General features: G+C 67.3%; 208 protein-coding genes and 2 tRNA genes (1 of these 210 running past the window's edge). 101 read left to right on the top strand and 109 right to left on the bottom strand.

The genetic code is table 11. The annotated features are described in order from the left end of the window. The 3 genes from icmF to AC1DK4_RS04135 form a co-directional block, all read left to right on the top strand. A protein-coding gene (gene icmF, locus AC1DK4_RS04145) for a fused isobutyryl-CoA mutase/GTPase IcmF (protein ID WP_441650153.1) crosses the window boundary here: on the top strand, positions 1-2030 show its 3' portion. The gene continues 1273 nt to the left of window position 1, outside the view; only the last 2030 of its 3303 coding nucleotides appear in the window; its start codon lies off the left edge, out of view; it ends in the stop codon at positions 2028-2030. Positions 2031-2163: 133 nt separating this feature from the next. Then, on the top strand, positions 2164-2595 hold the full coding sequence (locus tag AC1DK4_RS04140; protein ID WP_441617626.1) for an HIT family protein: 432 nt from the start codon (positions 2164-2166) through the stop codon (positions 2593-2595). Positions 2596-2671: 76 nt separating this feature from the next. Beyond that, positions 2672-3526, top strand: coding sequence for a 3-hydroxybutyryl-CoA dehydrogenase (locus AC1DK4_RS04135; RefSeq protein ID WP_441617628.1), 855 nt, complete (start codon positions 2672-2674; stop codon positions 3524-3526). Between the two features lie 179 nt (positions 3527-3705). Here AC1DK4_RS04135 and adeC read toward each other — a convergent pair whose 3' ends face one another. The 4 genes from adeC to AC1DK4_RS04115 form a co-directional block, all read right to left on the bottom strand. Beyond that, positions 3706-5163, bottom strand: coding sequence for an AdeC/AdeK/OprM family multidrug efflux complex outer membrane factor (adeC, locus tag AC1DK4_RS04130; RefSeq protein ID WP_441650154.1), 1458 nt, complete (start codon positions 5161-5163; stop codon positions 3706-3708). Continuing rightward, complete coding sequence (locus AC1DK4_RS04125) at positions 5160-8306, bottom strand: efflux RND transporter permease subunit (RefSeq protein ID WP_441617632.1); 3147 nt, start codon at positions 8304-8306, stop codon at positions 5160-5162. Before AC1DK4_RS04125 ends, adeC begins: the two co-directional genes overlap by 4 nt. A 40-nt stretch (positions 8307-8346) precedes the next feature. Continuing rightward, entirely contained in the window at positions 8347-9492 is a 1146-nt protein-coding gene (locus AC1DK4_RS04120; RefSeq protein ID WP_441617634.1) for an efflux RND transporter periplasmic adaptor subunit, read from the bottom strand. Positions 9493-10181: 689 nt separating this feature from the next. After that, positions 10182-10850, bottom strand: a complete 669-nt coding sequence (locus AC1DK4_RS04115) for a Crp/Fnr family transcriptional regulator (RefSeq protein ID WP_441617636.1) — start codon at positions 10848-10850, stop codon at positions 10182-10184. A gap of 245 nt (positions 10851-11095) precedes the next feature. On the opposite strand from AC1DK4_RS04115, the gene AC1DK4_RS04110 reads away from it, so the two are divergent. From AC1DK4_RS04110 to AC1DK4_RS04080, 7 genes are all read left to right on the top strand, one after another. Next, the gene (locus AC1DK4_RS04110) at positions 11096-13063 is read left to right on the top strand and encodes an AMP-dependent synthetase/ligase (protein ID WP_441617638.1); all 1968 of its coding nucleotides are present in this window, start codon (positions 11096-11098) and stop codon (positions 13061-13063) included. 14 nt (positions 13064-13077) lie between these two features. Continuing rightward, positions 13078-13989, top strand: a complete 912-nt coding sequence (locus AC1DK4_RS04105; RefSeq protein ID WP_441617640.1) for an ABC transporter ATP-binding protein — start codon at positions 13078-13080, stop codon at positions 13987-13989. Positions 13990-14048: 59 nt separating this feature from the next. Further along, positions 14049-14963 (top strand): branched-chain amino acid ABC transporter permease, encoded by a 915-nt coding sequence (locus AC1DK4_RS04100; protein WP_441617642.1) that lies wholly within the window; start codon positions 14049-14051, stop codon positions 14961-14963. A gap of 29 nt (positions 14964-14992) precedes the next feature. Beyond that, positions 14993-16069: a branched-chain amino acid ABC transporter permease gene (locus AC1DK4_RS04095; protein WP_441617644.1), complete on the top strand. Its 1077-nt coding sequence runs from the start codon at positions 14993-14995 to the stop codon at positions 16067-16069. A gap of 85 nt (positions 16070-16154) precedes the next feature. Beyond that, entirely contained in the window at positions 16155-17489 is a 1335-nt protein-coding gene (locus tag AC1DK4_RS04090; protein ID WP_441617646.1) for an ABC transporter substrate-binding protein, read from the top strand. A 132-nt stretch (positions 17490-17621) separates the two neighbouring features. Then, a complete protein-coding gene (locus tag AC1DK4_RS04085) occupies positions 17622-18437 on the top strand; it encodes an ABC transporter ATP-binding protein (protein ID WP_441617648.1) in 816 nt (271 codons plus the stop codon). A 164-nt stretch (positions 18438-18601) separates the two neighbouring features. Then, positions 18602-19852, top strand: coding sequence for a phenylacetate--CoA ligase family protein (locus tag AC1DK4_RS04080; RefSeq protein WP_441650155.1), 1251 nt, complete (start codon positions 18602-18604; stop codon positions 19850-19852). 815 nt (positions 19853-20667) lie between these two features. Here the strand turns inward: AC1DK4_RS04080 and AC1DK4_RS04075 are convergent. After that, positions 20668-21141: an Lrp/AsnC family transcriptional regulator gene (locus tag AC1DK4_RS04075; protein WP_441613818.1), complete on the bottom strand. Its 474-nt coding sequence runs from the start codon at positions 21139-21141 to the stop codon at positions 20668-20670. Between the two features lie 218 nt (positions 21142-21359). On the opposite strand from AC1DK4_RS04075, the gene AC1DK4_RS04070 reads away from it, so the two are divergent. Together AC1DK4_RS04070 and AC1DK4_RS04065 are read left to right on the top strand one after the other, a co-directional pair. Next, the gene (locus tag AC1DK4_RS04070) at positions 21360-22424 is read left to right on the top strand and encodes a porin (protein WP_441650156.1); all 1065 of its coding nucleotides are present in this window, start codon (positions 21360-21362) and stop codon (positions 22422-22424) included. Between the two features lie 115 nt (positions 22425-22539). After that, positions 22540-23973: an amino acid permease gene (locus AC1DK4_RS04065; RefSeq protein ID WP_441650157.1), complete on the top strand. Its 1434-nt coding sequence runs from the start codon at positions 22540-22542 to the stop codon at positions 23971-23973. A gap of 10 nt (positions 23974-23983) precedes the next feature. Here the strand turns inward: AC1DK4_RS04065 and AC1DK4_RS04060 are convergent, their stop codons facing one another. Both AC1DK4_RS04060 and AC1DK4_RS04055 read right to left on the bottom strand, forming a co-directional pair. Beyond that, on the bottom strand, positions 23984-24385 hold the full coding sequence (locus AC1DK4_RS04060; protein ID WP_441650158.1) for a YbaN family protein: 402 nt from the start codon (positions 24383-24385) through the stop codon (positions 23984-23986). Between the two features lie 59 nt (positions 24386-24444). Further along, complete coding sequence (locus tag AC1DK4_RS04055) at positions 24445-25422, bottom strand: NAD(P)H-dependent flavin oxidoreductase (RefSeq protein ID WP_441613814.1); 978 nt, start codon at positions 25420-25422, stop codon at positions 24445-24447. A 390-nt stretch (positions 25423-25812) separates the two neighbouring features. Between AC1DK4_RS04055 and AC1DK4_RS04050 the strand changes: the two genes are divergently transcribed. Next, a complete protein-coding gene (locus AC1DK4_RS04050) occupies positions 25813-26253 on the top strand; it encodes a hypothetical protein (protein ID WP_441613813.1) in 441 nt (146 codons plus the stop codon). Positions 26254-26625: 372 nt separating this feature from the next. Here the strand turns inward: AC1DK4_RS04050 and AC1DK4_RS04045 are convergent, their stop codons facing one another. The 3 genes from AC1DK4_RS04045 to AC1DK4_RS04035 all read right to left on the bottom strand — a co-directional run bounded on the left by AC1DK4_RS04045 (position 26626) and on the right by AC1DK4_RS04035 (position 30442). Next, on the bottom strand, positions 26626-27567 hold the full coding sequence (locus AC1DK4_RS04045; protein WP_441613812.1) for an AEC family transporter: 942 nt from the start codon (positions 27565-27567) through the stop codon (positions 26626-26628). A 114-nt stretch (positions 27568-27681) separates the two neighbouring features. Further along, positions 27682-28785 (bottom strand): mandelate racemase/muconate lactonizing enzyme family protein, encoded by a 1104-nt coding sequence (locus AC1DK4_RS04040; protein WP_441650174.1) that lies wholly within the window; start codon positions 28783-28785, stop codon positions 27682-27684. A 607-nt stretch (positions 28786-29392) separates the two neighbouring features. Next, the gene (locus tag AC1DK4_RS04035) at positions 29393-30442 is read right to left on the bottom strand and encodes a patatin-like phospholipase family protein (RefSeq protein ID WP_441650159.1); all 1050 of its coding nucleotides are present in this window, start codon (positions 30440-30442) and stop codon (positions 29393-29395) included. 386 nt (positions 30443-30828) lie between these two features. Here AC1DK4_RS04035 and AC1DK4_RS04030 point away from each other — a divergent pair, with 386 nt between their 5' ends. Then, positions 30829-31434: a J domain-containing protein gene (locus tag AC1DK4_RS04030; protein WP_441613809.1), complete on the top strand. Its 606-nt coding sequence runs from the start codon at positions 30829-30831 to the stop codon at positions 31432-31434. 38 nt (positions 31435-31472) lie between these two features. Further along, the gene (locus AC1DK4_RS04025) at positions 31473-32210 is read left to right on the top strand and encodes a hypothetical protein (RefSeq protein ID WP_441613808.1); all 738 of its coding nucleotides are present in this window, start codon (positions 31473-31475) and stop codon (positions 32208-32210) included. Positions 32211-32330: 120 nt separating this feature from the next. Here the strand turns inward: AC1DK4_RS04025 and AC1DK4_RS04020 are convergent, their stop codons facing one another. Together AC1DK4_RS04020 and AC1DK4_RS04015 are read right to left on the bottom strand one after the other, a co-directional pair. Continuing rightward, a complete protein-coding gene (locus tag AC1DK4_RS04020; RefSeq protein WP_441613807.1) occupies positions 32331-33323 on the bottom strand; it encodes a tripartite tricarboxylate transporter substrate-binding protein in 993 nt (330 codons plus the stop codon). 40 nt (positions 33324-33363) lie between these two features. After that, the gene (locus AC1DK4_RS04015) at positions 33364-34530 is read right to left on the bottom strand and encodes a mandelate racemase/muconate lactonizing enzyme family protein (RefSeq protein WP_441613806.1); all 1167 of its coding nucleotides are present in this window, start codon (positions 34528-34530) and stop codon (positions 33364-33366) included. Between the two features lie 112 nt (positions 34531-34642). Here AC1DK4_RS04015 and AC1DK4_RS04010 point away from each other — a divergent pair, with 112 nt between their 5' ends. Next, positions 34643-35572 (top strand): LysR substrate-binding domain-containing protein, encoded by a 930-nt coding sequence (locus AC1DK4_RS04010; RefSeq protein WP_441650160.1) that lies wholly within the window; start codon positions 34643-34645, stop codon positions 35570-35572. 166 nt (positions 35573-35738) lie between these two features. Beyond that, on the top strand, positions 35739-36230 hold the full coding sequence (locus AC1DK4_RS04005) for a flavodoxin family protein (protein WP_441650161.1): 492 nt from the start codon (positions 35739-35741) through the stop codon (positions 36228-36230). A gap of 75 nt (positions 36231-36305) precedes the next feature. On the opposite strand, the gene AC1DK4_RS04000 is transcribed toward AC1DK4_RS04005, so the two are convergent. Next, positions 36306-37217 (bottom strand): LysR family transcriptional regulator, encoded by a 912-nt coding sequence (locus AC1DK4_RS04000; RefSeq protein ID WP_441650162.1) that lies wholly within the window; start codon positions 37215-37217, stop codon positions 36306-36308. A gap of 117 nt (positions 37218-37334) precedes the next feature. On the opposite strand from AC1DK4_RS04000, the gene AC1DK4_RS03995 reads away from it, so the two are divergent. Together AC1DK4_RS03995 and AC1DK4_RS03990 are read left to right on the top strand one after the other, a co-directional pair. Then, complete coding sequence (locus AC1DK4_RS03995; protein ID WP_441650163.1) at positions 37335-38102, top strand: class II aldolase/adducin family protein; 768 nt, start codon at positions 37335-37337, stop codon at positions 38100-38102. Between the two features lie 2 nt (positions 38103-38104). Continuing rightward, on the top strand, positions 38105-39034 hold the full coding sequence (locus AC1DK4_RS03990) for a 2-hydroxyacid dehydrogenase (RefSeq protein ID WP_441650164.1): 930 nt from the start codon (positions 38105-38107) through the stop codon (positions 39032-39034). Between the two features lies 1 nt (position 39035). On the opposite strand, the gene AC1DK4_RS03985 is transcribed toward AC1DK4_RS03990, so the two are convergent. The 4 genes from AC1DK4_RS03985 to AC1DK4_RS03970 are packed head-to-tail and all read right to left on the bottom strand — an operon-like array spanning position 39036 to position 44284. Further along, positions 39036-40430, bottom strand: coding sequence for a class II fumarate hydratase (locus AC1DK4_RS03985; RefSeq protein ID WP_441613800.1), 1395 nt, complete (start codon positions 40428-40430; stop codon positions 39036-39038). A 5-nt stretch (positions 40431-40435) separates the two neighbouring features. Further along, positions 40436-41437 (bottom strand): tripartite tricarboxylate transporter substrate binding protein BugD, encoded by a 1002-nt coding sequence (locus AC1DK4_RS03980; protein ID WP_441613799.1) that lies wholly within the window; start codon positions 41435-41437, stop codon positions 40436-40438. 41 nt (positions 41438-41478) lie between these two features. Then, entirely contained in the window at positions 41479-42885 is a 1407-nt protein-coding gene (locus tag AC1DK4_RS03975; protein WP_441650165.1) for a cation:dicarboxylate symporter family transporter, read from the bottom strand. Positions 42886-42907: 22 nt separating this feature from the next. Further along, entirely contained in the window at positions 42908-44284 is a 1377-nt protein-coding gene (locus AC1DK4_RS03970; RefSeq protein WP_441650166.1) for a class-II fumarase/aspartase family protein, read from the bottom strand. A 140-nt stretch (positions 44285-44424) separates the two neighbouring features. Between AC1DK4_RS03970 and AC1DK4_RS03965 the strand changes: the two genes are divergently transcribed. Both AC1DK4_RS03965 and AC1DK4_RS03960 read left to right on the top strand, forming a co-directional pair. Next, positions 44425-45159: a GntR family transcriptional regulator gene (locus AC1DK4_RS03965; protein WP_477131399.1), complete on the top strand. Its 735-nt coding sequence runs from the start codon at positions 44425-44427 to the stop codon at positions 45157-45159. 165 nt (positions 45160-45324) lie between these two features. Next, a complete protein-coding gene (locus tag AC1DK4_RS03960; protein WP_441613795.1) occupies positions 45325-45762 on the top strand; it encodes a YciI family protein in 438 nt (145 codons plus the stop codon). Between the two features lie 131 nt (positions 45763-45893). Here the strand turns inward: AC1DK4_RS03960 and AC1DK4_RS03955 are convergent, their stop codons facing one another. Further along, positions 45894-48344 (bottom strand): DUF3772 domain-containing protein, encoded by a 2451-nt coding sequence (locus AC1DK4_RS03955; RefSeq protein WP_441650168.1) that lies wholly within the window; start codon positions 48342-48344, stop codon positions 45894-45896. 516 nt (positions 48345-48860) lie between these two features. Between AC1DK4_RS03955 and AC1DK4_RS03950 the strand changes: the two genes are divergently transcribed. The 7 genes from AC1DK4_RS03950 to AC1DK4_RS03920 all read left to right on the top strand — a co-directional run bounded on the left by AC1DK4_RS03950 (position 48861) and on the right by AC1DK4_RS03920 (position 55138). Then, positions 48861-49403, top strand: a complete 543-nt coding sequence (locus AC1DK4_RS03950; RefSeq protein WP_441650169.1) for a DUF3455 domain-containing protein — start codon at positions 48861-48863, stop codon at positions 49401-49403. A 113-nt stretch (positions 49404-49516) separates the two neighbouring features. Further along, on the top strand, positions 49517-50146 hold the full coding sequence (locus AC1DK4_RS03945; protein ID WP_441650170.1) for an MlaC/ttg2D family ABC transporter substrate-binding protein: 630 nt from the start codon (positions 49517-49519) through the stop codon (positions 50144-50146). A 128-nt stretch (positions 50147-50274) separates the two neighbouring features. After that, positions 50275-50361, top strand: a tRNA-Leu gene (locus AC1DK4_RS03940). Positions 50362-50730: 369 nt separating this feature from the next. Continuing rightward, on the top strand, positions 50731-51066 hold the full coding sequence (locus AC1DK4_RS03935) for an EF-hand domain-containing protein (RefSeq protein ID WP_441650171.1): 336 nt from the start codon (positions 50731-50733) through the stop codon (positions 51064-51066). A 482-nt stretch (positions 51067-51548) separates the two neighbouring features. Beyond that, positions 51549-53279, top strand: a complete 1731-nt coding sequence (locus AC1DK4_RS03930) for a serine hydrolase (protein WP_477131398.1) — start codon at positions 51549-51551, stop codon at positions 53277-53279. Between the two features lie 89 nt (positions 53280-53368). Beyond that, positions 53369-54283, top strand: a complete 915-nt coding sequence (locus AC1DK4_RS03925) for a carbonic anhydrase (protein ID WP_441613789.1) — start codon at positions 53369-53371, stop codon at positions 54281-54283. A gap of 135 nt (positions 54284-54418) precedes the next feature. Beyond that, on the top strand, positions 54419-55138 hold the full coding sequence (locus AC1DK4_RS03920) for a glutathione S-transferase family protein (RefSeq protein ID WP_441650172.1): 720 nt from the start codon (positions 54419-54421) through the stop codon (positions 55136-55138). Between the two features lie 178 nt (positions 55139-55316). Here the strand turns inward: AC1DK4_RS03920 and AC1DK4_RS03915 are convergent, their stop codons facing one another. The 5 genes from AC1DK4_RS03915 to AC1DK4_RS03895 all read right to left on the bottom strand — a co-directional run bounded on the left by AC1DK4_RS03915 (position 55317) and on the right by AC1DK4_RS03895 (position 59524). Further along, positions 55317-56510, bottom strand: coding sequence for a class I SAM-dependent rRNA methyltransferase (locus AC1DK4_RS03915; protein ID WP_441650173.1), 1194 nt, complete (start codon positions 56508-56510; stop codon positions 55317-55319). A gap of 298 nt (positions 56511-56808) precedes the next feature. Then, entirely contained in the window at positions 56809-57111 is a 303-nt protein-coding gene (locus tag AC1DK4_RS03910) for an HP0495 family protein (RefSeq protein WP_441613786.1), read from the bottom strand. Between the two features lie 12 nt (positions 57112-57123). Further along, entirely contained in the window at positions 57124-58341 is a 1218-nt protein-coding gene (locus AC1DK4_RS03905) for a D-alanyl-D-alanine carboxypeptidase family protein (protein ID WP_441613785.1), read from the bottom strand. 96 nt (positions 58342-58437) lie between these two features. Then, the gene (locus tag AC1DK4_RS03900) at positions 58438-59082 is read right to left on the bottom strand and encodes an alpha/beta hydrolase (protein WP_441613784.1); all 645 of its coding nucleotides are present in this window, start codon (positions 59080-59082) and stop codon (positions 58438-58440) included. A gap of 121 nt (positions 59083-59203) precedes the next feature. Beyond that, positions 59204-59524 carry a (2Fe-2S) ferredoxin domain-containing protein gene (locus AC1DK4_RS03895; protein ID WP_477131397.1) on the bottom strand — a complete coding sequence of 107 codons (321 nt, stop codon included), beginning with the start codon at positions 59522-59524 and terminating at the stop codon, positions 59204-59206. 420 nt (positions 59525-59944) lie between these two features. Between AC1DK4_RS03895 and AC1DK4_RS03890 the strand changes: the two genes are divergently transcribed. From AC1DK4_RS03890 to cmdF, 4 genes are all read left to right on the top strand, one after another. Beyond that, complete coding sequence (locus AC1DK4_RS03890; RefSeq protein ID WP_477131417.1) at positions 59945-61246, top strand: dicarboxylate/amino acid:cation symporter; 1302 nt, start codon at positions 59945-59947, stop codon at positions 61244-61246. A gap of 100 nt (positions 61247-61346) precedes the next feature. Further along, the gene (locus AC1DK4_RS03885) at positions 61347-63347 is read left to right on the top strand and encodes a sensor histidine kinase (protein ID WP_441613782.1); all 2001 of its coding nucleotides are present in this window, start codon (positions 61347-61349) and stop codon (positions 63345-63347) included. A gap of 8 nt (positions 63348-63355) precedes the next feature. Then, positions 63356-64672 (top strand): sigma-54-dependent transcriptional regulator, encoded by a 1317-nt coding sequence (locus tag AC1DK4_RS03880; RefSeq protein ID WP_441613781.1) that lies wholly within the window; start codon positions 63356-63358, stop codon positions 64670-64672. Between the two features lie 101 nt (positions 64673-64773). Further along, positions 64774-66408 (top strand): tyrosine 2,3-aminomutase, encoded by a 1635-nt coding sequence (gene cmdF, locus AC1DK4_RS03875; protein ID WP_441613780.1) that lies wholly within the window; start codon positions 64774-64776, stop codon positions 66406-66408. A 19-nt stretch (positions 66409-66427) separates the two neighbouring features. Here the strand turns inward: cmdF and AC1DK4_RS03870 are convergent, their stop codons facing one another. The 3 genes from AC1DK4_RS03870 to AC1DK4_RS03860 all read right to left on the bottom strand — a co-directional run bounded on the left by AC1DK4_RS03870 (position 66428) and on the right by AC1DK4_RS03860 (position 69876). Next, positions 66428-68602, bottom strand: coding sequence for an ATP-dependent helicase (locus AC1DK4_RS03870; RefSeq protein ID WP_441649713.1), 2175 nt, complete (start codon positions 68600-68602; stop codon positions 66428-66430). A gap of 150 nt (positions 68603-68752) precedes the next feature. Further along, a complete protein-coding gene (locus tag AC1DK4_RS03865) occupies positions 68753-69292 on the bottom strand; it encodes a TlpA disulfide reductase family protein (protein ID WP_441613778.1) in 540 nt (179 codons plus the stop codon). 134 nt (positions 69293-69426) lie between these two features. Then, positions 69427-69876, bottom strand: coding sequence for a thioredoxin fold domain-containing protein (locus tag AC1DK4_RS03860; RefSeq protein ID WP_441613777.1), 450 nt, complete (start codon positions 69874-69876; stop codon positions 69427-69429). A gap of 241 nt (positions 69877-70117) precedes the next feature. Here AC1DK4_RS03860 and AC1DK4_RS03855 point away from each other — a divergent pair, with 241 nt between their 5' ends. The 4 genes from AC1DK4_RS03855 to AC1DK4_RS03840 all read left to right on the top strand — a co-directional run bounded on the left by AC1DK4_RS03855 (position 70118) and on the right by AC1DK4_RS03840 (position 72987). Then, complete coding sequence (locus AC1DK4_RS03855; protein ID WP_441649712.1) at positions 70118-70714, top strand: hypothetical protein; 597 nt, start codon at positions 70118-70120, stop codon at positions 70712-70714. 106 nt (positions 70715-70820) lie between these two features. Beyond that, positions 70821-71477, top strand: coding sequence for a LysE family transporter (locus AC1DK4_RS03850; protein ID WP_441613775.1), 657 nt, complete (start codon positions 70821-70823; stop codon positions 71475-71477). Positions 71478-71616: 139 nt separating this feature from the next. After that, entirely contained in the window at positions 71617-71784 is a 168-nt protein-coding gene (locus AC1DK4_RS03845) for a hypothetical protein (RefSeq protein WP_441613774.1), read from the top strand. A 384-nt stretch (positions 71785-72168) separates the two neighbouring features. Beyond that, positions 72169-72987 carry a hypothetical protein gene (locus AC1DK4_RS03840; RefSeq protein ID WP_441649711.1) on the top strand — a complete coding sequence of 273 codons (819 nt, stop codon included), beginning with the start codon at positions 72169-72171 and terminating at the stop codon, positions 72985-72987. Between the two features lie 113 nt (positions 72988-73100). On the opposite strand, the gene AC1DK4_RS03835 is transcribed toward AC1DK4_RS03840, so the two are convergent. After that, positions 73101-74645, bottom strand: a complete 1545-nt coding sequence (locus AC1DK4_RS03835; protein WP_441649710.1) for a YifB family Mg chelatase-like AAA ATPase — start codon at positions 74643-74645, stop codon at positions 73101-73103. Between the two features lie 129 nt (positions 74646-74774). Beyond that, positions 74775-75038 carry an accessory factor UbiK family protein gene (locus AC1DK4_RS03830; protein WP_441613771.1) on the bottom strand — a complete coding sequence of 88 codons (264 nt, stop codon included), beginning with the start codon at positions 75036-75038 and terminating at the stop codon, positions 74775-74777. Between the two features lie 374 nt (positions 75039-75412). Between AC1DK4_RS03830 and AC1DK4_RS03825 the strand changes: the two genes are divergently transcribed. The 11 genes from AC1DK4_RS03825 to mnmH all read left to right on the top strand — a co-directional run bounded on the left by AC1DK4_RS03825 (position 75413) and on the right by mnmH (position 86239). Further along, positions 75413-76213, top strand: coding sequence for a TorF family putative porin (locus tag AC1DK4_RS03825; RefSeq protein WP_441613770.1), 801 nt, complete (start codon positions 75413-75415; stop codon positions 76211-76213). Positions 76214-76277: 64 nt separating this feature from the next. Further along, complete coding sequence (locus AC1DK4_RS03820; protein ID WP_006159494.1) at positions 76278-76616, top strand: P-II family nitrogen regulator; 339 nt, start codon at positions 76278-76280, stop codon at positions 76614-76616. Positions 76617-76646: 30 nt separating this feature from the next. Continuing rightward, positions 76647-78182 (top strand): ammonium transporter, encoded by a 1536-nt coding sequence (locus tag AC1DK4_RS03815; protein WP_441613769.1) that lies wholly within the window; start codon positions 76647-76649, stop codon positions 78180-78182. Between the two features lie 541 nt (positions 78183-78723). Beyond that, positions 78724-80019, top strand: coding sequence for a glutamate--cysteine ligase (gene gshA, locus AC1DK4_RS03810; RefSeq protein WP_441613768.1), 1296 nt, complete (start codon positions 78724-78726; stop codon positions 80017-80019). Positions 80020-80094: 75 nt separating this feature from the next. Beyond that, positions 80095-81048, top strand: a complete 954-nt coding sequence (gene gshB / locus AC1DK4_RS03805; RefSeq protein WP_441613767.1) for a glutathione synthase — start codon at positions 80095-80097, stop codon at positions 81046-81048. A gap of 80 nt (positions 81049-81128) precedes the next feature. After that, complete coding sequence (locus AC1DK4_RS03800) at positions 81129-81584, top strand: PTS sugar transporter subunit IIA (RefSeq protein WP_441613766.1); 456 nt, start codon at positions 81129-81131, stop codon at positions 81582-81584. Further along, on the top strand, positions 81553-81822 hold the full coding sequence (locus tag AC1DK4_RS03795) for an HPr family phosphocarrier protein (protein ID WP_035861002.1): 270 nt from the start codon (positions 81553-81555) through the stop codon (positions 81820-81822). The genes AC1DK4_RS03800 and AC1DK4_RS03795 overlap by 32 nt, the downstream gene beginning before the upstream one ends. A gap of 136 nt (positions 81823-81958) precedes the next feature. Then, positions 81959-83725, top strand: a complete 1767-nt coding sequence (ptsP, locus tag AC1DK4_RS03790; protein WP_441613765.1) for a phosphoenolpyruvate--protein phosphotransferase — start codon at positions 81959-81961, stop codon at positions 83723-83725. Positions 83726-83970: 245 nt separating this feature from the next. Then, entirely contained in the window at positions 83971-84267 is a 297-nt protein-coding gene (locus tag AC1DK4_RS03785) for a (2Fe-2S)-binding protein (RefSeq protein WP_441649709.1), read from the top strand. A 111-nt stretch (positions 84268-84378) separates the two neighbouring features. Beyond that, a complete protein-coding gene (bfr, locus tag AC1DK4_RS03780) occupies positions 84379-84858 on the top strand; it encodes a bacterioferritin (protein ID WP_441613763.1) in 480 nt (159 codons plus the stop codon). 268 nt (positions 84859-85126) lie between these two features. Then, positions 85127-86239 carry a tRNA 2-selenouridine(34) synthase MnmH gene (gene mnmH, locus AC1DK4_RS03775; RefSeq protein ID WP_477131396.1) on the top strand — a complete coding sequence of 371 codons (1113 nt, stop codon included), beginning with the start codon at positions 85127-85129 and terminating at the stop codon, positions 86237-86239. 55 nt (positions 86240-86294) lie between these two features. Here the strand turns inward: mnmH and AC1DK4_RS03770 are convergent, their stop codons facing one another. The 3 genes from AC1DK4_RS03770 to gpmA all read right to left on the bottom strand — a co-directional run bounded on the left by AC1DK4_RS03770 (position 86295) and on the right by gpmA (position 89618). After that, positions 86295-87065, bottom strand: coding sequence for a HesA/MoeB/ThiF family protein (locus tag AC1DK4_RS03770; RefSeq protein WP_441649707.1), 771 nt, complete (start codon positions 87063-87065; stop codon positions 86295-86297). 51 nt (positions 87066-87116) lie between these two features. Further along, on the bottom strand, positions 87117-88709 hold the full coding sequence (locus AC1DK4_RS03765; RefSeq protein WP_441649706.1) for a S41 family peptidase: 1593 nt from the start codon (positions 88707-88709) through the stop codon (positions 87117-87119). 162 nt (positions 88710-88871) lie between these two features. Further along, a complete protein-coding gene (gene gpmA / locus AC1DK4_RS03760) occupies positions 88872-89618 on the bottom strand; it encodes a 2,3-diphosphoglycerate-dependent phosphoglycerate mutase (RefSeq protein ID WP_441613759.1) in 747 nt (248 codons plus the stop codon). Positions 89619-89755: 137 nt separating this feature from the next. Here gpmA and AC1DK4_RS03755 point away from each other — a divergent pair, with 137 nt between their 5' ends. The 5 genes from AC1DK4_RS03755 to AC1DK4_RS03735 all read left to right on the top strand — a co-directional run bounded on the left by AC1DK4_RS03755 (position 89756) and on the right by AC1DK4_RS03735 (position 93453). Further along, complete coding sequence (locus AC1DK4_RS03755) at positions 89756-90169, top strand: rhodanese-like domain-containing protein (RefSeq protein WP_441613758.1); 414 nt, start codon at positions 89756-89758, stop codon at positions 90167-90169. 100 nt (positions 90170-90269) lie between these two features. After that, entirely contained in the window at positions 90270-90527 is a 258-nt protein-coding gene (gene grxC / locus AC1DK4_RS03750) for a glutaredoxin 3 (protein WP_441613757.1), read from the top strand. A gap of 163 nt (positions 90528-90690) precedes the next feature. Beyond that, positions 90691-91209, top strand: a complete 519-nt coding sequence (gene secB, locus AC1DK4_RS03745) for a protein-export chaperone SecB (protein WP_441613756.1) — start codon at positions 90691-90693, stop codon at positions 91207-91209. A gap of 133 nt (positions 91210-91342) precedes the next feature. After that, the gene (locus AC1DK4_RS03740) at positions 91343-92359 is read left to right on the top strand and encodes an NAD(P)H-dependent glycerol-3-phosphate dehydrogenase (RefSeq protein WP_441649705.1); all 1017 of its coding nucleotides are present in this window, start codon (positions 91343-91345) and stop codon (positions 92357-92359) included. A gap of 95 nt (positions 92360-92454) precedes the next feature. Then, a complete protein-coding gene (locus AC1DK4_RS03735; RefSeq protein WP_441649704.1) occupies positions 92455-93453 on the top strand; it encodes a Bug family tripartite tricarboxylate transporter substrate binding protein in 999 nt (332 codons plus the stop codon). Between the two features lie 12 nt (positions 93454-93465). On the opposite strand, the gene trmL is transcribed toward AC1DK4_RS03735, so the two are convergent. After that, complete coding sequence (gene trmL, locus AC1DK4_RS03730) at positions 93466-93936, bottom strand: tRNA (uridine(34)/cytosine(34)/5-carboxymethylaminomethyluridine(34)-2'-O)-methyltransferase TrmL (RefSeq protein WP_441613753.1); 471 nt, start codon at positions 93934-93936, stop codon at positions 93466-93468. An 86-nt stretch (positions 93937-94022) separates the two neighbouring features. Beyond that, complete coding sequence (locus AC1DK4_RS03725) at positions 94023-94697, bottom strand: ComF family protein (RefSeq protein WP_441649703.1); 675 nt, start codon at positions 94695-94697, stop codon at positions 94023-94025. A gap of 183 nt (positions 94698-94880) precedes the next feature. Between AC1DK4_RS03725 and AC1DK4_RS03720 the strand changes: the two genes are divergently transcribed. The 8 genes from AC1DK4_RS03720 (at position 94881) to AC1DK4_RS03685 (ending at position 101623) form a co-directional block, all read left to right on the top strand. Beyond that, complete coding sequence (locus AC1DK4_RS03720; protein ID WP_441613751.1) at positions 94881-95825, top strand: methyltransferase domain-containing protein; 945 nt, start codon at positions 94881-94883, stop codon at positions 95823-95825. Between the two features lie 242 nt (positions 95826-96067). After that, complete coding sequence (locus AC1DK4_RS03715) at positions 96068-96577, top strand: DUF2244 domain-containing protein (RefSeq protein ID WP_441613825.1); 510 nt, start codon at positions 96068-96070, stop codon at positions 96575-96577. A 62-nt stretch (positions 96578-96639) separates the two neighbouring features. After that, positions 96640-97896, top strand: a complete 1257-nt coding sequence (coxB, locus tag AC1DK4_RS03710; RefSeq protein WP_441613750.1) for a cytochrome c oxidase subunit II — start codon at positions 96640-96642, stop codon at positions 97894-97896. 24 nt (positions 97897-97920) lie between these two features. Continuing rightward, a complete protein-coding gene (ctaD, locus tag AC1DK4_RS03705) occupies positions 97921-99537 on the top strand; it encodes a cytochrome c oxidase subunit I (protein ID WP_441613749.1) in 1617 nt (538 codons plus the stop codon). A 62-nt stretch (positions 99538-99599) separates the two neighbouring features. After that, positions 99600-99731 (top strand): cytochrome oxidase small assembly protein, encoded by a 132-nt coding sequence (locus AC1DK4_RS03700; RefSeq protein ID WP_441613748.1) that lies wholly within the window; start codon positions 99600-99602, stop codon positions 99729-99731. Positions 99732-99748: 17 nt separating this feature from the next. Next, on the top strand, positions 99749-100360 hold the full coding sequence (locus AC1DK4_RS03695) for a cytochrome c oxidase assembly protein (RefSeq protein ID WP_441649702.1): 612 nt from the start codon (positions 99749-99751) through the stop codon (positions 100358-100360). A 49-nt stretch (positions 100361-100409) separates the two neighbouring features. Further along, entirely contained in the window at positions 100410-100622 is a 213-nt protein-coding gene (locus tag AC1DK4_RS03690) for a DUF2970 domain-containing protein (protein WP_441613746.1), read from the top strand. Positions 100623-100762: 140 nt separating this feature from the next. Next, positions 100763-101623 carry a cytochrome c oxidase subunit 3 gene (locus tag AC1DK4_RS03685; RefSeq protein ID WP_441613745.1) on the top strand — a complete coding sequence of 287 codons (861 nt, stop codon included), beginning with the start codon at positions 100763-100765 and terminating at the stop codon, positions 101621-101623. Between the two features lie 159 nt (positions 101624-101782). On the opposite strand, the gene AC1DK4_RS03680 is transcribed toward AC1DK4_RS03685, so the two are convergent. Continuing rightward, positions 101783-101992: a twin transmembrane helix small protein gene (locus AC1DK4_RS03680; RefSeq protein ID WP_441613744.1), complete on the bottom strand. Its 210-nt coding sequence runs from the start codon at positions 101990-101992 to the stop codon at positions 101783-101785. An 84-nt stretch (positions 101993-102076) separates the two neighbouring features. Here AC1DK4_RS03680 and AC1DK4_RS03675 point away from each other — a divergent pair, with 84 nt between their 5' ends. The 5 genes from AC1DK4_RS03675 to AC1DK4_RS03655 all read left to right on the top strand — a co-directional run bounded on the left by AC1DK4_RS03675 (position 102077) and on the right by AC1DK4_RS03655 (position 106498). Then, positions 102077-102820: an SURF1 family protein gene (locus AC1DK4_RS03675; RefSeq protein ID WP_441613743.1), complete on the top strand. Its 744-nt coding sequence runs from the start codon at positions 102077-102079 to the stop codon at positions 102818-102820. Positions 102821-102936: 116 nt separating this feature from the next. Then, positions 102937-103593 carry an SCO family protein gene (locus AC1DK4_RS03670; RefSeq protein WP_477131395.1) on the top strand — a complete coding sequence of 219 codons (657 nt, stop codon included), beginning with the start codon at positions 102937-102939 and terminating at the stop codon, positions 103591-103593. A 61-nt stretch (positions 103594-103654) separates the two neighbouring features. Then, positions 103655-104758, top strand: coding sequence for a COX15/CtaA family protein (locus AC1DK4_RS03665; protein WP_441613741.1), 1104 nt, complete (start codon positions 103655-103657; stop codon positions 104756-104758). Next, positions 104755-105690: a heme o synthase gene (cyoE, locus tag AC1DK4_RS03660; protein ID WP_477131394.1), complete on the top strand. Its 936-nt coding sequence runs from the start codon at positions 104755-104757 to the stop codon at positions 105688-105690. Before AC1DK4_RS03665 ends, cyoE begins: the two co-directional genes overlap by 4 nt. A 181-nt stretch (positions 105691-105871) precedes the next feature. Next, positions 105872-106498: an SCO family protein gene (locus tag AC1DK4_RS03655; protein WP_441613739.1), complete on the top strand. Its 627-nt coding sequence runs from the start codon at positions 105872-105874 to the stop codon at positions 106496-106498. A gap of 116 nt (positions 106499-106614) precedes the next feature. On the opposite strand, the gene rpoH is transcribed toward AC1DK4_RS03655, so the two are convergent. Next, positions 106615-107544, bottom strand: a complete 930-nt coding sequence (gene rpoH, locus AC1DK4_RS03650; RefSeq protein ID WP_441613738.1) for an RNA polymerase sigma factor RpoH — start codon at positions 107542-107544, stop codon at positions 106615-106617. Positions 107545-107899: 355 nt separating this feature from the next. On the opposite strand from rpoH, the gene AC1DK4_RS03645 reads away from it, so the two are divergent. Beyond that, complete coding sequence (locus tag AC1DK4_RS03645) at positions 107900-108778, top strand: pirin family protein (RefSeq protein ID WP_441649700.1); 879 nt, start codon at positions 107900-107902, stop codon at positions 108776-108778. A 52-nt stretch (positions 108779-108830) separates the two neighbouring features. Here AC1DK4_RS03645 and ybiB read toward each other — a convergent pair whose 3' ends face one another. The 5 genes from ybiB to AC1DK4_RS03620 form a co-directional block, all read right to left on the bottom strand. Beyond that, entirely contained in the window at positions 108831-109844 is a 1014-nt protein-coding gene (gene ybiB, locus AC1DK4_RS03640) for a DNA-binding protein YbiB (protein WP_441613736.1), read from the bottom strand. Positions 109845-109948: 104 nt separating this feature from the next. Beyond that, on the bottom strand, positions 109949-110752 hold the full coding sequence (locus tag AC1DK4_RS03635) for an ABC transporter ATP-binding protein (protein WP_441613735.1): 804 nt from the start codon (positions 110750-110752) through the stop codon (positions 109949-109951). A gap of 18 nt (positions 110753-110770) precedes the next feature. Continuing rightward, entirely contained in the window at positions 110771-111709 is a 939-nt protein-coding gene (ntrB, locus tag AC1DK4_RS03630; RefSeq protein ID WP_441613734.1) for a nitrate ABC transporter permease, read from the bottom strand. 62 nt (positions 111710-111771) lie between these two features. Then, complete coding sequence (locus tag AC1DK4_RS03625) at positions 111772-113091, bottom strand: CmpA/NrtA family ABC transporter substrate-binding protein (RefSeq protein WP_441649699.1); 1320 nt, start codon at positions 113089-113091, stop codon at positions 111772-111774. A gap of 351 nt (positions 113092-113442) precedes the next feature. Next, on the bottom strand, positions 113443-114090 hold the full coding sequence (locus AC1DK4_RS03620; protein ID WP_441613732.1) for an ANTAR domain-containing response regulator: 648 nt from the start codon (positions 114088-114090) through the stop codon (positions 113443-113445). Positions 114091-114287: 197 nt separating this feature from the next. Between AC1DK4_RS03620 and AC1DK4_RS03615 the strand changes: the two genes are divergently transcribed. Then, positions 114288-114989, top strand: a complete 702-nt coding sequence (locus AC1DK4_RS03615; protein ID WP_441613731.1) for a fumarylacetoacetate hydrolase family protein — start codon at positions 114288-114290, stop codon at positions 114987-114989. Between the two features lie 6 nt (positions 114990-114995). Then, the gene (maiA, locus tag AC1DK4_RS03610) at positions 114996-115640 is read left to right on the top strand and encodes a maleylacetoacetate isomerase (RefSeq protein ID WP_441613824.1); all 645 of its coding nucleotides are present in this window, start codon (positions 114996-114998) and stop codon (positions 115638-115640) included. Between the two features lie 77 nt (positions 115641-115717). On the opposite strand, the gene ftsY is transcribed toward maiA, so the two are convergent. Then, a complete protein-coding gene (gene ftsY / locus AC1DK4_RS03605) occupies positions 115718-116881 on the bottom strand; it encodes a signal recognition particle-docking protein FtsY (protein ID WP_441649698.1) in 1164 nt (387 codons plus the stop codon). 60 nt (positions 116882-116941) lie between these two features. Between ftsY and AC1DK4_RS03600 the strand changes: the two genes are divergently transcribed. The 5 genes from AC1DK4_RS03600 to AC1DK4_RS03580 all read left to right on the top strand — a co-directional run bounded on the left by AC1DK4_RS03600 (position 116942) and on the right by AC1DK4_RS03580 (position 121563). Further along, a complete protein-coding gene (locus tag AC1DK4_RS03600) occupies positions 116942-118468 on the top strand; it encodes a M16 family metallopeptidase (protein ID WP_441613729.1) in 1527 nt (508 codons plus the stop codon). A gap of 19 nt (positions 118469-118487) precedes the next feature. Next, positions 118488-119849, top strand: a complete 1362-nt coding sequence (locus AC1DK4_RS03595; RefSeq protein ID WP_477131393.1) for a M16 family metallopeptidase — start codon at positions 118488-118490, stop codon at positions 119847-119849. Between the two features lie 55 nt (positions 119850-119904). Next, the gene (gene rsmD, locus AC1DK4_RS03590) at positions 119905-120534 is read left to right on the top strand and encodes a 16S rRNA (guanine(966)-N(2))-methyltransferase RsmD (protein WP_441649696.1); all 630 of its coding nucleotides are present in this window, start codon (positions 119905-119907) and stop codon (positions 120532-120534) included. Between the two features lie 214 nt (positions 120535-120748). Further along, positions 120749-121234 (top strand): pantetheine-phosphate adenylyltransferase, encoded by a 486-nt coding sequence (gene coaD / locus AC1DK4_RS03585; RefSeq protein ID WP_441613726.1) that lies wholly within the window; start codon positions 120749-120751, stop codon positions 121232-121234. 68 nt (positions 121235-121302) lie between these two features. Continuing rightward, positions 121303-121563 carry a YfhL family 4Fe-4S dicluster ferredoxin gene (locus AC1DK4_RS03580; RefSeq protein WP_441613725.1) on the top strand — a complete coding sequence of 87 codons (261 nt, stop codon included), beginning with the start codon at positions 121303-121305 and terminating at the stop codon, positions 121561-121563. Positions 121564-121654: 91 nt separating this feature from the next. Here the strand turns inward: AC1DK4_RS03580 and pth are convergent, their stop codons facing one another. The 7 genes from pth to AC1DK4_RS03545 form a co-directional block, all read right to left on the bottom strand. After that, a complete protein-coding gene (gene pth, locus AC1DK4_RS03575; RefSeq protein ID WP_441649695.1) occupies positions 121655-122248 on the bottom strand; it encodes an aminoacyl-tRNA hydrolase in 594 nt (197 codons plus the stop codon). Positions 122249-122395: 147 nt separating this feature from the next. Continuing rightward, entirely contained in the window at positions 122396-123001 is a 606-nt protein-coding gene (locus tag AC1DK4_RS03570; RefSeq protein WP_477131392.1) for a 50S ribosomal protein L25/general stress protein Ctc, read from the bottom strand. Positions 123002-123105: 104 nt separating this feature from the next. After that, complete coding sequence (locus AC1DK4_RS03565; protein WP_441643146.1) at positions 123106-124059, bottom strand: ribose-phosphate pyrophosphokinase; 954 nt, start codon at positions 124057-124059, stop codon at positions 123106-123108. A gap of 99 nt (positions 124060-124158) precedes the next feature. Continuing rightward, positions 124159-124235, bottom strand: a tRNA-Gln gene (locus AC1DK4_RS03560). A 59-nt stretch (positions 124236-124294) separates the two neighbouring features. Continuing rightward, a complete protein-coding gene (gene ispE, locus AC1DK4_RS03555; protein WP_477131391.1) occupies positions 124295-125173 on the bottom strand; it encodes a 4-(cytidine 5'-diphospho)-2-C-methyl-D-erythritol kinase in 879 nt (292 codons plus the stop codon). Then, positions 125170-125766: a lipoprotein insertase outer membrane protein LolB gene (gene lolB, locus AC1DK4_RS03550; RefSeq protein WP_441613720.1), complete on the bottom strand. Its 597-nt coding sequence runs from the start codon at positions 125764-125766 to the stop codon at positions 125170-125172. The genes ispE and lolB overlap by 4 nt, the downstream gene beginning before the upstream one ends. 114 nt (positions 125767-125880) lie before the next feature. After that, positions 125881-127740 (bottom strand): tetratricopeptide repeat protein, encoded by a 1860-nt coding sequence (locus AC1DK4_RS03545; protein WP_441613719.1) that lies wholly within the window; start codon positions 127738-127740, stop codon positions 125881-125883. Between the two features lie 176 nt (positions 127741-127916). Between AC1DK4_RS03545 and mutM the strand changes: the two genes are divergently transcribed. The 3 genes from mutM (at position 127917) to mutY (ending at position 132330) form a co-directional block, all read left to right on the top strand. Next, the gene (mutM, locus tag AC1DK4_RS03540) at positions 127917-128840 is read left to right on the top strand and encodes a bifunctional DNA-formamidopyrimidine glycosylase/DNA-(apurinic or apyrimidinic site) lyase (RefSeq protein WP_441613718.1); all 924 of its coding nucleotides are present in this window, start codon (positions 127917-127919) and stop codon (positions 128838-128840) included. Between the two features lie 282 nt (positions 128841-129122). After that, entirely contained in the window at positions 129123-131066 is a 1944-nt protein-coding gene (locus AC1DK4_RS03535) for a dynamin family protein (RefSeq protein WP_441649693.1), read from the top strand. 94 nt (positions 131067-131160) lie between these two features. Beyond that, complete coding sequence (gene mutY, locus AC1DK4_RS03530) at positions 131161-132330, top strand: A/G-specific adenine glycosylase (RefSeq protein WP_441649692.1); 1170 nt, start codon at positions 131161-131163, stop codon at positions 132328-132330. A gap of 158 nt (positions 132331-132488) precedes the next feature. Here mutY and AC1DK4_RS03525 read toward each other — a convergent pair whose 3' ends face one another. The 11 genes from AC1DK4_RS03525 to AC1DK4_RS03475 form a co-directional block, all read right to left on the bottom strand. Next, a complete protein-coding gene (locus AC1DK4_RS03525) occupies positions 132489-133172 on the bottom strand; it encodes an LON peptidase substrate-binding domain-containing protein (protein ID WP_441613715.1) in 684 nt (227 codons plus the stop codon). A gap of 86 nt (positions 133173-133258) precedes the next feature. Further along, on the bottom strand, positions 133259-134176 hold the full coding sequence (gene rapZ / locus AC1DK4_RS03520; RefSeq protein ID WP_441649691.1) for an RNase adapter RapZ: 918 nt from the start codon (positions 134174-134176) through the stop codon (positions 133259-133261). A gap of 124 nt (positions 134177-134300) precedes the next feature. Further along, positions 134301-134435: a PsiF family protein gene (locus tag AC1DK4_RS03515; protein WP_441649690.1), complete on the bottom strand. Its 135-nt coding sequence runs from the start codon at positions 134433-134435 to the stop codon at positions 134301-134303. Then, a complete protein-coding gene (gene hprK, locus AC1DK4_RS03510) occupies positions 134401-135372 on the bottom strand; it encodes an HPr(Ser) kinase/phosphatase (protein ID WP_017230420.1) in 972 nt (323 codons plus the stop codon). Before hprK ends, AC1DK4_RS03515 begins: the two co-directional genes overlap by 35 nt. Before the next feature lie 77 nt (positions 135373-135449). Further along, a complete protein-coding gene (gene ptsN / locus AC1DK4_RS03505; protein ID WP_441613713.1) occupies positions 135450-135905 on the bottom strand; it encodes a PTS IIA-like nitrogen regulatory protein PtsN in 456 nt (151 codons plus the stop codon). A 404-nt stretch (positions 135906-136309) separates the two neighbouring features. After that, on the bottom strand, positions 136310-136660 hold the full coding sequence (hpf, locus tag AC1DK4_RS03500; RefSeq protein ID WP_477131390.1) for a ribosome hibernation-promoting factor, HPF/YfiA family: 351 nt from the start codon (positions 136658-136660) through the stop codon (positions 136310-136312). A gap of 49 nt (positions 136661-136709) precedes the next feature. Further along, a complete protein-coding gene (locus tag AC1DK4_RS03495; protein ID WP_441613711.1) occupies positions 136710-138185 on the bottom strand; it encodes an RNA polymerase factor sigma-54 in 1476 nt (491 codons plus the stop codon). Positions 138186-138332: 147 nt separating this feature from the next. After that, complete coding sequence (gene lptB, locus AC1DK4_RS03490) at positions 138333-139118, bottom strand: LPS export ABC transporter ATP-binding protein (protein WP_441613710.1); 786 nt, start codon at positions 139116-139118, stop codon at positions 138333-138335. Positions 139119-139162: 44 nt separating this feature from the next. Beyond that, positions 139163-139807, bottom strand: a complete 645-nt coding sequence (lptA, locus tag AC1DK4_RS03485; protein ID WP_441613709.1) for a lipopolysaccharide transport periplasmic protein LptA — start codon at positions 139805-139807, stop codon at positions 139163-139165. 89 nt (positions 139808-139896) lie between these two features. Beyond that, positions 139897-140526 (bottom strand): LPS export ABC transporter periplasmic protein LptC, encoded by a 630-nt coding sequence (gene lptC, locus AC1DK4_RS03480; RefSeq protein ID WP_441613708.1) that lies wholly within the window; start codon positions 140524-140526, stop codon positions 139897-139899. 15 nt (positions 140527-140541) lie between these two features. Further along, positions 140542-141525 (bottom strand): KpsF/GutQ family sugar-phosphate isomerase, encoded by a 984-nt coding sequence (locus AC1DK4_RS03475; RefSeq protein WP_441613707.1) that lies wholly within the window; start codon positions 141523-141525, stop codon positions 140542-140544. A gap of 151 nt (positions 141526-141676) precedes the next feature. Between AC1DK4_RS03475 and AC1DK4_RS03470 the strand changes: the two genes are divergently transcribed. Then, positions 141677-143656: a monovalent cation:proton antiporter family protein gene (locus AC1DK4_RS03470; protein ID WP_441613706.1), complete on the top strand. Its 1980-nt coding sequence runs from the start codon at positions 141677-141679 to the stop codon at positions 143654-143656. A 70-nt stretch (positions 143657-143726) separates the two neighbouring features. Here AC1DK4_RS03470 and AC1DK4_RS03465 read toward each other — a convergent pair whose 3' ends face one another. After that, the gene (locus AC1DK4_RS03465) at positions 143727-144119 is read right to left on the bottom strand and encodes a ribbon-helix-helix domain-containing protein (protein ID WP_441613705.1); all 393 of its coding nucleotides are present in this window, start codon (positions 144117-144119) and stop codon (positions 143727-143729) included. Positions 144120-144176: 57 nt separating this feature from the next. Further along, on the bottom strand, positions 144177-144755 hold the full coding sequence (locus AC1DK4_RS03460) for a DJ-1/PfpI family protein (RefSeq protein WP_441613704.1): 579 nt from the start codon (positions 144753-144755) through the stop codon (positions 144177-144179). Between the two features lie 164 nt (positions 144756-144919). Here AC1DK4_RS03460 and AC1DK4_RS03455 point away from each other — a divergent pair, with 164 nt between their 5' ends. The 3 genes from AC1DK4_RS03455 to AC1DK4_RS03445 all read left to right on the top strand — a co-directional run bounded on the left by AC1DK4_RS03455 (position 144920) and on the right by AC1DK4_RS03445 (position 148102). Continuing rightward, positions 144920-145492, top strand: coding sequence for an adenine phosphoribosyltransferase (locus AC1DK4_RS03455; protein ID WP_441613703.1), 573 nt, complete (start codon positions 144920-144922; stop codon positions 145490-145492). Between the two features lie 44 nt (positions 145493-145536). Then, positions 145537-146145 carry a LysE family translocator gene (locus AC1DK4_RS03450; RefSeq protein WP_441613702.1) on the top strand — a complete coding sequence of 203 codons (609 nt, stop codon included), beginning with the start codon at positions 145537-145539 and terminating at the stop codon, positions 146143-146145. Positions 146146-146416: 271 nt separating this feature from the next. Next, on the top strand, positions 146417-148102 hold the full coding sequence (locus tag AC1DK4_RS03445) for a Na/Pi cotransporter family protein (protein ID WP_441613701.1): 1686 nt from the start codon (positions 146417-146419) through the stop codon (positions 148100-148102). 31 nt (positions 148103-148133) lie between these two features. Here the strand turns inward: AC1DK4_RS03445 and AC1DK4_RS03440 are convergent, their stop codons facing one another. Together AC1DK4_RS03440 and uvrA (AC1DK4_RS03435) are read right to left on the bottom strand one after the other, a co-directional pair. After that, the gene (locus tag AC1DK4_RS03440) at positions 148134-148619 is read right to left on the bottom strand and encodes an adenosine-specific kinase (RefSeq protein WP_441613700.1); all 486 of its coding nucleotides are present in this window, start codon (positions 148617-148619) and stop codon (positions 148134-148136) included. Positions 148620-148750: 131 nt separating this feature from the next. Then, entirely contained in the window at positions 148751-151612 is a 2862-nt protein-coding gene (uvrA, locus tag AC1DK4_RS03435) for an excinuclease ABC subunit UvrA (RefSeq protein WP_441613699.1), read from the bottom strand. A 338-nt stretch (positions 151613-151950) separates the two neighbouring features. Here uvrA (AC1DK4_RS03435) and AC1DK4_RS03430 point away from each other — a divergent pair, with 338 nt between their 5' ends. Continuing rightward, on the top strand, positions 151951-153219 hold the full coding sequence (locus AC1DK4_RS03430; RefSeq protein WP_441613698.1) for an MFS transporter: 1269 nt from the start codon (positions 151951-151953) through the stop codon (positions 153217-153219). Between the two features lie 205 nt (positions 153220-153424). Next, a complete protein-coding gene (locus AC1DK4_RS03425) occupies positions 153425-153979 on the top strand; it encodes a single-stranded DNA-binding protein (protein WP_441613697.1) in 555 nt (184 codons plus the stop codon). Positions 153980-154200: 221 nt separating this feature from the next. Here AC1DK4_RS03425 and AC1DK4_RS03420 read toward each other — a convergent pair whose 3' ends face one another. The 5 genes from AC1DK4_RS03420 to AC1DK4_RS03400 all read right to left on the bottom strand — a co-directional run bounded on the left by AC1DK4_RS03420 (position 154201) and on the right by AC1DK4_RS03400 (position 158838). Further along, entirely contained in the window at positions 154201-155433 is a 1233-nt protein-coding gene (locus AC1DK4_RS03420) for an MFS transporter (RefSeq protein ID WP_441613696.1), read from the bottom strand. Positions 155434-155509: 76 nt separating this feature from the next. After that, positions 155510-155971 (bottom strand): chromate resistance protein ChrB domain-containing protein, encoded by a 462-nt coding sequence (locus tag AC1DK4_RS03415; RefSeq protein ID WP_441613695.1) that lies wholly within the window; start codon positions 155969-155971, stop codon positions 155510-155512. Positions 155972-156008: 37 nt separating this feature from the next. Continuing rightward, positions 156009-156599, bottom strand: a complete 591-nt coding sequence (locus tag AC1DK4_RS03410) for a superoxide dismutase (RefSeq protein ID WP_441613694.1) — start codon at positions 156597-156599, stop codon at positions 156009-156011. Positions 156600-156617: 18 nt separating this feature from the next. Next, positions 156618-157823 carry a chromate transporter gene (locus tag AC1DK4_RS03405; protein WP_441613693.1) on the bottom strand — a complete coding sequence of 402 codons (1206 nt, stop codon included), beginning with the start codon at positions 157821-157823 and terminating at the stop codon, positions 156618-156620. 40 nt (positions 157824-157863) lie between these two features. Further along, positions 157864-158838: a chromate resistance protein ChrB domain-containing protein gene (locus AC1DK4_RS03400; RefSeq protein WP_441613692.1), complete on the bottom strand. Its 975-nt coding sequence runs from the start codon at positions 158836-158838 to the stop codon at positions 157864-157866. Between the two features lie 284 nt (positions 158839-159122). Here AC1DK4_RS03400 and AC1DK4_RS03395 point away from each other — a divergent pair, with 284 nt between their 5' ends. Next, entirely contained in the window at positions 159123-160463 is a 1341-nt protein-coding gene (locus AC1DK4_RS03395) for an MFS transporter (RefSeq protein ID WP_441613691.1), read from the top strand. On the opposite strand, the gene AC1DK4_RS03390 is transcribed toward AC1DK4_RS03395, so the two are convergent. Beyond that, a complete protein-coding gene (locus AC1DK4_RS03390; protein ID WP_441613690.1) occupies positions 160436-160591 on the bottom strand; it encodes a hypothetical protein in 156 nt (51 codons plus the stop codon). The genes AC1DK4_RS03395 and AC1DK4_RS03390 overlap by 28 nt on opposite strands. Positions 160592-160740: 149 nt before the next feature. On the opposite strand from AC1DK4_RS03390, the gene AC1DK4_RS03385 reads away from it, so the two are divergent. Further along, complete coding sequence (locus tag AC1DK4_RS03385; protein ID WP_441613689.1) at positions 160741-161202, top strand: MarR family winged helix-turn-helix transcriptional regulator; 462 nt, start codon at positions 160741-160743, stop codon at positions 161200-161202. 130 nt (positions 161203-161332) lie between these two features. On the opposite strand, the gene AC1DK4_RS03380 is transcribed toward AC1DK4_RS03385, so the two are convergent. From AC1DK4_RS03380 to AC1DK4_RS03365, 4 genes are all read right to left on the bottom strand, one after another. Continuing rightward, a complete protein-coding gene (locus tag AC1DK4_RS03380) occupies positions 161333-161752 on the bottom strand; it encodes an organic hydroperoxide resistance protein (RefSeq protein WP_441613688.1) in 420 nt (139 codons plus the stop codon). A gap of 132 nt (positions 161753-161884) precedes the next feature. Beyond that, entirely contained in the window at positions 161885-162478 is a 594-nt protein-coding gene (locus AC1DK4_RS03375; protein WP_441613687.1) for a copper resistance protein CopQ, read from the bottom strand. 414 nt (positions 162479-162892) lie between these two features. Continuing rightward, a complete protein-coding gene (locus tag AC1DK4_RS03370) occupies positions 162893-164209 on the bottom strand; it encodes an ATP-binding protein (RefSeq protein WP_441613686.1) in 1317 nt (438 codons plus the stop codon). Beyond that, the gene (locus AC1DK4_RS03365) at positions 164206-164946 is read right to left on the bottom strand and encodes a response regulator (protein WP_441613685.1); all 741 of its coding nucleotides are present in this window, start codon (positions 164944-164946) and stop codon (positions 164206-164208) included. Before AC1DK4_RS03365 ends, AC1DK4_RS03370 begins: the two co-directional genes overlap by 4 nt. A gap of 442 nt (positions 164947-165388) precedes the next feature. Here AC1DK4_RS03365 and AC1DK4_RS03360 point away from each other — a divergent pair, with 442 nt between their 5' ends. Both AC1DK4_RS03360 and AC1DK4_RS03355 read left to right on the top strand, forming a co-directional pair. Continuing rightward, entirely contained in the window at positions 165389-165952 is a 564-nt protein-coding gene (locus tag AC1DK4_RS03360) for a thioredoxin family protein (protein ID WP_441613684.1), read from the top strand. A 153-nt stretch (positions 165953-166105) separates the two neighbouring features. After that, on the top strand, positions 166106-167158 hold the full coding sequence (locus AC1DK4_RS03355; protein WP_441613683.1) for an alpha/beta fold hydrolase: 1053 nt from the start codon (positions 166106-166108) through the stop codon (positions 167156-167158). Positions 167159-167196: 38 nt separating this feature from the next. On the opposite strand, the gene AC1DK4_RS03350 is transcribed toward AC1DK4_RS03355, so the two are convergent. Continuing rightward, complete coding sequence (locus tag AC1DK4_RS03350; protein WP_441613682.1) at positions 167197-168528, bottom strand: sensor histidine kinase; 1332 nt, start codon at positions 168526-168528, stop codon at positions 167197-167199. Further along, entirely contained in the window at positions 168525-169268 is a 744-nt protein-coding gene (locus tag AC1DK4_RS03345) for a response regulator (protein WP_477131389.1), read from the bottom strand. The genes AC1DK4_RS03350 and AC1DK4_RS03345 overlap by 4 nt, the downstream gene beginning before the upstream one ends. A 246-nt stretch (positions 169269-169514) precedes the next feature. On the opposite strand from AC1DK4_RS03345, the gene AC1DK4_RS03340 reads away from it, so the two are divergent. Then, complete coding sequence (locus AC1DK4_RS03340) at positions 169515-171296, top strand: cytochrome c biogenesis protein DipZ (protein WP_477131416.1); 1782 nt, start codon at positions 169515-169517, stop codon at positions 171294-171296. 33 nt (positions 171297-171329) lie between these two features. Here the strand turns inward: AC1DK4_RS03340 and AC1DK4_RS03335 are convergent, their stop codons facing one another. Beyond that, positions 171330-172013, bottom strand: a complete 684-nt coding sequence (locus AC1DK4_RS03335) for a Crp/Fnr family transcriptional regulator (RefSeq protein ID WP_477131388.1) — start codon at positions 172011-172013, stop codon at positions 171330-171332. 197 nt (positions 172014-172210) lie between these two features. Here AC1DK4_RS03335 and AC1DK4_RS03330 point away from each other — a divergent pair, with 197 nt between their 5' ends. After that, positions 172211-173722, top strand: coding sequence for a class I adenylate-forming enzyme family protein (locus tag AC1DK4_RS03330; protein WP_441613679.1), 1512 nt, complete (start codon positions 172211-172213; stop codon positions 173720-173722). A 56-nt stretch (positions 173723-173778) separates the two neighbouring features. Here the strand turns inward: AC1DK4_RS03330 and AC1DK4_RS03325 are convergent, their stop codons facing one another. From AC1DK4_RS03325 to AC1DK4_RS03305, 5 genes are all read right to left on the bottom strand, one after another. Beyond that, entirely contained in the window at positions 173779-173991 is a 213-nt protein-coding gene (locus AC1DK4_RS03325) for a hypothetical protein (protein ID WP_441613678.1), read from the bottom strand. Positions 173992-174283: 292 nt separating this feature from the next. Continuing rightward, complete coding sequence (locus tag AC1DK4_RS03320) at positions 174284-174742, bottom strand: FAD-dependent oxidoreductase (RefSeq protein WP_441613677.1); 459 nt, start codon at positions 174740-174742, stop codon at positions 174284-174286. A 38-nt stretch (positions 174743-174780) separates the two neighbouring features. Then, entirely contained in the window at positions 174781-175308 is a 528-nt protein-coding gene (locus tag AC1DK4_RS03315) for an FAD-dependent oxidoreductase (RefSeq protein WP_441643142.1), read from the bottom strand. A gap of 37 nt (positions 175309-175345) precedes the next feature. Beyond that, positions 175346-176329: a Bug family tripartite tricarboxylate transporter substrate binding protein gene (locus AC1DK4_RS03310; protein ID WP_477131387.1), complete on the bottom strand. Its 984-nt coding sequence runs from the start codon at positions 176327-176329 to the stop codon at positions 175346-175348. A gap of 163 nt (positions 176330-176492) precedes the next feature. Beyond that, complete coding sequence (locus AC1DK4_RS03305; RefSeq protein ID WP_441613674.1) at positions 176493-177443, bottom strand: LysR family transcriptional regulator; 951 nt, start codon at positions 177441-177443, stop codon at positions 176493-176495. A gap of 222 nt (positions 177444-177665) precedes the next feature. Between AC1DK4_RS03305 and AC1DK4_RS03300 the strand changes: the two genes are divergently transcribed. Beyond that, positions 177666-178436 (top strand): sulfite exporter TauE/SafE family protein, encoded by a 771-nt coding sequence (locus AC1DK4_RS03300; RefSeq protein ID WP_441613673.1) that lies wholly within the window; start codon positions 177666-177668, stop codon positions 178434-178436. A 27-nt stretch (positions 178437-178463) separates the two neighbouring features. On the opposite strand, the gene AC1DK4_RS03295 is transcribed toward AC1DK4_RS03300, so the two are convergent. From AC1DK4_RS03295 to AC1DK4_RS03260, 8 genes are all read right to left on the bottom strand, one after another. After that, on the bottom strand, positions 178464-180089 hold the full coding sequence (locus AC1DK4_RS03295) for a thiamine pyrophosphate-binding protein (protein WP_441613672.1): 1626 nt from the start codon (positions 180087-180089) through the stop codon (positions 178464-178466). Between the two features lie 238 nt (positions 180090-180327). Next, the gene (locus tag AC1DK4_RS03290) at positions 180328-182055 is read right to left on the bottom strand and encodes an L-aspartate oxidase (protein ID WP_441613671.1); all 1728 of its coding nucleotides are present in this window, start codon (positions 182053-182055) and stop codon (positions 180328-180330) included. Beyond that, positions 182052-182666: a fumarate hydratase C-terminal domain-containing protein gene (locus AC1DK4_RS03285; protein WP_441613670.1), complete on the bottom strand. Its 615-nt coding sequence runs from the start codon at positions 182664-182666 to the stop codon at positions 182052-182054. Before AC1DK4_RS03285 ends, AC1DK4_RS03290 begins: the two co-directional genes overlap by 4 nt. Before the next feature lie 2 nt (positions 182667-182668). Continuing rightward, positions 182669-183544: a fumarate hydratase gene (locus tag AC1DK4_RS03280; protein WP_477131386.1), complete on the bottom strand. Its 876-nt coding sequence runs from the start codon at positions 183542-183544 to the stop codon at positions 182669-182671. Positions 183545-183650: 106 nt separating this feature from the next. Next, positions 183651-184646 (bottom strand): Bug family tripartite tricarboxylate transporter substrate binding protein, encoded by a 996-nt coding sequence (locus AC1DK4_RS03275; protein ID WP_441613668.1) that lies wholly within the window; start codon positions 184644-184646, stop codon positions 183651-183653. 65 nt (positions 184647-184711) lie between these two features. Beyond that, complete coding sequence (gene sdhC, locus AC1DK4_RS03270) at positions 184712-185065, bottom strand: succinate dehydrogenase, cytochrome b556 subunit (RefSeq protein WP_441613667.1); 354 nt, start codon at positions 185063-185065, stop codon at positions 184712-184714. Then, positions 185062-185415: a succinate dehydrogenase gene (locus tag AC1DK4_RS03265; RefSeq protein WP_441613666.1), complete on the bottom strand. Its 354-nt coding sequence runs from the start codon at positions 185413-185415 to the stop codon at positions 185062-185064. Before AC1DK4_RS03265 ends, sdhC begins: the two co-directional genes overlap by 4 nt. Continuing rightward, the gene (locus tag AC1DK4_RS03260) at positions 185412-186125 is read right to left on the bottom strand and encodes a succinate dehydrogenase/fumarate reductase iron-sulfur subunit (RefSeq protein ID WP_441613665.1); all 714 of its coding nucleotides are present in this window, start codon (positions 186123-186125) and stop codon (positions 185412-185414) included. The genes AC1DK4_RS03265 and AC1DK4_RS03260 overlap by 4 nt, the downstream gene beginning before the upstream one ends. Before the next feature lie 207 nt (positions 186126-186332). Here AC1DK4_RS03260 and AC1DK4_RS03255 point away from each other — a divergent pair, with 207 nt between their 5' ends. Then, the gene (locus AC1DK4_RS03255; RefSeq protein ID WP_441613664.1) at positions 186333-187265 is read left to right on the top strand and encodes a LysR family transcriptional regulator; all 933 of its coding nucleotides are present in this window, start codon (positions 186333-186335) and stop codon (positions 187263-187265) included. A 25-nt stretch (positions 187266-187290) separates the two neighbouring features. On the opposite strand, the gene AC1DK4_RS03250 is transcribed toward AC1DK4_RS03255, so the two are convergent. The 5 genes from AC1DK4_RS03250 to AC1DK4_RS03230 are packed head-to-tail and all read right to left on the bottom strand — an operon-like array spanning position 187291 to position 191778. Continuing rightward, entirely contained in the window at positions 187291-188274 is a 984-nt protein-coding gene (locus AC1DK4_RS03250) for a Bug family tripartite tricarboxylate transporter substrate binding protein (RefSeq protein ID WP_441613663.1), read from the bottom strand. Positions 188275-188330: 56 nt separating this feature from the next. Then, a complete protein-coding gene (locus AC1DK4_RS03245; RefSeq protein ID WP_441613662.1) occupies positions 188331-189335 on the bottom strand; it encodes an Ldh family oxidoreductase in 1005 nt (334 codons plus the stop codon). Further along, on the bottom strand, positions 189332-190267 hold the full coding sequence (locus AC1DK4_RS03240; RefSeq protein ID WP_441613661.1) for a hydroxyacid dehydrogenase: 936 nt from the start codon (positions 190265-190267) through the stop codon (positions 189332-189334). The genes AC1DK4_RS03245 and AC1DK4_RS03240 overlap by 4 nt, the downstream gene beginning before the upstream one ends. After that, a complete protein-coding gene (locus AC1DK4_RS03235; protein WP_441613660.1) occupies positions 190267-191442 on the bottom strand; it encodes a UxaA family hydrolase in 1176 nt (391 codons plus the stop codon). The genes AC1DK4_RS03240 and AC1DK4_RS03235 overlap by 1 nt, the downstream gene beginning before the upstream one ends. A 54-nt stretch (positions 191443-191496) precedes the next feature. Then, the gene (locus tag AC1DK4_RS03230) at positions 191497-191778 is read right to left on the bottom strand and encodes a UxaA family hydrolase (protein ID WP_441613659.1); all 282 of its coding nucleotides are present in this window, start codon (positions 191776-191778) and stop codon (positions 191497-191499) included. A 160-nt stretch (positions 191779-191938) separates the two neighbouring features. Between AC1DK4_RS03230 and AC1DK4_RS03225 the strand changes: the two genes are divergently transcribed. The 4 genes from AC1DK4_RS03225 to AC1DK4_RS03210 all read left to right on the top strand — a co-directional run bounded on the left by AC1DK4_RS03225 (position 191939) and on the right by AC1DK4_RS03210 (position 200737). After that, positions 191939-192691 (top strand): GntR family transcriptional regulator, encoded by a 753-nt coding sequence (locus AC1DK4_RS03225; protein WP_441613658.1) that lies wholly within the window; start codon positions 191939-191941, stop codon positions 192689-192691. Positions 192692-192988: 297 nt separating this feature from the next. Beyond that, positions 192989-198919, top strand: coding sequence for an excinuclease ABC subunit UvrA (gene uvrA / locus AC1DK4_RS03220; RefSeq protein ID WP_441643139.1), 5931 nt, complete (start codon positions 192989-192991; stop codon positions 198917-198919). A 122-nt stretch (positions 198920-199041) separates the two neighbouring features. After that, entirely contained in the window at positions 199042-199350 is a 309-nt protein-coding gene (locus AC1DK4_RS03215) for a hypothetical protein (protein WP_441613656.1), read from the top strand. A gap of 193 nt (positions 199351-199543) precedes the next feature. Continuing rightward, positions 199544-200737: a pyridoxal phosphate-dependent aminotransferase gene (locus tag AC1DK4_RS03210; RefSeq protein ID WP_441613655.1), complete on the top strand. Its 1194-nt coding sequence runs from the start codon at positions 199544-199546 to the stop codon at positions 200735-200737. Here the strand turns inward: AC1DK4_RS03210 and AC1DK4_RS03205 are convergent. Genes AC1DK4_RS03205 through AC1DK4_RS03185 form a run of 5 tightly spaced genes read right to left on the bottom strand, consistent with a single transcriptional unit; the run spans position 200714 to position 206235 of the window. Then, positions 200714-202297, bottom strand: a complete 1584-nt coding sequence (locus tag AC1DK4_RS03205; protein WP_441613654.1) for an efflux transporter outer membrane subunit — start codon at positions 202295-202297, stop codon at positions 200714-200716. The genes AC1DK4_RS03210 and AC1DK4_RS03205 overlap by 24 nt on opposite strands. Positions 202298-202308: 11 nt before the next feature. Further along, a complete protein-coding gene (locus tag AC1DK4_RS03200) occupies positions 202309-203496 on the bottom strand; it encodes an ABC transporter permease (RefSeq protein ID WP_441643138.1) in 1188 nt (395 codons plus the stop codon). After that, on the bottom strand, positions 203493-204524 hold the full coding sequence (locus AC1DK4_RS03195) for an ABC transporter ATP-binding protein (protein WP_441613652.1): 1032 nt from the start codon (positions 204522-204524) through the stop codon (positions 203493-203495). Before AC1DK4_RS03195 ends, AC1DK4_RS03200 begins: the two co-directional genes overlap by 4 nt. Beyond that, positions 204521-205495, bottom strand: coding sequence for an HlyD family secretion protein (locus tag AC1DK4_RS03190; RefSeq protein WP_441613651.1), 975 nt, complete (start codon positions 205493-205495; stop codon positions 204521-204523). Before AC1DK4_RS03190 ends, AC1DK4_RS03195 begins: the two co-directional genes overlap by 4 nt. Before the next feature lie 32 nt (positions 205496-205527). After that, a complete protein-coding gene (locus tag AC1DK4_RS03185) occupies positions 205528-206235 on the bottom strand; it encodes a TetR/AcrR family transcriptional regulator (protein WP_441613650.1) in 708 nt (235 codons plus the stop codon). A 335-nt stretch (positions 206236-206570) separates the two neighbouring features. On the opposite strand from AC1DK4_RS03185, the gene AC1DK4_RS03180 reads away from it, so the two are divergent. Continuing rightward, positions 206571-207899 carry a carbohydrate porin gene (locus tag AC1DK4_RS03180; protein WP_441613821.1) on the top strand — a complete coding sequence of 443 codons (1329 nt, stop codon included), beginning with the start codon at positions 206571-206573 and terminating at the stop codon, positions 207897-207899. A 31-nt stretch (positions 207900-207930) separates the two neighbouring features. On the opposite strand, the gene queF is transcribed toward AC1DK4_RS03180, so the two are convergent. Both queF and ilvA read right to left on the bottom strand, forming a co-directional pair. Then, entirely contained in the window at positions 207931-208764 is an 834-nt protein-coding gene (gene queF / locus AC1DK4_RS03175; protein ID WP_441613649.1) for an NADPH-dependent 7-cyano-7-deazaguanine reductase QueF, read from the bottom strand. 84 nt (positions 208765-208848) lie between these two features. Next, the gene (gene ilvA, locus AC1DK4_RS03170) at positions 208849-210375 is read right to left on the bottom strand and encodes a threonine ammonia-lyase, biosynthetic (RefSeq protein ID WP_477131385.1); all 1527 of its coding nucleotides are present in this window, start codon (positions 210373-210375) and stop codon (positions 208849-208851) included. Between the two features lie 260 nt (positions 210376-210635). Between ilvA and otsB the strand changes: the two genes are divergently transcribed. The 3 genes from otsB (at position 210636) to otsA (ending at position 214685) form a co-directional block, all read left to right on the top strand. Next, a complete protein-coding gene (gene otsB / locus AC1DK4_RS03165; protein WP_441613647.1) occupies positions 210636-211409 on the top strand; it encodes a trehalose-phosphatase in 774 nt (257 codons plus the stop codon). 85 nt (positions 211410-211494) lie between these two features. Beyond that, a complete protein-coding gene (locus tag AC1DK4_RS03160) occupies positions 211495-213258 on the top strand; it encodes a glycoside hydrolase family 15 protein (RefSeq protein WP_477115742.1) in 1764 nt (587 codons plus the stop codon). A gap of 35 nt (positions 213259-213293) precedes the next feature. Next, on the top strand, positions 213294-214685 hold the full coding sequence (gene otsA, locus AC1DK4_RS03155) for an alpha,alpha-trehalose-phosphate synthase (UDP-forming) (RefSeq protein WP_441613645.1): 1392 nt from the start codon (positions 213294-213296) through the stop codon (positions 214683-214685). Between the two features lie 27 nt (positions 214686-214712). On the opposite strand, the gene AC1DK4_RS03150 is transcribed toward otsA, so the two are convergent. The 8 genes from AC1DK4_RS03150 to AC1DK4_RS03115 form a co-directional block, all read right to left on the bottom strand. After that, the gene (locus AC1DK4_RS03150) at positions 214713-215321 is read right to left on the bottom strand and encodes a nucleotidyltransferase family protein (RefSeq protein WP_441613820.1); all 609 of its coding nucleotides are present in this window, start codon (positions 215319-215321) and stop codon (positions 214713-214715) included. A gap of 38 nt (positions 215322-215359) precedes the next feature. Continuing rightward, a complete protein-coding gene (locus AC1DK4_RS03145; RefSeq protein ID WP_441613644.1) occupies positions 215360-216388 on the bottom strand; it encodes an XdhC family protein in 1029 nt (342 codons plus the stop codon). Then, on the bottom strand, positions 216361-216942 hold the full coding sequence (locus tag AC1DK4_RS03140) for an SRPBCC family protein (RefSeq protein WP_441613643.1): 582 nt from the start codon (positions 216940-216942) through the stop codon (positions 216361-216363). Before AC1DK4_RS03140 ends, AC1DK4_RS03145 begins: the two co-directional genes overlap by 28 nt. After that, complete coding sequence (locus AC1DK4_RS03135) at positions 216933-218240, bottom strand: vWA domain-containing protein (protein WP_477131384.1); 1308 nt, start codon at positions 218238-218240, stop codon at positions 216933-216935. The genes AC1DK4_RS03140 and AC1DK4_RS03135 overlap by 10 nt, the downstream gene beginning before the upstream one ends. A 3-nt stretch (positions 218241-218243) precedes the next feature. Then, complete coding sequence (locus AC1DK4_RS03130) at positions 218244-219137, bottom strand: AAA family ATPase (RefSeq protein WP_441613641.1); 894 nt, start codon at positions 219135-219137, stop codon at positions 218244-218246. 262 nt (positions 219138-219399) lie between these two features. Continuing rightward, positions 219400-220200: an FAD binding domain-containing protein gene (locus AC1DK4_RS03125; protein ID WP_441643137.1), complete on the bottom strand. Its 801-nt coding sequence runs from the start codon at positions 220198-220200 to the stop codon at positions 219400-219402. A 14-nt stretch (positions 220201-220214) separates the two neighbouring features. Then, a complete protein-coding gene (locus tag AC1DK4_RS03120; RefSeq protein WP_441613639.1) occupies positions 220215-222593 on the bottom strand; it encodes a xanthine dehydrogenase family protein molybdopterin-binding subunit in 2379 nt (792 codons plus the stop codon). Positions 222594-222603: 10 nt separating this feature from the next. Then, positions 222604-223092: a (2Fe-2S)-binding protein gene (locus AC1DK4_RS03115; RefSeq protein WP_441613638.1), complete on the bottom strand. Its 489-nt coding sequence runs from the start codon at positions 223090-223092 to the stop codon at positions 222604-222606. A gap of 324 nt (positions 223093-223416) precedes the next feature. On the opposite strand from AC1DK4_RS03115, the gene AC1DK4_RS03110 reads away from it, so the two are divergent. From AC1DK4_RS03110 to AC1DK4_RS03100, 3 genes are all read left to right on the top strand, one after another. Next, positions 223417-223995: a YqaA family protein gene (locus AC1DK4_RS03110; RefSeq protein WP_441613637.1), complete on the top strand. Its 579-nt coding sequence runs from the start codon at positions 223417-223419 to the stop codon at positions 223993-223995. 156 nt (positions 223996-224151) lie between these two features. Continuing rightward, complete coding sequence (locus tag AC1DK4_RS03105) at positions 224152-228126, top strand: DUF3683 domain-containing protein (protein ID WP_477131383.1); 3975 nt, start codon at positions 224152-224154, stop codon at positions 228124-228126. After that, a complete protein-coding gene (locus AC1DK4_RS03100; RefSeq protein WP_441613635.1) occupies positions 228123-228557 on the top strand; it encodes an HIT family protein in 435 nt (144 codons plus the stop codon). The genes AC1DK4_RS03105 and AC1DK4_RS03100 overlap by 4 nt, the downstream gene beginning before the upstream one ends. The last annotated feature ends 300 nt before the right edge of the window (positions 228558-228857 follow it).

The raw sequence follows: 228857 nt of genomic DNA, 5'->3' as shown, positions 1-228857 counted from the left end.
CCGCCGGCGTGCTGCCGCAACTGGCCGGGCGCGTCTCCACCGGGCAGAACGTGATCGTGCCGCCCGCACGCAACCGCTACCTGGCCGAGCTGGCCGATGCCGTGCGCGCCTATCACCGCCGCGTGGACACGCAGAGCCGGTTGGCGCGCGAGCGCCAGCAATTGCGCGAGGCGCGCCGCATGCTGCTGGCAGCGCCCGGGCAGGCCGCGGACAGCGCAGGAGATGCCCTGCAGGCGCTCGCCGCCGGGCGCGACGCCGCGCTCCGCGCGCACGAGCGCAAGCTGCTGGCGATGTGGCCGGAGATGCGCCGGGCCTATGGCGGCGACGAATACGTGGTGAAGATCCGCGACAAGGAGCTGCGCACCACGCTGACCAGCACGACCCTGTCCGGCACCACCATCCGCAAGGTCGTGCTGCCGCGCTTCGAGGACGACGGCGAGGTGCTCAGGTGGCTGATGCGCGAGAACGTGCCCGGCAGCTTCCCGTACACCGCCGGCGTGTTCGCCTTCAAGCGCGAGAACGAAGATCCCACCCGCATGTTCGCCGGCGAGGGCGACGCCTTCCGCACCAACCGCCGCTTCAGGCTGGTGTCCGAGGGCATGGACGCCAAGCGCCTGTCCACCGCCTTCGACTCGGTCACGCTGTACGGCGAGGACCCGCACACGCGCCCGGACATCTACGGCAAGGTGGGCAACTCGGGCGTGTCGATCGCCACGCTGGACGACATGAAGGTGCTGTACGACGGTTTCGACCTGACCAGCCCGTCCACCTCGGTGTCGATGACCATCAACGGCCCGGCCCCGACCATCCTGGCGATGTTCATGAACACCGCCATCGACCAGCAGCTCGACAAGTTCCGCGCCGACAACGGCCGCGAGCCTACCAACGGCGAGGAAGCCAAGATCCGCGCCTGGGTGCTGCAGAACGTGCGCGGCACCGTGCAGGCCGACATCCTCAAGGAAGACCAGGGCCAGAACACCTGCATCTTCTCCACCGAGTTCTCGCTCAAGGTGATGGGCGATATCCAGGAGTACTTCGTGCACCACCAGGTGCGCAACTTCTACTCGGTGTCGATCTCCGGCTACCACATCGCCGAAGCCGGGGCCAACCCGATCTCGCAGCTGGCCTTCACGCTGTCCAACGGCTTCACCTACGTGGAAGCCTACCTGGCGCGCGGCATGCACATCGACGATTTCGCGCCCAACCTGTCGTTCTTCTTCTCCAACGGCATGGACCCGGAATACAGCGTGCTGGGCCGCGTGGCGCGCCGCGTCTGGGCGGTGACCATGCGCGACAAGTACGGCGCCAACGAGCGCAGCCAGAAGCTCAAGTATCACATCCAGACCTCGGGGCGCTCGCTGCATGCGCAGGAGATCGACTTCAACGACATCCGCACCACGCTGCAGGCGCTGATCGCCATCTACGACAACTGCAACTCCCTGCACACCAACGCCTATGACGAAGCCATCACCACGCCCACCGGCGAATCGGTGCGCCGGGCGCTGGCCATCCAGCTCATCATCAACCGCGAATGGGGCGTGGCCCGGTGCGAGAACCCCAGCCAGGGCAGCTTCCTGATCGAAGAGCTCACCGACCTGGTGGAAGAGGCGGTGATGCAGGAGTTCGAGCGCATCGCCGAGCGCGGCGGCGTGCTCGGCGCCATGGAGACCGGCTACCAGCGCGGCAAGATCCAGGAAGAATCGCTGCACTACGAACAGCTCAAGCACGACGGCACGCTGCCCATCATCGGCGTGAACACCTTCCGCAACCCGGCTGGCGACCCCACCCCGCAGTCGCTGGAGCTGGCGCGTTCCAGCGACGCGGAAAAGCAGAGCCAGCTCGCCCGCCTGGCCGATTTCCACGCGCGCAACGCGTCTGCCGCGCCGGCCATGCTGCAGCGCCTGCGCCAGGCGGTGATCGACAACGAGAACGTGTTCGCCGTGCTGATGGACGCGGTGCGCACCTGCTCGCTGGGGCAGGTCACGCACGCGCTGTTCGAGGTGGGCGGACAGTACCGCCGCAATATGTGACGTGCCGGCGCAGCCGCTTTTTCGGGCAATGCGCAGGGCCAGGTAGCGCTATGTAGAGACATTGCCCTGCGTTAAACTTCAAGGCTGCGCCCGCCAGAGCCGCCCGGCAAGCCAATCAGCAACGAGACCAGACATGAGCAAGACGTACGATCCCAACAATATCTTCGCCCGCATCCTGCGTGGCGAACTGCCCTGCAACAAAGTCTATGAAGATGCCGATACGATCGCCTTCATGGACATCATGCCGCAGTCCGACGGCCACACGCTGGTGGTGACCAAGGAGCCCGCCGCCGAGATCTTCGACTTGTCCGAAGCCGCGGCGGGCGCCGCCATCCGCACCACCCAGCGCATCGCGCGCGCGGTGCGCGCCGCTTTCAACCCGGACGGCATCTCGATCGGCCAGTTCAACGGCGCCGCCGCCGGCCAGACGGTGCCGCACGTGCATTTCCATATCGTGCCGCGCTACGCCGACCGTGCCCTGCGCGGCCACGGCACCGACATGCAGGACCCGGAGATCCTCGAGCAGCACGCCGAGCGCATCATCGCCGCGCTGCGCGAAGCCTGAGCGCGCGCCTGCAGCCCGGATCGGACAAGCTGAATCAAGCAATCAGAATCAAGCAACCAGCAACAAGGAAGAGAAGATGGGAATCAGGACAGTTGGCATCGTAGGCGCCGGCACCATGGGCAACGGCATCGCGCAGGCATGCGCCGTGGTGGGCCTGAACGTGGTGATGGTGGACATCAGTGAAGCGGCGGTGCAGAAGGGCATCGCCACCGTCGCGGGCAGCCTGGACCGCCTGATCAAGAAGGACAAGATCAGCGAAGCCGACAAGGACGCTGCGCTGGCATGCATCAAGGGCTCGACCGCCTATGACGATCTCAAGGCCGCCGACATCGTGATCGAAGCCGCCACCGAGAACTTCGACCTCAAGGTCAAGATCCTCAAGCAGATCGACGCCATCGTCGGCGACGACGTGGTGGTGGCATCCAACACGTCCTCCATCTCGATCACCAAGCTGGCGGCAGTCGTCAGCCGCCCGGCCAACTTCATCGGCATGCACTTCTTCAACCCGGTGCCGATGATGGCCCTGGTCGAACTGATCCGCGGCCTGCAGACCAGCGACACCGCGCACGCACTGGTCGAGGCGCTGTCGAAGCAACTCGGCAAGTATCCCGTCACGGTCAAGAACAACCCGGGCTTCGTGGTCAACCGCATCCTCTGCCCGATGATCAACGAAGCCTTCTGCGTGCTGGGCGAAGGCCTGGCCGCGCCGGAAGAGATCGACGAAGCCATGAAGCTGGGCTGCAACCACCCGATCGGCCCGCTGGCGCTGGCCGACATGATCGGCCTGGATACCATGCTGGCGGTGATGGAAGTGCTGTACACGGAATTTGCCGATCCGAAGTACCGCCCGGCGATGCTGATGCGCGAGATGGTGGCCGCGGGCTACCTGGGCCGCAAGACCGGGCGCGGCGTGTACGTCTACAGCAAGTAAGACGGCAGGCAGGCGCCAGACGCCAGACGCCAAAAAGGAAAGGCCGGCGACGGGATGCCCGTCGCCGGCCTTTTTTTGTGCAGGGGGCTTGCGTCCCGCTTGACACGGTTGCTCTACCACGCGCGGGAGAGGCGTGCGCCGCGCCGTCCTCCCGGGCGATACAGCGGCCTGGAACCCGCCTACGAAGCCGGCGTCCCCGCCGCAGGCGCCGGTACCACCGACGCAGCCTTCCACCCGCCGCCAAGCGCCTTGTACAGGTTGACCTCGCTGCTCAGCTGGTTGAACCGGTTGCCGATCAGGATCTGCTGCGCATTGAACAACTGGCGCTGCGCGTCGAGCACGGTCAGGTAGTTGTCGACACCCGTGCGGTAGCGTTCCTCGGCAAGCTTGTAGTAGTCCTGCGTCGCATCCACCAGGCGCAGCTGCGCCGCGAGCTGGTCGCCGAAGGTGCCGCGCGCGGCCAGCCCGTCGGCGACTTCGCGGAACGCCGTCTGGATGGTGCGCTCGTACAGCGCGACGTTGATGTCCTTCTGGATGCGCGCGTAGTCGAGGCTGGCCTGCAGGCTGCCGGCCGTGAACAGCGGCAGGTTGATGTGCGGCTGGAACAGCCACGTGCCGGAGCCCGCATCGAACAGGCCGGAGAGCTGGTTGCTGGCAGTGCCGGCCGACGCGGTCAGGCTGATGCTGGGGAAGAATGCCGCCCGTGCCGCGCCGATGTTCGCGTTGGCCGACAGCAGCTGGTGCTCGGCCGCGAGGATGTCGGGCCGGTTCTGCAGCAGATCCGAAGGCAGGCCGGCGGGAACGTCGGCGATCAGTTTCTGGTCCAGGGCCAGGCCCGCGGGCAGGTCGGCCGGCATGCTGCTGGTGCCGAGCAGCTGCAACAGCGCGTTCTCGTCCTGCGCCACCTGCCGCGTGTAGCGCGCCAGGCTGGCGCGCGCGGTCTCGACGCTGGTCTGCGACTGGCGCAGGTCCAGGCGCGAGGCAATGCCCTCGTCGTAGCTGCGCCTGGTCAGGCGGTAGGTGCGCTCGTAGGTGCCGAGCGTGTCGCGCGTGAGCTGCAGCAGCGCCTCGTCCGCGCGCAGTGCCAGGTAGGCATCGGCCACGCTCGCCACCAGGGCGATATGGGTGCTCCGCATGGCCTCCTGGCTGCTGAAGTAGCGCTCGAGCGTGGCGGTGCTCAGGCTGCGCACGCGGCCAAACAGGTCCAGCTCCCACGCGGTGGTGCCGAGCGACAAGCCGTAGCTGCTGCTGATGAGGCGCCGGCCCGTGGTCGACAGGTCGGCGGGCACGCGCTGGCGCAAGCCGGACGCGCTGGCATCCACCTCGGGGAACAGGTCCGCGCGCTGGATGCGGTACTGCGCGCGGTAGGCTTCCACGTTGAGCGCGGCCACGCGCAGGTCGCGATTGTTGTCCAGCGCGGCTTCGATGAGCCGGCGCAGGCGCGGATCGGCAAAGTAATCGCGCCAGCCGAGGTCGGCCGCCGCGGGTGCCGCCGCATCGGCCGGCGGGTAGGCCGGGCCTTGCGGATAGGCCGCGTCGACGGGCGCGGCCGGGCGATCGTAGTGCGGGATCAGGCTGCAACCGGACAGCGCCGCGAGCGCCGCCGCGGCGGCCAGGCAAATCACGTGTTTCTTCATTGGAGCGCTTCCTTGTTGAGCGTGCCGGCGTCGTCGCGCTTCTTGCCCTTGAACAGCGAGCCTACCGCGACGAAGAACAAGGGCACCCAGAAGATGGCCAGGATGGTCGCGGTGATCATGCCGCCGATCACGCCYGTGCCGATGGCGTGCTGGCTGCCGGCGCCGGCGCCGCTGGAGATGGCCAGCGGTGCCACGCCGAGCATGAACGCAAGCGAGGTCATCACGATCGGGCGCAGGCGCATGCGGCAGGCCTCGATCGCCGCTTCGACCATGCCCTTGCCCTGCTCGTGCAGCTCCTTGGCGAACTCCACGATCAGGATCGCATTCTTGGCCGACAGGCCCACCGTGGTCAGCAGCCCCACCTGGAAGAACACGTCGTTGGACAGGCCGCGCAGCAGCGTGGCGAGCAGCGCACCGATCACGCCCAGCGGCACCACCAGCATCACCGAGAACGGGATCGACCAGCTCTCGTAGAGCGCGGCCAGGCACAGGAACACCACGAGCAGCGACAGCGCATACAGCGCGGGCGCCTGCGAGCCCGACAGCCGTTCCTCATACGACAAGCCGGTCCACGCGTAGCCGATGCCCGGGGGCATCTGCTTCATGATCTCCTCCACCGCGGCCATCGCCTCGCCCGAGCTGCGGCCGGCGGCCGGCTCGCCCAGCACTTCCACCGCCGGCACGCCGTTGTAGCGCTGCAGCTTGGGTGAGCCGAAGCCCCACTTGCCGGTGGCGAACGCCGAGAACGGGACCATGGCGCCCTTGTCATTGCGCACGAACCACTTGTCGACGTCGTCCGGGTTCATGCGCGAATTGGGCTCGCCCTGCAGGTAGACCCGCTTGACGCGACCGCGGTCGACGAAGTCGTTGACGTAGCTCGAGCCCCAGGCGATCGACACGGTGCTGTTGACGTCCGTCAGCGACACGCCGAGCGCGCGCGCCTTTTCGTCGTCGATATCGAGCATGTACTGCGGCTGGTCGTTCAGGCCGTTCGGGCGCACGCGCTGGAGCACCGGGTTCTTCGACGCCAGCTGCAGGAACTTGTCGCGTGCATTCATCAGCGCCTGGTGGCCCAGGCCGGCCTGGTCCTGCAGGTACAGGTCGAAGCCGGTGGCGTTGCCGAGCTCCTGCACGGCGGGCGGCGCGAACGCGAACGACAGCGAATCGCGGAACGACATGAACTTGCGCTGCGCGCGCTTGGTGAGGTCGAACACGCTGGTATCGTCTCCGCCGCGCTCCTCCCAGGGCTTGAGCAGGACAAACGCGAGGCCCGAGTTCTGGCCGCGGCCGGCGAAGTTGAAGCCGTTGACCGTGAACAGCGAGTCCACCACCTTGCCCTCGTCCTTCAGCAGGTAGTTGCGCATCTGGTCGAGCACCTTCTGCGTGCGCTCGGCGGTCGCGCCCGGCGGCGTCTGCACCTGGGCGTACAGCACGCCCTGGTCTTCTTCCGGCAGGAACGAGGTCGGGATGCGCGTGAACAGGAAGGCCATCCCCGCCACGATCGCGACATAGAGCAGCAGGAACGGCACGCGCCGGCGCAAGATCCCCTTCACGCTGCGCTCGTAGCCCTGCGTGGTCGAGATGAACTTGCGGTTGAACCAGCCGAAGAAACCTGTCTTGTGCTCGCCGTGGTCGCCCTTGTCGATTGGCTTGAGCATGGTCGCGCACAGCGCCGGCGTCAGGATCAGCGCCACCAGGACCGACAGCACCATCGACGAGACGATGGTGATCGAGAACTGCCGGTAGATCACGCCGGTCGAGCCACCGAAGAATGCCATCGGCAGGAACACCGCCGACAGCACCATCGCGATGCCGACCAGCGCGCCCTGGATCTGCCCCATCGACTTGCGCGCGGCCTCCCTGGGCGAGAGCCCTTCCTCGGCCATCACCCGCTCGACGTTCTCCACCACCACGATCGCGTCGTCCACCAGCAGGCCGATCGCCAGCACCATGCCGAACATGGTCAGTGTGTTGATCGAGTAGCCGAACGCGGACAGCACGCCGAAGGTGCCGAGCAGCACCACCGGCACGGCGATGGTGGGGATCAGCGTGGCGCGCACGTTCTGCAGGAACAGGTACATCACCAGGAACACCAGCACGATGGCTTCCAGCAGCGTYTTCACCACCTCGTGGATGGAGCCCGCGATCACCGGCGAGGTGTCGTACGGGAACACCACTTTCATGCCCGACGGGAAGAACGGCTGCAACTGGTTCAGCGTGGCGCGGATTGCCTTGACCGTCTCCAGCGCGTTCGCGCCGCTGGCCAGGCGCACGGCGATGCCGGATGCCGGCTGGCCGTTGTACTGCGCGTTGATGTTGTAGTCCTGCCCGCCCAGCTCCACCTTCGCGACGTCCTTGAGCCGCACCTGCGAGCCATCCGGGTTGACCTTGAGCAGGATGTTGCCGAACTGCTCGCTGGTCTGCAGGCGGGTCTTGCCGATCACGCTGGCGTTGAGCTGCTGGCCGCTGACCGCCGGCAGCCCGCCCAGCTGGCCGGAGGCCACCTGCACGTTCTGCGCCTTGATGGCGTTGCTGACGTCGAGCGGGGCGAGCTGGTAGCTGTTGAGCTTGGCCGGATCGATCCACACCCGCATGGCGTATTGCGAGCCGAAGACCTGGAAGTCGCCCACGCCGTAGGTGCGCGACAGCGGATCCTGGATGTTCGAGACGATGTAGTTCGACAGGTCTTCGCGCGTCACCTTCGGATCGCTGGAGACCAGGCCCACGATGACCAGGAAGTTACGCACCGACTTGGTGACGCGGATGCCTTGTTGCTGCACTTCCTGTGGCAGGAGCGGCGTCGCCAGCTGCAGCTTGTTCTGGACCTGCACCTGCGCGATGTCGGGGTTGGTGCCCTGCTCGAACGTCACGGTGATGGTCATGCTGCCGTCGGAGTTGCTCTCCGACGAGATGTAGCGCAGGCGGTCCAGGCCATTGAGCTGTTGCTCGATGACCTGCACGACCGTGTCCTGCACCGTCTCGGCGGAAGCGCCGGGGTAGTTGACCGAGATGGCGATGGTCGGCGGCGCGATCGCCGGGTACTGGCTGATCGGCAGCGCCCGGATCGAGAGCACGCCGGCCAGCATGATGACCAGCGCGATCACCCAGGCGAAGATCGGGCGATCGATGAAGAAATTAGACATGGAGGATCCTTATCCCTTGTTCCTTACCCTGCGTGCGGTATCAGGACTTGGCCCGCGCGGCGGCGTCCGATGCCCCGCCGGCGGCCGTCGTGGCTGCCGGCACGGGCCTGACCTTCGCGCCCGGGCGGACGAACTGCAGGCCGTCGACGATGAGGCGGTCGCCGGCATTGAGGCCACTGGTCACGAGCCACTTGTCGCCGACCGCGCGGTCGGTCGTGAGCGGGCGCAGTTCGACCTCATCCTTCGCGTTCACGACCAGCGCGGTGGCCTGGCCCTTCAGGTCGCGCGTCACGCCGACCTGCGGCGCCAGGATCGCGTTGGCCTTGACGCCTTCGCTCAGGCGCGCATGGACGAACATGCCCGGCAGCAGCACATGGTTCGGGTTCGGGAACACCGCGCGCAGCGTCACCGAGCCGGTGCCCTGGTCGACCGACACCTCGGAGAATTCAAGCCTGCCGCTTTCCGGGTACGCGGTACCGTCCTCGAGCTTCAGGCTTACCCTGGCCGCGTTCGAGCCCGCGCCCTCGAGCTTGCCGTCGGCCAGTTCGCGGCGCAGGCGCAGCAGCGTGGCCGACGGCTGGGTCACGTCGACATAGATCGGGTCGATCTGCTGGACCGTCGCCAGCGCGGTTGCCTGGCCATTGACCGCGAGCGCGCCCTCGGTGACGTTGGAGCGCCCGATGCGCCCGGAGATCGGCGACAGGACCTTGGTGTAGCGCAGGTTGATCTCGGCACGCTGGACCGCCGCCTGCGCCTGCAGGAAGGACGCCCTGGCTTCGGCCGCGGCCTGCTTGCTGACCGCTTCGTCGGCGACCAGCTTGCCATAGCGCTCCGCCAGCAGCCGGGTCGATTCCAGCGTGGCCTGCGCGCTCTTGTAGGTGGCCTCGTAGGTCGAAGGATCGATCTGGTACAGCTGCTGCCCCTGCTTGACGTCGCTGCCTTCCTTGAACAGGCGGCGCTGGATGATGCCGTCGACCTGCGGCCGCACTTCGGCGACCAGGTAGGCCGAAGTCCGGCCCGGCAGTTCGGAATTGACCATGACCGATTCCGGTGCCAGCGTCACCACGCCCACCTGCGGCGGCGGCGGGGTCCCGGCTTGTTCCTTTTTGCCGCATCCGGCGAGCGTCGCCAGGGCAATCCCCAGCACGCCCGGAATCAAAGCACGCATGGTGCGCGATCGTTGCATTGCGATTTCCTAGAAGATTGAAAGACTGCGGAACCATGACGGCCGTGCGCCGCCGCGACAGTCCGTGATGCGGTCGCAGCGGTAAGCCGGCACGGTAAATTGCGTGCGCCGCCGGCGCGCGGCGGCGTGGGCGGCCCGGACGCCAGGTGCCCTCGGGACTGCGCCGGTCCCCGGCGAATCCAGCAAGGAATATGCCGCCCCGGCTGTTGCCAGGGCTGGCCTGACGCTTGCCTACCGATGTACAGGTAGGCGATTCTATCCCGCCTATCGAGGGTTTTCCCGGGGATTGTCTTGCCGGAATATTTCAAACGATTAATGGCCCGTAACAAACCGGGACGACCTGCGGCAAGATGCCGCAGATTTCGCCTGCGACCGGTCCCAGGTGCCTGATCAGGCAGCCCGGACGGCACGATTCAGGTGCGGTTTTGCCGCATTTTGCAGCTTGCCGGTGCGGCCGGGCCTTCAATCACGCCGCCGGCGCAGGCAGCTTCAATTAATTTCAATATCTGCATCAAAGGCTTTGACCCCCGAGGTCGGCAACCCGCGGTGGTGACCGGTGCGCACCGCAGGGGGCGGAGCGGAAGGCCCGAAGTGCGCATCGTGCGCATCGTGTGGATCGTGTGGATCGTGTGCATCGTGTGCATCGCCGGGAAACATGCCCGTCCCGCTCGCAGCCATTCCCGCTTCATTCACTCCCCATACTGCCGCAAGCCGTCTAGGTCGAGTACCTCGATCACCCCGTAGTCCACTTTCACCAGGCCCTGCTGCTCCAGCACCTTCAGCGCCTGGTTGGCCCGCTGCCGCGATATGCCCGCCAGCAAGCCGATCTCTTCCTGCGAAATCTCGAGCGTGGTGCCCAGCCCGGGGTACAGATGTTCGTTGAACAGCGAAGACACCGCGCGCGCCACGCGCGAATCGATGTCGAGCAGGCGCTCGTATTCCACCGCCGCGATGAACTGCCCGAGCCGCTCGTTGAACTGCGTGAGCAAGAAGCGCGTGAACGGCAGGCTGGTATCGAGCAGCCACTGGAAGGTGTCGAGTGGAAGGAAGGCAATGCGCGAGCGGCGCAGCGCCATCACGTCGTACTTGCGGATCTCGCGCTTGAGCACGGCCCCTTCGCCGAACCAGCCACCGGTGGGCACGCCGGTGAAGGTGACCGACTTGCCCGAGGGCGAGACGGTGGTGATCTTCACGATCCCCTCGAGCACGCCCATCCAGTGCTCGGCCACGTCGCCCTTGTGGCAGACGTAGTCGCCCTGGCTATATTCGCGCACACACATGGCGCGGCGCACACGGTCGCGTTGCTCGGGACTGAGATCGGCTGCCCATACGCAGCGATCCACAAAATCGTTAAGCATTAGCTGAAAACCCTTCCCGTAGGGATTAACCCCGAATTGTCACCGGCGTGACAACCGGGGGAAATGGCATGAACTATCTTACGATCACCACGAACCGCGAGTGCGCGCCAGGAAAGGCGCGGCGGGCTTGATGCGCTGCGGCGAACGCATGTTTGCGTCGCCGGGCAAAACTGGCCAAGTATAACCAGCGGATGCAGGCTTGACACCGGTGGCGGATCCCCGCCACCGAGGGACAGGAGACAGCGATGCAGGAACCGTCGGCGACGACCTTCCCGCGCCTGCTGCTGGCGCATGCCCAGCAGCGGCCCGGAAGCCCGGCTTACCGCGAGAAGGATCTCGGAATCTGGCAGACCTACAACTGGGCGCAGGCCGCGCAGGAGGTGCGCGCGCTGGCCTGCGGCATGGCAGCGCTGGGCTTTACGCGCGGCATGAACCTGGCAGTGGTCGGCGACAACCGCCCGCGCCTGTACTGGGCCATGAGCGCCGCGCAGGCGCTCGGCGGCGTGCCGGTGCCGCTGTACCAGGACGCCATCGGCGGCGAGATGGTCTATGTGCTCAACGACGCCGAGATCGATTTCGCCATCGTCGAAGACCAGGAGCAGGTGGACAAGCTGCTCGAGGTGCAGGCCCAGCTCGCGGAGCAGGGCCGCACCGTGCGCCACGTCATCTATGAAGACCCGCGCGGGCTGCGCGGCTACGATCATCCGGCGCTGATGTCGTACCAGCGCCTGCAGGAAATCGGCCGCGAGTTCGACCGCGCCAACCCAGGCTACTTCGATGCCGCCGTCGAGGCGGGCTCGCCCGACGACACCGCCATCATCCTCTACACCTCCGGCACCACCGGCAAGCCGAAGGGCGTGTGCCACTCGCACCGCGGCCTGATCGGCGCGGCGCGCAACGGTTGCGCGTTCGACGGGCTGGTGGCCGGCGACGATGTGCTGTCCTACCTGCCGATGGCATGGGTCGGCGACAACCTGTTCTCGTACGCGCAAGCCCTGGTGGCAGGCTTCACGGTGAATTGCCCGGAGTCGCGCGATACCGTGATGACCGACCTGCGCGAGATCGGCCCCACCTATTACTTCGCGCCGCCGCGCATCTACGAGAACCTGCTCACGCAGGTGATGATCCGCATGGAAGACGCGGGCTGGCTCAAGCGCCGCTTGTTCCACTGGGCCATGAACGTGGCGCGCCGCTGCGGCACGGACATGCTGGACGGGCGCCCGGTGCCGCTGGCCGACCGCCTGCGCTACCTGGCGGGCGAGGTGCTGATCTACGGGCCGCTGCGCAATGTGCTTGGCATGAGCCGTATCCGCGTGGGCTATACCGCCGGCGAGGCCATCGGGCCGGACCTGTTCCGCTTCTACCGCTCCATCGGCGTCAACCTCAAGCAGTTCTACGGCCAGACCGAGACCTGCGCCTATGTCTGCCTGCAGCCCGACGGCAAGGTCAAGTTCGACTCCGTGGGGCCGGCCGCGCCGGGCATGGAGATCCGCATCGCCGACAACGGCGAGGTGCTGGTGCGCGGCGTGGGCCTGCTCAAGTCCTACTACAAGCGCGACGACGCCACCCGCGAGGCCATCAACGACGAAGGCTATTTCATGACCGGCGACGCCGGCGTGATCGATGCCGACGGCCACCTCAAGATCATCGACCGCGCCAAGGACGTGGGCAAGCTCGCCGACGGCTCGATGTTCGCGCCCAAGTACATCGAGAACAAGCTCAAGTTCTTCCCCTACATCAAGGAAGCCGTGGCCTTCGGCACGGGCCGCGACAATGTCTGCGCCTTCGTCAACATCGATTTCGACGCGGTGGGCAACTGGGCCGAGCGGCGCCACCTGCCGTACGCGGGCTATATCGACCTGGCCGGGCGGCCGGAAGTGATCGAGATGATCGGCGAGTGCGTGGCGCAGGTGAACGCGGACCTGGCTGCGGACGCCATGCTGGCCGGCTCGCAGGTCGCGCGCTTCCTGATCCTGCACAAGGAGCTGGACCCCGACGACGACGAACTGACGCGCACGCGCAAGGTGCGGCGCGGCTTTATCGCCGACAAGTACGCGGTGCTGGTCGACGCGCTGTTCGCGGGCAAGGCGGAACAGTTCATCGAGACGCGCGTGAAGTTCGAGGACGGGCGCGAAGGCAGCGTCTCGGCCACCTTGAAGCTGGTTGACGTGAAGCGCTTTCCGCCCGCCGCCGGCGCGGCGCGCGCGGCATGAGCGGGGGCGGGAGGATGACGCAGATGGCATGGCAAGGCGTAGCGCGCGGCGGCGATGGCCAGCCCGCATGGAGCGGCGCGTCCGCGGTGGCGACCGAGGCGGAACTGCCGCAGGACAGTGCGCAGGCCGCGGCCGCGCAGGCGCAGGAGCGGCACGCCGGCGAGGTGATCCTGGACCTGCAGCATATCTCGCTGTCGTTCGGCGGCGTGAAGGCGCTCACGGATATCTCGTTCGATGTGCGCGAGCATGAGATCCGCGCCATCATCGGCCCCAACGGCGCGGGCAAGAGTTCCATGCTCAACGTCATCAACGGGGTCTATCACCCGCAGCAGGGCCGCATCGTGTTCCGCGGCGAGGAACGCCGCAAGATGCATCCCACCGAGGCCGCGCGCCAGGGCATCGCGCGCACCTTCCAGAACATCGCGCTGTTCAAGGGCATGACCGTGCTCGACAACATCATGACCGGGCGCAACACCAAATTCCGCAGCGGCCTGCTGGCCAACGCGCTGTGGTGGGGGCCGGCGCGCAACGAGGAAATGCAGCATCGCCGCAAGGTCGAGGAAGTGATCGACTTCCTGGAAATCCAGGCCATCCGCAAGACGCCGGTGGGACGCCTGCCCTACGGCCTGCAAAAGCGCGTGGAGCTGGCGCGCGCGCTGGCGGCCGAGCCTTCCATGCTGCTGCTCGACGAACCCATGGCGGGCATGAACGTGGAAGAGAAGCAGGACATGTGCCGCTTCATCCTGGACGTGAACCACCAGTTCGGCACCACCATCGTGCTGATCGAGCATGACATGGGCGTGGTGATGGATATCTCCGACCGCGTGGTGGTGCTCGACTACGGCAAGAAGATCGGCGACGGCACCCCCGACGCGGTCAAGGCCAATCCGGACGTGATCCGGGCCTACCTCGGCGCCGGCCACTGAGCACGCACCGCGCGGTACGGCAAGACACAAGAAGCAGAAAACAGGGAACAAGGAACACCATGACGTTCTTCTTCGAGATCCTGATCGGCGGCCTGCTGTCGGGACTGATGTATTCGCTGGTGGCGCTGGGCTTCGTGCTGATCTACAAGGCGTCGGGCGTATTCAACTTCGCCCAAGGTGCGATGGTCTATTTCGCCGCGCTGGCCGTGGTGGGGCTGATGGACAAGGGCCTGCCGATGTGGGCCGCGGTGATCGGCGCGTTCGGCGTGATGCTGGTGGTCGGCATCAGCACCGAGCGGCTGGTGCTGCGCAAGCTGGTCAACCAGCCGCCCATCACGCTGTTCATGGCCACCATCGGGCTGTCCTTCTTCCTCGAGGGGCTGGGGCCGCTGCTGTTCGGCAACGAAGTGCGCCCGATCAACCTCGGCATCGTCGACGAGCCGATCGAGGCCATCCTGACGCGCTTCAATATCGTGCTGTCCAAGTTCGACCTGGCGGCAGCCGCCATCGCCGGCATCCTGGTGGGTGCRCTGGCGCTGTTCTTCCAGTTCACCAAGGTGGGCCGCGCGCTGCGCGCGGTGGCGGACGATCACCAGGCGGCGTTGTCGCTGGGCATTCCGCTGCAGCATATCTGGGCCATCGTGTGGGGCGTGGCGGGTTTCGTCGCGCTGGTGGCGGGCATGTTGTGGGGCTCGCGCAATGGCGTGCAGTTCGCGCTGACACTGACCGCGCTCAAGGCGCTGCCGGTGCTGATCCTGGGCGGCTTCACCTCGGTGCCGGGCGCCATCGTCGGCGGGCTCATCATCGGCGCGTCGGAGAAGCTGGCCGAGATCTATATCCCCCCGGTGTTCCAGTCCGCCTTTGGCGGCAACTTCGGCGGCATCGAAGGGTGGTTCCCATACGTATTCGCGCTGCTGTTTCTCCTCGTCAGGCCGGAAGGATTGTTCGGCGAGAAACATATCGACCGCGTCTGAGCGGCACGGCCCCAACAGGAGACAACCCCATGTTCTATCGTGAAGCCGGCCAGTTCAAGACCAGCTATGTGGCCGACAGCCAGGTATTCCCCATCCGCCAGGATCGCATCGGCGTTGCGGTGCTGATGGCGGTGGCCTTCGTGGCGATTCCGTTCACCGCATCGGAATACTGGTTCTCCGCCATCCTGATCCCGTTCCTGATCTTCGCGCTGGCGGCACTCGGCCTGAACATCCTCACCGGCTACGCCGGCCAGCTCTCGCTCGGCACCGCTGCCTTCATGGCGGTGGGCGCCTATGCCGCGTACAACTTCCAGTTGCGCATCGAGGGCCTGCCGGTCTTGCTGACCTTCATCCTGGCCGGCTTGTCCGCCGCGGTGGTGGGCGTGGCGTTCGGCCTGCCGTCGCTGCGCATCAAGGGCTTCTACCTCGCCGTGGCCACGCTGGCGGCGCAGTTCTTCGTGGTGTGGGCGCTGACCAAGTTCCCCTGGTTCTCCAACAACAGCTCCTCCGGCGTGATCACCGCGCAGAAGCTCGCGCTGTTCGGCATCGCCATCGACACGCCGGTGAAGAAATACCTGTTCGTGCTGGCGCTGGTGACGGTGCTGGCGGTGGTGGCCAAGAACCTTGTGCGATCCAGCACCGGGCGTGCATGGATGTCGGTGCGCGACATGGACGTGGCGGCGGAAGTCATCGGCATCCCGCTGATGCGCACCAAGCTGCTGGCCTTCGCCGTCAGCTCGTTCTACTGCGGCGTGGCCGGCGCGCTCTACGCGTTCTGCTACCTCGGCTCGGTGGAGCCGGACGGCTTCTCGCTGGACCTGTCGTTCCGCGTGCTGTTCATGATCATCATCGGCGGCGTGGGCAGCATCCTGGGCTCCTTCCTCGGCGCGGCGTTCATCCTGCTGCTGCCGATCTTCCTGGACAACCTGCTGCCGCCGCTGGCCGCGCTGCTGCACCTGCCGTTCACCAACGCGGCGGTGTCGCATATCCAGCTGATGGTGTTCGGCGCGCTAATCATCTTTTTCCTGGTAGTGGAGCCGCACGGCCTGGCGCGGCTGTGGCAGATCGCCAAGGAGAAGCTGCGCCTGTGGCCGTTTCCGCATTGAACAACGGAGCAAGCTTTCGAGGTCGGACCAAGCAGAACGGGTATTCCATAACAAACACACACCTTTCAAGGTGAAGGAGACTGTCATGACCATCCTGATTCGCAATCTGCAGCGCATCGCGCTCGCGGTGAGTGCGTCGGCCGCGCTGCTGGCACCGCTGGCCGCGCAGGCCCAGAGCGGCGAGCAGTTCGTGGCGCTGCCCAGCTACCGCGTGGGGCCGTACGGCGCCAACGGGCAGTCCTTTTACGGCGGTTTCATCGATTACCTGAACTACGTCAACCTGAAGGACGGCGGCATCAATGGCGTCAAGCTCTCGTGGGAAGAGTGCGAGACCGAGTACAACAACGCCAAGGGCGTGGAGTGCTACGAGCGCCTGAAGGCCAAGAGCGCGGCCAGCAAGGGCACGGCCTACCACACCATGTCCACCGGGATTTCCTACGCGCTGGTGGACAAGACCTCGGCCGACAAGGTGCCGCTGGTGATGATGGGCTACGGCCGCACCGATGCGGTGGACGGCTCGGTCTTCCCCTATGCCTTCCCGCTGGTCACCACCTACCAGATGCAGGTCTCGGCCATCGTCAAGTTCCTGGCGGGCAAGAACGGCGGCTCGCTGGCCGGCAAGAAGATCGTCTACCTGTATCACGACTCAGCCTACGGCAAGGAGCCCATCGTGGCGCTGGAAGCCGAAGCCAAGCTCGGCAAGTTCAACCTGGTCGAGATCCCGGTGGCGCACCCCGGCAACGAGCAGGGCGCTCAGTGGCTGAAGATCCGCCAGGAGAACCCGGACTACGTGATCTTCTGGGGCTGGGGCGTGATGAACCAGACCGCGCTCAAGGCCGCGCAGAAGGTGGGCTTCGCGCGTGACAAGATAATCGGCTCCTGGTGGGCCGGCTCCGAGGAAGACACGGTGCCCGCCGGCGACGCCGCCAAGGGCTATATGAGCGCTACCTGGAATGTGGCCGGCAAGAACGTGCCGCTGATCGCTGACATCGACAAGGTCGTGTACGGCGCCGGCAAGGGCAATATGCAGGACCGCAACAAGGTCGGCTCGGTGCTTTACAACCGCGGCGTCTCCGCTGCGGTGGTGACCGTGGAAGCCATCCGCGTGGCGCAGGGCAAGTTCGGCAAGGGCAAGGTCATGAGCGGCGAGGACATGCGCTGGGCCTTCGAGAACCTCAATCTCACCAACGCGCGCCTCCAGCAGCTCGGCGCCACCGGCCTGCTGCCCGAGATCAAGACCAGCTGCGACAACCACGAAGGCTCCGGCAAGGTGAAGATCCAGCAATGGGACGGCACCAAGTGGACCGTGGTGTCCGACTGGATCGAAGGCAACAAGAACCTGATCCACCCGCTGTTCAAGGCGACCGCGGCGCAGTATGCGAAGGAGAAGGGGATTGCGCCGGCCTGCATGAAGTCTTGAGCGGCTGACAGGCATGTTGCCTGTCGGCTCCCCCTTTCCCGCAGGCGGGAGGGGGGAGCCGCAAACAAGCGAAGCAAGCGAACCAAGCGAAACAAGCAACGCAAGTCAGGAACACACCCACCGAGCCGTACCATGACCCTCTTGTCCGTCAACAACATCGAAGTCATCTACGACCACGTCATCCTGGTGCTCAAGGGCGTTTCGCTCGATGTGCCGGAAGGCCGGATCGTGGCGCTGCTGGGCGCCAACGGCGCGGGCAAGACCACCACGCTCAAGGCCATCTCCAACCTGCTGCACGCGGAGCGCGGCGACGTCACCAAGGGCTCGATCGAATACCGCGGCGACCGCGTGGACCGCCTCACCCCCAACGAACTGGTCAAGCGCGGCGTGATCCAGGTGATGGAAGGGCGCCACTGCTTCGCCCACCTGACGCTGGAGGAGAACCTGCTCACCGGCGCCTACACGCGCGGGCTGTCGCGCGCCGAGACGCGCGACGCGCTGGAGCGCATCTACGCCTATTTCCCGCGCCTGAAGACGCGCCGCAAATCGCAGGCGGGCTACACCTCCGGTGGCGAGCAGCAGATGTGCGCGATCGGCCGGGCCATGATGGCCAAGCCGAGCATGATCCTGCTCGACGAACCCTCCATGGGTCTGGCGCCGCAAATCGTCGAAGAGATCTTCGAGATCGTGCGCGACCTCAACCAGCGCGAGAAGGTCAGCTTCCTGCTCGCCGAGCAGAACACCATGGTGGCACTGCGCTACGCCGACTATGGCTACATCCTCGAGAACGGCCGCGTGGTGATGGATGGCGAGGCCGAAGCGCTGCGCTCCAACGAGGACGTGAAGGAGTTCTACCTCGGCGTGGCCGCGAACGATGGCGAGGGCGGCGGGCGCAGCTCCTTCCGCGATGTCAAAAGCTATCGCAGGCGCAAGCGCTGGCTCGCCTGAGACGGGCTCATGGATCTGCCGTGCGCCTCGGATGCGCCGCGAGCTGCTTGTTGGGAGCCCCGCGCCCCGAGCCCTAGGCCTTTCCCGGGGCGATTTCCCGGGCTGGGCAGATTTCTTTTTTCACAGTGTTAGCCGCCTATTCACACGCGACCCCAAGCCAAACCATGTCTGAACACTTCGATTCGCTGGAAACGCGCGCGCCGGACGTACGCGCGCAGGCCCTGCTGGCGGACTTGTCGCGCCAGGTAGCCCATGCCAAGGCGCATGCGCCGTACTTCGCGGAACTGCTGCGCGAGGTGGACCCGCGTGCGCTGGACTCGCGCGCCGCGCTGGCGGCGCTGCCGGTGACGCGCAAGTCGGAGCTGACGCAGCGGCAGCGCGCGATGCCGCCGCTGGGCGGGCTCAACGCCACGCCGCTGGGCGGCCTGCGGCATATCTTCCAGTCGCCCGGCCCGATCAATGAGCCGGACGGCCACGGCGCGGACTGGTGGCGCATTGCGCGCGCGATGTTCGCCGCGGGCTTTCGCGCCGGGGACCTGGTCTACAACACGTATTCCTATCACTTCACGCCGGCCGGCATGATGATGGAGTCGGGCGCGCACCGGCTGGGCTGCTGCGTGTTCCCGGCAGGCGTGGGGCAGACCGAGTCGCAGGTGCAGGCGCTGGCCAGCCTGCAGCCGGCGGCCTACGCCGGCACGCCGTCGTTCCTGCGCATCCTGCTGGAGAAGGGCGACGAACTGGGCTTGCCGTGCACCGGCCTGCGCAAGGCGCTGGTATCGGGCGAAGCGCTGCCGCCGTCGCTGCGTGCGTGGTTCGGCGAGCGCGGCATCCGCGTGCAGCAGATGTACGGCAGCGCGGACGTGGGGCTGATCGCCTACGAAACCGAAGGCGGCGACGGCTGGGTGGTGGACGAAGGCGTGCTGGTGGAAATCGTCGAACCCGGTGGCACGCAGCCGATGCGCGAAGGCGAGGTCGGCGAGGTGGTGGTCACCGTGCTCGGCAATGGCGACTATCCGCTGATCCGCTTCGGCACCGGCGATCTCTCCGCCTTCGTGGCCGGCTCCGGCGAGCGCGCCAGCCCGTGCGGGCGCACCAACCTGCGGCTCAAGGGATGGCTTGGCCGGGCCGACCAGACCACCAAGGTCAAGGGGATGTTCGTGCATCCCGGGCAGGTGGGGGAAGTCATGCGGCGGCATCCCGAGGTGCGCGCGGCGCGCCTCGTGGTCACGGGGCGCGTGGGGGCCGATGTGATGACCTTGCATTGCGATGCCGCGGGGGATGATGAAAACCTGGCCCGCGCGATCGGGGAATCGGTGCGGGAGGTGTTGCGCTTGCGTGGGGAGGTGCGTTTTGTCGCTGCGGGGTCRTTGCCGCAGGATGGGAGGGTGATTGAGGATGCTAGGAGTTATGAGTGAAAGGGGGGGGGGGCTGGGGATGAGAGGGCGCCTGTGTCTGTGGCTGGGCCTTTTGGGTCATTGAGGCGCATGCAAGTGCGCCTGCCTCTGTGGGCCTGGCGGCCCGGGCCTTTTGAGTCCTTCAGGTGTATGCAAGTGCGCCTGTCTCTGTGGGCCTAGCGGCGCGGGCTTGGTAGCCCGTTCGGGCACATGTAAGTGTCACTTTTCTTTTCTCGAAAAGAAAAGTAACCAAAAGAAAGCGATTCTTGCAGAAGGCTGGGCGCTCAGACTTTATGGGTGGTGGTGGTTTCGTGGTGGGCGCGTTGGCTTCGATGGGGCTGCTGGCGCTACCGGTTTGCTCGCCTGCGGCATCGCGGGTGGTGTCCGATTCGTGGTGGCGCTGCATGATGGCGAAAGCCCAGGTGGTTCAGGCTGCTGCCGCGACCGGGGTGGATGGGTGCGGCATAGGAATGGCGCTGGTTTCGTGGTGGGCACGGTGGCCCCTATTTGAGCTCGGTGCCCGGTGGCTGCCGGTAGCGTCAGCAGCCCAATCAAAGCCAACGCGCCCACCACGAAACCAGCCTCAGACGAGAAGTCTGAGCGCCCAGCCTTCTGCAAGAATCGCTTTCTTTTGGTTACTTTTCTTTTCGAGAAAAGAAAAGTGACACTTACATGTGCCCGAACGGGCTACCAAGCCCGCGCCGCTAGGCCCACAGAGACAGGCGCACTTGCATGCGCCTGAAGGACCAAAAAGGCCCGAGCCCTCTTTGAGACTTTGAGTCTTAGTCTTTAAGACTTCGCCTTTGAAGTTAAGATTCTGAGTAAAAATCTAAGACTTATCCCATCTCAAAAATCTCCAAAACCGACCCCGTCCTCTTAACCGTAGCCAACACAATATTAGAATTAATCGCCATCACCCCCGGCGCCTTATGCAAGCGGTTGACAACAAATTCGGAATAATGCTCAAGGTTCCGCGCCCGCACGGTCAGCACATAGTTGGATGGGCCGGACACGATCCGCGCGGTCACCACCTCCGGCCAGCCGTTCAGGGCCTGCACGAAGTTTTCGTGCCAGCGCTCCACGTCGGTGCGCATCGATACCTGGACCAGCGCCTCGAATTCCATGCCCAGCGCCTTGGCGTCGAGCACGCAGCGGTAGCCGGCAATCACGCCGGCCTCTTCCAGTAGCTTCACCCGCCGGAAGCATGCCGAGGCGGACAGGTTCACGGCCTCGGCCAGTTCCTGGTTCGTGGTTTTTCCGTCGCGGGTCAGGTGGCGCAGGATGCGGACATCRATCAGGTCAAGTTTCATTCTGAATATTTAACCGAAAAATCGGTCTTGTACGAAATAAATGCAGCGCAAGATGATTTAATTCGGTAATAACTCGAAGAAAATTAGATTATCTGTTTGTTAATATACCTCTCCCTGGACGCAAAAGCACTGGCTGGCATGCGGTGCCACGTATCAGGCAGGCTCTTTCGCCGCGAGGCGCGCGGAGCCGGAAAAACAAAAAGAGAGGAGACGCATCGATGAAGACATTCTGCCCCCCGCTGCTGGCGGGCATGCTCGTCACGGGCAGCGCCTGCGCACAGGGCTCGGCCACGCTCTACGGAATCGTCGACCAGAGCGTGCGCTTCACCACCCACGCCAACGCCGCCGACGACCACGACATCGGGCAGGCCAACGGCGCCGTGACCAACAGCCGCTTCGGCCTGCGCGGCGAGGAAACGCTGGGCGCCGGCCTCAAGGCCATCTTCCGCCTGGAAAACGGCTTCGACCCGCAGACCGGCCGCGCCAACCAGAGCGGACGGCTGTTCGGCCGCTACGCCTACGTCGGCCTGTCCGGCAGCCTCGGCACGCTGCGGCTCGGCCGCCAGTCCACCGAGGGCTTTAACCTGTTCGGCGACTTCGACCCGCTCGGCATCGCCAACTACATCGCAAACTACTGGCCGTACTTCATCACCGTGGGCCGCGTCGACAACGCCGTCAGCTATGACGGCAGCTTCGGCGGCCTCAACGTGGGCGCGAGCTACGGCTTCGGCGAGCAGCCCGGCAGCGTGGGCCGCAATGCGTACTGGGGCGCGCGTGCCGCCTACACCTTCGGCGGCGTCAGCGTGGGCGGCGTCTACCAGGAGACGCGCGACGCCGCCAGCAACACGCAGCGCATGTGGGGCGCGGCCGCGCGCTACGCGGTGGGCGCCGGCAAGTATTTCCTCGGCTATCTCGGCGGCAGGGACGCCACCGGCTCGCTCGATGCGGCGCTCAACGATGCCTCCCGCACCGTCGGCTATGGCACGTTCACGGCCAACCCGCGCAGGGACGACACCGTCTACGCCGGCCTGACCTGTCAGGTGATGCCGGCGCTGGCGCTGACCGCCGTCTTCTACCACGACCGCATCCGCAACGCCAACGGCATCGCCGGCAACGGTGGCCGGCGCTACGCGGGCGTGATGCTGGCCGAGTACGCGCTGTCGCGGCGCACGCAGTTGTACGGCACGGTGGACCACAACGTCGTCAGCGGCGGCGCCGCCACCGAGCTGCCCGGGCGCGGCAACCAGACCGGCGTGGCGCTCGGCATCCGCCACATCTTCTGAGCCGCGGCGTCCCGCATCCCCCAGCCCCCGGTTCCGGGGACCATGCGGCCCGCGCCGGACGAGGCAACAGCCAGGCCTCGCGCCGGCGCGGCCGGCCACCCGAAGGAGACAAGCCATGACCAATCCCCCGCAGCAGTTCCAGCAGATCGTCGAGCGCGAGAAGGGGCTGCGGCGCAGCCTCAGCGCCAGCCAGATGACCATGATCGCCATCGGCGGCGCGGTCGGCACCGGCCTGTTCCTCGGCAGCGGCTTCGCCATCGGCTTTGCCGGCCCGAGCGTGCTGGTGAGCTACGCCATCGGCGCGTTCATCGCGCTGCTGCTGATGGGCTGCCTGGCCGAGATGACGGTCGCGCACCCCACCTCCGGCTCGTTCGGCGCCTATGCCGAGCACTACATCGGCCCGCTGGCCGGCTTCCTGGTGCGCTATGCCTACTGGGCCTGCATCGTGCTGGCGGTCGGGGCGGAGGTCACGGCCACCGCGCTCTACATGAAGTACTGGTTCCCGGCGGTGCCGGGGTGGTTCTGGATCGTGTCGTTCTCGGGCGCGCTGGTGCTGGTCAACGCGCTGAGCGTCGATATCTTCGGCGCGGTCGAGTACTGGTTCTCGGTCATCAAGATCGCCGCCATCGTCGGCTTCATCCTGCTCGGCGCCTACGTGGTCTTCGGCGCGCCGACGCTGGTCGGCGGCGGCGCGCAGCAGGCCGGCTTCCATCACTACACCGCGCACGGCGGCTTTTTTCCCAACGGCATCCGGGGCACGTGGATAGCCGTCATCGTCTCCATCTTCAGTTACCTGAGCATCGAGATGATCGCCGTGGCCGCCGGCGAGGCGCAGGACCCGGAGCGCGCGGTCATGCGCGCGTTCCGCTCCACCATGGTGCGGCTGGTGCTGTTCTACCTGCTCACGCTCGCGCTGATGCTGGCCATCCTGCCGTGGACGGCCGCCGGCCATGACCAGAGCCCCTTCGTCAAGGTGATGGAAGCCATCCGCATCCCGGGCGCGGCCGGCGTGATCAACTTCGTGGTGCTGGTGGCCGCGCTGTCGGCCATGAACAGCCAGCTCTACATCACCACGCGCATGATGTTCAGCCTCTCGCGCGCGGGCTACGCGCCGCGGCAACTGGGCCAGCTCAGCGCGCGCGGCGTGCCGCTGCCGGCGCTGCTGCTGTCCACCGGCGGCATCGGCATCGCCACGCTGGTGAGCATCGTTTATCCGGATGCTTCGTTCACCATCATGATGGCCGTGTCGATGTTCGGCGCGCTGTTCACGTGGATGATGATCTTTATCACCCACTACTACTTCCGCCGCGCGTGGCGGGCCCGGGGCGACGCGCCGCTGCGCTTTCGCATGTGGGGCTTTCCGGTGCTCACGCTGCTGGGCGCGGGGCTGATGCTGGCCGTCATGCTCACCACGGCGTTCACGCAGGCGTTCCGCATGACGCTGGTGTTCGGCGTGCCATTCCTGGTGGCGCTGACGGTGGCTTACTTCGGCTGGTTCAAGGCGCGTGCGGCAGCCGCGGCGGCGGCGCAGGGCGAGGAGGTGGCCTGAGCCGGCGCGCTCAGGCTGCGCCGTCCGTGGCGGACTGCGCATAGCCGCCGCGCGGCCGCGTCGGCAGCCACAGCAGCCACGCGGTCACGGCCGCCGCGCAGGCCAGCAGGGCAACCGAGGCGAAGGGGCGCTCGCGCAAGAACCACGCCGTGGCGCCCAGCGACGGCCACATGGTGCCGATGGCCAGCCACTTGGCGCGCAGCGGCACGCTGCGGTGCTGCTGCCAGTCGTGCACCAGCGGCCCCAGGCGCGGATGCGCCAGCAGCCGCGCATGAAAATGTTCCGAGCCGCGCGCGAAGCACGCCGCGGCCAGCAGCACGAACGGCGTGGTGGGCAACACCGGCAGGAAGATCCCGACGATGCCCAGCAGCAGGCTGAGCGCGCCGAGCGCCACGAACAGCGCGCGCAGCACCCGCTCGCGGCGGCTGCGCGCAGCGGAGCCGGCGTTGGCGCTTGCGGGCGGCGCCGTATTCAGACCGCCAGCCCCAGGCGCGCGCGCGCCTCGTTGTACTCCGCCTTCATGCGCGCCACGATTTCGCCGGCGGTGGGGATGTCGTGGATCTGGCCCACGCCCTGGCCAGCGCCCCACACATCCTTCCAGGCCTTCGCCTTCGAAGCGCCGCTGGAAAAGTCCATCTTGCTCTTGTCCGCCAGCGGCAGGTTCTCCGGATCCAGCCCGGACGCCAGGATGCTTTCGCGGATGTAGTTGCCGTGCACGCCGGTGAACAGGTTGGTGTAGATGATGTCTGCCGCGGCCGAGGTGGTGATCGATTGCTTGTAGGTCTCGCTCGCGTGCGCTTCCTGCGAGGCGATGAAGCGCGTGCCCACGTACGCGAAGTCCGCGCCCATGGCCTGCGCGGCCAGCACCGATTCGCCGGTGGCGATGGAGCCCGACAGCGCGATCACGCCGTCGAAGATCTTGCGCACCTCGCCCACCAGCGCGAACGGCGACAGCGTGCCCGCGTGGCCACCGGCGCCGGCGGCCACCAGGATCAGGCCATCCACGCCGGCCTCGATGGCCTTCTCCGCGTGGCGGATGCTGATGACGTCGTGCAGCACGATGCCGCCGTAGCTGTGCACCGCGTCGATCATTTCCTTGGGCGGCGCGCGCAGCGACGTGATGAAGATGGGCACCTTGTGGTCCACGCACACCTTGATGTCGTGCTCCAGCCGCGCGTTGGACGCATGCACGATCTGGTTCACCGCGATCGGGCCCACCGCCGCGCCCGGGTTGGCCGCGCGGAAGCTGGCCAGATCCTCCTGCATCTGCGTCAGCCAGTCGCCCAGCATCTCCGCCGGGCGCGCGTTCAGCGCGGGGAAGGAACCGACGATACCCGCCTTGCACTGCGCCAGCACCAGTTCGGGGTAGCTGACGATGAACATCGGCGAGGAAATGACGGGCAGCGACAGGTTCTGCAGAACCGGGGGCAGTTGTTTGGCGGCGGGCATGGCGTCTCCTGAACCACGGYGGGCGCCGCATGGGGCGCCCTGGATATGAACGAGCGTTCGATTATAGGGAGTTCGGGGTGCTTTCGGCGTGGCTGGTATTAGAGGAAGTCTACGGCGAAGCGGGGGCGGGCGTTAAGTCAGTATGGGTGCCGCCACGCACCGTGTATTGCATCCAGGCGTACAGGTTCCGTCGCCATTGTTTCCTTTACAGAACAGTGTATTGACGAATCTAGGGTTTTCCCTTGGTTCCAGGCGGCGTACATTGCGTGAACCGCCTGGCTTCCGCTCAGCGTCTCCGGCAAGAGAGCCGCCGGAGCCAGGCAGCCGCGTCGACCCGGTCGGCGCGCCGTCCCCAGCCAGCAGTCAGCCGTAGCAGCAAAGGAGTGCATTATGAGTTCCATTCTCGAAGCCCTGTTCGCAAGGCATGTCGGCGACCCCGAGCACATCGTCAGCGCGCTCAACCATCAGGAAATCGTTGTCGCCCTGTCGGCGCTGGTCGCGGAGCAGCGCGTCGCCGTGCTGCACATGCTCTACCCGCGCACCGACGCCCGCACCCACCGCAGCCTCGACGCGCTCGTCAGCGCGCTGCACGGGCACGGGCTGCACCAGGTCGCGGACCTGGTTTCGCAGGAAGCGCACTACCTGGTGTTCCGCGATCCGTCCAAGGCGTGGAAGGCACTCCAGGAAATCCGCCACGACTCACTGGCCATCGGCGTGCATCTCTACTACAAGGGTGCCACCGGCGACGCCGCGGAGCGCGAGCTGGACGTGGACGCGCATCAGAAGGCCGCGGCCAAGCCGCGCACGGCTGTGGACGCTGTCGGGAGTTGAGTCGCGAGCCACGCCCTCGGGGGAGGGCGGCCTGGCCTGTTGGGGCGGCCCGCGACAGACGTCATGATGTCGCGCTTGTCCATGGGCTCGGCAAAGCGGTAATTCGATTGCGATCCGCATAAGCGCGCGATCGGCCGGTACGGGCCGATCGCAGCCGTCTGACAGCATCGCCCCACTACCCGCATCCCGGCCTTTTCGAGCGTCTGCCTCGAAAGAAGAGGCCCCGCAAGTTCAAATCCCCGAGGGATCCCTGAGGGGCCATTCCGTTCTTGTAAGGTCCATGAGCCGGCCGCTGCTATCGGCCGGCTTCAACCGCTGGCCCGTGTCCTCTTGCAGCCGACCCGCGGAAGCGGCGTGGCTGGCGAGCCGCGCTCAGGCTGCCGCAAGACCGCCGTCGATCAGATAGATCGCGATCGAGAACGTCACGAGAGACATGACCGTGCTGGTGAGGATGGACGTTGCCGCTTCGCTCCGATAGGCGCCGGCTTCGTTGGCGAACATGGCCGGAATCGTCGCGGACGGCAGCGCGCACAGCAGGATCATCTGTTGAGCGTAGAGACCCTTGACCGAAAGCAGAATGGTTGCGCCAATCATCAGGGCCGGGTGCACGAGCAGCTTGAGTCCCATGTTCACCCACACCTCGCTGGAAAGATTCAGCCGCACGGAGGACATGATCAGGCCGAGGCAGAACAGCGAAACGCCGGGCGTTGCCTTGCCGAGCAGATTGAGCGATTCGGCCGCTACCGGCGGGAGCTTGACCGCGAACAGGGAGAGCAGGATGCCGATGGCGGGCGCCCACATGAGCGGCCGGCGGACGGCGCCCGATACGCTCGCAACGAAGGCCTTGGCGCCGCTGCCTTTGCCACTGGCGACCGTGAGCAGCATCGTGGTCAGCGGAATCATCACGAGGCTTGCGACCAGGTTGAGCACCAGTACGGAATACAGGCTGCTGGGGCCGAACATGGCCTGCAGGATCGGGATGCCCATGAAGGCAGCGTCCGGGTAGCCGACCACGAAGCCCTTCAGCGTGGCGGCCTTGAGCTCGCGATAGCGAAACCAGCCGAGCGCGAACGCCACGGCGTACATCCCCATGATGCCGATGAACGTTGCGACGACGAACCGGAAATCCAGCAACTGCGAACGCGGCGTGCCGGCCATGCCGACCAGCAGCAGGGCGGGGAAGATCCAGTTGAGAACCAGGCGGCTGATGACGAGACTATCCGAATGGTTGAGCTTGCCGCGTTTGCCCGCGAGAAATCCGAGCACGATGACAAACGCAACCGGCAGCAGGGGCCCTGCGATACGGTCCAGCATGATGACACTCCTTGGATTTGGCATCCGTACCGTCAGGTCTGTTCCTTCGCCCGGCACGCGATCGCCTTTGATGCACGGCGCCTCTTGCGCGCCGTGCCTTCATGCATGGCCTGATCAGGCCACCCGGTAGTCGCGGATCACTTCCGCGCTGGGCTCGATGCCGAGACCCGCACCTTGCGGCACGGCGAACGCACCGTTCTTCGGGATGATGGCGTCGCCGTAGAGCTGTGCCTCGAGGTCGAAATAGCGCCATTCGACGAGCGCATCGGGACCGCCCAGCGCGGCGCTTGCGTGCACACTGGCGAGCAGGCCGGGACCATCGTAGAACGTGTGGACCATCACCGTGACATTGTTGGCATTGGCCAGGGCGTACACCTTCTTCAATTCGGTCAGGCCGCCCATCTTCGCCGGGCTCGGCTGGATGAAGTCGACAGCCTTGGCTTCGAACAGATGCTGGAAGTCCATCAACGTCGAGGCGTTCTCGCCGGCGGCGACGGGGATGCGGCCTTCCTGCCTGACGCGCGCGAGCCCGGCATAGTTTTCCGGCGGCCAGACCGGCTCTTCGAGCCATCGCAGGTTGAAAGGCCGAAGCTTTTCCGCCATGTCGAGCGCTTCGCGGACCGTCCACGGACAGTTGACGTCGAGCGTGATGTCGACGTCGTCACCGGCCGTCTCGCGCGCCGCGCGGACGCTCTCGACATCGATCTCGTGCAGCTTGAGATGGCGAAATCCGTCGTTCAGCGCGCGCGCCACGTTTTCCCTGACGAGATCCGGGTCGGAGTACCGGGTCAGGCTGGCATAGGCCCGCAGCGAGGTGGCGCTACTGCCTCCGAGCAATTGGTAGACCGGCTTTCCCGCGACCTTGCCTGCGATGTCCCATAGCGCGATGTCGATGGCGGAAAGGCTGTGGATGAAGGCGCCACTGCGCCCGAATACATGGAACTTCTTTTGCAGGTCGAGCATCAGCTTCTCGAGCTGCGAGGCATCCCGGCCGATGATTTCGGGCGCGAGAATCGTGTCGATCACGACCTTGGCCGGAGGAACCGCCATGAAGCCGAACGTCTCGCCCCAGCCGACCACGCCCGTATCGGTCGTGACCTTGACGACCAGCGAGTCAGCGGTCTGCAATCCGCTTTTGCCCCACACGGCGTCATCTGATCGGCCCCCCGCCGTGAAGGGAATGCGCAGGGGTATCGTCTCGATGTTTGCAATCTTCATGATGTTTCCTTCCTGGTGTGCAGTCCGGCATGCTCGCCGTGTGATGGCGGACTCTGCGAGTCCAGCCAGTGAAACGAGCCGCTGTCGTCCTGGATGCCGCCTGGCGCCGCCCGGGGATTGCTCGTTACCCTTGGGCACCAATCTAGGCGCATCGCCGTCGAACTCGCATACCCGCCAAGGCGAATCAGTCTTGCGCGGCAGGAACAAATCAGGTGCACAGCTTCATCAGCCGGCGCGACTCCCAATTTCCCGCGCGCTGGTTCGAAGTGGACAAAGCGCTGCCTGGCGGTTGCCCCTGAAATCGCCATTGCCTGCACGGGCAGGGCGGTGCTCCCCGGCGTGCCGCCAGGCGTCGCCGCTGGCACCTCGCGCACCACCGCGGCGCAGCCAGGGCATGCAGGCGCGCAGGATATGTGCTGCTGTCAGAACGGCGGGATGCCGGCGCGGCACGACACGGAGCCGGTCGGTCGTGTGGACGCACCTATCCGCCGGGGCGTCGGGGAGGGAGAAATGGGGGGCGGCCTCGGCGCTCGCACGGAGGCGGTGGCCGGATCATCGGCGCGCGAAGGGCCAATGCCCGAGCGGACATGGCTCGCGATCGCGATCCTCAAAGAAATTCCTTCTTGATGTCGATGCTCGAGCGCTGGCCAACATGATCGTAGTTTTCCTTGATCCATGCCTCGGCCTCGGTCCTCCCCTTGTCGCGCAGGGAGCAAAGGAAGTCCCAGTCGGCGTTGTACTTGCTCGACGCACCGAGGGCGCTCATGGTCTCGTCAGACCTGATCGAGTGGATCAGCATTTCCTTCATCTCGCTTCGATTGACCTTGCCTTGCTGGATCAGCGAAGTCACGAAGGCAATCGCGCGCATCTCCCGCATGAGCGATGAGTTGAAGCTCACTTCATTGACGCGATTGAGGATGTCGACGGCGGTGGTCGGCACGCCAGGGCGCACGATCGGATTGATGTGGACAATCACGACGTCGCTTGTATTGCAGTGATAGATCAGCGGAAAAATTGCCGGGTTGCCGACATAGCCGCCATCCCAGAAGTACTCGCCGTCTATCGGCACAGCCTGAAACAGGGTGGGCGGACAGGCCGAAGCCAGCACGGCCTCGATGCAAATGTCCGTGCTTGAAAAAATGCGTATCCTGCTGGTCTCGACATTGGTCGCGCACAGATAAAGCTGTATCGGGCATTGCTTGCGCAGCACCGCGAAGTCGACCTGTTGCTCGAGGACATCCCGCAGCGGATTGCTGTTGCTGGGATTGAACTGGTATGGCGACAGAATCCGGAGAACGATGTCCGCCATCGCGTAAAGGGGCGAGTAGTTCAGTCCAAAGCTATGGGTTCCCTTTAGCCAGGGCATCCAGCGGAACGGGCTGTGCTTCTTTGCCGATTGCGCGATCGCGAGCCAGAATTCGTGGAGCGCCTCGCGCGCCCGGTCGTGCCCGCCCTGCAGCAAGCCGTGGGCGAGCACGGTGGCATTCATCGCGCCCGCACTCGTCGCACTGATGCCTTCGATGGTGAATCTCCCATCCGCGAGCAAGCGGTCGAGGACTCCCCACGTGAACGCACCATGCATCCCGCCGCCCTGCAAAGCGAGCGCGATTGGCTTTTGTTCGCCGTTACCGGTCGGCTTACGGATACTCCCGGCCATCCCAAGGCTCCTTCGTGGCGTGGGGGAGCAGACCCGCCAGGTATCGGCTTGCGCGGGCGTAGCGCAAAGTATCGTAGCCAGCGCTTATTCAAGCGTTCGCCTGGCGGCCACCAGCGCGGATGGAGGCCCGCCAGACCAGGCTCTCATCAGTGCGTCGATGGACGGCACCCCCTGTCATGAAGTGTAGTAAAGATGTGATGCCTGAGTGGTGAGGCGGCGGGTCGATGGATGGCGTGCCGCCCGCACCGAGGCGTGCGCCGTGCCGGGTGGCGGCGATACGCGCATAAGTGCCTTGTCGGCAACGGCGCCACGACGACGCGGCGGTGACCGTGCTGGCGGGTCACCCCGTGCTAGGATGAACGCTCCCCAGCAGCCGCCCCAGGCCCATGACCACCCTCTACGCGACCCTCGGCGTGCAATCGGACGCCACCCTCGACGAGATCAAGCGTGCCTACCGCCGCGCCGCGATGAAGTGGCACCCCGACCGCAATCTTGGCCGCGAGGCGGAGGCGCACAAGGCGTTCCAGGAAATCCGCGATGCCTACGGCATTCTTTCCGATGCGGAGCAGCGCCGGATCTACGACGAGGTATTCGAGCAGGAGATGCAGCGCTGGCAGGCTGAACGCGAGGCGCAGGAAGAACAGGAGTGCGAGGCGCAACGCGAAGCCCAGCGCGTCGCGCAGGAACACTACGAGAAGATGGTCGCGATCGCGATGCGCTTTGCCGACGACGGACACAACCGCGAAGTCCTCTTCGGCGTGCTGCTCGGCCGTGACTGCGAGGCGGAGCTGGCGGCACGCATCGCGGACAGCGTATGGGCCTTGCAGGAGTCGCGGCGGGCAGGTGCGCCGGCCGCGGACGCGCCACACAGCGAAGCCGCCCCGACGCCTGCCGGCGCGGCGGCGTCAAATGCCGATGAGGCGACGCGGTCCAGGCGTCACCCCGGCACCTTCGATTCGTTCTGGCACGGCTTGTTCGGCCTGCGCTCGTAGCCGGGCTGGGGCATGTCGATGCCGAAGCGTCCTGGCAGATGAGCCGCCCTGAACAGCATCAGCCACGGGACCTCCTCACTTCCTATTTCTGGAGTGGCGACGCCATCCGCAGCCGGCGCGTGAGCGACATCGTGCTGTCAGGCACGGTCGACGTCCCCGTGCCCCCTGCACGTCTGCTTGCGGATTGGGCAAGGGAGATATCGTCACGCCTGATCCTGGAACCCGGGGATGTCGAAGCCATGCCCCTGGCACGAGCGCGGGCGCGCTGGCCGGACTACACGCGTTGCGTGCAGGCGGCGTCCGATTGGACGTGCGCGCTCGGACTACCCGGGGTGCTTGCCGCCAGTGACATCGCCCTCATGGCCTGCCGCGGCGCGAGGTACCACCATGACGGCGAGCAATATGGCGGCGCGGCCTTCTGCAACCTCTTCCTGAGCGAGGACAAGGGCCTGGACTTGCATTTCCCCTCTTTGGGACTGCGCATCCCCCTGAGCCGGGGCACGGTTGTGATATTCGATACTTGCCAGCCCCATGGCGTCATTCCACGCCACAGCAGCGGCTTCGACGTGGGCGACTTCCCGCCCGGCCACGACTGGGTCCAGCTATTCCTGACCTGGGAGCTTCCCATCGAGGATGCCGGTGTCGGGCACGCGCTCGAGGTTGACTTCGACATCTCTGCCTCGACCTCGCTGCAACTGAATGAAGAGCAGGTCTGGCTGAACGGTGCAAGGGCCGGTGTGTGCCAGGATTCTGGCCGGTGGTGCCTGGCCGGCTGATCGTCAGGGTCACGCCGCGCTTTGTCGCGGAGGGCGGACAAGGAGCGGGCCGGCGCGACATTCTCCCAAGGGAACCGGCCTGCCCGCGCAGCCTGTGCCGGGGATGCGCGAACAGGGGAATCACTCGGGCTGGATGCCGGCGTCCTGGATGATCTTCGACCAGCGATTGGCCTCGCCGTCGAAGAACTTCTTGTGCCCGGCCGGCGAAAGGCGGTCGTCGCTGACGACCGTGACGCCGAGCGCTTCTTCGCGCTTGATGAGCGCCGCGTCCTTCAGCGCGGCGCGCAGGGCCGTGTTGAGCTTTGCCAGTACCGCTGGCGGCGTCCCGCGCGGTGCGTAGAGGCCATGCCAGACGGTGAAGTTGAAACCCGCCAGCCCTCCTTCGCTGAGGGTCGGAATGCTTGCCAGCGCGGGCACAGATGATCGCTGTGCGCTGGTCACACCGTAGGCCTTCACCTTCCTGGCCTCGATCTGGGGTGTGCTGTTCGTGGCTTGCTCGCACATCAGGTCGACCTGGCCGCCCATGATGTCGGACATGGCGGGAGCCGTGCCTTTGTAAGGCACAGAGGTCATATTGCTCTTGAGCGCGCTTTGCAGCATGAGGCCGCACAGATGGGAGGCGGAACCCGCTCCGGCATTGGCGAGGTTCAGCTTTGCGCCATTCTCCGCGATGAACTTGCGGAGATCGGGTAGCGCATTCGGCGGCAGGTTTGGCCTGCCAATCAGGGTCGAGGGCGCCTCGTTGATCAGACCGAGAAACTCCAGGTCGGCCGTCTTGTAGCCCAGCTTCTTGTAAAGCGACGGCGCCGTGGCCAGGCCTATGTGATGTACCAGCAGCGTGTACCCGTCCGGCGTGGCGCGCGCAACGCGCGCTGTACCGATCGTTCCCCCCGCGCCGGCTGTGTTCTCGACCAGGACCGTCTGCCCCAGGGTCTTGCGCAATGCCTCTGCCACATCGCGAGCGATCTTGTCGCTCGGGCCGCCGGCGACGAACGGGACAACCAGTGTGACAGGCTTCGCCGGGTACTCGGCGTACGCGGGACCCGGGGCGGCAAGTGCACCGCCGGCAAGACAAAGGGTGACGGCATAGGAAGCCGCTTGCTTGTTCGACATGGTTGTCTCCGTTGTATGTTTCTTGCCCTGGCTATGCCGCTCAGGCCGACAGTTCCTGCATCACGCGATAGAGGTCGGACTTGGCTTCGAAGCCGATGCCTGGCAGGTCCGGCATGGTGAGATAGCCCTGTTCGACCTTGACGCCATCGGGAAAGCCGCCGAACGGCTGGAACAGGTCCGGGTAGCTCTCGTTGCCGCCGAGGCCCAGGCCGGCGGCGATGTTCAGCGACATCTGATGGCCACCGTGCGGGATGCAGCGGCTGGCCGACCAGCCATGCTGCTTGAGCATGTCGAGGGTCCGGAGGTACTCGACCAGGCCGTAGCTCAGTGCGCAATCGAACTGGAGGTAGTCGCGGTCCGGGCGCATGCCGCCGTAGCGGATCAGGTTGCGGGCGTCCTGCATCGAGAAGAGATCCTCGCCGGTTGCCATCGGGTTGGCGTAGTAGTTGCGCAGGGTCGCCTGCAGTTCGAAGTCTAGCGGGTCGCCCGGCTCTTCGTACCAGAACAGGTCGTACTGCGAAAGCGCCTTGGCGTACTCGATCGCGGTGTCGAGGCCGAAGCGGCCATTGGCGTCGACCGCCAGCTTCTGGCCATCCTGCAGGACGCTCAGGATCGAATCGATGCGACGCAGATCCTCGTCGAGCGATGCGCCGCCGATCTTCTTCTTGACGACCGTGTAGCCACGATCGATGTAGCTGCGCATTTCGTCCTTGAGCTTGTCGTGGTCCTGGCCGGGATAGTAGTAACCGCCGGCTGCATACACGAAGACCTTGCGATCGGGCGTACCGTTGCCGTAGCGATCCGCCAGCAACTGGAACAGTGGCTTTCCTTCGATCTTTGCCACGGCATCCCAGACGGCCATGTCGATGGTGCCGATCGCCACGGAACGCTCTCCGTGGCCGCCCGGCTTCTCGTTCGTGAACATCGTGTCCCAGATCTTGTGGGGGTCCAGGTTGTCGCCGGTGGCGTCGATGAGTGATTCCGGATCGGCTTCCATCAGGCGCGGGATGAAGCGCTCGCGCATCAGCTTGCCCTGGCCATAGCGGCCGTTCGAATTGAAGCCGTAGCCAACCACGGGCTTGCCGTCCCGGATCACGTCGGTGATCACGGCGACGAGGCTCAGCGTCATCTTGCTGAAGTCGATATAGGCGTTGCGGATGGGCGAGCTGATGGGGAGGGTCTTTTCGCGGATTTCGACGATTCTCATGCTGTGTCTCCTGGCGCGCTGGCGCTACGGTGCGTGGGGTGTGGGAATCGGTAGCTTAGTGGCTGGAGCGTGAACTAAAATTGAATCAAATTAATTTGATTATTCACTTTGAGTGAAAACTGACCTCGCCTCCGAACTGGAGTTCTTCGTGCTGGTGGCGCGTCACGGCAACCTGTCGGCCGCGGCGCGCGAACTCGACCTGACGCCGCCGGCGGCGACAAAGCGGCTGGCGCTCATGGAGGGCCGGCTGGGCGTGCGCCTGGTCAACCGCACGACACGCAGCATCAGCCTGACCAACGAAGGCGAAACCTACCTCGCCTATGCGACGCGGATCCTCGCGGACCTTCGTGAAATGGAAGATGCCGTATCGAGCAGCGGAGCCGAGCCTCGCGGTCTCCTGCGTGTCAACGCCACGCTGGGCTTCGGTCGCACCACCATTGCGCCGCTCGTCTCCGATTTCGCCAGGCGCTATCCCAACGTCGAAGTGCAGTTGGAGGTCACTGACAGGCCCGTGGACCTGGTCGAGAGCGGGTTCGATCTCGCGATCCGGTTCGGGGCCTTGCCCGACAATCGCTTGAACGCCAGGCGGATCATGTCGAACCGCCGGTTTCTTTGCGCGTCACCGGTCTATCTCGACAAGTTCGGGACGCCGACGACGCTCGCCGAACTGGTAAGCCACCGTTGCATCATCCACAGGCAGAACGACGGCGCCCACGGCGTCTGGCGGTTTCTGCACAAGCGGCAGAGTGAAGTGGTGAAGGTTGACGGCGCGCTGTCCAGCAATGACGGCGATATCGTGCTCGGCTGGGCGCTCGATGGCCATGGAATCCTGATACGGTCCGAGTGGGATCTGGCGAAGTATCTGGAAAGCGGAAGGTTGAGGGTGGTATTGCCCGATTTCGCGCTGCCGTCGGCCGATCTCTTTGTCTACTACCCGCAACGTCGAAATCAGACCGCCCGTGCAAGGACGTTCATCGACTTCCTGGTGGCGCAGTTTCAAAAGCCCGCGATGGCAAGCGAATCACGCAAGAAAGGCGGGTAGCCCTGCCATGCGGCCCGCAAGCGCCTGCTCGCTTGCCGAAGTTGACGTCGACGGGAATCGAGGGCTACCTTTGCGAGAACCCGGACAGGTTGGGCGATTCCTGGCTGACCGGACCTGCGGACCCGCGGACCCGCGGACCCGCGGACCTGCATATGGCGGAGCATGAATGAAGACGTTGCTGATCATCTACCACACGATGACCGGGGGAACACAGCAGATGGCCGAGGCGGCAGCCGGCGCGGCGCGCACCCAGTCGGGCGTCGCGGTCAGGCTGCAGCGTGCGTCCGAGACCGGCCCGGACGATGTGCTGGCGGCCGACGGCTACCTGTTCGCGACGCCGGAAAACCTGGCTTCGATGTCCGGGCTGATGAAGGACTTCTTCGATCGCTGCTACTACGCGGCGCTTGACCAGGTGAACGGCCGCCCGTACGCGGCCATGATCTGCGCCGGCAGCGACGGGCAGAACGCACTGCGTCAGGTCGAACGCATCGCCACCGGATGGCGGCTCAACTGCGTGGCGCCAGGCCTGATCGTCTGTACCCATGCACAGACGCCCGAACGCATTCTGGCGCGCAAGGAAATAAGCGCCGATGATCTCGCTCGCTGTGCCGAGCTCGGCGCCGGACTGGCGGCCGGCATCGCGCTGGGCGTGTTCTGACGTGGCCGCGGACGATCGCGCAAGCCCGGGCATATCGTCGGGATGGCGTGGCAAATCCATCGGGGACTTGGCCGGCTACCTGTAGCGCGCAACGCTCTCCTGCAGGATCGCGATAAATGCCTGCGTCGCCGGTGACCGCGTGCGCCCGGCCAGCGTGACGACGCCATACGGCGACCACATGTCATCGAAGCCCAGCACGGCGAGCCTGCGCGCCGTTCCCGCGGCGCATTCGGCCTTCATCATCTCGCTGGGCACGAGACCCACCGCTTCGGTTTCCAGCACCAGCGAGCGAACGGTCAGCAACTGGTCGCAAGCCACCGTCAGCAGATCGCGAGCAGTGCCGGGGACCTGTTCGTCCAGGCGCTGGCGAAGCATCGCGGCGATTCTCTTCGGCAGATGCGGGCCGGCGACCGGATAGCCCAGCAGGTCTTGCAGCGCCACTGCCGACTTGCGCGCCAGCGGATGGCCTGCGCGCACGAAGAAGCCGGTTTCGATCGGCGGCAAGTCTTCGACGAGCAACTGAGGACGCTTGTCGATGCTGGTGCTCTCCCCAAGGAAAACATCCAGCTCCTCCGCTTCGATCCGCTCGCCCAATGCGCGCGCCTCATCGATCTCGACGTCCACGCGCAGGCCGGGATAGCGGCCTAGCAGCATGGCAAGCACAGGGTCCAGCAGAAACGACGCGGCAAGTGCGCCGAAACCTACGCGAATATGGCCGCGGGTCAGATCCTGCATCATTTCCAGGTCGCGCTTCATCTCGCGGGCTTCGCGCAGCATGCGCCGCGCGCGCTCCAGCACGACCAGGCCCTCGGCGGTCAGCGCGGCACGCCCGTAGGCCCGGTCGATCAGCATCTTGCCCAGCTCGCTTTCGAGGGCCTGGATGCTGCGCGTCAAGGCAGGCTGCGACAGGTGCAGTTCGTCCGCCGCCCTGGCAAAGCTGCCGGCCTCGATCAGGGTGACAAAGTGCTGGTACTTCCTCAGGGCCATGAAATTAAGTTTTTACGCATGGAAAACTGAAAAATATTGCATTTGACGATAGGTTGCAATGCTTCCAGTATGGGACAGCTTCACTGAGTTTCGCCCCGCAAATCCTGGAGTCAACCTATGACAGCACATACCGAGCCGCATGCCGGCACAGACATGACCGATGCGGAGTGGCGCACCCGCGTGGACCTGGCGGCCTGCTATCGGCTGGTCGCGCATTTCCGCTGGGACGACCTAATCTTCACCCACATCTCCGCGCGCGTGCCCGGCGCGCCTCAGCACTTCCTGATCAACCCCTACGGGCTGATGTTCGAGGAGATCACGGCTTCCAGTCTGGTGAAGGTGGACCACGGCGGCGCGCCGGTCGGGCCGACCGAGCACCTGGTGAATCCGGCCGGCTTTCTGATCCACAGCGCAGTCCACGAGGCGCGGCCCGATGTGCAGTGCGTGCTGCACACCCATACGCTGCACGGCATTGCCGTCTCGGCGCAGCGCGAGGGATTGCTGCCGATCTCCCAGCAATCGATGTTTCCGCTCAGCGCGCTCGCGTATCACGACTACGAAGGCCTGGCACTGCGAGACGCCGAGCGCGCGCGGCTGGTGGCGGACCTGGGCACAGCCAGCAACATGATCCTGCGCAACCATGGCTTGCTGACATGCGGCAGCACCATCGCCGAAGCCTTCCTGGCCATGTACACGCTGGAGACCGCATGCCGCGTGCAGATCCTGGCGCAAAGCGGCGGCACCAGCCTGACCCACGTGCCGGCATCCATCCTCGAAGGCATGGCCGGGCAGGCAAAGGAGGTCACCAAGGGCCAGGGCGCCGGCCTGGTCTGGCCCGGGCTGCTGCGACGCCTGGACCGCATCGATCCCTCGTTCAGGACCTGAACATGGGCATCCTGGTTCTGATCCATCCATCGCTGTCCGCGCCACTGGCCGATGCACTGCGCAAGGCTGCGCCCGACATTCCCGTGTGGACAAGCGCGGCGCAAGCCCCCGTGCCGGAAGTCGAGTGCATCATGGCGTGGAGCCTGCAAGACGGCGTCGCCTCGTCGTACCCCGCTCTCAAGCTGATCAGCGCGCCGAGCGCCGGCGTGGACAAGCTGCTCTCGGCGACAGACCTTGCGCCCGGCATGCCGGTCACCCGCGTGGTCGACCCGCGCCAGCCGCTGGAGATCGCCCAGTACGTGCTGGCGGTGACATTGCGCCATACGCGCGAACTGCCTTGCTATGAAGCCCAGCAGTTGCGGGTCGAATGGCACCGGCATCCGGTTCGCCCGGCGCAGAAGACGCGGGTGGGCGTCCTCGGTCTCGGGCAGATCGGGCAGGCGGTGGCACGCGCCATGCACGGCGCGGCGTTTCATGTGGCCGGCTGGAGCCGGAGCAGGAAAGCCTTGCCGGGTATCGCCACCTTTGCCGGCGAGAGCGAACTCGGGACGCTGCTGTCGCAGAGCGATATCCTGGTCTGCACGCTGCCGCTGACCGCCGACACCCATGAGATCCTGGATCGCAGGCGACTGTCGCAGCTGCCGCAAGGCGCATACCTGGTCAACGTGGGGCGCGGCGAGCATCTGGTGGAGTCCGATCTCATCGCGCTGCTRGACAGCGGGCATCTGGCGGGCGCGGCGCTCGACGTCTACCGTGCCGAGCCGCTGCCCGCGGACTCCGCGCTCTGGCGCCACCCTCGCATCCTGGCCACGCCGCATATCGCCGCCCAGGCCTCGTTCGATCTCGTCGCGCAGCAGTGCGTGGAGAACGTGCGTCGGGTCAGGAGCGGCCTGGCCGTGTTGAACGAAGTCGATCGCGCACGGGGGTACTAGTTCAGGGGAGCCCCTTCGCCATGCGCTCGGGATTGACCAGCCGGTCGTAGTCTTCCCCGCTCAGCAGGCCCAGTTGCATCGCCGCGGCGCGCGGCGTGATGCCGAGCGCGATGGCGGTGCGGGTAATCTGCGCGGCACGGTCGTAGCCAATGACCGGATTCAGTGCGGTCACGGCGAGCAGCGCACCCTCCACGTTGGCGGCCAGCTTCTCCTGGTTCACCTCGAGTCCCGCGACCAGCTTTTCGGCCAGCAGGCGGGCACTGTCCGACAGGATGCGGATCGACTGCAGCACGTTGTGGATCAGCACCGGCTTGGCGACATTCAGTTCGAAGTTGCCGGATGCGCCCGCCATGGTGACCGCGACGTGATTGCCCATGACCTGGATGGCCGCTTGCACGGCCACCTCCGCGATGGTCGGATTGCGCTTGCCCGGCATGATCGACGACGTCAGGCCATCATCCGGAATCGTCAGTTCTCCCAGGCCGCAGCGCGGTCCCGACCCCATCCAGCGCAGGTCGTTGGCGATCTTGGTCAGGGAGGTGGCCATGACGTTGAGTACGCCGGAGAGTTCGACCAGCGCATCGTGCGCGGACATGCCCTCCACCTTGCAGGGGCTGGGGCGGAACGCCAGGCCGGCGAGCCGGCCGGCTTCCTCGCAGAACGCCTGGTCGAATCCCGCGGGTGCATTGAGGCCGGTGCCCGCCGCCGTGCCGCCCTGCGGCAATTCCAGCAGGCGCGGCAGCACGCTGTCGAGCCGCGCGAGACCATTGGCGGCCTGCGCGGCGAATCCCTCGAACGCCTGGCCCATGCGCATCGGCACGGCGTCCATCAGGTGCGTGCGGGCCACCTTGATCACGTCCGCGAAGGCATGGGCGCGGTCCAGGAGCGCATCGCGCAGGCAGGCGAAGGCCGGCTGCAGCCGGTCTCTGACTTCCAGCGCCGCGACCATCTGCATCACGCTCGGGAAGCTATCGTTGGAGGACTGCGAGGCGTTGACATGGTCGTTGGGATGGATGGGCGACTTGGTACCCAGCGGCTGGCCCAGCAACTCGTTGGCGCGATTCGCGATCACTTCGTTCGCGTTCATATTGGTCTGGGTGCCGGAGCCGGTCTGCCAGATGGTGAGCGGGAAGTGCGTGTCGAAGCGGCCGTCGCGCAGTTCCCCGGCGGCCGCGACGATGCTCTGCGCCAGCCCCGCGTCCAGCGCCGCGCAGCGCACGTTGGCGCGCGCCGCCGCCATCTTGTGCAGGCCGAAGGCGCGGATCAGGCAGGCCGGGAAGCGTTCCTCGCCCACCGTGAACAGGCCGAGGGCGCGTTGCGTCTGCGCGCCCCAGTAGCGGTCTGCGGGAATGTCCACCGGACCGAAGGCGTCGTGCTCGACTCGGGTCATGGTCATCGTCTTCAGTCCAGTGAGATGTTCGTTTTTGCCGCCACGGCCTTCCAGCGCGCGATCTCGGCTTCGGTGTGCAGGCCGAGCGCGCGGCCCGTGTATTGTTCGCGCGGCAGCATCTGGATCGCCTGGCCTGCCATCTTCGCGGTGAACGCCGGATCCGACATGACCTTGAGGTAAGCCTCCTGCATCTTGTCGAGCGCCGCCTGCGGCGTGCCCTTTGGCGCATAGATCCCGTACCAGGTCGCGGCCTCGAAGCCCGGCAACACGCTCTCGGCCAGCGTGGGGACGTCCTTGAGCTGCGCCACGCGGGTGGCCGAGGTCACCGCAAGCGGGCGCACCTTGGACTCCGTGATCTGCGGCAAGGCGGTATTGGTCTGGTCGAACATGCCGTCGACCTGGCCGCCGATGACATCGATCAGCGCCGGCCCCGCGCCCTTGTAGGGCACCAGGGACACCTTCATGCCGGCAGCCGACGCGAACAGGGCGGCGATCAGATGCGAACTGGAGCCCATGCCGGCGTTGCTGATGAAGAGCTTGCCGGGGTTCTTCCTGCCGAAGTCGACCAGCGCGCGGATGTCCTTGGCCGGATGGTCCTTGCGGACCATCAATACCATCGGCGTATCCGGAAAGCGGAACACCGGCGCGAAGTCCCTGACCGGATCGTAGGCAAGCTTCTTGTACAGCGCCGGAGCGGCGCCCATGTATCCCATGTGGCCGACCAGCATGGTGTAGCCATCGGGCGCGGCGCGCGCGGCCTTGGCCGCGCCCACCGTGCCGCCGGCGCCGGGCGAGTTGTCGATCACGATCGACTGGCCGACTTCGCGCGATACGCGCTCCGCGATGGTGCGCGCCAGGGCATCGGTGGGCCCGCCGGCGGCGAACGGGACGATCCACGTGACCGGCTTGGCGGGATAGCCTTGCGCGGCGGCCGGATGGCTGGCGGCGATCAGCGCCGCGGCGCCGGCCACGCGCGCCAGGGTGGCAAGAAACGAGGGCTTGGTACGGGTCATGGATGGTCTCCTCCGGGTGGGCGGATATGTTCTTGTGAGCTTCAGGTCGTGGCCTTCGACAGCGGAATGCCGGGGGTATGCGGGTTGGCCTCGCTGGCGTCTTCGCCCAGCAGGTTGCCGTCGTCCAGCGCGGCATCGGCGGCCGCGGCATCGGGATAGCGCTCCGGGTAGAGATGGCGCGCGGCCACTTCCGGGTCGAACGTGCCGGACCACTTCGCCACCACCACGGTCGCCACGCTGTTGCCGATGGTGTTGCAGGTCGAGATCGCCATCGACAGGAAGCGATAGACGCCGAAGATCACCGCCAGCCCCTCGACCGGCAGCATGCCGGTGGAGGTGACGGTCGCGGCGAACACCACGAAGGAGCCGCCCGAGACGGTCGCCGCGCCTTTCGATGTCAGCAGCATCAGCAGCAGGATGCCGATCTGGTGATCGAGCGAGAGCGGTACCCCGTAGGCGTGGGAGATGAACATCACGCCCATCGCCATGAACAGAGAGGTGCCGTCGAGGTTGAAGGCATAGCCCGTGGGCAGCACCAGCCCCACCGTCTGCTTGGCGCAGCCCAGGCGCTGCAGCTTGATCAGCAGGCGCGGCAGCGCGCTTTCCGAGGACGCGGTGCCCAGCACGATGAGGATTTCATCCTTGATGTAGCGCAGGAAGCGCCACAGGCTGAAACCCGCCAGCCTGGCGATCAGGCCCAGCACCACCGCGATGAACAGCGCCACCACGGCGTAGAAGCTCAGCACCAGTTGCGCCAGCGCAACCAGCACCGCCGCGCCGTTGCTGCCGACCGAGTAGGCCACGGCGCCGAAGGTGCCGATCGGCGCGAGCTTCATCACCAGGTTGATGAACGAGAACAGCACCTCCGAGATGGTGTCCAGGCCGCCGTTGATCTTCTCGCGCCGGCCTTCGGGAATCGCCAGGATGCCGATGCCGACCATCACGGCCAGTACCACCACCTGCAGCAGTTCGCCCTTGGCGAACGCGCCCACGAAGTAGTCCGGCACGATGTGGGCCATGAACTCCAGGAAGCCTTGCGGCGCCGCCGCCTTGGCGACCGGCGGCGCGGCGCCTGCCGCAACGCTCGTCATGCCCTTGCCGATCTGCAGCAGGTTGCCGGCCAGCAGGCCAACGACCAGCGCGATGGTGGAGATCACCTCGAAGTAGACGATGGAGCGCCAGCCGACCCGGCCCGCGCTCTTCACGTCGCCGGCCGACGCGATGCCATGCACGATGGTGAGAAACACCAGCGGGGCCACGCCCGCCTTGATCAGCGACAGGAACATGTCGCCCAGCAGCTTGAGCTGCGAGGCGAACTTCGGGAAGGCGAAGCCCACGATGATGCCGAGCACCAGGGACAGCAGCACCTGCATGCCCAGCTTGCGGTACCACGGGAGCTTGCGCGCCGGCGGCGGCGCCTCGGGGGTTTGCTTGGTTTCGTTGTACATATTGTCTTCCTCCACCCTCAGTTCAGGCAGGCACGCGCGCGGAGCGTGCGATGGCGCGGTCAACCATCTGCGGCGCGAGGCCGAGGTAGTTGCACGGGTCGGTGAGCCGCTCGATGGCGGCGCGGTCGAAGTGCTTCGTGACTTCGGGCAGGGCGGCCAGCGCGTCGGCGAGGGAGCCGCCTTGCTCGTTGACCGTGCGGCAGGCGTCGTAGACCACGTCATGGGCCTGCTGGCGGCCGATATGCGGGGCCATGCCCATCATCACGGCCTCCGCCACGATCAGGCCCCTGGAGATGCCGAGGTTGTGCTTCATGCGCTCCGTGTCGACGATCAGGCCGCCGAGCGCGAACTTGGCCTGGTGCAGCGCGCCGGCCGTCAGGATGAAGCTCTCGGGGATGGCGATCCACTCGGCGTGCCACGGGCCGGTGGCCCGCTCGAAGTCCTGCACCATCGCATCCACCATCAACCCCGCGTGCTGGCGCACGGCCTTCGATGCGGCGAGCATGAGTTCGCTGGAGATGGGGTTGCGCTTCTGCGGCATCGTGCTGCTGGCGCCGCGGCCCTTGACGAAGGGCTCGTAGACCTCGGCAAACTCGGTCGAGGCCATGATCATGATGTCGAGCGCGATCTTGCCAAGCGAGCCGGTGACGAGCGCGAGCAGGTTCACGGCCTCGGCGAAGCCGTCGCGCGCCACGTGCCACGTGGTGTCGGGCACGCCAAGCCCCAGTTCTTCGGCCAGCGCTTCCTGCACCGCGAAGCCCTGGTCGCCGAGCGAGGCCAGGGTGCCGGCCGCGCCGGCGAATTCGACCACGGCCACGCGGGGGCGCAGTTCGGCGATGCGCTGCTGATGGCGATCGAACATCGCCAGCCAGATCGCGACCTTGTAGCCGAAGGTCACCGGCAGCGCCTGCTGCAGGTGGGTGCGGCCGGCCATGGGCGTGTCGCGGTGCGTCTTCGCCAGTCCCGCCAGGATGCCGCGCAGTTCGCGGATGTCGGCGTCGATGGAATCGAGCGCGTCGCGCACCTGCAGCGCGACGGCGGTGTCCATGATGTCCTGCGTGGTGGCGCCCCAGTGCACGAAGCGGCCGGCCTCGCCGCACATCGCGACAAGCTGGTGCACGAGCGGCAGGATCGGGTAGCCGACGATATCGGTTTCCTCGCGCATGTGATCGAAGTCGATGCGCTCGAGGCGCGATTCCCGCGCGATCACTGCCGCCGCCTCGGCGGGAATCACGCCGACGCGTGCTTCGGCCGCCGCCAGGGCGACTTCGACATCGATATAGCGCTGGATCAGCGCCCCGTCGGAAAAGATCTGGCGCATCTTCTGCGTGCCAAAGGCATCGCGGAACAGGATGGAGTCGACGACGGTGCTGGCCATGGGGAGGGTGGGATTCGGCATGAGGGTCTCTTGGTGCTGGTGAAGGGGGGTGTCAATATGTTCGGACATATCTATACTTTAGTATGTCCGAACATATTCAGCAAACCAGTGTTAACCCGCAGCTGGACAAATGTGATTCCCCTGGCCCAAGATTCCGCCTTATGAGCAGACCCCATTTCGCAAGCATCGCCCGTGAACTCACGRATGGCATTACCTCGGGACGTTTCCCGGTTGGCTCGCTGTTGCCGACCGAACTTGAGTTGTGCGAGCAGTACCAGACCAGCCGCCACACGATCCGGGCGGCGTTGCAGGAGCTTCAGCAGCTGGGACTGGTATCGCGGCGCAAGAATGTAGGCACGCGGGTCGAGGCGGCCAGGCCAACCAATGTCTTTCGCCCGACCCTGGCTTCGGTGGATGACCTCGTGCAGTTCGGCTCGGAACACCTGCGGGTGGTGCGCTCGGTGGAGTCGCTGGAAGCGACCGGCGCGCTGGCCGCTGAGCTGGGTTGCGCAAGCGGCACGCGGTGGCTGCGCATCACCAGCCTGCGGATGGTCGGGGAGGCGGGCGGCTCACCRATCGGCTGGACCGACGTCTATGTCGATCCGGCCTACGCGGACCTTGGCGACATCGTGCGCGCATCGCCGGGCACCCTGATCAGCGCGCTGATCGAAGAGCGCTATGGCCGCCACATCGCGGAGATCTACCAGGACATCCGCGCCTGCACGGTGACGGATGCGGCCATGGCGCACGCCTTGCAGCTGGAGGTGGGTGCCGCGGCGCTGAAGATCGTGCGCCGCTATCTGGACACGGCTGGCGAGGCGTTCGAGGTATCCGTGACCGTGCATCCCGCCGAGCGGTATTCCGTATCGATGCGACTACAGCGCTCGGGCGCGTGAGCAGGATTGCCGCGGCGCGGATTTTTCGCGGGCGGTGTCGATTTCCGGTGCCCCGGCCCGTCGTAGTGTCAGAGCTGCCCGTCGGGCCCGCATCCCGCGGGCCCTGAACCGGCTTCGTGGCCGCGCGGCCGCGCGGCTCCAGCCACTTGTTCCAGGAGAAAGACGATGCGTGTCATGGTGATGGTAAAGGCGACGAGCCAGTCGGAAGCCGGCAAGATGCCCGGCGAGGAGCTGCTCGCGGCGATGGGCAAGTTCAACGAAGAACTGGTCAAGGCGGGCGTGATGCTCGCGGGCGAGGGCCTGCATCCGAGCGCCAGGGGCAAGCGGGTGCGCTTCTCGGGCAGCCAGCGCAGCGTGATCGACGGCCCGTTCGCGGAGACCAAGGAGCTCGTCGCCGGGTTCTGGCTCTGGCAGGTCAAGTCGATGGAAGAGGCGGTGGAATGGGTCAGGCGCTGCCCCAACCCCATGGAAGGCGACTCCGAGATCGAAATCCGCCCGCTGTTCGAGGCCGCCGATTTCGGCGATGAATTCACGCCCGAGCTGCGGGCGCAGGAAGAGCGCGTGCGCGCCGAGGCCGCGGGCAACGCGGGCGGGCCGCGCTGAGGCCTGCCCACCCCGGGGCACTGGCGGCGTCCTCCGGTCCCATGGCGGGCCGCGGGATCTCGCCGCCGGTCCCGGCTTCGCGCGCACGTCGGTGAAGCGCTACCTCACCAACCGCTTCCGCGCCGGGGGTCCTAGCCGGCCGCCGCCAGCGATTCCGTGCCCGGCGCCGGCATGTTCTCGACTCTCAGCGTCTGCGGCACCGACAGCGCGATATCGGCCGCGCGCAGCCGCTTGAGGATCTCGAACAGCAGATCGCTCTTGGTGGTGGTGGCGATGCGCGGGCTGCCGACATAGCCCGTCACGCTCAGCGTGATCCCGTTCGGCGCGAGCTGGCTGAACGTGACCGACGGCGCGGGCAGGTCGAGAATGGTCTCGTTCTCGCGATAGGCATCGAGCAGCAGGTCTCGCACCTGCTCCGGATCGATGTTCAGCGGGAAGGTCAGCAGCAATGTCGCCACGCCCTGGGTGCTGTTGCTCATGGTCACGTTGCGCAGGTTCTGCGAGATCAGCTGCGAGTTCGGCACGATCACGGTGGAGCGGTCGCCGAGCTGGATCTCCGTCGCGCGCACATTGATGCGCCGGATGTCGCCCTCCACGCCGCCGATGCTGACCATGTCGCCCACCTTGACCGGCCGCTCGGTCAGGAGGATCAGCCCCGAGACGAAGTTCTTGACGATCTCCTGCAGGCCGAAGCCGATGCCAACCGACAGCGCGCTGACGATCCAGGCCAGGTTCTCCCATCTGACGCCCAGCAGCGACAAGGTCAGCAGTACCACCAGCACGTAGCCGACATTGCTGAACAGCGTGATCAGCGAGGCGCGCAGGCCGGGCTCCGTGAAGACCTTGGGCAGCAGTTCCGCGTCGAGCCAGCGGCGCACCGAGCGCAGCAGCCAGATGCCGGCCGTCAGCGCGATCATCGCGTTCATGATGCGCTCGGGCATGATGTTGAGGCTGCGCAGCCTCTCGCCCCCGAGCACTGTCAGCAGGCTGTTGAGCAGGTCGACGGGCGTGGTGCCGAAGCCGCCGGTCAGCAGGGCGATCACGGCCACCAGGAGCAGCAGGCTCGCGCCAATCCCGGACAACACGGTGGAGACCTGCTCCAGGTGGCTGTCGTTCGCGCCGAACAGCTGCTTGATCACGCGGCCACTGGTGTGATGCGACGAGAACAGGCCTTGGCAGATATCGCGCGTCAGCCGTGTCAGCAGGTACAGGCTGCACAGCACGATGTCGAACCAGACCAGCTCGTAGGTCAGGAAGCGCGCGAAGCTGATATAGCCGACCAGCAGGGCGCCGAGCGAGGCAATGATCGTGATCGTCACGCCGGCGTGGATCATGCCTGCCAGCGCGGCTCGCGCTTCTGGCGGCTCACCGGCCGCCGCCAGCGCGGTGCGCACGCGGTTGGCCCGCAGCAGCGCCGCGCCGATGGTCAGCACCACCACCAGCGAGACCAGGCCGCGGCCCAGCAGCGTGACCTGCACGCTGGTGTCGGCGGTCCGGTTGAGTTGTTCGAGCGTACCGGCCAGCAGCAACAGGCCGGCCAGCACGGTCGGGAACGGCTTCATTGCCAGCGCCACCGGGTCGGCCAGCGCGGGCAGGCGCCACGACGGGTGGCGCGTGCACAGCAGCGCCCGCCCCAGGCCCGCGATCAGCGCGCTGGTCAAGGTCAGCTTCGCCAGTTCGCTGAGCAGGTCCTGCAGTTCAGGCGGCAATGCATAGTGGCGGGTGAAGGCGGTGTAGGCGATCTGTACCGCGAGGGCCGTCGTCACCAGGGTGGTCAGCGTAGTCGCCAGCGCCAGGGCGCTGCGGCGCAACCGGCTTTCCGGCAGCCGCGTCAGGCAGAACCATGCCAGCGCCCGCTCGATCAGCAGCCGGCCGAGTGTCCACACGGCGAGGGCGAGCAGGAGGAGCGCGGCGGTGACGGCCTGCTGCCCGGGCTGCCACGCCAGTTGCAGCATCGACACGAGCTGTTCCTTGAATTCGCCCAGCCGCTCCTGGTCGTCCATCGACGGCGCGGACAACGGCGCCCAGAACTGCGGGTTCAGGATGCTTTCCGAGCGCAAGGCGAGCTGGTTCTTCATCTGGCTGCGCTGCAGCTTGCCGAGTTGCGACTTCAGGTTGGCGATGTTTTCCTTGCTCTCGGCCGCCTGCTTGAGCTCGACGTCCATTTGCGCCCTGCGCGCATTGAGGTCAGCCCGTTGCCGCACGACGGCGGGTGCCTCCGGCGTCCTGCCGGCTTCGGGCGGCGGGCCGAGCACATCGAGCTGTGCCTGCAACTGCGCGCGCTGGGGCGTCAATGCCGTGGCCAGCTTGTCGACGTCCGTCGCCAGTTGCTGGATGACGTCGTCGAGCCCGTCGAGCTTGGTGCCGCTGGTGGCGCTCGACGCCAGTTGCTTGATGCGATCCTGCTCGGTCTGCAGGCGCTTGAGCTCGGCCACCGCCTCGGCGTGCGTCAGGATAGCCGGCTGCGATGCGGCGGCCTCCGACGCCGCTTCGGCGGCAAGGGCTGCCGGCAGGGCCGCCGGCGTCAGGTGGAACAGTGCGACCAGCACAAGGCTCAGCGCGAGCTTGGGAAAATGGCTCATAGCGGAAACACGTTTCGGATGGTCTGGCTGAGCCGGCAATCGCACAATGGCTTGCGATTGTCGTGGCTTCGCCTGCTGGCGGAGCGTCGGGGAACGACAATCGAGGTGCTGGACGGCCGGGGCGCCGGGGAGGAACACAAGGAAGGGGCGCCGCATGACCGGCGATCCACTTCCGCGAGGGGTGGTCAGTGGCCTGGCGGTGTTACCGCGCTCGGGGCCTGCACCGGCCTGGCTGGCGCGGGGTGTGATGACCGGGATTCAGGCGATCGGCTGGCTCGCTGGCGAGCGGATCGCGGAAACCTGGATTATACGCAAGCGTTCAAGTCACACGGCGCGGTGCCGCCAGGCGACGCGCCTTGCTGTTTGCGTGCCGGTCAAGATGGCGCCCGAGCCGTCGCGGCGGGCGAGCGCGGACATGCCGCGGCGAACGCGGCGAACACGGCGCAGATCGCGGCGCCATCCTGGCAGCCCGGTCCGCCAAGTACTATGCTGCCTAGGCTTGGGCAAGGAGGCCGTATGTTGCCGGGTTCCCGCAGTAGTGGCAGGGCGAAGCGCATCGTGCGCGGCATGGCATGCGCGCTGGCTTGCTGCGCCGTGACGGGCTGTGCCGTCGACAAGGGCGCCGCGCCGCCCGATCTCCAGCCCGCCGATGCGGTCCGCACGATCGCCACCATGCGCGCCTCCGGCGTGCAGATCTACCTGTGCAAGCGCGATCAGAACGGGCAATTGCTATGGAGCTTCAAGGCGCCCGAGGCAGACCTGTACGACGCCGGCGGCAAGCTCGCCGTCAAGCACTACGCCGGCCCGAGCTGGGAAGCGCCCGATGGCAGCAAGCTGACCGGCAAGGTTTTGCGGCAGGCGGCGAATGCGCGGGAGCCGGGCAGCATTCCGCTATTGCTGTTGCAGGCGACGAGTGTCGGCGGCGCCGGCCTGCTGGGGTCCGCGCGCTACGTCCAGCGGCTGAATACGCATGGCGGCGTGGCGCTGCCCCAGGCCTGCACGCAGGAAGGGCAGGAAGACCGCGTGCCCTACCGGGCCGACTACGTCTTCATCGAATAGCGCCCGATGGCCGCCGGTGGCGAGACGGAGGCGGGTGAAATGCCCCGCCTTGGCGGGTCACCGGAAAATCTCGCACAATAGGGAACGCACCGACTATCCGCGCAGGTTCCCAGATGAAAGCATTCCTGATCACTTCCTTCCTGGCGTTGTCCGCGTTCAGCGGCGCGGCCTTTGCGCAGGTCGACGACCAGTCGAAGGCGCAGGCGCTGATCCAGACCGTGACGCAGCAGTTGCTCAACGAGGTGCGCACGCATGCGGTCGCGCCAGGCGATATCCCGCGGATCATATCGATCGTGAACCGGGACATCCTTCCCTACACCGACCTGCACCGCACCACGCAGCTCGCCATGGGCCGCTACTGGCGCGCGGCGACGCCGGCACAGCAGCAGCAGGTGATCGAACAGTTCAAGTTGCTGCTGATCCACACTTACGCAGGCGCAATCGCGCAGCTCCGCCCGGACCAGCAGATCGAGTATCCGCCGTCGCGCATCGAGCCGACGGAGACCGACGTGGTGGTGCGCACGGTCGCTACCAATATGACGGGCGGCCAGCCATTGCAGATCGATTACCGCCTGCACAAGACCACCGAAGGCTGGCGCGTATATGACCTGAACGTGCTCGGCGCGTGGCTGGTGCAGACATACCGCCAGCAATTCAACGACATCATCCAGCAAGGCGGCGTGGACGGCCTGATCCGGTCCCTCGCCGAACGCAACGACCGGCTTGTCTCCGGCAGGCAGTGACATCGGCCGTTGCCGGCCGCCGCTGCGCCGTTTGCGCATTGGCGTTCGGCATCCGGGCCATTTCCGCGCAGGCAGGCAAGTGGTGCTTGCATTTTCTGGATTGTCCGGTAAAATGCGCCGCTCACCTTGCCCAGGTGGCGAAATTGGTAGACGCACTAGGTTCAGGTCCTAGCGGTGGCAACACTGTGGAGGTTCGAGTCCTCTCCTGGGCACCAAGTCATGAAGCAAAAGGCCTGCAGCGATGCAGGCCTTTTGTTTTTTCCGCCCCCCGCCTTGCCCCCGATCCCGCAAGATCGCAGTCCGCGCCGGCACGCCGGCAGGGATATTTCCAGGAAGTTGCCGTGCTGCAGCGTACGGCATGGCGCGGTCCGCCGCCGCGCCGGACCTGCCTCGCGCCACCGTCCGCCCTCGGAAAGTCTAATATCGGCTGCCGAAACAAATGAATTCCGCAATACCCGAAAGCCGACCATGATCGTTGCCAAGGGGCCGCGGATCGACTTCTCCCGACCCCAGCAAGAGCAGGCCGGCCGCGGACAAGCGCGGGACCGGCCGGACTCATTATCGAAGTGCTCAAGGAGACTCTGATGATTCCACGACTAATGTCGACCGCCAGCCTGGCTCTGGCCGCCATCCTCGCATGCGGAACCGTCGGCGCACAGCAGCCGCAGCAGCCGCAGCAGCCGATGAACGCAAAGGAAGCCAAGGCGAAATTCGCCGAAACGTTCAAGGCTGCCGACACCGACCACGACGGCAAGCTCACGCGCGAGGAGGCGCAGGCCGGCATGCCCGAGGTCTACAAGCACTTCGACGAGATCGATGTAAAGAAGACCGGCTCGGTCTCGCAAAGGCAGATTGGCGCGTTCTGGGCTGCCAAGGCCAAGCAGCGCGCGACTGCGCAGAATCCGGGCGGGTTGAACTGAGTTGACGACGTTCCCCGGGACCGGCCGGCGTCAGGCCGGCACCGGGGAACGCGAATAGGTGGAGTGCTTGAAGTACGTGAAGTACGCGAAGTACGTGACGCCGATGAAGGACCGCCGAGGTCCTTGCAGTCAGGTCAGCAGGTTGAAGGCGAACCCTAGCGCAATCGCGCCGCCTAGCGCTTCCACTGCCGCCAGCGCGAGAAGGTTCTTCAGAACGAAGGCATCATCCTGCTTGGTCACCATGGTCTTGTCTCCTGAAGTAGGAATCCACGGCTGGAATGTAGTGGCAAGCCAATCGGTACCGATCCACGCTCCAGCCACGTCTCAACTCGCCTTCAGTAGACCGCAACGCAGAACCTGCGAAAAGCTGGCATAAACCCGAATGCAGGCACTCGGGTGAATGCCGACTTGAGAGCGCTGGCGGGAAACGGGAAAATCGTCGCGGATGGCACACCTTCCTCCAGGCTTCTTCCCGAGCGAGCATGCACAAGATGGAAAGCCCCGCGCTGCGTGATTTCGATAGCCTTGTCGAAGCGTCGATGAACGAGTGGCGGGTGCCGGGCGTTGCCGTCGCCGTGATCCGGGATGGCGAGATCCTCCTGTCGAAGGGCTATGGCGTGCGGGATACCGACACCGGCCTGCCCGTGACGGAAGACACGCAGTTTCTCCTGTGCTCGCTGACGAAGTCTTTCACGGCCGCCGGGCTGGGGCTGCTGGTGGACGAGCGCAGGCTCGACTGGGCGCAACCCGTGCGCGACATCATCCCCGAGTTCCGGCTGCACGATGCCGTGGCGACGGAGCGCGTGACGGTGCGGGATCTGCTTTCCCACCACAGCGGACTGCCGCGCCACGACTGGATCCACTCGCCGGGCGACCTCTCCATGGCGCAGATCCTGGCGGCGTTGCGCCATCTGGAGCCAAGCCGCGATCTGCGCGCTGCGTACCAGTACCAGAACCTCGGCTATGTGGTGGCCGGGCACATCGCGGAGCGCATCAGCGGGCAGCGCTGGGAGGCGTTCACCACCGGGCGCCTGCTTGGTCCGCTGGGCTTCGCGCATTTCGGACTCGGCATCGAGGCGCTCGCCGCTGCGCCCGACCACGCGCATCCCCACATCAGGCAGGGCGAAGAAAGCCGGCGCGCGACGCTCACGCCGATCCGCGCGCTAGCCGCCGGCGGGCTCAATGCCTCGGTGTCCGACCTGGCAAGATGGATGCGCTTGCTCATGAACGAGGGCGCCATCGACGGCAAGCCGTTGCTGTCGGCAGATGTCGTGCGCCAGATGATGACGCCGAACGTGCATGCCGGGCGCTCCGTGTTCAGCGAGGTCGGTGACTGTCACTACGGGCTCGGCCTGACGGTGGAGCACTATCGCGGCGAGCGCAAGGTGTCGCATACCGGCTCGTGGGTCGGCTGGGGCACCGCGATGGCGATGCTGCCGGAACGCCGGATCGGCGTCGCGGTGCTGACCAACCGCGACGCCAGCAGCGTGCCGGAAATTCTCGCCTATGCCGCGTTCGACCGGCTCTGTGGCCACCAGCCGGTCGACTGGTTCGGGCGGTTCCGCGCCATGCGCCGCGAGGTGCTGGCCCAGCAGAAGGTCGACCGGCAGGCGCGCGGCGAATTGCGCCGCACCGGAACGGCACCGAGCCACGCGCTTGACGACTATGTCGGCGAGTACGAACACCCGGCCTACGGACGGATCGGCATTGCCAGCGAGGGTGGCAAGCTGGCGTGGTGCTGGCGCGGCATGTCGGGGCCGCTCGAGCATCGCCACTACGACGTGTTCACCGTCCCTGACAAGCCGGCCGAGATCAATCCGGATTGCCTGGCACTCACCTTCGGCTATGACCGGGAGGGCGTCATCGACCGGATCACCGCACCATTCGAGCCAATGGTCGCGGACATTGTCTTTCGCCGCAAGGCCGCCGGCGATGTGCTCGATCCCGCCTTCCGCGCGTTGTGCGCCGGCAGGTTCCTGCATGGCGCGCAGGAAATCGATGTCGTGCTCGACGCGGCGGGCGAGCTGACCTTGCGCATTGCGACGCAGCAGGTTCGCCGGTTGTTGCCGTTCGACGGGCRGTCCTTCGATATCGAGGGGCTCGCCGGATATCGCGTCGCGTTTCGCAGCCCCTCGCCGGGCGTGGTGGACGCGCTCGTCTTCTACCAGCCGGATGGCACGTTCCTGGCGCCGCGACCGGTCATGCCGGCCTGAACGCAGTGCAGCATGGTGCCGCCCGATCCTGCCGGCCCGGGTGAGGCGCCGCCGGGTTTTCCGGATGGCGGCGCTTGCCGGGCGCCAGATTGGCTCCCAATGTCGCGCGGGATCTCCTAACCTTCCTGCACGGACTGGATCGCAGGCGCTCGCGCAAGCTGCGGGCAGCCGCAAATCGCGACGTCGCCGGCCATCGGCCCCCGGGCCCGTGCTCCGCTGCGGCGGCTCGCGGAATCGGACGGCGAAGGGAGGACGAGATGTGCGATCTGTGTGAACTGTGTGATGACGCCCGGCATGCGAGCCATGTTTCGCGCCGCGGCTTCCTGAGGACCGGCGCGCTCGCCGCGCTGGCGCCGTGGAGCATCGGTGCCGCACTCGCGGCCGATGCGCCGGCACCGGGCGCGCCGCCGCAGAACGCGATCGCGCCTGCGCAGGCGTTGAAGCGGCTGATGGACGGCAACGCGCGCTATGCGGCGAACACGCCCGACGAGCGCGATTTTTCGTCCGGCCGCGCCGCCCGCGCGCAGGTGCAGTACCCCATTGCCGCGATCCTGGGTTGCGCCGATTCCCGTGTCGCGCCGGAGCTGGCCTTCGACCAGGCGCCCGGCGACCTGTTTGTCGTGCGCGTCGCCGGCAATATCGTCAGTCCCGACTTGCTGGCCTCCCTGGAATACGGCATCGAGTTCCTGGGGGTGCCGCTGATCGTGGTGCTCGGCCACACCAACTGCGGCGCGGTCGACGCCGCGATCAAGGTGCTGAAGGACAAGGCGGTCCTGCCCGGGCATCTGCCGGGCCTCGTGGCGGCGATCAAGCCGGCGGTGATCGCCGCGGAAAAGACCGGGCCCGCCGACCTGCCCGGCAGCGCGGTCGCGGAGAACGTGCGGCGGCAGGTGATCCGCCTCAAGGCCTCGCCGCCGGTGGTGCAGAAGCGCTACGGCGACAAGAAGATCGACATCGTCGGCGCGGTCTACGATCTGCAGAGCGGGAAGGTCGCGCTGGTGTAGGTCGCGCTCGTGCAGGCGGCGCGGCGGCCGCAACGCCTGACGCGCGCCGCCTTGCGCCGGTGCAAAGATCCTGAAGTCGCCCGCATTTTCCCGAACCCTTGAGACGGCCGCGGGAAGGGCCCGAGAGGAGCGCGCATGATCACCCTCTTTTCCTACCCGGGCCTGTTCGGCCTCGAAGACAACAATCCCTACGGCCTCAAGGTCTTTGCCTTCCTGCGGCTCAGCGGCCTGCCATTCGCGCACCGCCATATCCTCGACACGAAGCTGGCCCCGCGCGGGCAGCTTCCCTATGTGGACGACGACGGCAAGGCGATCGGCGACAGCGACGCCATCGTGCGGCATCTCAAGCAGAAGTACAGCCTGGCCATCGATGCGTCGCTGACCGAGGCGCAGCATGGCCTGGACCACATGATCCGGCGCACGCTGGATGATCTCTACTGGGTCATGTCGTACTCGCGCTGGCGCGATGAGCGCTACTGGCCGAGCTTCATGGCGGCCCTGCTGCGCGAGCATCCTGAGCTCACCGAAGCGGCGCTGGCCGGCGCGCAGAAATACAACTTCGAGCGGTACTACTACCAGGGGATCGGGCGCTTCGAAGCGGACGAGGTGTACGCGCGCGGCGTGGCCGATCTCGCGGTGCTCTCCGGCCTGATCGGCGACCAGCCTTTCCTGTTCGGCGCGGCACCCGCCAGCACCGATGCGGGCCTGTACGGGTTCGTCGCCAATATCCATGGCTACGATATCGACACGCCGCTGAAGCGCTTCGTGCTGTCGCGCCCGAATCTCGTCCGGCATTGCAACGCGGTGCGGGCGGCGATGGGACAGGACGCGCTAGGCAGCCCGGCCCGCGCCTAAAAAAAAGCCCCGCTACGCCGCGGGGCAACTACCACGAAGACTGATAGGAAGAGGCGGAGGACACCTGCCAATGCCGCATCCGCATACCGGACTATAGGCGGGGTTTGTGACGGAGCGGCGACGCCCGCGTGAAATTGCGATGACGGCGCTGCCGCCGGCCCCGGCCCCCGCCTCAGACTCAGATCTTTTCCAGCAGCAGGCCCTTGAGGTATTCGCCTTCCGGGAACGCGGACAGCATCGGGTGGTCGGTGCCGGCCGACAGGCGCCGCAGGATGCGCGCGTCCACGCGTGCGTCCGTCGCCGCGCCGGCCACGATCTTCTGGAACAGCTCCATGCTGATCGCGCCCGAGCACGAATACGTGAACAGCAGGCCACCCGGGCGCAGCAGCTGCATGCCGACCAGGTTGATTTCCTTGTAGGCGCGCGCGGCGCGGTCGATATGCTGGGCCGACGGGGCGAACTTGGGCGGGTCCAGCACGATGAGGTCGAACTGCCGGCCTTCGGCGCGGAACTGGCGCAGGGTCTTGAACACGTCGGCGTCGAGCCAGGTGGCGCGCGCGGGATCGAAGCCGTTGAGCGTGACATTGTTCGCGGCGGTCTTGAGCGCTTCGCCGGAGGAATCGATCGAGGTCACGGCGGTGGCGCCACCGCGCAGCGCGGCCAGCGAGAAGCCGCCGGTGTAGCAGAAGCAGTTGAGGACTTCGCGTCCGGCGGCGAGGTCGCCGACCAGCTTGCGGTTGTCGCGCTGGTCGACGTAGAAGCCGGTCTTGTGGCCGCTGCGCACGTCCACGTAATAGCGCACGCCGTGTTCGGTGACATTGAGTTCAGGATCGGGCTCGGCGCCGGCCAGCACGCCGGTGACCAGCGGCAGGCCTTCGCGTTCGCGCACGGCGGCGTCGGAGCGCTCGTACACATTGGGGCAGCCGGTCTCCTTGACGAGCGCCTGCACCAGCGCGTCCTTCCATGCCTCGACGCCGGCGGAATTGAACTGGCACACCAGCTGGCCGGTGGCGCCGCTGCCGTAGTAATCCACCACCAGGCCGGGCAGGCGGTCGGACTCGCCGAAGACCAGGCGCACGGCATTGCTGTCGGTGACCCATTGCTTGCGATGCGCCAGCGCGGCGGACACGCGGCGCTTGAACATGGCGTGGTCGACCGGCTCGTTCTCGTCGAAGCTCCACACCCGCGCGCGGATCTGGGACGAGGGGCTGTACGCCGCGCGCGCCAGGAAGCGGCCGTCGGCGGCACGGATGACCACGGTGCTGCCGGGTTCGCAGCGGCCTTCGGTGGCGGCCACGCCGGTGGCATAGACCCAGGGATGGCGGCGCAGCAGGGATTTTTCCTTGCCGGGCTTGAGGGTGATGGTGTTCATGGTTTTCTAGTTCTGGATCTGGGCGCGGCGCCATAGCGACGGCATGGGCGCGCGGGTTCGGCGGTGGGCCATTGTGGCGGCTTCAGGGCGGCAGGGGAAAAAAGCTGTCGCCGGACGAAGCCGGCGGATGCGCCAAAGCCGCTTGCGCAGGCGGCCGGGGAGAGCGGTGGTCTGGCCGGGAGCCGCAAGAAGCGAAGCCTGCGGCGTATGTCCCGGATGGCGACGTATCAGGCGCCCGCGCTCTCCCCCGGCCCCTCTGCCGCGGGCGGGAGAGGGGCGCAAGCCGGTCTCCCGGCCACTACAGCACCACCTTGACCATCGGGTGCGAGGTCAGCGCGCGGTACAGGTCGTCGAGCTGTTCGCGGCTGGTGACCCAGACCGTGACGGTCAGGCCGAGGTAGTTGCCATTGCGCGACGGGCGCATTTCCATCTTGCCGGCATGGAAGTCGGGGTCGAAGTCCTGCACCAGCGTGACAATGGCTTCGGCGAAGCCGTCCTGCATGGTGCCCATCACCTTGATGGGGAAATGGCTGGGGTATTCGATCAGCGACTCGGCCGGCGTGATCTCGCCCGGCTTGCCCTTGGGATCATCGGTGCTCATTGCTGGGCCCTCCTACTTGCGCTTGAACCACAAGCGGATGGTATCCCACAGGCGGCCGAAGAAGCCCGCTTCGGGCACCGCTTCCAGCGCCACCACCGGGAACTCGGCCACCTTGGTGGCGCCGTCCATCAGCTTGACCGTGCCCACCTGCTGGCCGGCCGCGATCGGCGCCAGCAACAGTTCCTGGCGCTCCAGCACCGGCTTGATGCGGCCACCCGTGCCCTTGGGCACGGTGATGAAGGTCTCGTCCTTGACGCCGATCTTGACGGTGGATTCCTTGCCCTTGTAGATGTCCGGCGTGGCCAGTACCTGGCCACGGTCGTACAGGCGCAGGGTGTCGAAGAACTGGAAGCCGTAGTTCAGGATCTTCAGGCTTTCCTGCGTGCGCACGCTTTCGGTGGTGGTGCCGATCACCACGGAGATCAGCCGGCGCGAACCGTTCGGTACATTGGCCAGCGGGCGCTTGGCCGAGGAGATCAGGCAGTAGCCGGCCGACTTGGTGTGGCCGGTCTTGACGCCGTCCACGGTGGGATCGATGTACAGCAGGCGGTTGCGGTTGGGCTGGCGGATCTTGTTGTAGGTGAATTCCTTCTGCGAGTACATGCTGTAGTACTCGGGGAAGTCCTTGATCAGCCGGGTGGTCAGCGTGGCCAGGTCATTGGCCGTGGTGTAGTGGTTCGGGTCGGGGATGCCGTCGGTATTGGTGAAGTGGGTGTTCTTCATCCCCAGTTGCTGGGCGTCGCGGTTCATCATCGCGACAAAGCCTTCTTCCGAGCCGCCCACGGCCTCGGCCAGCGCCAGTGCGGCGTCGTTGCCCGACTGCACGATCAGGCCGAGCAGCAGGTCCTGCACGCTGACCGGCTTGTTGGGCTCGAGGAACATGCGCGATTCATCGCTCTTGACCTTGAGCACGACGGTGGTCGGCACCACGGTCTGGTCCAGCGTCAGGCGCTTTTCCTTGAGCGCGGCGAAGGCCAGGTAGGCGGTCATCAGCTTGGTCAGCGAGGCCGGCTCGATGCGCACATCGGCGTTCTGCGAGGCCAGGGCCTGGCCGCTGGTGACGTCGTACAGCATCCAGGACTTGGCGGCCACCTGCGGCATCGGCACGCCCTGGGCGCGCACGGGGGCCGCGGCCAGCAGCGAGGCGGTGCCGATCACGGCAGCGGTGGCGGCGGCGACCAGGGTGGACGTGTTGGCGGACGCGAAAAGCGGCGTGGCTCTATTCAACATGTTTCAGTTTTCCGGCAAAGAAGAAGTTGCGAAGGGGTGCCTGAGGCGACGCGGCCGGGCGGCAGCTTGCCGGCCCCGCCACGGTTGTCGCACGCGTCACTGGTCCCACGCATTGACGACGAGCTGCTTGATCAGGTGCAGCTTGCGATGAAAGAAATGGTCGGCGCCGGGGATCACGATCACCGGCAGTTCCTGCGGGCGCGCCCAGTCGAACACGCTGGCCAGCGGCACGGTCTCGTCCTGCTCGCCGTGGATGACGATGGTGTCGGCCGGCACCTCGGCCACCTCCCAGCGGCTGGCGGCGGTGCCCACCATGGCCAGGCGCTGCACCGGCGCGCCGGCGGCGGCCAGGCGCCTGGCCACGTGGCTGGCCACGTAGCTGCCGAACGAGAAGCCGCCGAGCGCCAGCGGCAGCGTGGCTGCCTCGGGCGACCAGGCGGTCTGCGTGCGCATCCAGTCCACCACGGCCAGCAGGTCGTCCTGCTCGCCCACGCCGTTGTCGTGCGTGCCGGCGCTGCCGCCCACGCCGCGGAAGTTGGGACGCACGGTGGCGTAGCCCAGCTGCACGAAGCTGCGTGCGAGGGTCTGCGCCACCTTGTTGTCCTTGGTGCCGCCGAACAGCGGGTGCGGATGGGCCACCAGGGCCAGGCCGCGCGGGGCCTGGCCCTGCGGCAGGTCGACCGAGAGGTCGATGGCGCCGGCCGGGCCGGCGATGGTGTGTACCTGGGTATGCGCGTTCATGGCAGACGGGAAGCAGGAAACAGGATGACGGGAATGCTGGGCAACGGGATGGCTGGCGCGGGCGGGGCGCCGCCCGGGTTGCAACGGTTCAACAGGCCCGGGGTGTCCGCGGACCGGCGGCTCAGCGGTCGAGCATCAGCCGCTCGACCGGCTTGCCGCCCACCAGGTGGCTGTCGATGATTTCGTCGATGTCATGCTCGTCGACGAAGGTGTACCAGACGGCCTCGGGATAGACCACCAGCACCGGGCCGAGTTCACAGCGGTCCAGGCAGCCGGCCTTGTTGATCCGCACSCGCCCTTCGCCGCCGGYGATGCCSAGCGCCTTGCAGCGCTTCTTGGCGTATTCCTGCATGGCCTTGGCATTGTGGTCCGCGCAGCAGGCAGCGCCGTCCTCGCGCTGGTTGAGGCAGAAGAAAACGTGGTGCTGATAGAAGCTGCTCATGCGTGGCTTGGCGGGCGTCGGGCGGCATGCGGCACCAGGAAGCTGGATGCCCGGCGCGCGCGCCGGCCGCTGGGGTCAGGTGGAAGCCCTGAATTATACGGGGTCGCGCGGGCCGCTTCGCCGCTTTGCGCGCGTGCGCGTGGCCTGCGTGCATCGGCGCGCCGCCGCGGGTGGCGTAGCGGGCACCTGCGGCAGCCGCCCGCTTCCGGATCTCCGGACGCCGGCTTTCCGGATTTCCGGAAAGCCGGAGTGCTCGCGCCTGCGCTTCAGGGTTTTTCCTTTTGAATCAGGGGTTTGGCGCGAGGCACATGGCTGGCACGACGGTTGCAACTATATAAGCCAGACGCGCCCTCATCGACAAGGGTGCGCGAACCTGCCGCTGCTGCGGCGGCGGGCACGGTCAAAAACACCGAGGACGACATCATGAGGAAACCCTTTTACAAGATCCTGTACGTGCAGGTGCTGTTCGCCATCCTGGTCGGCATCGTGCTCGGACACTTCTGGCCTGCCACCGGCGTGGCCATGAAGCCCCTGGGCGACGSCTTCATCAAGCTGRTSAAGATGRTCATCGGGCCGATCATCTTCTGTACCGTGGTGTCCGGCATCGCCGGCATGCGCGACATGAAGAAGGTGGGCCGCGTGGGCGGCAAGGCGCTGCTGTACTTCGAGATCATCTCCACCTTCGCGCTGCTGATCGGGCTGATCTCCGCGCATGTGCTCAAGCCGGGCGTGGGCTTCAACATCGATCCGGCCACGCTCGATACCAAGGCGATCTCGCAGTACGTGACGCAGGCGCATGGCCAGAGCACGGTCGAGTTCTTCATGCACATCATCCCCGACACGATGGTGAGCGCGTTCGCCAACGGCGACATCCTGCAGATCCTGCTGATCTCGCTGTTCTTCGGCTCCGCGCTGGCGGCCATGGGCGACCGCTCGAAGATCGTGTTCGACTTCGTCGAGCAGGTCTCCAAGGTGTTCTTCCACATCGTGCACGTCATCACCAAGGTGGCGCCGATCGGCGCCTTCGGCGCGATGGCCTTCACCATCGGCAAGTACGGCCTGGGCTCGCTGGTGCCGCTGCTCAAGCTGATCGGCACGTTCTACTTCACGGCCATCGTGTTCGTGGTGGTGGTGCTGGGCACGGTGGCGCGCCTCACGGGTTTCTCCATCTTCCGCTTCGTTTCCTACATCAAGGAAGAGCTGCTGATCGTGCTGGGCACCAGCTCGTCGGAAGCGGCGCTGCCGCACCTGATGGAAAAGCTGGAAAAGCTCGGCTGCTCCAAGTCGGTGGTGGGCCTGGTGGTACCCACGGGTTACTCGTTCAACCTGGACGGCACCAATATCTACATGACCATGGCGGTGATCTTCATCGCCCAGGCCACCGGCATCGAGCTGACGCTGCTGCAGCAGCTCACCGTGCTGGGCGTGGCGATGATCACCTCCAAGGGCGCCAGCGGCGTGACCGGCTCGGGCTTCATCACGCTGGCCGCCACGCTGGCGGTGGTGCCTGACATCCCGGTGGCGGGCATGGTGCTGATCCTCGGCATCGACCGCTTCATGAGCGAATGCCGCGCCCTGACCAATATCATCGGCAACGGCGTGGCCACGGTGGTGATGTCGGCCTGGGAGCACGAGCTGGACCGCGCGCAGCTCGATCGCGCGCTGCGCCGTGGCGGCGATGAAACGGCCGAACTTGCCGAAGCCGGCCCCGGCGTCCGCTGAGGACGCCGCCGGCGGCCCCCGCGGCCCCGGCGGGGCGGCGGCGCCAGCCGGCGCCGCCCGCCAGCGGGTATCATCGGCGCGTGTCCCAACGCGTGCGCCGATGCCACATTCCGACGATTTTCTCGCCGTGCATGATCCCGCTTCCGCCCGCCTGGTGCATGCGCCGGGCGATGGTGGCGGCACCTGGCGGGGCTTCGCCGCGGCACTGGCCGTCGGCCTGCTGGTGCTGTGCTCGCTGACCTGGCTGGTTTCGGTGCAGCGCGGCATCGACGCCCTGCAGCAAAGCACGGCCACGCGCGCCGACCGCTACTCGGCCACGCTGGAGAGCACGCTGGACCGCTACGAGTTCCTGCCGGCGCTGGTCTCGCTCCATCCCTTCGTACACGACTTGCTCGCCGCGCCCAACGACCCGACGCGCGTGGCGGCGGCCAACCGCTATCTCGCTGAAGTCAACCGCCGCGCGCGCGCCTCGGCCACCTACGTGATCGCCGCCAACGGGCTCGCGCTGGCCGCCAGCAACCATGACGAGCCGGGCAGCTTCGTCGGCACCGACTATCGCTTCCGGCCGTATTTCCAGATCGCTTCGCGTGGCGAGGTCGGGCGCTTCTACGCCATCGGCGTGACCAGCGACGAGCCGGGCTACTACATCGCCCAGCCGGTCAAGGCGGGCGGCCGCGTGGTGGGCGTGACCGTGGTCAAGCTCAACCTGGAATGGTTCCAGCGTGCCGGTGCCGGCGGCGCCGAGCCGGTGATGGTAAGCGACGACCACGGCGTGATCTTCCTTTCCTCCGTGCCGGGCTGGCAGTACCGCACGCTGCGCCCGCTGCCGCCCGAGCTGCAGTCGGAGCTGGACCGCACGCGCCAGTACCACGACCAGGAGGTCAAGCCGCTGCCGCTGGACGCGCTGCAGTCGCCGGTCACGCGCTGGCTCGGCCAGACCGTGCTGGGCGAGGGCGCGCGGCTGGTGCGCATCGGCACCGGCGGCAAGGCTGAGCGGTACCTGGAAGTCAGCCGCAAGGTGGGCCCGGCCGACTGGACCATGCAGGTGCTGGCCGCGCTGGATCCGGTGCTGGCCAGCGCGCGCAATGCCACGCTGGGCGCGGCCCTGGCCTACGCCTGCATGTGCCTGCTGCTGTTCAACTGGCGCCAGCGCCGCCAGCGCGCGCGCGACATCGAGTACGGCCGGCGCCTGCTCGAGGCCGCCTACGACGAGCTGGAGCGCCGCGTGGAGGCGCGCACCGCCGACCTGATGGCGATCAACGAGCAGCTCGAGGCCGAGGTGGCCGAGCGCACGCGCGCCGAAAGCGAGCTGCGCGCGGCGCAGGACGAGCTGGTGCAGGCCAGCAAGCTGGCGGCGCTGGGCCAGATGGCCGCGGGCATCACCCATGAGCTGAACCAGCCGCTGGCCGCGCTGCGCACGTTCTCCGACAACACGCGCGTGCTGCTCGAGCGCGGCAAGCTCGATGCCGCCACCGACAACCTCGCCGCCATCGCCGATCTCACCGCGCGCATGGGCAAGATCACCGGTCAGCTCAAGCTGTTCGCCGGCAAGGCGCGTCCGCGCCGCCACGCGGTGCCCGTGCGCGCCGCGCTCGACCACGTGCTGGCGCTGATGGCGCCGCGCCTGGGCCAGGTCGCGCTGAAGGTGGAAGGCTTGTCGCCGCCGCCGGGCCCGGCGGTCTGGGCCGACGAGCTCAAGCTCGAGCAGGTGCTGCTCAACCTGATCGGCAACGCGCTGGATGCGCTGGCGGCTGCCCTGCCGGCGGCCCCTTGCGTGGAAGTGGCGGTCAGCGAGCAGGGCGAGACGGTCAGCATCGCCGTGCGCGACAACGGCGGCGGCATCGCCGATGACGCCTTGCCCAGGCTGTTCGAGCCGTTCTTCACCACCAAGGAAATCGGCCAGGGGCTGGGCCTGGGACTGGCCATCTCCACCTCCATCGTGCGCGAGTTCGGCGGCCAGCTGAGCGCGGCCAACCGTGCGGGGGGCGGCGCCGAATTCCTGGTGGTGCTGCGGCGCGCGACGCTGCCCGGCGCTGCCGTGGCGCCGTCCTCCGCATCTGCCGCCGCGCCATCCGGCGCTTCCTCCACCAACACCCAGTGAGCATCGCCATGCAAGACGGATTGCGTGTCCTGTTCGTCGAAGACGAACCCCTGGTGCGCCAGGCCACCGCGCAGAGCCTGGAGCTGGCTGGCTTCAATGTGCTGGCGCTGCCCTCGGCCGAGGCCGCCATGCCGCACCTGTCGGCCGAGTTTCCCGGCGTGCTGGTGACCGACGTGCGGCTCACCGGCGCCAGCGGCCTGGACCTGCTGCAACACTGCCGCAATGCCGCCCCGGGCGTGCCGGTGATCCTGGTCACCGGCCACGGCGACATCACCATGGCGGTACAGGCCATGCGCGAAGGCGCCTACGATTTCATCGAGAAGCCGTTCGGCGCGGACCGCCTTACCGAGACCGTGCGCCGGGCGCTGGAGCGCCGCGCGCTGGAACTGGAGAACCGTGCGCTGCGCCGCGAGCTGGCCGGCCCGGCCGCGGGCACGCGCATCATCGGACGCTCGCCGGCGATCGAACAGGTGCGCACGCTGGTGGCCAACGTGGCGGCCACCGACGTGCCGGTGATGATCAACGGCGAGACCGGGACCGGCAAGGAACTGGTGGCGCGCAGCCTGCACACCTTGTCCACGCGCCACCAGGCACCCTTCGTGGCGCTGAACTGCGGCGCGGTGCCGGAGGCCATCTTCGAGAGCGAGATGTTCGGCCACGAGGCGGGCGCCTTCACCGGCGCGGGCAAGCGCCGCGTGGGCAAGCTCGAGCATGCCTCGGGCGGCACGCTGTTCCTCGACGAGATCGAGAGCATGCCGCTGGCGCTGCAGGTCAAGCTGCTGCGGGTGCTGCAGGARGGCACGCTGGAGCGGCTGGGCTCCAATGCCTCGATCGCCATCGACGTGCGCATCGTGGCCGCCGCCAAGGGCGACATGGAAGCGCTGGTGGCGCGGGGCACGTTCCGCCAGGATCTGTTGTACCGGCTCAACGTGGTGACGATCCCGCTGCCGCCGCTGCGCGAGCGGCGCGAAGACATCGTGCCGCTGTTCGAGCACTTCATGCTGGTAGCGGCGGTGCGCTACCAGCGGCCCGCGCCCATTCTTTCCGAGCTGCAGCGCCAGGCGCTGATGCAGCGCGCCTGGCAGGGCAACGTGCGCGAGCTGCGCAACGCGGCCGACCGCCTGGTGCTGGGCGTGCCGGAGGGCGGCGCGCGCGCCGACGCGCTGGACGATTCCACGCCGCTCAAGGAGCGCATGGAGCACTACGAGCGCGCGGTGATCGCCGACACGCTGGCGCGCACCGGCGGCGCGGTCAGCCAGGCGGCGGACCTGCTGCAGGTGGGCAAGGCGACCCTGTACGAGAAGATCAAGCGCTACGGGCTGTAGGCGCAAAGTCGCGTTCATCTCTTGATACACTCGCGGGCCCGGCACGCCGCGCGGCACTGCATCGCCCCGGCGTGCCCCGAACAGATCACCCGGAACAAGCCATGAACGAGGTATCCCGCCAGCCCGCATCCACCCCGGAGGCCGGCGTGGCCGTRCAGGTCGATGGACATCAACTCACCGCTGCCGCCGTGGCGCAGGTTGCGCGCGGCGCCAGTGCCGCAAGCCTGGACGCGGCGGCGCGCGAGCATGTGGCCGATGCGCGGGCGCGCTTCGAGCAGCTGGCCTCGGCCAATATCCCGATCTACGGCGTCTCCACCGGCTTCGGCGAACTGGTGCACAACTGGGTGGATATCGAGCATGGCCGCGCGCTGCAGGAAAACCTGCTGCGCAGCCACTGCGCCGGCGTGGGCCCGCTGTTCGCGCGCGAGGAAGTGCGCGCCATGATGGTGGCGCGCGCCAATGCGCTGGCGCGCGGCTATTCGGCGGTGCGCCCGCTGGTGATCGAGCAATTGCTGCGCTACGTGGAGGCCGGCATCACGCCGGCGGTGCCGCAGGTGGGCTCGCTGGGCGCCAGCGGCGACCTCGCGCCGCTGTCGCATATCGCCATCACGCTGATCGGCGAGGGCAAGGTCCTGCTGGCCGACGGCAGCACCGCGCCCACCGCGCAGGTCCTGCGCGAGCACGGCATCGAACCCATCAAGCTGGCCTACAAGGAAGGGCTGGCGCTGATCAACGGCACCTCGGCCATGACCGGCATGTCGTGCCTGCTGCTGGAGACCATGCGCGCGCAGGTGACGCAGGCGGAAATCATCGCCGCGCTGGCGCTGGAGGGGCTCAACGCCTCGGCCGATGCCTTCATGACCCATGGCCACGATATCGCCAAGCCGCATCCGGGACAGGTGCAGTCCGCGGCCAATATGCGCGCGCTGCTGGCGGGCGCCACGCGCCTGTCCGGCCACGGCCAGCTGGCCGGCGAGATGAAGACGCGCGCCGGCGCCGAGAAGAACACCGGCACCGGCGTGTTCATCCAGAAAGCCTACACGCTGCGCTGCATCCCGCAGGTGCTGGGCGCGGTGCGCGACACGCTGGGCCACTGCGCCGCGGTGGTGGAGCGCGAACTGAATTCCTCCAACGACAACCCGCTGTTCTTCGATGACGGCGAGCTGTTCCACGGCGGCAATTTCCACGGCCAGCAGGTGGCATTCGCCATGGACTTCCTGGCCATCGCCGCCACCCAGCTCGGCGTGGTGTCCGAGCGCCGCCTCAACCGCCTGCTCAGCCCGCACCTGAACAACGGGCTGCCGGCCTTCCTGGCGGCCGCCAACGAGGGCTTGAGCTGCGGCTTCGCGGGCGCGCAGTATCCGGCCACGGCGCTGATCGCGGAGAACCGCACCATCTGCAGCCCGGCCAGCATCCAGAGCGTGCCGTCCAACGGCGACAACCAGGACGTGGTGAGCATGGGGCTGATCGGCGCGCGCAATGCGCGCCGCATCATCGACAACAACCAGTACATCCTCGCCGTGGAGCTGCTGGCGGCATGCCAGGCGGCTGAGCTGGCGGGCGCGGTGGAGCACCTGTCGCCGGCCGGGCGCGCGGTGTTCGGCTTCGTGCGCGAGCGCGTGCCCTTCCTGGCGATGGACCGCTACATGACCGACGACATCGAAGCCATCGCCGCGACGCTGCGCGCGGGTGCGCTGGTCGAAGTGGTGCGCGCGGCGGGCGCCGCGGTGCACTGAGGCGCGGCGACTCAGCGACTCAGCGCCACATATCGCGCATCTTGCTGCCGAGGTCCAGCTTCGGCAGCGGCGCCTTGGCCGGCGCGTCCGGCACGGGCGGCGGCGGTGGCCACGCCCGGCTGTGGAACAGCGGCATCACGCGGTTGGGCAGGAAGCGCGTGCGCGAGGCATAGACGTGGCGGTCGCCGTAGCCGGGCTGCTGGTGCACATAGAAGCGCTGCGGCACCACGATGTCGAGGTGGTCGCGCGCGCGCGTCATCGCCACGTAGAGCAGGCGGCGTTCTTCCTCGATCTCCTCGGTGGTGCCGGTGGCCAGGTCCGACGGCAGGCAGCCGTCCACGGCGTTGAGCACATAGACGGCCTTCCATTCCTGGCCCTTGGCCGAGTGGATGGTGGAGAGGATCAGGTAGTCCTCGTCGCGCAGCGGCACGCCGGATTCGTCGCTGGAGGCGTCGGGCGGGTCGAGCGTGAGTTCGGTCAGGAAACGCTCGCGCGAGGCGTAGGTGGCGGCGATGCGTTCGAGCTGCTGCAGGTCGGCGGCGCGCGCGTGGGCGTCGTCGTGCATGCGCTCCAGGTGCGGCTGGTACCAGGCCACCACCTGCTCGAAGGCCGATGGCCACGGCGCGGCCGGCGCCATCAGGCTGCGCGCCAGCGCGACGAACTGCGGCCAGGCCTCGGCCGCCGCCGGGGGCGCCTCGAACGATTCGAGCGCGAATAGCGGCCCGGTTGCGACATCGATGGCGTCGAGCACGCGCGCGGCGGTCTTGGGGCCCACGCCCGGCATCAGCTGCAGGACGCGGAAACCCGCCATGCGGTCGCGCGGATTCTCCATCCAGCGCACCACCGCCAGCACATCCTTGACGTGGGTCGATTCCAGGAATTTCAGGCCGCCGAATTTCACGAAGGGAATATTGCGGCGGACCAGCTCGATCTCCAGCTGCGCGCTGTGGTCGGCGGCGCGGAACAGCACGGCCTGCGCGATCAGCGCCAGCCCGGCTTCGCGCCGCGCCAGGATCTGCTCGGCGACGTAGCGGGCCTGGTCGGCCTCGTCGTTGACCACCACGATGTCCGGCTTTTCGGCCGAGCCGCGGTCTGACCACAGGTCCTTGGTGAAGCGCTCGGCCGCCAGGCCGATCACCGCGTTGGCGGCAGCCAGGATGGGCTGCGTGGAGCGGTAGTTCTGCGACAGCGTGACCATGTCCGCCGCCGGCGAGAACTGCGTGGGGAAATCGAGGATATTACGCACCGTGGCGCCGCGGAAGGCGTAGATGGACTGGGCATCGTCGCCCACCACGGTGAGGCCGCGGCCGTCGGGCTTGAGCGCCAGCAGGATGGTGGCCTGCAGCGCGTTGGTGTCCTGGTATTCGTCGACCAGCACGTGATCGAAGCGCGCGCCCATGTCCTGCGCCAGCGCCGGTTCGCCCAGCGCCTGGGCCCAGTAGAGCAGCAGGTCGTCGTAGTCCAGCACGTGCTGCTTCTGCTTGGCCTCCACGTAGCCGGCGAACAGGCCGCGCAATGCATCCGCCCACATGGCGTAGCGCGGAAACCATTGCTTGAGCACGTCGTCGAGCGGGGCCTGCGTATTGACCGCGCGCGAGTAGATCGCCAGGCAGGTCTCCTTGCGCGGGAAGCGCGAGGCCTGGGCCGACAGGCCGAGATCGTGCCGTACCATGTTCATCAGGTCGGCGGCGTCGCCGCGGTCGCTGATGGTGAAGCTGGGCGACAGGCCGAGCGTCTCGGCGTACTCGCGCAGCAGGCGCGCGCCGATGGCGTGGAAGGTGCCGGACCAGTGCAGCGCGGCGCGCCCCGCGCCGGATGCCCGGTTGCCGAGCGCCTGGTCGACGATGCGCTCGACGCGCCGCCCCATCTCGGCGGCGGCGCGCCGCGAGAACGTCAGCAGCAGGATGCGGCGCGGATCGGCGCCGCCCAGCACCAGGTGCGCCACGCGGTGCGCCAGGGTATTGGTCTTGCCCGACCCGGCGCCGGCGATGACCAGCAGCGGCGCGGCCGCCTCGTGCGTCACGGCGGCGCGCTGCTCGGGGTTCAGGCTGGCGAGATAGGCGGGCGTGGCCTGGGCAGGCGGCACGGCGGAAAGTGCGTCGCCGGGCGCGGAATCCAGCAAGGCAGGGGAAGAATCGAGTAACACGGCAGGGGCCTCAGGAATGCGGGCGCGCGCATGTGCGCTGCCGTGCATGGGCGGGGGAAAGCTGCCGGTAACTGTATATCTATACAGGCCAGGCGTGCAAGCCGGGGCGTTGCGTGCCTGGCCTTGCCATCGGGTATGTGGCTGGAAAGGCTTGCGGAAAAGGTGGCTCTGGCTCTGGCGCTGGCCGGGCGGTCCCGGTCAGGCGGCCTTGGCCAGGGCGCCGTCGAGCAGCTTGTGCAGCGCGTCCCACTCGGGCTCGCCCACGTAGCGCTTGAGGATATGGCCGTCCTTGTCGATCACGAAGGTGGTCGGCGTCAGCTGCACTTCGCCGAACGCCTTGGCCGCCGCGCCGTCGGAGTCCATCGCCACCTTGAACGGCAGCTTGCGGGTCTGCGCATAGTTCATCACGTACATCGGCGGGTCGTAGCTCATCGCCACGGCCACGAACTCCAGGCCCTTGTCCTTGAACTTGTCGTAGGTGCGGACCATTTCCGGCATCTCCTTGACGCAGGTGACGCAGCTGGTGGCCCAGAAGTTGACCAGGTAGACCTTGCCCTTGAGATCGGCGGTACTCACCTTTTCACCGGACAGCAGGGTGAAGGTGGCCGGCGGCGCCGCGTTGGCCGGCGCGATGGCGCGATAGCCGAACCAGCCGAGCACGGCGGCCAGCAGCACGCCCGCGATGACGGGCCAGAGCTTGCGCTGGGAGGAAGGCGAGGGGGAAGCCGAGGTCGTCATGATGCGTGCCGACAGGTCAGAGACAAGCTCTCATTCTACTGCCCCCGCCGATGCGCTGCCGGAGGCAATTCCGGCGCCGCCAAGGGTGCGGCGATTGGCCGCAGGAATCCGCGCGGCCTGGCCCGGACCGCGGCTCACCGCGGCGTCGCTGCCAGGGCAGAGCGGGCCTGGTCCAGCGCCTGTTCCAGGTAGGCGCCGTAGAAGTCAGGCTGCAGGCCGCGCAGCGGCGTGGCCAGCGAGCGGCCGCGTGCATCGAGGAAGAGGACCGTAGGCGCCACCGCCACATTGCGGCTGCGTGCCCATTCGCGCGCGGTGGTCATGGTGCCGTCCGCGTTGCGCAGGGGCGCATTCGAGGTCATGTCGATTTCCCGCGCGACGATCTCGCCGCTGGCGGCTTGCGGGCCGAGATAGTTGCGGCGCACGGTCTCGCAGTAGACGCAGTCGGGCAGGGTGACCAGCACGACCAGCGGCTCGCCCCTGCTGGCGGCCGCCGCGGCCTGGGCGGCGAGGTCCGTGGCAGGCGGCAGGTGCGTGGAGGCGGCCATCGCCGCGGTGCCGATGGCGAGCAGGACTGCGCCGAGCATCGCGGCGCGCGCGGCCAGCCGCGCACGCGTGCTTGGCGATGGCGGCGCCGGTGGCAAGGTTTGCAAAGAGCGTGGCATGGGGTGGGCAATGAATGCGCGCTGGCGCGCGGGTTCCCCGATAATAGCGGCTTCTGCCCGAACCCGAGGCGCCGTGCCGGCATGCCTTGGGGTGCGGGACCGCACATTCCCGGGCAGGGTTCGCAGGACCGCTGCCAGGCTTTCAGCCCCCCCGACTGCCGCGATGCCACACGCCTGGTTTTCCCGTTTTTCGTCACCCTCGCTCGCCGGGCTTGTTGCGATCGCGGCCATCTGTGCGCTGGCTGCCTGCTCGCCGCGCTATGACTGGCGCACCATCCAGTCCAACGAAGGGGCTTATGCCGCGCTCTATCCGGGCAAGCCGAGCGGCGCCGCGCGCGAGGTGTCGATTGCCGGGCGCAAGCTGCCGATGACGATGGAGGCGGCGCGGGTCGACGAGACCCTGTTCGCCGTGGGCGTGGTGACCTTGCCGGCCGACGATGCCGCCATGCGGCAGGCTGCGCTGGCATCGATGCAGGCCGGGCTGCTCGGCAATCTCGGGCCGCATCCGGCCGATGCGGTCAAGACCCGCCAGGTGACGGTGATGTCCGCCGCCACGCCGGCGGTGGCGCTGGAGGGCGTGGAGGTGCAGGTGGCGGCAGTGTCGCCGCAGGACAAGTCGGCGCGCAGGCTGACGGCAAGGCTGGTGGCCTCGGGCGTGCATGTCTACCAGGCGGTGGTGCTGGAGGCGGGCGACGCGGCGCGCGACCAGCGCCAGGCCGAGCAGGTCGACCAGTTCCTCACCAGCTTCCATCCGTTCTGAGCTGCGCCGGGCCGGTGGTGCCCCATGCCGCGCGCCGGGCCGATGAGATAACGTTTGCAAGCGCCCGTGCGGGCGCGATTCTGGATTCTATTCAAGGAGTGATGTCATGCGTCTRGAAGTCTGGCTGGCCTATTTCGCAGCTTGTTGGGTGATTGCCGTGTCTCCGGGTTCGGGGGCCGTGCTGTCGATGAGCCATGGCCTGTCCTACGGGCTGCGCAAGACCACCACCACCATCTTCGGCCTGCAGACCGGACTGGTGATCATCCTGCTGGTGGCGGGCGGCGGGCTGGGCGCGCTGCTGCTTGCCTCCGAACACGCCTTTGTCGTGGTCAAGACGGTCGGCGCGCTATATCTGGTCTACCTGGGCGTGCAGCAGTGGCGCGCGCGCGTGGAAGACGGCCCGGCCGCCGCGGACCAGGGCGACGAAGCCGGCGCGCCGCGCGTGGCCGCCCTGAGCCCGCGCCGCCGCTTTGCCACCGGCCTGCTGACCAATGTCACCAACCCCAAGGGGATCATCTTCATGGTCGCGGTGCTGCCGCAGTTCATCGATCCCAATCACCCGCTGGCGCCCCAGCTCGCGATCCTCGCCGCGACCATGTGCGGCGTGGACCTGGTGGTGATGCACGGCTACGCGCTGCTCGCCTCGCGCATGCGCGGCCTGTTCCGCAACGCGCGGGCGATGCGCTGGCAGAACCGCGTGTTCGGCAGCGTGCTGGTGGCCGTAGGCGCGGCGCTGTTCTTCGTCAGGCGGCATCCGGCCTGATGCCTGATGACCGAAGCGGCCGAAGTGGCGTGCCCTCCGGCGGCCGGGTGCCGCGGGCCGGCTTTCAGCATGCCGCTGGCTTCTGACGGGGGCGTTTGCTTAAATAGGTGAGGTGAATCGTCCGACGCGGAGACCAGTCATGCCCCATTCTCACGCCGTGCAGGCCCAGCCGCGCCGCCATCCCGCCCATACCGTGCCGCCGGCCGATGAGCCCGCGCCGCCGGGCGTCCCTCCCGACCTGCCGCTGCCGCCCGAAGAGGATCCGCCGCCCGCGGAGCCGCCCGTCGCGGTGCCGCCGCGCGGGTGAAGGTACATCGCGCGCCGGACAGGGAAATGCCGTGAAGTTCGGATGACAGCGTCCGGCGTGCCAGCAGACAGGGGTCGGTCCGAGATCCCAATAGCGGTTCTGCGTGGCCGCCGGCGCGACCCGGTTTTGCGGCGCTCGTCTTTCTGTAGCGTACTCCCTGCTTCCAGCAGCCTACTGCTGCCTGCTGACTGCATATCTTTCTTCTCGCACGTCGACACACCACACGTTTACGCCCCATGCATGCGGAAATTTCTCATGCAACTTTGAGCGGTTTCTGATGGGCTTGCGCACGCAGGTAAGCCACTGTTTAGGAACGATTGTTCTCCGCTGTGGTGGGTCTCAACCTCGCAATCATTGAGAGCCCTGAACCAAGCGCACAACTTCATGGAACCAAGGGATTTATTTCTCTGCTCATTGCTTTTGATGGCGGCGAGTGGCATGAGCGCCTGCGACGGATGGGAAAGGCGCACCGATAAACCCGGATCGTCCGAGTCGGAATTGCCGAACGGCATTTTGGGCGGCGTGTCGGCGCTTTTCCGAAATGACAATCCGGCTATTTTCTCGCTCATCGGTCCCTCCGGATTTACGTTGGCTCCGTTGACTACTTATCGACAGGTGGACAGCGGCGCATTGACTTCCCTGGCTAACTTTAGATTATCGGGTGCGTCGATGCAGTTGGGCGATGTTTCGGGGAACGCGGATTTCGCATTAGGCCGATGGTCGGCCGGTACGCTGACTACCCCGCAAGGAAGCACGGAGATTCTTGATGGGAGCCCTCGGTGGTCATGGCATTACCTGCTCATCAAGCCATTAAGGGCGATGCCTGGCAATTGGACCTATCGGTGCGGCGCGCCACGTGTCACCACGATAACTTTTGTTAACGGCACCAATATCGATAGCAATCAGCAGGCCGGCACGGTCGGTGGAAAGGCAAGCTTCTCGATCCTCAATTCTGTTGCAACCGTCGATTTCCAACTGGTGGCAATGGCGGGTGGTAAAAAGGGATGGCTCAAGGGGAAGTCGATTTTCACGCGCAGTGATGCAGTGCAGAGCCACGAGGATTTCGATTCGGGTGGCATCGGCGCCAAAATCATGCTGGGATCGGCGGCCGACGGCGGCATTCATGTCGCCATGCCATATCGGGTGAGACTGGAGAACGGCGCCATTTTTCACGGGATCGCAGTGTTTCCGTGTGCAGCCTAGAAGGCTTTTGCTGGCCTTCGTGTAAATGAAAATCAAGCGGCGAATATCGTAAGCTCGCGCCGACCGCGCGAGTACCTCTCTCCCGTGCCAGTTCCCAGTCTTTCACGATGCAATCACGGCGTGCGCAAAGCACGCCGGTACTGGATCGCCTCGCCCACATGGCCGGGCTGCAATAGCTCGGCGCCTTCCAGGTCCGCCAACGTGCGGGCGATCTTCAGGACCCGGAAATACGCGCGCGCCGACCAGGCCAGCTTGGTCATGGCGCCGCGCAGCATCGCCTGCGCTTCGGGCGCGAGCGGGCAATGCTCGTCGATCTCGCGGCCTGCCAGGGCGGCGTTGGGTTTGCCCTGGCGCGCCTGCTGGCGGGCGCGCGCCGCCAGTACGCGCTCGCGCACCTCGGCGCTGGGCTCGCCGGGCGGGCCATCGAGCATTTCCTGCTGGTCCTGGGCGGGCACTTCGATCTGCAGGTCGATGCGGTCGAGCAGCGGGCCGGAGAGCCGGGACTGGTAGCGCAGCACCTGGTCGGGCGTGCAGCGGCAAGGCCGGGACGGATGGCCGAGGTAGCCGCAGGGGCAGGGGTTCATGGCCGCGACAAACTGGAAGCGGGCCGGGAAATCGGACTGGCGGGCGGCGCGCGAGATGGTGACGCGGCCTGACTCCAGCGGCTCGCGCAGGACTTCGAGCACCTTGCGGTCGAATTCGGGGAGTTCGTCCAGAAACAGCACGCCGTGATGGGCGAGCGAGATTTCACCGGGGCGGGGATTACCGCCGCCGCCGACCAGCGCCGCCGCCGAGGCGGTGTGGTGCGGCGCGCGGTAGGGCCGCTCGCGCCAGCGGGCGGGGTGGAAGCCGGCGGCGGTGAGGCTTTGCACCGCGGCGGATTCCAGCGCTTCTTCCAGTGTCATGGGCGGCAGCAGGCCGGGAAAGCGCTGCGCCAGCATGGATTTGCCGGTGCCCGGCGGCCCGATCAGGAGCGCCGAATGCTGTCCGGCGGCGGCGATCTCCATGGCGCGGCGCGCCTGCGCCTGGCCGCGGACGTCGCGCATGTCGGGGCGGGCGGGCTCGGCGCCGCCGACAGCCAGCAGCGGTTCGGCGCGCGGCAGCCGGCCCTCGGGGAGCGGGCCAAGGTGAGCGCAGACTTCCAGCAGGGAGCGCGCCGCATAGACGGTGACCCCGTCGATCAGGGCAGCTTCCGGCCCGTTCTCGGCTGCCACCACGAAGGTGCGCGGCGGCCCGGCATCGCTGGCCTGCCGCAGCGCATTGTCGCGCTGCAGGCTCATCGCCATGGCCAGTGCGCCGCGCACCGGGCGCAGATCGCCGGACAGCGACAACTCGCCGGCGAACTCGCTGGCATCCAGCCCGTCCAGCGGGATCTGGCCGCTCGCGGCCAGGATGCCCAGGGCGATGGGCAGGTCGAAGCGTCCGGATTCCTTCGGCAGGTCGGCCGGGGCCAGGTTGACGGTAATGCGCCGGTTCGGGAATTCGAAGCGGCTGTTGATGATGGCCGCGCGGACCCGCTCGCGGCTTTCACGGACCTCGGTGTCGGCCAGGCCGACGATGCTGCAGGCAGGCAGGCCGTTGGCGAGGTGAACCTCGACCGACACCAGCGGCGCCTCGAGTCCGGTCAGCGCCCGGCTGCGCAGCAGGGCGAGGCTCATCGTTGCTCCGCAAACTTCAAGGAAGTGTTAACGAAAATGGCCGCCGGAGTGCGGCGGCCATGATGGCGGACAAGACGCTTGCCCGGCGTCATCGGCGACCCGGGGCGGATGCGCGGCGCGCCAAGCGCTTCAGCCGGCAGCCGGCTTGTCGGAGCCGCCGGCGGCGCGACGCTCCAGCTCGAGCACGCGGGCTTCCAGTTCTTCCAGGCGCGCGCGGGTACGGGCCAGCACCTGCGACTGCACGTCGAATTCCTCGCGCGTGACCAGGTCCAGCTTGGAGAAGCCCTGGGTCATCATGCTGCGCACGTTTTTCTCGATGTCCTTGGCGGGCGAGTTGCGCAAGGCTTCGCTGACCTTGGCCTGGAAATCGTTGAACAGGTCGGTCGGTTTCATGGTGATTCTCCTTTTGCACCGCCTTGGTGCGGATGATGGGTGGGCGGATTTCGCGTGCTGCATCACGGTGCACCCGGCCGGAACGCGGGCAAACGCGGTGCGTGCACGGCACCTGCCGCCGGCTTGGGCCGATTATCGCGCTTCATGCGCCGCCGGGAAAGCGCCGGCGAGGCCTGGTAACACCTTTTAACGTGCCGCCGGCCGCTCAGCGGGCTTTCCAATGACGCAGGGGAGAGGTCCTTTCTTCACAAAAATACGGTTCCTGCATGGCGGCAGACCTGGCACGGCAGTTGCAGTAATGAATCCGGGAGCCTTGTTTCACTATCGAATCCAAACACACGAGTACCGAGCCAGAGGAAAAGGAGAAGAAATCCATGAAGAAGTTGGCCCTTGCAGTCAGTGCCAGTGCAGTTGTGCTTTGCGGCCTCAGCTCCGCAGCTTTTGCCCAGAGCGCATCCGACGCCGCGGCGGCTCCTGCCGCCGCGGCCGAGGCCTCGCCGCATACGTTCACGGCCAATGTGACCCTGGCTACCGAATATCGCTATCGCGGCCTGATGCAGACCAATCACCGCCCCGCCATCCAGGGTGGCTTCGACTACTCGCATTCGAGTGGCTTCTACATCGGTAACTGGAACTCGAACATCAGCTGGCTCAGCGACAGCAACTCGCAGGTCTCGGCGCCGATCGAGATGGACTTCTACGGCGGTTTCAAGAACACCGTCACGATCGCCGGGCTGGAATGGAACTACGACGCCGGCGTGCTGCAGTACTACTACCCGGGCGACTACCCGGCCGGCTTCACGCGCCCGTACACCACGGAACTGTACGTCGGCGCGGGCTACGGCCCGGTGTTCCTGAAGTATTCGCAGTCGCTGACCAACCTGTTCGGCTTTGCCGACAGCAAGTACAGCTACTACGTGGACCTGACGGCCAACGTGCCGCTGAACTTCTGGGACCTGACGGTGAACGCGCACGTCGGCTACCAGAACGTGAAGCACATCAACAGCGCCTCGTACACGGACTGGAAGATCGGCCTGACCAAGGACCTGGGCAAGGGCTTCGCGCTGGCGGTCGCCTATATCGACACCAACGCGCACAACTCGGTCTATACCAATACGTCCGGTCGCTATGTCGGCCGCGCCACGGCCTGGGCTTCGATCACCAAGACTTTCTAAACCAGCATGAGGTAGAGCGGGCGCCGGGCGGATACCGGGCCGACCCGCTCAGAGGAGAAATCGGATGAAACTGATCATCGCTGTCATCAAGCCGTTCAAGCTCGACGAGGTGCGCGAAGCGCTCTCGGACGTCGGGGTGTCCGGCATCACCGTGACCGAAGTCAAGGGCTTCGGCCGCCAGAAGGGCCATACCGAGCTGTACCGGGGCGCGGAGTACATCGTGGACTTCCTGCCCAAGGTGAAGATCGAAGTGGCCGTCCCGGACGACGTGGTCGACCGGGCCATCGAGGCGATCGAAAAATCGGCGCGCACTGGCAAGATCGGCGACGGCAAGATCTTTGTTGCCCCGATCGAGCAGGTCATCCGCATCCGCACCGGCGAGACCGGCGGCGATGCGCTGTGACGCACAGCCCAACGACAAGAGGTTAATCACATGAAATCCTGGATCAAGCGCATCCTGAGCACCGGCGCCCTGGCGCTGGCCCTGGGCACGGCCGGCATCGGCGTGGCCACCCACGCCGTGGCGCAGGACAAGCCCGCCGCGGAAGCCTCGGCTCCGGCTGCCGCCGCGGCCCCGGCAGCGGCTCCGGCCGCCGCGGCGCCTGCAGCGGCTGCTCCCGCGGCAGAGGCAGCGGCTCCCGCCGCCGCCCCGGCACCCGTGCCGAACAAGGGCGACACCGCCTGGCTGCTGGTATCGACTGCCTTCGTCATCCTGATGACGCTGCCCGGCCTGGCCCTGTTCTACGGCGGCCTGGTCCGCTCGAAGAACATGCTGTCGGTGCTGATGCAGTGCCTGGTGATCTTCTCGCTGGTGTCGCTGCTGTGGGCCATCTACGGCTATAGCTTCGCCTTCACCGAGGGCAACGCGTTCTTCGGCGGCACCGACAGGCTCTTCATGAAGGGCCTGAACGTAGACGCCGTGGCAGCGACCTTCAGCAAGGGCGTGGTGGTGCCGGAGCTGGCCTACTTCGCCTTCCAGTGCGCCTTCGCGGCAATCACCTGCGGGCTGATCATCGGTGCCTTCGCCGAGCGCGCCAAGTTCTCGGCCGTGCTGGTGTTCGTGGTGCTGTGGTTCACCTTCTCGTACATCCCGATGGCCCACATGGTCTGGTTCTGGCCCGGTCCGGACGGCTTCACCGACGCGGCAGCCGCGACGGCTGCCACCGCCAAGTCCGGCTGGCTGTTCCAGAAGGGCGCGCTGGACTTCGCCGGCGGTACCGTGGTGCACATCAATGCGGCCGTGGCCGGCCTGGTGGGTGCCTTCATGTTCGGCAAGCGTATCGGCTTCGGCCGCGAGGCGCTCCGTCCGCACAGCCTGACCTTCACCATGGTGGGCGCTTCGCTGCTGTGGTTCGGCTGGTTCGGCTTCAACGCCGGCTCGGCGCTGGAAGCCAACGGCTCGGCTGCGCTGGCCTTCGTCAACACGCTGCTGGCGACCTGCGCGGCAGTGCTGTCCTGGACCTTCGGCGAGTGGATCAGCAAGGGCAAGCCGTCGATGCTGGGCGGTGCCTCGGGTGCCGTGGCCGGCCTGGTGGCGATCACCCCGGCGGCCGGCTTCGTCGGCCCGATGGGTTCGATCGTGATCGGTATCGCCGCTGGCCTGCTGTGCCTGTGGGGCGTGACCGGCCTGAAGAAGCTGCTGGGCATGGATGACTCGCTGGACGTGTTCGGCGTGCATGGCGTGGGCGGCATCCTGGGCGCGCTGCTGACCGGTGTGTTCGCATCCCCGAGCCTGGGCGGCACGGGCATCTATGACTACGTGGCCAACAAGGTGGCCGACGATTACTCGATCGCCGGCCAGGTTTGGATCCAGTTCGAAGGCGTGCTGACCACCATCGTGTGGTCCGGCGTGGTGGCCTTCGTCGCCTACAAGCTGGTGGATATGCTGATCGGCCTGCGGGTGCCGGAAGAAGAAGAGCGCGAGGGTCTGGACATCACCTCGCACGGCGAGACCGCGTATGAAGCCTGATCGCAGAGGAGTTGTGCTGGAGAGCTGATTGGGAATCTTCTCTCAGGAGTTTCGCCCGGCCTTGTGCCGGGCTTTTTTCGTTGTGATGCCGGTATCGTGATGGCATCTGCGACGAAATAGCCTGCATCGTTCGGCACCGGCGCGCCGCGGCGCCTTGGGCACACTGCCGGCATGGACTTTTCGCCAGGTGCTTAAATCCGATCTTAAAAAGCTTCAATTGTTTTAGGAGGGCAGCGCACATACAGTGCGAGTGAGGCAGTTTCCTCCACCTGCAGAACGCTCCCCGTATCTGTCAGGCCATTTGAAAGCGCGACACTGTCGCGCTTTTTTTTTGCCTCGCCGGCCGCCGCGCCTGGCCCGGGCGCCGATTTGCGCATGTCGCCGGGGCGCCTGCCAGGCGCCCCTTTTAATCCACGCCGGCATCCCCATATCCTTCTTCCTCTAGCCGGCGCTCGCATATGCTTATTCTGGTAGCGCCAGCAGCCAATTGGCCGTTCCTCTACAATCTGGGCGAACGATAAAGACGATCAATAGGATGTATATGGTCCCGCATCTCATCACCGCGCTGAACGGTCCGCTGCTCGAGCTGGAAAAAAAGATCCTGGACGCGACGCCGTCCATCGAGCGCTGGTTCAGGCTGGAATGGCAGGAACATACGCCTCCGTTCTACTGCTCGGTCGATCTGCGCAATGCCGGCTTCAAGCTCGCGCCGGTCGACACCAACCTGTTCCCGGGCGGTTTCAACAACCTAGCGCCTGAAATGCTGCCGCTGGCGGTGCAGGCGGCCATGGCCGCGATCGAGAAGATCTGTCCGGATGCCAAGAACCTGCTGCTGATCCCCGAGCGTCACACGCGCAACATGTTCTATCTGCAGAACGTGGCGCGCCTGTCGCTGATCATGCGCCAGGCCGGACTCAATGTCCGGCTGGGCTCGCTGTCCGAGGACATCACCGAACCCACCCCGATCGATCTGCCCGACGGCCAGACGCTGGTGGTCGAGCCGCTGGCGCGGCTGGGCGCGCGCGGACGCCGCCTGGGGCTGAAGGATTTCGATCCCTGTTCGATCCTGCTCAACAACGATCTCTCGGCCGGCATCCCGCCGATCCTGGAGAACATCAACGAGCAGTACCTGCTGCCGCCGCTGCACGCGGGCTGGTCGACGCGGCGCAAGACCAGCCACTTCGCCGCCTACGACGAGGTGGCCAAGAAGTTCGCCAAGCTGATCGACATCGATCCCTGGATGGTCAATCCGTATTTCGCCAAGTGCTCGGGCATCGATTTCCACGAGCGCGTGGGCGAGGACGCGCTGGCCGACTCGGTCGAGGCGGTGCTCAAGAAGATCGCCAAGAAATATCGCGAGTACGGCATCAAGGAAACGCCTTATGTGGTCGTCAAGGCCGATGCCGGCACCTATGGCATGGGTATCATGACCGTGCGCGATCCGGCCGAGGTCAAGGGGCTGAACCGCAAGGAACGCAACAAGATGAGCGTCGTCAAGGAAGGCCTCGAGGTCAACGACGTCATCATCCAGGAAGGCGTGCACACCTTCGAGAAGGTCAACGAGGCGGTGGCCGAGCCGGTGGTGTACATGATCGACCGCTATGTGGTCGGCGGCTTCTACCGCGTCCATACCGGCCGCGGCAACGACGAGAACCTGAATGCGCCGGGCATGCACTTCGTGCCGCTGGCGTTTGCGCCGAACGGCATTCCGGACAGTCATGCCAAGCCTGGCGCGGCGGTGCCGAACCGGTTCTATATGTACGGCGTGGTGGCGCGGCTGGCCTTGCTGGCTGCCTCACTGGAACTCGAGAAGACCGACCCCAATCCGATTCTGTGAGGCGGCGCTGCCGTGTGGCAGCGCCTTGACGTGCCGCGCGCTGCGCGCGGCCCCTGCGATCCGGGACGAGCCAACATGCGCATTCTGTTTATTACCGACCCGCTGGACACCTTCAAGACCTACAAGGACTCCACCTACGCCATGATGGTGGAGGCGGCCGAGCGCGGCCACGAGCTGTTTGCCTGCCTGCAGTCGCAGCTCTCGCTGTCGGCGCACCGGGTCGAGGCCGTGGTGCGCCCGCTGCAGCTGACCGGCGATGCGCATGACTGGTATCGCGCCGGCGAGCCCGCCCTGCATCCGCTGACGGGCTTCGACGCCGTCCTGATGCGCAAGGACCCGCCGTTCGACATGGAATACGTGACCAGCACCTGGCTGCTGGAGCTGGCCGAGTCGCATGGCGCCAATGTGTTCAACAAGCCGCAGGCGGTGCGCGACTTTTCCGAGAAGCTGGCGATCGCGAAGTATCCCCAGTTCACCACGCCTACCCTGGTCACGCGCGATGCCGACCGCATCCGCGAGTTCCACGCCGAGCACCGCGACGTCATCCTCAAGCCGCTCGACGGCATGGGCGGCATGGGGATCTTCCGGGTCGGCGCGGATGGCCTCAACCTCGGTTCCATCATCGAGACGCTGGGCGAGAACGGCGCGCGCACGCTGATGGCGCAACGCTATATCCCCGAGATCAAGGACGGCGACAAGCGCATCCTGCTGATCGGCGGCAAGCCGGTGCCATACTCGCTGGCGCGCATCCCCAAGGATGGCGAAGTGCGCGGCAACCTGGCCGCGGGCGGCACGGGGCGGGCGCAGCCGCTTTCGCAGCGGGACCGCGAGATCGCCGAGGCGCTGGCGCCGGGCCTGTGGGAGCGCGGCCTGCTGCTGGTCGGGCTGGAYGCGATCGGCGACTACCTCACCGAAGTCAATGTGACGAGTCCGACCTGTTTCCAGGAAATCACGCAGCAGACCGGCTTCCAGGTGGCCGCCATGTTCATCGACGCGCTGGAGCAGGCGGTACAGGCCCGCGCGGGCTAAGCCGGTGCGAAGTCAGCCGCGGCTGACTTCGCCGGCTGGAGTGCCTGCTACAATCGCGTCAATCCAACGGATTCACCACCATGGCAGGCATTCTGATCATCGCGCACGCCCCGCTGGCTTCGGCATTGCGCGACTGCGCCGCCCACGTCTACTGTGGCCAGCCGCAACGGCTCGAAGCGATCGACGTCACGCCGGACGCCGAGCCGGCCGCCGTGCTGGCCGAAGCCCGGCGCCGTCTCGCCGAGATCTGCGAAGAGAACGGTGCGCTGGTGCTGACCGATATCTTTGGCGCGACGCCGGCCAATATCGCGGCCCGGCTCGCCGAGCCGGGCCGCGTCAAGGTACTCGCCGGCGTCAACCTTCCCATGCTGGTGCGCGCCATCTGCTACCGTACCGAGAAGCTCGACCAGCTCGCCCTCAAGGCCCTGGCCGGCGGCTCGCAGGGGGTATTGCAGGTAGGCTCCACCACTGTCCAGAACCAGATCGCTAATCATCCCGACAAATATGCTGCAGAGGGACACCAACATCATCAATAAGCTCGGGCTGCACGCCCGCGCATCCGCCAAGCTGACGCAATTGGCCGGCAACTTCGTGAGTCAGGTCAAGATGTCGCGCAACGGCCGGCAGGTCGACGCCAAGAGCATCATGGGCGTGATGATGCTGGCCGCCGGCATTGGCTCGACCGTGACCATCGAGACCGACGGTCCCGACGAGCAGGAGGCGATGGACGCGCTGCTGGCGCTGATCGCCAACCGCTTCGGCGAGGGAGAATAAGGGCCGGCCCAGGATGAGTGCGGCGGCACCGTCCGCCATGGCGCGCCCGGCCGGGGCCGCCTTGCCGCATCCTGCGACGGCTCTCGAGGCTGCTGGCCACGGCCAGACTTCTTAAACGTTCCTGACGGAGCGGTACATGCCATTTGCCCTGCACGGCATCCCGGTCTCGCGCGGCGTCGCCATCGGCCGCGCGCATTTGCTCGCGCCTGCCGCGCTCGATGTCTCCCATTACCTGGTCGATGAAGACCGGCTCGACGACGAGGTCGAGCGCCTGCGCTCCGCGCGCGCGGTGGTGCGGGCCGAACTGGCCGCGCTCAAGCGCGACCTGCCGCGCGAGGCGCCGGAGGAAATGGGCGCCTTCCTCGACGTGCACGCGATGATCCTCGACGACGAGGCGCTTGCGCGCGAACCCGAGGCGCTGATCCGCAACCGCCGCTACAACGCCGAATGGGCGCTGACCACGCGGCTCGAAGAACTGATGCGGCAGTTCGACGAAATCGAAGACGAATACCTGCGCGAGCGCAAGGCGGACATCCGCCAGGTGGTCGAGCGCCTTCTCAAGGTGCTGGCCGGCGCGGCGATGCTGGCGCCGGCCCCGGCGCCGCCTTCCACGCTCGCCCCCGACGGCGAGCCCGCGCCGGGCGTGATCGTGGTCGCGCACGATATCTCGCCGGCCGACATGCTGCAGTTCCGCCATACCGTGTTCCATGGCTTCGTGACCGACCTGGGCGGGCGCACCTCGCACACCGCCATCGTGGCGCGCAGCCTGGACATCCCCGCCGCCGTGGGCGTGCAGAGCGCGAGCGAGCTGATCCGCCAGGACGACTGGGTGATCATCGACGGCGACGCCGGCCTGGTGATCGTCGACCCGTCGGCCATCATCCTCGAGGAATACCGCCACCGCCAGAGCGAGCGGGCCCTGGAGAAGAAGCGCCTGCAGCGCCTGCGCCATACGCCGGCGGTGACGCTGGACGGGCTCGAGATCGACCTGCTGGCCAATATCGAGATGGCGGAAGACGCCAGCGCGGCGCTCACTGCCGGTGCCGTCGGGGTGGGGCTGTTCCGTTCGGAATTCCTCTTTATGAACCGGCGCGGCGAACTGCCCGACGAGGAGGAGCAGTTCCATGCCTACCGCGGCGCCGTGGATGCCATGCACGGCCTGCCGGTCACCATCCGCACCATCGATATCGGCGCCGACAAGCCCCTGGACGGACGCGACGGGCGGGGCGACGATTTCGAGACCGCGCTGAATCCCGCCCTGGGCTTGCGCGCGATCCGCTGGTCGCTGTCGGAACCGGCGATGTTCCTGACCCAGCTGCGGGCGTTGTTGCGTGCCTCGGCCTTCGGGCCGGTGCGCCTGCTGATCCCGATGCTGGCGCACGCGCGCGAGATCGACCAGACCCTGGACCTGATCGCCCAGGCCAAGCGCCAGCTCGACGCGCGCGGCCAGGCTTTCGACCCGAACATCAAGGTCGGGGCCATGATCGAGATTCCGGCAGCCGTGCTGATGCTGCCGCTGTTCCTGCGCCGCATGGATTTCCTCTCGATCGGCACCAACGACCTGATCCAGTACACGCTGGCCATCGACCGTGCCGACAACGCCGTGGCGCATCTGTACGACCCGCTGCACCCGGCGGTGCTGCAGCTGATTGCCCGCACCATCCGCGAGGCCAACCGCGCCGGCGTGCCCGTGGCGGTGTGCGGCGAGATGGCGGGCGACCCCGCCATGACCCGGCTGCTGCTGGGCATGGGGCTGCGCGAATTCTCCATGCATCCTTCGCAGCTGCTGCGGGTCAAGCAGGAAGTCCTGCATGCCGACTGCCAGCGGCTGGAGCGGCTGGTGGAGCAGGTCCTGTGTGCCTACGAGCCGGAGGAACTGGCCTGCGCGCTGAAGCAGCTGTGACGGCTCGGACAACCCTGATGTGGTTGGGGTTTTTGCCTCGGATCCGGCACCGTGATTGGGGGTAATCCGTCACTTTTCGGCGGGAGTGTGACGACCCCCGCATGCCGGAAACTGGTGCAAAGTGGCGCTCTCCTGGCATGTACCCTTTGTGCCTTAATGGGAATTGTTATCATTTTCGATCTCTGATATTCTGGCGTACATCGAGGGTGACATGCCGGTGTCACCCCTGCCCCAAGGAGGCATTTGTGTACGTTTGCATCTGCAATCAGGTTACCGACCGAGAAATCCATGGAGCCGCCCATCTTGGCGTGCAAACGCTGGAAGAGCTGGCTGAAACGCTGGGTGTTGGCACCTGCTGCGGCCGCTGCCGCGAATGCGCCCACCAGGTCCTGTGCGAAGGCGTGGCGGCGGTGCGCAACGTAACGGTCGCCACCATCCATGTGGTGGACATTTCCTCCTGTTCGTCCTCTGGTCCGCGTGCCATAATGGACACTCGGGACCCGGCAGTCGCGAACGACCAGCAAACTGAGCTGGTTGCCTGAACTCGCCCGCAATTTTTAGATTGCGGCGCGTTTTCCCATTTCCAGACTGCACGCGGCGCACCTTGCGCCGCTTCGCGTTTTTGCGGGGGCCCGATGCAACAGGAGCCTCCAATGAAAGGTGACAAGAAGGTCATCCAACACCTGAACGCGCAGCTGAAGAACGAGCTGACCGCGATCAACCAGTATTTCCTGCATGCCCGCATGTATCGCCACTGGGGCTTGAAGAAGCTCGGCGACGTGGAATACAAGGAATCCATCGGCGAGATGAAGCACGCGGATCGCCTGATCGACCGCATCCTGATGCTCGACGGACTGCCCAACCTGCAAGACCTGCACAAGCTGCTGCTGGGTGAAGACACCCCGGAAATGCTCAAGTGCGACCTGAAGCTGGAGCAAGCCGCGCACACCACGGTCAAGGAAGGCGTCGCATATTGCGAATCGGTGGGCGACTATGTCAGCCGCGACATCCTGGTCGATATCCTGACCGACACCGAAGAGCATATCGAGTACCTGGAAACGCAGCTCGACCTGATCGACAAGGTTGGCCTGCCCAACTATCTGCAGTCGCAGATGGAGCCGGGCGAGCAGTAAGCCGCCCAGCAGTCGGCCGCACGTTCGCAAGAACCTGGTGGCCGCACACGCGCGGTGCCGTCCGGTGCTGCCGCTCTTGCCTGCATTCTGGTAGTAACCCTTATCATTCGGATTTAGATTCCCATTCGAGGCGGTTTTCGCACGCGGTCGCCGGTACCTTGCATGCCTGTGCCTTGCGCGTGCGTACAATCGAATCGAACGACAAATCGAACGACAAATCCTCCCCCGCACGCCGTCTCTCTCTTTCACTTGAAGGCTCTGGTTCGCGATGCGCGCAGATACGGCTGATCTCAGGCGGCTCTTTCTCTCCGGCGCGCCGTTGCTGGATGTCCGCGCGCCGGCCGAATTCGCGCGAGGCGCCTTTCCCGATGCCGTCAACCTGCCGCTGATGGATGACGCCGAGCGGCATCAGGTGGGCCTGTGCTTCAGGGAGCAAGGGCAGGCCGCCGCGCTTGCGCTGGGGCACCGCCTGGTGTCGGGCGAGATCCGCGCCGCGCGCGTCGCCGCCTGGGCGGGTTTTGCCCGCGCCCACCCGGATGGCTACCTGTACTGCTTTCGCGGCGGATTGCGCTCGCAGATCGTGCAGCAGTGGCTGAACGACGATGCCGGCATTGCCTGTCCGCGCGTGGCCGGCGGCTTCAAGGCGATGCGCACCTTCCTGATCGAGACCCTCGATGCGGCCGCGGCGAACTGCGGCCYGCTGATGCTTGGCGGCCTCGCCGGCAGCGGCAAGACCGAACTGATCGCGGATCTGGTCGCCGGGGAGGGCGCCGCCATCGATCTGGAAGGGCATGCCCGGCATCGTGGATCGAGCTTCGGCCGGCGGGCCGTGGCGCAGCCCACGCAGATCGATTTCGAGAATGGCATGGCGATCGATCTGTTGCGCCGCCGTGCGGCCGGGCACCCGGCCCTGGTGGTGGAAGACGAAGGGCGTTATATCGGCAGGCGCACCTTGCCGCTGCCTTTCTATCTCGCCATGCAGGCGGCCCCGTTGGTCTGGCTGGAGGAGCCATTCGAGGCGCGCGTGAGCCGGGTGCTCGACGACTATGTGCTCGGCCTGTCCGGCGAGTTCATGGCGGCATTTGGCGGGCAGGCCGGGTTCGCGGCCTACGCCGCGCGCCTGCGCGAGGCCATGGCAGCGATTGCCGGGCGCCTTGGCGGGGTACGCTACGCGAGGCTGTCGGCATTGCTGGATCAGGCACTGGCGCGCCAGGAGGGCAGCGGAGAAACCGACATGCACCGGGCCTGGATCGCCGTGCTGCTAAGCCAGTACTACGACCCGATGTATGCCTACCAGCGCGAGCAGCGCGAGGCCAGGATCGTGTTCCGCGGCGCGCGCCCGGCCGTGCTGGCCTACCTGCGCGAACACACGCGCGCCTGAAACGGTGGCGCAAGCCTGTTGCGTCGGCCCTTGACGGGAGGCATCGGGATCGGCATCAGGCGCCTGGGTGGCCATCATGGCCGCCACCGCAGACCTCGCAGTCCGGCGCGCGGCCGAGCCGCATGGTAGTCCATTCCATGCCGAGCGCATCGACCATCAGCAGGCGCCCGGCGAGGCTGGTGCCAACCCCCATCAGGAGCTTGAGCGCTTCGGCCGCCTGCACGGTGCCGACCATGCCCACCAGCGGCGCGAATACGCCCATGGTGGCGCAGGCGACTTCCTGCGCGGGCTGCGACGGGGGAAACAGGCAGGCRTAGCACGGTGCGTCCGGCTGGCGGTGGTCGAACACGCTGACCTGCCCGTCGAAGCGCAGCGCCGCCCCCGAAACCAGCGGCACGCGGTGCTGCACGCAGGCGCGATTGACCGCCTGGCGCGTGGCGAAATTGTCGCAGCAGTCGAGTACCACGTCGGCATCGGCGACCAGTTGCGCCAGCTGATCGGGGCCCACGCGCGCGGCAACCAGCCGTACGTCGAGGTCCGGGTTGATGCGCAGCATGCCTTCGCGCGCGGACTCCACCTTGGGCCGGCCGACGTTGGCGGTGGTGTGGATCACCTGGCGCTGCAGGTTGGTGAGGTCTACCACGTCGTCGTCGACCACCGTGATGGTGCCGACCCCGGCCGATGCGAGGTAGGGCAGTGCGGCCGCGCCCAGCCCGCCGGCGCCGATCACCAGCGCACGGCCGGCCAGCAGGCGGCCTTGACCTTCAATGCCGAGTTCGTCGAGCAGGATATGCCGCGAGTAGCGCAGCAGTTGATCGTCGTTCATGCGGTGCCATGCAAAAGCGGCCCCGCAGGGCCGCCTTTATTCGAGAGGAGTTCAGGGAGCCTTGCCGGTCGGCGTGCCCAGCGGCGTTCCCATCGGGGCGCTTGCCGGTGGTGCGCTTGCCGGGGTCTTGCCGGCCGGGGCGGCGGGCTTGGCCGGGCTTGCGCTCTTGGCGGGCTTGGCCGGCTTGTCCGAGGTCGCGACGGCTTCGAGCTTGGACTTGGAGCGCTTGACCGGCTGGCCTTCGAGCTGCGCGATGGCCTGTTGCAGCATGAAGTCATCCGCCGAGCCGAACTCGATGGGCTTCTTCTTGCGTTCCTTCTCGCGCTCTTCCGGTGTCTTCTTGGCGTTCTCTTCCTCGAGCCGGCGCAGCTCTTCCACGCGTCGCTGCTCGCGCTCGTTCATCTCCGGCTCTTCCGATTCCTGCTTGTTGTGCAGGTGGCGCTCGGTGTCGATCTCGCGCGTGATCAGCGCGTCGTCGGGATCGCCCTCGGGATTCTGGTCGACCGGGATGTCCGGGCGGATGCCCTTGGCCTGGATCGACTTGCCGGTCGGCGTGTAGTAGTAAGCGATGGTCAGCTTGATGCCGGTCTCGTTGGTCAGCGGGCGCACGGTCTGCACCGAGCCCTTGCCGAAGGTGGTCTTGCCCATGATCAGCGCGCGCTTGTGATCCTGCAGCGCACCGGCCACGATCTCCGACGCCGAGGCCGAGTAGGCGTTGGTCAGCACCACCATGGGGATCTTCTTGTACAGCGCCGGCAGGCTCTTGAGCGGGTCATCCTCGATCGACGACAGCCGGTAGTTGTTGAAGGTCGTCTTGTAGACGCGCTTGGCGTCCGGCACCTGGCCGTTGGTCGAGACTACGGTCACGTCGTCGGGCAGGAAGGCCGCGGCCACGCCCACGGCGCCCTGCAGCACGCCGCCGCCGTTGTTGCGCAGGTCGAGGATCACGCCCTTGAGGTTGGGATTCTTCTTGGCCAGATCATCGAGCTTCTTGCCCAGGTCGGCCACGGTCCGTTCCTGGAAGCTGGTCAGGCGCACCCAGGCGAGGCGGTCGTTGTCGATCAGCTTGGCCTTGACCGACTGCACGCGGATCTCGGCACGCGTGATCGAGACCGGGAAGGTGCGTTCGTCGCTCTTGCGGTAGATGGTCAGCGTGACCTTGGTGCCCGGCTCGCCGCGCATGCGCTTGACCGCCTGTTCCAGCGGCAGGCCGCGCACGGGCTTGTCGTCGATGCGGGTGATCAGGTCGCCGGGCTGGATGCCGGCGCGGAAGGCGGGGGTGTCCTCGATCGGGTTGATCACCTTGACCAGCCCTTCTTCCTGCGAGATCTCGATGCCRAGGCCGGCGAAGCGGCCGCGCGTGCCTTCCTGCAGTTCCTTGAAATCCTTCTCGTCCAGGTAGGCCGAATGCGGGTCGAGGCTGGCGACCATGCCCTTGATGGCTTCGGTCAGCAGCTTCTTGTCGTCGACCGGCTCTACGTACTCGCGCTTGATCTGGCCGAAGATGTCCGCCATCAGGCGCAACTGCTCCAGCGGCAGCGGCCCGGACGAATTCTGCGCCGTGGCCGAGAGCTGCAGCGTGGCCAGCACGCCGGCAACGAGTCCGGCAGAAACAAGACTGATGTTCTTGAGCGTCTTACGCATGAGGGCTGCCTGAACGTGTGAGGATTATGCTATGTCGGAGCCGGCCTGGTGCGTCACACCGGCCGGTTTTGTCCGACAGTATAAGAGGGAGCGGAAAAAAAGGTCTGTTCCGCTGCCGGCAACGGCCGGGCGGCACGCGGAGGCGCGCGCCCGGCCCTTGCCTCAGCGTGCCTTGCCCTGGTTGGCCACGGCGGCCAGCGAGGCGGCGAGCGCTTCCTGGTCGCCCAGGTAGTAATGACGCAGCGGGCGCAGCTCGGCGTCCAGCTCGTACACGAGCGGGGTGCCATTGGGGATATTGATGCCAACGATGTCGTCATCCGAGATCTGGTCCAGGTACTTCACCAGCGCGCGAATGCTGTTGCCATGGGCGGCTATCACCACGCGCTTCCCCGATTTGATGTCGGGTGCGATGGATTCGTTCCATAGCGGCAGCACGCGGGCCACCGTATCCTTGAGGCATTCGGTGAGCGGGATCTCGTTGCGCGGCACGCTGGCGTAGCGCGGGTCGTCGTACGCGACGCGCGGATCGTCCTGTTCCAGCGCCGGCGGCGGGGTGTCGTAGCTGCGGCGCCATACCAGAACCTGCTCGTCGCCGAACTTGGCCGCGGTTTCCGCCTTGTTGAGGCCGGACAGCGCGCCATAGTGCCGCTCGTTCAGGCGCCATTCGTTCCGCACCGGGATCCACATCTGGTCCATTTCGTCCTGCACGTGCCACAGCGTGCGGATGGCGCGCTTGAGGACCGAGGTATAGGCTACGTCGAAGGCGAAGCCCGCCTCGCGCAGCAGCTTGCCGCCCAGCTTGGCCTGGGCCACGCCGGTGTCGGTCAGGTCGACGTCGACCCAGCCGGTGAAGCGGTTTTCGAGATTCCAGGTGGATTCGCCGTGGCGAATGAGAACGAGTTTGTACATGCTGCTTCCAAAGCGTGAGAAACCTGTGCGCGCCGTGCCACTTGCGCCTTCATGTGTCAAGTAGGAGACAATGGCGGTCGCGGGCGCTAAACCGTCTATTTTATAATGCCGCCGACTCAACCCACCGGAATGCCAACGTGAATTTCTTCGCCGACTACAACAACCTTGCCTTGATCGCCATTGCCGTGGTGTCGGGCGGCCTGCTGGCCTGGCCCGCCATCTCGCGCGGCACCTCCGGCAAATCCGTCAATCCGGCCAGCGCCACGCAGATGATCAACAAGCGCAATGCGGTGGTCGTGGATATCCGGGAAGCCACCGAATATGCCAAGGGGCACCTGCCGCAGGCCAAGAGTGCGCCACTTGCCGACCTGGCCAACCGCGCCGCCGGCCTTGCAAAGGACAAGTCCGTCCCCATCATCGTCGTGTGCCAGACTGGCCAGCGTTCGGGCAAGGGGCAAGCAGTCCTGAAGGAAGCCGGTTACAGTGAGATCTATTCGCTCGAAGGCGGCCTGGCCGCGTGGCAGCAAGCCGGCTTGCCGGTGGTCAAGTAAAACGCGCGCCGGGCGCAGCAAAGGGCGCGGCAGCGTACCTGACCGGCCACCTGCCGGCCGCCCCGAGCCAAGCCAAAGCCAAGTTTCAAAGGAGAACCGCATGGCCCGCGTTGTGATGTACAGCACGGTAGTTTGTCCGTATTGCCAGATGGCCGAGCGCCTTCTGAAGGCCAAGGGCGTGGATGCGATCGAGAAGATCCTGATCGACCGCGAGCCCGGACGGCGCGAAGAAATGATGAGCCGCACAGGGCGCCGCACGGTGCCGCAGATCTATATCGACGAAACCCACGTGGGCGGTTTCGACGATCTCTCCGCACTCGACCGCCAGGGCGGATTGACGCCGCTGCTGGCGGCCTGAGGCAAATTCCTAGCCGCGACGCGGGTGAATTCGCCACCCGCGTCATGTACCATATGCGTTTTCCAACCGGGTGCCTGCCCGGGTCGCCAGCCTGGGCCATTGCCGCCCGCAGCGCTTGCGGCCTGGGTATCTGGCGTCCAATGCCCATTCCCGGAAGCCTTTCATGAGCGACGAGCAAAACAATCAGCAGGAAGACCAGCCGTTCTTCAATATCCAGCGTGTGTACCTGAAGGACATGTCGCTCGAACAGCCGAATTCGCCCGGCATCTTCCTCGAGACGGAAGCCCCGGCCGTGGAAGTGCAGGTGAACGTGGGCGCCTCGCAACTGCAGGAAGGCATCTTCGAAGTGGTGGTGACGGGTACCGTGACCACCAAGGTGCAGGACAAGGTCGCCTTCCTGGTCGAAGCGCACCAGGCCGGCATCTTCGATATCCGCAACGTGCCGGTGGAGCAGCTCGACCCGCTGCTGGGCATTGCGTGCCCGACCATCCTCTACCCGTATCTGCGCGGCAATATCGCCGACGTGATCACGCGCGCCGGTTTCCAGGCCATCCACCTGTCGGAAATCAATTTCCAGGCACTGTACGAGCAACGCCTGCAGGCTGCGATGCAGGAAGCCGAAGCCGCCCAGGGCGGCAACAGCGGCATCGTGATGCCCGACGGCAGCCAGGCCCGCCACTGATCCACGGATCCTGGCGCGGTATGCAGTAAAGACGGGGCCACGTGCCCCGTTTTGTCATTCCGGCCCGCCCATGTGCGACGCAAGCGGCCGGCGGCCGAGCGTCCAGGCCACCAAACGAGCGAGGCAAACCGTCATGAAAATCACTGTCTTCGGAGCCGGCGCCTGGGGCACCGCGCTGGCCAGCCATGCCGCCGCGGCCCACGAGGTGGTGCTGTGGGGGCGCGATGCCGCCGAGCTGGCGGCGATCGGCGCCGCCGGTGTCAACGCCACCTACCTGCCTGGCGTGGCGCTTTCGGAAAAGCTCGCCTTCGAGGCCGATTTCGAGCGGGCCGCGGCGCACGTCGATGCCGATCCCGATGGCCTCGTGATCGTGGCCACGCCGGTCTCCGGCTTGCGCGAGATGACACGCCGGCTGGCCACGCGCAGCAACGGCGGCCTGCGCATGCTGTGGCTGTGCAAGGGCTTCGAAGCCGGCACCAACGCCCTCCCGCATCAGATGGTGCGGGAGGAGCTGGATGCCGCCGGCCGCCTCGACGAAACCTTGTACGGCGTGCTGACCGGACCGAGCTTTGCCCGGGAGGTGGCGCTCGGACTGCCATGCGCGCTGACTGTCGCGGGCACGTCGCCGGTGCTGTCCGAGCTGGCGCAGCAGGGCTTTCATCATCATGCGATGCGCATCTACGGCAGCGATGACCTGGTCGGCGCCGAGGTGGGTGGGGCGGTGAAGAACGTGCTGGCGATCGCCACCGGCGCCAGCGACGGGCTCGGGCTGGGCCTGAACGCGCGCGCCGCGCTGGTGACGCGCGGCCTGGCCGAGATGACGCGCCTCGGGATGGCGCTGGGCGGACGGGTCGAGACCTTCATGGGCCTGGCCGGCATGGGCGATCTGATCCTGACCGCTACCGGCGACCTCTCGCGCAACCGCAAGGTCGGCCAGCAGCTGGCCGAAGGCAAGACGCTCGCACAGATCCTGGCCGACCTGGGCCATGTGGCCGAAGGCGTGCGCTGCGCCCAGGCGGTGGCGGCGCTGGCCGCGGCACAGGGTGTCGAGATGCCGATCACGCGCGCGGTCTGCGCCGTGCTGTTCGAAGGCCTGCCTGTCGCCGATGCGGTGGCGCGCCTGCTGCAACGCGATGCCCGGGACGAGTGAGCGCACGAGTGAGCGCGCCTCGCGTCTTCCCGTTTTTCGCAATGACCAATGATTCCCGCGGCGCCACGGATGCCGTGCCGCCATCGCTCCGCCCCATGCCCCCAGACTCCATTGCGGCCCGCCGCCGCGTCCTGATCGCCCTTGCCGCCAGCGCTGTGCCCGGCGCATTGCTGGCTTCGCCTGCCGCCGGGCAATCCTGGCCGGTACGCCCGATCCGCATGGTGGTGCCGTTTCCGGCCGGTTCCTCGCCGGACCTGATCGCACGCCTGCTTACCGAGAAGCTGTCGGTGTCGCTCGGCCAGCCCGTGGTGGTGGAAAACCGCCCCGGGGCCGGCGGCAATATCGGCACCGGCCTGGTGGCGCGCGCCGCGCCCGACGGCTACACCCTGCTGCTCACCATCAACGGGCCGCTGGTCACCGCGCCGACGCTGTCGCGCCACCTTGGCTACGATCCCGTGCGCCAGCTCGCGCCGGTATCGCTGGTGGCGACTTCGCCCAATGTGCTGGTGGTGGACGCGCGCCTGCCGGTGCACGACGTGGGCGAGTTCGTGGCGCTGGCCCGCGCGCGGCCCGGTGTGCTGAACTACGGCTCGGTGGGCAACGGCAGCGCCGCGCACCTGGCCATGGAGCAGCTCAAGGCGATGGCGAAGATCGACCTCGCCCATATTCCCTACCCGGGCTTTGCGCAGATCACCACGGCCATGGTCGGTGGCCAGGTGCAGGCCGGCTTCATGGTGCCGGCGATCGCCATGCCGCTGGTCGCCGCCGGCAAGCTGCGCATCATCGCGGTCACTACCAGCGGGCGCACCGGCCTGCTGCCCAACGTGCCCACCGTGGCCGAGTCCGGCTATCCGGGCTTCGAGGCGATTTCCTGGCAGGCCGTGCTGGCGCCGGCCGGCACGCCGGCACCGGTGATCGACCGGCTCTACCGCGAACTGGTGGCCATCATCGGCAGCGAGGACGTGCGCGCCAAGATGCGCGCGCAGTATTTCGTGCCGGCAGGCACGGCGCCGCAATCGCTGCGCCAGACCATGGCGAGCGAGAAGGCGCGCTGGGACAAGGTGATCCGGATCGCCGGCGTCGAGCCGGAATAGGCGGGAGAGCGCTCAGGCGCCGCCGGCGAAGCCGTTTTGCCGCCACGCTTCGAACACCACGACCGCCACGGTATTGGAGAGATTGAGGCTACGGTTGTCGGGCCGCATCGGCAGGCGGATGCGCTGCGCGGCGGGAAACCATTCGCGCCGCTCGGGCGCCAGGCCGCGCGTCTCCGATCCGAACACGAACCAGTCGCCGGGCCGGAAGCCGACCTGCCCGAACGGCGTCGAGCCGTGCGTGGTGAGGGCGAACATGCGGGCCGGATCGGGCTGCTCACTGGCCATCAGTGCGTCCCAGTTTTCATGCACGCGCATGCTGGCGTACTCGTGGTAGTCCAGGCCCGCGCGGCGCATGCGCGCATCCTCGAGCGGAAAGCCAAGCGGCTTGACGAGATGCAGCCGCGCGCCGGTATTGGCGCACAGGCGGATCACATTGCCGGTGTTCGGCGGGATTTCTGGTTCGACCAGGACGACATTGAACATGGTGTCGGGCGGGCCTCGCGGCGCCGCAGCCATAAAACGCTGCGCAGCTTACCCCGGGCAAGGGGCGCATGTCACGCTAGCGCGGGCTAGGGCGTGCGCAGGGCAACGAACAATGTGACGCGCGCCGCGCCATGGGCTTTCAATATGCGCGCCGCTTCGCCCAGGGTGGCGCCGCTGGTCATCACATCGTCGACCAGCCCCACATGCAGGCCCGTGATATCGCTGCCCGGCGCCAGCCCGAAGGCGCCCTGCAAGTTCGCCTGGCGCGCGGACAGGTCCAGCGAAGCCTGGGCCGGCGTATCGCGCAGGCGGGCCAGCAGCGTAGGCGAGGCGCGCGCACCCAGGAGGCGTGCCAGCGGCCTGGCGATTTCCCAGGACTGATTGAATCCGCGCACCGCGAGGCGCTGTGCGGAGAGCGGGACCGGCGCGAGCAAGGCGGGGCGGGCGGTGCTCGCTGGCGGCCTCGCGGCTTGCCAGCGGCGCGCCAGTTCCGTCGCCAGCCAGTCCGCCAGCGGCAGCGCGCCGCCGAACTTGAGGGCCAGCACCAGGCCATCCTGCGGGCTCGCGTAGTCGCCCAGGACGACCGCGGCGTCGAATGCGGGAGGCTCGAGCCGGCAGGGGTTGCAACGCGAGGTGCCGCGCGCGGCGGGGCGGGCGCAGCAAGCGCAACGTGGCACCGGCGCGAGCAGTTCGCCGGCGCAACCGGCGCACACGGCGTCTTCCTGCACTTCGCCGCACAATGCGCACGCCGACGGCAGCATGATTCGCCACAATCGCCGGGCATGGCGGCGCAGCCTGCCTGCCGCGCCGGCGCCGCCGGCAGCCATCGCGGCAGGCGCGTATACTTGCGGTCCGGCCGCCGTGCCCGCTGGCGCGCACGCCGTATTCCGCCCGGGCGCCTGCGTCCGGCCGTGCTCCTCATCCTCCTGCTGCCCCGCTTGCCCGTGTCCCTGCATGACGCCGACTCCCCCGATGCCTATTTGCCGCCTGCGCGGCTGACCCGCCTGGCCTTCGACCGGCGCAGCGCCGGCTTCGGCCAGCTGGATTTCCTGCTGGGCGAGATCAGCCAGCGCATGCAGGAGCGCATGCAGATGATCCGGCTCTCGCCCGTGCGCGCGCTCGATATCGGCTGCGGCCATGGGCGCGGGCTGGCGGCGTTGCGCGCGCAGTATCCGGATGCGCAGATCGCCGGGCTGGATATCTCGGGCGCCATGTTGCGCGAGGCGGCCCAGCGCGACCCCCAGCGCCAGGCCGGCTGGCTGGGACGCATGCTGGGCAAGCGCCCGATCTTCGACCTGGTGCAGGGCGATCTTGCCACATTGCCATTCGCGCCCGCCAGCTTCGACCTGCTCTGGTCCAACCTTGCGCTGCACTGGCATCCAGAGCCGCATAGGGTATTTCCCGAGTGGCATCGTGTCGCACGCAACGACGGCCTGGTGCTGTTCTCGCTGTTCGGGCCCGATACGCTGGCCGAGCTGCGCGACGCCTTTGCGCATGTGGATAGCGGTACGCACTCGCTGCGTTTCGTCGACATGCACGATATCGGCGACATGCTGGTTCATAGCGGATGGTCCACGCCGGTGATGGACATGGAAACCATCACGGTTACCTACGAGTCGCCGCTTACCTTGCTGCGCGAAGTGCAGGCCTTTGGTGGCCTGCGCCTGCCCGCATCGCCAAGCCGGGGCTTGCGCGGACGGCGCTGGCTCGATGCGCTGCTGGCCGCGCTCGAGCGCCATCGCAACGCCGACGGGCTGATCCCGCTCACCTTCGAAATCGTCTACGGCCATGCGTGGAAACTGGCGCCGCGCGGCAAGCAGGACGTCGATGAACTGGGCCACGCGGTGGTGCCGATCGACAAGATCGGGCGCGCGCGGCCGCGTCGCTAGCGTGGCGCAATGGTCCTGCTGGCGTGTCCGCCTACTCCATCGCATGCACCGCACCGATGCACAGAAACGTGTCGCGCGCCAGCCCCGCCGTCAAGGGACGGCCTTGTTCGAGTAGGCGAAGCGCCCTATAATGCGCCAGTTTGTCGCAGTGGTTCCCCTGGCACATGTGCCCCGGAATCGCACTAAGTCAGTGCGGCCCAGGCGATCGTCCCAGGTGTGCATCCTATGCAGAGTGGTTGGCGATGCAAGACTTGGGTATCGCATTCCAGACGGCGCAAGACGGGTCCGGCGGTGGTTCCGGTGGATCCGGCGCGCCGGACAAAGACTGGCTGATGAAGCGGAACTGTTCGCTTTCTCCACGCCAGGTCGGCTGGTTCTACCTCTCAATCGTCTGTGTTTCGCTCGCCATCGCACTGTTCTTCGCGTGGCGAGGGTCGTGGCTCGTGCTGCCYTTTGCCGGGCTGGACCTGCTGGGGCTCGGTATCGCGTTGTTGGTCTACGCGCGGCATGCGGCTGACTACGAACGCGTCAGCCTGGCAGACGGCCTGCTGGTGGTCGAGGCCGTCAGCGCCGGGCAGGTGACGCGGCATGAATTCAACCCGCTCTGGGTGCGGGTCGAACTGGGTGAATCATTACGGGCGCTGGTGCAGTTGCGCTCGGGTAAGTGCGCTGTGCAGGTGGGGTGTTTTCTGGACCCGTACAAGCGGCGAAAGTTCGCGCAGGAGCTCGTTTCTGCCCTGCGCTGTCTCTGAACTGGGGCGGCGACGGTCAGGCGGGCTGACAGATTTGAATCTGTAAATTGGGTAGATAACAAATGAAAATGTGGAAGAAGGCATCCGCAGCGTGTCTAACGGGCGCGTCCCTGCTCGTTAGCCAGGCAGCTCTGGCAGTGGAAGACATGCCGGGCGGTCCAGCCGTGCGCCAGCTCAATCTGACCGAACCCGTTACCAAGATCGCCGAACAGATTCACTGGCTGAACTGGATGATGCTGATCATCTGCACGGTGATCTTCGTCGGCGTGTTCGGGGTGATGTTCTATTCCGTGTTCAAGCACCGCAAGTCCAAGGGTGCGAAGTCTGCCTCCTTCCATGAAAGCATCACCGTCGAGGTGATCTGGACCATCATCCCCTTCCTGATCGTCATCGGCATGGCCCTGCCCGCCACCAAGACGGTCGTGGCGATGAAGGACACCACCAATTCCGACATCACCATCAAGGCCACCGGCTACCAGTGGAAGTGGGGCTATGACTACCTGAAGGGCGAAGGCGAGGGCATTTCCTTCGTCTCCACGCTGACCACGCCGCGCGAGCAGATCAACAACGAGGCACCGAAGTCGAACACCTACCTGATGGAGGTGGACAACGAGATGGTGGTGCCCGTCAACAAGAAGATCCGTGTCGTCACCACCGCCAACGATGTGATCCACGCGTGGATGATCCCGGCTTTCGGCGTGAAGCAGGATGCGATCCCCGGCTTCGTGCGCGATGCCTGGTTCAAGGCCGAGAAGGTCGGCGTGTATCGCGGCCAGTGCGCCGAGCTGTGCGGCAAGGAACACGCGTTCATGCCGATCGTCGTGCGCGTGGTGTCCGACGCCGACTACGCCAAGTGGGTCGAGGGCAAGAAGAAGGAACTCGCCGCCAAGGCCGACGACCCCAACAAGACCTGGACGCTCGAGGAGCTCAAGGCGCGCGGCGAGAAGGTCTACACGGCCAACTGCGCGGTCTGCCACCAGCCGAACGGCAAGGGCGGCGGCGCGTTCCCGGCGCTGGACGGCTCCAAGGTCGTCAACGGCCCGAAGGCTGGCCAGATGCACATCCTGCTCGAAGGCAAGGGTGCCATGCCGGTCTGGAAGCATCTCTCCGATACCGAACTCGCTGCCGTCATGACCTATACCCGCAACAACTGGGGTAACAAGACTGGCGAAGTGATTCAACCGAGCGATTTCGTGAACGCCCGTGCGGGCAAGTTCCCGGAAGGCGGCGGCGCCGCCGGCGGCGATGCCGCTCCCAAGGCGGAAGACAAGCCCGCCGCCAAGCAGGCCAGCGTTGCGGGCGACCGCGCGGCAGGCTGATCAGGATTACAGGAGTTTTTCGCGATGAGTACTGCTACCCCGGACGCGCTTGCGCACCCGCACGATCATGCGCACGACCACGCGCACGATGAGCATCACGATCATCCGCACGGCTGGCGGCGCTGGCTGTTCGCCACCAACCACAAGGACATCGGCACGCTGTACCTGCTGTTCTCCTTCACCATGCTGCTGTCGGGCGGCGTGCTGGCGCTGCTGATCCGCCTCGAGCTGTTCGAGCCGGGCCTGCAGTTCTTCCGCCCCGAACTGTTCAACCAGTTCACCACCATGCACGGCCTGATCATGGTGTTCGGCGCGATCATGCCGGCCTTCGTGGGCTTCGCCAACTGGATGATTCCGCTGCAGATCGGCGCGTCCGACATGGCGTTCGCGCGCATGAACAACTTCAGCTTCTGGCTGATGCCGCCGGCGGCGCTGCTGCTGGTGCTGTCGTTCTTCGCGCCGGGCGGCGCCACCGCCGCCGGCTGGACCCTGTACGCGCCGCTGTCGGTGCAGATGGGCCCGGGCATGGACATGGCCATCTTCGCCATGCACATCATGGGCGCGTCGTCGATCATGGGCTCGATCAACATCATCGTGACGGTGCTCAACATGCGCGCGCCCGGCATGACGCTGATGAAGATGCCGATGTTCTGCTGGACCTGGCTGATCACCGCCTACCTGCTGATCGCCGTGATGCCCGTGCTGGCCGGCGCCATCACCATGGTGCTGACCGACCGCCACTTCGGCACGAGCTTCTTCTCGGCCGCGGGCGGCGGCGATCCGGTGATGTACCAGCATATCTTCTGGTTCTTCGGCCACCCCGAGGTCTACATCATGATCTTGCCGGCGTTCGGGATCGTCTCGCACGTCGTGCCGACCTTCGCCCGCAAGCGCCTGTTCGGCTACAGCTCGATGGTGTACGCCACCGCCTCGATCGCCATCCTGTCGTTCATCGTGTGGGCGCACCACATGTTCACGACCGGCATGCCGGTGACCGGCCAGCTGTTCTTCATGTACGCGACGATGCTGATTGCGGTGCCGACGGCCGTGAAGATCTTCAACTGGATCGCTACCATGTGGCGCGGCTCGATGACCTTCGAGACCCCGATGCTGTTCGCGATCGGCTTCATCTTCGTGTTCACCATCGGTGGCTTCACCGGCCTGATGCCGGCCGTGGCCCCGATCGACATCCAGTTGCAGGACACCTACTTCATCGTGGCCCACTTCCACTACGTGCTGGTGGCGGGCTCGCTGTTCGCGATGTTCTCGGGCTTCTACTACTGGGGTCCGAAGTGGAGCGGTTTCATGTACAACGAAACCCGCGGGCAGATCCACTTCTGGGGTTCGATGATCTTCTTCAACGTGACCTTCTTCCCGATGCACTTCCTGGGCCTGGCCGGCATGCCGCGTCGCTATGCCGACTACCCGACCCAGTTCGCGGATTTCAACGCGATCGCATCGATCGGTGCGCTGGGCTTCGGGCTGATGCAGGTGTATTTCTTCTTCTTCGTCGTGCTGCCGTCGTATCGCGGTGGCCAGAAGGCAGCGGACAAGCCCTGGGATGGCGCCGAAGGCCTGGAGTGGACCGTGCCGTCGCCGGCCCCGTTCCACACCTTTGAAGTGCCGCCGCACGTCAGGTAAGACGCAACCGGGCAAGGAAGGATGGGCATGCCCGTCCTTCCGCGTCCAGCAAGCAGGGTGTCATGCAGGATCCAAACAAAAGTCCATCGCAGCCAGACCGCAAGGCCGCCAACCGCCGTCTCGGTCTGATCCTCTTTTCGATCGTGATGGTTTTCTTTTTGGGTTTCTTCGCCAAGATGATTCTTCTGGGCTGAAGCTGCAGGGTATTGGAATGAGCACGAACCAGCAGTCACAAGACACCACCGACAGGCGCTTCAACCGCGGCATGATGCTGCGGCTGCTGGTGGTGGTGGCGCTGATGTTCTCGTTCGGCTATGCGCTGGTGCCGCTGTACAAGAAGATCTGCGAGATCACCGGCCTCAATGTGGTGACCACGCGCGATCTGTATGGCGGCCAGGTCAAGAACACGCAGGTGGACAAGAGCCGCACCATCACGGTCGAGTTCGATTCCAACGCGCGCGGCCCCTTCGCATTCCGGCCGGTGAAGAACACCATGGAAGTGCATCCGGGCGAGATGGCCACCATCGTCTACGAGGTGGCGAACGGGCAGTCGCGCGACATCTCGGCGCAGGCGATCCCGAGCTACCTGCCCAAGCTGGCCACGCAGTATTTCAAGAAGATCGAGTGCTTCTGCTTCAAGCAGCAGACGCTCAAGGCAAAGGAAGCACGCGAGATGCCGGTGGTGTTCGTGATCGATCCGGACCTGCCGAAAGACGTGAAGAACATTACGCTGTCCTATACCTTCTTCGAGATCGGTTCGCCGGTGGCGCAGGTGCCGCAGGGCGATCTGGAGACCCCGGCCGGGGCAGGCAAGGGCATTTGAGCAGCGGCCGGCATCGCCGGCCGAGGTCGAGGCAGTAGTGGGAGTAGCCGTGGAAGAGATGAAGGACGCGGTCAAGCGCAAGCTGTCCTTTGCGCAGACCCTGCGCGCGGTGTTCTGGTCGTTCATCGGCCTGCGCAAGGGCAGCGAGCATGAGCGCGACATGGCACAGCTCAATCCGGTCCATGTGATCATCGCCGGCCTGATCGGGGTAGCCATCCTGATCGCGGTGCTGATTACCGTCGTGCGCGTCGTGGTAGGGTGAGGCCGCGCAGTCCGGGTACGGCGCAGGGCAGGTAACAGGTAACAGGTACAAGCAGGCAAAAGCATGCCGCCGGCCAGCAGTCGGGGCCGGATGTGCGGATAACGATTACTGAATCAAGACTCTGAGCTGGAGAAAAAAGAATGAGTGCGAATCGCGCCAACGCTCCGTACTACTTCGTACCGGGCCCATCGCGCCATCCGATCACGGCAAGCTTCGGCCTGCTGCTGACGGCCGGCGGGGCTGCCGGCTGGGTAAACGGGCAACCCTGGGGACCGTACGTCTGCGGCCTCGGCCTGCTGTGGTTCCTGTTCGTGCTCAAGAGCTGGTTCGCCGAAGCCATCAGCGAATCCGAGACCGGCAAGTACGGCAAGAACATCGACCTGTCGTTCCGCTGGTCGATGGGCTGGTTCATCTTTTCCGAAGTGATGTTCTTCGCGGCGTTCTTCGGTGCGCTGTTCTATGCCCGGAACATCGCCATGCCATGGCTGGGCGACCTGAACAACAAGATCCTGTGGCCCGACTTCGCCGCGGTGTGGCCCAATGCCGGCCCGGCCGGCGTGGTGGAACGCTTCCAGACCATGGGCCCGTGGCCGATCCCCACGATCAACACGGCACTGCTGCTGATGTCCGGCGTGACGCTGACCTGGGCGCACCACGCGCTGCTGGCCAACAAGCGCAGCCAGCTGATCCAGGGCCTGGTGCTGACCATCCTGCTGGGCGCGGTCTTCATGTGCTTCCAGGTGTTTGAGTACCACCATGCGTACTCGGAGCTGAATCTCAAGCTGACCTCGGGCATCTACGGCTCCACCTTCTTCCTGCTGACCGGCTTCCACGGCTTCCACGTGACCATGGGCGCGATCATGCTGACGGTGGTGCTGGTGCGCGTGCTGAAGGGGCACTTCACCCCCGACCATCACTTCGCCTTCGAAGGCGCCGCCTGGTACTGGCACTTCGTCGACGTGGTGTGGCTGTTCCTCTACATCGTGGTGTACTGGCTGTAAGACACCCGGCTGCGGTGCCCGCCGGCCCGGCCGGCGGCATCGCGGGGAGGCACCCTCCCCGTGCAGAACAACAAAAAACAAGCGCCGCAGGAGTCTAGCCAGCCTGCGGCGCTTGTTTTTTTGGTCTGGTCACCGGTTCGCTTGCCGGAGTCCACGGCTTCACGGCCCCATGCGGATGCCCGTGCTCTGAATCCAGCCCATCCAGTGCGAGAACAGGATGAAGAGGAACAGCGCCACGGAAAAGCCGACCCGGAACATCAGCGAGCGCATCATGTTCGGCGTCCTGCCGCGGTCGCGCATCATGAAGAACAGGGCCGAGGCCAGGCTGCCGATGATGAGGATGAACGCGATGATGATGACAATGCGCATGGAAAGCCCGCGCGCGCGGGATCGGCTGGAGAGGAGCTGCCATTATCGCACCGGCGCGCCGTTCCCGGCACACGGGAGCCGCCGGTGAAGCCGTGGCGCGCCCTGAGTCCGGTCCCGGCCATTGCCGCGCTGGTGGTGATCGCCGTCACCTGCGCGCTGGGCAACTGGCAGCTCAACCGCGCCCATGAGAAACTCGCGCGTGCCGCGCGCCAGCAGGCGCTGGCTGCCGAGCCGCCGCTACAAGTCGGGCAGGCGCTGATCGCGGGCCCGGTGGCCGAGCGGCGTGTGCATGTGCGCGGCCGCTTCGACGCGGCGCACACCGTCTTGCTGGACAACCGGCCGCACGGAAACGGCACCGACAGCCGCGCCGGCTTCATGGTCCTGACGCCGCTGCGCGTGGTGGACGGCGATCCTGCCGCACCGGCGCTCCTGGTCTTGCGAGGCTGGCTGCCGCGCGATGCGCAGGAACGCACGCGTATCGCGCCGTTCCCCACGCCCGAGGCCGAGGTGGAGCTGGACGGTACCGCGCTGGAAACGGTGCCCAGGGTGTTCAGCCTGGGCCGGGACGCGGGCTCGGAAGCCGGGCAGAAGATCCGCCAGAATGTGGATATTGCGGCGTTTGCCAGGGAACTGGGCGTACCCCTGCAGCCCTTCGTGCTGGAGCAGCGTAGCGAAAGCGGCGATGGCCTGGCGCGCGACTGGGCCCCGGCCGATACGGGCGCCGACCGGCATTACGGCTATGCCTTCCAGTGGTTCGGGCTGGCCGCCCTGACGCTGGTGCTGCTGGTGGCGCTGAGCTGGCGGCGCGCGGCGCGCATGGCGGCCTAGATGGCCCGGGCAAGCCGGGCGGTGGCATGCCGGCGAACCACGGCCGGGCGCGGCGGTCAGACGAGCGCAGCCGGCTCCGATGAAAGACGACGAGACAGAGAGACAGACGAAACGTGATGCAACAACAAGATCCCGCGCCGGCGCAGGCCGCGCGCGCTGCTCCGCAAGACCCGCGCATCGATGCGCGCACCCGCCGCGGCCGCATCCAGATGCTGCTGCTGCTGCTGGTGTGCGCGTCGCCGGTGATCGCTTCCTACCTGACCTACTACGTGTTCAGGCCGGCTGGCGGGACCACCAACTACGGCGCACTCATCGAGCCGCAGCGCCCGATGCCCGCGCTGCAGGTCGCCAACGAGCGCGCCGAGTCCGTGCCGCTGGATAGCTTCAAAGGCAAATGGCTGCTGATCAGTGCCGACGGCGCCGCATGTGATGAAGCCTGCGCGCGCAAGCTGTTCACCATCCGCCAGTTGCGCGCGGRCCAGGGCCAGGATCGCGAGCGCATCGTCCCGGTGTGGCTGGTCAGCGACGACGGCCCCATCGATGCACGCCTTTCCTCGGCCTACAACGAGCCGTATGCCGGCGTGCGCTTCTTGCGTGCCCCTCGCGACACGCTGCAGAAATGGCTGCCGCCCGAGCCTGGTGCGCGCATCGAGGACACGCTCTATCTCGTCGACCCGCTCGGCAACCTGATGATGCGTTTCCCGCGGGATCCGGATCCCAAGAAGATGGCTTCCGACCTCAAGAAACTGCTCAAGTACTCCCGCATCGGGTGATCCCGGCGGATGCCGGCTGATGGCCGACGCCAGAACGGCCCAAGATTAACGACCAACGCGCATGCTGCTCCAACTTGCCATCATCGGCGTCCTGATCGCGCTGTTCCCGCTCAGCTACGTGCTGGTCAAGGGAGACCGCAACAAGTACCGCAAGCTGGTGTGGATCACCGCTTTCCTGACGCTGGACCTGATCATGTTCGGCAGCTTCACGCGGCTGACCGATTCCGGCCTGGGCTGCCCGGACTGGCCTGGCTGCTACGGCCACTCCAACCCGCACGCGGCGAGCGAGCCGATCCGCGCGGCCGAGACGGCGATGCCGAGCGGCCCGGTCTCCGTCACCAAGGCCTGGATCGAGATGATCCACCGCTACTTCGCCATGGCCGTGGGGGTGCTGATCATCACGCTGATGGTGCTGGCGTGGGTCAAGCGGCGCGAACTCAGGCAGTCGCCATGGTTCGCCACCGGCGTGCTGTTGCTGGTTTGCGTGCAAGGCGCGTTCGGCGCTTTTACGGTCACGCTCAAACTGCAGCCCATCATCGTCGTCACGCACCTGATGCTCGGCATGAGCCTGCTGGCGGCGCTGATCTGGCTGGGTTCGCGCAACGACCCGCCATTGGGCGTGGCGCGGGATGCCGGCGCGCTGCGCTGGCCGGCAAGGCTCGCGCTGGCCTTGCTGGTGCTGCAGATCTTCCTGGGCGGCTGGGTGAGCACCAATTACGCGGTGCTGGCCTGCACGGACTTCCCGCTATGCAACGGCCAGCTGGTGCCGGAGATGGACTTCCGCCACGGCTTCACGCTCTGGCGCCAACTCGGCATGACCGCCGACGGCGACTACATCCCGCACTCGGCGCTGGTGGCGATCCACTGGGTGCATCGCGGCTTTGCCTTCGTGGTGCTGGCCTACCTGGCCTGGTTCGGCCTGCGGGCGCGCCGCCTGGGCGGGCTGTCGCGCGGCGCGGGGTGGCTGCTGGCCGTGCTGGCGCTGCAACTGGCCACTGGTCTTTCCAACATCGTCTTCGACTGGCCGCTGGTGGCCGCGGTGGCCCACAACGGCGGCGCGGCGGCGCTTCTGATGCTATTGGTTCGCCTCAACTACAATATAGGGCTCGCGGCCCGCTCCGCTGACATTGCTACTGACGTGCCGGCTGCCGTGCGCGCCACATGAAAGAGAAGAACTCCCCCGTGGTTACTGCTACCCACCCCCATCCTGGCGGACGACTCCGCCACCTGGCCCGGCAATACGCCGCGTTGACCAAGCCACGCGTCACGCAGCTGGCTGTCTTCTGCGCCATCATCGGCATGTTCCTGGCCACGCCGGGCATGGTGCCGTGGTCGGTGCTGATCGGCGGCGCGGCCGGGATCTGGTTGCTGGCGGGTGCCGCTTTCGCCATTAACTGCCTGGTCGAGCAGAAAGTGGATGCGCTGATGCGCCGCACCGCGTGGCGGCCGTCGGCGACCGGCGAGATCACCACGATGCAGACCCTGGTGTTCTCGGCCGTGCTGGGCGGGGCAGGGATGTGGGTACTCCATGTCTTCACCAACGACCTGACCATGTGGCTGACGGTGGCGACCTTCGTCGGCTATGCCGTGGTGTACACCATCCTGCTCAAGCCGGCCACGCCGCAGAACATCGTGATCGGCGGGCTGTCCGGCGCGATGCCGCCGGCGCTGGGCTGGGCGGCCGTGGCSGGYAMSGTGCCCGCCGAAGCCTGGTTCCTGGTGCTGATCATCTTCACCTGGACCCCGCCGCATTTCTGGGCCCTGGCGCTGTACCGCCGCGCCGACTACGCCAAGTCCGGCCTGCCGATGCTGCCGATCACCCATGGCGAGCGCTTCACCCTGCTGCATATCCTGCTGTACACGCTGATCATGATCGCGGCGACGCTGCTGCCCTTCGTGTACGGCATGAGCGGGTACATCTACCTGGCGGCAGCGCTGGTCCTGGGCGGCGGTTTCCTGGCCTATGCCTGGAAGTTGTTCTGCAACTATTCCGATGCGCTGGCCCAGCGCACGTTCCGCTTCTCGATCCTCTACCTGTCGCTGTTGTTCGCGGCGCTGCTGATCGATCACTATTTCAAGTTCCTGCCGCAGTCCTGAGCGATGCCGGGAGCACCCGCGCGGTTGCGGCATCTTGTCGCGGCCCCGGCGCGGGGCGGTGCCGATCGGCGATACTGCATCTATCTGCCAATGTGACCAGGCCGCCGTCCGCCTCCATCCGGCTTTCCGGGGCGCCCGGGCCGGCCTGTCCGCCAATCAAGCCGCCAATCAAGCGAATCGCATGCCAAGCCGTCTCTTTCCGGGTTCTTCGTCCAGCTTTGCGCTGTTCCGCCGCTTCTGCCTGCTGGCGCTGTGCTCGCTGCTGCTTGCCGCCTGCGGCCAGCAGCGCGCCTCGTTCAAGAATGTCGACATCAGCGGCGGCAGCGAATTCGGCAAGGATTTCGTCCTCACCGACCACAACGGCAAAGTGCGCTCGATTGCCGACTTCAAGGGCAAGGCCGTGGTGATGTTCTTCGGCTATACGCACTGCCCCGATGTCTGTCCCACCACCATGGCCGAGCTGAAGGCGGTGATGGAGCAACTGGGCCCGGATGCCGACCGCGTGCAGGTGCTGTTCGTCACGGTCGATCCCGAGCGCGATACGCAGGCGCTGCTGGCGCAATACGTGCCCGCCTTCGATCCGCGCTTCCTGGGCATGCGCCCGGCCGACGACGCGGCGCTGCAGAAGGTGGCCAAGGATTTCAAGGTGTTCTACGCCAAGGTGCCGGGTACCTCGCCAAACAACTACACGATGGACCACTCTGCCGGCAGCTATGTATTCGATCCGAGTGGCCGGTTGCGTCTGTTCATCCGCCACGGCCAGGGCCCCGAACCGATCGCGCACGACCTGAAGCAGCTGCTTTCCTGAAGCGGCTCCGCCCGCCAGGGGCGGGATCTCCGGACAAAAAAACAGGGCCGGTCGCGAGACCGGCCCTGTTCCATTCTGGCGCGCGGCTTTCGTTCCGCCGCGCTCCCGCGCAACTATCAGGCAAAGGCCTGCAGCGCACCCTTCATCTTCTTCATCGCCGCGGTTTCGATCTGGCGGATGCGCTCGGCGGAGACACCGAACTCGTCAGCCAGCTCGTGCAGCGTTGAGCCGCCGGAGCCGTCGTCGTTGACGTGCAGCCAGCGCGCCTCGATGATGCGGCGGCTGCGGTCGTCCAGCTTGGTCAGCGCTTCTTCCAGGCCTTGCACCTGCATGCGGTCGTGGCGCTGGGCCTCGATCACGCGGGTCGGCTCGTTGTGGTTGTCAGCCAGGTAGGCGATCGGCGCGAACTCCTCCTCGCCGTCGTCGATCTGGCCTTCCAGCGCCAGGTCGCCGCCCGACAGGCGGGTTTCCATCTCCATCACTTCTTCCGGCTTGACGTTCAGCTCGCGCGCGACCGCGTCGACCTGCTCCGGCGTGAAGGTATGGGCACCCTGCTTGTGGCTGCGCAGGTTGAAGAACAGCTTGCGCTGGGCCTTGGTGGTCGCCACCTTGACCATGCGCCAGTTCTTCAGCACATATTCGTGGATCTCGGCCTTGATCCAGTGCATGGCGTACGACACCAGCCGCACGCCCTGGTCCGGGTCGAAGCGCTTCACGGCCTTCATCAGGCCGATATTGCCTTCCTGGATCAGGTCCGCGTGGGGCAGGCCATAGCCGAGGTACTGGCGGGCGATGGACACCACCAGGCGCAAGTGCGACAGCACCATGCGGCGAGCCGCATCGACGGAGTCATGCTCGCGCAGATCGCGTGCAAGCCGCTGCTCTTCCTCGGGGGTGAGCATGGGGATACGATGGACAGCCTGGATATAGCTGTCCAGGTTTCCCAGGTTTCCGGGAAACGTCAGCGCAAATGCCCCGGCGCCCTGAGGCGCCGTAGGCAGGCGGCTGCTGGTTTGGGTTTGGTCGGCAGATAGGACCGCGTTCACTCGATTGCTCCTTTCGCATCCGGCGGGTGGGTTGCCCGCGGCGCTCGCCCTGAAGGGTCCGCGCACTGCATTGCAACACATATTAGCACTCAAGCCGGGAGACTGCTAAGTTGGAGTCCTTATAGGGTTGATAGTTCCAGGTAATTGGCTTCTGTTTTCAAATAGCCTTTTTTCTGGCTTTCTTCCTGCTATGTGGAGCGACCACTATCCGGCAGCCCCCGCAACGCCATCGGACATTGATCAGAGGGGCGCCGCCGGTCCCGGTTCTGTCGCGCAATGAGATGCTGTGTTTCACCAGCGGCTACACTCTTTTCATTCATGCGGCCGTCAGCATCGGCCTAACCGGGGAAAATGCATGTCTGCTATCGAACACTTGCTCAAACCGCACGTACGTGACCTGGGCGACGGTTTTACCGTCAGCCGGGTGCTGCCGGCCGCGGCGGCCCAGACCGTGGGCCCGTTCATCTTCTTCGACCATATGGGGCCGACGGTGCTTCCGGCCGGGCAGGGGATGGATGTGCGCCCGCATCCGCATATCGGGCTGGCGACCGTCACCTACCTGTTCGAAGGGGAAATCCTTCACCACGACAGCCTGGGCAGCAAGCAGGTCATCAAGCCGGGCGACGTGAACTGGATGACGGCCGGCCGCGGCATCGCGCACTCGGAGCGCTCACCGCAGGCAGCCCGCGAGGCCGGTCCGCGCCTGCACGGCATCCAGACCTGGGTGGCGCTGCCCAAGGAGCACGAGACCGTGGAGCCTTCCTTCTTTCACCATCCTGCCGCGACCCTGCCCAAGCTCGAGCGGCCCGGGGTGCGGATGACGGTGATCGCGGGCGATGCGTTTGGGGCCGAGGCGCCCGTGAAGGTCTTCAGCCGCACGCTGTACGTGGCGATCGATCTGGAGCAGGGCGCAAGCCTCGAGATTCCGCCGGAGCATGCGCAACGCGGCATCTACCCGGTAGACGGCGTGGTCGCGCTGGATGGGGAAGTGTTGCCTGAGCGCCACATGGCGCTGCTGGTGCCGGACCAGACGGTCACGCTGACGGCCGAGGCGCCGTCGCGCGTGATGCTGCTCGGCGGCGACCCCACCGACGGGCACCGCTTTATCTTCTGGAATTTCGTTTCCAGCAGCAAAGATGCCATCGAAGCCGCATCCCAGCGATGGGAGGACGACCAGTTCCCGCGCGTGCCCGGCGAGGACGACCGCATCCCGCTGCCACAGCGCAAGCGCTGACGACGCTGACGACGCGGGCGCCGCCAGCCTCGCCTGCCGCCCCGTTCCCCGTTCAGACCGGGCTGGCCCAGGCCACGCGCGTGCCCTGCTGCAGGCAGCTGCGGATGGCCTCGACCTGCGTGGCGATCGGGGCCGGGACCGGCGCCTTGCCATCCAGCACGGAGCGGATCCAGGCCGCAGTCTGCGCGACGTCGTTGCCGGGTGGCAGTTCCGGCACCTCGCTGATCGAGCCCGCGGTGGGGTCGACCAGTGTGCGCTGGTGCCCGTCGTGCAGCCAGTCGATGCGGCCGCCGCGCCGCGCGTCGGCGACCACCTCGCCCTCGGTGCCGCGCGCCAGCAGCACATTGGCAGGCTCGCGCGAGAAGTAATCGGTCAGGGTCTCGCGGTACTCCGGATGCGTGTAGCTGTACAGGCGCAGGGCCTCGGCCGGCGTATGCGCGCCCACCGGCTGCAGCATCTTGACCACCGTGTGCGAGGAGTTGCGCAGGCCGATCTGCATGCGCCGGTCGAGCATGCGGGCCAGCGCCGGCGACAGCACATCGATCGGCAGCACGGCCAGCGGCCCGGGCTGCCCGGCCTTGGCGCAAAGCAGGGTTTCAGCCTCGGCCACCGTGGCGCAGGGCGCAATGCCCAACGCTTCGAACAGCGCGATGCTGGTCACGCGCCCGTTGAACTCCCGGGTGCCGTGGACCAGCACGGGATGGCCTTCGCGCGCCAGTAACATGGCCAGCAAAGGGATCAGGTTGGGTTGCTTGCGCGCGCCGTTGTAGCTGGGGATGGATACCACCACGCGCTCGGGCGGCGCGGCCAGCGGCAGGCAATGCGCGTGCGCGGCGTCCAGCATGCCGGCCAGTTCGTGCGGTGCCTCGCCCTTGATGCGATAGGCCATCAGCACCGCGCCCAGTTCGATATCGGCCACGCGACCGGCCAGCATGGCGTCAAACAGCGCCTGCGCGTCTTCGCGCGGCAGCGCGCGGGCGCCATTGACGCCCCGGCCGATCTCCTTGATGTACTTCGCCGCGGCGAAGGCGGCGGCGGGCTGGGGCGTGGAGGACGTATCGGTCATGGCGGGATGGGACAGTGTTGTTTGAGGTTCATGATAGCGGAGCGGGCCGGCCCTGCCCATGGCGGCGGCCGGCCCCGGTCAGTCACCTCGCCGTTCCGCGCCGGTCAGGCCGCTTCCTTCAGCGCAGGATTGCGCTGCTTGCGGTACAGGAAGTCCAGCACCGCGGTGCGGCAGGCGTGGTAAGTCTTGTCGTCGGCCAGCGCCATGCGTTCGCGCGGACGCGGCAGGTCCACCGGCAGCACTTCGCCGATGGTCGCGGCGGGCCCGTTGGTCATCATGACGATGCGGTCGGCCAGCAGCACGGCTTCGTCCACGTCGTGGGTCACCATCACCACCGTGCTGCGGGTCTTGGCGACGATCTTGATCAGCTCGTCCTGCAGGTGGGCCCGGGTCAGCGCATCCAGCGCGCCGAACGGCTCGTCCATCAGCAGCACCTTGGGCTCCATCGCCAGCGCGCGCGCGATACCCACGCGCTGCTTCATGCCGCCCGAGATTTCCTGCGGGTACTTGCTCTCGGCATGGGTCAGGCCAACCATGGCCAGCGTGTCATGYGTGCGGGCCTTGAGCTGCGCGCGGCTCTCGCTGCCGCCGAACACGCGTTCTACGCCGAGGTAGACGTTGTCGAAGCAGGTCAGCCACGGCAGCAGCGAGTGGTTCTGGAACACCACCGCACGGTCCGGGCCCGGACCGGCGATCTCGCGTTCGGCGCAGATCAGCGCGCCGCTGCTGGGGCGGTCGAGGCCGGCCARCAGGTTCAGCAGCGTCGATTTGCCGCAGCCCGAGTGGCCGATCAGCGTGACGAACTCGCCGCGGGCGATGGTCAGGTTGACATCGCGCAGGGCGACGAACGGTCCCTTCTTGGTCTTGAAGGTCTGGCCCACGTTTTCGATACGGACGAACTTTTCCATGACGATCTCCCGGATGCCTTAGTTGCCGTAGCTGAATTTCCTGGCCAGGCTCAGCAGCGCGTATTCCAGCAGCAGCCCCACCACGCCGATGATGAAGATGGCGATCACGATGTGCTCGACCTTCAGGTTGTTCCACTCGTCCCACAGCCAGAAGCCGATGCCGGTGCCGCCCGTGAGCATCTCCGCGGCCACGATCACCAGCCAGGCGGTGCCGATGGACAGCCGCACGCCGGTCAGCATATAGGGCAGCACCGCCGGCAGCAGCACCCGCGTGAACACCTTCCACTCGGACAGGTCGAGCACGCGCGCCACGTTCAGGTAGTCCTGCGGCACGCGCGTCACGCCCACCGCGGTGTTGATCACCATCGGCCAGATCGAGCAGATGAAGATGGCCCAGATCGCCGCCGGGTTGGCGGCCTTGAACAGCAGCAGCCCGATCGGCAGCCACGCCAGCGGCGAGACCGGCCGCAGCAGGCTGATGATCGGCGCCATCATGGCGTTGAGAAAGGCAAAGCGGCCCAGCGCGAAGCCAGCCGGAATGCCGATCAGCGCGGCCAGCCCGAAGCCCGCCGCGACGCGCGCCAGCGACGCCAGCACATTCCAGCCGATGCCCTGGTCGTTGGGGCCGTTGCGGTAGAACGGGTCGGAAAACAGCGGCACGGCGGCGTGCCAGGTGGCGGCCGGGGTGGGCAGCGCAGGGCTCATCGTGGCCACGCCGTGCCAGAACAACAGGAACAGCGCAAAGCCGGCGACGGGCGGCATCGCCTTGAGCACGACGGCGCTGACGGCCTCGCGCCGCGCGGCGCGGCGCGCATCGGCCTGAGCCTCGAGCGCGCGGCGTTCGGCGCGCTCGTGCGCTTGCTGGTCGCCGAGCACGGCGAGTCCGGCGGTGCCGCCGGCGTCGGTGGAGGAGACTTGGTTGCCGGCATGTTCGGCCGGTCGAGCTAGTGCATTCACATCAGGCTCCTTCAGGCGCCGGCGCGTCGCCACGCCGGCATTCGGGCTGCAATCGAACCGGCTCAGGCTTTGATCTTGAATCCGTCGGCGTACGCCTTGGGGTCCTTGGTGGCATCCCATGTCACGCCGTCGATCAGGCGCGCCGTGCGGAAATCGCTCTTGGGCACCGGCACCTGCGCGGCTTCGGCCGCCTGCTTGTAGACATCGATGCGGTTGACCTTCTTCGCCACCGCCAGGTAGTCGGGGTGGTCCTTGAGCAGGCCCCAGCGCTTGTGCTGCGTGAGGAACCACATGCCGTCGGAGAGGAAGGGAAAGTTGGCGCTGCCGTCCTGGTAGAACTTCATCGAGTCCGGGTCGTCCCAGGTCTTGCCCAGGCCGTTGCTGTAGCGGCCAAGCATGCGGTCCAGGATGATGTCCATGTCGGTGTTGACATAAGACTTGGCGGCAATGGTTTCGGCGGTCTTGCGGCGGTTGGAGGCCGACGCGTCGATGTACTTCGAGGCTTCGAGCACGGCGGCCACCATGGCGCGCGCGGTGTTGGGGTACTTCTGCACGAACTCGGCCGTGGTGCCCAGGGTCTTCTCCGGGTGATCCTTCCAGATGGCCTGCGTGGTTTCCGCGGTGAAGCCGATCTTGTCGGCAATGGCGCGCGCGCCCCAGGGTTCGCCGACGCAGAAGCCATCCATATTGCCCACGCGCATATTGGCCACCATCTGCGGCGGCGGCACGGTGATGGCCTTGGCGTCCTGCATCGGRTTGATGCCGTTGGCSGCCAGCCAGTAGTACAGCCACATCGCGTGSGTGCCGGTGGGGAAGGTCTGGGCAAAGGTGTAGTCGCGCTTTTCCTTCGTCATCAGCGCCTTCAGGCTGGCGCCGTCCTTGACGCCTTTTTCCGCCAGCTTGGAGGACAGCGTGATGGCCTGGCCGTTGTGGTTGAGGTTCATCAGCACGGCCATGTCCTTCTTGGGCCCGCCGATGCCCAGCTGCACGCCGTAGATCAGGCCGTACAGCACGTGCGCGGCGTCGAGCTCGCCGTTGACCAGCTTGTCGCGCACGCCGGCCCAGGAAGCCTCCTTGGTGGGCGTGATCTTGATGCCGTATTTCTTGTCGAAGCCGAGCGTGCCGGCCATGACCACGGAAGCGCAGTCCGTCAGCGGGATAAAGCCGATCCGCACCTCGGGCTTCTCCGGCGCATCGGAGCCCGCCGCCCAGGCGCCGGCGCGCACCAGCGGGTCGACCAGGGTGATCACGCTGGCGCCGGCGATGGTGGCCAGCGCGCGGCGGCGGCCGCTGCTGGCGGGCACCGCGTCGGCGGCGGCCGTGCTGGCATCGTTGGCGACCGCGGCGTGCAGCGGCTTGGCAAGCTTCAGGCGAGAGGGCATTCCACGGCTCCAAATGAAAAGCGTCCTGAACCGCGCCGCTTTCGCCAGAATGCGGGGCAGGTCAGGACGCCGTTGTCCCGTGATGCGGCGCAGCCTTCGTTGGCGGCGCACATCGGATAGTGATCGGCCTTCGTTGGCCGTCATGGTATCTACGCAAGCGGCGTGCCATGCGTTCATTCGCCGGCGAGGGGCAGGTGCGGCAAAAGGCGGGCATCGGGCGCACGGCGACCGGGAAAAGGGAGGGAGGAATGCGGCGGGCCTGAGCGCACTCGGTGCGCGGCGTGCGCCGGCGCGGCGCCATGTTTGTGCAATGCACCAAGCCCGTGCGGGCCGGTTGCCGGCGCCGTGGGCTCAACTCATCACATCGATCACGCGCCGCGCGGCCTCGACCAGCTTGATGCCGCGCTCCATCGCCATGCTGCGCAGGCGCTTGTAGGCCTCTTCCTCGCTCATGCCGCGCTCCTTCATCAGCAAGCCCTTGGCACGCTCGACTTCCTTGCGCTCGGCCAGCTGCAGGCGCGTGGCATCCAGCTCGGCGCGCAGTTGCTGGTCCAGCTCGAAGCGCGCATAGGCCACATCCAGCACGGTCTTGACGCGCTCGGCGCGCAGGCCGTCGACGATGTAGGCGGTAATGCCCGCCGTGAGCGCCGCCTTGATGCGCTGGGCGTCGTCGTTGTCCGTGAACAGCACGATCGGCCGTGGCGCGTGCTGCGTCGAGACGCACACATGCTCCACGGTGTCGCGCGCAGCCGATTCGGAGGCGATGATGATGAGATCAGGCTGCCGTGCAGCGATGGCGTCGGGCAGGCGCATGTCCGCGTCCGCCGTCTCGATGTCGGTGAAACCCGCCGATACCAGGCCGGCCTGGATGGTCTCGACATTGAGCGGGTCCGCGTCGTGCGGATCGCGCACGAGCAAGATGCGCAGGCTGCGCGAACCCGCCGCGGGTGGCGTCGCGGGACGGGGCGGGCTGGGAGGGGCGGGAGGGCGTCGGGTCATGTTTCCATTGGCGTCGGGACTTGCCATGCAAGATCCGCGCCGACTACGTCTTTATTGTATTGCGGGGTTTCCCGCATTCAATGTCCGCCGGCGTACAAGCCCGAAGGGGGCGGTGTATGCTATTGCCCTGCTGCGCGGCAGGGCGTCTGCCGGCAACGCGCGGCCTGACAAACACAGTACAAAGTCTGGAGAGTTGGATGACCGAATTCGTATTCGCCCCGCCCGCGCCCACCGGCGTGCCCGTGCGCGGCGGCAGCGCGCAGTTCCCGGTGCGCCGGGTCTACTGCGTGGGCCGCAACTATGCCGCCCACGCCCGTGAAATGGGTTCGGACCCCGACCGTGAACCGCCGTTCTTCTTCTGCAAGCCCGCCGACGCGGTGAGCTATGTGGCCGACGGCACCGAAGGCAGCTTCCCGTACCCGCAGGGCACCAGCAACTGCCACTACGAGATCGAACTGGTGGTCGCCATCGGCAAGGGCGGCAAGGACATTGCCGAGGCCCACGCCGCCAGCCACGTGTTCGGCTACGCCATCGGCCTGGACATGACGCGCCGCGACCTGCAGAACGAATCGAAAAAGACCGGCCGCCCCTGGGAAACCGGCAAGGCTTTCGACAAGTCTGCACCGATCGGTCCGATCGTGCCGGTGTCCGCCATCGGCCATCCGGAAAAGGGCGCTGTCACGCTGGCCGTCAACGGCGCCGAAAAGCAGCGCGGCGACCTCTCCGACCTGATCTGGTCGGTGCCGGAAATGGTGTCCTATCTTTCGCGCCTGTTCGAGCTGCATCCCGGCGACCTGATCTACAGCGGCACGCCCGAAGGCGTGGGCGCGGTGGTGAAGGGCGACGTCATGCAGGGCAAGATCGAAGGCCTGGGCGAGCTCATCGTCAAGGTGGTCTAGCCCATGCTGAAGCTCTACAGCTACTTCCGTAGCTCGGCTTCGTACCGGGTGCGCATCGCGCTGAACCTGAAGGGTTTGCCGTACGACTACGTGCCCGTACATCTGCTGCGCGAGGGTGGCCAGCAGCTCCAGCCCGCCTACCGCACGCTCAATCCCGATGCGCTGGTGCCGACCCTGCTCGACGACGATCAGGTCGTGATGCAGTCGATCGCGATGGTGGAGTACCTCGACGAAACGCATCCCGAGCCGCCGCTGCTGCCCGGCAGCGCGCTCGACCGCGCCTATATCCGCGCGGTGGCGTTCGAGGTTGCCTGCGAGATCCATCCGCTCAACAACCTGCGCGTGCTGAAGTACCTCAAGCACACGCTGGGCGTGGCGGAAGAGGCCAAGGACGCGTGGTACCGCCACTGGGTCGAGCTGGGTTTCGAGGCGGTCAACACCAACCTGGCGCGTTCCGGCAAGGCAGGCCGCTTCTGCTTTGGCGACACGCCGACGCTGGCCGATGTCTGCCTGGTGCCGCAGGTCTTCAACGCGCAGCGCTTCAATATCGACGTGAGCCGCTATCCGGCGATCGCCAAGGCGTTCGATGCGTGCATGGCGCTGCCGGCTTTCCAGCAGGCCGAGCCGAAGGCGCAGCCGGACGCGGAGTAGCGCGCCGGCAGTTCAGGCGGCCGTATGAAAAAGCCCCGCAAGCGATTGCGGGGCTTTTTTTCCGCCGGCGCGGGTGTTCAGCCCAGCAGGGCTTCCGCGAACTCGTCGGCCCTGAACGGCTGCAGGTCCTCGACCTTCTCGCCCACGCCGATGAAGTAGACCGGCACCGGGCGCTGCCGCGCGATCGCGGCGAGGATGCCGCCCTTGGCGGTGCCGTCGAGCTTGGTCACGATCAGCCCGGTGAGATTCAGCGCGTCGTCGAACGCCTTGACCTGCGCCAGTGCGTTCTGCCCGGTGTTGGCGTCGATCACCAGCAGCGATTCGTGGGGCGCGCTCGGCATGGCCTTGGCGATCACGCGCTTGACCTTCTTGAGCTCCTCCATCAGGTGCAGCTGCGTSGGCAGGCGKCCRGCGGTRTCGGCCATCACGATATCGATCCCGCGCGCGCGCGCCGCGTTGACCGCGTCGAAGATCACGGCGGCCGGGTCGCCGCTCTCCTGCGAGACGACCGTCACGTTGTTGCGTTCTCCCCAGATCGTCAGCTGTTCGCGCGCGGCGGCGCGGAAGGTGTCGCCCGCGGCCAGCAGCACGGACTGCCCGTAGCTCTGGAAATGCTTGCAGAGCTTGCCGATGCTGGTGGTCTTGCCGGCGCCGTTGACGCCCGCGATCATCATCACCATTGGCTGTTCGCGCCCCAGCTCCATGGTCTTCTCGAGCGGGCGCAGCAGGTTGGTGAGCAGCTCGCGCAGCGCAGTCTTGACGCCTTCGGAGGTCTCGATACGCTCGCTCTTGACGCGCCGGCGCAGCTCGCCCAGCAGGTATTCGGTGGCCTCAACTCCCGCGTCAGCCATCAGCAGCGCGGTTTCCAGCTCCTCGAACAGGGCTTCGTCGACCTTCACGCCGACGAACAGCGTGCCCAGGTTGCGGCTGGTCTTGGACAGCCCCGTGCGCAGGCGCTGTACCCAGCCACGCCTGGCCTCCTGGCTGGCGGCCGGAGGCGGTGTCAGGACCATTTCCTCGCCAGCGGGGGGCTCGGGCAGCCTTGCCGCCGGCATGGGAACGGGCGCCGGGGGGGGAGCCGCCACGGGTAGCGCAGGGGCCACCGGAGCCGCCACCGGGGCTGCATTCGGGGTCGGCGCGGGCGCCGTTACCGGGGCCGGTGCGGCCGCGGGCGCGGGGCTTGGCGCCTCGACTGGCGCACCGGCCGGCTCGGCCTTGCGCTTCTTCCAGAAACTAAACATTGGGAAAGGGGTCAATACCCCGGTAGAATCAATCGCCAAAATTCTAGCAGACGGGGTCGCATGAACCATTGTGCTGTCAGCTCCAGGCCGGGCACCGCCCGTGCCGCATCGCCGGCCGCCGGTGCCGGCGCCAGCCGCGCCGGCGCTTTTGCCCGGCGCCTCCTTCCCGTCCTGCTGATCAGCACCCTGCCCTGGTTTGGCGCGGCCTACGCGCAGACCGGCGTGGTGGCGCCGCCCCTGCCGACCGGCCAGGCCACCGCCTCGCAGAGCGCGGCAGCCGATGCGGCCACCACCGAATTCACGCTGTCCAACGGCATGCGGGTGATCGTCAAGGAAGACCATCGCGCGCCCACCGTGGCCCACCAGATCTGGTATCGCACCGGTGGCATGGACGAGGTCAGCGGCACCACCGGCGTGGCGCACATGCTCGAACACATGATGTTCAAGGGCACGCCCAAGGTCGGCCCAGGCGAATTCTCCAAGCAGATCGCCGCGCTGGGCGGGCGCGAGAACGCCATGACCAACCGCGACTTCACGCTCTACTACCAGCAGATCAGCAAGCAGTACCTGCCGCGCATGATGGAGCTGGAGGCCGACCGCATGGCCAACCTCATCATCAAGAAGGATGAGTTCGAGCGCGAGATGAAGGTGGTGATGGAAGAGCGCCGCCTGCGCACCGATGACTCCGCGCGCGGCACCGTCTACGAGCAGCTGCTGGCCACGGTATTTACAGCGGCGCCTTATCGCCACCCGGTGATCGGCTGGATGGACGACCTCGTCAACATGCGCGTGGAAGACGTGCAGGCCTGGTACCGCGACTGGTACGTGCCCAACAACGCGCTGCTGATCGTCACCGGCGATGTCACCGCGGCCGAAGTCAGGAAACTGGCCGAGCGCACCTATGGCAAGCTCAAGCCGCGCGCGCTGCCGCTGCGCAAGACGCAGCTCGAACCGCTGCAGAAGGGCGTCAAGCGGGTCTGGGTCAAGGCGCCGGCCGAGAACCCCTACGTGGTGATGGCGTACAAGGTGCCGCGCCTGCACGATGTCGACAAGGATGTCGATCCCTACGCGCTGGAAGTCCTGTCGGCCGTGCTCAACGGCTACGACAATGCGCGCCTGACGCGCGACCTGGTGCGCGAGCGGCGCCTGGCCGACGACGTCAATGTCGGCTACGACAGCGTCAACCGCGCCGAATCCATCATCGTGCTCGACGGCACCCCGGCCGCCGGACATACCACCGAGGAGATCGAGCGCGCGCTGCGCGACGAAATCGCCCGCATCGCGCGCGAGGGCGTCTCGCCCGAGGAGCTCAAGCGCGTCAAGGCGCAGGTGGTGGCCGCGCAGATCTACAAGCGCGACTCCGTGTTCGGGCAAGGCATGGAGATCGGCGTGTCGGAGATCTCGGGCATTTCCTGGCGCAAGCTCGACCGCATGCTGGAGCGCATCAAGGAGGTAACGCCGGCCCAGGTGCAGGCGGTGGCAGCAAAGTATTTCAGCGACGACAACCTGACTGTGGCGACGCTGCTGCCCCAGCCGATCGATCCCAACAAGAAGCAGGCACCGGTCGACGCCGGTGCGCTGCGCTGAGTTTCCAAGAGGACCGAAGATGCCTCTCTTTGCCCCGACGATTCCGTCGCCGCGCCTGCTGCGCCGCCTTGCGGGCGTGGCTTGCGGCGCGCTGGTCATGCTTGCCTCGCAGGCCGCGCTGGCGGCCATCCCGATCGAGCAGTGGACCACATCCACCGGCGCGCGCGTCTACTTCGTGCGCAGCCCGTCCATACCCATGCTGGACGTCAACATGGATTTCGACGCTGGCAGCCGCTATGACCCGCCCGGCAAGGCGGGCCTGGCCACGCTCACTTCGGCCCTGCTCGACAAGGGCGCGGCGGCGCAGGACGGCCAGCCTGCCCGCAACGAGGCGCAGGTGGCAGACGCCTTCGCCGATACCGGCGCCGATTTCGGCGGCGCCGCCAGCGGCGACCGCGGCGGCATCGGCCTGCGCACGCTCACCAGCGAGCCGGAGCTGAGCCAGTCGCTGGCGCTCGCCGCGCAGCTGATCAAGGCGCCGGCCTATCCGGATGCCGTGGTCGCGCGCGAGAAGCAGCGCCTGATCACCGCCATCCGCGAAGCCGACACCAAGCCAGGCGTGATTGCCGACAAGATGGTGTCGCGCGCGATATACCCGGCGCACCCCTATGGCGTTGCGGCCACGGTGGCCTCGGTGGAGTCCATCACGCGGGCCGATCTCGAGCGTTTCTGGCGCGACAATTTCGCCGCGTCGCGCGCCGTCGTGACGCTGATCGGCGCGATCGATCGCAAGCAGGCCGAGACCATCGCCGAGCAGCTCACGCGTGGCCTGCCCGCCGGCGCCACGCCGCCGGCCATGCCGCCGGTACAGCTCAAGATCGCGGCCAGCGAGCAGCGTGTGCCTCATCCGGCGCAGCAAGCCACGGTGGCGATCRGCCAGCCCGCCATCGCCCGCGGCGACCCGGACTATTTCCCGCTGCTGGTGGGCAACTACGTGCTCGGCGGCGGCGGCTTCAGCTCGCGCCTGACCGACGAGGTGCGCGAGAAGCGCGGCCTGACCTATGGCGTGGACAGCTACTTTGCCCCGGCCAAGCAGGCCGGCCCCTTCGGCATCGGCCTGCAGACCAAGAAGGAGCAGACCAACGAAGCGCTGGCGCTGGTGCGCAAGGTGCTCGCGCAATACGTCGCGGAAGGTCCGACCGACGCCGAGCTCAAGGCCGCCAGGGACAATCTCGTCAACGGCTTTCCGCTGCGTATCGACAGCAACCGCAAGCTGCTGACCAATGTGGCCAATATCGGCTGGTACGGCTTGCCGCTGGACTACCTGGACACCTGGACCGCGCAGATCGGCAAGGTGACGCGCAGCCAGGTGAAGGACGCTTTCCAGCGCCATGTGCATCCGGATGCCATGGCGACCGTGATCGTGGGCGGGCCGGAGTGAGGCTTGCTCCGAGATGCGGCGCGCGGTCGGCGTCCGCAGGCTCTACAATCACGGCATGAATTCGCGTACCCGATCTCCTTCGCCCGCCGCCGGCGGGCCATCCTCAGCTCCTGCGGCGCGGCGCTCGCCCACCCAGGTCCGCATCATCGGCGGCAGGTGGAAGCGCACGCCGCTGCCTGTGCTCGACGCCGAAGGCCTGCGTCCCACCCCCGACCGCGTGCGCGAGACCCTGTTCAACTGGCTCGGCCAGGACATGTCCGGGATGGCCTGTCTCGACCTGTTTGCCGGCTCCGGCGCACTCGGCTTCGAAGCCGCTTCGCGCGGGGCGATGCAGGTCACCATGGTGGAATCCAATCCGCGTGTGGCGAAACAGTTGCGAGACAACCAGTACAGGCTGGATGCCCAGCAGATCCGCATCGTGCAGGGTGATGCTTTCGCAACAGCGGCGCAGATGCCGGCCTCGAGCTTCGATGTGGTCTTCCTGGATCCTCCCTTCGCGCAAGACTGGCTCGGCCCGGCGCTGGAGCATGCGGCCAGGCTGTCGCGCCCGGGTGGCGCGGTCTACGTGGAAACGGACCGGGCCCTGATCGGACCCGACGCGCCAGTGCCGGCCGCGCTGGAGATCGTGCGGCATGCCCGCGCCGGCGCCGTGCACTTCCATTTGCTGCAGCACAAGACGAACTGATCCGCGCGGGCCGGCGCGGCGTGACCGGCCATCGCACGCTAGATGCGGCACCGCCGCGAAACCATCATCCGGCGGCTTCCAAGTGCCGCGTTTAGGGTTACACTACGCCGCTGTCGCCAACGCTCGTCACGCAGCCTTGGTTCCAGCCCTCACCATAGCGGGCGGGGCCAAGCGGTCCATCCAGGACCGGCAACGGGCAGAACAAGGAGGAAGCATGGTCGTCGCGGTCTACCCCGGCACTTTCGATCCAATGACCCGGGGCCACGAGGATCTGGTGCGCAGAGCGTCCAATATCTTCGATGAGCTCGTGGTCGGCGTGGCGCAGAGCCCCAACAAGCGCCCATTCTTTGCACTGGAAGAACGCATCGGAATCGCCCGTGAAGTACTGGGCCACTATCCCAACGTGCGCGTGGAAGGCTTCTCCGGCCTGCTCAAGGATTTCGTCCGCAAGAACAACGCACGGGTGATCGTGCGGGGCCTGCGCGCGGTCTCCGACTTCGAGTACGAGTTCCAGATGGCGGGCATGAACCGCTACCTGTTGCCCGATGTGGAGACCATGTTCCTGACACCGTCGGACCAGTACCAGTTCATCTCCGGCACCTTCGTGCGCGAGATCGCGGTGCTGGGCGGCGACGTCAGCAAGTTCGTGTTTCCTTCGGTGGAGCGCTGGCTTCAGGAGAAGATCGGCAAAGCGGAATAGAATAGAAGCTTGCGACATGCGAACCGCGGCCAGTCGGGCGCGGCACATGTCCAGGTCAAGGAAATTGTATGGCACTGATGATCACCGACGACTGCATCAATTGCGACGTTTGTGAGCCGGAGTGCCCGAACGAAGCCATTTCGATGGGGCCCGAGATCTATGAGATCGACCCCGGCAAATGTACGGAATGCGTCGGACACTTCGATGAACCGCAATGCCAGCAGGTTTGCCCCGTGGCTTGCATCCCGCACGATCCGGCACGGATCGAATCGCGGGATACGCTGATGGAGCGTTACCGCCTGCTGACGGCGGCCAAGCGGGTCGCCTGAGGCGGCTTGCCAGGCTGGCAGCAAAAAACCCCGGCACCGGAAGGTGGCGGGGTTTTTTTTGTCTGGCAGCCGGCTGCGGTGCGTCCGACGCCTAGCGTCCCGTGTGCAGCTCGAGCATGGCGCGCTCGCTCTCGCCCCTGGCCAGCAGCGACAGCGGTGCGATGCAGCGGTCGATGGCTTCGTCGATGGCTTGCTGCTCCTCGCGACGCGGTGGCTTGAGCACATAGTTGACCACGTCCTCGCGGCTGCCGGCGCCGCCGGGGGCATTGCGCGGATGCCCCACGCCGAGGCGCAGCCGCCAGTAGTCCTGCGTGGTCAGGTGCGCGGCGATGTCCTTCAGGCCGTTGTGGCCGCCGGCGCCGCCGCCGCGCTTGAGCTTGACGGTGCCGGGCGGCATGTCCATCTCGTCATGGGCCACCAGGATCTCGTCCGGCAGGATCTTGTAGAAGCGCGCCAGCGACACCACCGCCAGCCCGGAGCGGTTCATGAAGGTGGACGGCTTGAGCAGCCAGATCTCCTGGTCCCACAGGCGCGCGCGCGCCGCCAGGCCGTGGAAGCGGCCTTCCACGCGCAGCGTGACGCCGCCCATGCGGGCCAGCTGGTCGACCAGCCAGAAGCCGGCATTGTGGCGGGTGGCTTCGTATTCCGCCCCGGGATTGCCGAGGCCGACGATGAGTTTGATCATGCGTTGCACTACTTGGGTGAGGGCGGCCAGAGGCCAAGCATACGCGAAACCGCTCGCAAACCGGCGAGCGAAAAAAAGCCGCCGGACACGCCGGCGGCTTCTTCTTGCGGTCGCTGCCACGCAGCCAGCAGGCTGCGTTCAGGCAACTCAGGCAGCAGGCGTTTCGCCGCCTTCCTTGGCTTCCGACACGCCGCCGGCCGGCAGCGAGATGCCGGCGATGGCGGGGTTTTCGTCGCCGTGGGTGATGGCGCTCACACCCTTCGGCAGCTTCACGTCCGACAGGTGCAGGGTCTGGCCCAGTTCTGCGTTGGCCAGGTCCACTTCGATGAACTCGGGCAGGTCGGCCGGCAGGCACGACACTTCCAGTTCGTTCAGGATGTGGTTGACGATGCCATGGCCCAGCTTCACGCCGGGGGCGTTTTCCTGGTTCATGAAGTGCAGGGGCACCTTGACGTGGATCTTGTCAGCTGCCGACACGCGCTGGAAGTCGACGTGCAGGACCAGCGGCTTGAACGGGTGCATCTGGAACGCACGCAGCAGGGCCTTCTCAGCCTTGCCTTCCACTTCCAGGTCGAGGATCGACGAGTGGAACGCTTCCTTCTTCAGGGCGTGGAACAGTGCATTGTGATCCAGTTCGATCATCTTGGGTTCGGCGGCGCCGCCGTAGATGATGCCCGGGGTCTTGCCGGCATTGCGCAGGCGGCGGCTCGCACCCGTTCCCTGTACGCTACGCTCGAAAGCTACTACTTTCATGATGACTCCAAATGTAAGAGGGCTGTCCGCGACCAGACAGCCCGATGAAGCGGCATGCAAAGGCTGATTCGCCCTAGCCTACCGCAGTAAAGCCTTGGATTCTATCAAGAATCCGCAAACAGCGACATGATCGAGTCGCCCTTCACGATCCGCGTGAAGGTCTCGGCCAGCAGCGAAGCGGTCGAGAGCTGGCGGATCTTGCCGGACTGGATGGCGTCGTCGCGCAGGGGAATGGTGTCGCACACCACCACTTCGTCCAGCTCGGAGTCCGCGATGCGGGCAGCCGCGCCACCCGACAGCACCGGGTGGGTGCAATACGCGAAGACCTTCAGCGCGCCGCGCTCCTTGAGCACCTGGGCCGCCTTGCACAGCGTGCCACCGGTGTCGATCATGTCGTCCATGATCACGCAATTGCGGCCGTCGACTTCACCGATGATGTTCATCACCTCGGCCACATTGGCCTTGGGGCGACGCTTGTCGATGATGGCCAGGTCGCAGTTCAGCTGCTTGGCCAGCGCACGGGCGCGCACCACGCCGCCGACGTCCGGCGAGACCACCAGCAGATCGCCGTAGTTCTTCTCGCGCAGGTCGCCCAGCAGGACCGGGGAAGCGTAGATGTTGTCGACGGGAATATCGAAGAAGCCCTGGATCTGGTCGGCGTGGAGGTCCATGGTCAGGACGCGCTCGACACCGGCGACTTCCAGCATGTTGGCCACTACCTTGGCCGAGATCGCGACGCGCGCCGAACGCGGGCGGCGGTCCTGGCGGGCATAGCCGAAGTACGGCATGGCCGCGGTGATGCTGCGTGCCGAGGCGCGCTTGAGCGCATCGACCATCACCATCAGTTCCATCAGGTTATCGTTGGTCGGCGCGCAGGTGGACTGCAGCACGATGACGTGCTTGCCGCGAACGTTTTCCTGGATTTCAACTTGGACTTCGCCGTCGGAGAACCGGCCGACCTGGGCTTTCCCGAGCGGGATGCCGAGGTGCTGCACGACAGCCTCCGCGAGTTTGGGGTTGGCGTTGCCGGTAAAAACCATCAAGCCTTCGCTGCTCATTCGGTGCACCTGTCTTGCTGCTGGAGGGGGGAAAGATTGCTGCCGGCTAGTGCCGGCAGCTTTTTCGTGYAGGTCCGTTAGGACACTATAGGAATGTAATGGCAGGGGAAGAAGGATTCGAACCTTCGAATGCCGGAATCAAAATCCGGTGCCTTGACCAACTTGGCGACTCCCCTACACAACCGGGTCCGTCCATCGTCACATACAGCCAGCGTGACGCCGAACGAAAAACTTTCTAAGCGAGTGCTGCGAGCGGGTGGCGCGATAAACTCCGCGCACACTTGCCATMCCATCCGGGAGGCAACCGGTCTAGTACCTGCTGCGCTGTCTGCTCGTCATCAAACCGTGCAAACACGCAGGCTCCGGAACCGGTCATCCTTGCATGGGGACTGAATTGTCTCAGCCATTCAAGGGCTCGGGCAACTTCGCCGAACTTCGCTGTTGCTATCGTTTCCAGATCGTTGCGACCGAAAGCGAATTTGTTTGTGCAAGCAGCGAAGACCGCAATTATGGAGAGGGGCGTATCCCTTGTCAACAGTTTGTCCGAAAAAATTTCTGGAGTAGGGACGTGCTGGCGCGGATGGACGATCACGAACCAGCTGTCGGGCAGTTCCACCGTGGCCAGTTCTTCGCCGATGCCCTGCGCGAAGGCGTTCTCCCCGTGCAGGAAAAACGGTACGTCGGCGCCCAGCGCCAGCCCGATGCGCTTGAGTTCCTCGCGCCCCAGGCCGAGTCCCCACAGGTGGTTCAGGGCCATCAGCGTGGTGGCCGCGTCCGACGAGCCGCCGCCGATGCCTCCGCCCATTGGCAGGCGCTTGTCGATGGCGATGTCGGCGCCGAAGGCGGTGCCGCTGGCCTGCTGCAGCGCGCGCGCCGCGCGCACGATCAGGTCGGAGTCCGCCGGCACGCCGGGCACGTCGGTCACGCGCTCGATGCGGCCGTCGTCGCGGCGGCGGAAGTCCAGCGTGTCGCTCCAGTCCACCAGCTGGAACACGGTTTGCAGCGTGTGGTAGCCGTCGGGACGGCGCCCGGTCACATGCAGGAAGAGATTGAGCTTGGCGGGCGCGGGGCAGTTGCGCAGTTCGGGAGGGGGTAGGACGCGTGCGGTATTCATTGGGCTTGCTCCGGGTCGATCACAAGGCGCACCGACAGCGGGCTGCTGTCGCCGTCGCGTGCCAGGTCGATGCGGCGCGGCTGCTGCGCGGCCGACTCCTGCCAGGCGACATAGCGCACGGTCCAGCCGTTCTGCGCCAGCGTGGCGAGGCGCCCGCTGTCGTCGCGGGTGGTGCGCGAGGGGCTGCCCGGCGCGGGCCTGGCGTGCAGCCAGTCGCGCATGCCAGCCACCGGCAGCGAAAAGCCCAGGGCTTGTTCCAGCAAGCTATCCACTTCGGGGGCGTTGCGCGGCGCCTGGTTGGGCAGGTCGAGCGTGGCGCCCGAAGGCGTGGAGGTCACCACGGCCAGGGTCTGGCCCAGCGGCGAGATCAGGTCGAGCCGCACGTTGCGGCCCTGCTCGTGCCACTGGAAGCTGCCCTGCACGCCTTCCTCGCGGCCGTAGCGCACGTAGTTGGCGGCAAAGCGGCCTTTGAGGTCGTGCACCTGGGCGGTCTCGCCGGCATCGAACTGGCGCGTGGGAGTGATGCTGGCACAGGCCGCGAGCCACAGGGGCGCGGTCAGGCCCAGCAGGGCTAGGCGTCGGGAAATGGGCATAGGCATCTTGCGCCCGCGGCGCCACCGCGGGCGCCGGGCCATCCTCCCGGCGCGGGCCGGGAGGACAGGGTGCGGATTATCGAAAGCTGGACGGAAAGGAAGGTGATCGAGGGCTTACTTGGACAGCGCGGAGACCGGCACGTTGTAGCGGCGCAGGGTGTCGATCAGGATCACGTTGTCGGGCTCGATCTTGGCGGCCTCGGTCCAGGTCTTGCGCGCTTCGTCTTGCTGGCCGAGTTGCCACAGGACCTCGCCCAGGTGGGCGCCGATTTCGGCCTCGGGCGCCTTGGCGTAGGCGTTGCGCAACAGTTCGGCCGCCGGCTGGAGCTGGCCGAGGCGGAACTTGACCCAGGCCAGGCTATCCATGATGTAGGGATCGTCCGGGCCCAGCGCCGAGGCTTTTTCCAGCAATTGCAGAGCTTCGGGCAGGCGCACGTTGCGGTCCGCCAGCGAATAGCCGAGCGCGTTGTAGCCTTGCTTCTGCTCGGGCTGCATGGCGATCACCCGGCGCAGCAGCTTCTCCATGCTGTCGTAGCGCTTCTCGCGCTCGTCGAGCATGGCCAGCTCGTAGACCCAGTCCGGGTTCTCGGGCTCGGCCGCGGAGCGTTCTTCCAGCACCTTGCGGGCACGGTCGTAGGCCTTGGCGTCGATCAGCATGCCGACCTCGGCCTGGCGGATCGCGGTCATGCGCTGGGCGCGCTGGTCGGGCTCGGCAATATCCTCGGCATCGGCCAGCATGTCGTTGAAGACCGCCTGGGCATCGTCGAGCTTGCCCATGCGGCCCAGCAGCTGCGCGCGCTTCACGGCGGCGGCGGGCGCCAGGCGGCTGTCGTCGATCCGGTCGAGCCAGGCCACCGCGGCCGGGTAGTCCTTCTTTTCCTCGGCGATCTGTGCGAGGTACTGGTAGGCGATATCCGGGCTCGCCGAGGGCACCTGCTCGGCCAGCTGCAGGTACTCCTTGAGGTATTGCTCGGCCTCGTCGTAGCGCTTGGACTGCAGGCTGGTCAGCCCGAGCGCGAGCGGCACGCGCGGATCCTTCGGTGCGATCTTGCGCAGGGTCTCGAACTCGGCGCGCGCGGATGGCAGGTCATTCTGCAGCAGGTACAGGCGAGCCAGCGTGATGTGCCCGTTGACCGAAGCCGGCGCCTTGCTGACGAACGACTTCAGGCCGGCGATGGCCTGGTCTGGTGCGGTATCCGCGCGCAGTTCGGCAGCCATCAGCGCCGCGGCTTCGTAGTCTGGCCGGATGCGCTGCGCCTCGTCGAGTTCGGCGAGGGCGCCGGGGATATCGCTGGCGGCTTCCTTGGCCCGGGCCAGTGCCAGGTGGGTTTCGGCCGAGCGCATATCGTCGGCCACCAGGCGCTGCAGCAGGGCCGCGGCGCCGGCGGGATCGCTGGTGCGCGACAATTGCTGCTGCATCTGCAGGACTGCCTCCGGCCGGTGGCTCGGCGGCACGCCATTGAGCTGCAGCGCGAGCAGGGGCTCGGCCTCGTCCCACTTGGCGCTCAGCACCAGCAGGGTGGACAGCACCTGGCGCGCACCGGCCGAGGTCGGCGCGAGTTCGGTCCACAGCCGCGCGGCATCCAGCGCCTGCTGCGCGCTGCGTGCATTGAACGCAATCTCGGTGGCGCGTTGCGCGAAGCGCGGGTCGAGCGTATTGCGGGCCAGTTCCATGTAGGTCTGGTACGCCGGGCCGATCACCCCGCGCTGCACGGAGATTTCCGCGGCCAGCACGCGGTACAGGATATCGCCGGTCAGCGACACGGCCGGCAGCGGCATCCTGGGCGGCAAGGGGCTGGAGCGGATGGGCGCGGGTGCGGCCTCCGCCGCCAGCGTGAGCGGCCGCTTGCCCTCGGCGGGCGCAGCATGGCCGGCGAGCGGCGCCAGGGCACAGACCGCAAGCGCGGCCGCAGCGGTAGCCGCGAGCCTGTGACGCAGGGGCCGCCGGATAAGGGTGGAGTCAGCGGTGGTCATCGTGATACGGTCCAGGCGGTCCGGCATGTGGGGGGGTGCTCCAGCACGCAAAAGCGCAAATGCAATGGGAAAGTTAAAGGCATTGTAGCCTGCCGCTACAATGCCTTGCTTGTCCGCATGGCGCCAGCGTACATGGGGTCTCTGGCGGTTTGAGTGGCGCGCAAGGGAGAGGTTCGATGCCTGAGTTGCCGGAGGTCGAAGTGACCCGGCGCGGCTTGCTGCCGCATGTGGTGGGACGGCGCATCGCCGAGGTGGTGGTTCGTCATCGCGGCTTGCGCTGGCCGGTGGAAGCCGGCCTGGAGGCGCAACTGGCCGGACGCGTGATCGCGCGCATCGAGCGGCGCGGCAAGTACCTGCTGCTGGAATGCGTGCGCGCCGCCGCGGACAGTACTTTGGCGGCGGAGCACGCAGGAGCGCACGCAGTTGCCCCGGCGCCCGCCGGCGACCGCGGCTGGCTGCTGATCCACCTTGGCATGACCGGCACCTTGCGTGTGCTGCCGCAGGCGCCCTCGCCGGGGGCGCACGATCATCTCGACCTGGTCCTTGCCGACCCGCTTGCGCCGGGCGGGGCTGACTCGCTCGTGCTGCGCTTTCGCGACCCGCGCCGTTTTGGTGCGGTGCTGTGGAGCCCGCTGGAAGAGGCCGCGCTGAACACGCATCCGCTGCTGCGCGGGCTCGGCATCGAGCCGTTCGACGAGCGTTTCGACGGGAGCTGGCTCTATCGCCACGGCCGCGGGCGCAGCGCAGCCATCAAGACGGTGCTGCTGGCCGGCGACATCGTGGTCGGCGTGGGCAATATCTACGCGTCGGAAAGCCTGTTCGCCGCCGGCATCCGTCCCACCACGCCGGCCGGCCGGCTGTCGCTGGCGCGCTGCGAGCGGCTCGCGGCGGCCGTGCGGGACACGCTCGCACGCGCCATCGAGCGCGGCGGCAGCACCCTGCGCGACTTCGTCGGCAGCGACGGCAGCAGCGGCTACTTCCAGCTGGACTGCGCCGTGTACGACCGCGCCGGTCATCCATGCCGGGTATGCGGCACCACCATCCGCCAGATCGTCCAGGGGCAGCGCTCCACCTTCTATTGCCCGACCTGCCAGCGTTGAACGGCATGCGGCTCGCCGCGGCAGGGCGCGCGGAGCAACGCCACGTAAAAGTGGCTCTTTGTTACCTTCCGGAGTATGTTGCGCGCGCCCGATGGGCCGGCGCAACACCGGGCGCGCACAGGCGCTTCGAATTTCACAAAAGTGCTTGGGAAACCTGTATCGTCGAGAACGTAAAAAAGTGTTACAGCATCCACAGCCCCCGTCCTGGCGCGAGCCGGCGTAGATTCCTGCGCGTGGCACCTGGCGCTGCCGCGGGGCTCAGCGCTCAAGATCCCAGTACCAATGACAACCCTCGTCCATCAATTCGAACAATACGGTGCCTGGAGAACCGGGGTACTCGATTCCCTGGCTGAATTCCGCTCGTGGCTGCAGCAGCACGATCTCTACGATGCGCAGGCTGACGAACGCGTGCAGCGCATCCAGGGCGTGCTCAAGAGTGACCGGCTCAAGGTTGCCTTCATTGCTGAGTTCTCGCGCGGCAAGAGCGAACTGATCAACGCCATCTTCTTTGCCGACTACGGCCGGCGCATCCTGCCGTCGTCGGCCGGGCGCACCACCATGTGCCCGACGGAGCTGCGCTACGACGAGAGCGAGGCGCCCTGCATACGCCTGCTGCCGATCGAGACGCGCATGCAGGAAGCCTCCACCGCCGACTTCCTCGACGTCGATTCGCACTGGCATACCGTGCCGCTCGATCCGTCGTCGCCCGACGGCATGCTCGCCGCCTTCCGCCACGTGATCGAGACCAGCCGCGTCACGCGCGAGATGGCCGAATCGCTGGGCCTGTACAACGACAAGGACCCCGACGCCGCGTACGCGCTCGACGCCGACGGCATGGTGGAGATTTCGCGCTGGCGCCATGCGGTGATCAACTTCCCGCATCCGCTGCTGCGCCAGGGCCTGGTGATCCTCGACACGCCGGGGCTGAACGCCATCGGTACCGAGCCGGAGCTGACGCTGCGCCTGATCCCGGATGCGCATGTGGTGGTGTTCATGCTCGCAGCCGACGCGGGCGTGACCAAGAGCGACCTCGAGCTCTGGCGCAGCCATGTCAGCGCCGGCCACCGCAAGGGTTGCCTGGCGGTGCTCAACAAGATCGACGGCCTGTGGGACCCGCTCAAGACGCCGTCCGAGACCGCGGCGGAGATCACGCGCCAGGTCACCACCAGCGCGCAGGTGCTGGGCATCGACGAATCGCGCGTCTATCCGGTGTCGGCGCAGAAGGGGCTGGTCGCCAAGGTGACGCACGACGACGACCTGCTTGCGCGCAGCGGCCTGCCGCAGTTCGAACACGTGCTGTCGGACCAGTTGATCCCGCAGCGGCGCGAGATCGTCGCCGACCAGGTGCAGCGCTCCGTGGAGGAGATGGCGCGCGGCGCGCAGCAGCTGCTGCAAAGCCGCCGCCGCAGCATCGTCGAGCAGTTGTTCGAGCTGCGCGGCCTGCGCGGCAAGAACCACGCAATGGTCAAGCACATGCTCTCGCGCGTGCAGTCCGAGAAGGAAGAGTTCGAGCAGAGCATCGCCAAGTTCCAGGCCCTGCGGCTGGTGTTCGGGCGGCACAGCGCCGACATCATCAAGAGCCTGCAGCTGCGCGACGTGCGTCGCACCATGCGCGACCGGCGCGAGCAGATGAAGGAAAGGTTCTTCTCGCGCGGCCTGCGCGAAGACATGGACAGCCTGTTCGCGCGGCTCGGCGAACTGGTGAGCGAGGCCGACCAGAAGATCGTCCAGCTCCATCAGCTCACCGAAAGCATGTACCGCCGCTTCAATGCGGAGCATGGCTTCACGCTGCCGGCGCCGATCCAGTTCGTCACCGCGCGCTATATCAGCGAACTGCAGCTGACGCTGACACTGGCCAATACGCACTTCGGCGCCATGAGCATGCTGACGCGTTCGCGCCCGCAGCTGGTGCAGAGCGCGTTCTCCACCATCTCCAGCCGCGTGCTGGAGACCTTCCGCGACCTCAACCGCGATATCGAGATCTGGCTCAAGTCGGTGATGACGCCGCTGGAGGCGCAGGTGCGCGAGCACCAGAAGCAGCTGCGCCGCCGGGTCGATTCGATCGAGCGCATCCACGAAGCCACCGACACGCTCGAGAGCCGCATCGCGCAGCTCGAGGAAGTGCTCAACGGCCTTGACGACCGCAGCGGACGGATCGAATCGTTCGCCGGGCAGATCCTGGGCTCGGAGGGCAGCGCCGCCCCGGCGCGGGCGGTTGCGGCCTGAGGCAGGGCACAGGCACGGCGGGGCCGTGGCGCGGGAGGCGGTATCATGACGCGCCGCCGCTCCCGGCGCCGCCGCCTTTCCCGTCACGTCTCCGATGCCCCGCAAGTCCGCCGCCCTGCCTGTTGATACTCCCGCCGCCGTAGCCCCGCCGTGCGCCGACTTTGCCGCCCGCGTGGTGGCGTGGCAGCGCGTGCACGGGCGCCATGACCTGCCGTGGCAGAACACACGCGATCCCTATCGCATCTGGCTGTCCGAGATCATGCTGCAGCAGACCCAGGTCAGCGCGGTGATCGAGTACTTCCAGCGTTTTGTAAGCCGCCTTCCCACGGTCGCCGCGCTTGCCGCCGCGAGCGCCGATGAGGTGATGGCCCTGTGGGCCGGGCTCGGCTATTACTCGCGCGCGCGCAACCTGCATCGCTGCGCCAAGGCCGTGATGAGCGAGCACGGCGGCGCGTTCCCGACCGATCCGGAGGTACTGGTGACGCTGCCCGGCATCGGCCGCTCCACCGCGGCCGCGGTGGCCGCGTTCAGCGCCGGCGTGCGATCGCCGATCCTGGATGGCAACGTCAAGCGCGTGTTCGCCAGGTTCTTCGGCATTCACGGACATCCCGGCGTCAAGGCGGTCGAGACCCGCATGTGGCAGCTGGCGGGCGAAGTGTTGCCGGCCGAGGGACCTGCGCAGTCCGAGGATATGGTGTCCTACACCCAGGGCCTGATGGATCTCGGCGCCACGGTCTGCTCGCGCGGCAAGCCTGCATGCCTGGGCGCGGCGCAGTCGTGCCCGCTGTCGGCGGACTGCGTGGCGCGCCGCGACGGCCTGACTGCCGTGCTGCCCACGCCCAAGCCGCGCGCCGCCATCCCCGAGCGCAGCACCGTGATGCTGCTGGTGCGGCGCCGCCGCGAGGTCCTGCTGGCGCTGCGCCCGGACAGCGGCATCTGGGGTGGATTGTGGAGCCTGCCTGAAATGCCGGTCGACACCGTGCCCTTCGATGCCGAGCAGGCCGAAGACGCGGCGCTCGAACGCGCCCGCGAATTCGGAACCCCGGACCGCGCCGCGATGGTCGGCGAGCTCACCCACGTCTTCACCCACTTTCGCCTGCTCATCCGCGCCATCCGCGTCGACATGAGCGGCGCGCTGGCCGTGCGCGATAGCGGCGACGGCCCGGCGCTGCGCTGGATCTCGCTCGACGACCTGGATGAAGTCGGCACTCCCGCACCGGTACGCAAGCTGCTGGAAACGCAAGCGCGGGGAGGCTTGTTCTAAGGGTGGGTCAGCAAGGGTGAAGAGATCGCAGCGGGCGGCAGGTGGCAGGCGGCAGGTGCGAGGAGCGCGGCCGTAGATGGGTACGGCGAGCACCACAGTGCCTGCCACCGCTTGCGCAGCAGATTTGCTCGTCCCTTCCTGAACCTTCCTGAACCTTCCTAGAGGATGTGGTGTTGGTGCATGTATTTGTGGACGATCTCGATCCGCATCCCCGCATCGGGCAGGGCCATCAGCATCTGCTTCGCCTTGAGCGGTACCGGCAGCAGTTCGCACAGGCGGTTCGCCACCCAGCTCGGGTCGTCCCACAGGAAAGGCTCGCTGAAGGGCAGCTTGCCGGGATGCTCGGCGTGCAGCGAGCTGACGATGCGGCGTAGCACGGTCAGGCATTCGCCCAGCAATTCGAGCTTGCAGTCGATGATGTCCGCAGGCAGCAATCTGGCCTGGCCCACCATCAGGCCGTCTTCGCGCACGCTGTGGCTGAGCAGCTGGAAGCGCTGCCGCCCGCGCGTGCTGATCAGCAGCACGCCGAGCTGCTCCATATTGCAATCGACGATATCCGCAAGGCAGCCGACCGTCTCCGGCATGGTGGGCTCGCCGGGATGCGCGACCTCGCTGCCGCTGGCGATCAGGCACACGCCGAAGGGTGTGCGGTCGCGCATGCAGGCACGCACCATGTCCACGTAGCGCGCCTCGAACACGCGCAGTGGCAGCAGGCCATCGGGGAACAGAACGGTGTGCAGCGGAAACAGCGGCAGGCTATCCAGCCGGGGCGGCGCCGGCGTAGCGGATGAGGACGGCGAGGTCGACGGGCCGGGAGCGGTGGGCGTGGCGCGTGAGGACATGCTGAGCCAGCAAAGGTTGCGCCCGGGCAGCGATGCCGGACACCGGCGGCCCGGGCGGGGACCGCGGAGCCTGGCGTCGCGGCATGTCAGCCGCCCGGCGCGAGCTCGCGGTGTCTCACCAGCACATTACCATGCGCGCGGAAATAGTTGGCAAGTCTTTCGGCGATGTACACCGAACGATGCTGGCCGCCGGTGCAGCCGATGGCCACGGTCAGGTAGCTGCGGTTGTCGGCGATGAAACTCGGCAGCCACTTTTCGACGTAGGCGCGGATATCCTCGGCCATCGCCAGCACCATCGGCTGGCTCTGCAGGAAATCGATCACCGGCTCGTCGCGCCCGGTCAGCGGCCGCAGCGCGAGGTCGTAGTAAGGATTCGGCAGCGAGCGCACATCGAACACCATGTCCGCGTCGCTGGGCACGCCGTGCTTGAAGCCGAACGATTCGAACAGCAGCGTGAGCCGCAGGTCGTCGTCCCGCACGAACTCCTTGATCCACGCGCGCAGGGTGTTGGTGCGCACATTGCTGGTATCGATGCGGTGCGCGGCTTCCGCCAGGGGGCTGAGCAGCTCGCGCTCCATCTCGATCGCTTCGATCAGCGAAGTGTCGTTGAGCGGCGCATCGGCATCGGGTGCATTGCCCGCATCGTCGCCCGTGGCGGCGGGCAGGCCGGCCTTGTCGATGCGCATCGACAGCGGGTGCCGCCGGCGGGTCTCTGAGTAGCGCTGTACCAGCGCATCGGTATTGGCCGTCAGGAAGACTACGCGGACCTCGTGCTCCGCGGCGAGGTCGCGCAGCGTGCCGGGCAACTGGTCCAGCGATTCGCGGCTGCGGATATCGGTGGCGACGCCGAGGTGGGTATAGCCCTGGGCGGCCAGGTAGCGCGCCAGTTCCGGGATGAACTGGGCCGGCAGGTTGTCGACGCAGTAATAGCCTGCGTCTTCCAGTACGTTCAGGGCGACGGATTTGCCGGAGCCGGAAATTCCGGTGATAAGTATGATGCGCATAGCGTCACAAGCATAACATCAGGCGATGACGCCGTCATGACGGTATCGTGACGGGCGGGCCTCATAAAAAATGACGAACCGGAGTTCGCCATTTGCACATGCGTCCACGAAAGGGCGACCCTTGTTACTTGGACAGGCATTCCTTCATGAATGCCTTGCGCTCGTCGCCCTTCTTCATGCTTGCAGCAATATAAGCAAACGAAAAGTGGCGCAGAAACCGCTTGTCAGAGCAGGCGGCCCTGGCCGCGCGAAGCGACATCGGCCTGCATCGCGGCACGCTGGCGGTCCATGAAATCACGCAGCGTATCGATGCCGCGCAGGCGCAGGATAGTGTTGCGCACGGCGGCCTCGACCAGCACGGCGAGATTTCGGCCGGCCGCCACCTGGATCTTGACCATGTGGATCGGCAGGCCAAGCACGTCGAGGTATTGGGAATCCAGCGGCAGGCGCTCGAACTCGCCATCGTTGCGCCGCACCAGCTGCACCACCAGCTTCATCTTCATTTTCCGGCGCACCGCAGTCTCGCCGAAGATGGTCTTGATGTCGAGCAGGCCCAGTCCGCGCACTTCGAGCAGGTTCTGCAGCAGCGGCGGGCAGCGGCCTTCGATGAAGTCAGGCCCCAGGCGCACGAAGTCCACCGCATCGTCGGCCACCAGTCCGTGTCCGCGCGAGATCAGTTCCAGGCCTAGTTCGCTCTTGCCCAGACCCGACTCGCCCATGATCAGCACGCCCATGCCGAGGATGTCGAGGAACACGCCGTGCATGGTCACGCGCGGCGCGGAAATCCGCGACAGATAGAGCCGCAGGTGGTCGATGACCGCGGCCGAGGATACCGGCGTGGTGAACAGGGGCGTGGACGAGCGCGTGCAGCGCAGTTCCAGGTCGGGGGGTGGCTCCATGCCGTCCGCGATCACCAGGAAGGGCGGCTCGAGCAGGATCAGCTCGCCCATCTGGCGTTTGCGCATTTCGTCGTCGAGACGCTGGTAATAGGTGATTTCGGGTTTGCCGAGCACCTGGATCCGGTTCGGGTGGATCAGGTTCAAGTGCCCGACGAGATCGGCGGCGGACGTGGCTTCACGCGCGAACTCAACGTCGAAGGCCCGGTCGGCCCCTTCCAGGCCAGCGACCCAGGAGAGTTTGATGTCGGCTGCGTTGTCGTCGAAGATCGACTGCGAGGTGACGCCAGTGAGTTCCATGCGGTGCTTTCGGGGGACAGGCTTTCAGGCCGGGGAGGCAACGGCCCTGTTGGCCGGGCAGGGCTTGCCCCGGCGGGTCAGGGATGCCATTGCGTCAGCAACTGGTGCACGGCATCGGGAGTGGGCAGGGTAGCGAGTCCTTCGCGCATTTCGCGGTCGGACAGCAGCTGGGCAATCTCGGAAAGGATCTCCAGGTGCTGCTGGGTAGCCTGTTCGGGCACGAGCAGGAAGATCAGCAGCGACACCGGCTTGCCGTCAGGCGACTCGAAGGGGATCGGCTCGCCCAGGCGCATGAAGGCGGCCAGGGGCTGCTTGAGGCCCTTGATGCGACCGTGCGGAATGGCAACCCCGGCTCCGAGGCCGGTCGAGCCCAGCGATTCGCGGGCGAACAGGTTGTCGGTCACGGTAGCGCGCGCTACGCCATGGTTGTTCTCGAAGAGGAGCCCGGCCTGTTCGAACACCCGCTTCTTGCTGGTGACGCTGACGTCGAGGTTGATGTTGCCGGGTGGCAGCAATTTAGCCAAACGATTCATGTGGAATGCGCAGGTTTTTCTAGTAAGCAGGCCCGTGGCCAGGAGAGGGCCGCACCAGGCAAAGGGGATAGAAAGGCTCGTGCCCTCGTTTCACCGGTTATCCCATGCCGGTGTCGGGCGTCTGGCCATTATAGAGCAGGCCCGCCCCCGCCTTGTGCATTGCAATAGCCGATGCGCGGAAGCGGTGCCGCGCGCACGGAAAAATTGCCGCGCTATTGCTTATGTATTGCACAGCATACACCGGGAGCGTGGCCTTGCGGAATCCCCTTGCGTGATTCGATACCGGCCGTAAATGCGGGAGAACGCCACAAAAATGTGCGCAAAAAAGCCGCGCATCGGGCGCGGCTTGTTCTGGTTTCAAGGGACTGACACCGACGGCCCCCTAGGTGGGCCGCCAGGCACGGTCATTGCTGCATCTGCGCTGCGGCCAATTGATACTTGACCGCTTCGCGGTCGTGGCTTTGCACGCGATCCTTGTGGCGAAYSACCTGCCGGTCGAGCTTGTCGACTAGCGCGTCGATAGCGGCATACAGGTCTTCGTGATGCGCTTCGACAAAGATGTCCTTGCCCTTGAGATGTAGATTGATTTCCGCGTACTGCCGCCGGTCCTTTTCTTTTGTATTGTCGACAGATAGCAGCACACTTACGCCAATGACTTGATCGAAATGCCTGACGATACGCTCCAGTTTCGTTTCCACGTACTCACGCAGCGGGGGCGTGATGTCCAAGTGGTGTCCACTGATCTTGAAGTTCATAGCGTTTCTCCTTCTGAAAGAGTTGCATCAGGCAGGCGATGCAACTCGGCTACAAAGACTTGCGGAGATTTACGGCAGGGATTTTCAGCGCCTCGCGGTACTTGGCGACGGTACGGCGCGCCACCACGAAGCCTTGCTCGCCGAGCAGTTCGGCGATCCTGCTATCCGACAGGGGATTCCTGGGATCTTCGGCTCCTATGAGTTGCTTGATCAACGCTCGAATTGCCGTTGAAGAGGCCGCGCCGCCGGTTTCTGTGGATACGTGACTGCCGAAGAAATACTTCAGCTCGAAAGTCCCCATCGGCGTTGCCATGTATTTATTGGTTGTCACCCGAGAGATGGTGGACTCGTGTAGACCCAGTGTATCGGCAATCTCCCGCAAAACCAAGGGGCGCATCGCAATTTCCCCGTGGGTGAAGAAGTTCTTTTGACGTTCGACAATCGCTTGTGCGACGCGCAATATGGTGTCGAAGCGCTGCTGGATATTCTTGATCAACCAGCGTGCTTCCTGCAATTTTTGCTGCAGTCCGGCAGCCCCTGAATCGCCTTTTGCACCGCGCAAAATCTGCGCGTACATATCGTTGATGCGTAGCCGCGGCATCACATCCGGATTGAGTTGCGCGATCCAGCCGCCGCTCATTTTTCGCACGAAAACATCCGGCACCACGAAATCCGCCTCGGGGCGGCTATAGGCATGGCCGGGATACGGGGCGAGCGAGCGGATCAGTTCGTGCGCGGCCTTGAGGTCGGCCTCGTCGACCTGCAGCGCTTTCTTCAGGCGCGTGTAGTCGCGCACCGCGAGCAGCTCCAGGTGGCTGGTGACGATGGTCAGGGCCAGTTCGCGCTGCGGATGGGTGAGCCGGCGCAGTTGCAGCGCCAGGCATTCGGCGGCGTTGCGCGCACCTACGCCGGCCGGGTCGAAGCTCTGCAGCAGGGTCAGGACGGCGTGTACCTCGTCGATCTCGAACTCGAGTTCCTCGGGCAGTTCGGCGCAGATCTCCTCGAGCGAAGCGCTAAGGTATCCGTCGTCGTCCAGCGACTCGACCAGGAAGATCGCGAGCCCTTTGTCGCGCATGGAAATCTTCAGCGGCGCGAGTTGCTCCATCAGGTGCTCGCGCAGCGTCGGCTCGGCGTCACGCAGCTGCATCGGCGTCTTTTCGTCCTCGTCGCCCTGCGGGCGGCGGGCAAAGTCGTCGAGGCTCCAGTCGCTGCCGTAATCCTCGCCGCTGTCGGCGTAGTTGTCGTCGCCATCGGCGGCGCCGTCGGGGCGGTTCTCGCTGGTGCCCTGGCCATCGGCGGGCGCAGGCGCGGGCGCGCTCTGCAGGTTGACGGAGCCATCGGCACCCACGCGCAGCGGGCTTTCGATCCAGTCGTTTTCGCGTTCGAGCAGGGGGTTCTCGGTGAGCGCTTGCTCAACTTCCTGCTGCAGTTCGAGCGTGGACAGTTGCAGCAGCCGGATCGACTGCTGGAGTTGCGGCGTAAGCGCGAGATGCTGCGAGAGGCGGAGCTGTAGCGACGGTTTCATGCGACCTATTTTATGCGCAACTTCCATGCCGTTGGAACGGAAATTGCTATCGCTGATGCCGCCGTGATCGTTTGCAGGATGAAAGGCGACATGAACGCCGCCTGGCCGCGAATATCCCGGCTGCGCGGCAGTAGGCCGCGCCCCGCGTTACATGCGGAAGTTCTCGCCCAGGTAGACCTTGCGCACCGATTCGTTGGCAATGATGTCTTCGGGCTGGCCTGACGCCAGCACGGTGCCTTCGCTGATGATATACGCGTGGTCGCAGATGCCAAGCGTCTCGCGCACGTTGTGGTCCGTGATGAGCACGCCGATGTTGCGTGCCTTGAGGAAGCTGACGATGCGCTGGATTTCGCCCACCGCGATCGGGTCCACGCCGGCGAACGGTTCGTCGAGCAGGATGAAGCGCGGCGCGGAAGCCAGCGCACGGGCGATTTCCACGCGGCGGCGCTCGCCACCGGACAGCGACAGCGCCGGATTCTCGCGCAGGTGGGCGATCTGCAGGTCGTCGAGCAGCGAGTCCAGGCGTCGCTCGATATCCGCCTTGGACAGCGGCTTGCCGTCGTGCACCTGCAACTCGAGCACGGCGCGGATGTTCTCCTGCACGTTGAGCTTGCGGAACACCGAGGCTTCCTGCGGCAGGTAGGACAGGCCCATGCGCGCGCGCTCGTGGATGGCGAGGCCGCTGATGTGCTTGTCGTCGAGCACGATGTCGCCTTCGTCCAGCGCCACCAGCCCGACGATCATGTAGAACGAAGTGGTCTTGCCCGCGCCGTTGGGACCCAGCAGCCCGACCACCTCGCCGCTCTTCACGTCGAGCGACACGTCCTTGACCACCGTGCGCGAGCCGTAGCGCTTCTTCAGGTGGCGCACGACCAGGGTGCTGCTCTCGGTCAGGACGTTGGGCTGGGACGGTTCGGTTTGGGTAGCGGTCATGAAGGCTGAATCCGTGGATCGGGCGGCGCTGCTGCGCGCCGGCGTCAGGGGTTGGCGGGGGCAGGGGCCGGCTTGAGCGGCAGCGGACTGGCGGCGGCGCCGCTGGCGGGCTGCTCCTGGCGCGGCGAGAGCACCGCGCGCACGCGTCCGGACGGGCTGCCTGCCGTGGCGTTCTCGGCGCCGCCGGTGGCCGTGTAGAACTCGTTGCGGCTGTCGTAGGTGATCACGGCACCGCGGATCTCGTCGACCAGCTTGGCGCCGGCCAGGCGCGCCATGCGGGCGCGGCCGATCAGCTTGGAGATTTCCTGCTTGCCGTCGGACTCGATGCGGTCGCCCCAGCCGTCGATGTATTCGTCGACGTTGTCGCGCTTCTGGCGGATATAGGCCTGCTTGCCTGCCTTCGAGGTGGCCACGGCGTACTGGTAGCCCTCGGGGTCGGTGCGCACTTCGGCCGCATCGGACTTCAGCACCATGGTGCCCTTGGTCAGCACCACGTTGCCGGTCAGTACGTACACCTGCTTGACGTCGTCGTAGCTGGCATTGTCCGCCTCCAGCACCAGTGGCTTGTCGCGGTCGGCCTTCTCGGCGCGGGCGGGCGCGGCCAGCGCAAGGCCGAGCATGGCTGCCAGCGTCAGCAGGGCAGCCGTGCTGCGACGGCGACAGGACGATGTCGTCAGGAATGGATTCATATTGGCGTGGTGGCGGTTGGCGCGGGCGGCTCTGGCCCGCGGGCGGCTTCGTTTCTTGGCTGTTTCCGGGCGCGGCGCGTCAGGCTTCGTCAGGGCTGCTTCGCGGCGCTGGCCGGCGGCCCCGTAATGATGGTGCCGTGTACGTTACCCAGCAATTGTACTTCGCGGGTGACGTTGTTGAAGATCAGGCCGTTGGCGGTCATCACCGACGGGCCGCGCGTGAGCTTGACGGCCTTGTCGGTCTTGACGATGTCGTCGTTGACCAGCACCTGGAAGTACTCGGACGCAGCGGTCATCTGCGGATCCTTGGCGGGATCGGGCCCCTGCGCGCGCACGATCAGCGCGTTGCCGAACAGGTCCACCACCGAGCCCTCGGCATTCATGGTGCCGCGGTCGGAGTGGCCGGTCACCGGCGGGCGGTCAATCTCATAGGCGCGCATGGCCGGGCGCGTCACTTCGTAGGTCTGGTCGTCCTCGAAGTGGGTCATCTTGTCGCCGGTGAAGCGCATCTTGGTGTTTCCGTCCTCGGCAAGCTCCGTGGCGGAAAAATGGATCATGTAGTAATCCGGCTCGTGCTTCTTGCCGACCGGGCCGGTGGCGGCTTCGCGCGGCGAGTTGACCTGCACCAGCCAGAAAGTGCTGCCCGCCACCAGCGCCATCAGCAGCAGTGGCAGCAGCCGCATTCCGAGCCGGCTCACGGAGGACAGGAGATCCCGCATATGCTGTGGCCGCCCTCAGATGACCTTGGCGCGGGTCAGGTCGTGGATATGCAGCGCGCCGACCAGGCGGTGCTCGGCGTCGACCACCAGCATCTGGTTGATGCGGTTCGCCTCCATCACCTGCACCGCTTCCACGGCCAGCTGGTCCGGGCCCACGGCGTGTGGCGCGCGGTGCATGACCTCGCTGATCGGCACCGTCTTCCAGTCGCGGGGGGTCTCCAGCAGGCGGCGCAGGTCGCCGTCGGTGAACACGCCGATCAGGTGATCGTCCGGATCCACCACGGCGGTCATGGCCATGCCCTTGCGCGTGATTTCCATCAGCGCCTGTGCCAGCGGTGTGCTTTCGCGCACCTTGGGCACCGCGTTGCCGCTGCGCATGACATCGCGCACATGGGTCAGGAGCTTGCGCCCGAGCGCGCCGCCCGGGTGCGAGCGGGCGAAGTCTTCCTCGCCGAAGCCGCGCGCGTCGAGCACCGCCACCGCCAGCGCGTCGCCCATCGCCAGCGCGGCGGTGGTGCTGGCGGTCGGCGCCAGGTTGAGCGGGCAAGCTTCCTTCTCGACGCCGGCATTGAGGTGGGCGTCGGCCATCTTGGCCAGCGTGGAGCCGGGATTGCCGGTCACCGAGATCAGCTTGGCGCCGATGCGCTTGACGATCGGCAGGATCGACAGCAGCTCGGCGGTCTCGCCGGAATTGGAGAAGGCGATCAGCACGTCGTCGCGCGTGACCATGCCGAGGTCGCCGTGGCTGGCCTCGGCAGGATGCACGAAGAACGAGGGCGTGCCGGTCGACGCCAGCGTAGCGGCCACCTTGCGGCCGATATGCCCGGACTTGCCGATGCCCGACACCACCACGCGGCCGCTGCACTCCAGCGTGAGCTGCACGGCATGCGCGAATTCGCCGTCCAGGCGGCCCGCAAGGGCGGCAACGGCGTCTGCTTCGATCTGGAGGGTCTCGCGAGCAAGCCGAAGTGCTCGATCCGCATTGAAATTAGCTATCATGGCGACGAAGTATACCAACGAATGCGATGGCGCCTTGCCTGTTCCGGGGATCGGGCAGCAAAGGCGGCCGCCGCGCTTGCCGTAATCCGCCGGCAGGGTCGCCCGCGCCGGGCGTGGCCCTGTCCCGGGGCGGCGTACCAGGCCCTTGTCGATGCACTCTCCGCTGGACCTGACTCTCGTGTTGCTGGCCGCCGCCGTGTTCGGCGTGGTCGCATTCCGCATGCTGCAGCTGCCGCCGATGCTGGGATACCTGGCGGTCGGCATCCTGATCGGTCCTCACGCGCTAGGCCTGGCCAGCGATACCGCGCAGACCAAGTACCTGGCCGAATTCGGCGTGGTCTTCCTGATGTTCTCGATCGGGCTGGAGTTCAGCCTGAGCAAGCTCAAGGCCATGAAGCGCCAGGTGTTCGGGCTGGGCGGCTCGCAGGTGGTGCTGTCGATGCTCGTGGTGGTGCCGGCGAGCTGGCTGTTCAACTGGGCGTTCCCGATGACCTGGCAGGCTTCGGTGGCGCTCGGCGGGGCGCTGGCGATGTCGTCCACCGCAATCGTGTCCAAGATGCTCTCGGAGCGCCTGGAGCTGGAAAGCGAGCACGGGCGCAACATCATCAGCATCCTGCTGTTCCAGGATCTGGCGGTGGTGCCGCTGCTGATCGTGATCCCCGCGCTGTCGCGCGATCCCGGCGACATGGCCATGGCGCTGGCGCTGGCCACGCTGAAGATCGCGGTGGCCCTGAGCCTGATCTTCTTCGTCGGGCAGAAAGTGATGAGCCGTTGGTTCCACGTGGTGGCCGCGCGCCGCTCGCAGGAACTGTTCATGCTCAACCTGCTCCTGGTCACGCTCGGCATGGCGGCGCTGACCGAGCGGCTCGGGCTGTCGATGGCGCTGGGCGCCTTCATGGCCGGCATGCTGATCTCCGAGACGCCCTACCGCCACCAGGTGGAAGAAGACATCAAGCCCTTCCGCGACGTACTGCTCGGGCTGTTCTTCGTCACCATCGGCATGTTGCTCAATATCCACGTGGTGCTGGACCACCTGTGGCTGGTGCTGGGGCTGCTGGCGGTGCCGATCCTCTTCAAGCTGCTGCTGATCTCCGGCCTGGCACGCGCGTTCGGCTCGCGCCAGGGCGTGGCGATCCGCACCGGCCTGGGCCTGGCGCAGGCGGGCGAGTTCGGCTTCGTGCTGCTCAACCAGATCGACGGGCTGAACCTGGTCGATCCGGTGCTGATCCAGGTCATCCTGGCCTCGATGCTGCTCTCGATGCTGGCCGCGCCCTTCCTGATCCAGTACAGCGATGCCATCGTGCTGCGCTTCGCCGCCAATGAATGGCTCATGCAGTCGCTCAACATGACGCGCATCGCCGCGCAGAGCCTGCAGACGGAAAAGCACGCCATCATCTGCGGCTTCGGCCGCAGCGGGCAGAACCTCGCCCACATGCTCGAGCGCGAGGGCATCACCTATGTCGCGCTCGATCTGGACCCCGACCGCGTACGCGAGGCCGCGGGCGCCGGCGACACCGTGGTGTACGGCGACGCCGGCCGGCGCGAGGCGCTGATCGCCGCCGGGCTGCACCGGGCCGCCGCCATGATCATCACTTACGCCAACACACCTTCCGCCCTCAAGGTGCTGCACCACGTGCAGGAGCTCGCGCCGGCCCTGCCGGTGATCGTGCGCACCGTGGACGACTCGGAACTCGACATCCTGCAGAAGGCCGGCGCCACCGAGGTGGTGCCGGAGATCATCGAAGGCAGCCTGATGCTGGCCTCGCACGCGCTGGTGCTGCTCGGCGTGCCGATGCGCCGCGTGGTGCGCGGCGTGCAGCAGGCGCGCGACGCGCGCTACAGCCTGCTGCGCGGATACTTTCACGGGCGCGACGACGAAGAGGATATGGTCGAGCGCGACTCGGTGCGCCTGCATTCGGTCTCGCTCGGCCCCGACGCCACTGCGCTCGGGCGCAGCCTCGGCGCGCTGGGGCTGGAACGCATCGGGGTGGAGGTGACGGCAGTGCGCCGGCGCGGTATCCGCGCCTTCGACCCCCAGCCGGAAACCGTGCTGGAGCCGGGCGACGTGGTGGTGTTGCGCGGGCAGCCGGAGGCGCTGGAGGCGGCGGAAAAACGCATGCTGACGGGCTGAAGGGCGCACGGCCCGCAAGGACGGCCTGCAAGCACGCCCCGCAAGCGCCCGGCAAGGCACGGCTGTGGCGCTATGCCGCCACGCGGCTGGCGGTTTTCGATCCTTCCACGCTGTCGGCCCATGACGGCGGCAGGCCTTCGAGCACGGAGCGCGCGTCGAGCGAGCGGATCGGGATGCTCGGATCGGCCGGGATGCGGCCCTCTGCCTGCAGCATCAGGTACCGCAGGCAGCACACGCGCAGGAAGGAGGTGAAATTCGCCGCCTCGCCGCGGTAGGCGGCCAGTTCGTCGTGCAGCCGCGTGATGAGCTGGCCCACGCTCATGCCGTCGCGCCCGGCCAGCGTTTCCAGGACTTCCCAGAACAGGCTTTCCAGCCGGATGCTGGTGGCCACGCCGTGCAGGCGCAGCGAGCGCGACTGGCAGAGGTACGACTCCGGGTTGGCCCGGATAAAGATTTCGCACATGGGGGACTCCGGTTCGGCGCGGCCCGGCGCAAAGGGCGGGCCGCGTTTCGGCAGCCTCTACTGTACGATCCGGGTGCCCAGCACCGCAAGGAACTGCGCCAGCCAGGCCGGATGCGCAGGCCATGCGGGCGCGGTCACCAGGTTGCCGTCGGTGTGGGCCTGGTCCACGGGGATGTCGGCGTATTTGCCGCCAGCCAGGCGCACCTCGGGCGCGCAGGCCGGGTAGGCCGAGCAGGTGCGGCCCTCCAGCACGCCGGCCGCGGCCAGCAGCTGGGCGCCGTGGCAGACCGCGGCGATCGGCTTGTTGGCGCTGGCGAAGTGGCGCACGATCTCCAGCACACGGTCGTTCAGGCGCAGATACTCCGGCGCGCGCCCGCCCGGGATGACCAGCGCATCGTAGGCGACGGGGTCGACCTCGGCGAAGGTCGCGTTCAGCGTGAAGTTGTGGCCGCGCTTCTCGCTATAGGTCTGGTCGCCCTCGAAATCGTGGATGGCGGTCGCGCAGCTGGCGCCGGCCTTCTTGTCCGGGCAGACCGCATGGACCGTATGGCCCACCATCTGGAGTGCCTGGAAAGGCACCATGGTTTCGTAGTCCTCGGCGTAGTCGCCAACCAGCATCAAGATCTTTTTTGCCATCGCGGTCTCCTGTATGGTTACGGGTGCCCGGCGGAACGGCGCGCAAGCCTGCGCGCCCGGCCCCCCTGGTACCAGCCCATTGTGTTGCCGTTCGCGGCAGCCCGGGTGGTAGCCCATTACCGCATCCGGCCTGCCACGGCGGCAGGCTGTCAGAACGAGTTCCCATGCCCAATACCACTATCCAGTCGTCCGCCCTCGGCCACGTCACCGACTACCTGCGCGAGCGCATCCGCACCGTGCCCGACTGGCCSCAGCCSGGCGTGATGTTCCGCGAYATCACGCCKCTGCTGCAGGATCCCAAGACCCTGCGCGTGCTGATCGACGTCTTCGTCCACCGCTATATGGACGCCCGCCTGGACCTGGTCGCCGGCATCGACGCGCGCGGCTTCATTCTCGGCGCCATCGTGGCCTACGAGCTCAACCTCGGCTTCGTGCCGATCCGCAAGAAGGGCAAGCTGCCCTTCCAGACCGTGTCCGAGGAATACGAGCTGGAATACGGCAGCGCCACCGTCGAGATCCACGCCGACGCCTGCAAGGCCGGCGACCGCGTGCTGCTGATCGACGACCTGATCGCCACCGGCGGCACCATGATGGCCGGGCGCAAGCTGCTCGAGCGCCTGGGCGCCACGGTGGTGGAGGGCGCCGCCATCGTCGACCTGCCGGAGCTGGGCGGTTCGCGCCATCTGCTCGACAGCGGGCTGCCGCTGTTCACGGTGTGCCGCTTCGACGGCCATTGAGGCGCGCCGCGCGCTCACCTGGATAGACCACCGGAGCCTGTTCCATGCCGGATCTCATGCTGTTCCTCGTCACCTCGGTGGCCATCACCCTGGCTCCCGGGCCCGACAACCTGCAAGTGCTGGCGCGCGGCATGGCGCAGGGGCGCCGCGCCGGCGTGGCGGCGGCGCTGGGCTTTGCTTTCGGTTGTCTCTTCCACACCGTGGTGGCAGCCGTGGGGCTGGCGGCCGTGCTGCGTTCCTCGCCGCTGGCCTTCCAGTGCATCAAGTTCGCGGGGGCCGCCTACCTGATCTGGATCGGCATCCAGGCGCTGCGCTCGCGCGGGGCGCTGGGCAAGGCCGCCGACACGCCGGAGGTGCCGCTGTCCACGGTGTTCCGCCAGAGCGTGCTGGCCAACCTGATGAACCCCAAGGTGACGCTGTTCTTCCTGGTGTTCCTGCCGCAGTTCGTGCGCGCCGATGCCGCCCACCCGGGCTGGCAGATGCTGGTGCTGGGCGTGGTCTTCATGCTGCAGACGGCGGTGGTGTTCTCGCTGTTCGGGCTGTTCGCGGGTGTGCTGGGCGACTGGCTCAAGCACCGTCCGCGCGCCGGCCGCTGGCTTGACCGCGTTGCCGGCGCGATCTTCGTGGTGCTCGGCATCAAGGTCGCGCTATAGGCCCGGACGCCCGGGCATCCGGACGCCCGAACAGCCCGGACGCCCGGTGTCCGCGCGGCCCCGCTGCCGCCCGGACTGCCGGCACTGTTGCGCAGTTCCACGCGCCATCCCCATGGCGTTGCCCGCACATGCATGCGGGCGCATAATGCCCCATTGACAACAACGATACGATGACCGGGCGGCAACTTGCGGCCGGCATTTGCCTCAGCCTTCATGCCGGGCTCCGGCACCTGCCATCGCAACGGCGGCACCGGTCACAGAAGGGTGGACCATGGGCGTTTTACTTCATTTGCTTTCCGGCGTGGCGCTGCTGGTTTGGGGCACCAACATCGTCAAGGTGGGCATCTTGCGCGTGTACGGCGCCAACCTGCGCCACGTGCTTTCCTCCAGTATCTCCAACCGCCTCTCGGCCTTTGCCGCCGGGCTCGGCGTGACCGGCCTGGTGCAGAGCAGCAATGCCACCGCGGTGATCGTCAGTTCCTTTGTCGGCCAGGGCCTGATTGCCGTGGCACCGGCGCTGGCCATCATGCTGGGCGCCAACGTGGGCACCGCGATCATGGTGCAGGTGTTCTCGCTGGACCTGTCGTGGCTGTCGCCGCTGCTGATCTTCGTCGGGGTGATCCTGCACCTGTCCTGGAAGGGCAACAAGCCCGGCCACGTCGGCCGCGTGCTGATCGGCCTGGGGCTGATCACGCTGGCGCTCGAGCTGATCTCCATCGCCACGCGCCCGGTGGTGCAGGCAGCCGGCGTCAAGGTGCTGTTCGGCACGCTGACGGGCGATCCGACGCTCGACATGCTGATCGGCGCCTTCCTCACCATCCTGTGCTACTCGAGCCTGGCAGTGGTGCTGTTCTGCGGCGCGCTGGCCTCGGCCGGCGTGGTTTCGCTGCACGTGGCGCTGGCCCTGGTGCTGGGCGCCAACCTCGGCTCCGGGATCTCGGCGCTACTCACCACCTCGGGCAACAACCAGCCCGGCAAGCGCGTCACGCTGGGCAACCTGCTGTCGCGCCTGCTTGGCTGCGTGGTCGCGCTGCCCCTGCTGGGGCAGGCCGAGAGCCTGCTCGCGCTGTTCGATGCCGACCCGCAGCGGCTGGTGGTGAACTTCCACCTGCTGTTCAACGTGGCGCTGGCGGTGTTGCTGCTGGGCGCCACCGGCCCGCTGGCGCGCCTGTGCGAGGCGGTGCTGCCGGGCCGCAATACCGGCGACAGCCAGGTCACGCCGCGCCACCTGGACCTGGCCGCGCTGTCCACGCCCGCGCTGGCGCTGTCCAACGCCGCGCGCGAAGTGCTGCGCATCGGCGACCGCATCGAGCAGATGCTCGACAACATGCTGCGGGTGCTGCGCAACAACGATGCCAAGCTGGCCGCCGCCACCTGCCGCATCGACGACGAGGTGGACGACCTCTACACCGCCATCAAGCTCTACCTGACCCAGATCAGCCTGGAGGCCCTCGACGAGCGCGACGGCCGGCGCTGGACCGAAATCATCTCGCTCACCATCAACCTCGAGCATGCCGGCGACATCATCGAGCGCATCCTGCTGGATGCGCGCGACAAGAAGATCGCCCACAACCTGGCCTTCTCGGAGGCAGGCATGCAGGAAATCGCGCAGATGCATGCGCGCGTGGTGGCGAACCTGCGCCTGGGCTTGTCGGTCTTCCTCTCCGGCGACCTCAGGAGCGCGCAGCAACTGATGGCCGAGAAGGCCACCTTCCGCGACCTGGAGCGCCAGTACGCGCGCACCCACCTGCAGCGCATCGCCGTGCAGACCGCGGAGAGCATCGAGACCAGCTCGCTGCACCTCGACGTGATCAGTGACCTCAAGCGCCTGAACTCGCTGTTCTGCGCCACGGCCTACCCGGTGCTGGAAGAGGCGGGCGTGCTCAACCGCAGCCGCATGAAGGAGGACGACGGCGAGCCGCCGGTGCGGGCAGTGCCGTCCGCCCAGGCGCACTGAGGCGCGGCCCGCGCCCGGCGGGCGCGGGATGTCAGAGCTTGTAGCCGATCTGGCGCAACAGGTCGCGCCGCCAGGCGATGTCGGCGTCGGTTTCCAGCCCGAGCGGCGGCTCGCCGTCCACCACGCCCAGTACCGCGCGGCCTTGCGCGGTCTGCGCGATCACCACCTCGACGGAATTGGCCGTGGCGCAGTAGATCCTGCAGACCTCGGGCACCGCGCGCACCGCGCCCAGCACATTGACGGGATAGAAGCCGTCGCCCAGGAACAGCAGGAAGCTGTGCCCGGCGCCGATCGCCATGGCGTTGCTGCAGGCCAGGTCGATCAGCCCGTCGTCGTTGCCGGACCAGCGCACCAGGCGCTTGCCCGAGGCTTCGCAGAAGGCCAGCCCGAAGCGGATGCCCGGCACCGCGCCGACCAGCGCCTCGTGGATGTCGTCGACGGTCTTGATGAAGTGCGACTGGCCGAAGATGAAGTTGGTCGCCTCCGGCTTGGAGACCGGTACTACGCTGAGTTCCATGGCCATGCTCCTGCATCGACCCGAGCGAATCGGGATCTTCCGCAGTCCATGGTAGGCCGCGCGGTGTCGAATGCAAGGCGCCACCGCCGCGGGGGCGCGCACGGCGGCGCGCCGGCCAGGCCGATGCGCGCTCAGCGCGCGAGCAGCGGCGCGAGGTACTTGCCGGTAAAGCTGGCGCGGCTGCCGGCCACGGTTTCCGGCGTACCCTTGGCGATCACCTGGCCGCCGCCGGCGCCGCCCTCGGGGCCCATGTCGAGCAGCCAGTCCGCGGTCTTGATCACGTCCAGGTTGTGCTCGATGATCACCACCGTATTGCCCTGGTCGCGCAGCTTGTGGATGACCTTGAGGAGCAGCTCGATGTCGTGGAAATGCAGGCCCGTGGTGGGCTCGTCCAGGATGTAGAGCGTGCGCCCGGTGTCGCGCTTGGACAGCTCCAGCGAGAGTTTCACGCGCTGCGCCTCGCCGCCCGACAGCGTGGTGGCGGACTGCCCCAGGCGGATGTAGCCCAGGCCCACGTCGAGCAGTGTCTTGAGCTTGCGCCGTACCACCGGCACTGCGTTGAAGAACTCGTGCGCCTGCTCCACCGTCATGTCCAGCGTCTCGTGGATGCTCTTGCCCTTGTAGAGCACCTCCAGCGTCTCGCGGTTGTAGCGCTTGCCGTGGCACACATCGCAAGGCACGTACACGTCGGGCAGGAAGTGCATCTCCACCTTGAGCACGCCGTCGCCCTGGCAGGCCTCGCAGCGCCCGCCCTTGACGTTGAACGAGAAGCGGCCCGGATCGTAGCCGCGCTCCTTGGCCGCCGGCACGCCGGCGAACAGCTCGCGGATCGGCGTGAACAGGCCCGTGTAGGTGGCGGGGTTGGAGCGCGGCGTGCGCCCGATCGGGCTCTGGTCGACGTTGATGACCTTGTCGAAGTGTTCCAGCCCGTCGATGCGGTCGTGCGCCGCCGGCTCCGCCGTGGAGCCGTACAGGTGGCGCGCCACCGCGTGGTACAGCGTGTCGTTGATCAGCGTCGACTTGCCCGAGCCGGATACTCCCGTGACGCAGGTCAGCAGGCCCACCGGGATCTCCGCGCTGACGTTGCGCAGGTTGTTGCCGGTGGCGTTGATGATGCGCAGCAGCTTTTCCTCGTCGGGCGCGGCACGCTCGGCCGGCACCTCGATGCGGCGCGCGCCGGACATGTACTGGCCGGTAAGCGAGTTGGGCGACTGCTCGATCTGGGCCGGCGTGCCCTCGGCCACGATCATGCCGCCGTGCACGCCGGCGCCCGGGCCGATGTCGACCACGTAGTCGCAGGCGCGGATCATGTCCTCGTCGTGCTCCACCACCAGCACGGAATTACCGATGTCGCGCAGGTGCTTGAGCGTGCCGATCAGGCGGTCGTTGTCGCGCTGGTGCAGGCCGATCGACGGCTCGTCCAGCACGTACATCACGCCGGTCAGGCCGGAGCCGATCTGCGAGGCCAGGCGGATGCGCTGCGCCTCGCCGCCCGAGAGCGTGTCCGCGCTGCGCTCGAGCGAGAGGTAGTCCAGCCCCACGTTGTTGAGGAAATTCAGGCGCGCGGTGATCTCCTTGACGATCTTGTCGGCGATCTCGCGCTTGGCGCCGTGCATGTCCAGTGTGAGGAAATACGTCAGCGCATCGCGCAGCGGCCAGCCGTTGATCTCGAAGATGGCGCGCGCCTGGTCGTTCTCGCCCAGCTTGACGTGGCGCGCCTCGGTGCGCAGCCGCGTGCCGTGGCAGGCGGGGCAGGCCTGGTTGTTCTGGTACTTGGCCAGTTCCTCGCGCACCGCGACCGAGTCGGTCTCGCGGTAGCGCCGCTCCAGATTGGGGATGATGCCCTCGAAGGCATGCTCGCGCACCGTGGTGCGGCCGCGCTCGTTCATGTAGGTGAACGGGATCTCGACGTCGCCCGAGCCATGCAGCACCACCTCCTGCACCTCGGCGGGCAGGTCCTCGAAGGCCGTATCCAGCTCGAAGTCGTAGTAGGCGGCCAGGCTCTGCAGCATCTGGAAGTAGAACTGGTTGCGCCGGTCCCAGCCCTTGATCGCGCCCGAGGCCAGCGACAGGTTGGGAAACGCCACCACCCGCTTGGGATCGAAGAAGGTGATCTGGCCCAGCCCGTCGCAGCTCGGGCAGGCGCCCATCGGGTTGTTGAACGAGAACAGGCGCGGCTCCAGCTCCTGCAGCGAGTAGGAACAGATCGGGCAGGCGAACTTGGAGCTGAAGCCGTGCTCGTGCGCGCTGTCGATCTCCAGCGCAATGGCGCGGCCGTCGGCCAGGCGCAGCGCCGTCTCGAACGATTCCGCCAGGCGCTGCTTGATGTCGGCGCGTACCTTGACGCGGTCCACCACCACGTCGATGGAATGCTTTTCGGTTTTCTTCAGCTTGGGCAGCGCGTCGACTTCATAGACCACGGCCGGCGCCTCGTGCGTGGTGCCGCCGCCCGAGCGGATGCGAAAACGCACGAAGCCCTGCGCCTGCATGGTGTCGAACAGGTCGAGGTGCTCGCCCTTGCGATTGGCCACCACCGGCGCCAGGATCATCAGCTTGGTGTCTTCCGGCAGCGCCAGCGCGGCATCCACCATCTGCGACACGCTCTGTGCCTGCAGCGGCAGGTTGTGGTCCGGGCAGTAGGGGGTGCCGGCGCGCGCGAACAGCAGGCGCAGGTAGTCGTGGATCTCGGTGACCGTGCCCACCGTGGAGCGGGGGTTGTGGCTGGTTGCCTTCTGTTCGATGGCGATCGCCGGCGACAGGCCTTCGATCAGGTCCACGTCGGGCTTTTCCATCAGCTGCAGGAACTGGCGCGCGTAGGCCGAGAGCGACTCCACATAGCGCCGTTGCCCCTCGGCATACAAGGTGTCGAAGGCCAGCGATGACTTGCCCGAACCGGATAGCCCGGTGATCACGATCAGCTTGTTGCGGGGCAGATCGAGATTGATGTTCTTCAGGTTGTGGGTACGGGCACCACGGATTCTGATTTCTTCCATATACCGAATGTCTTCGCCAGGCGGGCCGCCAGTCAGGTCGACAGGCCGGTCTCACGGAATTTCCAAGAAAAAAGCATGCCAGGCACGGCTCTGGCAGCCCGCTCCGGGCCGCGCGGCGCCCGTTGCGGCGCCCAAAGCGCGGCGAAGCAAACCTGTTAATATACCGAACTTCGGTTTCCGGGGTTGCCCGTCCTTGTGTGGCGATGCCTCCGAGGGTGTCTCCGAGGGTCCCGCGATGGGTGCCATCCGGGGGCTTCCGGGGGTGCAGCGCGGCACCGCATCCGGCGTGCTGCATGGGCCGGTCCGGCAACCAGTCTCGGAAATTCCCCACGATCGCAATGTCGTCGATCCATAGCTCCTCCCAAGATGCGGCCAAGGCCGACGATTCCAAGGCCGATGGCGCCAGGCCCCAGGCCGCCGGTCGCGACCGCATGACCCGCATGGAACTGCGGGCCAGCATCTCGCTCGCCAGCATCTTCGCACTGCGCATGCTCGGGCTGTTCCTGATCCTGCCGGTGTTCGCCGAATACGCCGCCGGGCTGCCCGACGGGCACGACGCCCAGCGCGTGGGCCTGGCCATGGGCATCTATGGCCTGATGCAGGCCTTCCTCCATATCCCGCTGGGCTGGCTGTCCGACCGCGTCGGCCGCAAGCCGGTGATGGTGGCGGGGCTGCTGCTGTTCGTCGCCGGCGGCCTGGTGGCGGCCGGGTCGGACACGCTGACCGGCATCATCGTCGGCCGCTCGCTGCAAGGCATGGGCGCGATTTCCGCGGCCATCACCGCCTGCATCGCCGACCTGACCCGCGAGCAGCACCGCACCAAGGCCATGGCCATGGTCGGCGGCAGCATCGGCCTGACCTTCGCGCTGTCGCTGGTGATCGCCTCGCCGCTGCTGCACAGCATCGGCATGCCGGGCATCTTCACGCTGATGTCGGTGCTCGGCGTGGTCGCCATCCTGGTCACGCTGTTCCTGGTGCCCGCGCCGCCGCCGCCGCACCCGGTGCGCTTGCCGTTCCGTGCCGTGCTGCTCAACCCCGACCTGATCCGCCTCAACGTGGGCGTGCTCGCCCTGCATGCGTCCCAGGTCGCCATGTTCATGGTGGTGCCGGCCATGCTCAGCAGCGCCGGCATGCCGCTGGACCAGCACTGGAAGGTCTACCTGCCCGTGGTGCTGGTTTCCTTCGTCCTGATGCTCGGACCCATGATGGCGGCCGAGCGCTATGGCAAGGTGCGCCCCGTGCTGCTGTGCTCGGTCGGCCTGATGACTGCCGTGCAACTGCTGTTCGCCGCGGTGCACGGCCTGTGGGGCATCGTTGGCGTGCTGCTGCTGTTTTTCGTCGCCTTCAACGTGCTCGAAGCCATGCAGCCTTCGCTGGTGTCGCGGTACGCCGCCGCGGCGCGCGGGGCCGCGCTGGGCGTGTACAACACCACGCAGGCGATGGGCCTGTTTCTCGGCGGCGCCGTCGGCGGCTGGCTGCTCAAGCACGAAGGTCGCAGCGCGGTGTTCATCGGTTGCGCGGTCGTGCTCCTGCTCTGGCTTATAATCGCCTGGAACATGAAGTCGCCCCCGGCCCGGAAAAGTAGTGCGCCGGCCGTCGCTGCCTGAAGCAGGCGGCAGCGGGAAGGCAGGTCCGAAAGGGTTTGTCGCATCACTTCGTAAAGCTTTTCGCCGCTGTTTGGCACTAGCATGACCGCGCGCCCGACTCTATGGCCGGGGGCGCGTTATTCGTTTACGCGCATTTGTTTGCGCATCAGTCAAGGCATCGCCACGCCGCTTGCAGCAGAGGGCGTGGTCCTGGGAGAACATTCACATGGCATCGATCAACAAAGTCATCCTCGTCGGCAATCTGGGCGCGGACCCCGAAACCCGCTACATGCCCAGCGGCGACGCCGTGACCAACATCCGCCTGGCGACCACCGACCGCTACAAGGACAAGCAAAGCGGCGAGATGAAGGAAGCCACCGAGTGGCACCGCATTGCCTTCTTCGGCAAGCTGGCCGAGATCGCCGGCCAGTACCTGAAGAAAGGTTCGCAGGTCTATATCGAAGGCCGCATCCGCACGCGCAAGTGGACCGACCAGGCGGGCGCGGAAAAGTACAGCACCGAAATCGTGGCCGAACAGATGCAGATGCTGGGCTCGCGCCAGGGCATGGGCGGCGGCGGTGGCGGTGACGACATGGGCGGCGGCTACAGCGGTGGCCGCGAATCGGGCGGTGGCGGTGGTGGTGGCTACGGCGCCCGCGGCGGCCAGGCCTCCGGTGGCCAGGGCGGCGGCCAGGGTGGCGGTCAGGGTGGCGGCGCGCGTCGTCCGCAGCCAGCCCCGTCGAACGGCTTCGAGGATATGGACGACGATATTCCGTTCTGAGATACATATCTCCAGAAGTGGAGAAAAGTAGCCAAGGCCCTCTTTCTAGAGGGCTTTTTTGTTTCTGGTGACCGTCACGGAGCTATTTTGATGTGACTGGTGATGCCCGTGCCCCACGCATTGCTACACGCTCGCCTGCGCATCCGGGACTTTTGCCATTCGCATTCTCCACGCCAGCGTCACCGTTGGAAGGAGGCGGGCCGGATCAACGCCCATGTACGCTAATCGAGTGGCCTGACACGCCTGAAAGCGGCCAGGATGGCGAGGTCATAGCCAATCTTCAGCACGCCGCAGGCCAGCAACGGCGCGCCTATCCAGCCCATTGCCATCAGGCCACCGGCAAGCACCGGGCTGATGGCGGCAGCCAGGCTCCTCGGTACCGCAGTCAGGCTCGCGGCCGCAGTGCGCTCGGCTGGCGTCACCACGGCCATCACGTACGCCGTCCGGGTCGGCACGTCCATTTGCGACAGCGCACTGCGCGCGAGCAATAGCAGCAGGGTCATCGTCAGTGACGGCGCGAATGCGGCGGCGATCAGGAAGACGCTGGAAGGAATGTGTGTGAACACCATCGTGTTCAGAAGACCGACCTTCCGTGCCAGTGGCACCGCGGCGAACTGCGAGGCCGTTGTCAACATTCCAGCCCAGAAGAAGAACTGCCCTGCCGCGCCGGGAGACATCCCGAAGCGCTGCATCAGCCAAAGTGAAAGCAATGCATTGACCACCAGCCCGCCCGCGAACGCGTCCACGCTGAACAGCATCGCCAGACGAATGACGATGCGACGAGACGGGCCCAGAGGCGTTGTTGCCGAGACCGACTGCGGGGGGCTTTCGGGCAGCCGCGCATAGAGGCCCCAGAGCGCAATGCCGGTCAAGGCGTAGATGCCGAACATCAGGCGCATTGCAGCCAGAAGCGACAGGCCGGCATGCAAGGAAATCCAGCCGGGCAGGGCTGCGGCCAGGGCRCCGATGGCAGCAGAGAAGGCGCCAACAAGGCTGTAGCGGGCGTATAGCGCGGTGCGCGCGTCGGGTATCGCCGCCTCTGCCAGCCGGGCCTGCTCCAGCGGCAGGAACACGCTGACATCGCCGGAACTCGGGTTCAGCGTGCCGATGAAAGCGACGATCAACAGCGGCCAGAGCGAGGACAGGCCGGCAAAGCCCACCCCGGTCGCCGCCATCAGCACTGCCGCCAGTTTCAGCAAGCGACGTTGTGGAAAACGGCTGCCGACGAGCCCGACCAGAATCGTAGCGAGGGCAGAGCCGATCAGCGTGGCGCTGCTGATCAGCCCGACAGCCAGCTGGCCAAAGCCGAGCCCCAGCAGGTACGCCGGCAAGAGTACCGCGACGAACCCGTCGCACAATCCGCGCAGCGCTCGCCCAATGAGAAGCGGCGTGACACGTGCGTCGATGCCCTGCGGAAGCAGAATCCCCGCGAGCTTGGTGTGGACGGTGGCCATTACCGACACCTCAGTCCCGTCTTGTACTCCGCAAGCTCGCGGCGAAAATCCGTTTCATCTGATGCCCCAGCGCTTTTCATGCGGACATTTGCGGCGGCCACGCATGTGTCTCCGCCTGGCAACTCTGACACCAAGCATATAGCGCGTCGTACATCACCATGCCATGTTCAAGCATTTCATGGTCGTCGGTGAAAACGTGAGACAGCCCCAGCGAAATGGCATAGAGGCCGCTCGACTGCGGTGTGAGGTCCAGCCGTGATGTATCCGCGCCGCGCACGATGCCGGCCAGTTGCTGCAGGGCCGGATCACCGCCGAGCTTGTACTTGCCGAGGAATGCGTCGAAGCTGCAAAGCTCGCCCACATGCGTCAGTTCGACACCAGGGATGTCATAAGGAATTGCGCCGCTTTCGCTGGCGATGCGCGCGACGTCCCCGGCCCGCACGTACAGGAAGTCCGGTGTCTCGTCGATAAAGCGCGCGATCAGCCATGGGCAGGCGATGCGATCGATCTTGGGGCGTTCCCGCGTGATCCACTGCATGGTGACAGTCTCCGTTGGTTTGCAGGATGCATCCAGCCTACTGCTGCAGGGCCGCCAGTCGGTCGGCCACGCGTTTCCAGTGGATGTTCTGCATGAATGCATCCACATAGGCCGCGGCCTTGGCGCCGTAGTCCATGTGATAGGAATGCTCATACATATCGAGCGCCAGGATGGGCGTGGCACCGGCCAGCGTATGAGCGTGATCCGACGCCCACTGGTTGACAAGCCGATGGTCGCGCGGCGAGTAGGTGAGCAGCACCCAGCCCGAGCCGCCGCCAAGCGCCTTGCCCATGGCCGTGAATTCGGCCTGCCAGCGTGCGAACGAGCCGAAATCGCGCTCGATGGTGGCCTTCAGATTGCCTTCCGGCGGCCCGGCATCGCCAAGGCTGTCGAAATAGACCTCATGCAGGATCATCGAATTCGTGGCGATCAGCTCCTCGCGCTTCAAGCCATTGAGCAAGAACACGGGTGCGGTCGCCATATCCAGTGCGACAAGCTCCGCCGTAATGGCGTTGAGCCGCTTTACCGCACCACCGTAGTTGTTCTCGTAGTGGCTGACGATCAGTTTCTCGGACAGGCCCGGCAGCCTGGTTGGATCGCATGAGAGCGGCTTCGTCTGGTAAGTCATGGTGTCTCCTTTGGCGACTCAGTGATGCAGCAGCGGATAGGCCACCAGGCCGATCACGGCAGCACCCGCAACAATCATGGGTTCGGGCAGCTTCTTGAACTTAAGCAGCAGCGCAACGGTGACCAGCGCCAGCAGCGCGGTGGGAATATCGACGATCGAGCGCCTGGCCAGCACAATGACCGCTCCGGTGATGGCGCCGATGGCGGCTGCGGTGACGCCATCCACGAACGCCAGGATGGCGGGCAGCTTGCCGTACTTCTTGAAGTAAGGCGCCGGCAGGATGGTGAACAGGTAACAGGGCAGGAAAGTCGCCGCCGCTGCCACGCAGGCACCCGGCAGTCCCGCGACCAGATAGCCAATGAAGCCGACGGTGATGACGACCGGGCCAGGCGTAATCATGGCCACGGCCACGGCGTCGACAAACTGCTTGTCGTTCAACCACTGGTGCTCAGTCACCACGCCGCCGTACAGGAACGGTACGATGGCAAGCCCTGAACCGAAGACGAACGCACCGGCCTTGGCAAAGAACACACCGATCTGCGAGAGCAGTGGCCAGTCCACCGTACTCAGCAGGCCGCTTGCCGCCGGGAAGGGTGTTGCTGCCATCGCATTCAGCTTGCCTTGACGCAGCCATTTCGGCGGCGCACGCCAGAACCAGACCAGAATGCCGGCCGCGAGAAATAGCCAGGCCACCTCCGACTCGGTGATGACCGTCACTGCGACGAGGACCAGGTAGATGAACCACAGCAGTTTGTCCTTGCCCACGCTTTTCCTGGTCAGCTTGTAGGCACTGATCGCGATGATGCCGATGACGGCTGCACCCACGCCGTAGAACACCGACTGCATCCACGTCAGCCCGCCGAAGCGCAGGTACGCCCAGCCGAGCGCCAGCACCATCAGGAACGATGGCAGCACAAAGGCGATGCCGATGAGCGTCGCGCCCAGGATGCGGTAATGCACATAGCCAAGATAGATCGCCAGCTGGGCCGCCAGCGGCCCTGGCGCCAGTTGTGCCAGCGCGATGCCTTCCTTGTAGTCGGCATCGGTGATCCACTGCCGCGCATCCACCAGGTCACGGTGCATGTAGCCGGCCAGTGCTACCGGGCCACCAAAGCCGAAGGTGCCAAGTCGCAGGAAGTAGAGCACCAGTTGCCGCAGCGTGTAGCCGGGGCGGCTATGCGTTGGCTGGGCCGACGAGGTATCGGCTGGTTGGGGCGAGTTCATCGTTAGTCTCGAGGGGTGAGCTTGATTGGGGGGGAGTGGCCTAGCGTTTGCGGCTGCCGGAGAAGTGCACATGGAGCGAATCGAGGACATGGCTCATCTCGCCCAGCAGGGCATCGTCATCGGGCAGCCGCTCGCGGGCACCGGTCAGCATGGCCTCGAAGCCGCTCGCTTCCGCGACGGGCGTGCCGCCGATGTCGAGTACGTGAATCATCTGGCCAAGGCGCGCCAGTCCCTTGTCCTCGTCGAGCCCAAAGCTGGCGAGCAACACCTCGAACGAAACGCGGTCGCCGATATGGGTGAAGGTCGCGCCATCGAAATCGAATCCCAGCGCATCGTCCGGGCATTGGCGCACGTCGTCGAGCCAGAGGAAGGTGGCGTGGGGATCGATGAAGCGCTGGATCAACCAGGCACAGGCGACTCGGTCCACCCAGAGGTGCCGGCGGGTCGCCCAGCGCCTTCCCTGATACTGGGCGGGATCGCGTCGCGGGATGCGGCCGGCTACTCCGTGCGGTTCGCCGGGCGACAGGAGGATGTCGACGGCCGCGTTGAAGTCGCGCCATTGCGCTTCCGCCCGGGCTGACGCATCGCTGTGGAAGAAATCGATATTCCGGATCGCGTCGAATGCCCGGCCGTGACGGCGCACCAGGCGCAGCAGTTCCGCTTCGTCCGCGTCACCCAACGTTGCACGGGCGCCGGAGAGTTCGGCCGTCCAGGTCGCATACTCGGCAGACCGGTCGAACAATGCGCGATACTCGGCATCTTCATGCGCATCGTTCGTCTGGACCGAAAGAATCCAGACCTTGCCGTCCTCGCTTTTCGCGTCCCCGGCCAGCTTTTCGAGCTGGCCGCGCAATCCTGGCTGGTCGGGCAGAAGATAGGCGCCGTCGCGCAGCGGCGCTGCGCCGAGCGACTTGATGCCGCGCCACAGTCGCATGCGCGGCGTGGCGGCCGATGTCGGCAGGCTGACGATCAGCAGCAGCCAGGCGGCCTGGGGGCTTGATTGGAGAGGGTTCATGCGCCAAGCGTAGCTGGCCGTAGTCGCCTCTTCAATGTTGTAGATATCTCTACAATTCCGGGAATCCGGTAAAGATGCGCAATCGTCACAGGCACGGGCGCTTAAGTTCAGACGCCGCTGGCGATAGTCGTCATTGGTGGACGCATCATGGCGACCGTGCCGACGCTGTTTGTCCTGCCGGCCCCATGCGGCGCGGCGTGGCCCTGGGCCGGCAACGGCATGCCGTCACAGGCGACAGCGCACTGGTCGAAGTGTAGTGAGCGTTTTGAAGCGTCGGAGACGTCATGCTTGAAGTACTGGGAAATCGCACGTACAGGCACCTGTTTGCGGCGCAGGTGATTGCACTGGTCGGGACGGGGCTGGCAACCGTTGCGCTTGGGCTGCTGGCCTACGACCTCGCCGGGGCAAACGCTGGAAGCGTCCTTGGCACGGCGCTCGCTATCAAGATGGTGGCCTATGTCGGCATCGCGCCCGTGGTGGGCGCCTTCGCCAACCGCCTGCCGCGCCGCGCATTTCTCGTGGCGATGGACCTCGTGCGTGCCGCCGTGGCCATTTCGCTGCCGTTCGTGACACAGGTCTGGCAGATCTACGTGCTGATCTTCCTGCTGCAATCGGCCTCCGCCGCCTTCACGCCAACGTTCCAGGCGACGATCCCGGACGTGCTGCCGGAGGAGAAGGACTATACCCGTGCACTGTCGTTGTCGCGCCTGGCCTACGACATGGAGAGTCTGGCGAGTCCTGCGCTTGCTGCGGCATTGCTGTCGGTCATCAGTTTTCACTGGCTGTTTGGTGGCACGGTCATTGGCTTCCTTTGCTCGGCCGCACTGGTGGTATCGGTGCGTCTGCCGCAGTCCCGTGCCGTGGACCGTACGGGCAGCATCTACGCGAAGACCTTTCGCGGGATCTCCATCTACCTGCGTACCCCGCGCCTGCGAGGGCTGCTTGCGCTGAACCTTGCCGCGGCAGCCGCCAGTTCGATGGTGATCGTCAATACGGTTGTCTACGTGCAGGGCAATCTGCAGCGTCCGGCATCGGACGTGCCGTTCGGACTGGCGGCATTCGGTTTCGGCTCGATGCTTGTTGCGCTGATGCTGCCGCGCTTCCTCAATGCGCGTCCGGACCGGCCCCCAATGCTGACCGGGGCGTTCATCATGACCCTTGGCCTTGCGTTCGGCGTGGTGCTGACCGGCCTTGCGCCGGCGGCCGAGTGGCCGGCATTTCTTCTGACGTGGTTTGTGATCGGCGCTGGCTACTCGATGACGCAGACGCCGGGCGGACGCCTGCTCAGGCGATCCGCCACCTCGCCCGACCGAGCGGCGGTGTTTGCCGCGCAATTCTCCCTGTCACATGCATGCTGGTTGATCGCCTATCCGCTGGCCGGCCAGATCGGCGCCGGGTATGGCATGACTGCAGCGTTTGCAGTGCTGGCCGGCATCTCCTTGATTGGTGTCCTTTGCGCATGGCGGCTATGGCCGGCCAATGACCCCGACATGCTGGAGCACGAGCATCCTGAAGGCGACGAACTGGATGCCCACCTGGAAGAAGGAGAGAGGACCGGACAACGCAGGCATCGCCACGCTTTCACGATTGACGACCTTCACCGGGAATGGCCCGGCAAGTGGTAATCGATGCCGCTCGCCTCGCGGGCGATCGCTTTGATGGCCTCAACTTCCACGGCTTCGAGTGAGGCCAGAGCTTGCTGAAACAGGCTTTCAATATTTAGCGTGTCAGCAGGCAGAGCCTCCTCGGACATCCACTGCCCGAAGCGGTGAACCCGGATGTGACGCCATCGGAACAGGCACCCCCGGTGTTTCCGTTCCCGATTTTCATAGCGGTTCCGATTAACGCGTATCCGATGTATGCTGTGTCATTCAACGGACAGCGCTAACGCGAGGGATACAGATGAAATCGAATGTACGGGCCGATCCCGAAGACGTAAAACTGGCCGACTTCCTGTGCTTTGCGGTCTACTCGGCGAACCTGGCGTTCGGCAAGGCCTACAGGCCGCTCCTCGATAAACTCGGCCTCACCTACACCCAATACGTCACGATCATCGCGCTTTCGGAGGAGGACGACCAGACGGTCAGCGGCCTCGGCGAGAAGCTCTTTCTCGAATCGAATACCCTCACGCCGATCCTCAAGAAACTCGAAGCGGTGGGCTACGTGGAGCGCAAGCGCGATGCGGCCAACGAGCGCCAGGTGCGGGTCAGCCTGACGAAAAGCGGGAGGCGCCTGCGCGAACGGGCCCAGGACGTCAATCTGGTGGAGGCCTGCGGCCTCACGCCCCAGGGATTCACGAAGCTGCAAAAGGACATCGTCGGGCTGCGCAACAATCTCGTCAAGGCTGTGCGAAGCGAGGCGTGACGGCCGGCACGGCCGGTCAGAAGCTTGCTGCCAGGCCCGGGGAAACGCCTGAGATGTCTGGCGGGGCCTGCAAGGCAGGGGGCAGCCCGCCCGATCGGCGCGGGCGGGCCGGGGCCGTGATGCGCGTGGCTCAGACCACGTTGATCACGACGTCGATATTGCCGCGCGCGAGCTTGGAGTAAGGGCAGGTCTGGTGCGCGCTGTCCGCCAGGGCTTGCGCAACGTCGCGCTCCAGTCCCGGCAGGCTGACGTTGAGGCGGGCCTGCAGGAAGTAGGCGTCGCCGCCGTTGACCAGGTCCACTTCGGCGTCGACGGCCAGGTCGGCCGGGAGCGCGACCTTCAGCTTGCCGGCCGCAATCCCCATCGCGCCGATGAAGCAGGCCGACCAGCCGGCGGCAAACAGTTGCTCCGGATTGGTGCCGCTGCCCGTCGTGCCGGGCGACGAAAGCTTGATGTCCAGGTGGCCATCGGTGCTGCGGGAGCTGCCGTCGCGGCCGCCGGTGGTGTGGGTCTTGCCGGTGTACAGGACCTTGTTTTCGACTTGGGTCATGATGGACTCCTCAGAGTAAAAAACTGCCTTCGGATTCTTTGAAAGCGGGCACGGCTGCCGTGCCCGGGGTACAGAATCAGCGTGGGTATTGCGTGGATGTGCCGTTGCGCGCAGGCGGGACCCGCGGGGGCCTCAGGCAGCGGCGCGGGCACCATCGGTGAAGACATCGCGCTGGCCGATACGGGCGCCGTCCAGGTAGGGGTCGGCGGCGCGGGCCGGGTCGGCCGACACGCCGGTGCGGTCCAGGCCGGCAAGCGTGCGGGCACCATCGGTGAAGACATCGCGCTGGCCGATGCGGGCGCCGTCCAGGTAGGGGTCGACGGCGCGGGCCGGGTCGGCCGACACGCCGGCGCGGTCCAGGCCGGCGAGCGTGCGGGCACCATCGGTGAAGACATCGCGCTGGCCGATGCGGGCGCCGTCCAGGTACGGGTCGATGGCGCGGGCCGGGTCGGCCGAGGGGCCGCTGCGGTCCAGGCCGGCGAGCGTGCGGGCACCGTCGGTGAAGACATCGCGCTGGCCGATGCGGGCACCATCGATGAACGGGTCGCGTTCGCTGGTGCGGGCACCGTCGATGAACGGGTCGCGTTCGCTGATGCGGGCTGCCGCCGCGCTCTGGCCAAAGCCGTGATTCGTGGCCGCGTCCGCCGCGAAGGCCGCCTGCACGCCGCTTGCGGCGGCGACCAGTGCGATGGCGGAAACGAAGCGCTTTGCAATGATGGTGTTCATGATGACTCCTAGGCTGTATTCAGGGTCCGTGGACCAGTCCTGGTCCGGGGCTTGTGTTGCTGCCGCCGCTGGGTTGTCCGGGTTTTTCCGGGGTTTGTCGTTCCCGCCGCGCCATGAGATGCATTTAAGGCGACCGAAGTATCTGGCCCGTATCCGTGCAGGAGCACATCTGTGATCACACGTATCGTGTCGAGCAGCCGATACAAGCGAATACAAAGTCGTCGGCCGCGGCTGCGGCATGTGACGAAGGCGGCGAAAAGGCAGGCTGGCGGGGGGAGGGGGGCGACGCAGGACGCGCCAGGAATGGCGGGCCGCAACCGTAGCCGTGCTTCCACACGGTTACGCCCACGGCCACGATCGGGGCAAAGGAGGCAAGGCGGTGAGCCCGGCGCCGGCGCCGGGCGGAACCGGCCGCTAGACGGCCAGGGTGAGCTTGGCCTGGAGACCTCCGCCTTCGCGGTTGGAAAGCACCAGCCCGCCGCCGAGGGCCTGCGCCAGTTGCTGCGCGATCGCCAGGCCCAGCCCGGTGCCGCCGGTTCCCCTGTTGCGCGACATCTCGAGGCGATAGAACGGCTGCATCACCCGCTCCAGTTCGGACTCGGGGATACCTGGCCCGCGGTCGCGAACGGCGATGGCAAGGCGCCCGTCGGCCTCCCGTGACACGCAGACGGCGACGTCGCCGCCGAACTTCAGAGCGTTGTCGACGAGGTTCGTCAGGATGCGCCGCAGCGCCTGCGGCCGCGTCACGATCGGCGCGCATACCTTGCCGTCAATGGCAATCGCATGCCCGCCGTCCAGGTAGTCTCCCGCCAGGCTGTCGAGCAGCGCGTCGGCATCGACGCGAACCGGCGTCTCCGCGCTGCCATGCAGCGTGCGCGCGTAAGTGATGCCTTCGCGCACCAGATGCTCCATCGCGCGCAGGTCGCTGCGCAGCTTGCCCAGCGTCTCGGATTCGTCCATCAGGTCCAGCCGCAGCCGCATGCGCGTGATGGGGGTCTGCAGGTCATGGGAGATCGCCGCGAGAATCTCGATGCGCTCGGCGAGGTATCCGGCGATCCGCTGCTGCATGGCGTTGAAGGCTGTGGCGGCGTGCACGATCTCGGCGGGTCCGCGTTCCGGGATCCGCTCGGCCTTCAGGTCCGGTCCCAGCATCTCGGCGGCTTTCGCCAGCTGCTTGAGCGGACGCGTGACCAGGCGCACGGCGATCCACGCACATCCCGCCAGCAGGGCGAGCTGGATGCACAGCAGCACCGGAAGCCATGTCGACACCGTCATGCGGGCCGGCAGGATATCGATGGTGAGCGGGCTGCCGTCGCTCAGCCGCAAGTGCACCTGGAGATGCTCGCGCTTGCCCGGCAGCGCGTTTGCCTGCACTTCGTAGCGCCCCGCCAGCGCCTGTGCGATGGTCGTGGCTGCCCGCGCCGATTCCGACGAATGCAATGGCATGCCGGGCGTTCCGTGATCGAGCCTGTAGCTATATGCCGCTCGCCGCAGGCGGTCCAGCCAGGCCGGCCGTTCCGCCGCCGGCAGCCGGTCGAGGACCGCGACGGATCCCGCCACGTCGAGTTCGAGGTTGTCCAGCATCAGCCTGTCGGCGGCTTCCCTGCGCTCCATCACGACAAGCCCGAAGGAAAGCCCTTGCGCAAGCGTGAGACCGATCACGAGGATGACCATCAGGCGTGCAAACAAGGTGCGCGGCCATATGCGCAAGGCGTGGGTGGCAAAGCTCATGTGCGCTCCTCGTGGATTGCCACCGTCGCGGCGAATACATAGCCTTCGTTGCGCACTGTCTTGATATAGCGGGGCTCGCGCGCGTCGTCGCGCAGGCGCTGGCGCAGCCGGCTTACCATCAGATCGATGGAGCGCTCGAACAGCTCGGCGTCGCGGCCCTGCGTGAGGTTGAGCAACTGGTCGCGGTTCAGCACCCGCTGCGGATGATCCAGGAAGGTGCGCAACAGCCGGTACTCCGCGCCGCTGAGGGCAACGACGACATCGTTCTCGTCGAGCAGGTGCCGCGCGGTCGTGTCCAGCCGCCAGGTACCGAAGGCCAGCACGGTAGCGGCTTCGGTGACCTGCAGGTTGGGCGGCAGCATGCGCGTGCGCCGCAGCACCGAACGTATCCGGGCCAGCAACTCGCGCGCCGCAAACGGCTTCACCACGTAGTCGTCGGCGCCCATCTCGAGGCCCAGGATGCGGTCGGTTTCCTCGTTGCGGGCAGTCAGCATCAAGACCGGCATGTTCCTGCGATCGCTGGCGCGCAGGTCGCGGCATAGCGTCAGCCCGTCTTCGCCGGGAAGCATCAGGTCCAGCACGACGAGGTCCACCGCGCCGGTTTCGAGCGCCGAGCGCATCTGGAGGCCGTTCTCAGCCAGGGTGACCCGCATCCCGCCGCGCTCCAGGTAGGTGGCGACCAGTTCACGGATCTCGCGGTCGTCGTCAACGATGAGGATATGGTCAGGCTGGATCATTTACGCATTCCATGGGCAGGTTGGGGGGCCGGTCATCTGGAGTGCGTCTTGCGCCGGGGGGCGCCGACGGTCCGCACGGCAGGCGGATTCGCAGGCCCCCAGCGGCAGGTCACGGAGCCGCGCAGCTCATACACGAACGCGGACAAGATCATGGCGACGACAAGCAACGGACGCGTCATTCGATGGTCCTCCTCACAGGTTGCGAAGGCGCGCTTTTGCGCGGTGAGGCAATTATGTGTGGGGTCGCGCGGCCCCTTGTATCGCTGTGTATCCAGGCCGCCGCCAGACAAGATACTTTTCAAATCAGGCGGTTTTCGAAACAGGCGGGATACGCGCGGGCGTTGAAATGCGTCTACCGCTTCCATGCAGGCGGCCGGTGCCGGCAGATATGCATTGCCTCGCAGACCGGGCGATTTTCCCATCCAACCCTGGAGCCTGAACCATGCGCCACGCAATCCGCGCCTGTATCGCAGCAGTCACCCTTCTCGGCGCAGCCACCCTGCTCGCCGCGACCTACGCCAACACGGCGACCCCGGCGCCTGCCAGCCACGGGATGGCGCCGGAGTTCACCGGCATCGAGCGATGGCTGAACTCGGAGCCGCTGTCCATTTCCTCGCTGCGCGGCAAGGTCGTGCTGGTCGACTTCTGGACCTACAGCTGCATCAACTGCATTCACACGCTGCCGTACGTCAAGCAGTGGCACGAAAAATACCGTGACCAGGGGCTGGTGGTGGTGGGCGTGCACACGCCCGAGTTCGCGTCCGAAAGATCGACCGCGAACGTACAGGACGCGCTCAAGCGCTTCGGCATCAAGTACCCGGTCGCGCAGGACAACGCGTACGCAACCTGGGGCGCGTACGGCAACCAGTACTGGCCCGCCCTCTACCTGATCGACGCCAGCGGCAAGATCGTCTACCAGCACTTCGGCGAAGGAAACTACAAGGAAACGGAGGCGACCATCGAGCGCCTGCTGTCGGAGCGCAAGCAGGAGCGCGCCGCGCAATGAGCGGCCGGTGCCGTCGGCTTGGGCCTTTGTAGCGCCATGTATCCGGAGGCGCAAAAGCTACATGCGCATGCAATCGCGCCGGGCCGCGGAAATATGCCGGATACACGGCATGCCTATTCTGCGGTCCGAGTGCAATCCATTGGGAGAGAGAGAATGTCGGATGAAATCAACCACCTTCGCCGCCGCATCTTCGGGACTGCGGCCATGACTATCGCCGCCGCCCAGTTCGGCCTGGCCGGCTCCGCCCGGGCGCAGGCCGGCAAGGCAGCACCGGCAAGCCTGCCCGCCATCAAGCCGGGTACGAATACATCGTTCGGCGCCTTGAAGCAGATCGATGCCGGCGTCCTGAATGTCGGCTACGCGGAAGCGGGCCCCGCCGACGGCCCCGTGGTCATCCTCCTGCACGGCTGGCCCTATGACATCCACAGCTTCGTCGACGTGGCGCCCATGCTGGCATCGGCGGGCTACCGGGTGATCGTGCCGCATCTGCGCGGGCACGGCACCACGCGCTTCCTCTCCGCCCAGACGCAGCGCAATGCCCAGCAGGCGGTGGTCGCGCTCGATATCATCGCCCTGATGGATGCCCTCGGGATCCAGCGCGCGATCCTCGCTGGCTATGACTGGGGCGCGCGCACGGCCAACATCATCGCGGCGCTCTGGCCGGAGCGCTGCAAGGCCATGGTCTCGGTGAACGGCTACCTGATCAACAACCGCGAACGCAACAAGGTGCCGCTGCCGCCGAAGGCCGAATGGGGATGGTGGTACCAGTTCTACTTCGCCACCGAGCGCGGCAAGGCCGGCTACGAGGCAAACCGCAAGGACTTCGCCAAGCTCATCTGGAAGGTCAACTCGCCGAAGTGGGATTTCGACGATGCCACGTTCAATCGCGCCGCGTCGTCCTTCGACAACCCGGACTACATCAGCATCGTGATCCACAACTACCGCTGGCGGCTGAGCCTGGCCGAGGGCGATCCGCAATACGACGAGCTGGAAAAGCGGCTCGCGGCGGGTCCCGCCATTGGCGTGCCCACGATCACCCTGGACGGCGATTCGGACGGCGTCGCGCCGGCTACGGACGGTACCGCCTACGCGAAGATGTTCACCGGCAAACGGACGCACCGGATCATCAAGGGCATCGGGCACAACCTGCCGCAAGAGGCGCCCCAGGCCTTCGCCGAGGCAGTCGTCGAAGTCGACCGGTACTGATCAGGCGCGGGCATTTCAGCGAGGCCCGGCGCCGCGGGTCAAGGCGTTGCGCAAGGGATGGTGATTTCCGCGCAGAGCCCGCCGCCTTCGCGGTTGCTCAGCTTGAGCGAGCCGCCGATCGCAAGCGCAAGCTGGTGCGCGATGGCCAGTCCGAGCCCGGTCCCGCCGGTCTCGCGGCTGCGCGACTGTTCCAGGCGGAAGAAGGGCTGCATGACGGCCTCGAGTTGCGCCTCGGGAATGCCGCGCCCGCGATCCATCACCTTGATGATGACCGAGCCTTGCGCATCTGTCTGCGCGCAGAGCTCCGCGGAGCCGCCGAACTTCAAGGCGTTGTCGATGAGATTGGTGAGGATGCGGCGCAGGGCGTGGGGACGCGTCAGGATGGTGCCGTCGAGCTTCTGCGCCATGGTCACGGCCTTGCCGGTGTCCTGGTAGTCGTAGGCGAGGCTCTCCATGAAGGACCCGATGTCGATGCGGGACGGCTTCTCGGTATCGCCATGCGTACTGCGCGCATAGGCCAGGCCTTCCTGGACGAGTCGCTGGATCTCGGCCAGGTCCTGAACCAGCTTGTCCTTTTCGACGGAGTCCTCCGCCATTTCGGCGCGCAGCTTCATGCGCGTGATCGGGGTCTGGAGGTCATGCGAGATCGCCGCCAGGATCTGGACCCGCTCCTCGACATAGTGGGCGATGCGGTCCCGCATGGCGTTGAAGGCCGTGGCGGCATGCGCCACTTCGCTTGGCCCCGTTTCGCTCAGCCGCGGTGCCTGCTTGTTCGGGTTGAGCGCATTGGCGGCATTGGCGAGGTCCGCCAGCGGGCGTATCGCCAGCCGCACCGCGAACCAGCAGCAAAGCACCAGAAGAATGAGCTGCGTGATCAGGACATAGGGCAGCCACTGTGCCAGCGGCATGGCGGCGGGGTGCACGTCGATCGTCAGGGGATTGCCGTCGCTCAGGGTCAGGTGGGCCTGCAGGCGCTTGCCGTCGCCCGGTATGGATTCGACCTTGACGGGAAAGCGCTGGCCGCCGGCGTCCTGGATCCGCGCGGCAATGTCGGCCCCCCGGCTGGTGAGGTCGGGGACGCCGGGCAAGCCCGGGCCCAGCACATATCGATACGTTCCGCGGTTGAGCCGCGACAGCCAGTCTGCCCGCTCGTTGGCCGGCAGGCGGTCCAGAATGGCGATCGAGGTCGCCACGTCGGTCTCGAGCGTGCCGAGCATCATCGCCCTGGCCGTGACGTAGCGCTCCAGGAACACCACGCCGAAGGACAGGCCATAGGCAATCGTCAGGCCGCCGAGAAGGATGAGGAACAACCGCGATGCCAGCGTGCGGGGCCAGGGCAGGAACCGCCGGGGCACGGGGATGGCGTTCATCGGCGGATCTCGGTGATCTCGACCGGCATGGAAAAGACGTAGCCCTCGTTGCGCACGGTCTTGATGTAGGCCGGCTCCCGCGCATCGTCGCAAAGGCGCTGGCGCAGCCGGCTGACCAGCAGGTCGATGGACCGCTCGAACAGTTCCGCTTCGCGCCCCTGCGTGAGATTCAGGAGCTGGTCCCGGTTGAGCACGCGCTGCGGATGATCGACGAATACGCGCAGCAGGCGGTATTCGGCGCCGCTGAGCGCCACCTCCGTGCCTTCCTGGTCGATCAGGTGCCGGCCGGAGGTGTCGAGCTGCCAGGTGCCGAAGCTCAGCAGCTGGCCGGCCTCGCTCACCTGGAGGTTCGGCGGCAGCATGCGGGTGCGGCGCAGCACGGCCTTGATGCGGGCCAGCAGCTCGCGCGCAGCGAACGGCTTGGCCAGATAGTCGTCGGCGCCCATCTCCAGGCCGAYGATGCGRTCGGTYTCGTCGCTGCGSGCCGTCAGCATCAGYACCGGAGTCGCCTTGTGCTTGCCGGCACGCAGTTCGCGACACAGGACCAGGCCGTCGTCGCCGGGCAGCATCAGGTCGAGCACGATGAGATCGACGGTGTTGGCCTCCAGGAAAGCCCGCATGTGCCGGCCGTCGGGTGCGACGGTGACGCGCAGCCCGTTCTTGGTGAGATAGGTCGAGACCAGTTCCCGGATTTCGCGATCGTCATCGACGATCAGGATGTGATCGATATGAGGGTCCATCGTAAGCACCTTCGACGTGGATTGGATACGGATTGGCAGCGGCCCGGGAAATGCGTCAACGCGGACTGTTTCCGGGGATTGTAAGCGCTTCTCTTTGTATCGCAATGTATCTGCCGGGGCGCCGCGCACACTTCCATACGCGTGCGGCCGATCCCGATACATCGGGGATATGTCGGTGGTGTTTCATACATGCATGGCCGGGATACAGCCGCGCCTCCCAGCATTCACGCAAAAAGGACGATCATGATTACGCTTCTGGCCGTTGCCTATCTCGGGGGTGTGCTGACGATACTCAGCCCGTGCATCCTGCCGGTGCTGCCGTTCGTCTTTGCGCGCGCGCAGCAGCCCTTCGTGCGCAGCACGCTGCCGATGCTCGCCGGCATGGCCATGACCTTTGCCCTCGTCGCCACCCTGGCGTCGGTCGGCGGCGGCTGGGTGGTGCAGGCCAACGAATACGGACGCTACGCCGCGCTCGCGCTGCTGGCCGTGTCCGGTGTCACGCTGCTCTCGCCACGGCTTGCCGGCGCGCTGACGCAGCCGGTCGTCGCGCTGGCCAACCGCTTGATGAAATCGACGGGCGGGACGTCGCAGGCGCCGACCTCCGGCGCTGCCTTGYTGGTCGGCATTGCCACCGGCCTGCTCTGGGCGCCCTGCGCGGGGCCGATCCTCGGCCTGGTGCTGACCGGCGCGGCGCTGCACGGCGCCAACGCAAAGACCACGCTGCTGCTTGTGGCCTATGCGGCGGGCGCGGCAACGTCGCTCGCGGTTGCGCTGCTGATCGGCGGCCGGGTCTTCACCGCCATGAAGCAATCGCTGGGTGCCGGCGAATGGGTGCGCCGGGGCCTCGGCGCGGCGGTCCTGTGCGGTGTCGCAGCCATCGGGCTGGGTGCGGATACCGGGCTGCTTGCGCGGTTTTCGAACGCCGGCACGGCCAGGTTCGAGCAGGCGCTTCTCGATACCTTCCCCGCGCACGCAAAGCCGCCGTCGACCAGGACGGCCGCGCGCGTGCGCGACGGCATCATGCGGGTCGCCGCCGACGCGCGCCCCGCGTTTCGCAGCGGCTTGCCGGTCGAGGGATCGTTGCCGTCGCTCGATGGCGCAGTGGGGTGGCTTAATTCGCCGCCGCTGACGAGCGAGCAACTGCGCGGCAGGGTCGTGCTGGTCGATTTCTGGACCTACTCGTGCATCAACTGCATTCGCACCATCCCCTACCTGCGGGCCTGGGCGGAAAAGTACAAGGACCAGGGCCTTACCGTGATCGGCGTGCACACGCCCGAGTTCGCCTTCGAACGAAACGCCGGAAACATCCGCAAGGCGATCGATGGCTTCCGTATCGGCTATCCCGTCGCGGTGGACAGCGACTTCAAGATCTGGCGTGCATTCGACAATCACTACTGGCCGGCCATCTWCTTCGTCGATGCCAAGGGGCGGATCCGCTATCACCAGTTCGGCGAGGGCGACTACGACAAGGCCGAGAAGGTCATCCAGGACTTGCTTGCCGAAGCGGGCGCCGCGAAGGCCGCGACACCTGCCGTGACGCCGGACGCCACGGGTGCGCAGGCCGCACCCGACCTCGACAACGTGCGCTCGGCCGAGACCTACATCGGCTATCAGCAGGCGTCGAACTTTGCCTCGCCCGAAGGACTGACGAGCGATGTCGCGCGGAACTACACCATCGGCGCTCCGCGCCTCAATCGCTGGGGGCTGGACGGGAACTGGACGGTGGGCGCCGAGCAGGCGACGCTGAACCGGGCGAATGGCGGCATCACCTACCGGTTCCGCGCGCGCGATCTCCATCTGGTCCTTGGCGCGGGCGCCGACGGCAAGCCGGTGCGCTTCCAGGTGAAGGTGGACGGCAAGGCGCCGGCAGAAAGCCACGGTGCCGATATCGACGCGGCGGGCAACGGCACCGTCACCCAGACGCGCCTCTACCAGCTCGTGCGCCAGTCGGGCGAGGTCGCTGAACGCACCTTCGAGATCCGCTTCCTCGACCCGGGTGTCCAGGCCTTCGTCTTCACCTTCGGCTGACCGCCCTTCCCGGAAGGCGTCGCCGGGCGCCGGTCAGGCCGCCTGCGCGGCAAAGGCACGCAGCCCGGGCAGATCGATCACCGTGACGCGGCCGTAGGTGATCGCCAGCAGGCCATGCGTCTCCATCCGGCGCACGGCAAGATTGACCTTTTGCCGCGTGACGCCGGACAGATAGCCGATCTCTTCCTGCGTCAGCGGTATCTCGGCCTTGCCCAGGGGATAGAGGCGCGGATTGAACATCGCCAGCAGGCAGTTGGCGACGCGCAGGACGGGCTCGGTAAGGCGGTCGTTCTCGACCATGGCCATCAGTTGGCCGAGCCGTTCGTTGACGTGTTCGAGCAGGAAGCGGTTGAAGGGGATGCTGCAGTCAAGCAGCTTGAAGAACAGCGCGGCGGGCAGGCACGCCACGCGCGAGGTGCGCAGCGCGACGGCGTCGTAGTGCCAGGCTTCGGCCTTGATGACCGTGCCCTCGCCGAACCAGGCGCCGGCCGGAATGCCGGCGAACGTCATCAGCCGGCCTTCGCTCGACGTATTGCACACCTTGACCAGCCCGTCCACCACGCCGAACCAGCAATGGCTCKGCTCGCCGCGCCGGCACACGTAGCCGTCCGGCGCTACCACTCGCAGGCTGGTTCCGGCGCGCACCTGCGCTTGCAGCCCGGGGTCGAGCGCCCCGAACCACGGCGCGGTGAGTAGCAACTGGTCGATCGTGTCCATGGCTTGCGGGGTTGGCTTGTGTGTCGGCCGGCTCCGGCGCGGGATTGCCGCGGATTGTTGCGCACGGGACAGACTTGCGCCGCGCCCATGCCTAGAGTGGCAACCATCGAAGACGCGCGCAATGCCAGCCATGGCATGACGCGAAGCGTTCCGCCGCATATTCTGCGGGAATTCGCGCGCGCGGCCAACCGGAGACGATGATGGAGACTTCACTCGGCGCGCTGATCGCGCAGGCTGCCGCGCGCTTCGGCGACAAGACGGCGCTGGTGGCCGACGGGCAACGCTATTCCTTTGCCGAACTGGACCGCCTGTCGTCCGGCGTGGCCACCCGCCTGCTGCAACGCGGACATGGCCATGGCACCACGATCTCGCTCTACGCGCCCAACTGCGCGCAATGGATCGTGGCCTACTACGGCATCCTCAAGGCGGGCTGCATCGCCAACCCGCTCAACCTGATGCTGACAGCGCCGGAGGCGGCCTACGCGGTGGGCGACTGCGGCGCGTCGGTGGTGTTCGGGGAAGGCGACAAGCTGCTGGCGCTGCGCGAGGCGCTGGGCGAGGCCTGCCCGGCACTGGTCTCGCTGCAGGGCACCACGGCAGGCATGGAAGCGTTCGCCGACTGGACCGGCACGCCGCCCGACCCGGGCCTGCGCCTGGACCAGGACCGCCTCGGCGAGATCAGCACGATCGGCTACACCTCGGGCACCACCGGCAAGCCCAAGGGCGCCGTGCTCTCGCACCGGTCGATCCTGATGAACACCGCCATGACCGCGACCATGCACGGGCGAACCGAGGCGGATACCGTGGTCAGCGCGCTGCCCTTGTCGCACGTGTACGGCAACATCGTCATGAACTGCGCGATGGCGTATGGCATGACGCTCGTGCTGCACGCCGTGTTCAGGCCGGAAGTGGTGCTGCAGAGTATCGCCACGCATCGCGCCACCCTCTTCGAAGGCGTGCCGACGATGTACATGTACCTGCTGGACTATCCGCAGTTCGGCGACTACGACATCAGTTCGCTCACGCGCTGCACGGTGGGCGGCCAGACCATGCCGGTGGCGAAGATGGAGCAAGTGCAGGCGCGCTTCGGCGCACCACTGCTTGAGCTGTGGGGAATGACCGAGCTGGGCGGCCTGGGCACCACCCATTGCCTGCTCGGCCCGCGGCGGCTCGGCTCGATCGGCATCCCGCTGCCCTTCATGCAGGCGCGCATCGTGCGCGCCGATGCCGCCGGCACCGTCCTGCCGCCGCATGAAGTGGGCGAACTGGTGCTCAAGGGGCCGCTGACGATGGACGGCTATCTCAACCGCCCGGATGCCACGGCGCAGGCCATCGACGCCGAGGGTTTCCTGCATACCGGCGACCTCGCGTACATGGACAGCGACGGCTATATCTTCGTGGTCGACCGCCTCAAGGACATGATCATCACCGGTGGCTTCAATATCTATCCGGCCGAACTCGAAAGTGTGCTGTGCGAGCATCCCGCCGTGGCGATGGCGGCGGTGGTCGGTGTGGCCGACGCGTTGAAGGGCGAGCTGGCCAAGGCATTCATCGTTCCCGCCCGCGGGCACGTCGTCACGGAAGAGGCCTTGCTGGCGTTTTGCCGCACGCGGCTCGCCGCCTACAAGGTGCCAAGGCTGGTGGCGTTCGTGGACGACCTGCCCAAGACCGGGTCGGGCAAGATCCTGCGGCGCGCGCTGCGCGGCTGAGCGCAGCGCGCGTGCGGGCACGGGGCGCCTGCACGCGCGCCGGTGGCTGGCCCGGCTCAGCGCTGCGGACTATCGAGCAGCGTCCAGCGGTCCGGCGCGTCTTCGTTCGCGGCGGACAACACGAGGGTCTGCCCGCACGCCTCGCAGCGGTAGACAAAGCCCGTGCCGCGCATGGCTTCGCGCAGCATGGTGACCTTGGCCAGCCGGGGGTGTGGCGGGAAATGGCCGGGTCGGTCCACTTGCGTGATGCATAGATCGCAGAGTGACATGCCTGCCTCCGTTTGGATGGCCACGCGGGCCGGGAAATGCTGTGGTGCAGCATTTCATCCAGTATAGAGGTGTTTCGCCGCACGGCATGGCTTTATCGTGCGGGCCGTCGCGCCGCCGCCTCACTCGCGCCGGACGGCGGCGCGGCGGCCGCCAGCAGGCGGCGCGCCGTCAGCCTGGCGCCCGATGCCTGGCGGGCCTGGTTGCACAGGTGTGCGTGCCTGGCAGGAAAGACCCGATCCCGGCACCGCGGACTTGACAGCCTTCGGACGATGCGCCGCGCATGCCGGCAGCTCAGTTCCGTGCCTCCATGCGCCTGGTCAGGGCCGCCCGTTCCTGCACCGCGCTCCCCAGCAGCGAAAAGCCGACGAGCTGGCCGCTCGCGGCATCGGTGCAGAGCGCGCGCAGTGATTCGTCCACCGGGCCGGCGGCCTGTTCGACCAGCCAGTCGCCGCTGCCCGGCGGGGGCGCTGCCACCACGGCGGGCACCGCGGGCGTCTTCACGCTGACCGGCATCACCGGGAACACCACCGGCGTCGGCTCGCCGCACAGCGTGCGCGCGAGCGCGCGCGCGGCGTGCGTGATCGGCAGCACATAAGGCTGCACCTTGCCTTCGATCTCGGCGCAATCGCCCAGGGCATACACATCTGGCGCGCTGGTGCGGCAGCAGGCGTCGGTGCGGATGCCCTGGCCGGTGTCGATGCCCGCCGCGCGCGCCAGCGCGGTGCGCGGTGCCAGCCCGATGGCCGACACCACGAGATCCGCATCGAGCGTGCCGCCGTCGGCCAGCGTCAGGCGGTAGCCCAGCCCTCGTGCTCGATGGTGCTGACGCTGCGCCCGAGCAGCATGCGCACGCCGTGCCGGTGCAGGCCGCGCGCGTAGACATGGCCGGCGGCTTGCGGCAGCAGCCGCGACAGCGGCGCGGCGGCGGGGTCGATCAGCGACACGACGAAGCCGGCCGAGGCCAGGTCGTTGGCAAATTCGCAGCCGATCAGCCCGGCGCCGAGAATGGCGACCGAGCGGCAGTTCGCCAGCGCCAGGCGGAAGCGCGCGTAGTCGCGCAGGTCGTTGATGCACAACACGTCGGCGGCGCCCGTGCCCCGCAGCGGCGGCCGGCGCGGATCGGCGCCCACGGCCAGCACCAGCCGGCTGTATTCCAGCGCCGTGCCGTGCGATTCGACGGCATGCGCCTCCGCACGGATGCGCCCGACCACCTGGTGCGTGCGCACCGTCGCGCCGAGTTGCCGTGCCATCGCGGCGGCATCGAAGTTCGCCAGCGCGGCGGGCGCCTTCTTCAGCGCCAGCGCGTTGGACAGCATTGGCCCCCGCCCCCGCCCGCGACGCACCGCGTTCATCTCACTCCGCGCTGGCGCCGGACTCCTTGGCCACCTTGGTCCATTTGCTCGTCTCCGCACGAATGAAGCCGRCCAGCTGCGCGGGCGTCATGTCGCCGGCGGTCACGCCCTGTTCCTCGAAGCGCTTCTGCACTTCCGGCAGTTTCAGCACCTTCGCCAGTTCGGCGCCGATGCGCTGCTCGACGGCCGGCGGGGTGCCGTGCGGGGCCATCACGGCGTACCAGGTGGTGACCTCGAAGCCCTTCACGCCGCTCTCGTCCAGCGTGGGCACGCCGGGGTAGGCGCCGGAGCGCCTGGCCGTCGTCACGGCGAGCGCCTTGACCTTGCCGCTGCGCACATGGGGCGCGGCCGACGGGCTGGTCTCGATGGCCATCTGGATCTGGCCGGCGATCAGGTCGGTCATCATCGGCGCGCCGCCCTTGTAGGGCACGTGGGCGATATCGGTGCCGGTCATCGAGCGGAACAGCTCGCCGGACAGGTGCTCGGTGCTGCCGGTGCCGGCGGAGCCGTAGTTGACCTTGCCGGGATGCGCCTTGATGTAGGCGATCAGTTCGGGCACCGTCTTCGCCGGGATGGACTGGTTGACCAGCAGCACGTTGGGGGTCAGCGCGGCCAGGCCGATCGGGTCCAGGTCCCTGGTGAAGTCGTAGGGCAGGGTCTTGTAGATGCCGGGCGCCATGGTGTGCGCCACGGTGGCCAGCAGCAGGGTGTAGCCATCCGGCTGGGCGCGCGCCACGATGCCGGCGCCGAGCGTGCCGCCGGCGCCGGGCCGGTTGTCGACCACCACCGGCTGGCGCAGCGCCTCGCCGAGCTTCTGGCCGATGGTGCGGCCGATGATGTCGGTGGTGCCGCCGGCGGCGAAGGGCACCACCAGCGTGACCGGCTTGGCGGGCCACGGGTCCGCCGCGAAGGAGGCGGCGCCTGCCGACATGAGGATGGTGCCGAGGATGCCGGCGAGCGCGGCGCGGCGGGCGGTGGACTGCATGGTGTCTCCTGGAGGGATGGTTCTTGTCGTCGGCGCGCGGGCCGGCTGCCGCGCGTGCGCGCGGCGCCGGGCCAATGCAGGGCATGCGCCGGCGCGGCGCGATGGTGGCGTGACTGTACGAAGCGCGGCGAGGCGGCGCCAGTCACGTTACGGCAAGGGGTCTTCAGGATTCGTGAAGGGTGGCGCCGGGCCAGCGGCCTTCCCTGACCAGCGTGCGGGTCACGCTGGCCAGCACGGTGCGCGCCGCCAGCCCGGCCGGGGATAGCTCGTCGTCGGACAGGCTGACCAGCATGTTGGGCCGGCACACCGCGCCGTTCGTGCCACTGGCGCCGCCGCCGTCGGCGATCTCGATCATGTCGAGTGGCTCGCCGAGCAGCCGCGCCACCGCCGCGCCGGGCTGGATGGTGGCGCCCAGGCCGGCGCGCACCGCGTCCATCAGCATCGCCAGGCCGTCGATCTCGGCCACCACATTGGGCTGGTGCCGGCTGCGCGCGAAGGCCTTGTTGAGCAGGGCGCGCAGGCCATGCGGGCTGCTTGGCAGGATCAGCGGCAGGGCGCCGAGCTGTTCGAGCTCCACCGGCGCGCCCGCGGGCATGCCGGCCTGGCCCGTGCGCGCAATCACGAACAGGCGTTCCTCGAGCAGCGGCGTCACGCTCCAGCGCTGGCTGCCCTCGATCTGGAACAGCACGGCCAGGTCGAGCTGGCGCGCGCCGATCATCGCGGCCAGGTTGCCGGACAGGTTCTCCACCAGGTGCAGGCGGATATCGGGATAGCGCTCGCGCATGGCCAGCATGAAGGGCAGCCCGAGCACGGCGATCGTGCTGGGCGCCATGCCCACGCTCACATGGCCGGACAGGCGCGCGAGCTGGGCCGCGCGCACGGCGTCATCGGCATGGCGGATGGCCAGCTGCGCCTGGCGCCAGAAGGCCAGGCCCGCGTCGGTGGGCACGGTGCCACTGGAGGTGCGCTGCAGCAGCCGCGTGGACAGCTCGCTCTCCAGCCGGCTGATCTGCTGGCTCAGGGCGGAGGTGACCACGCCCAGCTTCTGCGCCGCCTGGCCCATGCTGCCCAGTTCCACCACCTGGACGAAATAGCGTAGCTGTCGAAGTTCCATGTTCCTTTCCCGATTCCCGTGCCCGAAGCAACAGCCGGCATTGTGCACGCCTTGCGGCGAGGCCCGCGCGGCGCCGGCCCCGGCGACCGCGCGAGGCTTCTCCAATCACCCATGTCATATAGATGATGTGGTTGACGTGAGGGTGAGCGACCCATATGATGGGGCACGCTTCGCAGCGCCGGATCCCTCCCGCCCCCGTCCCCTTCCCATCGGCTGCCCATCTTGCTGACCGAATTCCTCCTGTCGCAGACGCACCTGTCGCTGTTCCAGCTTGCCTGCCTGGTGCCGATCGTCATTTGGGCCTATACGATATTCGGGCTCACCGGGTTCGGCTCTTCCATCATGGCCATGCCGCTGCTGACCCAGATCGTGCCGTTGCGCACGGCCGTGCCGATGATCCTGTTCTTCGATCTGGTCGCCGGAACGCTGCTGGGCCTGCGCAGCCGCCGGCAGGTGAATACGGCAGAGTTGCGGCGGCTGGTGCCGGGCGTGCTGGCCGGCATGGCGTGCGGCCTGGCATTGCTGATGCATGCGCCGGAACGCCCGCTGCTGCTGGTGCTTGGCCTGTTCGTGCTGCTGCACTCCGCATGGAGCCTGCTGTTCAAGCGCGGCTACAGTGAACTGGATCCGCGGCTGTCGGTGCCGTTCGGCCTCGCCGGCGGCGTGCTGACCGCGCTGTTCGGCACCGGCGGCCCCGTCTACACCATCTACCTGGCCGGCCGGCTGCGCGATCCCGGGCAGCTGAGGGCCACCACCAGCACGCTGATCGTGCTGACCGCTTTCGCAAGGCTGGCGATGTTCGCGGCGGCGGGACTGTACGCCAATACCGCCATCTTCGTGCTGGCGGCCGTGCTGATGCCTTGCGCGATCGCCGGCTATCTCGCCGGCGGCTGGCTGCACCGGCGCATCGCGCCGGCGAAGGTCATCCACGCGGTATGGGGCGTCCTCGTCATGGCCGGACTCGGCCTGGTCTATCGCAGCGCGCTGGGCTGAGCGCCGGGCGCGCCGCGGCCGTGTCGCTCAGCGGCGCGCCACGACGGGCGCCGCCACGCCTTCCATCCGCACGTTGACGCAGGCCGGACGGCCCGATGCGATGGCGCGCCGCACGGCAGGCAAGAGCTGGTCCGGCGCCTGCACAAGCTCGCCGTGCCCGCCGAAGGCCGCGCACACCTGGTCGTAGCGGGTGGGCAGCAGTTCGCAGCCGACCAGCCGCTCCTTGCCATAGCTGTTGAGCTGGATCTGGTACTCGGCATTCCAGCGCGCGTCGTTGCCGACCACGGCGACGAACGGCAAGCCGTAGCGCACCGCGGTATCGAACTCCGCGACATGGAAGCCGGTGGTGCCGTCGCCCATCATGGCGATCACTGGCGCATCCGGCTGCGCCAGCCGTGCCGCCAGCGCCATCGGCAGGCCCGCGCCGATGGCGCCCGCGGGCCCGTTGATGACGCGGTGCGGCGCATGCAGGCACGCCTGCGCCCACTGCCCGAACTCGCCGCCGTCGGACACCAGCACCGCATCCGGGTGGCTATCCAGGATGGCTTGCAGCGGGCGGCATACCTGGACCGGGTGCAGCGCCCCGGCGGCCGTGGCGGTGTTCCATGCATCGGGCCGGTAGCGGATGGCGGCCGCCACTTCGTCCAGCCACGCGCGGTGCCGCTGCGGCCCGCTTGCTCCGGCCACGAGCTGCGCGATGGCGCTGCCGACGTCCGCGCGCCGTGCGAAGCGCAGGCGGTCGCCGGCGGCGCGGCGGCTGCGCGCGAGCTCGCTCTCGTCAGCATCGATCTGCAGGAAGCTGCAGTCGGCCGCAAAGGCGGGCGCGCCGCCGAACCTGAGCGTGAAGTCGAGGCGCTTGCCCAGCAACAGCACGCAGTCGGCCTGCGCCAGCATCTGCGCGAATGCACCGAGGCTGGGATCGTTGTTGCCGCGCGGGCTCTCCATGCCGACCACGGGAATGCCCGTGCGCGCCTCCAGCTCGGCGGTGCGCACGCGTGCGCGCGCGGTCAGCCAGGCCGGGCCGGCAAGGATCAGCGGGCGCCGCGCGCCCGCCAGCGCCGACAGCACGGCGGATGCGTCCTGCGCAGCGAGCGCGGGCGCGTGCGCCGGGACGGCGATGGAGGCGGGCACGCCGGCCTCCCGCACGGCGTCCTCCAGCGCATCGGTGGGCAGGCTCAGGTGCACCGGGCCGGGCCGGCCGGAGGCCGCGATCTGCATGGCCAGCGCCATGTCGGCGGCGATGCTGTCCGCGCCGGCGCAGGTCCAGGCTGCCTTGGCTACCGGCGCCGCCATCTCGGCCTGGCGCATTTCCTGGAAGGCGCCGAAGCCGTGCTGCCGGTTCGGCGCATGGCCCGACAGCAACACCAGCGGCGACTCCGACATCTGCGCGGTGTAGAGCGCGGAGACCGCATTGGCGTGGCCGGGCCCGCCGGTGACCATGGCCACGCCGAACTCGCCGGTCAGGCGCGCCCAGGCATCGGCCATGTGCACGGTGGCGGCCTCGTGGCGCGTGTGCAGCAGCCCGACGCCGGCGTCGAGGCAGGCGTCGAAGACCGGCATGATGTGATTGCCCGACAAGGTGAATATGCGCTTGACGCCGGCCTGTGCCAGCGTGCCGGCGAGCGCGTCTGCGCCGCGGTGAGACTTCGCCATTTGCTTTCCTGCTTGAGCTGGATATCGAGGGATTTGCCGGGTTGCTCGTACATGATGACCAGGGCTTCGACGTTGAGCGCCGCCGGGGGGTGCCCGGCCTCGCTTGCCATCGGCACCTCGGGCAGGGCCGGCAGGCGCTGCGGCGAAGTGGTCACCACAGCCCGCAGTTTGCCACCCTTGAGGTTGCCGACCAGCGCCGTCATCTCTTCTTCAGCTCTCCTCCACCTCCGGACTTTCCTCAGGCCGCCTCCTCCTCCAGAATCGTCTGCCCCGGAGCGACGCGGGTGAACTGCACGGGTGAGCGGGTCAGTTGCAGCGTGCCGCCGCGCTGGCGCACCACGGTGAAGCTGGAGCCTGGCAGGTCGCCGGTGGCCGGGAAGTCTTCGCGGAAATGCGCCCCGCGCGAGTCTTCGCGTGAGAGCGCGGCTTCCACGATGGCCTGGCTAACGCCGATCAGGCTCCTGAGGTTCATCCAGTCATGCCAGGTGACGTTGAACCCGCGCTGGCCGTCGGCCACGCCGGTGGCCAGCAGCGTGCGCTCCAGCTCCGCGAGGCGATGACGGGCCCGCAGCAGGCCATCGCGCGTGCGCATGATGCCTACTTCGTCCCACATGCAGTCGAAGAGCGCCTCGCGGACCGGTTCGAGACTGCCCGGCCGCTGGCCGAAGGGCGCCTCCATGGCCGCGACAGCGGCCGCGATGGCGGCTTCATCGGGCGCGCGCAGCGCCCCGTTGCGGCGGGTCCAGGCTGCCATGCTGTCGCCGGCGATGCCGCCGAACACGGTCGAGTTGGCGACCCCGTTGCCGCCGAGCCGGTTCGCGCCATGCACGCCGCCGGTATCCTCGCCGGCGGCGAACAGGCCGTGCAGTTCGGTGCTGCAGTCGGGACGGAACTGCAGGCCGCCCATCATGTAGTGGGCGGTCGGCACCACCTCGACGAGGTCGCCCGCGAGATCGAAGCCGCAGTCGCCGCAACGCTCCACCATGCCCTTGAACTGCTTGCGCACCTTGTCCGGGCCGAGATGCCCCATCTGGATATAGACGCCGCCGTTGGGCGAAGTCCGGCCGGCACGCATCTCGGCGTAGATCCCGCGCGAGACGATGTCGCGCGTGGCACGCTCGCCGCGCGCATCGTAGTTGTGCATGAAGCGTTCCTTGCTCCCGTTCAGCAGGTAGCCGCCGGCGCCGCGCAAGCCCTCTTCGAGCACCGTGCCGGTCATGCGCGTGTCCGTGCCGGCCAGCAGCCCGGTGGGGTGGAACTGCACCATCTCCATGTCGCGCAGGGGCAGCCCGGCGCGCAGCGCCATCGCCAGGCCGTCGCAGCTCTTGTCGCCCGATGGCGTGTGGAATTTGTACATGGTCGGGCCGCCGCCGGTGGCCAGCAGCACCGCCTTGGCCTGCACGAAGACGAACTCGCCGCTGCGCATGTCGATCATCAGCACGCCGGCCAATGCCTGGCCATCGGGGGTCTTGATCAGCTCGACCGCGCGGTGCTCCTCCAGCCGGCCGATGCCGCGGCTCCAGACCTGCTCGGCCAGCCGGTTGATGATCTCGATGCCGGTCAGGTCGCCCTTGTGCACGGTGCGGTCGAAGGTCTGCCCGGCGAAGGCCTTCTGGTGGACCGTGCCGTCGGGGTTGCGGTCGAAGAAGCAGCCCAGTTCGTTCTCGAGTTCGTGGATGCGCTCCACCGCCTTGGTGACCAGCGTCCAGGCCAGCTCCTGGTCGGACAGCCATTTACTGCCTTCCACGGTGTCCATGAAGTGGCGCTCGACCGAATCGCCCTGCGCCAGCGCCACGTTGTAGCCGCCCTGGACCATGCGGGTGCAGCCGCACTTGCCGAGCAGCCCCTTCACCGCCACGGTGATCGAGAGTTCCGGCGCGTTCTGGTGCGCGTGCAGGGCGGCGAACAGGCCCGCCCCGCCGGAACCGAGGATCAGCACATCGGTCTGCAGTCGTGTGATTTTCATGGCTTTGCCACTCCAAGGCTGGCCAGCACGGCGGCGCGCTGGTCGGCGGTGTTCTGCCTGACGGCGGTATAGAGGCTCTGGCCGTGGCTGTCCATGGCCACCAGCAGGGGCCCGAAATCACGGATCCTGAACTTCCACAGCGATTCCGGGTTGAGGTCGTCGAGATCGACGTCCTCGATCTGCTCGACCCATGTGGTCTCGAGCGCGGCGGTGCCGCCGATGATGGCCAGGTACGCACCGCCCAGTTCGCCGAACGCCGCGAGCGAATCCTCGCGCATGCCGCCCTTGCCCACGATCATGCGCACCCCGCACCGGCGCATCAGCGGCTGGGTGAAGCGCTCCATGCGGTCCGAGGTGGTGGTGCCGATGCACACCGGCTGGTAGCCGGCGGGGTGCTCGGCGCTGGCGGGCACCTTGCGGACATTGGGCGCGGTGTGGATCACGGCGTGGCCGGCGAGGTCGAAGCGCGTGGTGCGCTGCCGGTCGAACATGTGGATCTGGGTGGCGTCGCGGATGCCGAACAGGGTCTGCTGCAAGGTCACGGTGTCGTTGACGCGCAGCCGGCGGACCTGTTCCTCGGTCACGGGCATGGAGAGTTCGTAGTGCGCCATGGTCAGAATCCGTAGCTGACGCCGTCAGCGCTGAAGGTGGCACTCGCGCGGCGCGCGGAGTGGCACTGCATGTTGACGGCGATGGGGTTCATGGTGATGTGCGTGGAGGCCAGCTCGATATGCACCGCATAGGCGGTCGCATCGCCGCCCAGGCCCTGCGGGCCCACGCCGAGCCGGTTGACTGCCAGCGACAGCTCGGCTTCCAGCGCCGCGCCCGCGGGGTCGGCGCAGCGCGTGCCGAGCGCGCGCGTGGCGGCGCGCTTGGCGAGCGCCACGCACAGGTCCGAAGTGYCGCCCAGGCCGACGCCGACGATCGTCGGCGGGCAGGTCTTGCCGCCTGCGGCGATCACGCTGTCGATCACGAAGGTCTTGATCGCATCGATGCCCTCGGCGGGAATCGCCATCTTGAGGAAGGAGTTGTTCTCCGAGCCGCTGCCCTTGGGCACCATCTCCAACGTCAGCCGGCCGGGCGTGTCGTCGAAGTCGATATGGATCACCGGCACCTCGATGCCGCAGGAGGTATGGTTGTTCTGGCGCGTCAGCGGGTGCACCACCGACGAGCGCAGCGGATGTTCGCGCGTGGCGCGCTCGCAGCCGCGGCGGATGGCCTGCTTGAATGCATGCCCGTCGACCGCGACGCCGGTGCCGATCACCATGTTGTAGATMGGCACGCCGGTGTCCTGGCACAGCAGGTTGTCGGTCTGCTCCGCAATGGCGATGTTCTTGCTCATGGTGGCCAGGACGCTGCGCGCCGTGGCCGAGGTTTCCTGCGCCTGCAGGCGCCCGATGCCCGCCTTGACGTCGGGCGGCAGGATCTTCAGCGCGCGGATATACAGTTCCCTGGCCGTGTCCTCCAGGGCGGAAAGATTGATTTGCATGCTGGTCCCCGATGCTTGGCTGCGATGGTTGCCGGCGCTCGCCGGCGCGCCGGTCCTGCGTTTTGTCTCGCGCCCGGCTGGCGCTAGGTTGGCGCTCAGTTGGCGCTCAGTTGGCAGTGAGGTTGCGGTTCCTGACGACCTTCTCCCACCGCAGCGATTCCGCGGCGATGGCCGTGCCCAGTTGCTGCGGCGTGTTGCCGACCGGCTTCATGCCCTGCGCAAGCAGGCGCGCCTGGGTGTCGGGATCGGCCAGCACCTTGACGGTGTCTTGCTGGACCTTGCTGAGGATGTCGGGCGGGGTGCCGGCCGGCATGACGAAGCCGAACCAGCCCGTGACGTTTTCCAGGCCCGTGAGGCCGGCTTCGGTCGCGGTAGGCACGTCGGGCAGCATCGGCGAGCGTTCGGTGCCGGTGACCGCGAGCGCGCGCAGCTTGCCGCCCTTCACGAACTGCGACGCGGCCGCGATATTGCCCACCATCAGCTGGAGCTGCCCGGCCATCAGGTCGTTGTAGGCCAGCGATTCGCCCTTGTAGGGAACGTGCGTGATATTGACGCCGGCGGCATCGGCGAACGCCTCGCCCGCCATGTGGACCTGGCTGCCGGTGCCGGCGGAGCCGAAGTTGAGCTTGCCCGGCTGCGACTTCGCCAGCGCGACCAGCTCCTTCAGGTTCCTGGCGGGCAGGCCCGGGTTCACGACCACCAGCATGGGCCCGCTCGCCACGCTGGTGATGAAGGCGAAGTCCCTCGCGCTATAGGGCAGTCGCTGGTAGATGTACTGGTTGACGGTGAACATGCTGCCGGAGGCCAGCATCATCGTGTAGCCGTCGGCCGGGGCTTTTGCCGTCACCTGCGCGCCGACCGCGCCGCCCGCGCCCAGCCGGTTTTCGATCACCACGCTCTGCTTCCACATTTCGCCCAGCTTCTGGCCGACCACGCGTCCGAGCACGTCGGTGCTGCCGCCCGCCGCGAAGGGAACGATCATCGTGACCGGCTTGCTGGGCCACGTATCGGCGCGGGCGCTCCCGACGCAGAGCGCCGTGGCGGCGCACAGGCTAAGCGAAGCCCAGATCCTGCGGCTTGTGGATGATGCGGACAACGTCATTGCGGTCTCCTTTTGTGCAGGTGGAAATGGCGCCGCTTCATGCGGCGGCGCTCATCGTGGTCGGCCTACGAAAACAGCGAAAGCATGAACGCCAGGCCAGTGCACAGCCCGGCGCCGAGACTGAGCGCGATCCAGTCCTTGCGCAGGCCGGTCCATGGCCGGAACTCGATCAGCAACAGGCGGATGCCGCCCATCAGGTGGAGCGACAGCAGGATCACCAGGCCCCACTCGCCGGCCTTGAACAAGGGGTTGTCGGCGAGCCTGAGGAAGCCGTCGAGGGCCGCCTCGCCATGGATGGCTTGCCCGAGCGCCCAGAAGTGCAGCGGCAGGAAAAGCGCGAGCCCGAGGCCCGACAGCCGGTGGATCAGGAAGGCCCAGTAGGCGGCGTGGTTGCGCGCGCGCATGTCGTTCTTCTTCATGGCATCACCACCGCGTAGACCGCGCGCAGGCCGGCGCAGGCCAGCAACGCGCCGAACAGCCACGCGGCGGCGACCACGCTGCGCGAGCGCCAGGCCAGCCATTCCTCGGCGATGCGCATCAGGCCGACCGGCACGTGCACGGTACAGGCCAGCACGAAACAGGCGTAGAAGGCGCCGAACAGCCAGTTGCCGCGCGTGCGCGCCAGCACCTCGGCGCCGGACAAGCCGCCACGCACGGCGACCATGATCACGGCGATATGCCCCACCACGCACAGTGCCAGCACCATGGCGCTGAGGCGCTGCCAGTACCAGAGCCTGGCCTGGGTGGCGACCGACAGGGTCTCGTTCATAGCTCCCCCTTCATGGCGGCCTTGGCGACCTTGTGCTTGAGGCCGGCGATGGCGGCGGTCGGCGCAAGCTGCTTGGGGCATCGCTCGGTGCACGAGCCTTGCGTGTGGCAGCTGTGGCAACCGGCGTCGCCGGCAACCGCGCGCAGGCGCTCGGCGCCCCGCACGTCGCGCACGTCGTTGACCAGCGTCCATGCGCGGTTCAGCGCGGCCGGCCCGAGATAGTCGGGGCGCCAGCCGACCACATCGCAGGAGGCGTAGCAGACCCCGCAGCCGATGCACTCGATGCCGGCATCGGCGGCCTTGCGCTCGGGCGAGGCCGGCGCGACGCTTGCGAACGGGTCGTGCCGCGTCGCCGCACCCTTGAACTGTCCCTTCGCGGCAGCCCACTTGTCGAAGAACGTGCTCATGTCCGTCGCCAGGTCCTTGATCACCGGCAGGTTCGACAGCGGGGCGATCTCCAGCGCATTGCCTTTCGCGACTTTCGCGACGTGCGTGCGGCAGGTCCAGCAAGCCTTGCCGTTGACGGTCATGGCGCAGGAGCCGCACATGCCGACGCGGCATGCGAAGCGGTAGCCCAGGTCCGGTTCGAGATGACGCTGGATGTAGGTCACCACATCGAGGATGGTCTGGCTGGCGTTGCGCGGCACCGTGTAGACGACGAACTCGCCGTCCTCATTGCCGCGCCATACACGAACGTTGAGTGTTGTCATGGGGATCGTCTCGGGGGTGGTGTTCAGTGCGCCGCGGCCTTGGGCGCCGGGGACCGGTCTGCTCGCTCTTCTTTTCGTATTGTTTCGGATTGCGTTGCGAACAAAAAGCTAGTAATTCTCTTGTCCAGATAAAGAAAACCTTTGCGTTCGCGCGTGCCGCTTCTTGCGCAGGCGCATCCCGCTTGCCGCTTGCCTGGAGCCGCGCCGATGCCTTCCATCCGTACCATCAAGACCTTCCTGGCAGTGGCCCGGTACGGCACGCTGGCAGCCGCGGGCAAGCAGGTCGGACTCACGCCCGCGGCCGTCGGGCTGCAGATCCGCGCGCTCGAGGAGGACCTGAACTGCCAGTTGTTTGACCGCAGCGCGCGCGCCGCGATTCTCAATCCCGCCGGGCGCAGCATGGTCCCGGAGCTCGAGGCGCTGGTGCAGCGGTACGAGGCGCTTGCGGCCGGGCGGGAAGACGGCCTGTCGGGGACGGTGCTGGTGGGCGCGCTGGTGTCGGTGCTGATGGGCGCGTTCGCCGACGCACTGTGGACCATCAAGCAGGAACACCCGCGGCTCGACGTGCGCCTGTTCGCCGGCCTCTCGGCCGCTTTTGCCCTCAAGGTCGAGCAGGGCGAACTGGACGCCGCGGTGGTTACGCGCTCGCCGCGCGCCCTGGCCGCGAACCTGGTATGGACCGAGCTGTACACGGAGCCGATGGTGCTGATCGTGCCGCGCCACCCGCATTTCTTCCTGCCCGGGGAGGGCATGGAGATCCTACGCGAAGCGCCCTTCATCCGCTTCGAGCCGGGCACGTGGACAGGCAACCTGGTGCAGGAGGTACTGGACCGGTGTGGCGTCACGGTGAATGAGAGCATGCAGTTGAACTCGAACGAAGCGATCATCGAACTGGTTCGCCAGGGCTTTGGCGTATCGATCGTGCCGCGCCTTGCCAATGTCACGTGGGAGGGCGACAGCCTGCTGCGCCTGGTGCCGCTCGAGGGTATCGACGTGTGGCGCCACGTAGGGTTGCTGGAGCGCACGACACATGCGCGCACGGCATTCACCGACGTCATCAAGGGATACTTCCGGCACAGTGGGGCCATTCGCGGCGGCAAGCCGGCACAGACCGTGCACGCGCGGCGCACAGCCTCGTGATACCCGCCGCGAGGACGCGCCGGGGTCAGTCGGCGTGGATGTCCTGTTCCTTGATCAGCCTGGCCCAGCGCGCGACTTCACTGTTGAAGTAGGTCGCGAAGGCCGCGCTCGCCAGCGGCGCCGGCGTGAAGCCGCTGGCGATGATGCGATCGCGCACGCCCTTGTCCTCCAGCATCTTCGTCACCGAGTTGCCGACCTTGTCGATCACTGCCTGCGGCGTGCCCGCCGGCATCATCAGGCCGGTCCAGTTCTCGACGATGAGATCCGGGAAGCCGGCCTCGGCCACGGTCGGCACGTCCGGCATCAAGGGATGGCGCTCGCGCGTCGTCACGGCCAGGGCGCGCAGCTTGCCGCCCTTCACGTTCTGCAGCGATTCCGGGAAATTGGAGAACACCACGTCGATCTGCCCGCCGATCAGGTCGGTGAGGGAGGGGGTGCCGCCCTTGTAGGGCACATGGACGATGCTGGTCTTGCTGAGCCGCTCGAACAGCGCCAGCGCCAGGTGCGGAGGCGTCCCATTGCCGCTCGAGCCGGCGCTCAGGCGGCCCTTGCGCGCCGCTTCGGCGAGGTCCTTGAGGGACTTGACCGGCGAGCTGGCCGGCACCACCACCATCATCGGCGACGAGGCGATGCGCGCGACCGGCACCAGGTCCTTCTGCATATTGAAGGGCAGGCGCGGGAACAGCGACACATTGGACGAATGCGCCAGCGTCACCGCCAGCCAGGTATAGCCGTCCGCGCCGGCGCGGGCGACTTCCGCCGCGCCGATATTCGCGTTGCCGCCAGGCTTGTTCTCCACCACCACCGGCTGCTTCCATTCCTCGGCCAGGTACTGGCCGACCTGCCGCGCCGAGATGTCGGTCAGGCCGCCTGCTGCAAACGGCACGACATAGCGGACCGGCTTGGCCGGGAAGGGTGCGGGCGCGTTGCTCGCGCCGGCCGGTACCGCCAGCAGCGCAAGCAGTACCAGCGACGAGCCGGCAATGCGTCGGACGAAGGTGCAATTCATGTTGTCTCCTGGGGTGGGACCGGCGCCTTCTGGCGGGCGCCGTGCATGTTGTGCGGTCAGGCTTGCGAGAGGGTTTGCAGCTCCTTGTCGAGGGCTTCCGGAATGTCGATGCCGTGCTCGCGCGCGCGCGCCTGCGCGTCGGTGCGCCGCGCGCCGGGCACGCGCGTGCCGCGGTCCGACAGCATAGCCGCGATCAGGGTTTCGAGCCGGGCGTGGTAAGTGGCGTCGCCGGCGAAGCCGGCCGGGTTGAAGGCCAGGAACAACTGGCCGATACGCGGCTGGTTGCCCGCGTCCTCGAAGAACGAGTCGGCTTCCGCGCCAAAGCGGGCGCCGGCCAGCGACACGATCAGCAGTTCCACCATCAGGGCCAGCATGGCGCCCTTGACGCCGCCCGCCGGCAGCATCGAGCCGCGCAAGGCGGCCTGGGCGTCGGTGGTGGGCCTGCCTTCGGCATCGAGCGCCCAGCCCAGGGGAATGGGCTTGCCCTGCTTGGCCGCGACCATGATCTTGCCGCGCGCCACCTCGGACAGCGACAGGTCGATGACCAGCGGCTCGGCATCCTTGCGCGGGAACACCGCGGCGATCGGATTGGTGCCGAACAGGGGTTTGCTGCCGCCCCAGGCGGGCATGGCCGCGGGCGAATTGCCCATGGCGATGCCGATCATGCCGGCCTGCGCCACGGGATCGAGATGCAGCGCCGCCGCGCCGAAGTGATGGCTGTTGGTCACCACGCCGGCGCCGATGCCGCATTCGCGCGCGCTCGCCACGGCGGCCGACACGGCCAGCGCGCAGGCGGGAAAGGCAAAGCCCGCCTGCGCATCGACCAGCGTGGAGCCCGGCGTCTGCCGCGCGATGACGGGCTGCGCGTCGCCGTTGACGCGCCGGTGGCGCAGGTGCGCCACGTACATGGGCACGCGCGACACGCCGTGCGAGGGCAGGCCGGCGAGGTCAGCCTGCACCAGCGCGCGCGCGGTCGGTTCGGCCTGCGCCGCGCCGGCGCCGGCATGGCGCAGGGCCTGCGTGGCGCGGCGTACCAGTTCTTCTGCACGATACATCGTCATACGGTGACTCCCAGTGCGTTCCTGACCGCGTCCGCGATCATCATCGATACGCGCACGTTGGCCTCGTGGCTGACGCCGGCGATATGCGGCGTCAGCACCAGGTTCGGCGCGTCGGCCAGCACGCTGGCGGCGCCCAGCGGTTCCGTCTCGAAGACGTCGAGCGCCGCGCCCGCCAGCCAGCCCTCGTGCAGCGCCGCCGCCAGCGCGGCCTCGTCGACCACCCCGCCGCGCGCGGTGTTGATGAGGACCGCGCCGCGTTTCATGGCGCGCAGGCGCTTCGCGTCGATCAGGTGGCGCGTGGCCGGCACCAGCGGCACGTGCAGGCTCACCGCGTCGGCGGTGGCCAGCAATGCCTCCAGTGCCAGCGGGGTCGCGCCGGTCTCGCGCCACGCCGGATGGTCGCCGGGCAACATCGGGTCGTGCGCCACCACCCGCATGCCCAGCGCCGTGGCGAGCCGCGCCGTCAGCCGGCCGATATCGCCGAAGCCGACCAGCCCGAGCGTCCTGCCGAGGGCTTCATGGCCTTCGGACAGGCGCGCGCGCGGCCACTTGCCTGCCACCATGCCGGCGTGGCTCAGGTAGGCCCCGCGCATCAGCAGCAGCGCGGTCGTGACCACGTACTCGGCCACCGAGCGCGCGTTGGCGCCGGTGGCGGGGATCACGCGGATGCCGCGCGCCTCGCAGGACCTGACGTCGATATTGTCGAGCCCCACCCCGAGCCGGCCGACCACGCGCAACGCCGGGGCGGCGTCGAGCAGCTCGGTGTCGACCCGGGTGCGGTTGCGCACGATCAGCGCATCGGCCTGTCCCAGCGCGCCGAGCAGGGCATCGCGCTGGTCGACCCAGTCCGGCTGGTAGCGCAGCCGGACGCAACGGTCCAGCACCGCCACCGCATCGGCGTCCATGAACTCGCTGATGCAGACCTGTTTCATCAGGCGGACTCGTGGATGCGCGTGAGCACGAACTCGCGGTGGCCCAGCGCCTCGGCGGCGGTCCAGCGCCCGTTGATGGTGGCCATCATGCATTCGAGCAGCTTGTCGCCGGTCTCGTCCAGCGTCTGCTCGCGCTGCAGCAGGCCGGAGCAGTCCACGTCCATGTGCTCGCTCATCAGGCGCACGGTGCGCGGATTGGCGCACAGCTTGATGACCGGCACGATCGGGTTGCCGATGACATTGCCCTGGCCGGTCGGGAAGAAGTGCACGACATAGCCCGCGGCGGCGCACAGCGTGACCATTTCGGCGGCGGCGGAGGAGGAGTCCATGAACCAGAGCCCGGGGCCGGTCGGTTCCTCGGCCTTGTCCAGCACGCCGTCGACGGTGCACTTCTTGCCGATCTTCTGGATGTTGCCCAGCGCCTTTTCCTCGATGGTGGTCAGGCCGCCAGCGATATTGCCCTTGGTCGGCTGCGACTCGGACAGGTCGGTGGTCTTCCAGCGGTCGATCATGCCCTGGTAGCGGTTGAACATCATCATGAACTCTTCGCGGACCTTGGCATTGGCGCAGCGCGCGGCCACGATGTGCTCGCCGCCGGTGAGTTCGGAGGTCTCGCCGAACACCAGCGTGGTGCCGAGCGGGTGCAGCTTGTCGAAGGCGTTGCCGACGGTCGGGTTGGCGCCGCAGCCGGAGGTGGTATCGGACTCGCCGCACTTGGTCGACACCCACAGGTCGCTGATCGGGCATTCCACGCGTTCCAGCGCGGTGGCGTACTGCACGAACTCCTTGGCGGCCCGCGAGGCGCGCATGATGGTGTCGTGGTCGCCGTGGCCTTCGATGCCGAAGCCCACCACCGGCTTGCCGGTCCTGGCGATACCGTCCACCACCTTCTTGGTCCATCCGTCTTCGATACCGATCACCACGACGGCGGCCACGTTGGGATTGCTGCCCGCGCCGATCAGGGTGCGGAAGTGCAGGTCGAGGTCGGGCCCGAACTGCAGGCGGCCGTACGGGTGCGGGATCGCCATGGTGCCCTTGATGGCGACGGCGACGGCTTCGGCCGCGGCGTTGGAGAGGTCGTCCAGCGGCAGGATGATGACGTGGTTGCGCACGCCGACGCGGCCGTTGTCGCGGCGATAGCCCCGGAAGGTGGTCTGGTTGTCGATGACGGACATTGGATGTTCTCTCGGTATGTTGTACGGGGGACGAGCGGGGAAGGCGGGCGCGGCTTACCAGCGCTTGGTCTTGATGTTGTGGACATGGGCATGGTCGCCGGCCTTGATGGCGGCGACCACCTTGCCGATGTCGATGCCGTACTTGTAGACCGTCTCGCCCACGCCCATGTCGCGCAGCGCCACCTTGTGCCCGATCGGGATGGCCTGCTTGGCCACCACCGAGATGATCTTGTCCTCGTCCATGATCCAGGCGTTCAGCTCGGTCCCGGCCTGGATCCCCTCGACCACCGCGACGGCGACGGTGTCTTTTGCATCGTGCAGCACAACGTGAATCATTGCTCCTCCTGTGGGTTTTGTTACGGCGCAGCATGTTTTGGGCGGCGACCGATGAAGCAAAGAATAGGAGGGGAATTCCTTCATGTCAACTATGTCATATGTATGAGTTGTATGAGTGAATCTCTGGTACATTCGATGTATCCAGAAATATCACCAAGCCATGAGCAACCTGCGAGATATCCCTCCCCCCGGCGGCGTGCTGTACAAGGACGTGAAACGGCAAGCGCTGCAGGCGCTGGCGGACGGCGAATGGAAGCCCGGCGAAGCGATACCGTCGGAGAAGAAACTGGTCGAACGCTTCGGCGTGTCCATCGGCACGCTGCGCAAGGCCATCGACGAACTGGTGGCGGAGAACCTGCTGATCCGGCATCAGGGCCGCGGCACCTTCGTCGCCACGCACCGGCGCGACGATCATTTCTTCCGCTTCTTCAAGGTGATCCACGAGGACGGCCATCGCGGCTACCCGACGGTGGAGCTGGAGTCGTTCCGCAAGGCCAGGGCCGACAAGAGCGTATGCGCGTTGCTCGGGCTCGAGGCCGGCGAGCGCGCGTTGCACTTCACCAACGTGCTGTCGCTGGACGAACGTCCCGTGATGATCGACGACATCGTGCTGCCGGAGCGCTTGTTTCCCGGCCTGGGCGAGGCGATGCTGCGCGGCCGGCCCAATACGCTGTACAACTTCTACCAGGAAGCCTTCGGGGTCAACGTGATCCAGACCGAAGAGCGCCTGCGCTCGGTGCTGGCGACCGAGCGGGAGCAGGCCCTGCTGGGGGTGGAGCCGGGCGCGCCGCTGATGCGGATCCACCGCGTGGCGTTTTCCTTCCACCGGCAAGCGGTGGAATGGCGGGTCTCGACGCTGAACACCGCCGAGCATGAGTTCGTCGTCTCGCAGATGCCCAGGGAAGAAAGCTGAGTTCCGCCTGGATTCCGGCTGTGTTGCGGCTTTTGCGGCTTCCGCGGGCTGCGGGCGGCGCCGCCACGCTTCCTTTTCGCGTATTCGTCCCCATTTCCTCCTGACAGCGTACTGTCAGGAGATGTCAGCGCCACACGCTGGGGCGCGGCACGCTGCCGCCCTTCGGGATAGGATAGCGGCCTGACCGTATCCATACCGCGTGCAGCGTGGCGCCGGCGCCACTCGCCTGCGCGGCCGGCTTTCCGTCTCAAGCCCCCGCAAGCCGCCCGCAAACCGCAAGTCATAAGGACGCAATCCATGTCATCCGGTGTCATCCGCATCCGCGGAGCCCGTCAGCACAATCTCAAGAATCTCGACCTCGACCTGCACACCGGTGAAATGACCGTGGTGACGGGACCGTCCGGGTCGGGCAAGTCGAGCCTGGTGTTCGACACGCTCTATGCCGAAGGGCAGCGCCGCTACGTCGAGACCTTCAGCGCCTACGCGCGCCAGTTCCTCGACCGCATGGACCGGCCGCAGGTGGACCGCGTGGACGGCGTGCCGCCGGCCATCGCCATCGACCAGACCAACCCGGTGCGCAGCTCGCGCTCCACGGTCGGCACCATGACCGAGCTGAACGATCACTTGAAGCTGCTCTACGCGCGCGCGGCCGAGCTGTTCGACCGCAAGACCGCGCAGCCGGTGCGCCACGACTCGCCCGAGACCATCTACGCCGAGCTGCAGGCGCGCGCCGCGCAGGACGACCCGCGCCTGGTGGTGACCTTCCCGGTGGAGCTGCCGGAGACCACCACCGAGGCCGAGATCGAGCAGTGGCTGTCGGTGAGCGGCTACACGCGCGTGCAGGCGCAGCGCGTGGTCGAGTCGCCCACCGGCCCGCGCAAGGTGCTCGATGTGGTGGCCGACCGCTTCCGCCTGGGCAACACGGAAAAGGTGCGCGCGCTCGAGGCCATCGAGGCCTCGCTCAAGCGTGGCGCTGGCCGCGTCAACGTCTATGTGCTGAACGCCGGCGGCGACGACACCGCCGCCGCCGAGCCGCAGGTGTGGCGCTTCTCCACCGGCCTGCACAGCCCGGAAAGCGATATCCGCTACGCCGACCCGCAACCGGCGCTGTTCTCGTTCAACTCCGCCTACGGCGCCTGCGAGACCTGCCGCGGCTTCGGCCGCGTGATCGGCGTCGACCTCGGCCTGGTGATCCCGGACGAGCGCAAGAGCCTGCGCGACGGCGCCATCAAGCCGATGCAGACGCCGGCCTGGAAGGAATGCCAGGACGACCTGATGCGCTACGCGGCCAAGGCCGGCATCCCGCGCGACGTAGCGTGGTCCAGCCTCACCGCGGCCGAGCGCGCCTGGGTCATCGACGGTTCGCCCGACTGGAACGGCAAGTGGAACACGCACTGGTACGGCGTCAAGCGCTTCTTCGACTACCTCGAGTCGAAGGCCTACAAGATGCATATCCGCGTGCTGCTGTCGAAGTACCGCAGCTACACCCCGTGCGAGACCTGCGGCGGCGCGCGCCTGAAGACCGAGGCGCTGTTGTGGCGCCTGGGCAGCAAGGCCGGCGCCGATGCGGTGTGCGCCCCCGCGCGGCGCTTCCTGCCGCGTGGCGTGGACTGGGAGCGCGGCCAGCTCGAGGCGCTGCCGGGCCTGACCGTGCACGACCTGATGCTGATGCCGATCGAGCGCATCCGCAAATTCTTCGATGAGCTCACGCTGCCGAGCCTGATGCTCGACGACGCGCTCAAGCTGCTGCTGGCCGAAGTGCGCACGCGCCTGAAATACCTGTGCGACGTGGGCCTGGGCTACCTTACGCTGGACCGCCAGAGCCGCACGCTGTCCGGCGGCGAGGTGCAGCGCATCAACCTGACCACGGCGCTGGGCACTTCGCTGGTGAAGACGCTGTTCGTGCTCGACGAGCCCAGCATCGGCCTGCACCCGCGCGACCTCAACCGCATCGTCGAGGCCATGCAGCGCCTGCGCGACGCCGGCAACACGCTGGTGGTGGTGGAGCACGACCCTTCCGTGATGCTGGCCGCCGACCGCCTGATCGACATGGGCCCCGGCCCCGGCGAGCGCGGCGGCAATATCATCTATGACGGCACGCCGGGCGATATCCGCGCCTCCGGCACGCTCACCGGCGAGTATCTCGCGGGGCGCCGCCAGGTGACCGATCTTTCCGCCTGGGCGCCGCGCCCGGTGGACAGCACCACGCCGCGCATCGTGCTGGAAGGCGCCACCGAGCACAACCTGCGCGACGTCACCGTGGAGATCCCGCTGCAGCGCCTGGTGTGCGTGACCGGCGTGTCCGGCTCGGGCAAGTCCACGCTGCTGCAGGACGTGCTGCATCCCGCCATGGCGCGCCATTTCGGCAAGTCCACCGACGCGCCGGGCGCGTTCCGCCACCTGGCGGGCGCCGAGCAGGTCAGCGACGTGGTCTTCGTCGACCAGTCGCCGATCGGCAAGACCGCGCGCTCCAACCCGGCCAGCTACGTCGGCGCCTTCGACGAGATCCGCAAGCTGTTCGCCAAGGCGCCGATGGCGCTGCAGCGCAGCTATACCGCCGGCATGTTCAGCTTCAACTCGGGCGACGGGCGCTGCCCCACCTGCGGCGGCTCCGGCTTCGAGCACGTGGAGATGCAGTTCCTCTCCGACGTCTACCTGCGCTGTCCCGACTGCGATGGGCGCCGCTACCGCGCCGAGATCCTCGAAGTGAAGATCGAGCGCGCATTGCCGGGCGAGCCCGCGCGCCTGCTGAGCGTGGCCGACGTGCTGGAGCTGACCGTGAGCGAGGCGGTGGCGCTGTTCGCCGGCGACGCGGCGGTGCTGCGCGTGCTGCAGCCCATCGTCGATGTGGGCCTGGAGTACGTGAAGCTGGGCCAGCCCGTGCCCACGCTGTCCGGCGGCGAGGCGCAGCGCCTCAAGCTGGCCGGCTACCTGGCCGAGACCGCGCAGAGCGCCATGTCGTCGCGCAACAAGCCGCTGGCGCACGAAGGCCGGCTGTTCATGTTCGACGAGCCCACCACCGGCCTGCATTTCGACGACATCGCCAAGCTGATGCGCGCGTTCGGCAAGCTGCTCGACGGCGGCCACTCGCTGATCGTGATCGAGCACAACCTCGACGTGGTGCGCGCGGCCGACTGGATCATCGACCTCGGCCCCGAGGGCGGCGACGCCGGCGGCGAGGTGCTGTGCGTGGGCACGCCGCAGGACGTGCGCAAGTGCGCCAGCTCCCATACCGGCCAGGCGCTGCTGCACTACGATCGCGCCATCGGCCACGCCTTCGCCCTGGAAGACGAAGGCGTGCCGCTGCAGGCCGCGCTGCGCGCCGCGCGCGAGCGCCGCGCCGTGGAGGGCGAGGACGTGGTGCGCATCGTCAATGCGCACGAACACAACCTCAAGGCGCTCAACGTCGATATCCCGCACGGCAAGTTCAACGTGGTCACGGGCGTGTCCGGCTCGGGCAAGTCCACGCTGGCCTTCGACATCCTGTTCCATGAAGGGCAGCGCCGCTATCTCGAATCGCTCAACGCCTACGCGCGCTCCATCGTGCAGCCGGCCGGGCGCCCCGAGGTGGATGCGGTGTACGGCATTCCACCCACGGTGGCGATCGAGCAGCGCCTGTCGCGCGGCGGGCGCAAGAGCACGGTGGCGACCACCTCCGAGGTCTGGCACTTCCTGCGCCTGATGTACGTGAAGCTGGGCATCCAGCATTGCATCCACGACGGCACGCCGGTCACTTCGCAAAGCCCCGAGTCCATCGCCGCGCAATTGCTGCGCGACTACAAGGGCCAGCACGTGGGGCTGCTGGCGCCGCTGGTGGTCAACCGCAAGGGCGTCTACACCGACCTCGCCAAGTGGGCCAAGGCGCGCGGCAACACGCACCTGCGCGTGGACGGCGAATTCCTGCCGGTCGATCCGTGGCCGCGCCTGGACCGTTTCCGCGAGCACACCATCGAGCTGCCGGTCGGCGACATCAAAGTGTCGGCGGAGAATGAAGCCGCGCTGCGCGCGCTGCTCGGCCAGGCGCTCGAAGCGGGCAAGGGCGTGATGCACCTGCTGGCTCCGCTCGACGGGCTGGAACATGCCATGGGCAACGGCGGCACGCGCGGCATCGGCGCCACCACGGTGTTCTCCACCAAGCGCGCCTGCCCGGTGTGCAGCACCAGCTATCCGGAACTGGACCCGCGCCTGTTCTCCTACAACAGCAAGCACGGCTGGTGCACCAGTTGCGTGGGCACCGGCCTCACGCTCACGCGGGAGCAGCGCGCGGCCTTCGACGACACCGTCATGGCCGACGACAACCGCGGCCGCGAGCAGACCTTGCCCTCCGAGCAGCAGGAGCCCGACGACGTGGCCGACCTGCCGTGCCCGGACTGCGGCGGCACGCGCCTGAACCCGGTGGCGCGCGCGGTCACCTTCGACGCGCACGCCATCACTGACGTGGCGCAGTGGACGGTGTCGGACACCCACCGCTGGGTGCAGACGCTGCGCCTGGCCGGGCGCGACGCCGAGATCGCGCGCGACGTGGTGAGCGAGATCCGCAGCCGCCTGCAGTTCCTCGAAGAAGTGGGCCTGGGCTACCTCAGCCTGGACCGCGCCGCGCCCAGCCTGTCCGGCGGCGAGGCGCAGCGCATCCGCCTGGCCGCGCAGCTCGGCAGCAACCTGCAGGGTGTGTGCTACGTGCTCGACGAGCCAACCATCGGCCTGCATCCGCGCGACAACCAGATCCTGCTCGACGCGCTGCGCAAGCTCGGCGAGAAGGGCAATACGCTGGTGGTGGTGGAGCACGACGAAGACACCATCCGCCGCGCCGACCACATCATCGACATCGGCCCCGGCGCCGGCAAGCGCGGCGGCACGCTGGTGGCGCAGGGCGGGGTGGCGGCGTTGTCGGCCAGCGCCGATTCGCTCACCGGCCAGTTCCTGGCCCGGCCGATCCAGCACCCGCTGCAGCCGCGCCGCGCAGTGCGGCCCGAAGGCAAGGGCCGCGAAGCGGTGCCGGCGCAATGGCTGACCGTGCACGGCGCCTCGCTGCACAACCTGCGCGACGTCACCGTCGGCATCCCGCTCGCGCGGCTGGTGGCCATCACCGGCGTGTCCGGCTCGGGCAAGTCCACGCTGGCGCGCGATGTGCTGATGACCAACCTGCTCGACGCGGTGGGCCGCTCGGTGATGTCCTCGCCGGCCACGCGCCGCGCGCGCAAGGCCGCCGGCGCCGATGCGGCCAACGCAGCCAGGACCAGGGCGGCCGCGGCCGCCACGCCACGCCGCAAGCTCGATGTCACGCACGACTGGCAGGGCTGCGAGGGCATCACCGGCTTCGAGAGCATCGACCGCGTGCTGGAAGTGGACCAGACCCCGATCGGCAAGACGCCGCGCTCGTGCCCGGCCACCTATATCGGCGTGTGGGACACCATCCGCAAGCTGTTCGCGCAGACGCTGGAAGCCAAGGCGCGTGGCTACTCCGCCTCGCGCTTCTCGTTCAACACCGGCGACGGGCGCTGCCCGGCGTGCGAAGGGCAGGGCGTGCGCACCATCGGCATGAGCTTCCTGCCCGACGTGAAGGTCCCGTGCGACGTGTGCCACGGCCAGCGCTTCAACCCGGAGACGCTGGCGGTCACCTGGCGCGGCAAGAACATCGGCGACGTGCTGACCATGGAGATCGACGAGGCGGTGGAGTTCTTCTCCGCCATGTCCAATATCGCGCACCCGCTGCAGTTGATGAAGGACGTGGGGCTGGGCTATCTCACGCTGGGCCAGCCGTCGCCAACGCTGTCCGGCGGCGAGGCGCAGCGCATCAAGCTGGTGACCGAGCTGTCCAAGGTGCGTGACGACATCACCCGCCGCGGGCAGCAGGCGCCGCACACGCTGTACGTGCTGGACGAGCCCACCGTGGGCCTGCACATGGCCGACGTGGCCAAGCTGATCCGCGTGCTGCACCGGCTGGCCGATGGCGGCCACAGCGTGGTGGTGATCGAGCATGATCTCGATGTGATTGCCGAGGCGGACTGGATTATCGATCTTGGGCCCGAGGGTGGCGTTGCCGGCGGCGCCATCGTTGCCGCGACCGATCCTGAAGGGCTGGTGAAGGTCAAGGCCAGCCATACCGGCGCGGCGCTGGCGCCGGTGCTGGCGCGCGGCAAGGCGGGGAGCGCGGTATCGGCCAGGGTCGCATCGGGTGATGCGGATGGCCATGAAGGCGCCCCCGGACGGCGCGTGGCGGCGTCGTAATAGGGCAGTCCGCGCGGGCCGCCGGGGGCGATCTACCCGGCGGCCCCGCTAGCTGAGACAATGGGGGCTTGAGCAACTGGCGGCAAGCGCCGGGCAACCCCTTGCCGCGCCGCCGAGTGACAGTGATCCAGAAACCCCTTATCCCCTTCTTTCTCCTGGCGCTGTGCGCCGGCGTGGCCACCCAGGCGGCGCTGGCGGGCACGTCCGAGCAGCCTGCCAGCGAGGCCCGCGCGGCGGGCAAGCCTGCGCCCCGCGCGGGCAGCAGCACGCCCACTTCGCAGGCCGTCCAGCAGGCGGCGCAGCCGTCTTCCCAGGGCAATCACGACCAGTATTCGCTGCGCCCCGAACGCGAGGCCCAGCCGCGCAGCAGCTTCGGCCTGCGCATGAAGCCGGGCTGGGCGTCGCAGGGCGAGGACGCAGGCGGGCGATAGCCGCGCGGGCAGGCTGGCGCCGGCGCCTTGCCCCAAGAGGTGGCTTGCGGGTGGCTAACGAGTGGCTCGCGGGTGGTTAGCAAGCGGAGTGCGGCAGGCGGCAGGCACCGATACCGGCGCCCGTCGCTTTGCGCTACGCTGTCGGGTCTGCAGCATTCGGGCCGATTCCACCCTCACACCACAAGGAGTGCCGATGTCCACCAGCCAGCCCGGCTTTGCGTCCGCCCCGGCCGCAGCCCGCGCCGCCGTCCATCACCTGCGCGCCTCGCGCATCCGCGAGGTGGCCAATGCCGGCATCGGCCTGGCCGATGTGCTGCCATTCTGGTTCGGCGAGTCGGACCAGGTCACGCCGGACTTTATCCGCGACGCGGCCAGCCGCGCGCTGGCCGGCGGTGCCACCTTCTACACGCACAATCTCGGCATCGCGCCGCTGCGCAGCGCGCTGGCGGACTACGTGAGCGCGCTGCACGGCGCCACCGCCATGGACAACGTGGTGGTCACCAGCGCCGGCGTCAACGCGCTGATGCTGGCCGCGCAGCTGGTGGCCGGCCCCGGCGACCGCGCCGTCGCGGTCACGCCGCTGTGGCCCAACCTGGTGGAGATCCCGAAGATCCTCGGCGCCGAGGTGGAAACGGTCTCGCTCGACTACGGCGCGCACGGGTGGACGCTCGACCTCGACAAGCTGCTGGCCGCGCTCACGCCGGACACGCGCCTGCTGATGATCAATTCGCCCAACAACCCCACCGGCTGGGTGATGTCGCGCGCCGACCAGCAGGCGGTGCTTGCGCATTGCCGCCGCCACGGTATCTGGATCATCGCCGACGAAGTCTACGAGCGGCTCTACTACGGCGCCGGCGAGGATGCCGTGGCGCCGTCCTTCCTCGATATCGCCAGCCGCGACGAGCGCGTGATCTGCGTGAATTCGTTCTCCAAAGCGTGGCTGATGACGGGCTGGCGGCTGGGCTGGATGGTGCTGCCCGCGGCGCTGACCGACGACCTCGGCAAGCTGGTGGAGTACAACACCTCGTGTGCGCCGTCCTTCGTGCAGGAGGCGGGCATCGTCGCCGTGCGCGAAGGCGAGGCCTTCACGCGCGGGCTGGTGGGCAGGTTGCGCGCGGCGCGCGACCATCTGGTGGGCGCGCTGGCGGAGGTGCCGGGCGTGGATGTCCATGCGCCGCAAGGGGCGATGTATGTGTTCTTCCGGCTGGAGGGTGCCGGCGACAGCCTCGCGCTGTGCAAGCAACTGGTGCGCGAGGCCCACCTGGGTCTCGCGCCGGGCAGCGCGTTCGGCGACGAAGGCGAGGGCTTCGTGCGCTGGTGCTATGCCTGCGACACGGCCAGGCTGGACGAGGGCGTCAGGCGGCTACGGACGTTCCTGGGACGCTGACGCCAGGTCCCTGCCGGCGGCGGGCGGTCTGCGCGCCTGCCCGTGTTCGTGCCCCGGTTCCTGCCCGGGTTCCTGCCACCAGCCGCCGCCCAGCGCCTGCAGCAGTGCCGCCGAGTCCGAGAACCGGTTCGCCCTGGCCTGCGCCAGCGACAGCCGCGCCTGGCGATCCTGCCGCTCGGCATCCAGCACCGCCAGCTGGCTGACGCCGCCGAGCCGGTACTGCTCCCTCACGATGTTCAGCGTGTCGCCGGTCTGGCGGGCGCTGAGCGCGCGCGCCTGCAGTATGTCGGCATCGGCCTCGAGCGCGCGCAGGGTGTCGGCCACTTCGCGCAGGCCGGCCAGTACGGCCTGCCGGTAAGCCGCCAGCGACTGTTCGTAGGCCGCTTCGGCCGAGCGCTTGCGCGCCACCAGCTCGCCGCCGCGGAAGACCGGCTGCACGATCCCGGCGGCGAGCGACCATACATTGAGGCTGCTGAACAGGTCGCGCGCGGACATGGCTTGCGTGCCGGCGCTGCCGGTCAGCGTGAGCTGCGGATAGAGCTGTGCGGTGGCCACGCCGATATTGGCCGATGCCTGGTGCAGCAGCGCTTCGGCGGCGCGGATATCGGGGCGGCGCTGCGCCATCGCCGACGGCAGGCTGACCGGCAGCGTGTCGGGCAGGGTCAGGTCTTCGAGGCGGAATTCCGGCAGCGTGGCGGCCGATGGCGCCTCGCCCACGTAGACCGCAAGCTGGTGGCGCGTGGCGGCAAGCTGCTGCGCCAGTCCCGGCAGCAGCGCCTGGTTCTGCGCCAGCTCGTTGCGCTGGCGCTGTACGTCGACCGCGGCCACGCCGCCGGCCTGGAAGCGTTTTTCCGTGATGCCGAGCTGCTGCTGCTGGGCCTGCACGATGGCTTCGGTGTCGCCAATCTGCGCGCGCAGGCTGGCCTCGCGGATCGCCGCGGTGGCCACGTTGCCGGCCAGCGCCAGGCGCGCTGCCTCCAGCTCGAAGCGCTGGTAGTCCACCGCCGCGCGCAAGCCTTCGAGCTCGCGCCGCGCGCCGCCGAACAGGTCGAGCGTGTAGGACACTTCGACGCTGGCGCCGTACAGCGTGAACGGGCCCGGGCTGGGGATCGCGGTGATGCCGGCCGAGGCGAGGTTGACCTGCTCGCGCGTGGTGTCGAGCTTGGCGTCGACGCGCGGCAGCAGCAGCGAGCCGGTGCTGGCGGCCAGGTCCTGGCGCGCCTGCTCCAGCCGCGCCTGTGCCTGCGCCAGCGTGGGGCTGGCCGCGAGCGCGGCGCGGATGGTGAGGTCCAGCGCCGGGCTGCGGAACAGGGTCCACCATTGCGCGGGCACGTCGGCGCCGACCTGCAGGGCCTGGGCCTGGCCACCCGGCGTGTCGGCCGCGCTGGTGCGCCGCGGCTGCGTGCCGGCGGTGTAGGTGTCGCCGCCGGGAGCGGCCGGCAGCTTGAAATCGGGGCCCACCGCGCAGGAGCAGAGCGCGGCCGCGGCCAGGATGGCGAGCGGCAGGCGCGGCAGGGCGGACGTGGGCCTGGTGAAACCGCGAGGCGGCAGGGCTTGCATGGCCGGCTCCCTTAATCGAGTGTGCGGCGGTAGAACCGCAGCGCGATGGTCATGACCACGGCGGTGAACAAGAGCAGCGGCCAGACGTTGGGCCATAGCTCGATCCAGCCGTTTCCCTTGAGCAGGACGCCGCGTATCATGCGGTTGAAGTAGGTCATTGGCAGGATGCTGCCGACCCCCTGCGCCCAGGCCGGCATGCCCTGGAACGGGAACATGAAGCCCGACAGCAGGATGCTCGGGAGGAAATAGAAGAACGTGAGCTGCACGGCCTGCAGCTGGTTCTGCGCCAGCGACGACAGCGTGATGCCCACCGTCAGGTTGGCGGCGATGAACAGCAGCGACGCCAGGTAGACGGCGACCACCGATCCCACGAACGGCACATGGAAGATCCAGCGCGCCGCGAGCAGGATGATGGTGGCCTGGATCAGGCCGATGAAGACGTAGGGCACGATCTTGCCGGTGATCACCTCGAGCGGCATGACCGGCGTGGCGAGCAGGTTCTCCATGGTGCCGCGCTCGCGCTCGCGGGTCATCGCCAGGCCCGTCATCATCACCATCGTCATGGTCAGGATCACGCCCATCAGGCCGGGGATGATGTTGTACTGCGTAAGGCCCTCCGGATTGTAGAGGCGCTGCACCTGCACCTCGAAAGGTGCCTTGCCGCCGGCCAGGGGCGCGAGCGCGCCCTGCAGGTCCTTGTCGGCCACCGAGTACGCCAGCTGCGGCAGCGCGGAGATGGCCTGGCCGGTGGCGGAGGGGTCGGTGGCGTCGGCCTCGACCAGCAGCGCCGGGCGCTCGCCGCGCAGCAGCCGCGCGGTGAAGTCGGGCGGGATCGTGAGCACGAACTGCACGTCGCCGCGGCGCAGGGCCTCGTGCCCGGCCGCCTCGTCGGGCAGCGTGCGGGTCACGCGGAAATACGTGGACGCCTGCATGCCGGCCACGAAGGAGCGCGTGAACTCGCTGTGGTCCGCCGCGATCACCGCCGTGGTGAGCTGGCGCGGATCGGTGTTGATGGCGAAGCCGAACAGCATCAGCTGGATGATGGGCAGGCCCACGATCATGCCGAAGGTGACGCGGTCGCGGCGCAGCTGCAGGAATTCCTTGATGACGATGCTCCACCAGCGTTGCGGCGAGAAGCCGAAGCGCCCGCCGCCGGCATCGCGCGCCGGGCCGTCCGGCTTGGTTCGGTCGGCGCTCATTGCCTCTTCTCCTTGCCGCCTTCCGGCTTGCCGGCGCGCATATTGTCCTCGGCGCCGCTCATCATGTGGATGAAGACGTCCTCGAGGCTGGTGTCGATCCGCTCGATCCGGTGCTGCGTGCCGGCCACGCGGCGCAGCGTGGCTTCGAGCGTGGGCGCGTCGTGGCCGGTGACGTGCAGCGCGTTGCCGAACACCACGGTCTGTTCCACGCCGGGCGCATCGCGCAGCTGTTCGGACAGCGCGGCGAGCTGGTCGCCCTGCACGCTCCAGGTGACCAGCTTCTGCCCGGCCACCACTTCCGCGGCGGTGCCTTGCGCCAGCAGCTTGCCGTAGGCGATATACGCGAGCTTGTGGCAGCGCTCGGCCTCGTCCATATAGTGTGTGCTGACCAGCACCGAGATGCCGCGCGCCGCCAGCAGGTGCAGCTGCTCCCAGAAATCGCGGCGCGCCGCGGGGTCSACGCCGGCGGTGGGTTCGTCGAGCAGCAGCAGCTGCGGCTCGTGCAGCAGGCAGGCGGCGAGGGCCAGGCGTTGCTTCCAGCCGCCCGAGAGCGAGCCGGCAAGCTGCTGCGCGCGGCTGGCCAGGCCGAGATCCTCGAGCGCGCGGTCCACGGTCTCGCGCCGCTTCGGCATGCCATACACGCGCGCCACGAAATCCAGGTTCTCGCGGATGGAGAGGTCGTCCCAGTACGAGAACTTCTGCGTCATATAGCCCACGCGCCGCTTGATCTGCGCGCTCTCGCGCAGGATGTCGTAGCCCAGGCAGGTACCGTTGCCGCCGTCGGGCGTCAGCAGCCCGCACATCATGCGGATCGAAGTGGTCTTGCCGCTGCCGTTGGGGCCGAGGAAGCCGAAGATCTCGCCGCGCGCCACCTGCATGCTGAGCTTGTCGACGACCACCTTGTCGCCGTAGCGCTTGCTGAGGTCGCGCACGTCGATGACCAGTGCGCCGTTGTTGCCGTGGCTGCCGTTGTTGCCGCCGGGTCCGTCCGGTGCCCGCGGCGTGGCCTGACCGGGTGCCGCGTTCATGGCCGTGCCACCTCGACCGGCTGGCCCGGATGCAGCTTGGGCGCATCGGCTGCCGCCGGGCGCGCTTCCACCAGGAACACCAGCTTGCCGCGCGTCTCGTTGCTGTAGATCACCGGCGGCGTGTACTCGGCCTGGCTGGAGATGTAGCTGACGGTGGCATCGACGGGCGCGGCGCAGCCGTCGCAGCGCACGCGGATCGCCTCGCCGTTCCTGAGGGCGCCCACCACGGTTTCCGGCACGTAGAAGCGCACCTTGACGTTGCCCGGCGGCAGCAGCCTGACCACCGGGCTGCCGGCCGGCACCCAGTCGCCCGGGCGGAACGGCGTGTCGTACACCAGGCCAGCCTGGGTCGCGCCCACGGTCTTGCGCGAGAGCTTCCATTCTGCCTGCGCCAGCGTGGCGCGCGCGGCGGCCACCTGGGCCTCCTGCGCGGCAAGCTGGGCGCTGCGTCCGGGCAGGCGCGCCACTTCCACGTCGCGCTGCAGTTCGCGCACGCGGGCGGCATCGGAGGCGGCCGTGGCGCGGCTTTCATCGAGTTGCGACTGGGCGATGCCGCCGATGGCGAACTGCGCCTGGTCGCGCTTGTACTGCGCCGCGCTGCGCACCGCGCTGGCCTGGGCCTGCGCGAGCTGGGCACGGGTGGCGTCCACTTCGGGCGGGCGCTTGCCGGTCTGCAGGTCGGCAAGCTGCGATTCGGCCGTGCGCAATTGCGCTGCCGCCTGCTGGCGTGCCGCGGTTTCGTCGTCGGCTTCGAGCGCGAACAGTGGCGCGCCGCCGGCGACCTGCTGGCCGCGCTGCACGGAGAGCTTGTCCAGCCGCCCGGCGAAGGGCGAGGCGACGCTGACGAATTCGCCTTCCACATAACCTTGCCACGAAGGTGGTGCGTTGTTGCCGCAGGCGCCGAGCAGCGCGGCGGCGAGGGCGGGCAGGAGCGTGGCGGTGGTGCGAAGGGTGGGGCTGTAGCGATGCATGTTCGGCTCCCGGGCGCAGGGCTGTTTCCGTTTCAGGCTGAGGGCGGGGTGGATGGGCCGGCGACGCCGGGAGGCGGCGGCGCCGGGGCGAGGCCGTGCGCCAGCAGCGCGCTGACGTGGCGCACCAGCGCTTCGGCGTCGACCGTTTCGGCGCCGGGCAGGCGCTGCCAGATATGCGTGGTGGCCAGCGGCAACAGCGTCAGGCCGATCAGGGACACCATCAGCAGCGGCGGCTCCAGGCCGGCGTTGAGCGCGCCGGCCGCGCGCGCCGCGGCCAGGCGGCCGGTGACGAGGCCGGCGCGCTGCAGCGCGATCTTCTGGAGCACGCGCTGGTGCAACTGGCCCTCCACGCTGACGATCTCGCGGATCCACAGCCCGGGGAACCACGGCGTGGCCGCGGCGATGCGGATCAGCCGCGCGGCGATGCCGACCAGCATGGCCGTGGGCTCGGCCGGGTCCGCCAGGGCGGGCGCGAACACCTGTTCCACCAGCGGCTGCAGGCGCTCGTCCACCACCGCGTCGAGCAGCTGGTCGCGGTCGCGGAAGTAGTAGTGCACCAGCGCGGGCGTGACGCCGGCATGGCTGGCGATGGTCTTGATCGGCGTGGCGGCCACGCCGTGCTGCGCGAACAGGGTGGTGGCGGCGTCGAGCAACTGCGCGCGCTGGCCGGCCGCGGCGGCTTTGTCGGCGGCGACGGGGCGGCCCGGGCGACGGGGCGGGGATGGGCGATCGGTGGGCATTGGTGGTACGTCTCAGGCAACTGACCTAATATTAATTGGTGAGTTAATTAATTCAAGCGCGGTTACAAAGACGGCCTTTGGCGACATGGCTCGGTCAGCACCGTTTCATGTTGCGTTGCAGCAATACAAGGTAGACATGTCATAAACCCTTGGCTATGCTTCGTCCGCCGATCCACTCGGTCGCATATTCGCGCCGCAGGCTCCCGTTTCTCCCGTTTCTCCCCGGATTTTCCATGTTGCTTCGTCGTTTCCTTGCCGCCCCGGCGCGGCTTCGCCTGTCCGCTTCCGCCTGCCGCCTGTCGGCGGCCGCCCTGTCGCTCGCGGCCTGCGCGGGCATGGCGCCGGCGCAGGCGCAGGAAGCGGTGCAAGGCGCGAGCGCGGACGGCAGCGCGGTGGTGGCGCCGGCCGATCTCGTCAATTCCGTCGATTCGCCGTTCTCCTTCCACGGCCAGACCACCTATATCTGGCAGCGCAAGCCGTCGTTCGGCGCGGCCTATTCGGGCGAGAACAGCCTGGGCACCGCGCGTGCCAAGAGCTATTCGTTCAGCACCACGCTCGACCTCGGGCTGCGCCTGTGGCGCGGCGCCGAATTCCATTTCAACCCGGAAGTGACGCAGGGCGTGCCGTTCTCCGGGCTGCACGGCATGGGCGGCCTTACCAACGGCGAGCTGGCCAAGGCGTCGAGCACCACCCCGGTGTTCTACCGCGCGCGCGCCTTCGTCCGGCAGACCTGGGGCCTGGGCGGCGGCAGCGAGGAGGTGGAGGCGGATTTCAACCAGTTCGCCGGCAACGTCGACAAGCGCCGCGTGGTGCTGACCGCGGGCAACTTCGGCGTGCTCGATGTGTTCGACCTGAATGAATTCGGTTCGGACCCGCGTAGCCAGTTCATGAACTGGTCGTTCCTGACGCACGGCGCCTTCGACTATCCGGCCGATGCGCGCGGCTATGACTGGGGCGTGGCGCTGGAGTATATCGGCGACAGCTGGTCGGCGCGGATCGGCCGCTTCCTGCAGCCGCTGGAATCCAACGGGCTGGAACTGGACACGCGCATGTTCCAGCACTATGGCGACATCCTCGAGCTGGAGAAGCGCTACAGCATCGCGGGCCAGCCCGGTACGGCGCGCCTGCTGTTCTTCCGCAACAAGGCGCGCATGGGCGCGTTCAGCGATGCCGTGCAGTTCGGCGCCGCCACCGGCACCACGCCGGACCTGGCCAATGTGCGCGAGGAACACGCCAAGATCGGCGTGGGCCTGACCTTGCTGCAACGGGTCAACGATTCGCTGGGGGTGTTCGCACGGGCCAGCATGTCCGACGACAAGACCGAGACCTACGCCTTTACCGAGATCGGCCGGCAGGTGTCGGCGGGCGGCGTGCTCAATGGCAATGCCTGGGGCCGGCCGCGCGACGCGGTGGGCCTGGCGCTGGCGGTGAACATGCTGGGTTCGCGCCACCAGGCCTACCTGGCGGCGGGCGGGATGGGCGCGTTCCTCGGTGACGGCGCGCTGCGCTACGGCCCGGAGCAGGTGCTGGAGCTGTACTACAGCTTCCAGCCGGTGAAGTACCTGAGCATCAGCCCGGACTTCCAGTACGTCCGCAATCCCGGCTACAACCGCGACCGCGGTCCGGCCACGTTCTACGGCGTGCGGCTGCACGCGGAGTTCTGAGCGCCGGGTCCGGCGCCATCGCCCCTATTTCCTATTGCCGCGCGTTCCTGCGGTTGTCCGGCCAGGGCGTGTTGAAGTTGGTGCGAAACGGGTTGATGTCGAGCCCGCCGCGGCGCGTATAGCGCGCGTAGACCGCCAGCTTCACCGGCTTGCACTGGCGCATCACGTCGGTGAAGATCCGCTCCACGCATTGCTCGTGGAATTCGTTGTGGTTGCGGAACGAGATCAGGTACTTGAGCAGGCCTTCCTGGTTGATCGGCGCGCCCACGTAGCGGATCTGCACGCTGCCCCAGTCGGGCTGGCCCGTGACCAGGCAGTTGGACTTGAGCAGGTGCGACACCAGCGTCTCTTCCACCGGCGATTCGTCCTGGCTGGCGCGCAGCAGGTGCGGCGCGGGCTCATAGATATCGGTCTCGATGTCGAGGCGGTCCAGCGGCACGCCGTCCAGCTCGCCCATCTTCTGGCCGCCTAGTTCGGCCTCGGTCACCAGCCGTACCTGCACGGTGCCGCCGGTGGCTTCCGAGAGGTCATGGTGCAGCAGTTGCTGCAACGCCTCGGGCGAGGCGATCTTGCTCTGGTTGAACGAGTTCAGGTAGAGCTTGAACGACTTGGACTCGACGATATTCGGCGTGTCGGCGGGAATGATGAAGCTGGCCAGCGCGACTTGCGGCTTGCCCTTCAGGTTCAGCCACGACAGTTCGTAGGCGTTCCAGATGTCCACGCCGAAGAACGGCAGGGCGCGGCCTTCGGCCAGGCCGATCTCGGTGCGCTTGGGCTGGCGCGGGATCGGGAACAGCAGGGTGGGATCGTATTCGGTCTTGTAGGCCGAGGGCTTGCCCAGCGGCGAATGTTCGGGAAGGCTCATGGGGGCTCCGGTTTGGTTTTCTCCCCGCGCCCACTTCGGTGGGCGCGGGGCCGGGGGAGAAAGCCAGCTGGCGGGGTCGGCGATTCAGGACAGGAACAGCTTGTAGACAGGGTTCTCGGTCTCTTCCCAGTGTACATAGCCGAGCGTGGCGAGGAAGGCGCGGAACGCGCGCTTCTCGTTCTTGGGCACCTGGATGCCGACCAGGATATTGGAGGTGTCGCCGCCCTGGTTGCGGTAGTGGAACAGGCTGATGTTCCAGTTCGGGCTCATGCTGGAGAGAAAGCGCATCAGCGCGCCCGGGCGCTCGGGGAACTCGAAGCGGTACAGCAGTTCGTCATGCGCCAGCGGCGAATGGCCGCCCACCATGTAGCGGATATGCTGCTTGGCCAGCTCGTTGTTGGACAGGTCCAGCGTATCGAAGCCGTGGCGGCGGAAGCCCGCGGCGATCTTGTCGTTCTCCGCGCGGYTGGCGATCTGCACGCCGACGAAGATATGCGCCATGCTGTTGTCGGCGATGCGGTAGTTGAACTCGGTCACGTTGCGCGTGCCGACCTGTTCGCAGAAGCGCCTGAAGCTGCCGCGCTCCTCGGGGATGCTGACCGCGAACACGGCTTCGCGCGCCTCGCCCACCTCGGCGCGTTCGGCCACGAAGCGCAGGCGGTCGAAGTTCATGTTGGCGCCGCAGGCGATGGCCACCAGGTGCTTGCCCTTGAGCTTCTCGCGCTCGGCGTAGAGCTTGAGGCCGGCCACGGCCATGGCGCCGGCCGGCTCGAGGATGCTGCGGGTGTCCTGGAACACATCCTTGAGGCCGGCGCAGATCGCGTCGGTGTCCACCAGCACGATCTCGTCGACCAGCTCGCGCGTGATGCGGAAGGTTTCCTTGCCGACCAGCTTGACCGCGGTGCCGTCCGAGAACAGGCCCACTTCCTTGAGTTCCACGCGCTTGCCCGCGTCGACCKAGCGTTTCATCGCGTCGGAATCCATGGTCTGCACGCCGATCACCTTGATCTCGGGGCGCACGGCCTTGATGTAGGACGCGATGCCGGAGATCAGCCCGCCGCCGCCGATCGCCACGAACACGGCATGCAGGGGCCCCGGATGCTGGCGCAGGATCTCCATGGCGACGGTGCCCTGGCCGGCGATCACGTCCGGGTCGTCGAACGGGTGGATGAAGGTCAGCTTGTGCTTCTTTTCCAGTTCCGCGGCATGGTTGTAGGCGTCGCTGTAGGAGTCGCCGTGCAGCACGATCTCGACCCACTCGCCGCCGTGCTCGCGCACCGCATCGATCTTTACCTGCGGGGTGGTGACCGGCATGGCGATCACCGCCTTGCACTTCAGGCGCGCCGCCGACAGCGCCACGCCCTGCGCATGGTTGCCGGCCGAGGCGGCGATCACGCCGCGCCTGAGTTCCTCCGGCGACAGCGATGCCATCTTGTTGTAGGCGCCCCGCAGCTTGAACGAGAACACCGGCTGGGTGTCCTCGCGCTTGAACCACACCGAGTTGCCGGTGCGCGCGGACAACTGCTGGGCAAAGGTGAGATCGGTTTCCTGCGCCACGTCATACACTTTGGTGGTCAGGATTTTTCTCAGGTAGTCGGGTTTGCGGGTCATCGTGGACAGCCAGGGCGGGGTAGGCGAAACCGTCAATGATAAAGGATGGCGCGCCACCCCGATGCTTGTGCCGGCACCCGGAGCGCCGGCCGGACCGGCAAGCCCCTCGCCGCCAAGGGCAGGCGAGCGCACGTGCGCGCGGGCGCGGCAGCCGCCCAGTGCCGGCGCAGGCACCGCCGTGACGCGGCGCGCGCGCCGGCGCACCATGTAGGACGCCGTCCGGTGGACGCTGTCAAAACACTCTGCTACGGTGTAATGCAATGCCTCCCTTACCTCTTATCGAAGCAAACACGGCGCTGTTCCTGGATTTCGACGGTACGCTGGCTGACCTTGCGCCACGCCCTGATCTCGTACAGGTCGAACCGGAACTGGTGGGGACGTTGCGCGCCCTGCATCGTCACCTGGACGGCGCCCTCGCGCTGGTGTCCGGCCGGCCGATCGCCGAGCTGGACGACTTCCTCAAGCCTTTGCGGCTGCCGGCTGCCGGCGTGCACGGCGCGGAGTTGCGTGACGCGGGCGGCCACCGCCTGCGCGAGCCCGATCCCGGCGTGCCCTTGCTGCTGCCGCCGCTGCAGGCGCTGGTCAGCGCCCACCCCGGGTTGCAGCTGGAACGCAAATCCGTCGCGGTCGCGGTGCACTATCGCGCCGTTCCCGAACTCGAGGGCCTGGTACGCAACTTTGCCGCGACGCTGGCGGCCGGCGTGCCCGGCGTCGAACTCCTGCACGGCAAGATGGTGGTCGAGTTCAAGCCGGCCGGCGTGGACAAGGGCGGCGCCATCGACACCTTCATGCGCGGCCCGCCGTTCGCGCGGCGCACGCCGCTGTTCGCCGGCGACGACATCACCGACGAAGCCGGCTTCGCCGTGGTGCGCCGCCTGGGCGGCGTGGGCGTGCTGGTCGGCCAGCGCCCCAGCGCGGCCACGGTCAGCGTGACCGGGCCGGCGGCGCTGCGCTGCTGGCTGCATCGTTCGGCCAAGGCGCTGGAAGTCATGGCTGCCGCCGGGGCCGCTTCCACATCCGCAACGACGTCTTGAGGGGGAATTCGCTGTGAGCCAACCATCCACCGAGGACAACCGTCCGCGCGCCGCCGCGCGCCAACACGCCGATCCGTCGCTCTCGATGGGCATGATCGGCAACTGCGCGATCTCCGCGCTGGTCGACGGGCGCGGCCGCTTTGTCTGGTGCTGCCTGCCGCGCTTCGACGGCGACCCGGTCTTCAATGCGCTGCTCGATCCCAGCGAAAACGCCGGCCACTTCGCCATCGAGATCGAGGACTTCCAGGAAGCGCAGCAATGGTACGAGCCGAACACCGCGGTGCTGCGCACGCGGCTGACGGACCGCCACAACAACTGCATGGAGATCACCGATTTCGCGCCGCGCTTCTTCCGCCTCGGCCGCTACTTCCGGCCCACCACGCTGATCCGCCGCATCCGCCCCATCCGTGGCGCGCCGCGGGTGCGCGTCACGGTGGCGCCGCGTTTCGACTGGGGCCGCGTGGTGCCGGAGATCACGCGGGGCAGCAGCCACGTACGCTATATCGGCGACGGCATGACCCTGCGCATGACGACCAACGCGCCGCTGACCTATGTGCTGTCGCAGACGCCATTCCTGCTCACGCGCGACCATGACTTCATCCTCGGCCCCGACGAAACGCTGCAGGGCGGGGTGGAGGAGATCGCGCGCGACTTCGAGCAGGAAACCACCGCCTACTGGCGCATGTGGAGCCGGCGCCTGGCGGTGCCGCGCGAATGGCAGGACGCGGTGATCCGCGCCGCCATCACGCTCAAGCTGTCGCTGTTCGAGGAAACTGGCGCCATCGTCGCGGCCATGACCACCAGCATTCCGGAGGCGCCCGGCAGCGGCCGCACCTGGGACTACCGCTTCTGCTGGCTGCGCGACGCCTTTTTCGTGATCCGCGCACTCAACAGCCTGTCCGAGGTGGGCACCATGGAGGACTACCTGCGCTGGCTGTCCAATGTGGTGATGCAGTCCAAGGACGGTCATATCCAGCCGCTGTACGGCATCGGGCTGGAGCTGGAACTGCCTGAGAGCGTGCTCGATCACTTGCCGGGCTACCGCAGCATGGGCCCGGTGCGCGTGGGCAACCAGGCGCAGGAGCACTTCCAGCACGATGTCTACGGCAACGTGGTGCTGGGCGCGGCGCAGGCCTTCCACGACCATCGCCTGCTGCACCGGGGCGGGGCCGCCGAATACCGCGTGCTGGAAACCGTGGGCGAGCAGGCGGTGCGCGTGTTCGGCACGCCCGACGCCGGCATGTGGGAGCTGCGCACCCGCGCGCGCGTGCACACCTCGTCGGCGCTGATGAGCTGGGCCGCCTGCGACCGCCTGGCCAAGGTCGGCGACGCGCTGCAGCTGCCGGACCGCGCCGCGTACTGGCGCCAGCACGCCGACGTCATGAAAGAGCGCATCGTGCGCGAATCCTGGAGCGAGGAGCGCAAGGCCTTCGCCGAGAGCTTCGGCGGACGCGAGCTGGACGCCAGCGTGCTGCTGATGGCCGAGGTGGGATTCATCGCGCCGCAGGACGAGCGCTTCATGTCCACGCTCGAGGCGATGGAAGCCTCGCTGTGCGACGGGCCCTACATGCGCCGCTACGAGGCGCCGGACGATTTCGGCAGGCCCGAGACCGCCTTCAACATCTGCACTTTCTGGCGCATCGACGCGCTGGCCCGCGTGGGGCGCCGCGAAGAGGCGCGCGAGATCTTCGAAGCCATGCTGGCGGCGCGCAATCCGCTCGGCCTGCTGTCCGAGGATACCCACCCGGTGACCGGCGAGATGTGGGGCAACTTCCCGCAGACCTATTCGATGGTGGGCTTGATCAACGGCGCCACGCGCCTGTCGGCGCCGTGGGACGCGGTGATCTGACCGGCTGAGCCGGGCGTGGAACGACAAAGGACGATATGGGCAGACTAGTTGCGGTATCCAATCGCGTGGCCGATCCCCGCAACATTGCCGCGGGCGGACTGGCGGTGGCGCTGGGCGAGGCGCTCAAGGCCACCGGCGGGGTCTGGTTCGGCTGGAGCGGCAAGACCGTGGAGGCGGCGCAGGGCGGCACGCCGGGCGAGGGCGAACTGCATATCCAGCAGGCGGGCAATGTCACGCTGGCCACGGTGGACCTGTGCCGCGAGGACCACGACTCGTATTACCAGGGGTATAGCAACGGCGTGCTGTGGCCGGTGTTCCACTATCGCATCGACCTGGCGGACTTCGATTCCGCGCATCTGAACGTGTACCGGCGCGTCAACCAGCTGTTCGCGCGCAAGCTCGCGCCGCTGCTGCGCCCCGACGACGTGATCTGGATCCACGACTACCACCTGATCCCGCTGGCGTCCGAGCTGCGCGCCATGGGCTGCGGCCAGCGCATCGGCTTTTTCCTGCATATCCCGTTGCCGCCGCCGCTGATCCTGGCCGCGATCCCGCAGCACGAATGGCTGATGCGCGCGCTGTTCGCCTATGACCTGATCGGCTTCCAGAGCCAGCTGGACCTGGAGCATTTCTCGCGCTACGTGCAGCGCGAGGCGCAGGCCGAGCCGATGGGCGACAACCGCTTCCGCGCCTTCCACCGCACGGTGCGCGCGCAGGCCTTCCCGATCGGCATCGACGTGGACGAGTTCGCTGCGCTGGGCCGCGGCGAGGAATCGCGCGAGACCTACGAGATGATGCGGGGCCAGTACGCCACGCGCCGGCTCTTGCTCGGCATCGACCGCCTGGATTATTCCAAGGGCCTGCCCCAGCGCCTCAAGGCGGTGCGCGCGCTGATGGCGCAGTATCCCGAGAACCGCCGCAGCGCCACGCTGATCCAGATTGCCGCGCCGTCGCGCGAGACGGTGGACGCCTACGCGGACCTGCGGCGCGAGATGGAGGGGCTGTCGGGCGCCATCAACGGCGAGTATGGCGAGCTGGACTGGATGCCGGTGCGCTACATCCACCGCACCACGGCGCGGCGCCGCCTGCCGGGCCTGTGCCGCGCCTGCCGCGTGGCCCTGGTCACGCCCTTGCGCGACGGCATGAACCTGGTGGCCAAGGAGTTCGTCGCCGCGCAGGACCCGGACGATCCCGGCGTGCTGGTGCTGTCGCGCTTTGCCGGTGCCGCCGAGCAGTTGCGCGAGGCCCTGCTGGTCAATCCCTACGATATCAACGCCACCGCCCAGGCGATCCAGCAGGCGCTGCACATGCCGCTGGCCGAGCGCCAGTCGCGCCACCAGAAACTGCTGGAACGCATCCGCGCGCAGGACGTGCACTGGTGGCGGCGGGAGTACCTGCGGGCGCTGAGCGAGGCGGACGCCAACTAAGGCGCGCCGCCCGCCGGAAGGCTGTGGTCAGCCTTCCAGGTCCCCGGCGACATCCACGTCCCTGAAGGCGCCGTCATCCTCGGTCAGGATCCGTATCACCGCCTGCGTCTTGAGCAAGGCGCGCGCGCCTTCGTCGCCGTCCAGCCTGAGCAGCGTGTCGCGCCAGGCGGCCCCAAATCCCACCGGGTGCCCGCGCCGGCCATCGCGCCAGGGCGCGGCGATGGCGTCGGGCGTGGTGATGGTGAGCGCCACCGCGCGCACCAGTCCGGCTGGCAGCCACGGCATGTCGGCGAGCGCCACCACCCAGCCGCGCGCTTGCGCCGTGGCGGCGACCGCCGCGGCCAGCGCCGCGCCCATGCCCGCCTCGGCGGCCGGCGCTTCGAGCACGCGGCAGCCGGCCTGCCTCAATTCGGCCGCCAGCTCGGCGTGGCCCGGGCGGATCACCGCCAGGGCACCGGGCAGGGTGTTGGCCAGGGAGCGCGCGCTGCGCCCGGCCACGGTCTGGCCGTCCGGCAGCCTGGCGAGCAGCTTGTTCTGCCTGCCGCTGGCGTCGAAGCGGCGGCCGAAGCCCGCTGCCAGCAAGATCCCGGTGGGCGGCTCGGCGGCGTTGAACACCACCTTGGTGGCGTCGCTGATGGGGCCGGCCAGCGGGTCGGCGCCGTCGGAGCGACTGGTCACTGGTCGGTGCCGCAGGAACTGCCGGCGTCCGCCGCCAGTTCGCGGGCGGCCTTGGCGCCTTCGACCTGCAGGATGTCGGGCAGCGACACGTGGTTCTTGGCGGCCACCACTTCGGCCAGGATCGAGATGGCGATCTCCGGCGGCGTGCGGCTGCCGATATAGATGCCGACCGGGCCGTGCAGCCGCGCCAGCTGCACTTCGTTGAGATCGAATTCCTTGAGCCGCTCGCGGCGCGCCTGGTTGTTGCGGCGCGAACCCAGCGCGCCCACGTAGAAGGCGCGCGTGCGCAGCGCCTCCATCAGGGCCAGGTCGTCGAGCTTGGGATCGTGGGTGACGGCGATCACGGCGCTGCGCTCGTCGAGCTTCATGTCCATCACCGTGTCGTCCGGCATGGTGCGCACCATGGTGACGCCGGGGATGTCCCAGGTCTCGGTGTATTCCTCGCGCGGATCGCACACGGTGACCTGGAAGCCCAGGCCCACCGCGATCTGCGACAGGTATTTCGAGAGTTGTCCGGCGCCGATCACGAGCATGCGGTAGCGCGGCCCGTGGATGGTGAGCAGGGTGCTGCCGTCGAACGACAGCCCGTCGGCGGCCTCGGCGTGGCCGAGCGTGGCGCGGCCGGTGGCCATGTCCAGCGTGCGCGCCACCAGCCTGCCGTTTTCCACGGCGGCGAGCAGGTCTTCCAGGCCGCTGACCGCGCTCAGCGGCTCGCTCACCAGTTCGATGGTGCCGCCGCAGGGCAGGCCGAAGCGGTGCGCTTCCTCGGCGCTGATACCGTACTTGACGGCCTCCGGGCGTGAGCCGGCGATGCCTTCGCGGCGCACCCGGTCGATGATGTCGTCCTCGATGCAGCCGCCCGATACCGAGCCGACCACCAGGCCGTCATCGCGCACCGCCAGCATGGCGCCCTCCGGGCGGGGCGAGGAGCCCCAGGTCCTGACCACCGTCACCAATAGCGCGCGGTGGCCTTCGGCCAGCCAGCGCACGCTGCACTTCAGGACTTCGAGATCCACGCTGTCCATGATCGTTTCCGCTTTGTCTCACCGTTCTGTTCATCGGGTGCGCTGCCCTCGGCGGGCGCCACCTCGTCCCTGGCGACATCGTCTCCGGTACCGGCATCCGCTTGCGTGGCGCCTCCCAGCGCCGCGGTAAGGCGGTCGAAGAAGGCGTCGGCCATCTTGCGCGCCGCCGCATCCACCAGCCGCGAGCCGATCTGCGCGATCTTGCCGCCGACCTGGGCGCTGACCGTGTAGGTCAGCAGCGTGTGGTCGCCCTCGGGCGCCAGCGTCACGCGCGCGCTGCCCTTGCCGAAGCCGGCCGCGCCGCCCTGGCCGTCGAACTGGATGGTGTAGCTGTCGGGTGCCTGGATGTCCTGCAGGGCCATGCGCCCCTTGAAGCGCGCCTTGACCGGGCCTACCGCGGCGGTCAGCGCCAGCAGGTAGGCGTTGTCGTTGTCGCCGTCAGCCTCGATGCTCTCACATCCTGGGATGCACTGCTTGAGCAGGGCAGTATCGTTGAGGGCTTCCCAGGCGGCTTGCTGGGCCACCGGCAGTTGCCGTGTCTGTGTCATTTCCATGGTGGGGCGGTCTCCTTGTTGTGCCTGCCGGGCGTTGTCCGCATGGCGGGCATGGCGTCGCGCGCGGCGGGCGGCGCGAAGGCGGGCAGTTCATGACGGGGCTCGGCCAGCAATGATTCGAGCGCGAACAGGCTGTCCAGGTTGTGTGCCGAGCGCAGCGCATCCACGTGCGGCAGGATGGCCTGCACGCCACGCGCCTGGGGGGTGAAGCCCGGGTAGCGCAGCAGCGGATTGAGCCAGAGGATGCGATGGGCGAAGCGGCGCAGGCGCGCCATTTCCGTGCCGAGCAGGTCGATATCCTCATGGTCGAGGCCATCGGTGACCAGCAGCACGGTGGCGCGGCCGGACAGCGTGCGGCGCGCCCATTGCCGGTTGAAGGTGGCCAGCGCCGCGCCGATGCGGGTGCCGCCGGCCCAGTCGCGCACCTGGCCGGTGATCGCCTCGACCGCCTCGTCGGGGTCGCGTTCGCGCAGCGAGCGGGTGATATTGGTCAGGCGGGTGCCGAACAGGAAGACCGAGAGGCGCTCGCGCGACTGCGTCAGCGCGTGGCAGAAGTAGAGTACCGCGCGCGAGTACTGGCTCATCGAGCCGGAGATGTCGAGCAGCAGCACCAGGGGCGGCCGGCGTTCGGCATGGCGGCGGAATTTCCAGCGCAGCCACTCGCCTTGCTGGCGCACCGCCAGCCGCGCGCTGGCGCGCAGGTCGGCGCGCGGGCCGCTGGCGGCGGGGCGCAGCCGGCGCGTGCGCTCGGTGGCCAGCCGCGTGTGGCGGGAGCGGATCATATGCTGCAGTGCGCGCCATTCCTCGGCGCCAAGCGTCTCGAAGTCGCGCCTGGCAAGCCGTTCCTGCGCCGAGAAGGTGAGCGGCGCAGTGAAGCGTTCCTCGTTCTCCTTGCCGCGCTGGCTGGCCTGGGGCGGGCGCTGCGCGGCAAGGGCGTCGGCCAGGCGGTTGCTGCGCTGCGGCGGCGGGGCCCCGGCGTCCACGCGCGGCAGCAGCAGGGCGCGCAGCTTGCCCTCCCAGTCGGGGTCGCGCCAGAACAGGTCGAAGGCGRCATCGAACAGGGGCCGCTGGTCGGGGCCGTTGACCATCAGCGCCGCCATCGCCGCGCGCACTTCGCCGCGCTGGCCGATGTCGACGTACTGCAGCGCCAGCAGCGTATCCACCGCGTGCGCGGGGGATAGCGCGAAGCCGGCGTCGCGCAGCAGCCGCACGAAGTGCGTGACGTTGCGCGCCAGCATGGGCAGGGTGCCGCCGACGGGCGTGCCGGCGGGCCTGGCGTCCGGATGCAGCCTCGGCATGCCTCAGGCTCCCGGCGGGCTGGCCAGCAGTTCGGCCACGGTGGGGCCGTCCACGCGGGCCAGGTCGTCCTGGTACTTCAGCAGCACGCCCAGGGTGTCGCGCACCGATTGCGGGTCGAGCTCGGTCACGCCGAGCGCGGCCAGCGCGCGGCACCAGTCGATCGCCTCGGCGATGCCGGGCGCCTTGAACAGATCGATGCCGCGCAATCCGTGGACGAAGTCGATGGCCTCGTGCTGCAGCGCGGCCGCGGCCTCTGGCGCGCGCGCGGCCACGATCTGCAGTTCGCGCTCGCGCTGCGGATAGCCCATCCACTGGTACAGGCAGCGGCGCTTGAGTGCGTCGTGCACCTCGCGGGTGCGGTTGGACGTGACCACGATCAGCGGGGCTTGCTCGGCCTGCACCACGCCGATCTCGGGAATCGAGACCTGGTATTCGGACAGCACTTCCAGCAGGAAGGCCTCGAACGGCTCGTCGGCACGGTCGATCTCGTCGATCAGCAGCACGCGCGGCATGTCCGGCGCCGCCGGGTCGGGCAGCAGCGATTCCAGCAGGGGACGCTTGAGCAGGAAATCGTCATGGTAGAGCGATTGCGCCTCGGGCCGCTCGCCGCGCGCCTCCGCCAGGCGCAGCGCCATGATCTGGCGCGGATAGTCCCATTCGTACAGCGCGCTGGACGCATCCAGGCCTTCGTAGCATTGCAGGCGCAGCAGCCGCGTGCCGAGCGCGCCCGCGATGGCGCGCGCCAGCGCCGTCTTGCCTACGCCGGGCTCGCCTTCCAGGAAGAGCGGGCGTTGCATGCGAAGCGCCAGGTAGAGCACGGTGGCGGTCTCGCGGTCGGCGAAATATTGCTGCGCCTCCAGCAGGGCGGCGGTGTGGTCGATGGACGTGGGGAGCATGGTGGGATGTGATGCCGGGTGCTGGAAAGGGCGGTGATTCGATGTGATAGGCGGTTGGCGCTGTGAGTGCCTGCCCTCTCCCCCGGCGCTGCTGCCGTGGACGGGAGAGAGGAGAAAGCCGGCGGGCCGCCCGCTTCTCTGTACGGTCCTCCCGCGCTTCCTGCCCGCGGTCGGTCCGTTCCCCTCTCCTGCTTGCCCACTTGCGGGAGCGGGGCCGGGGGAGAGGGCGGGCGCCCGATACGGCGAAGGCGCCCGCCTTGCCTCAGCCCTGGCTGGCCTGTTCCACCGCCCTGGCAGCCAGCACCGGGATCAGATGCGCCCGGTACTCCGCCGACGCGTGCAGGTCGGTGCTCAGCCGGCTCGCATCCACTGTCGCCGCGCGCGCCGCGGCCGGCGTGAAGCTGGCGGACAACGCCTGCTCCAGCGGCGCGCAGCGGAACACGCTGTCGGCCGCGCCGGTGACCGCCACGCGTACCGTCTTGCCGAAGCGCGCCACCATCACGCCCACCAGCGCGAAACGCGAGGCCGGGTTGCGGAACTTCACATAGGCAGCCTGCTCGGGCAGCGGGAACCGTACCGCGGTGATCAGTTCGTCGGGTTCGAGCGCCGTTTCGTAGAGCCCCTTGAAGAAGTTGTCGGCGGTGATATTGCGGCGGTCGGTCACCACCGTGGCGTTCAGGGCAAGCACCGCGGCCGGATAGCAGGCGGCGGGATCGTCGTTGGCCAGCGAGCCGCCCAGCGTGCCCATGGCGCGCACCTGGCGATCGCCGATGCCGCCCGCCAGCGCGGCCAGCGCGGGAATCGCCCTGGCCACCTCGGCACTGGCCGCCACATCGGCATGGCGCGCGGCCCCGCCGATCACCAGTTCGCCGTTGTCCATGCGGATATCGGCCATGCCGGCGATGCGCGACACGTCCACCAGCGCCGAAGGCGCCGCCAGCCGCAGCTTCATCGCGGCCAGCAGGCTCTGGCCGCCGCCGAGGAACTTGGCGTCGGCATCGGCCTTGAGCCGGGCCACCGCGGACTTGGCATCGGCGGCGCGTTCGAAATTGAATGCGTACATGGTCTGCCTCCGATTCAGTTGGCGGTTTGCGCTTGGCGGATCGCCTGCCACACGCGATGCGGCGTGGCGGGCATCTGGATGTCGCGCACGCCCAGCGGCGCGAGCGCATCCACCAGCGCATTGATGAAGGCCGGCGGCGAGCCGATGGCGCCGGCCTCCCCGCAGCCCTTCACACCCAGCGGGTTGTGCGTGCAGGGCGTGCCCTTGGCGGTCTCCACGGTGAAGTCCGGCAGGTCGTCGGCGCGCGGCATGGCGTAGTCCATGTAGGAGCCGGTCAGCAGCTGGCCGCTGTCGTCGTAGATGCATTGCTCCAGCATCGCCTGGCCGAGCCCCTGGCCAATGCCGCCGTGCACCTGCCCTTCCACGATCATCGGGTTGATGATGTTGCCGAAATCGTCCACCGCGGTGAACTTGACCACATGGCTCTCGCCGGTGTCCGGGTCCACTTCCACCTCGCAGATATAGGCGCCGGACGGGTAGGTGAAGTTGGTCGGGTCGTAGAAGGCGTTCTCGTTGAGGCCGGGTTCGAGCTTGTCGAGCGGATAGTTGTGCGGCACGTAGGCCGTCAGCGCGATCTCGCCGAAGGTCTTGCTGCGGTCGGTGCCGGCCACGCTGAATACGCCGTCCTTGAACTCGATGTCGGCATCGGAGGCTTCCAGCAGGTGGGCCGCGATCTTCTTGGCCTTGGCCTCGATCTTGTCGAGCGCCTTCATGATGGCCGAGCCGCCCACCGCCAGCGAGCGCGAGCCATAGGTGCCCATGCCGAAGGGCACGCGGCCCGTATCGCCGTGCACGATCTCCACCGCGTCGAGCGCGATGCCCAGGCGGTCCGCCACCACCTGCGCGAAGGTGGTTTCATGCCCTTGGCCATGGCTGTGCGAGCCGGTGAACACCGTCACGGTGCCGGTCGGGTGGACACGGATCTCGCCCACTTCGAACAGCCCCGCGCGCGCGCCCAGCGCGCCGGCGATATTCGAAGGCGCCAGCCCGCAGGCCTCGATGTAGCAGGAATAGCCCAGGCCGCGCAGCTTGCCGCGCTGCTTTGCTTCGTCCCTGCGCGCGGGGAAACCCTTCACGTCGGCGAGTTCCTGCGCGCGCGCCAGGCACGGCTCGTAGTCGCCGGTGTCGTACGTCAGGCCGACCGGGGTGGCATAGGGGAACTCGCGGATGAAGTTCTTGCGGCGCAGTTCGGCCGGGTCCATCTTCAGCTCGCGCGCGGCGGCTTCCACCAGCCGCTCGACCACATAGGTGGCTTCCGGGCGTCCGGCGCCGCGGTAGGCGTCCACCGGCGCGGTGTTGGTGAATACGGCACGCACCTCGGCGTAGATGGCAGGCGTGGTGTACTGCCCGGCCAGCAGCGTGGCGTAGAGGATGGTGGGCACGCTCGAAGCGAAGGTCGAGAGGTATGCGCCCATGTTGGCGGTGGTGTGCACCCGCATCGCCAGGAACTTGCCGTCGGCATCCAGCGCCAGTTCGGCCTTGGTGACGTGGTCGCGCCCGTGCGCGTCGGTGAGGAAGGATTCCGAGCGCTCGGCGGTCCATTTGATCGGGCGCTTTACCTTCTTCGAGGCCCAGGTCAGCGCCACGTCTTCCGCGTACAGGAAGATCTTGGAGCCGAAGCCGCCGCCGACGTCCGGTGCGATGATGCGCAGCCGCGATTCGGGCAGGCCCAGCACGAAGGCGCCCATCAGCAGGCGTTCCACGTGCGGGTTCTGGTTGGCGACGTAGACGGTGTAGCTGTCATCTTGCCGGGTGTAGCTGGCGTTGACGGCGCGCGGCTCGATGGCGTTCGGGATCAGGCGGTTGTTGACGATATCCAGCGTCGTCACGTGCGCGGCCCTGGCGAAGGCGGCGTCGGTGGCGGCGCGGTCGCCGTGGCCCCACACATAGCTGGTGTTCTGCGGCACGTCGTCGTGCACCAGCGCACCGGCGGACGCGGCCTGCGCGGTGTGGACCACGGCTTCCAGCTCTTCGTAGTCCACCTCGATCTTTTCGGCGGCGTCCTTGGCCTGCTGCAGGGTCTCGGCCACCACCAGCGCGACCTGGTCGCCCACGTGGCGGGCCTTGCCTTGCGCCAGCACCGGGTGCGGCGGCTCCTTCATCGGGCTGCCGTCGATGCTGTGGATCAGCCAGCCGCAGGGCAGGCCGCCGACCTTGTCGGCGGCGATGTCGTCGCCGGTGAAGATGGCGATCACGCCGGGCGAGGCCAGGGCCTCGGTCTTGTCGATGGAGGCGATGCGCGCGTGCGCGTGCGGCGAGCGCAGGAAGTAGCCGTAGCTCTGCTGCGGCAGGACGACGTCGTCGGTGTACTGGCCGTTGCCGGTCAGGAAGCGGTAGTCTTCCTTGCGCCTGACCGAGGCGCCGATGAGGTGCTGGTTGTCGGGTGCGTTCATGGCTGTCCCCTTATTCGGCGCTGGCGGTGGCGCCACGCATCGCAGCCTGGCCTTCCTGCACGGCGCGCACGATATTGTGGTAGCCGGTGCAGCGGCACAGGTTGCCGTCGAGCTGCGCGCGGATGGCGGTGGCGTCGGCATTCGGCTGCGCCTTGACGAGCGCGGTGGCACTCATCACCATGCCGGGCGTGCAGAAGCCGCACTGCAGGCCGTGGCAGTTGCGGAAGGCTTCCTGCATCGGGTGGAGCTGGCCTTCGGGGGCCAGGCCCTCGATGGTGGTGATGGTGGTGCCGTCCGCCTGGGCTGCCAGCAGGTTGCACGACTTGACCGCGCGGCCGTCCAGGTGCACGGTGCAGGCGCCGCACTGGGCGGTGTCGCAGCCCACATGGGTGCCGGTGAGCCGGAGGTGCTCGCGCAGGAACTGGACGAGAAGGGTGGTGGGGTCTACCTGGGCGTCGATGATGCGGCCGTTGACGGTCAGGCGGATAGGAATCGCCATGCTTGTCTCCATGTGGGTGGACACGTGCATGACCAATCCGCGAATCCCGAAATGCTGCGCGGGACTGGCCACGACGCGTTACTGCCGTTTGCTGGTGACGGCTATTTCGTGATGTTGGTACTGCGGGTGCTGCGGCTGCTAGGGTGCGGCGGGCGCCGACAATGGAATCCATGCGGCAAAAAACGGCCAGACCGCGACTGGACCGCGAACGTTTATCCGCGTCAGGCTCTAACAGTTAATCACAAATCAACCGTGTATGCCATGCGGGTTGCCCCCTTGCGGCGGGCCCCGGGGCAGCGCGGCACTACAGGACGGCTTTTGCCCATGGAAGGCTTCATCGACTGGTTGTTCGGCACCGTGGCCCTGCCCAAGGTGGGGCTGCCGGCCATCTTCGTGGTCAGCCTGATATCGGCCACGCTGCTGCCGCTGGGCTCCGAGCCGGCCGTATTCGGCTACATCAAGCTCAACCCCCACATGTTCTGGCCGGCTATCGTGGTGGCCACGCTGGGCAACACCATCGGCGGCGCCATCGACTGGTGGCTGGGCTACGCGGCCAAGCTGGCGCTGGTGCGCTACCGCAAGCATCGCCAGCAGCGCGAGCACGAAACGGAGCACGCGGAGCACCGGCGCCATCCGCGCCAGCCGCGCAGGCCGGCGCTCGACAAGCGCTACTTCCGCTGGATGCGCCGCCTGGGCCCGCCCACCCTGCTGGCCTCCTGGCTGCCGGGTATTGGTGATCCTCTGTGCACATTGGCGGGGTGGTTGCGGCTGCCATTCTGGCCTAGCCTTGTATACATGGCGATCGGCAAGTTCCTGCGCTACCTCGCCATGACCGGCGCCCTGCTGACGGTGCCGGACAGCTTCTGGCGTGGTATCGGCGCCGGCCTCAGAAGCCTGTTCTAGAGCGGATTCGCGGGTGCGGGCGGGTTGGCGGGAGCGGCGGGGGGTATTCCATTCCCGCATGCTGCGGTGCGGCGAAAGCAGGCCTTGAAGTACAATTGCCCTTTAAAGACGATCCGGCGCACCGTCCCCGTGCGCTACAGGTAGCGGTCCCTCCCCATGAACGCCCCACTCGTGCTCGATGCCAAACTCGCCGCGCAGGATGCCCCGCCGCGCCTGCGTGAGATCCCCTATAACTACACGTCTTTCTCGGATCGCGAGATCGTCATCCGGCTGCTGGGCGAAGAGGCCTGGCGCATCCTGGACGAACTGCGGAGCGAACGCCGCACCGGCCGCTCGGCCCGCATGCTGTACGAAGTCCTGGGCGATATCTGGGTGGTGCGCCGCAACCCGTACCTGCAGGACGACCTGCTCGAGAATCCCAAGCGCCGCCAGATGCTGGTGACGGCGCTGCATCACCGCCTGTCCGAAGTGGAGAAGCGCCGTGCCGCCGACCGTGCCGAGCACGCCGAGCCGGCCGCCGAAGGCCGTTCCCACCGCGTCGAGCAGCTGGTGAGCTTTGCCAAGCAGGCCATCGAGKMCTTCAAGCAGGAATTCGCCGACGCCTACGAGCTGCGCAAGCGCACCCAGCGCGTGCTGGGACGCATCACGCAGAAGGACAACATCAAGTTCGACGGCCTGTCGCGCGTCTCGCATGTGACCGACGCGACCGACTGGCGCGTGGAATATCCCTTTGTCGTCCTCACCCCGGACACCGAGGAAGAGATCGCCGGCATGGTCAAGGGCTGCTTCGAGCTGGGCCTGACCATCATCCCGCGCGGAGGCGGCACCGGTTATACCGGCGGCGCCGTGCCGCTGACGCCGATGAGCGCGGTGATCAACACCGAGAAGCTGGAACAGCTCGGGCCGGTCGAGCAGACCGACCTGCCGGGCGTGTCGCACAAGGTCGGCACCATTTTCTCCGGCGCCGGCGTGGTGACGCGCCGCGTGGCGGATGCCGCCGACAAGGCAGGGCTGGTGTTCGCGGTCGACCCGACCTCGATCGATGCGTCGTGCATCGGCGGCAACGTGGCCATGAACGCCGGTGGCAAGAAGGCCGTGCTGTGGGGCACCGCGCTCGACAACCTGGCCTGGTGGCGCATGGTGGACCCGGAAGGCAACTGGCTGGAAGTCACCCGGCTGGACCACAACCTGGGCAAGATCCATGACGTGCCGGTCGCCACCTTCGAGCTGAAGTGGTCGGACGGCAACCGCGCGCCCGGCGAAAAGCCGCTGCGCACGGAAACCCTTGCCATCGAAGGGCGCAAGTTCCGCAAGGAAGGCCTGGGCAAGGACGTCACCGACAAGTTCCTGGCCGGCCTGCCCGGCATCCAGAAGGAAGGCTGCGACGGCATCATCACCAGCGCCCGCTGGATCCTGCATCGCATGCCGGCGCACGTGCGCACGGTCTGCCTGGAATTCTTCGGCCAGGCCCGCGACGCCATCCCCAGCATCGTCGAGATCAAGGACTACCTGGACGCCGAGTCGCGCACGCCGGGCGGTGCCATCCTGGCCGGCCTGGAACACCTGGACGAACGCTACCTGCGCGCGGTCGGCTACGCCACCAAGAGCAAGCGCAACGCCTTCCCGAAGATGGTGCTGATCGGCGACATCGTCGGCGACGACCAGGACGCGGTGGCCCGCGCCACCTCGGAAGTCATCCGCATGGCCAACGGCAAGAGCGGCGAAGGCTTTGTCGCGGTCAGCCCCGAGGCGCGCAAGAAATTCTGGCTGGACCGTTCCCGCACCGCCGCCATCGCCAAGCACACCAACGCCTTCAAGATCAACGAAGACGTGGTGATCCCGCTGCCGCGCATGGGCGAGTACACCGACGGCATCGAGCGCATCAATATCGAGCTGTCGATCAAGAACAAGCTCAAGCTGACCGACGCGCTGGAAGCCTTCTTCGCGCGCGGCAACCTGCCGCTGGGCCGCAGCGACGACGCCAACGAGATCCCCAGCGCCGAGCTGCTCGAAGACCGCGTGCAGCACGCGCTGCAGTTGCTGCGCGAGATCCGCTCGCGCTGGATCTACCTGCAGGACCACCTCGACACGCCGCTGGCCACCGCGCGCGCCGCGCTGATCGGCCACGGCCTGGGCCTGCTCGGACCGGCCTTCGAGGCGCGCCTCGCGCAGCAGCCGGACGCCAACGTGTTCCACCTGCTGCAGGACCGCACCATCCGCGTGTCGTGGAAGAGCGAAGTGCGCGCCGAACTGCGCAATATCTTCAACGGCGGCGAGTTCAAGCCCATCCTGGACGAGGCGCAGAAGATCCACAAGCAGGTGCTGCGCGGGCGCGTCTTCGTGGCCCTGCACATGCACGCCGGCGACGGCAACGTGCACACCAACATCCCGGTCAACTCCGACGACTACGACATGCTGCAGGACGCCCACCGCGCGGTGGCCCGCATCATGGCGCTGGCGCGCTCGCTCGACGGCGTGATTTCCGGCGAGCACGGCATCGGCATCACCAAGCTGGAGTTCCTGACCGAGGACGAGATCGGCGAGTTCCGCCAGTACAAGCAGCGCGTGGATCCGCAGGGCCGCTTCAACAAGGGCAAGCTGCTGCCGGGCGCGGACCTGCGCAATGCGTACACGCCGTCGTTCGGCCTGATGGGGCATGAGTCCATCATCATGCAGCAGAGCGATATCGGCGCCATTGCCGACAGCGTCAAGGACTGCCTGCGCTGCGGCAAGTGCAAGCCGGTGTGCGCCACCCACGTGCCGCGTGCCAACCTGCTGTACAGCCCGCGCAACAAGATCCTGGCGACCTCGCTGCTGGTGGAGGCCTTCCTGTACGAGGAGCAGACCCGGCGCGGCATCTCGATCAAGCACTGGGACGAGTTCTCCGACGTGGCCGACCACTGCACGGTCTGCCACAAGTGCGTGACGCCGTGCCCGGTCAAGATCGATTTCGGCGACGTGTCGATGAACATGCGCAACCTGCTGCGCAAGATGGGGCAGAAGAAATTCAACCCCGGCACGGCGGCGTCGATGTTCTTCCTCAACGCCACCAGCCCGCAGACCATCAACATGACCCGCAAGGTCATGATCGACTGGGGCTACAAGGCGCAGCGCCTGGGCAACGACCTGCTCAAGAAGCTGGCGAAGAAGCAGACCGCGCAGCCGCCCGCCACGGTGGGCCGCGCGCCGGTGCAGGAGCAGGTGATCCACTTCATCAACAAGAAGATGCCGGGCAACCTGCCCAAGAAGACSGCGCGCGCGCTGCTSGATATYGARGACAACGAGATCGTSCCGATCATCCGCGACCCGAAGSSGACCWCSSCCGAGASCGARGCGGTGTTCTACTTCCCGGGCTGCGGCTCGGAGCGGCTGTTCTCGCAGGTCGGCCTGGCCACGCAGGCCATGCTGTGGCATGTGGGCGTGCAGACCGTGCTGCCGCCGGGCTACCTGTGCTGCGGCTACCCGCAGCGCGGCAACGGCCAGTACGACAAGGCCGAGAAGATGGTCACCGACAACCGGGTGCTGTTCCACCGGGTCGCCAATACGCTCAACTACCTCGACATCAAGACCGTGGTGGTGAGCTGCGGCACCTGCTACGACCAGCTCGCCGGCTATGAATTCGACAAGATCTTCCCCGGCTGCCGCATCATCGACATCCACGAGTACCTGCTCGAGAAGGGCGTCAAGCTGGAAGGCGTGACCGGTACGCGCTACATGTACCACGATCCCTGCCACACCCCGATCAAGACCATGGACCCCACCAAGCTCGTCAACGAGCTGATGGGCGGCAACGAAGGCGGCGGCAAGATCGAGAAGAACGAGCGTTGCTGCGGCGAATCGGGCACGCTGGCGGTCAGCCGCCCGGACATCTCCACGCAGATCCGCTTCCGCAAGGAAGAGGAGATGACCAGGGGCGCGGACAAGCTGCGCACCGACGGCTTCGCCGGTGACGTCAAGATCCTGACCAGCTGCCCGTCCTGCCTGCAAGGCCTGTCGCGCTACAAGGAAGATGCCACCGTCACGGCCGACTACATCGTGGTCGAGATGGCCAAGCACCTGCTGGGCGAGAACTGGATGCCCGACTACGTCGCCAAGGCCAACTCGGGCGGCATCGAGCGGGTGCTGGTGTGACGCGCGCCGCTGCCTGCCCGCTGTGCCAGTCCGACGGCGGCGAACTGGTCTGGCGCGGCGAGCGCGCCCGGGTCATCCTGGTCGAGCACGAGCGCTTCCCGGGCTTCTGCCGCGTGGTCTGGAACGACCATGTGGCCGAGCAGACCGACCTCTCCGACGAGGACCAGGCCTGGCTGATGCGCCTGGTGGCGCGCGTGGAGCGCACGGTGCGCGACGTGATGACGCCAGACAAGGTCAACCTGGCCGCTTTCGGCAACATGGTGCCGCACCTGCACTGGCATATCATTCCGCGCTATCGCTGGGACACGCATTTCCCGGAAGCCGTGTGGGCCGCGCCGCAGCGCGAGGCCGATGCCGCGCGGGTGGCGGAGCTGGCGTCGCGGTTGCCGGTGCTGCGCGATGCGCTGGCGGGCATCGCGGACGCCGGCTAGGGCGCGTCCACGCCGGGCCGGCGCAACGCGTTGAAGGGGTCACGGAACCTGGCACGCGCTGCCGGCTTCTAAGAGGCTAATATCTCCCACTAGCGCAGGCCGCCGGCCGTGCGTGTCCTGCTTGCGCGAAAGGTGCCATGTCCACACCGACCTCCGTTACCGTTCCCGGCCCGGCCGTACCGGCCCGTGCCCTCAAGATCCAGAGCCGCCTGCGCGTGGTCGAGACCTGGGATCTGATCAAGCCCTACTGGGGATCCGAGGACCGCAAGGCCGGGCTCGGGCTGCTGGGCTTCGTGGTGG

It is taken from the genome of Cupriavidus sp. 05N38 (assembly GCF_056397345.1).
The sequence above is the reverse complement of the archived record's forward strand: the minus strand, read 5'-3'. Positions and strand labels throughout refer to the sequence as shown.

Coding starts and splice junctions, on each gene's coding strand:
- AC1DK4_RS04140 (WP_441617626.1), top strand. CDS start 2,164: ATGAGCAAGACGTACGATCCCAACAATATCTTCGCCCGCATCCTGCGT.
- AC1DK4_RS04135 (WP_441617628.1), top strand. CDS start 2,672: ATGGGAATCAGGACAGTTGGCATCGTAGGCGCCGGCACCATGGGCAAC.
- adeC (WP_441650154.1), bottom strand. CDS start 5,163: ATGAAGAAACACGTGATTTGCCTGGCCGCCGCGGCGGCGCTCGCGGCG.
- AC1DK4_RS04120 (WP_441617634.1), bottom strand. CDS start 9,492: ATGCAACGATCGCGCACCATGCGTGCTTTGATTCCGGGCGTGCTGGGG.
- AC1DK4_RS04115 (WP_441617636.1), bottom strand. CDS start 10,850: ATGCTTAACGATTTTGTGGATCGCTGCGTATGGGCAGCCGATCTCAGT.
- AC1DK4_RS04110 (WP_441617638.1), top strand. CDS start 11,096: ATGCAGGAACCGTCGGCGACGACCTTCCCGCGCCTGCTGCTGGCGCAT.
- AC1DK4_RS04105 (WP_441617640.1), top strand. CDS start 13,078: ATGACGCAGATGGCATGGCAAGGCGTAGCGCGCGGCGGCGATGGCCAG.
- AC1DK4_RS04095 (WP_441617644.1), top strand. CDS start 14,993: ATGTTCTATCGTGAAGCCGGCCAGTTCAAGACCAGCTATGTGGCCGAC.
- AC1DK4_RS04090 (WP_441617646.1), top strand. CDS start 16,155: ATGACCATCCTGATTCGCAATCTGCAGCGCATCGCGCTCGCGGTGAGT.
- AC1DK4_RS04085 (WP_441617648.1), top strand. CDS start 17,622: ATGACCCTCTTGTCCGTCAACAACATCGAAGTCATCTACGACCACGTC.
- AC1DK4_RS04070 (WP_441650156.1), top strand. CDS start 21,360: ATGAAGACATTCTGCCCCCCGCTGCTGGCGGGCATGCTCGTCACGGGC.
- AC1DK4_RS04065 (WP_441650157.1), top strand. CDS start 22,540: ATGACCAATCCCCCGCAGCAGTTCCAGCAGATCGTCGAGCGCGAGAAG.
- AC1DK4_RS04055 (WP_441613814.1), bottom strand. CDS start 25,422: ATGCCCGCCGCCAAACAACTGCCCCCGGTTCTGCAGAACCTGTCGCTG.
- AC1DK4_RS04050 (WP_441613813.1), top strand. CDS start 25,813: ATGAGTTCCATTCTCGAAGCCCTGTTCGCAAGGCATGTCGGCGACCCC.
- AC1DK4_RS04045 (WP_441613812.1), bottom strand. CDS start 27,567: ATGCTGGACCGTATCGCAGGGCCCCTGCTGCCGGTTGCGTTTGTCATC.
- AC1DK4_RS04040 (WP_441650174.1), bottom strand. CDS start 28,785: ATGAAGATTGCAAACATCGAGACGATACCCCTGCGCATTCCCTTCACG.
- AC1DK4_RS04035 (WP_441650159.1), bottom strand. CDS start 30,442: ATGGCCGGGAGTATCCGTAAGCCGACCGGTAACGGCGAACAAAAGCCA.
- AC1DK4_RS04030 (WP_441613809.1), top strand. CDS start 30,829: ATGACCACCCTCTACGCGACCCTCGGCGTGCAATCGGACGCCACCCTC.
- AC1DK4_RS04025 (WP_441613808.1), top strand. CDS start 31,473: ATGAGCCGCCCTGAACAGCATCAGCCACGGGACCTCCTCACTTCCTAT.
- AC1DK4_RS04020 (WP_441613807.1), bottom strand. CDS start 33,323: ATGTCGAACAAGCAAGCGGCTTCCTATGCCGTCACCCTTTGTCTTGCC.
- AC1DK4_RS04015 (WP_441613806.1), bottom strand. CDS start 34,530: ATGAGAATCGTCGAAATCCGCGAAAAGACCCTCCCCATCAGCTCGCCC.
- AC1DK4_RS04005 (WP_441650161.1), top strand. CDS start 35,739: ATGAAGACGTTGCTGATCATCTACCACACGATGACCGGGGGAACACAG.
- AC1DK4_RS04000 (WP_441650162.1), bottom strand. CDS start 37,217: ATGGCCCTGAGGAAGTACCAGCACTTTGTCACCCTGATCGAGGCCGGC.
- AC1DK4_RS03995 (WP_441650163.1), top strand. CDS start 37,335: ATGACAGCACATACCGAGCCGCATGCCGGCACAGACATGACCGATGCG.
- AC1DK4_RS03985 (WP_441613800.1), bottom strand. CDS start 40,430: ATGACCATGACCCGAGTCGAGCACGACGCCTTCGGTCCGGTGGACATT.
- AC1DK4_RS03980 (WP_441613799.1), bottom strand. CDS start 41,437: ATGACCCGTACCAAGCCCTCGTTTCTTGCCACCCTGGCGCGCGTGGCC.
- AC1DK4_RS03975 (WP_441650165.1), bottom strand. CDS start 42,885: ATGTACAACGAAACCAAGCAAACCCCCGAGGCGCCGCCGCCGGCGCGC.
- AC1DK4_RS03970 (WP_441650166.1), bottom strand. CDS start 44,284: ATGCCGAATCCCACCCTCCCCATGGCCAGCACCGTCGTCGACTCCATC.
- AC1DK4_RS03960 (WP_441613795.1), top strand. CDS start 45,325: ATGCGTGTCATGGTGATGGTAAAGGCGACGAGCCAGTCGGAAGCCGGC.
- AC1DK4_RS03955 (WP_441650168.1), bottom strand. CDS start 48,344: ATGAGCCATTTTCCCAAGCTCGCGCTGAGCCTTGTGCTGGTCGCACTG.
- AC1DK4_RS03950 (WP_441650169.1), top strand. CDS start 48,861: ATGTTGCCGGGTTCCCGCAGTAGTGGCAGGGCGAAGCGCATCGTGCGC.
- AC1DK4_RS03945 (WP_441650170.1), top strand. CDS start 49,517: ATGAAAGCATTCCTGATCACTTCCTTCCTGGCGTTGTCCGCGTTCAGC.
- AC1DK4_RS03935 (WP_441650171.1), top strand. CDS start 50,731: ATGATTCCACGACTAATGTCGACCGCCAGCCTGGCTCTGGCCGCCATC.
- AC1DK4_RS03920 (WP_441650172.1), top strand. CDS start 54,419: ATGATCACCCTCTTTTCCTACCCGGGCCTGTTCGGCCTCGAAGACAAC.
- AC1DK4_RS03915 (WP_441650173.1), bottom strand. CDS start 56,510: ATGAACACCATCACCCTCAAGCCCGGCAAGGAAAAATCCCTGCTGCGC.
- AC1DK4_RS03910 (WP_441613786.1), bottom strand. CDS start 57,111: ATGAGCACCGATGATCCCAAGGGCAAGCCGGGCGAGATCACGCCGGCC.
- AC1DK4_RS03905 (WP_441613785.1), bottom strand. CDS start 58,341: ATGTTGAATAGAGCCACGCCGCTTTTCGCGTCCGCCAACACGTCCACC.
- AC1DK4_RS03900 (WP_441613784.1), bottom strand. CDS start 59,082: ATGAACGCGCATACCCAGGTACACACCATCGCCGGCCCGGCCGGCGCC.
- AC1DK4_RS03885 (WP_441613782.1), top strand. CDS start 61,347: ATGCCACATTCCGACGATTTTCTCGCCGTGCATGATCCCGCTTCCGCC.
- AC1DK4_RS03870 (WP_441649713.1), bottom strand. CDS start 68,602: ATGCACGGCAGCGCACATGCGCGCGCCCGCATTCCTGAGGCCCCTGCC.
- AC1DK4_RS03865 (WP_441613778.1), bottom strand. CDS start 69,292: ATGACGACCTCGGCTTCCCCCTCGCCTTCCTCCCAGCGCAAGCTCTGG.
- AC1DK4_RS03860 (WP_441613777.1), bottom strand. CDS start 69,876: ATGCTCGGCGCAGTCCTGCTCGCCATCGGCACCGCGGCGATGGCCGCC.
- AC1DK4_RS03855 (WP_441649712.1), top strand. CDS start 70,118: ATGCCACACGCCTGGTTTTCCCGTTTTTCGTCACCCTCGCTCGCCGGG.
- AC1DK4_RS03845 (WP_441613774.1), top strand. CDS start 71,617: ATGCCCCATTCTCACGCCGTGCAGGCCCAGCCGCGCCGCCATCCCGCC.
- AC1DK4_RS03840 (WP_441649711.1), top strand. CDS start 72,169: ATGGAACCAAGGGATTTATTTCTCTGCTCATTGCTTTTGATGGCGGCG.
- AC1DK4_RS03835 (WP_441649710.1), bottom strand. CDS start 74,645: ATGAGCCTCGCCCTGCTGCGCAGCCGGGCGCTGACCGGACTCGAGGCG.
- AC1DK4_RS03830 (WP_441613771.1), bottom strand. CDS start 75,038: ATGAAACCGACCGACCTGTTCAACGATTTCCAGGCCAAGGTCAGCGAA.
- AC1DK4_RS03825 (WP_441613770.1), top strand. CDS start 75,413: ATGAAGAAGTTGGCCCTTGCAGTCAGTGCCAGTGCAGTTGTGCTTTGC.
- AC1DK4_RS03820 (WP_006159494.1), top strand. CDS start 76,278: ATGAAACTGATCATCGCTGTCATCAAGCCGTTCAAGCTCGACGAGGTG.
- AC1DK4_RS03815 (WP_441613769.1), top strand. CDS start 76,647: ATGAAATCCTGGATCAAGCGCATCCTGAGCACCGGCGCCCTGGCGCTG.
- gshA (WP_441613768.1), top strand. CDS start 78,724: ATGGTCCCGCATCTCATCACCGCGCTGAACGGTCCGCTGCTCGAGCTG.
- AC1DK4_RS03800 (WP_441613766.1), top strand. CDS start 81,129: ATGGCAGGCATTCTGATCATCGCGCACGCCCCGCTGGCTTCGGCATTG.
- AC1DK4_RS03795 (WP_035861002.1), top strand. CDS start 81,553: ATGCTGCAGAGGGACACCAACATCATCAATAAGCTCGGGCTGCACGCC.
- ptsP (WP_441613765.1), top strand. CDS start 81,959: ATGCCATTTGCCCTGCACGGCATCCCGGTCTCGCGCGGCGTCGCCATC.
- bfr (WP_441613763.1), top strand. CDS start 84,379: ATGAAAGGTGACAAGAAGGTCATCCAACACCTGAACGCGCAGCTGAAG.
- gpmA (WP_441613759.1), bottom strand. CDS start 89,618: ATGTACAAACTCGTTCTCATTCGCCACGGCGAATCCACCTGGAATCTC.
- grxC (WP_441613757.1), top strand. CDS start 90,270: ATGGCCCGCGTTGTGATGTACAGCACGGTAGTTTGTCCGTATTGCCAG.
- secB (WP_441613756.1), top strand. CDS start 90,691: ATGAGCGACGAGCAAAACAATCAGCAGGAAGACCAGCCGTTCTTCAAT.
- AC1DK4_RS03740 (WP_441649705.1), top strand. CDS start 91,343: ATGAAAATCACTGTCTTCGGAGCCGGCGCCTGGGGCACCGCGCTGGCC.
- AC1DK4_RS03735 (WP_441649704.1), top strand. CDS start 92,455: ATGCCCCCAGACTCCATTGCGGCCCGCCGCCGCGTCCTGATCGCCCTT.
- trmL (WP_441613753.1), bottom strand. CDS start 93,936: ATGTTCAATGTCGTCCTGGTCGAACCAGAAATCCCGCCGAACACCGGC.
- AC1DK4_RS03725 (WP_441649703.1), bottom strand. CDS start 94,697: ATGCTGCCGTCGGCGTGCGCATTGTGCGGCGAAGTGCAGGAAGACGCC.
- coxB (WP_441613750.1), top strand. CDS start 96,640: ATGAAAATGTGGAAGAAGGCATCCGCAGCGTGTCTAACGGGCGCGTCC.
- ctaD (WP_441613749.1), top strand. CDS start 97,921: ATGAGTACTGCTACCCCGGACGCGCTTGCGCACCCGCACGATCATGCG.
- AC1DK4_RS03700 (WP_441613748.1), top strand. CDS start 99,600: ATGCAGGATCCAAACAAAAGTCCATCGCAGCCAGACCGCAAGGCCGCC.
- AC1DK4_RS03695 (WP_441649702.1), top strand. CDS start 99,749: ATGAGCACGAACCAGCAGTCACAAGACACCACCGACAGGCGCTTCAAC.
- AC1DK4_RS03685 (WP_441613745.1), top strand. CDS start 100,763: ATGAGTGCGAATCGCGCCAACGCTCCGTACTACTTCGTACCGGGCCCA.
- AC1DK4_RS03680 (WP_441613744.1), bottom strand. CDS start 101,992: ATGCGCATTGTCATCATCATCGCGTTCATCCTCATCATCGGCAGCCTG.
- AC1DK4_RS03665 (WP_441613741.1), top strand. CDS start 103,655: ATGCTGCTCCAACTTGCCATCATCGGCGTCCTGATCGCGCTGTTCCCG.
- AC1DK4_RS03655 (WP_441613739.1), top strand. CDS start 105,872: ATGCCAAGCCGTCTCTTTCCGGGTTCTTCGTCCAGCTTTGCGCTGTTC.
- AC1DK4_RS03645 (WP_441649700.1), top strand. CDS start 107,900: ATGTCTGCTATCGAACACTTGCTCAAACCGCACGTACGTGACCTGGGC.
- ybiB (WP_441613736.1), bottom strand. CDS start 109,844: ATGACCGATACGTCCTCCACGCCCCAGCCCGCCGCCGCCTTCGCCGCG.
- AC1DK4_RS03620 (WP_441613732.1), bottom strand. CDS start 114,090: ATGACCCGACGCCCTCCCGCCCCTCCCAGCCCGCCCCGTCCCGCGACG.
- AC1DK4_RS03615 (WP_441613731.1), top strand. CDS start 114,288: ATGACCGAATTCGTATTCGCCCCGCCCGCGCCCACCGGCGTGCCCGTG.
- AC1DK4_RS03600 (WP_441613729.1), top strand. CDS start 116,942: ATGAACCATTGTGCTGTCAGCTCCAGGCCGGGCACCGCCCGTGCCGCA.
- rsmD (WP_441649696.1), top strand. CDS start 119,905: ATGAATTCGCGTACCCGATCTCCTTCGCCCGCCGCCGGCGGGCCATCC.
- coaD (WP_441613726.1), top strand. CDS start 120,749: ATGGTCGTCGCGGTCTACCCCGGCACTTTCGATCCAATGACCCGGGGC.
- AC1DK4_RS03580 (WP_441613725.1), top strand. CDS start 121,303: ATGGCACTGATGATCACCGACGACTGCATCAATTGCGACGTTTGTGAG.
- pth (WP_441649695.1), bottom strand. CDS start 122,248: ATGATCAAACTCATCGTCGGCCTCGGCAATCCCGGGGCGGAATACGAA.
- AC1DK4_RS03570 (WP_477131392.1), bottom strand. CDS start 123,001: ATGAAAGTAGTAGCTTTCGAGCGTAGCGTACAGGGAACGGGTGCGAGC.
- AC1DK4_RS03565 (WP_441643146.1), bottom strand. CDS start 124,059: ATGAGCAGCGAAGGCTTGATGGTTTTTACCGGCAACGCCAACCCCAAA.
- lolB (WP_441613720.1), bottom strand. CDS start 125,766: ATGCCCATTTCCCGACGCCTAGCCCTGCTGGGCCTGACCGCGCCCCTG.
- AC1DK4_RS03545 (WP_441613719.1), bottom strand. CDS start 127,740: ATGACCACCGCTGACTCCACCCTTATCCGGCGGCCCCTGCGTCACAGG.
- mutM (WP_441613718.1), top strand. CDS start 127,917: ATGCCTGAGTTGCCGGAGGTCGAAGTGACCCGGCGCGGCTTGCTGCCG.
- AC1DK4_RS03535 (WP_441649693.1), top strand. CDS start 129,123: ATGACAACCCTCGTCCATCAATTCGAACAATACGGTGCCTGGAGAACC.
- mutY (WP_441649692.1), top strand. CDS start 131,161: ATGCCCCGCAAGTCCGCCGCCCTGCCTGTTGATACTCCCGCCGCCGTA.
- AC1DK4_RS03525 (WP_441613715.1), bottom strand. CDS start 133,172: ATGTCCTCACGCGCCACGCCCACCGCTCCCGGCCCGTCGACCTCGCCG.
- rapZ (WP_441649691.1), bottom strand. CDS start 134,176: ATGCGCATCATACTTATCACCGGAATTTCCGGCTCCGGCAAATCCGTC.
- AC1DK4_RS03515 (WP_441649690.1), bottom strand. CDS start 134,435: ATGTCGCTTCGCGCGGCCAGGGCCGCCTGCTCTGACAAGCGGTTTCTG.
- hprK (WP_017230420.1), bottom strand. CDS start 135,372: ATGGAACTCACTGGCGTCACCTCGCAGTCGATCTTCGACGACAACGCA.
- ptsN (WP_441613713.1), bottom strand. CDS start 135,905: ATGAATCGTTTGGCTAAATTGCTGCCACCCGGCAACATCAACCTCGAC.
- AC1DK4_RS03495 (WP_441613711.1), bottom strand. CDS start 138,185: ATGAAACCGTCGCTACAGCTCCGCCTCTCGCAGCATCTCGCGCTTACG.
- lptB (WP_441613710.1), bottom strand. CDS start 139,118: ATGACCGCTACCCAAACCGAACCGTCCCAGCCCAACGTCCTGACCGAG.
- lptA (WP_441613709.1), bottom strand. CDS start 139,807: ATGAATCCATTCCTGACGACATCGTCCTGTCGCCGTCGCAGCACGGCT.
- lptC (WP_441613708.1), bottom strand. CDS start 140,526: ATGCGGGATCTCCTGTCCTCCGTGAGCCGGCTCGGAATGCGGCTGCTG.
- AC1DK4_RS03475 (WP_441613707.1), bottom strand. CDS start 141,525: ATGATAGCTAATTTCAATGCGGATCGAGCACTTCGGCTTGCTCGCGAG.
- AC1DK4_RS03470 (WP_441613706.1), top strand. CDS start 141,677: ATGCACTCTCCGCTGGACCTGACTCTCGTGTTGCTGGCCGCCGCCGTG.
- AC1DK4_RS03465 (WP_441613705.1), bottom strand. CDS start 144,119: ATGTGCGAAATCTTTATCCGGGCCAACCCGGAGTCGTACCTCTGCCAG.
- AC1DK4_RS03460 (WP_441613704.1), bottom strand. CDS start 144,755: ATGGCAAAAAAGATCTTGATGCTGGTTGGCGACTACGCCGAGGACTAC.
- AC1DK4_RS03450 (WP_441613702.1), top strand. CDS start 145,537: ATGCCGGATCTCATGCTGTTCCTCGTCACCTCGGTGGCCATCACCCTG.
- AC1DK4_RS03445 (WP_441613701.1), top strand. CDS start 146,417: ATGGGCGTTTTACTTCATTTGCTTTCCGGCGTGGCGCTGCTGGTTTGG.
- AC1DK4_RS03440 (WP_441613700.1), bottom strand. CDS start 148,619: ATGGAACTCAGCGTAGTACCGGTCTCCAAGCCGGAGGCGACCAACTTC.
- uvrA (WP_441613699.1), bottom strand. CDS start 151,612: ATGGAAGAAATCAGAATCCGTGGTGCCCGTACCCACAACCTGAAGAAC.
- AC1DK4_RS03430 (WP_441613698.1), top strand. CDS start 151,951: ATGTCGTCGATCCATAGCTCCTCCCAAGATGCGGCCAAGGCCGACGAT.
- AC1DK4_RS03425 (WP_441613697.1), top strand. CDS start 153,425: ATGGCATCGATCAACAAAGTCATCCTCGTCGGCAATCTGGGCGCGGAC.
- AC1DK4_RS03415 (WP_441613695.1), bottom strand. CDS start 155,971: ATGCAGTGGATCACGCGGGAACGCCCCAAGATCGATCGCATCGCCTGC.
- AC1DK4_RS03410 (WP_441613694.1), bottom strand. CDS start 156,599: ATGACTTACCAGACGAAGCCGCTCTCATGCGATCCAACCAGGCTGCCG.
- AC1DK4_RS03405 (WP_441613693.1), bottom strand. CDS start 157,823: ATGAACTCGCCCCAACCAGCCGATACCTCGTCGGCCCAGCCAACGCAT.
- AC1DK4_RS03400 (WP_441613692.1), bottom strand. CDS start 158,838: ATGAACCCTCTCCAATCAAGCCCCCAGGCCGCCTGGCTGCTGCTGATC.
- AC1DK4_RS03395 (WP_441613691.1), top strand. CDS start 159,123: ATGCTTGAAGTACTGGGAAATCGCACGTACAGGCACCTGTTTGCGGCG.
- AC1DK4_RS03390 (WP_441613690.1), bottom strand. CDS start 160,591: ATGTCCGAGGAGGCTCTGCCTGCTGACACGCTAAATATTGAAAGCCTG.
- AC1DK4_RS03385 (WP_441613689.1), top strand. CDS start 160,741: ATGAAATCGAATGTACGGGCCGATCCCGAAGACGTAAAACTGGCCGAC.
- AC1DK4_RS03380 (WP_441613688.1), bottom strand. CDS start 161,752: ATGACCCAAGTCGAAAACAAGGTCCTGTACACCGGCAAGACCCACACC.
- AC1DK4_RS03375 (WP_441613687.1), bottom strand. CDS start 162,478: ATGAACACCATCATTGCAAAGCGCTTCGTTTCCGCCATCGCACTGGTC.
- AC1DK4_RS03370 (WP_441613686.1), bottom strand. CDS start 164,209: ATGAGCTTTGCCACCCACGCCTTGCGCATATGGCCGCGCACCTTGTTT.
- AC1DK4_RS03365 (WP_441613685.1), bottom strand. CDS start 164,946: ATGATCCAGCCTGACCATATCCTCATCGTTGACGACGACCGCGAGATC.
- AC1DK4_RS03360 (WP_441613684.1), top strand. CDS start 165,389: ATGCGCCACGCAATCCGCGCCTGTATCGCAGCAGTCACCCTTCTCGGC.
- AC1DK4_RS03355 (WP_441613683.1), top strand. CDS start 166,106: ATGTCGGATGAAATCAACCACCTTCGCCGCCGCATCTTCGGGACTGCG.
- AC1DK4_RS03350 (WP_441613682.1), bottom strand. CDS start 168,528: ATGAACGCCATCCCCGTGCCCCGGCGGTTCCTGCCCTGGCCCCGCACG.
- AC1DK4_RS03330 (WP_441613679.1), top strand. CDS start 172,211: ATGATGGAGACTTCACTCGGCGCGCTGATCGCGCAGGCTGCCGCGCGC.
- AC1DK4_RS03325 (WP_441613678.1), bottom strand. CDS start 173,991: ATGTCACTCTGCGATCTATGCATCACGCAAGTGGACCGACCCGGCCAT.
- AC1DK4_RS03315 (WP_441643142.1), bottom strand. CDS start 175,308: ATGCTGTCCAACGCGCTGGCGCTGAAGAAGGCGCCCGCCGCGCTGGCG.
- AC1DK4_RS03305 (WP_441613674.1), bottom strand. CDS start 177,443: ATGGAACTTCGACAGCTACGCTATTTCGTCCAGGTGGTGGAACTGGGC.
- AC1DK4_RS03295 (WP_441613672.1), bottom strand. CDS start 180,089: ATGGCGAAGTCTCACCGCGGCGCAGACGCGCTCGCCGGCACGCTGGCA.
- AC1DK4_RS03290 (WP_441613671.1), bottom strand. CDS start 182,055: ATGAAAATCACACGACTGCAGACCGATGTGCTGATCCTCGGTTCCGGC.
- AC1DK4_RS03285 (WP_441613670.1), bottom strand. CDS start 182,666: ATGGCGCACTACGAACTCTCCATGCCCGTGACCGAGGAACAGGTCCGC.
- AC1DK4_RS03275 (WP_441613668.1), bottom strand. CDS start 184,646: ATGACGTTGTCCGCATCATCCACAAGCCGCAGGATCTGGGCTTCGCTT.
- sdhC (WP_441613667.1), bottom strand. CDS start 185,065: ATGAAGAAGAACGACATGCGCGCGCGCAACCACGCCGCCTACTGGGCC.
- AC1DK4_RS03265 (WP_441613666.1), bottom strand. CDS start 185,415: ATGAACGAGACCCTGTCGGTCGCCACCCAGGCCAGGCTCTGGTACTGG.
- AC1DK4_RS03260 (WP_441613665.1), bottom strand. CDS start 186,125: ATGACAACACTCAACGTTCGTGTATGGCGCGGCAATGAGGACGGCGAG.
- AC1DK4_RS03255 (WP_441613664.1), top strand. CDS start 186,333: ATGCCTTCCATCCGTACCATCAAGACCTTCCTGGCAGTGGCCCGGTAC.
- AC1DK4_RS03250 (WP_441613663.1), bottom strand. CDS start 188,274: ATGAATTGCACCTTCGTCCGACGCATTGCCGGCTCGTCGCTGGTACTG.
- AC1DK4_RS03245 (WP_441613662.1), bottom strand. CDS start 189,335: ATGACGATGTATCGTGCAGAAGAACTGGTACGCCGCGCCACGCAGGCC.
- AC1DK4_RS03240 (WP_441613661.1), bottom strand. CDS start 190,267: ATGAAACAGGTCTGCATCAGCGAGTTCATGGACGCCGATGCGGTGGCG.
- AC1DK4_RS03235 (WP_441613660.1), bottom strand. CDS start 191,442: ATGTCCGTCATCGACAACCAGACCACCTTCCGGGGCTATCGCCGCGAC.
- AC1DK4_RS03230 (WP_441613659.1), bottom strand. CDS start 191,778: ATGATTCACGTTGTGCTGCACGATGCAAAAGACACCGTCGCCGTCGCG.
- AC1DK4_RS03225 (WP_441613658.1), top strand. CDS start 191,939: ATGAGCAACCTGCGAGATATCCCTCCCCCCGGCGGCGTGCTGTACAAG.
- uvrA (WP_441643139.1), top strand. CDS start 192,989: ATGTCATCCGGTGTCATCCGCATCCGCGGAGCCCGTCAGCACAATCTC.
- AC1DK4_RS03210 (WP_441613655.1), top strand. CDS start 199,544: ATGTCCACCAGCCAGCCCGGCTTTGCGTCCGCCCCGGCCGCAGCCCGC.
- AC1DK4_RS03205 (WP_441613654.1), bottom strand. CDS start 202,297: ATGCAAGCCCTGCCGCCTCGCGGTTTCACCAGGCCCACGTCCGCCCTG.
- AC1DK4_RS03200 (WP_441643138.1), bottom strand. CDS start 203,496: ATGAGCGCCGACCGAACCAAGCCGGACGGCCCGGCGCGCGATGCCGGC.
- AC1DK4_RS03190 (WP_441613651.1), bottom strand. CDS start 205,495: ATGCATCGCTACAGCCCCACCCTTCGCACCACCGCCACGCTCCTGCCC.
- AC1DK4_RS03185 (WP_441613650.1), bottom strand. CDS start 206,235: ATGCCCACCGATCGCCCATCCCCGCCCCGTCGCCCGGGCCGCCCCGTC.
- AC1DK4_RS03180 (WP_441613821.1), top strand. CDS start 206,571: ATGGCGCCGGCGCAGGCGCAGGAAGCGGTGCAAGGCGCGAGCGCGGAC.
- queF (WP_441613649.1), bottom strand. CDS start 208,764: ATGAGCCTTCCCGAACATTCGCCGCTGGGCAAGCCCTCGGCCTACAAG.
- otsB (WP_441613647.1), top strand. CDS start 210,636: ATGCCTCCCTTACCTCTTATCGAAGCAAACACGGCGCTGTTCCTGGAT.
- AC1DK4_RS03160 (WP_477115742.1), top strand. CDS start 211,495: ATGGGCATGATCGGCAACTGCGCGATCTCCGCGCTGGTCGACGGGCGC.
- otsA (WP_441613645.1), top strand. CDS start 213,294: ATGGGCAGACTAGTTGCGGTATCCAATCGCGTGGCCGATCCCCGCAAC.
- AC1DK4_RS03145 (WP_441613644.1), bottom strand. CDS start 216,388: ATGGACAGCGTGGATCTCGAAGTCCTGAAGTGCAGCGTGCGCTGGCTG.
- AC1DK4_RS03140 (WP_441613643.1), bottom strand. CDS start 216,942: ATGGAAATGACACAGACACGGCAACTGCCGGTGGCCCAGCAAGCCGCC.
- AC1DK4_RS03130 (WP_441613641.1), bottom strand. CDS start 219,137: ATGCTCCCCACGTCCATCGACCACACCGCCGCCCTGCTGGAGGCGCAG.
- AC1DK4_RS03125 (WP_441643137.1), bottom strand. CDS start 220,200: ATGTACGCATTCAATTTCGAACGCGCCGCCGATGCCAAGTCCGCGGTG.
- AC1DK4_RS03120 (WP_441613639.1), bottom strand. CDS start 222,593: ATGAACGCACCCGACAACCAGCACCTCATCGGCGCCTCGGTCAGGCGC.
- AC1DK4_RS03115 (WP_441613638.1), bottom strand. CDS start 223,092: ATGGCGATTCCTATCCGCCTGACCGTCAACGGCCGCATCATCGACGCC.
- AC1DK4_RS03110 (WP_441613637.1), top strand. CDS start 223,417: ATGGAAGGCTTCATCGACTGGTTGTTCGGCACCGTGGCCCTGCCCAAG.